The sequence below is a fragment of the Blautia sp. An249 genome (assembly GCF_002159835.1).
Lineage (GTDB): Bacteria > Bacillota > Clostridia > Lachnospirales > Lachnospiraceae > Blautia_A > Blautia_A avistercoris.
In genome coordinates this window covers 1-207430 of sequence record NZ_NFJL01000005.1, presented here as the reverse complement: position 1 = coordinate 207430, position 207430 = coordinate 1, and the positions used below count along the sequence as shown (strand labels likewise).

General features: G+C 42.4%; 217 protein-coding genes, 2 tRNA genes, 6 pseudogenes and 1 riboswitch. Of the genes and pseudogenes, 179 read left to right on the top strand and 46 right to left on the bottom strand.

What is annotated here, in order from left to right; genetic code table 11:
- Positions 1-207 precede the first annotated feature (207 nt).
- The 12 genes from B5F53_RS07145 to B5F53_RS07090 all read left to right on the top strand — a co-directional run bounded on the left by B5F53_RS07145 (position 208) and on the right by B5F53_RS07090 (position 11408).
- A complete protein-coding gene (locus B5F53_RS07145; RefSeq protein WP_087221804.1) occupies positions 208-564 on the top strand; it encodes a metal-sensing transcriptional repressor in 357 nt (118 codons plus the stop codon).
- A 62-nt stretch (positions 565-626) separates the two neighbouring features.
- Positions 627-1472: an Mrp/NBP35 family ATP-binding protein gene (locus tag B5F53_RS07140; protein ID WP_087221802.1), complete on the top strand. Its 846-nt coding sequence runs from the start codon at positions 627-629 to the stop codon at positions 1470-1472.
- Between the two features lie 138 nt (positions 1473-1610).
- The gene (locus B5F53_RS07135) at positions 1611-2912 is read left to right on the top strand and encodes a putative DNA modification/repair radical SAM protein (protein ID WP_242970260.1); all 1302 of its coding nucleotides are present in this window, start codon (positions 1611-1613) and stop codon (positions 2910-2912) included.
- Between the two features lie 21 nt (positions 2913-2933).
- Positions 2934-3707 carry a TIGR03915 family putative DNA repair protein gene (locus tag B5F53_RS07130; RefSeq protein ID WP_087221797.1) on the top strand — a complete coding sequence of 258 codons (774 nt, stop codon included), beginning with the start codon at positions 2934-2936 and terminating at the stop codon, positions 3705-3707.
- 190 nt (positions 3708-3897) lie between these two features.
- Positions 3898-4125 carry an HPr family phosphocarrier protein gene (locus B5F53_RS07125; RefSeq protein ID WP_087221795.1) on the top strand — a complete coding sequence of 76 codons (228 nt, stop codon included), beginning with the start codon at positions 3898-3900 and terminating at the stop codon, positions 4123-4125.
- A gap of 121 nt (positions 4126-4246) precedes the next feature.
- Positions 4247-6637 carry an ATP-dependent DNA helicase gene (locus tag B5F53_RS07120; RefSeq protein ID WP_330396171.1) on the top strand — a complete coding sequence of 797 codons (2391 nt, stop codon included), beginning with the start codon at positions 4247-4249 and terminating at the stop codon, positions 6635-6637.
- Positions 6638-6823: 186 nt separating this feature from the next.
- Positions 6824-7933, top strand: a complete 1110-nt coding sequence (locus B5F53_RS07115; RefSeq protein WP_140398220.1) for a hypothetical protein — start codon at positions 6824-6826, stop codon at positions 7931-7933.
- A gap of 95 nt (positions 7934-8028) precedes the next feature.
- Positions 8029-8125, top strand: a riboswitch (THF riboswitch).
- Positions 8126-8244: 119 nt separating this feature from the next.
- Entirely contained in the window at positions 8245-8796 is a 552-nt protein-coding gene (gene folE / locus B5F53_RS07110) for a GTP cyclohydrolase I FolE (protein ID WP_087221830.1), read from the top strand.
- A 22-nt stretch (positions 8797-8818) separates the two neighbouring features.
- Positions 8819-9310 (top strand): HD domain-containing protein, encoded by a 492-nt coding sequence (locus B5F53_RS07105; protein ID WP_087221791.1) that lies wholly within the window; start codon positions 8819-8821, stop codon positions 9308-9310.
- A 20-nt stretch (positions 9311-9330) separates the two neighbouring features.
- Positions 9331-10137, top strand: a complete 807-nt coding sequence (gene folP / locus B5F53_RS07100) for a dihydropteroate synthase (RefSeq protein ID WP_087221789.1) — start codon at positions 9331-9333, stop codon at positions 10135-10137.
- Between the two features lie 10 nt (positions 10138-10147).
- On the top strand, positions 10148-10969 hold the full coding sequence (gene folK, locus B5F53_RS07095; protein WP_087221787.1) for a 2-amino-4-hydroxy-6-hydroxymethyldihydropteridine diphosphokinase: 822 nt from the start codon (positions 10148-10150) through the stop codon (positions 10967-10969).
- A gap of 64 nt (positions 10970-11033) precedes the next feature.
- Entirely contained in the window at positions 11034-11408 is a 375-nt protein-coding gene (locus B5F53_RS07090; RefSeq protein ID WP_087221785.1) for a RidA family protein, read from the top strand.
- Between the two features lie 29 nt (positions 11409-11437).
- Here B5F53_RS07090 and B5F53_RS07085 read toward each other — a convergent pair whose 3' ends face one another.
- The gene (locus tag B5F53_RS07085; protein ID WP_087221783.1) at positions 11438-12010 is read right to left on the bottom strand and encodes an HD domain-containing protein; all 573 of its coding nucleotides are present in this window, start codon (positions 12008-12010) and stop codon (positions 11438-11440) included.
- Between the two features lie 9 nt (positions 12011-12019).
- On the bottom strand, positions 12020-12889 hold the full coding sequence (locus B5F53_RS07080; RefSeq protein WP_087221781.1) for a LysR family transcriptional regulator: 870 nt from the start codon (positions 12887-12889) through the stop codon (positions 12020-12022).
- Positions 12890-13027: 138 nt separating this feature from the next.
- On the opposite strand from B5F53_RS07080, the gene B5F53_RS07075 reads away from it, so the two are divergent.
- The 22 genes from B5F53_RS07075 to ybaK all read left to right on the top strand — a co-directional run bounded on the left by B5F53_RS07075 (position 13028) and on the right by ybaK (position 40362).
- A complete protein-coding gene (locus B5F53_RS07075; RefSeq protein WP_087221779.1) occupies positions 13028-16795 on the top strand; it encodes a phosphoribosylformylglycinamidine synthase in 3768 nt (1255 codons plus the stop codon).
- Between the two features lie 125 nt (positions 16796-16920).
- Positions 16921-16993 (top strand) — tRNA-Val (locus tag B5F53_RS07070).
- Between the two features lie 18 nt (positions 16994-17011).
- Positions 17012-17085, top strand: a tRNA-Met gene (locus tag B5F53_RS07065).
- A gap of 264 nt (positions 17086-17349) precedes the next feature.
- On the top strand, positions 17350-18546 hold the full coding sequence (locus B5F53_RS07060) for an LL-diaminopimelate aminotransferase (protein WP_087221777.1): 1197 nt from the start codon (positions 17350-17352) through the stop codon (positions 18544-18546).
- A gap of 215 nt (positions 18547-18761) precedes the next feature.
- Positions 18762-19868 carry a GntR family transcriptional regulator gene (locus tag B5F53_RS07055; RefSeq protein ID WP_087221775.1) on the top strand — a complete coding sequence of 369 codons (1107 nt, stop codon included), beginning with the start codon at positions 18762-18764 and terminating at the stop codon, positions 19866-19868.
- Positions 19869-19902: 34 nt separating this feature from the next.
- Positions 19903-21399 carry an L-arabinose isomerase gene (araA, locus tag B5F53_RS07050; protein WP_087221773.1) on the top strand — a complete coding sequence of 499 codons (1497 nt, stop codon included), beginning with the start codon at positions 19903-19905 and terminating at the stop codon, positions 21397-21399.
- Positions 21400-21436: 37 nt separating this feature from the next.
- The gene (locus B5F53_RS07045) at positions 21437-23044 is read left to right on the top strand and encodes a xylulokinase (protein ID WP_087221771.1); all 1608 of its coding nucleotides are present in this window, start codon (positions 21437-21439) and stop codon (positions 23042-23044) included.
- A gap of 22 nt (positions 23045-23066) precedes the next feature.
- Positions 23067-23762: an L-ribulose-5-phosphate 4-epimerase gene (locus B5F53_RS07040; RefSeq protein WP_087221769.1), complete on the top strand. Its 696-nt coding sequence runs from the start codon at positions 23067-23069 to the stop codon at positions 23760-23762.
- Positions 23763-23920: 158 nt separating this feature from the next.
- Complete coding sequence (locus tag B5F53_RS07035; RefSeq protein ID WP_087221767.1) at positions 23921-25549, top strand: response regulator; 1629 nt, start codon at positions 23921-23923, stop codon at positions 25547-25549.
- The gene (locus tag B5F53_RS07030; protein ID WP_087221765.1) at positions 25546-27072 is read left to right on the top strand and encodes a sensor histidine kinase; all 1527 of its coding nucleotides are present in this window, start codon (positions 25546-25548) and stop codon (positions 27070-27072) included. The genes B5F53_RS07035 and B5F53_RS07030 overlap by 4 nt, the downstream gene beginning before the upstream one ends.
- Before the next feature lie 127 nt (positions 27073-27199).
- Positions 27200-28336, top strand: a complete 1137-nt coding sequence (locus B5F53_RS07025; protein ID WP_204246911.1) for an ABC transporter substrate-binding protein — start codon at positions 27200-27202, stop codon at positions 28334-28336.
- A 126-nt stretch (positions 28337-28462) separates the two neighbouring features.
- A complete protein-coding gene (locus B5F53_RS07020; RefSeq protein ID WP_087221763.1) occupies positions 28463-29980 on the top strand; it encodes a sugar ABC transporter ATP-binding protein in 1518 nt (505 codons plus the stop codon).
- Positions 29973-31046 (top strand): ABC transporter permease, encoded by a 1074-nt coding sequence (locus B5F53_RS07015; protein ID WP_087221761.1) that lies wholly within the window; start codon positions 29973-29975, stop codon positions 31044-31046. The genes B5F53_RS07020 and B5F53_RS07015 overlap by 8 nt, the downstream gene beginning before the upstream one ends.
- Entirely contained in the window at positions 31046-32092 is a 1047-nt protein-coding gene (locus B5F53_RS07010; protein ID WP_242970259.1) for an ABC transporter permease subunit, read from the top strand. Before B5F53_RS07015 ends, B5F53_RS07010 begins: the two co-directional genes overlap by 1 nt.
- 240 nt (positions 32093-32332) lie before the next feature.
- Entirely contained in the window at positions 32333-33604 is a 1272-nt protein-coding gene (locus B5F53_RS07005; protein ID WP_087221759.1) for a sn-glycerol-1-phosphate dehydrogenase, read from the top strand.
- Between the two features lie 25 nt (positions 33605-33629).
- The gene (gene ispF, locus B5F53_RS07000) at positions 33630-34103 is read left to right on the top strand and encodes a 2-C-methyl-D-erythritol 2,4-cyclodiphosphate synthase (protein WP_087221823.1); all 474 of its coding nucleotides are present in this window, start codon (positions 33630-33632) and stop codon (positions 34101-34103) included.
- A 159-nt stretch (positions 34104-34262) separates the two neighbouring features.
- Complete coding sequence (locus tag B5F53_RS06995; protein ID WP_087221757.1) at positions 34263-35171, top strand: leucine-rich repeat protein; 909 nt, start codon at positions 34263-34265, stop codon at positions 35169-35171.
- A gap of 13 nt (positions 35172-35184) precedes the next feature.
- Entirely contained in the window at positions 35185-36507 is a 1323-nt protein-coding gene (locus B5F53_RS06990; RefSeq protein WP_087221755.1) for a vWA domain-containing protein, read from the top strand.
- Entirely contained in the window at positions 36497-38011 is a 1515-nt protein-coding gene (locus tag B5F53_RS06985; protein ID WP_087221753.1) for an AAA family ATPase, read from the top strand. The genes B5F53_RS06990 and B5F53_RS06985 overlap by 11 nt, the downstream gene beginning before the upstream one ends.
- A complete protein-coding gene (locus B5F53_RS06980; RefSeq protein WP_087221751.1) occupies positions 38008-39228 on the top strand; it encodes a transglutaminase domain-containing protein in 1221 nt (406 codons plus the stop codon). Before B5F53_RS06985 ends, B5F53_RS06980 begins: the two co-directional genes overlap by 4 nt.
- A gap of 17 nt (positions 39229-39245) precedes the next feature.
- Positions 39246-39905 carry a TM7S3/TM198-like domain-containing protein gene (locus B5F53_RS06975; protein WP_087221749.1) on the top strand — a complete coding sequence of 220 codons (660 nt, stop codon included), beginning with the start codon at positions 39246-39248 and terminating at the stop codon, positions 39903-39905.
- Entirely contained in the window at positions 39883-40362 is a 480-nt protein-coding gene (ybaK, locus tag B5F53_RS06970; RefSeq protein ID WP_087221747.1) for a Cys-tRNA(Pro) deacylase, read from the top strand. Before B5F53_RS06975 ends, ybaK begins: the two co-directional genes overlap by 23 nt.
- A gap of 47 nt (positions 40363-40409) precedes the next feature.
- Here the strand turns inward: ybaK and B5F53_RS19825 are convergent, their stop codons facing one another.
- Entirely contained in the window at positions 40410-40577 is a 168-nt protein-coding gene (locus tag B5F53_RS19825; RefSeq protein WP_162610549.1) for a hypothetical protein, read from the bottom strand.
- A gap of 5 nt (positions 40578-40582) precedes the next feature.
- Positions 40583-42214, bottom strand: a complete 1632-nt coding sequence (locus B5F53_RS06965) for an ABC-F family ATP-binding cassette domain-containing protein (RefSeq protein WP_087221745.1) — start codon at positions 42212-42214, stop codon at positions 40583-40585.
- A 214-nt stretch (positions 42215-42428) separates the two neighbouring features.
- Here B5F53_RS06965 and B5F53_RS06960 point away from each other — a divergent pair, with 214 nt between their 5' ends.
- From B5F53_RS06960 to B5F53_RS06935, 6 genes are all read left to right on the top strand, one after another.
- Entirely contained in the window at positions 42429-43118 is a 690-nt protein-coding gene (locus tag B5F53_RS06960) for a cytochrome c biogenesis CcdA family protein (protein ID WP_140398219.1), read from the top strand.
- Positions 43119-43296: 178 nt separating this feature from the next.
- The gene (locus tag B5F53_RS06955) at positions 43297-43722 is read left to right on the top strand and encodes an RrF2 family transcriptional regulator (RefSeq protein WP_087221741.1); all 426 of its coding nucleotides are present in this window, start codon (positions 43297-43299) and stop codon (positions 43720-43722) included.
- Between the two features lie 244 nt (positions 43723-43966).
- Positions 43967-47515, top strand: a complete 3549-nt coding sequence (gene nifJ / locus B5F53_RS06950) for a pyruvate:ferredoxin (flavodoxin) oxidoreductase (RefSeq protein WP_087221739.1) — start codon at positions 43967-43969, stop codon at positions 47513-47515.
- 165 nt (positions 47516-47680) lie between these two features.
- Positions 47681-48898 carry a transglutaminase domain-containing protein gene (locus B5F53_RS06945; protein ID WP_087221737.1) on the top strand — a complete coding sequence of 406 codons (1218 nt, stop codon included), beginning with the start codon at positions 47681-47683 and terminating at the stop codon, positions 48896-48898.
- A 137-nt stretch (positions 48899-49035) separates the two neighbouring features.
- Entirely contained in the window at positions 49036-49254 is a 219-nt protein-coding gene (locus B5F53_RS19625) for a MarR family transcriptional regulator (RefSeq protein ID WP_140398218.1), read from the top strand.
- Between the two features lie 217 nt (positions 49255-49471).
- On the top strand, positions 49472-50866 hold the full coding sequence (locus B5F53_RS06935; RefSeq protein WP_087221733.1) for an MATE family efflux transporter: 1395 nt from the start codon (positions 49472-49474) through the stop codon (positions 50864-50866).
- A gap of 52 nt (positions 50867-50918) precedes the next feature.
- Here B5F53_RS06935 and B5F53_RS06930 read toward each other — a convergent pair whose 3' ends face one another.
- Positions 50919-52265 (bottom strand): RuBisCO large subunit C-terminal-like domain-containing protein, encoded by a 1347-nt coding sequence (locus B5F53_RS06930; RefSeq protein WP_087221731.1) that lies wholly within the window; start codon positions 52263-52265, stop codon positions 50919-50921.
- 218 nt (positions 52266-52483) lie between these two features.
- On the opposite strand from B5F53_RS06930, the gene B5F53_RS06925 reads away from it, so the two are divergent.
- From B5F53_RS06925 to pdxA, 4 genes and pseudogenes are all read left to right on the top strand, one after another.
- Positions 52484-53497 carry a sugar-binding transcriptional regulator gene (locus B5F53_RS06925; protein WP_087221729.1) on the top strand — a complete coding sequence of 338 codons (1014 nt, stop codon included), beginning with the start codon at positions 52484-52486 and terminating at the stop codon, positions 53495-53497.
- A 171-nt stretch (positions 53498-53668) separates the two neighbouring features.
- Positions 53669-54628 (top strand): 2-keto-3-deoxygluconate permease, encoded by a 960-nt coding sequence (locus B5F53_RS06920; RefSeq protein ID WP_087221727.1) that lies wholly within the window; start codon positions 53669-53671, stop codon positions 54626-54628.
- A 4-nt stretch (positions 54629-54632) separates the two neighbouring features.
- On the top strand, positions 54633-55856 hold the full coding sequence (locus B5F53_RS06915) for a four-carbon acid sugar kinase family protein (protein ID WP_087221725.1): 1224 nt from the start codon (positions 54633-54635) through the stop codon (positions 55854-55856).
- 3 nt (positions 55857-55859) lie between these two features.
- Positions 55860-56842 (top strand): annotated as a pseudogene (gene pdxA, locus B5F53_RS06910) (4-hydroxythreonine-4-phosphate dehydrogenase PdxA).
- Positions 56843-56906: 64 nt separating this feature from the next.
- Here pdxA and B5F53_RS06905 read toward each other — a convergent pair.
- The gene (locus B5F53_RS06905; protein WP_087221722.1) at positions 56907-57572 is read right to left on the bottom strand and encodes a histidine phosphatase family protein; all 666 of its coding nucleotides are present in this window, start codon (positions 57570-57572) and stop codon (positions 56907-56909) included.
- Between the two features lie 271 nt (positions 57573-57843).
- Here B5F53_RS06905 and B5F53_RS06900 point away from each other — a divergent pair, with 271 nt between their 5' ends.
- The 8 genes from B5F53_RS06900 to B5F53_RS06865 all read left to right on the top strand — a co-directional run bounded on the left by B5F53_RS06900 (position 57844) and on the right by B5F53_RS06865 (position 66157).
- On the top strand, positions 57844-58539 hold the full coding sequence (locus B5F53_RS06900) for a GntR family transcriptional regulator (RefSeq protein ID WP_087221720.1): 696 nt from the start codon (positions 57844-57846) through the stop codon (positions 58537-58539).
- Between the two features lie 105 nt (positions 58540-58644).
- Positions 58645-59976: an aminotransferase family protein gene (locus B5F53_RS06895; protein ID WP_087221718.1), complete on the top strand. Its 1332-nt coding sequence runs from the start codon at positions 58645-58647 to the stop codon at positions 59974-59976.
- A gap of 37 nt (positions 59977-60013) precedes the next feature.
- Entirely contained in the window at positions 60014-61438 is a 1425-nt protein-coding gene (locus B5F53_RS06890) for a YfcC family protein (RefSeq protein ID WP_087221716.1), read from the top strand.
- Positions 61439-61464: 26 nt separating this feature from the next.
- A complete protein-coding gene (locus B5F53_RS06885) occupies positions 61465-62436 on the top strand; it encodes a peptidase dimerization domain-containing protein (RefSeq protein ID WP_162610548.1) in 972 nt (323 codons plus the stop codon).
- A gap of 15 nt (positions 62437-62451) precedes the next feature.
- On the top strand, positions 62452-63576 hold the full coding sequence (locus B5F53_RS06880; RefSeq protein WP_087221712.1) for an amidohydrolase: 1125 nt from the start codon (positions 62452-62454) through the stop codon (positions 63574-63576).
- 15 nt (positions 63577-63591) lie between these two features.
- Positions 63592-64872 (top strand): 3-oxo-tetronate kinase, encoded by a 1281-nt coding sequence (gene otnK, locus B5F53_RS06875; protein WP_087221710.1) that lies wholly within the window; start codon positions 63592-63594, stop codon positions 64870-64872.
- Positions 64873-65466, top strand: a complete 594-nt coding sequence (locus B5F53_RS06870; RefSeq protein WP_087221708.1) for a class II aldolase/adducin family protein — start codon at positions 64873-64875, stop codon at positions 65464-65466. It begins immediately after the preceding gene.
- On the top strand, positions 65459-66157 hold the full coding sequence (locus B5F53_RS06865; RefSeq protein ID WP_087221706.1) for a YoaK family protein: 699 nt from the start codon (positions 65459-65461) through the stop codon (positions 66155-66157). The genes B5F53_RS06870 and B5F53_RS06865 overlap by 8 nt, the downstream gene beginning before the upstream one ends.
- Before the next feature lie 172 nt (positions 66158-66329).
- Here B5F53_RS06865 and B5F53_RS06855 read toward each other — a convergent pair whose 3' ends face one another.
- Positions 66330-67229 carry a DegV family protein gene (locus tag B5F53_RS06855; RefSeq protein WP_087221702.1) on the bottom strand — a complete coding sequence of 300 codons (900 nt, stop codon included), beginning with the start codon at positions 67227-67229 and terminating at the stop codon, positions 66330-66332.
- 274 nt (positions 67230-67503) lie between these two features.
- Between B5F53_RS06855 and B5F53_RS06850 the strand changes: the two genes are divergently transcribed.
- Both B5F53_RS06850 and rbsK read left to right on the top strand, forming a co-directional pair.
- Entirely contained in the window at positions 67504-68496 is a 993-nt protein-coding gene (locus tag B5F53_RS06850) for a LacI family DNA-binding transcriptional regulator (RefSeq protein WP_087221700.1), read from the top strand.
- 16 nt (positions 68497-68512) lie between these two features.
- Positions 68513-69397: a ribokinase gene (gene rbsK / locus B5F53_RS06845; protein WP_087221698.1), complete on the top strand. Its 885-nt coding sequence runs from the start codon at positions 68513-68515 to the stop codon at positions 69395-69397.
- Positions 69398-69415: 18 nt separating this feature from the next.
- Here rbsK and B5F53_RS06840 read toward each other — a convergent pair whose 3' ends face one another.
- Positions 69416-69952 carry a phosphohydrolase gene (locus B5F53_RS06840; RefSeq protein ID WP_242970258.1) on the bottom strand — a complete coding sequence of 179 codons (537 nt, stop codon included), beginning with the start codon at positions 69950-69952 and terminating at the stop codon, positions 69416-69418.
- A 332-nt stretch (positions 69953-70284) separates the two neighbouring features.
- On the opposite strand from B5F53_RS06840, the gene rbsD reads away from it, so the two are divergent.
- From rbsD to B5F53_RS06790, 10 genes are all read left to right on the top strand, one after another.
- Complete coding sequence (gene rbsD, locus B5F53_RS06835) at positions 70285-70680, top strand: D-ribose pyranase (RefSeq protein WP_087221696.1); 396 nt, start codon at positions 70285-70287, stop codon at positions 70678-70680.
- A 28-nt stretch (positions 70681-70708) separates the two neighbouring features.
- Complete coding sequence (locus B5F53_RS06830) at positions 70709-71719, top strand: alcohol dehydrogenase catalytic domain-containing protein (protein ID WP_162610547.1); 1011 nt, start codon at positions 70709-70711, stop codon at positions 71717-71719.
- Positions 71720-71731: 12 nt separating this feature from the next.
- The gene (locus tag B5F53_RS06825) at positions 71732-72802 is read left to right on the top strand and encodes a Gfo/Idh/MocA family protein (protein ID WP_087221692.1); all 1071 of its coding nucleotides are present in this window, start codon (positions 71732-71734) and stop codon (positions 72800-72802) included.
- Positions 72803-72811: 9 nt separating this feature from the next.
- Positions 72812-73810, top strand: a complete 999-nt coding sequence (locus tag B5F53_RS06820) for a hypothetical protein (protein ID WP_087221690.1) — start codon at positions 72812-72814, stop codon at positions 73808-73810.
- A gap of 19 nt (positions 73811-73829) precedes the next feature.
- Complete coding sequence (locus B5F53_RS06815) at positions 73830-75245, top strand: ABC transporter substrate-binding protein (RefSeq protein WP_087221688.1); 1416 nt, start codon at positions 73830-73832, stop codon at positions 75243-75245.
- A 58-nt stretch (positions 75246-75303) separates the two neighbouring features.
- Positions 75304-76206 (top strand): carbohydrate ABC transporter permease, encoded by a 903-nt coding sequence (locus B5F53_RS06810; protein WP_087221686.1) that lies wholly within the window; start codon positions 75304-75306, stop codon positions 76204-76206.
- A 10-nt stretch (positions 76207-76216) separates the two neighbouring features.
- A complete protein-coding gene (locus B5F53_RS06805; protein WP_087221684.1) occupies positions 76217-77050 on the top strand; it encodes a carbohydrate ABC transporter permease in 834 nt (277 codons plus the stop codon).
- Between the two features lie 19 nt (positions 77051-77069).
- Positions 77070-77906 (top strand): sugar phosphate isomerase/epimerase family protein, encoded by an 837-nt coding sequence (locus tag B5F53_RS06800; protein WP_087221682.1) that lies wholly within the window; start codon positions 77070-77072, stop codon positions 77904-77906.
- A 19-nt stretch (positions 77907-77925) separates the two neighbouring features.
- Positions 77926-78753, top strand: coding sequence for a sugar phosphate isomerase/epimerase family protein (locus B5F53_RS06795; RefSeq protein ID WP_087221680.1), 828 nt, complete (start codon positions 77926-77928; stop codon positions 78751-78753).
- Positions 78754-78850: 97 nt separating this feature from the next.
- Positions 78851-79285 (top strand): hypothetical protein, encoded by a 435-nt coding sequence (locus B5F53_RS06790; protein ID WP_087221678.1) that lies wholly within the window; start codon positions 78851-78853, stop codon positions 79283-79285.
- Between the two features lie 248 nt (positions 79286-79533).
- On the opposite strand, the gene aroD is transcribed toward B5F53_RS06790, so the two are convergent.
- Positions 79534-80298, bottom strand: coding sequence for a type I 3-dehydroquinate dehydratase (gene aroD / locus B5F53_RS06780; protein ID WP_087221674.1), 765 nt, complete (start codon positions 80296-80298; stop codon positions 79534-79536).
- A gap of 113 nt (positions 80299-80411) precedes the next feature.
- Here aroD and B5F53_RS06775 point away from each other — a divergent pair, with 113 nt between their 5' ends.
- The 24 genes from B5F53_RS06775 (at position 80412) to B5F53_RS06655 (ending at position 104129) form a co-directional block, all read left to right on the top strand.
- Positions 80412-80912, top strand: coding sequence for a flavodoxin family protein (locus tag B5F53_RS06775; protein WP_087221672.1), 501 nt, complete (start codon positions 80412-80414; stop codon positions 80910-80912).
- Positions 80913-80944: 32 nt separating this feature from the next.
- Positions 80945-81553 (top strand): glycerol-3-phosphate acyltransferase, encoded by a 609-nt coding sequence (locus B5F53_RS06770; protein ID WP_087221671.1) that lies wholly within the window; start codon positions 80945-80947, stop codon positions 81551-81553.
- A 3-nt stretch (positions 81554-81556) separates the two neighbouring features.
- The gene (locus B5F53_RS06765) at positions 81557-82699 is read left to right on the top strand and encodes an MGDG synthase family glycosyltransferase (RefSeq protein ID WP_087221670.1); all 1143 of its coding nucleotides are present in this window, start codon (positions 81557-81559) and stop codon (positions 82697-82699) included.
- Complete coding sequence (locus B5F53_RS20550) at positions 82681-83934, top strand: YecA family protein (RefSeq protein WP_087221668.1); 1254 nt, start codon at positions 82681-82683, stop codon at positions 83932-83934. The genes B5F53_RS06765 and B5F53_RS20550 overlap by 19 nt, the downstream gene beginning before the upstream one ends.
- Before the next feature lie 98 nt (positions 83935-84032).
- Positions 84033-85727, top strand: a complete 1695-nt coding sequence (locus tag B5F53_RS06755) for an AAA family ATPase (RefSeq protein ID WP_087221666.1) — start codon at positions 84033-84035, stop codon at positions 85725-85727.
- Between the two features lie 48 nt (positions 85728-85775).
- Complete coding sequence (locus B5F53_RS06750) at positions 85776-87152, top strand: Wadjet anti-phage system protein JetA family protein (RefSeq protein WP_087221664.1); 1377 nt, start codon at positions 85776-85778, stop codon at positions 87150-87152.
- 2 nt (positions 87153-87154) lie between these two features.
- Positions 87155-87769, top strand: coding sequence for a DUF4194 domain-containing protein (locus B5F53_RS06745; protein ID WP_087221661.1), 615 nt, complete (start codon positions 87155-87157; stop codon positions 87767-87769).
- Positions 87738-90977, top strand: coding sequence for an ATP-binding protein (locus B5F53_RS06740; RefSeq protein ID WP_162610546.1), 3240 nt, complete (start codon positions 87738-87740; stop codon positions 90975-90977). Before B5F53_RS06745 ends, B5F53_RS06740 begins: the two co-directional genes overlap by 32 nt.
- The gene (locus B5F53_RS06735; protein WP_162610545.1) at positions 90964-92220 is read left to right on the top strand and encodes a Wadjet anti-phage system protein JetD domain-containing protein; all 1257 of its coding nucleotides are present in this window, start codon (positions 90964-90966) and stop codon (positions 92218-92220) included. The genes B5F53_RS06740 and B5F53_RS06735 overlap by 14 nt, the downstream gene beginning before the upstream one ends.
- Before the next feature lie 144 nt (positions 92221-92364).
- On the top strand, positions 92365-92625 hold the full coding sequence (locus B5F53_RS06730) for an AbrB/MazE/SpoVT family DNA-binding domain-containing protein (protein WP_087221656.1): 261 nt from the start codon (positions 92365-92367) through the stop codon (positions 92623-92625).
- Positions 92626-92896: 271 nt separating this feature from the next.
- Positions 92897-93211: a DEAD/DEAH box helicase family protein gene (locus B5F53_RS06725; protein ID WP_275532196.1), complete on the top strand. Its 315-nt coding sequence runs from the start codon at positions 92897-92899 to the stop codon at positions 93209-93211.
- Between the two features lie 479 nt (positions 93212-93690).
- Positions 93691-94314 carry a hypothetical protein gene (locus B5F53_RS19820; protein ID WP_087221654.1) on the top strand — a complete coding sequence of 208 codons (624 nt, stop codon included), beginning with the start codon at positions 93691-93693 and terminating at the stop codon, positions 94312-94314.
- Positions 94315-94832: 518 nt separating this feature from the next.
- Positions 94833-95819: a hypothetical protein gene (locus tag B5F53_RS06710; RefSeq protein WP_330396170.1), complete on the top strand. Its 987-nt coding sequence runs from the start codon at positions 94833-94835 to the stop codon at positions 95817-95819.
- A 44-nt stretch (positions 95820-95863) separates the two neighbouring features.
- Positions 95864-96046, top strand: coding sequence for a hypothetical protein (locus tag B5F53_RS06705; protein WP_087221650.1), 183 nt, complete (start codon positions 95864-95866; stop codon positions 96044-96046).
- Between the two features lie 248 nt (positions 96047-96294).
- The gene (locus B5F53_RS06700; RefSeq protein ID WP_087221648.1) at positions 96295-96732 is read left to right on the top strand and encodes a DUF7659 family protein; all 438 of its coding nucleotides are present in this window, start codon (positions 96295-96297) and stop codon (positions 96730-96732) included.
- Between the two features lie 71 nt (positions 96733-96803).
- Positions 96804-97046 carry a hypothetical protein gene (locus B5F53_RS06695; protein ID WP_087221646.1) on the top strand — a complete coding sequence of 81 codons (243 nt, stop codon included), beginning with the start codon at positions 96804-96806 and terminating at the stop codon, positions 97044-97046.
- 62 nt (positions 97047-97108) lie between these two features.
- On the top strand, positions 97109-97438 hold the full coding sequence (locus B5F53_RS06690; RefSeq protein WP_087221644.1) for a hypothetical protein: 330 nt from the start codon (positions 97109-97111) through the stop codon (positions 97436-97438).
- 206 nt (positions 97439-97644) lie between these two features.
- On the top strand, positions 97645-97902 hold the full coding sequence (locus B5F53_RS06685; protein WP_087221642.1) for a hypothetical protein: 258 nt from the start codon (positions 97645-97647) through the stop codon (positions 97900-97902).
- Between the two features lie 5 nt (positions 97903-97907).
- A complete protein-coding gene (locus B5F53_RS06680; protein WP_087221640.1) occupies positions 97908-98567 on the top strand; it encodes a hypothetical protein in 660 nt (219 codons plus the stop codon).
- Positions 98568-98722: 155 nt separating this feature from the next.
- The gene (locus tag B5F53_RS06675; RefSeq protein ID WP_087221638.1) at positions 98723-99541 is read left to right on the top strand and encodes a tyrosine-type recombinase/integrase; all 819 of its coding nucleotides are present in this window, start codon (positions 98723-98725) and stop codon (positions 99539-99541) included.
- A gap of 18 nt (positions 99542-99559) precedes the next feature.
- Positions 99560-99802, top strand: coding sequence for a hypothetical protein (locus B5F53_RS06670; protein ID WP_087221636.1), 243 nt, complete (start codon positions 99560-99562; stop codon positions 99800-99802).
- A gap of 117 nt (positions 99803-99919) precedes the next feature.
- A complete protein-coding gene (locus B5F53_RS06665) occupies positions 99920-102823 on the top strand; it encodes a hypothetical protein (protein ID WP_087221634.1) in 2904 nt (967 codons plus the stop codon).
- A 101-nt stretch (positions 102824-102924) separates the two neighbouring features.
- Positions 102925-103668: a hypothetical protein gene (locus B5F53_RS06660; protein WP_087221632.1), complete on the top strand. Its 744-nt coding sequence runs from the start codon at positions 102925-102927 to the stop codon at positions 103666-103668.
- Positions 103669-103769: 101 nt separating this feature from the next.
- A complete protein-coding gene (locus tag B5F53_RS06655; protein WP_087221630.1) occupies positions 103770-104129 on the top strand; it encodes a hypothetical protein in 360 nt (119 codons plus the stop codon).
- 51 nt (positions 104130-104180) lie between these two features.
- On the opposite strand, the gene B5F53_RS06650 is transcribed toward B5F53_RS06655, so the two are convergent.
- The gene (locus tag B5F53_RS06650) at positions 104181-104936 is read right to left on the bottom strand and encodes a radical SAM protein (RefSeq protein WP_140398216.1); all 756 of its coding nucleotides are present in this window, start codon (positions 104934-104936) and stop codon (positions 104181-104183) included.
- Positions 104937-105442: 506 nt separating this feature from the next.
- Here B5F53_RS06650 and B5F53_RS06640 point away from each other — a divergent pair.
- From B5F53_RS06640 to B5F53_RS06610, 7 genes are all read left to right on the top strand, one after another.
- Positions 105443-106036, top strand: coding sequence for a hypothetical protein (locus tag B5F53_RS06640; RefSeq protein ID WP_087221628.1), 594 nt, complete (start codon positions 105443-105445; stop codon positions 106034-106036).
- A gap of 13 nt (positions 106037-106049) precedes the next feature.
- Positions 106050-106538, top strand: coding sequence for a hypothetical protein (locus B5F53_RS06635; RefSeq protein ID WP_087221626.1), 489 nt, complete (start codon positions 106050-106052; stop codon positions 106536-106538).
- A gap of 164 nt (positions 106539-106702) precedes the next feature.
- Positions 106703-108394, top strand: a complete 1692-nt coding sequence (gene recJ, locus B5F53_RS06630; protein ID WP_087221624.1) for a single-stranded-DNA-specific exonuclease RecJ — start codon at positions 106703-106705, stop codon at positions 108392-108394.
- Between the two features lie 2 nt (positions 108395-108396).
- Complete coding sequence (locus B5F53_RS06625) at positions 108397-109344, top strand: hypothetical protein (RefSeq protein ID WP_087221622.1); 948 nt, start codon at positions 108397-108399, stop codon at positions 109342-109344.
- A 102-nt stretch (positions 109345-109446) separates the two neighbouring features.
- Positions 109447-109737 carry a hypothetical protein gene (locus B5F53_RS06620; protein ID WP_087221620.1) on the top strand — a complete coding sequence of 97 codons (291 nt, stop codon included), beginning with the start codon at positions 109447-109449 and terminating at the stop codon, positions 109735-109737.
- A gap of 32 nt (positions 109738-109769) precedes the next feature.
- On the top strand, positions 109770-110255 hold the full coding sequence (locus tag B5F53_RS06615) for a hypothetical protein (protein ID WP_087221618.1): 486 nt from the start codon (positions 109770-109772) through the stop codon (positions 110253-110255).
- Between the two features lie 42 nt (positions 110256-110297).
- The gene (locus B5F53_RS06610; RefSeq protein ID WP_087221616.1) at positions 110298-111227 is read left to right on the top strand and encodes a hypothetical protein; all 930 of its coding nucleotides are present in this window, start codon (positions 110298-110300) and stop codon (positions 111225-111227) included.
- A 48-nt stretch (positions 111228-111275) separates the two neighbouring features.
- Here the strand turns inward: B5F53_RS06610 and B5F53_RS06605 are convergent, their stop codons facing one another.
- Positions 111276-111530 carry a DUF370 domain-containing protein gene (locus B5F53_RS06605; protein WP_087221614.1) on the bottom strand — a complete coding sequence of 85 codons (255 nt, stop codon included), beginning with the start codon at positions 111528-111530 and terminating at the stop codon, positions 111276-111278.
- Between the two features lie 126 nt (positions 111531-111656).
- Between B5F53_RS06605 and B5F53_RS06600 the strand changes: the two genes are divergently transcribed.
- The 5 genes from B5F53_RS06600 to B5F53_RS06580 all read left to right on the top strand — a co-directional run bounded on the left by B5F53_RS06600 (position 111657) and on the right by B5F53_RS06580 (position 116764).
- Positions 111657-112370 (top strand): hypothetical protein, encoded by a 714-nt coding sequence (locus B5F53_RS06600; RefSeq protein ID WP_087221612.1) that lies wholly within the window; start codon positions 111657-111659, stop codon positions 112368-112370.
- A gap of 102 nt (positions 112371-112472) precedes the next feature.
- Complete coding sequence (locus B5F53_RS06595) at positions 112473-112871, top strand: hypothetical protein (protein ID WP_087221610.1); 399 nt, start codon at positions 112473-112475, stop codon at positions 112869-112871.
- 149 nt (positions 112872-113020) lie between these two features.
- A complete protein-coding gene (locus B5F53_RS06590; protein ID WP_140398215.1) occupies positions 113021-113584 on the top strand; it encodes a hypothetical protein in 564 nt (187 codons plus the stop codon).
- Positions 113581-115542, top strand: a complete 1962-nt coding sequence (locus B5F53_RS06585; protein ID WP_087221606.1) for a hypothetical protein — start codon at positions 113581-113583, stop codon at positions 115540-115542. Before B5F53_RS06590 ends, B5F53_RS06585 begins: the two co-directional genes overlap by 4 nt.
- 16 nt (positions 115543-115558) lie before the next feature.
- Positions 115559-116764 carry a hypothetical protein gene (locus B5F53_RS06580; protein WP_087221604.1) on the top strand — a complete coding sequence of 402 codons (1206 nt, stop codon included), beginning with the start codon at positions 115559-115561 and terminating at the stop codon, positions 116762-116764.
- A gap of 56 nt (positions 116765-116820) precedes the next feature.
- Here the strand turns inward: B5F53_RS06580 and B5F53_RS06575 are convergent, their stop codons facing one another.
- Complete coding sequence (locus B5F53_RS06575; RefSeq protein WP_087221602.1) at positions 116821-117198, bottom strand: hypothetical protein; 378 nt, start codon at positions 117196-117198, stop codon at positions 116821-116823.
- Positions 117199-117368: 170 nt separating this feature from the next.
- Between B5F53_RS06575 and B5F53_RS06570 the strand changes: the two genes are divergently transcribed.
- The 4 genes from B5F53_RS06570 (at position 117369) to B5F53_RS06555 (ending at position 120927) form a co-directional block, all read left to right on the top strand.
- Positions 117369-118199, top strand: coding sequence for a hypothetical protein (locus B5F53_RS06570; protein ID WP_087221600.1), 831 nt, complete (start codon positions 117369-117371; stop codon positions 118197-118199).
- 139 nt (positions 118200-118338) lie between these two features.
- Positions 118339-118989, top strand: a complete 651-nt coding sequence (locus tag B5F53_RS06565; protein ID WP_087221598.1) for a DUF6557 family protein — start codon at positions 118339-118341, stop codon at positions 118987-118989.
- 16 nt (positions 118990-119005) lie between these two features.
- The gene (locus tag B5F53_RS06560) at positions 119006-120523 is read left to right on the top strand and encodes a Y-family DNA polymerase (RefSeq protein ID WP_087221596.1); all 1518 of its coding nucleotides are present in this window, start codon (positions 119006-119008) and stop codon (positions 120521-120523) included.
- The gene (locus B5F53_RS06555; protein WP_087221594.1) at positions 120520-120927 is read left to right on the top strand and encodes a hypothetical protein; all 408 of its coding nucleotides are present in this window, start codon (positions 120520-120522) and stop codon (positions 120925-120927) included. Before B5F53_RS06560 ends, B5F53_RS06555 begins: the two co-directional genes overlap by 4 nt.
- 178 nt (positions 120928-121105) lie before the next feature.
- Here the strand turns inward: B5F53_RS06555 and B5F53_RS06550 are convergent, their stop codons facing one another.
- Both B5F53_RS06550 and B5F53_RS06545 read right to left on the bottom strand, forming a co-directional pair.
- On the bottom strand, positions 121106-121735 hold the full coding sequence (locus tag B5F53_RS06550) for a CatB-related O-acetyltransferase (protein WP_087221592.1): 630 nt from the start codon (positions 121733-121735) through the stop codon (positions 121106-121108).
- 283 nt (positions 121736-122018) lie between these two features.
- The gene (locus tag B5F53_RS06545) at positions 122019-122315 is read right to left on the bottom strand and encodes a hypothetical protein (RefSeq protein ID WP_087221590.1); all 297 of its coding nucleotides are present in this window, start codon (positions 122313-122315) and stop codon (positions 122019-122021) included.
- 172 nt (positions 122316-122487) lie between these two features.
- Here B5F53_RS06545 and B5F53_RS06540 point away from each other — a divergent pair, with 172 nt between their 5' ends.
- Both B5F53_RS06540 and B5F53_RS06535 read left to right on the top strand, forming a co-directional pair.
- Positions 122488-123084: a hypothetical protein gene (locus tag B5F53_RS06540; RefSeq protein WP_087221588.1), complete on the top strand. Its 597-nt coding sequence runs from the start codon at positions 122488-122490 to the stop codon at positions 123082-123084.
- Between the two features lie 63 nt (positions 123085-123147).
- The gene (locus B5F53_RS06535; RefSeq protein WP_087221586.1) at positions 123148-123384 is read left to right on the top strand and encodes a hypothetical protein; all 237 of its coding nucleotides are present in this window, start codon (positions 123148-123150) and stop codon (positions 123382-123384) included.
- 67 nt (positions 123385-123451) lie between these two features.
- Here the strand turns inward: B5F53_RS06535 and B5F53_RS06530 are convergent, their stop codons facing one another.
- The 3 genes from B5F53_RS06530 to B5F53_RS06520 are packed head-to-tail and all read right to left on the bottom strand — an operon-like array spanning position 123452 to position 125407.
- Entirely contained in the window at positions 123452-124237 is a 786-nt protein-coding gene (locus B5F53_RS06530; protein WP_087221584.1) for a PP2C family protein-serine/threonine phosphatase, read from the bottom strand.
- Positions 124234-124725: a hypothetical protein gene (locus B5F53_RS06525; protein ID WP_087221582.1), complete on the bottom strand. Its 492-nt coding sequence runs from the start codon at positions 124723-124725 to the stop codon at positions 124234-124236. Before B5F53_RS06525 ends, B5F53_RS06530 begins: the two co-directional genes overlap by 4 nt.
- A complete protein-coding gene (locus tag B5F53_RS06520) occupies positions 124715-125407 on the bottom strand; it encodes a hypothetical protein (RefSeq protein ID WP_087221580.1) in 693 nt (230 codons plus the stop codon). Before B5F53_RS06520 ends, B5F53_RS06525 begins: the two co-directional genes overlap by 11 nt.
- A 499-nt stretch (positions 125408-125906) precedes the next feature.
- Between B5F53_RS06520 and B5F53_RS06515 the strand changes: the two genes are divergently transcribed.
- The 6 genes from B5F53_RS06515 (at position 125907) to B5F53_RS06490 (ending at position 131582) form a co-directional block, all read left to right on the top strand.
- The gene (locus B5F53_RS06515) at positions 125907-127319 is read left to right on the top strand and encodes a CAP domain-containing protein (protein ID WP_087221578.1); all 1413 of its coding nucleotides are present in this window, start codon (positions 125907-125909) and stop codon (positions 127317-127319) included.
- 77 nt (positions 127320-127396) lie between these two features.
- The gene (locus B5F53_RS06510) at positions 127397-128566 is read left to right on the top strand and encodes a ParM/StbA family protein (protein ID WP_087221576.1); all 1170 of its coding nucleotides are present in this window, start codon (positions 127397-127399) and stop codon (positions 128564-128566) included.
- Complete coding sequence (locus B5F53_RS06505) at positions 128563-129093, top strand: hypothetical protein (protein WP_087221574.1); 531 nt, start codon at positions 128563-128565, stop codon at positions 129091-129093. The genes B5F53_RS06510 and B5F53_RS06505 overlap by 4 nt, the downstream gene beginning before the upstream one ends.
- A 107-nt stretch (positions 129094-129200) precedes the next feature.
- On the top strand, positions 129201-129581 hold the full coding sequence (locus B5F53_RS06500; protein ID WP_087221572.1) for a hypothetical protein: 381 nt from the start codon (positions 129201-129203) through the stop codon (positions 129579-129581).
- 41 nt (positions 129582-129622) lie between these two features.
- Positions 129623-130087, top strand: coding sequence for a hypothetical protein (locus B5F53_RS06495; RefSeq protein WP_087221569.1), 465 nt, complete (start codon positions 129623-129625; stop codon positions 130085-130087).
- A complete protein-coding gene (locus B5F53_RS06490) occupies positions 130059-131582 on the top strand; it encodes a DNA-methyltransferase (RefSeq protein ID WP_087221567.1) in 1524 nt (507 codons plus the stop codon). The genes B5F53_RS06495 and B5F53_RS06490 overlap by 29 nt, the downstream gene beginning before the upstream one ends.
- Before the next feature lie 113 nt (positions 131583-131695).
- Here B5F53_RS06490 and B5F53_RS06485 read toward each other — a convergent pair whose 3' ends face one another.
- Positions 131696-132994: an IS110 family transposase gene (locus B5F53_RS06485; protein ID WP_087221564.1), complete on the bottom strand. Its 1299-nt coding sequence runs from the start codon at positions 132992-132994 to the stop codon at positions 131696-131698.
- Between the two features lie 423 nt (positions 132995-133417).
- On the opposite strand from B5F53_RS06485, the gene B5F53_RS06480 reads away from it, so the two are divergent.
- The 3 genes from B5F53_RS06480 to B5F53_RS06465 all read left to right on the top strand — a co-directional run bounded on the left by B5F53_RS06480 (position 133418) and on the right by B5F53_RS06465 (position 136077).
- Positions 133418-134068 carry a hypothetical protein gene (locus B5F53_RS06480; RefSeq protein WP_087221562.1) on the top strand — a complete coding sequence of 217 codons (651 nt, stop codon included), beginning with the start codon at positions 133418-133420 and terminating at the stop codon, positions 134066-134068.
- A gap of 21 nt (positions 134069-134089) precedes the next feature.
- A complete protein-coding gene (locus tag B5F53_RS06475) occupies positions 134090-135064 on the top strand; it encodes a DUF4116 domain-containing protein (RefSeq protein ID WP_087221561.1) in 975 nt (324 codons plus the stop codon).
- A gap of 644 nt (positions 135065-135708) precedes the next feature.
- Positions 135709-136077, top strand: coding sequence for a hypothetical protein (locus tag B5F53_RS06465; protein WP_087221557.1), 369 nt, complete (start codon positions 135709-135711; stop codon positions 136075-136077).
- Positions 136078-136169: 92 nt separating this feature from the next.
- On the opposite strand, the pseudogene B5F53_RS06460 reads toward B5F53_RS06465, so the two are convergent.
- The 5 genes and pseudogenes from B5F53_RS06460 to B5F53_RS06440 all read right to left on the bottom strand — a co-directional run.
- Positions 136170-136553: pseudogene (locus tag B5F53_RS06460) on the bottom strand (ABC transporter permease); the annotation flags it as partial.
- A gap of 127 nt (positions 136554-136680) precedes the next feature.
- Positions 136681-137055, bottom strand: coding sequence for a hypothetical protein (locus tag B5F53_RS06455; protein ID WP_087221555.1), 375 nt, complete (start codon positions 137053-137055; stop codon positions 136681-136683).
- Between the two features lie 39 nt (positions 137056-137094).
- A complete protein-coding gene (locus B5F53_RS06450) occupies positions 137095-137463 on the bottom strand; it encodes a RidA family protein (protein WP_087221553.1) in 369 nt (122 codons plus the stop codon).
- Positions 137460-138674 carry a DNA glycosylase AlkZ-like family protein gene (locus B5F53_RS06445; RefSeq protein ID WP_087221551.1) on the bottom strand — a complete coding sequence of 405 codons (1215 nt, stop codon included), beginning with the start codon at positions 138672-138674 and terminating at the stop codon, positions 137460-137462. The genes B5F53_RS06450 and B5F53_RS06445 overlap by 4 nt, the downstream gene beginning before the upstream one ends.
- A gap of 2 nt (positions 138675-138676) precedes the next feature.
- Positions 138677-139585, bottom strand: coding sequence for a helix-turn-helix transcriptional regulator (locus B5F53_RS06440; RefSeq protein ID WP_087221549.1), 909 nt, complete (start codon positions 139583-139585; stop codon positions 138677-138679).
- Between the two features lie 230 nt (positions 139586-139815).
- On the opposite strand from B5F53_RS06440, the pseudogene B5F53_RS06435 reads away from it, so the two are divergent.
- Positions 139816-140361 (top strand): annotated as a pseudogene (locus B5F53_RS06435) (response regulator transcription factor); the annotation flags it as partial.
- Here the strand turns inward: B5F53_RS06435 and B5F53_RS20290 are convergent.
- Positions 140361-140465 (bottom strand): annotated as a pseudogene (locus B5F53_RS20290) (response regulator transcription factor); the annotation flags it as partial. The pseudogenes B5F53_RS06435 and B5F53_RS20290 sit on opposite strands and share 1 nt — an antisense overlap.
- Positions 140466-140757: 292 nt before the next feature.
- Between B5F53_RS20290 and B5F53_RS06430 the strand changes: the two are divergent.
- The 6 genes and pseudogenes from B5F53_RS06430 (at position 140758) to B5F53_RS06405 (ending at position 144488) form a co-directional block, all read left to right on the top strand.
- Complete coding sequence (locus B5F53_RS06430) at positions 140758-141042, top strand: hypothetical protein (protein ID WP_087221547.1); 285 nt, start codon at positions 140758-140760, stop codon at positions 141040-141042.
- 166 nt (positions 141043-141208) lie between these two features.
- The gene (locus tag B5F53_RS06425; RefSeq protein ID WP_087221545.1) at positions 141209-141574 is read left to right on the top strand and encodes a hypothetical protein; all 366 of its coding nucleotides are present in this window, start codon (positions 141209-141211) and stop codon (positions 141572-141574) included.
- Between the two features lie 176 nt (positions 141575-141750).
- The gene (locus B5F53_RS06420) at positions 141751-142512 is read left to right on the top strand and encodes a phosphoadenosine phosphosulfate reductase domain-containing protein (RefSeq protein ID WP_087221543.1); all 762 of its coding nucleotides are present in this window, start codon (positions 141751-141753) and stop codon (positions 142510-142512) included.
- A gap of 115 nt (positions 142513-142627) precedes the next feature.
- The gene (locus B5F53_RS06415; RefSeq protein ID WP_087221541.1) at positions 142628-142966 is read left to right on the top strand and encodes an LPD16 domain-containing protein; all 339 of its coding nucleotides are present in this window, start codon (positions 142628-142630) and stop codon (positions 142964-142966) included.
- A 730-nt stretch (positions 142967-143696) separates the two neighbouring features.
- Positions 143697-144122 (top strand): annotated as a pseudogene (locus B5F53_RS20285) (CHAP domain-containing protein); the annotation flags it as partial.
- A 45-nt stretch (positions 144123-144167) separates the two neighbouring features.
- Positions 144168-144488, top strand: a complete 321-nt coding sequence (locus tag B5F53_RS06405; RefSeq protein ID WP_087221537.1) for a hypothetical protein — start codon at positions 144168-144170, stop codon at positions 144486-144488.
- 96 nt (positions 144489-144584) lie between these two features.
- On the opposite strand, the gene B5F53_RS06400 is transcribed toward B5F53_RS06405, so the two are convergent.
- Both B5F53_RS06400 and B5F53_RS19615 read right to left on the bottom strand, forming a co-directional pair.
- Positions 144585-145157 (bottom strand): hypothetical protein, encoded by a 573-nt coding sequence (locus B5F53_RS06400; protein ID WP_087221534.1) that lies wholly within the window; start codon positions 145155-145157, stop codon positions 144585-144587.
- A gap of 70 nt (positions 145158-145227) precedes the next feature.
- Positions 145228-145785 carry a hypothetical protein gene (locus tag B5F53_RS19615; protein ID WP_140398214.1) on the bottom strand — a complete coding sequence of 186 codons (558 nt, stop codon included), beginning with the start codon at positions 145783-145785 and terminating at the stop codon, positions 145228-145230.
- A 191-nt stretch (positions 145786-145976) separates the two neighbouring features.
- Here B5F53_RS19615 and B5F53_RS06390 point away from each other — a divergent pair, with 191 nt between their 5' ends.
- The 10 genes from B5F53_RS06390 to B5F53_RS06345 all read left to right on the top strand — a co-directional run bounded on the left by B5F53_RS06390 (position 145977) and on the right by B5F53_RS06345 (position 155537).
- The gene (locus B5F53_RS06390; protein ID WP_162610544.1) at positions 145977-146345 is read left to right on the top strand and encodes a helix-turn-helix domain-containing protein; all 369 of its coding nucleotides are present in this window, start codon (positions 145977-145979) and stop codon (positions 146343-146345) included.
- A 138-nt stretch (positions 146346-146483) separates the two neighbouring features.
- Positions 146484-146849 (top strand): helix-turn-helix domain-containing protein, encoded by a 366-nt coding sequence (locus tag B5F53_RS06385; protein WP_087221528.1) that lies wholly within the window; start codon positions 146484-146486, stop codon positions 146847-146849.
- A 236-nt stretch (positions 146850-147085) separates the two neighbouring features.
- On the top strand, positions 147086-147763 hold the full coding sequence (locus tag B5F53_RS06380) for a hypothetical protein (protein ID WP_087221526.1): 678 nt from the start codon (positions 147086-147088) through the stop codon (positions 147761-147763).
- A gap of 123 nt (positions 147764-147886) precedes the next feature.
- Positions 147887-148210: a hypothetical protein gene (locus tag B5F53_RS06375; protein ID WP_087221524.1), complete on the top strand. Its 324-nt coding sequence runs from the start codon at positions 147887-147889 to the stop codon at positions 148208-148210.
- A 19-nt stretch (positions 148211-148229) separates the two neighbouring features.
- Positions 148230-148511, top strand: coding sequence for an IreB family regulatory phosphoprotein (locus B5F53_RS06370; protein WP_087221522.1), 282 nt, complete (start codon positions 148230-148232; stop codon positions 148509-148511).
- A 156-nt stretch (positions 148512-148667) separates the two neighbouring features.
- Positions 148668-150782, top strand: a complete 2115-nt coding sequence (locus B5F53_RS06365; protein WP_087221520.1) for a hypothetical protein — start codon at positions 148668-148670, stop codon at positions 150780-150782.
- Complete coding sequence (locus B5F53_RS06360) at positions 150776-153208, top strand: hypothetical protein (RefSeq protein WP_087221518.1); 2433 nt, start codon at positions 150776-150778, stop codon at positions 153206-153208. The genes B5F53_RS06365 and B5F53_RS06360 overlap by 7 nt, the downstream gene beginning before the upstream one ends.
- Positions 153209-153307: 99 nt before the next feature.
- Positions 153308-153727 carry a hypothetical protein gene (locus tag B5F53_RS06355; RefSeq protein ID WP_087221516.1) on the top strand — a complete coding sequence of 140 codons (420 nt, stop codon included), beginning with the start codon at positions 153308-153310 and terminating at the stop codon, positions 153725-153727.
- Positions 153728-153754: 27 nt separating this feature from the next.
- The gene (locus B5F53_RS06350) at positions 153755-154855 is read left to right on the top strand and encodes a DUF932 domain-containing protein (RefSeq protein WP_087221514.1); all 1101 of its coding nucleotides are present in this window, start codon (positions 153755-153757) and stop codon (positions 154853-154855) included.
- A 238-nt stretch (positions 154856-155093) separates the two neighbouring features.
- Positions 155094-155537: a hypothetical protein gene (locus B5F53_RS06345; protein WP_087221512.1), complete on the top strand. Its 444-nt coding sequence runs from the start codon at positions 155094-155096 to the stop codon at positions 155535-155537.
- A gap of 131 nt (positions 155538-155668) precedes the next feature.
- Here B5F53_RS06345 and B5F53_RS06340 read toward each other — a convergent pair whose 3' ends face one another.
- Together B5F53_RS06340 and B5F53_RS06335 are read right to left on the bottom strand one after the other, a co-directional pair.
- Positions 155669-156052, bottom strand: a complete 384-nt coding sequence (locus tag B5F53_RS06340; protein WP_087221510.1) for a helix-turn-helix domain-containing protein — start codon at positions 156050-156052, stop codon at positions 155669-155671.
- A gap of 144 nt (positions 156053-156196) precedes the next feature.
- Positions 156197-156451 (bottom strand): hypothetical protein, encoded by a 255-nt coding sequence (locus B5F53_RS06335; RefSeq protein WP_087221508.1) that lies wholly within the window; start codon positions 156449-156451, stop codon positions 156197-156199.
- A 371-nt stretch (positions 156452-156822) separates the two neighbouring features.
- On the opposite strand from B5F53_RS06335, the gene B5F53_RS06330 reads away from it, so the two are divergent.
- From B5F53_RS06330 to B5F53_RS06315, 4 genes are read left to right on the top strand one after another with little or no spacing between them, the layout of a single operon-like run.
- The gene (locus B5F53_RS06330) at positions 156823-157176 is read left to right on the top strand and encodes a hypothetical protein (protein WP_087221505.1); all 354 of its coding nucleotides are present in this window, start codon (positions 156823-156825) and stop codon (positions 157174-157176) included.
- A gap of 17 nt (positions 157177-157193) precedes the next feature.
- Positions 157194-157373 (top strand): hypothetical protein, encoded by a 180-nt coding sequence (locus B5F53_RS06325; protein WP_140398213.1) that lies wholly within the window; start codon positions 157194-157196, stop codon positions 157371-157373.
- Positions 157374-157381: 8 nt separating this feature from the next.
- Positions 157382-157768, top strand: coding sequence for a hypothetical protein (locus tag B5F53_RS06320; RefSeq protein ID WP_087221501.1), 387 nt, complete (start codon positions 157382-157384; stop codon positions 157766-157768).
- Positions 157769-157788: 20 nt separating this feature from the next.
- Positions 157789-158253, top strand: a complete 465-nt coding sequence (locus B5F53_RS06315; RefSeq protein WP_140398212.1) for a hypothetical protein — start codon at positions 157789-157791, stop codon at positions 158251-158253.
- A 217-nt stretch (positions 158254-158470) separates the two neighbouring features.
- On the opposite strand, the gene B5F53_RS06310 is transcribed toward B5F53_RS06315, so the two are convergent.
- The 7 genes from B5F53_RS06310 to B5F53_RS06280 form a co-directional block, all read right to left on the bottom strand.
- Positions 158471-159484, bottom strand: a complete 1014-nt coding sequence (locus tag B5F53_RS06310) for a sigma-70 family RNA polymerase sigma factor (protein WP_087221497.1) — start codon at positions 159482-159484, stop codon at positions 158471-158473.
- 378 nt (positions 159485-159862) lie between these two features.
- Complete coding sequence (locus B5F53_RS06305) at positions 159863-160198, bottom strand: GntR family transcriptional regulator (protein WP_087221495.1); 336 nt, start codon at positions 160196-160198, stop codon at positions 159863-159865.
- Positions 160182-160418 (bottom strand): helix-turn-helix domain-containing protein, encoded by a 237-nt coding sequence (locus tag B5F53_RS06300; protein WP_087221493.1) that lies wholly within the window; start codon positions 160416-160418, stop codon positions 160182-160184. The genes B5F53_RS06305 and B5F53_RS06300 overlap by 17 nt, the downstream gene beginning before the upstream one ends.
- A gap of 35 nt (positions 160419-160453) precedes the next feature.
- Entirely contained in the window at positions 160454-162034 is a 1581-nt protein-coding gene (locus B5F53_RS06295) for a hypothetical protein (protein WP_087221491.1), read from the bottom strand.
- Entirely contained in the window at positions 162018-162740 is a 723-nt protein-coding gene (locus B5F53_RS06290; protein ID WP_087221815.1) for an ABC transporter ATP-binding protein, read from the bottom strand. Before B5F53_RS06290 ends, B5F53_RS06295 begins: the two co-directional genes overlap by 17 nt.
- A 15-nt stretch (positions 162741-162755) precedes the next feature.
- Positions 162756-162956, bottom strand: a complete 201-nt coding sequence (locus B5F53_RS06285) for a DUF1648 domain-containing protein (protein ID WP_140398211.1) — start codon at positions 162954-162956, stop codon at positions 162756-162758.
- A gap of 105 nt (positions 162957-163061) precedes the next feature.
- Entirely contained in the window at positions 163062-163598 is a 537-nt protein-coding gene (locus B5F53_RS06280) for a hypothetical protein (RefSeq protein ID WP_087221487.1), read from the bottom strand.
- 162 nt (positions 163599-163760) lie between these two features.
- On the opposite strand from B5F53_RS06280, the gene B5F53_RS06275 reads away from it, so the two are divergent.
- The 17 genes from B5F53_RS06275 to B5F53_RS06205 all read left to right on the top strand — a co-directional run bounded on the left by B5F53_RS06275 (position 163761) and on the right by B5F53_RS06205 (position 177745).
- Positions 163761-164084, top strand: a complete 324-nt coding sequence (locus tag B5F53_RS06275) for a hypothetical protein (RefSeq protein ID WP_087221485.1) — start codon at positions 163761-163763, stop codon at positions 164082-164084.
- A gap of 145 nt (positions 164085-164229) precedes the next feature.
- Positions 164230-166389, top strand: coding sequence for an SF1B family DNA helicase RecD2 (gene recD2, locus B5F53_RS06270; RefSeq protein ID WP_087221483.1), 2160 nt, complete (start codon positions 164230-164232; stop codon positions 166387-166389).
- Positions 166389-168539 carry an SF1B family DNA helicase RecD2 gene (gene recD2 / locus B5F53_RS06265; RefSeq protein ID WP_087221480.1) on the top strand — a complete coding sequence of 717 codons (2151 nt, stop codon included), beginning with the start codon at positions 166389-166391 and terminating at the stop codon, positions 168537-168539. Before recD2 (B5F53_RS06270) ends, recD2 (B5F53_RS06265) begins: the two co-directional genes overlap by 1 nt.
- Positions 168523-168720, top strand: a complete 198-nt coding sequence (locus B5F53_RS06260; protein WP_087221478.1) for a YwbE family protein — start codon at positions 168523-168525, stop codon at positions 168718-168720. The genes recD2 (B5F53_RS06265) and B5F53_RS06260 overlap by 17 nt, the downstream gene beginning before the upstream one ends.
- An 80-nt stretch (positions 168721-168800) precedes the next feature.
- Positions 168801-170054, top strand: a complete 1254-nt coding sequence (locus B5F53_RS06255) for a thrombospondin type 3 repeat-containing protein (RefSeq protein WP_087221476.1) — start codon at positions 168801-168803, stop codon at positions 170052-170054.
- Positions 170055-170194: 140 nt separating this feature from the next.
- A complete protein-coding gene (locus B5F53_RS06250) occupies positions 170195-171019 on the top strand; it encodes a CHC2 zinc finger domain-containing protein (RefSeq protein WP_087221473.1) in 825 nt (274 codons plus the stop codon).
- 124 nt (positions 171020-171143) lie between these two features.
- Positions 171144-171305: a hypothetical protein gene (locus tag B5F53_RS19815; protein ID WP_162610543.1), complete on the top strand. Its 162-nt coding sequence runs from the start codon at positions 171144-171146 to the stop codon at positions 171303-171305.
- 63 nt (positions 171306-171368) lie between these two features.
- Positions 171369-171695, top strand: coding sequence for a DUF3848 domain-containing protein (locus B5F53_RS06245; RefSeq protein WP_087221470.1), 327 nt, complete (start codon positions 171369-171371; stop codon positions 171693-171695).
- A gap of 55 nt (positions 171696-171750) precedes the next feature.
- The gene (locus B5F53_RS20545) at positions 171751-171879 is read left to right on the top strand and encodes a hypothetical protein (protein WP_275532195.1); all 129 of its coding nucleotides are present in this window, start codon (positions 171751-171753) and stop codon (positions 171877-171879) included.
- An 84-nt stretch (positions 171880-171963) separates the two neighbouring features.
- Complete coding sequence (locus tag B5F53_RS06240) at positions 171964-172308, top strand: hypothetical protein (RefSeq protein WP_087221467.1); 345 nt, start codon at positions 171964-171966, stop codon at positions 172306-172308.
- Positions 172253-172636, top strand: a complete 384-nt coding sequence (locus B5F53_RS06235) for a hypothetical protein (protein ID WP_162610542.1) — start codon at positions 172253-172255, stop codon at positions 172634-172636. The genes B5F53_RS06240 and B5F53_RS06235 overlap by 56 nt, the downstream gene beginning before the upstream one ends.
- 336 nt (positions 172637-172972) lie before the next feature.
- The gene (locus tag B5F53_RS06230) at positions 172973-173695 is read left to right on the top strand and encodes a LytR/AlgR family response regulator transcription factor (RefSeq protein WP_087221461.1); all 723 of its coding nucleotides are present in this window, start codon (positions 172973-172975) and stop codon (positions 173693-173695) included.
- 236 nt (positions 173696-173931) lie between these two features.
- On the top strand, positions 173932-174996 hold the full coding sequence (locus B5F53_RS06225; RefSeq protein WP_162610541.1) for a sensor histidine kinase: 1065 nt from the start codon (positions 173932-173934) through the stop codon (positions 174994-174996).
- A 190-nt stretch (positions 174997-175186) separates the two neighbouring features.
- On the top strand, positions 175187-175900 hold the full coding sequence (locus B5F53_RS06220; RefSeq protein ID WP_087221455.1) for an ABC transporter ATP-binding protein: 714 nt from the start codon (positions 175187-175189) through the stop codon (positions 175898-175900).
- Positions 175901-175911: 11 nt separating this feature from the next.
- Positions 175912-176700: a hypothetical protein gene (locus tag B5F53_RS06215; protein ID WP_087221452.1), complete on the top strand. Its 789-nt coding sequence runs from the start codon at positions 175912-175914 to the stop codon at positions 176698-176700.
- A 96-nt stretch (positions 176701-176796) separates the two neighbouring features.
- Positions 176797-176982, top strand: coding sequence for a hypothetical protein (locus B5F53_RS06210; RefSeq protein ID WP_087221450.1), 186 nt, complete (start codon positions 176797-176799; stop codon positions 176980-176982).
- 25 nt (positions 176983-177007) lie between these two features.
- Positions 177008-177745, top strand: coding sequence for a DUF4097 family beta strand repeat-containing protein (locus B5F53_RS06205; protein ID WP_162610540.1), 738 nt, complete (start codon positions 177008-177010; stop codon positions 177743-177745).
- A 296-nt stretch (positions 177746-178041) separates the two neighbouring features.
- Here the strand turns inward: B5F53_RS06205 and B5F53_RS06200 are convergent, their stop codons facing one another.
- Positions 178042-178368, bottom strand: a complete 327-nt coding sequence (locus B5F53_RS06200; protein ID WP_087221444.1) for a winged helix-turn-helix transcriptional regulator — start codon at positions 178366-178368, stop codon at positions 178042-178044.
- A 152-nt stretch (positions 178369-178520) separates the two neighbouring features.
- Between B5F53_RS06200 and B5F53_RS06195 the strand changes: the two genes are divergently transcribed.
- The 12 genes from B5F53_RS06195 (at position 178521) to B5F53_RS06145 (ending at position 189659) form a co-directional block, all read left to right on the top strand.
- A complete protein-coding gene (locus B5F53_RS06195) occupies positions 178521-179405 on the top strand; it encodes a radical SAM protein (RefSeq protein WP_087221441.1) in 885 nt (294 codons plus the stop codon).
- Between the two features lie 15 nt (positions 179406-179420).
- Positions 179421-180251: an NAD(+) diphosphatase gene (nudC, locus tag B5F53_RS06190; RefSeq protein ID WP_087221438.1), complete on the top strand. Its 831-nt coding sequence runs from the start codon at positions 179421-179423 to the stop codon at positions 180249-180251.
- A gap of 10 nt (positions 180252-180261) precedes the next feature.
- A complete protein-coding gene (locus B5F53_RS06185; protein WP_330396168.1) occupies positions 180262-181152 on the top strand; it encodes a radical SAM protein in 891 nt (296 codons plus the stop codon).
- 114 nt (positions 181153-181266) lie between these two features.
- Positions 181267-181605, top strand: a complete 339-nt coding sequence (locus B5F53_RS06180; RefSeq protein ID WP_087221432.1) for a winged helix-turn-helix domain-containing protein — start codon at positions 181267-181269, stop codon at positions 181603-181605.
- 243 nt (positions 181606-181848) lie between these two features.
- The gene (locus tag B5F53_RS06175) at positions 181849-183966 is read left to right on the top strand and encodes a penicillin-binding transpeptidase domain-containing protein (RefSeq protein ID WP_087221429.1); all 2118 of its coding nucleotides are present in this window, start codon (positions 181849-181851) and stop codon (positions 183964-183966) included.
- Complete coding sequence (locus B5F53_RS06170) at positions 183914-185143, top strand: DUF6070 family protein (protein WP_087221426.1); 1230 nt, start codon at positions 183914-183916, stop codon at positions 185141-185143. Before B5F53_RS06175 ends, B5F53_RS06170 begins: the two co-directional genes overlap by 53 nt.
- On the top strand, positions 185143-185319 hold the full coding sequence (locus tag B5F53_RS19810) for a hypothetical protein (RefSeq protein ID WP_162610539.1): 177 nt from the start codon (positions 185143-185145) through the stop codon (positions 185317-185319). Before B5F53_RS06170 ends, B5F53_RS19810 begins: the two co-directional genes overlap by 1 nt.
- Positions 185320-186174 (top strand): TraX family protein, encoded by an 855-nt coding sequence (locus tag B5F53_RS06165; protein WP_087221423.1) that lies wholly within the window; start codon positions 185320-185322, stop codon positions 186172-186174.
- A 15-nt stretch (positions 186175-186189) separates the two neighbouring features.
- Entirely contained in the window at positions 186190-187431 is a 1242-nt protein-coding gene (locus tag B5F53_RS06160; RefSeq protein WP_087221420.1) for a DUF6070 family protein, read from the top strand.
- An 80-nt stretch (positions 187432-187511) separates the two neighbouring features.
- A complete protein-coding gene (locus B5F53_RS06155; protein WP_087221417.1) occupies positions 187512-188063 on the top strand; it encodes a hypothetical protein in 552 nt (183 codons plus the stop codon).
- Between the two features lie 47 nt (positions 188064-188110).
- Positions 188111-188641, top strand: a complete 531-nt coding sequence (locus B5F53_RS06150) for a hypothetical protein (protein ID WP_087221413.1) — start codon at positions 188111-188113, stop codon at positions 188639-188641.
- A 145-nt stretch (positions 188642-188786) separates the two neighbouring features.
- The gene (locus tag B5F53_RS06145) at positions 188787-189659 is read left to right on the top strand and encodes a TraX family protein (RefSeq protein ID WP_162610538.1); all 873 of its coding nucleotides are present in this window, start codon (positions 188787-188789) and stop codon (positions 189657-189659) included.
- Between the two features lie 107 nt (positions 189660-189766).
- On the opposite strand, the gene B5F53_RS19805 is transcribed toward B5F53_RS06145, so the two are convergent.
- From B5F53_RS19805 to B5F53_RS20540, 3 genes are all read right to left on the bottom strand, one after another.
- Positions 189767-189928 (bottom strand): hypothetical protein, encoded by a 162-nt coding sequence (locus tag B5F53_RS19805; RefSeq protein ID WP_162610536.1) that lies wholly within the window; start codon positions 189926-189928, stop codon positions 189767-189769.
- Between the two features lie 5 nt (positions 189929-189933).
- A complete protein-coding gene (locus B5F53_RS06140; protein WP_087221813.1) occupies positions 189934-190386 on the bottom strand; it encodes a DUF523 domain-containing protein in 453 nt (150 codons plus the stop codon).
- 111 nt (positions 190387-190497) lie between these two features.
- A complete protein-coding gene (locus B5F53_RS20540; protein WP_275532194.1) occupies positions 190498-190629 on the bottom strand; it encodes a hypothetical protein in 132 nt (43 codons plus the stop codon).
- A gap of 72 nt (positions 190630-190701) precedes the next feature.
- On the opposite strand from B5F53_RS20540, the gene B5F53_RS06135 reads away from it, so the two are divergent.
- A complete protein-coding gene (locus B5F53_RS06135) occupies positions 190702-190869 on the top strand; it encodes a helix-turn-helix domain-containing protein (RefSeq protein ID WP_087221810.1) in 168 nt (55 codons plus the stop codon).
- Between the two features lie 192 nt (positions 190870-191061).
- Here the strand turns inward: B5F53_RS06135 and B5F53_RS06130 are convergent, their stop codons facing one another.
- Both B5F53_RS06130 and B5F53_RS06125 read right to left on the bottom strand, forming a co-directional pair.
- Positions 191062-192858 (bottom strand): BlaR1 family beta-lactam sensor/signal transducer, encoded by a 1797-nt coding sequence (locus B5F53_RS06130; protein WP_087221407.1) that lies wholly within the window; start codon positions 192856-192858, stop codon positions 191062-191064.
- Position 192859: 1 nt separating this feature from the next.
- A complete protein-coding gene (locus tag B5F53_RS06125; protein WP_087221403.1) occupies positions 192860-193246 on the bottom strand; it encodes a BlaI/MecI/CopY family transcriptional regulator in 387 nt (128 codons plus the stop codon).
- A gap of 200 nt (positions 193247-193446) precedes the next feature.
- On the opposite strand from B5F53_RS06125, the gene B5F53_RS06120 reads away from it, so the two are divergent.
- Positions 193447-193857 carry a winged helix-turn-helix domain-containing protein gene (locus B5F53_RS06120; RefSeq protein WP_087221400.1) on the top strand — a complete coding sequence of 137 codons (411 nt, stop codon included), beginning with the start codon at positions 193447-193449 and terminating at the stop codon, positions 193855-193857.
- A 24-nt stretch (positions 193858-193881) separates the two neighbouring features.
- Here B5F53_RS06120 and B5F53_RS06115 read toward each other — a convergent pair whose 3' ends face one another.
- Entirely contained in the window at positions 193882-194574 is a 693-nt protein-coding gene (locus tag B5F53_RS06115) for a hypothetical protein (RefSeq protein WP_087221397.1), read from the bottom strand.
- Positions 194571-195137 (bottom strand): RNA polymerase sigma factor, encoded by a 567-nt coding sequence (locus tag B5F53_RS06110; protein ID WP_087221394.1) that lies wholly within the window; start codon positions 195135-195137, stop codon positions 194571-194573. Before B5F53_RS06110 ends, B5F53_RS06115 begins: the two co-directional genes overlap by 4 nt.
- 298 nt (positions 195138-195435) lie before the next feature.
- Here B5F53_RS06110 and B5F53_RS06105 point away from each other — a divergent pair, with 298 nt between their 5' ends.
- From B5F53_RS06105 to B5F53_RS06080, 6 genes are all read left to right on the top strand, one after another.
- Positions 195436-196137 carry a lantibiotic protection ABC transporter ATP-binding protein gene (locus tag B5F53_RS06105; protein WP_087221389.1) on the top strand — a complete coding sequence of 234 codons (702 nt, stop codon included), beginning with the start codon at positions 195436-195438 and terminating at the stop codon, positions 196135-196137.
- On the top strand, positions 196137-196910 hold the full coding sequence (locus B5F53_RS06100; protein WP_087221386.1) for a lantibiotic immunity ABC transporter MutE/EpiE family permease subunit: 774 nt from the start codon (positions 196137-196139) through the stop codon (positions 196908-196910). The genes B5F53_RS06105 and B5F53_RS06100 overlap by 1 nt, the downstream gene beginning before the upstream one ends.
- 2 nt (positions 196911-196912) lie before the next feature.
- On the top strand, positions 196913-197686 hold the full coding sequence (locus tag B5F53_RS06095; protein WP_087221383.1) for a lantibiotic immunity ABC transporter MutG family permease subunit: 774 nt from the start codon (positions 196913-196915) through the stop codon (positions 197684-197686).
- Between the two features lie 33 nt (positions 197687-197719).
- Positions 197720-198412, top strand: a complete 693-nt coding sequence (locus tag B5F53_RS06090) for a response regulator transcription factor (RefSeq protein WP_087221380.1) — start codon at positions 197720-197722, stop codon at positions 198410-198412.
- Positions 198409-199854, top strand: coding sequence for a HAMP domain-containing sensor histidine kinase (locus tag B5F53_RS06085; RefSeq protein WP_242970256.1), 1446 nt, complete (start codon positions 198409-198411; stop codon positions 199852-199854). The genes B5F53_RS06090 and B5F53_RS06085 overlap by 4 nt, the downstream gene beginning before the upstream one ends.
- A gap of 131 nt (positions 199855-199985) precedes the next feature.
- Entirely contained in the window at positions 199986-200321 is a 336-nt protein-coding gene (locus B5F53_RS06080; RefSeq protein WP_162610537.1) for a winged helix-turn-helix domain-containing protein, read from the top strand.
- 34 nt (positions 200322-200355) lie between these two features.
- Here the strand turns inward: B5F53_RS06080 and B5F53_RS06075 are convergent, their stop codons facing one another.
- Together B5F53_RS06075 and B5F53_RS06070 are read right to left on the bottom strand one after the other, a co-directional pair.
- Positions 200356-200793: a PIN domain-containing protein gene (locus tag B5F53_RS06075; protein WP_087221374.1), complete on the bottom strand. Its 438-nt coding sequence runs from the start codon at positions 200791-200793 to the stop codon at positions 200356-200358.
- Positions 200790-201005, bottom strand: coding sequence for a type II toxin-antitoxin system Phd/YefM family antitoxin (locus tag B5F53_RS06070; RefSeq protein WP_087221369.1), 216 nt, complete (start codon positions 201003-201005; stop codon positions 200790-200792). Before B5F53_RS06070 ends, B5F53_RS06075 begins: the two co-directional genes overlap by 4 nt.
- Positions 201006-201210: 205 nt before the next feature.
- Here B5F53_RS06070 and B5F53_RS06065 point away from each other — a divergent pair, with 205 nt between their 5' ends.
- The 6 genes from B5F53_RS06065 (at position 201211) to B5F53_RS06040 (ending at position 207024) form a co-directional block, all read left to right on the top strand.
- Positions 201211-201402 carry a histidine kinase dimerization/phospho-acceptor domain-containing protein gene (locus B5F53_RS06065; protein WP_087221366.1) on the top strand — a complete coding sequence of 64 codons (192 nt, stop codon included), beginning with the start codon at positions 201211-201213 and terminating at the stop codon, positions 201400-201402.
- Positions 201403-201436: 34 nt separating this feature from the next.
- Positions 201437-202120, top strand: coding sequence for a response regulator transcription factor (locus B5F53_RS06060; protein ID WP_087221362.1), 684 nt, complete (start codon positions 201437-201439; stop codon positions 202118-202120).
- On the top strand, positions 202117-203148 hold the full coding sequence (locus B5F53_RS06055; protein ID WP_087221359.1) for a sensor histidine kinase: 1032 nt from the start codon (positions 202117-202119) through the stop codon (positions 203146-203148). The genes B5F53_RS06060 and B5F53_RS06055 overlap by 4 nt, the downstream gene beginning before the upstream one ends.
- A 146-nt stretch (positions 203149-203294) precedes the next feature.
- Positions 203295-203960, top strand: a complete 666-nt coding sequence (locus tag B5F53_RS06050) for an ABC transporter ATP-binding protein (protein WP_087221806.1) — start codon at positions 203295-203297, stop codon at positions 203958-203960.
- 14 nt (positions 203961-203974) lie between these two features.
- Complete coding sequence (locus B5F53_RS06045) at positions 203975-206548, top strand: ABC transporter permease (protein ID WP_087221356.1); 2574 nt, start codon at positions 203975-203977, stop codon at positions 206546-206548.
- A gap of 140 nt (positions 206549-206688) precedes the next feature.
- Positions 206689-207024, top strand: a complete 336-nt coding sequence (locus B5F53_RS06040) for a winged helix-turn-helix domain-containing protein (RefSeq protein ID WP_087221353.1) — start codon at positions 206689-206691, stop codon at positions 207022-207024.
- Between the two features lie 46 nt (positions 207025-207070).
- Here the strand turns inward: B5F53_RS06040 and B5F53_RS06035 are convergent.
- Positions 207071-207430: pseudogene (locus B5F53_RS06035) on the bottom strand (phage antirepressor protein); the annotation flags it as partial.

Here is a 207430-nt window from a genome sequence, read left to right as displayed (position 1 = left end):
AAAATTTGACACAAAAAAAGCAGGTTTTATAAGGCCTACAAGTGATTTTTCATTTATTCAACTGTCAAACTCCCGGCTGCGGACGGAACCATAATATACGATATTGTGACTTCCCAGATGAAACAGCGGTGTTCCTTTACAGAAATTTAAACAACTGGTATAATGAACAGGGTAAAACCGGAAAGACAGATACAAAAGGAGGAAATCATGGGTGAGAACAAAACCGTGCACAGGCATGTGCTGGAAGACGGAACTGTAATTGAGCACTCCCATTCCCATGAACACGGACACGGGCATACGCACAGCCATGCACATACCAAGGCTGTCTTGAACCGTCTTTCCAGAGCAATCGGTCATCTGGAATCCATTAAACGGATGGTAGAGAGCGGACGGGACTGCAGCGAAGTTCTGATACAGCTGTCCGCAGTCAAATCGGCCATCAACAATACAGGGAAAATTATCCTGCAGGATCATATTGAACACTGCATTGTGGATGCAGTGGAACACGGAGATCACGAGGCCATTGAGGAGCTGGAAAAGGCCATTGACCGTTTTATAAAATAAGAATTCCAAAGTGCGCACAGACACTTACAGGAGAAAATATAAAAGAAAAGAGGAAACCTTTCATGAGTAAAGAATGCAACAGTACAACCTGCAGCAAAGAAAGCTGCAAAGGCTGCTCACAGAGCAAGGAAACACAGAGTTTCCAGGAATCGCTGAATGTATTTTCAGAAATTAATAAAGTAATCGGTGTTGTCAGCGGAAAAGGCGGAGTGGGAAAATCCTTCGTTACAGCATCACTGGCAAACCGGATGGCGGAAAAAGGCTATCGTGTGGGAATCCTGGACGCAGATATTACCGGACCATCCATTCCCAGAATGTATGGTTTAAAAGGTGCGGCTCAGGCTGACGACAATGGAATTTACCCCATGCTGACTAAAAACGACATTAAAGTAATATCCGTAAATCTCCTTCTTCCCACAGAAGAGACTCCTGTTATCTGGAGAGGTCCGATTCTGGCAAATATGGTAAAACAGTTCTGGACCGACGTAATCTGGGGAAATCTGGACTATCTGTTTGTGGATATGCCTCCGGGAACCGGCGATGTACCGCTGACTGTATTCCAGTCCCTTCCTCTGGACGGAGTTGTGATTGTCTCTTCACCGCAGGATCTGGTAAAAATGATTGTGAAAAAAGCCTATAATATGGCGGATATGATGCACGTACCGATTCTGGGACTGGTGGAAAACTACAGCTATGTGAAATGTCCGGACTGTGGAAAGGAAATCCCGATCTTCGGAAAGAGCGATATTGATGCCATTGCCGGCGAACTGAAAGTTCCGGTACTCGGAAAAATGCCCATTGATATTTCTTATGCTGAGAAAGCGGATACCGGATCCTTTGATGAGATCCATAATGAATATTTAAAGGATGCTGATTCCTTATTAATAAAACTTCAGAAAGAAGCATAAATTGCAGAAACACTGGGAAACAGATGTCCCGGGAGATACAAAAAAAGAAGTCTGTATTTCCCGGGATTTTTTCTTGACAAATAAGAACATATGTTCTAATATAATAACAAACATATGTTCTGTCTGGAGGGAGAAGATTTGGAAACCATAATACAGAAGAGAGAATCTTTGGGAGAGAAGCTGCGGATTTTATCCGATGCGGCAAAATATGATGTGGCCTGCACTTCCAGCGGTGTGGACAGACAGGGAAGCAGAAAAGGCATGGGAAACTGTCTTGCCTCCGGTATTTGTCACAGTTTTTCCGCAGACGGCAGGTGTATCAGCCTTCTGAAGATCCTGATGACCAACGAATGTGTATTTGACTGTAAGTACTGCTTAAACCGGGTTTCCAATGATATTGAAAGAGCCACCTTCACCCCGGAGGAAATCTGTCGGCTGACCATGGAGTTTTACAGGAGAAATTTTATTGAAGGGCTCTTTTTAAGCTCCGGCGTGAAGGGAAGTCCCGACGAAACCATGGAACAGATGATAAAGGCGGTCTGGCTGCTTCGGAATAAGTACGGATTTCAGGGGTATATACATCTGAAGGCCATTCCGGGAGCCAGTCAGGAACTGATTTCCCAGGCGGGATTTCTGGCTGACCGTATGAGTATCAATCTGGAATTTCCCACAGCAGAAGGGCTTAAGAAGCTGGCACCCCATAAGAGCAGAACTACCATTTTAAAACCTATGAAGGCGATTCAGCTTCGCGCACAGGAAAATAAAAGAGAGCTGACCCTGTACCGCCACAGTCCCCGTTTCGTTCCTGCAGGACAAAGTACGCAGATGATTGTGGGAGCTACGGGAGAAAGTGATTATGAGATTTTATCTGTGGCAGAATCCCTGTATCAGAAATTTTCCCTAAAAAGAGTGTTTTATTCGGCCTTTGTGGCGGTCAATCCCGATAGAGATCTCCCTGCTCTTCCCCAGGGGCCGCCTCTTTTACGGGAGCACCGTCTCTATCAGGCGGACTGGCTGCTTCGGTTTTATGAATTTAAGGCTTCTGAACTTCTGACACCCGGACAGCCCAATTTCAATGTGCTGATAGATCCCAAATGCAACTGGGCTTTGAATCATCTGGAAGAATTTCCGGTGGAAATTAACACGGCGGACTATCATACTCTGCTGAGGGTGCCGGGAATCGGAACCAAGTCTGCCTGGAGAATTATAGGAGCGAGAAGATACGGAGGGCTGGATTTTGAACATCTGAAAAAAATAGGCGTGGTTTTAAAGAGAGCTCTGTATTTTATCACCTGCAACGGGAAAATGCTGTATTCTACGCCCATGGAGGCGGATTATATTTTACGGAATATCCTGGATCCCAGAGACTGGAAAGATCATCAGGGAAGAGACTTTCACCAGATGTCTTTCTGGGAGCTGGGAGGAGCAGGAAGGTTTTGAGATAAGAAAGGGGGAGAACCATTGAACAATCGGCAGATTTATCTTTGCGAGAATGATCTGGAGGGCATCTTTACCGCCGTTTATGAGGCGTGGAGCGGGAAACATCCCCATTCCCAGGTAGAAATAAGAACCAGGGAACCGGATAATCTGGAATTTTTCTGTGAGTATCACCAGGTAGCGAAAGATGAGGAAAAGTATCGGAAGGTGGACCATACGATCCGCAGAAAACTGGGGGAGAAAGTGTATGAGGAGATCTGTTATGCGGCGGCGGCCAGTGAGGAAGAAAAGGGAACCGCCATATATCAGACCCTTGTGGAGGGACTGGGAAGGACAAGACCCAATCCCTATGTGATGCAGAATCTGAGAAATCCCTATATCCGTACCGTCGCCAGACTGTATCAGAAGGTCTGGTATGAATATCATCATATGCTCGGGTTTCTCAGATTCCGGGAGGTGGAAGGGGACAGGCTTGTGGCAGAAATTCATCCCGACAGCGATTTGCTTCTTCTGCTGGCGCCTCACTTTTCCAGCCGGTTTCCCGGGGAAAACTGGATGATTCTGGATACAGGAAGGAAAACAGCCCTGCTTCATGTGAAAGACGGGGGAATCCAGTTGAAAAAGAACGTAGTCCTGTCTTCCCGATATGACCGGACCTGTCATCAGAAAGGGGAATACGAGGAACTCTGGGAAGAGTTCTTTCACAGCATTTCCATAAAAGAACGGGAGAATCCCAGGCTGCAGAAACAAATGCTGCCTTTAAAATACAGAGACTGTATGGTAGAATTTCAGAATTAAAATTAGTAAAAGTTGCTAAAGACAGTCAGGAGTATCTGAAAAAGAAGTGGAAAATGACAAAAAATGTTAATAATATTTGAAGAGTATTGACAATTGGACTTCTATGAGTAAAATAGCAAAGAGAAATCAAAAACACTTTCTTAACGGAAAGGCAGAAGTTCTGTTTTGCCTTGGAAGGGAGGACAATGTTATGATGGAATGTCAGATTAAATTAACAGAGACAGAAGATGTGAGAGAATTTGTTGCGGCAGCTACCAAGTGCGATTTTGACATTGATATTTTTTATAACCGGGTTACCATTGATGCAAAATCGATTCTTGGAATCTTAAGCATGGACTTAACCCGTGTGCTTACGGTAAAGTGTTACGGAGAAGATGAGAAGTTTTTAAACAGCATCCGTAAATTTGCAGTTGCTTAAAGTATTTGAAATCAGAGAAGGAAAGAGTACGGCTGAGAAGTATTCACATCCCTGAACGGGGTGGATACAGCGTACTCTTTTTTCATATCAGAGGAATGACCGGCTGCAGCAGGTTTTCCTTTTGTGGGGCGAAGAAGAAATGGAGACAGACAGCAAAAAAGTTCTGAAGATTTCTGTGAGAAATCTGGTGGAGTTTATCTTCAGAAGCGGGGACTTAGACAATAAAAAAGGCGGATGGTCGGATAGGGAAGCAATGCTGAAGGGCAGCCGGATCCACAGGAAGATTCAGGGCCGCATGGGCGGGGACTATCAGGCGGAAGTAACCCTGTCCCGGGACAATGAATACGAAAATTTTATTATCCGGGTAGAAGGAAGAGCCGACGGAATCCTGCAGGAAAAGGAACAGATATTTATCGATGAAATTAAGGGCGTTTACCTGGATCTTTCCCTGCTGGAAGAACCGATTTTCGTACACCGTGCCCAGGCGATGTGCTATGCCTGGATGTACGCGTCAGACAGAAATCTGGAACACATCGGAATTCAGATGACCTACTGCAATCTGGAAACAGAAGAAGTCCGGAGATTTCGGGAGGAATTTTCCCTTGCCAGACTGGAAGAATGGTACCGGGATTTAATGGATAAATATTTTCAGTGGGCTGATTATCAATACCGCTGGGAAAAGAAGAGAAACCATTCCATGGAGGGAATGGAGTTTCCTTTTCCTTACCGGAAGGGCCAGAGGGAGATTGTAGCCGGCGTATACCATACGATAAAAAAAGAGAGACAGATTTTTATCCAGGCGCCCACGGGAGTGGGAAAAACCATGTCTGCCGTCTTTCCGGCAGTACGGGCCATGGGGGAAGGTATGGGGGATCGGATTTTCTATCTGACGGCAAAGACCATTACCAGAACGGTAGCCGAGGAGGCTTTTCGGATTTTAAAAGAGAAGGGGTTAAGTTTCAAGACGATCACCATTACAGCCAAAGAGAAACTCTGTCTCTGTGAAGAAATGGCATGTACGCCCCGGCAATGTCCTTATGCCAAAGGCCATTTTGACCGGATTAATGACGCTGTTTACCAGTTGTGGACACGGGAAGACGCCTATGATCGGGAGCGGATTTTAGAACAGGCCAGGAAATGGCAGGTCTGCCCTTTTGAGCTCTGTCTGGATCTGGCTTCCTGGGTGGATGGGATAATCTGCGATTACAACTATGTTTTTGATCCCAATGTCCGTCTGAAACGGTTTTTTAAAGAAGGGAGCAAAGGGGATGGGATTATTCTCATTGATGAGGCTCACAACCTGGTGGACAGAGGAAGAGAGATGTACAGCGCCGGTATAAGTAAAAGCCAGGTGCTGGAAATAAAGAGGCAGATAAAAGGAAGCAGCCGGAAACTGACCAGGCTGTTAGAGAAGATAAACCGGAAACTGCTGGAATATAAAAGAGAATGCCGGGAATATGAGATCTACCCCAACGTGGGCAACCTTCTTTTAGACATGCTGAACTTTACCGGCGAGGCGGAGAAGTTTCTGGAAGCTCCCCCTGATGAAGAGACAGGAAAAGCAGTTCTGGATTTTTACTTTAAAATCCGGGATTTTTTAAATGTTTCGGAGCTGTTAGATGAGAACTATGTCATCTACGGAGAACTGACAGAGGACGGAGATTTCCAAATCAAACTGTTTTGCGTAAATCCGGCGAAAAACCTGCAGGACTGTATTCACCGGGCGAGATGTGCCGTCTTCTTTTCCGCGACCCTGCTTCCTATGGGATACTATAAAAGACTTTTCAGCACAGAAAGCAGGGATTATGCCGTATGCGCAAAGTCTCCTTTTCCCAGGGAAAACAGAAGTCTTCTGGTCGGAAGAGATGTAAGCAGCCGTTATACCAGAAGAGGGGAAGAGGAATACCGGAAAATTGCCGGATATATCCAAAAGACAGTCCGACACAGAGAAGGGAATTATATGGTCTTCTTTCCCTCCTATCAGTTAATGGAAGAGGTTTATGAAATCTATCAGCAGATGGCAGAAGAAGAGGGAGTGCGTTGTCTGCTCCAGGAACCGGGAATGAAAGAAGCGCAAAGAGAAGCCTTTCTGGAAAACTTTCAAAACAGCCGGGGAACGCTGGTAGGCTTTTGCGTTATGGGAGGAATCTTTTCGGAGGGGATTGATCTTACAGGGGAGCAGTTAATCGGCGCCGTTATTGTAGGCACAGGGCTGCCCCAAATCAGCAGGGAAAGAGAGATTCTGAAACAATTTTATGATAAGGCAGGGGAGAACGGATTCGATTATGCCTATCGCTTCCCGGGAATGAACAAGGTACTTCAGGCAGCGGGACGGGTCATCCGCAGCAGAGAGGACGAAGGGGTCATTCTCCTTCTGGACCAACGCTTTCTGGAGTCCTCCTACCGACGGCTTTTTCCGGAAGAATGGAATGATTTTCAGGTGTGCGGCCTGGACAGCCTGGAGCCCCGGATAGAGGCTTTCTGGAAGAGCCGCCGGGAAGCAACAAACTGAAGCCGGTATTGTAGACAAAAACCTTATTATGTACAATAGCTCTTGTTATAAACAGGGTTAGGTACACAGGGGATGAGATTATATATGGGAAAAATAAAAAGACACAGGAAAATGGCGGGATTGATTTTCCTGTGTTTTTGTATCCTTTTATTTCCAGGGAAAACCGGGGAACAGGACGGGGAGGTTTTGGCTTTACAAAAGCAGGAACAGACAGATATACCGAAAGAAGAAAACCCAAAAGAGGAGACAAAAGAAGAAGCTGGCCGGCCGGCGGTGGATGCAAAAGACCCTAAAGAGAAGGGAAATGTACCAGGAGATCCGTCGGAAGAAGAGATGGTGGAAGAGGAGACAGGGAATTTAAAGGAAGAATCTTTGGACTTACTGCAGCCGAAAACAGAATTTACAGAAACAGAAAGGATAAAAACCAGCCCTCTGGCCCTTCAGACAGAAAAGGAAGAGGAAGGGAAAGAGACGGAAGCTTCAGAGACAGAGCAGGGAGAAAAGACGGAAGCACAGGAAGATGTCCAGGAGGGAAAATATCCGGAAATTGAGACAGATTTACAGTCAGAGGAACTGGTGACAGAAAAGATAAAACGGTTTTATGTGGAAGGAAGGGACTATCAGGGAAATCCTCTGGGAGAAAGTTACCAGACAGTGGAAGGAAACGGAGAACTTTTGCAGGCAGAAGGAAGTCTGGAAGGAAGAGCCTATTATGAGCTTATGCTTGCCGACGGGGAAAATGTGGTTACGATTACAGTGACAGACAGCGAAGGAAGAAAAACTACCATAGAAAGTATTTTTTATTACGGAACCGGGAAGGGAACAGCTCTGTTCAGTCTGGAAGCACAATCCCTGGGGCTGGGAACATATTTTATCAGTCCGGTTTCCTTTGAAGAAGGGGCCAGTATTAAGGAAGTCATGCTGAAAGCTATGGAAGAGAAGGGATATGCGGGTGTCTGCAAAAGTGCGGGAGGCAGGAGAAGAAGCGGACAGGAGGAAGAATATCTGGATCAGGTTTTAAAGCCGGGTATCACAGAAGGCTTCCGGATTTCGGCAAACCTCCGGGAGAAACTGGAAGAAGCAGGATATGAGGAGAGGGAACACCGGGCGGATTCCCTTGGGACGGGAGACTTTTTTGAAGGATCCGGCTGGGAAATTTCGGTGGATAACGAGTATATAAACGGGATGGAGATCCATGAAAAAGTCAGAAAGGGAGCGATGATTCGGGTGCAGTTTTCCCTGTATTATGGGATGGACATCAAAGCCGGGGAAGAAAACCGGGAAAAAGACTGGTAAGTTTGTAAAGATTTTTCGATTACAGGTAGAAGTTGTCAGGAGAATGTGATAGAATGGGGAAAGATAGGTAGTACTGTCACAGGATAGAAAAAATATGCAAAATAGGATTTTGTGCGTCAAGTGTTCAGTGGATGGGGAGTTGCCGCCGAAACGAAAAGCTCGTCTTACGATGCAGAATCCGCACCCGTTGCAACAATATAGGAGAACATCTCATATTGTGGAGGGAATATTTTTCGACATATGTTCTATCACAAGATGGAGGTGTTTTTTTGTGTGAAAAACATTCTCCGGAAACAAAGGAGGATTTTTTTATGGATAAAGAAAAAATTATGGAAGGTGTGCGCCTTCTTCTGGAAGGCATCGGAGAAGATGTAAACAGAGAAGGACTGTTGGAAACACCGGAGAGAATTGCACGGATGTGCGAAGAAATTTACGGCGGTCTGAACGAAGACGGAGACCAGCACTTAAAGAAACAGTTTACGGTGGACAACAGTGAAATGGTTCTGGAAAAGGACATCACTTTTTATTCTACCTGCGAGCACCATTTACTCCCCTTTTATGGAAAAGCCCATGTGGCTTACATACCAAGCAATAAAGTAGCGGGATTAAGCAAGCTGGCAAGAACTGTGGAAGTTTACGCCAGAAGACCGCAGATTCAGGAAAAGCTGACCACTCAGATAGCAGACGCCCTGGAACGCAACTTAAATCCAAAAGGGGTGATGGTGGTAATTGAGGCAGAACATACCTGTATGACCATGCGGGGAATTAAGAAGCCGGGAAGCAAAACCGTGACCATGGCCACCAGAGGCTGCTTCCAGGAGGATTACCATATGCAGAAAATGTTTATGGATATGATTAAATAGAAGAAAAGGGCGGATATGAGAGATGAAACGGGTGAATCAAATCAGAAAGCACCCCCTGTACATAAAAACGGCAGAGGCTCTGGCTGTTCAGGAAAGGGACAGAGAGTTCTGCGGTCATTTGCTTACCCATTGTCTGGATGTGGCCAGAATCGCTTATATATGGAATCTGGAAGAACATCTGGGATATGAGAAGGAATGGATTTACGCAGCGGCCCTCCTTCATGATCTGGGAAGAGAGATGCAGAATCGAACGGGTCTTTCCCATGAGCAGGGAAGCGCCCTTCTGGCAGAGAAGATTCTTCCGGACTGTGGATTTGACCCGGAAGAAACCAGAAAGATTATGGATGCAATTCTGGCCCACAGAAGTAAGGCGAAAGAGGAAAGCCGCACAGAAGGAAGTCTGGGACGGCTGCTTTATCTGGCAGATAAAAAGTCCAGAAACTGTTTCGACTGTCCGGCAGAGCCCGGGTGCAACTGGGACAGTCAGAAGAAAAACCGGGAAATTCAGATATAACAGGCCGTGGGAGGAAAAAAATGAAAATCGGGACAAAAGAGTTTGACATAGAAAACAAAACGTATATTATGGGAATTTTAAATGTGACTCCGGATTCTTTTTCAGACGGAGGTCTGTGGCTGGACAGGGAGAAAGCCCTGTTCCATGCACAGCAGATGATAGAAGAAGGAGCTGCCATTATTGATATTGGAGGAGAATCCACCAGACCGGGTCATACCAGGATCTCCGATCAGGAAGAAATGGAACGGATCCTGCCGGTAATCGAGGCAGTAAGCAGCCGGTTCGACGTGCCGGTTTCTGTGGACACATATAAATCCCAGGTGGCAAAGGAAGCCGTAAAGGCGGGAGCCGCCCTTATCAACGACATCTGGGGGGCCAAAGGAGATCCCCAAATGCCCCGGATTATGGCCGAGACCCAGGCGGTGTGCTGTCTGATGCATAATAAAAAAGAAGCCGTATACGGCAATTTCATGGATGATATGCTCAATGAACTTCAAAGCAGCATTGATTTGGTAACGAAGGCCGGAGTCCGCAAGGAAAACATCATAACTGATCCGGGAGTGGGATTTGGAAAAACTTACGAAAATAATCTGGAGGCCATTAACAGAGTGGAAGAGCTTCATAAACTGGGATGCCCGGTGCTGCTGGCCACTTCCAGAAAATCGGTCATTGGCCTGACGCTGGATCTGCCTTCCAGTGAAAGAGTGGAGGGAACTCTGGCGACGACTGTATTGGGCGTATTAAAGGGATGCGCCTTTGTACGGGTTCATGATGTAAAGGAAAATAAAAGAGTCATTGATATGACAGAAGCAATTCTGGGAAAATAGGGGGATGAATATGGATCAGATATGGATTCGGGATCTGGAGATTTTCGCCAGACATGGTGTATTTCCAGAAGAGAATAAACTGGGGCAGAAATTTCTGGTAACGATTTTAATGGAAACAGATACCCATAAAGCAGGAGGAAAAGATGATCTGGAGCTTTCCATTGATTATGGAACAGTCAGTCACTTAGTAACAGAGCATTTTACAACGCATACCTGGAAACTGATTGAGACGGCTGCAGAAAGTGTGGCCAGGACGCTTTTAACCAAGAGCCAGAAAATTAAAAGGGTACAGGTGGAAGTGAAGAAACCCTGGGCTCCGGTGGGGCTGCCTTTAAAAGACGTCTCCGTTAAGATTGAAAGAAGCTGGCACAGGGCTTATCTTGCCCTGGGTTCCAATATGGGGGACAGAAAAGGGTATCTGGATATGGCGGTAGAAGATATTAAGAAAAATGAGAACTGCGTGGTAAGAAAAGTTTCTTCTTATATAAATACGGCTCCCTATGGAGGCGTAGAGCAGGATGATTTTTTAAATGCCTGTATGGAAGTGGATACGCTTTTAACTCCTCACGGACTTCTGGAATTTCTCCATAAAATAGAGAAAAAAGCAGGAAGGAAAAGGGTGATCCACTGGGGACCCAGAACACTGGATCTGGATATTCTGATGTACGACAAAGAAGTATTTGAAGATGAGGACTTAATTATTCCCCATGTGGAAATGCATAAAAGGGAATTTGTCTTAACGCCCATGGCGGAAATTGCCCCTTATTTAAGACACCCAATTTACCAGAAAACCATGGCGGAACTGGAAAGAGAATTGCGTGGGGAATCTTGACCCGCTCCTTATTTTTCGGTACAATATTGAAAAACGTACGACCTAAGGAAAGGAGCATGAAAAGATGAAAGTAGTACAGACAGAGAAAGCGCCGGCAGCAATCGGCCCTTATTCACAGGCAATTATTGTGGGAGATATGGTATACAGCTCCGGACAGATTCCGGTAGATCCGGCCACCGGGGAAGTTGCAGGTGATACCATCGAAGTTCAGGCAGAACAGGTTATGAAAAACCTGGGCGAAGTTTTAAAAGAGGCCGGAAGCAGCTATGAAAATGCAGTGAAAACCACCTGTTTCCTGGCTGACATGGGTGATTTCGCAGCCTTTAATGAGATTTACGCAAAATATTTTGTGAATAAACCGGCACGCTCCTGCGTGGCAGTGAAAACACTTCCCAAAAACGTACTTTGCGAAGTAGAAGTCATCGCAGTAGTAAAATAAGTGGTAAAAGACGCCGCATGATGAGAGAATCATCTGCGGCGTTTCGATTTGTGAATCTTATCCAGAGAGATCTGATTCACTTCTTTTTTCAGGGTTTTCATGTATTCTGAAAACTGAACTTCTTTTTCGCCGTAGGAAAGCTGGAGCTCATATTCCAGGGGGAGCCAGGTGGACAGGTCTGCTTCGTTATGCTGTATCAGAGCTTCCATTTTATCCAGGGCTTTGCAGACCCTGGCCTCCAGAGTTTCCAGACAGTTCATTTCCTGATATAAATCCCCAAATTCTTCCTTATAAGGAGAAGGCAGGGTTTCTATCCAGGAAGAGAGCGCCTGTTCTTCCGTTAGGGAATCCTGTTTTGTCTTTTCAAAGGCGGGAATGTCTCCGGTGAAAGCTTCCCCCATATCGTGCAGAATACACATTTTTAAAAGTTTTTCCATCTGTATTTCCGGAAACTCATCTTTCATAAAAATTCCCATCAGAGCCAGACGCCAGCTATGCTCTGCCACGCTCTCCCTGCGTCCCCGGGAAGTCCAGGAATGGCGGGGCGTATCCTTTAAGCGTTCTGCCAGATCCATAAGTTCTGTAAATTTCTGTATTTCCATAAATCCTCCTTAAAAATATTCCATAAATTTCTCTGCCACGGGAGTCATATGTCCGGTCTTCGGATGAACCAGCACCAGCTTTCTGGGCGGCAGTGGCTCCTGAATGGACAGAGAAATCAGTTCCGTATTCTTTTTTAACATATAGTCCGGCACGAAGGCGATTCCCAGGCCGATTTGGGCCATATCCACCAGTAAATCGTTGCTGCTTAACTCCACCTCGGGCACCAGTTTCAGTCCGTGGTTCTGGAAATGTTCATAAAGATATTCACTGGTGACACTGTGCTTGGTAAGGGTCAGAATCGGGTAATCCAGCAGTTCCTTTAAGGAAAGGGTTCTGGAATCCAGAGGAAAGCAGGAAGGATGAGCGGTAAAAACATCCTGAAACTCTCTCAGGGGGATCCGGGGATGGCTGGCGTTTAAATAGGAATTGGGAAAGTTGGAAATAATGAAATCCACCTGCCCGTTGTCCAGAAGCTTGGCGCATCCGATGGAAGTACTGTTTGTCACCTGAATCTGTACGTCCGGATAATCCTGATGAAACTGTTTTAAATAATCAAGGAGAAAATAGCGGCAGATAGTATCGCTGGCTCCGATGCGAAGCTGTCCCTGAATGGAGTCCTCATGGGTCAGTAAGGCCTCTCCCTCCGTAATCATGCGGATAGCCGGTTCAATGTGAGAGAGGAGAAGTTCTCCGTCAGGAGTGAGGGTGACTTTTTTGGTACTTCGGATAAATAACTGCCGTCCCAGTTTTTTCTCCAGGGTTTTTACCGACTGACTGACCGCTGACTGGGAAATGTAAAGCTGGCGGGAAGCTTCAGAAAAACTTAAGGTGACCGCCACATAGTAGAAAGCCCGGTATAATTCCAGATTAATATTCATAAAACTCCTTTTATTATAACAGATTATAAAAAATATAAGATATATTAATTTTACTAATGATATTTCTTATGATACTATAAAATAGATAAAGCTGCAAGAAAACGAAAACACAAAAAGTGAAAAGAAAGGAATATTTCTATGAGTAACGTAAGACGTGTTTATGTGGAGAAAAAACCTGCCTTTGTAGTACAGGCAAAGGAACTGAAACATGAAATCAGCAGTTATCTTGGAATTAAAACCGTTACCCGTGTCAGAGTGCTGATTCGGTACGACGTGGAGAATCTTTCTCAGGATGTTTTTGAAAAAGCCTGCCATACCGTATTTGCAGAGCCTCCTGTGGATGATTTATATTTGGAAACCTTTGATTTGAGCGAAAATTCCCGGGTATTTTCTGTGGAATACCTGCCGGGCCAGTTTGACCAGAGAGCCGATTCCGCTGTACAGTGCGTGCAGTTCTTAAAGGAAGACGCACAGCCGGTGATCCGTTCTGCCACCACCTATGTGATTGAGGGAGAAATCTCTGATCAGGAGCTGGAAGCTATCAAGAATCACTGCATCAACCCGGTAGACTCCAGAGAAACAGGACTGGAAAAGCCGGAAACCTTAATTACCCAGTTCCCGGAGCCGGAAGATGTGAAGACTTTTGAAGGTTTCTGTGAGATGGAAGAAGGGAAACTGCAGGAATTATATGCCTCTTTAAATCTGGCCATGACCTTTAAAGACTTCCTGCATATTCAGAACTATTTTAGAAACGAAGAAAAGAGAGATCCTTCCGTTACGGAAATCCGCGTACTGGATACCTACTGGTCTGACCACTGCCGTCATACCACCTTTTCCACGGAGCTTACAGAGGTTTCCTTTAAAGAGGGAGACTATAAAGATCCCATTGTAAAGACCTATGAGAAATATCTGGCAGATCGGGCTGTCATTTACAAAGACAGGGATGATAAATTTATCTGTCTGATGGATCTGGCGCTGATGGCCATGAAGAAATTAAAGGCGGAAGGAAAACTGCAGGATCAGGAAGAATCCGATGAAATCAATGCCTGCAGCATCGTGGTGCCGGTAGATGTGGACGGAAAAGAAGAAGAGTGGCTGATTAACTTTAAAAATGAAACCCACAACCATCCTACGGAAATTGAGCCTTTCGGAGGCGCTGCCACCTGTCTGGGAGGCGCTATCCGGGATCCTCTGTCAGGAAGAACTTATGTTTACCAGGCAATGCGCGTAACCGGTGCGGCAGACCCCACAATATCTGTAAAAGAAACCATGAAGGGCAAACTTCCCCAGAAGAAACTGGTTCGCGGGGCCGCTCACGGATACAGCTCCTACGGAAACCAGATCGGTCTTGCCACAGGCTATGTAAAAGAAGTTTACCATCCCAATTATGTGGCCAAAAGAATGGAAATCGGCGCTGTCTTAGGCGCAGCTCCCAGAAGGGCCGTCATTCGTGAGAACTCCGATCCGGGAGATATTATCATCCTTCTGGGCGGACGTACCGGACGCGACGGTATCGGCGGAGCAACCGGTTCTTCAAAAGTGCATACGGAAGCCTCCATTGAAGTCTGCGGAGCGGAAGTTCAGAAAGGAAACGCACCTACAGAACGTAAGATTCAGCGCATGTTCCGCAGAGAAGAAGTCAGTGCGATTATAAAGAAATGCAACGACTTCGGAGCCGGCGGCGTTTCTGTAGCTATCGGAGAACTGGCAGCAGGCCTTCGTGTAAATCTGGATAAAGTTCCTAAAAAATACGCAGGACTGGACGGAACGGAAATCGCCATTTCCGAATCCCAGGAGCGTATGGCTGTGGTTGTAGATAAAAAAGATGTGGAGAAATTCCTGGCATATGCCAACGAGGAGAACCTGGAAGCAGTGGAAGTTGCCGTTGTTACAGAAGAACCCCGTCTGGTACTGGAATGGCGCGGAAAAGAGATTGTGAATATTTCCAGAGCTTTCCTGGATACCAACGGCGCTCACCAGGAGACAAAGGTAGCAGTGGATATACCGAAAAAAGAGGGAAATCTGTTCGCGGATCGTCCGGACGTTGCCGATGTAAAAGGAAAATGGCTGGAAACCCTGTCTGACTTAAATACCTGCTCCCAGAAAGGCCTGGTGGAAATGTTCGACAGCTCCATCGGAGCCGGCAGTGTTCTGATGCCCTATGGAGGAAAATATCAGATGACAGAAACCCAGACAATGGTTGCCAAGGTTCCGGTTGCCAATGGAAAGACCGAAACAGTTACCATGATGAGTTATGGATTTGATCCCTATCTGTCCAGCTGGAGTCCTTATCACGGAGCGGTCTATGCAGTGACCGAATCGGTGGCCAGAATTGTGGCAGCAGGGGGAGATTATAAAAAGATCCGTTTTACTTTCCAGGAGTATTTCCGCAGAATGACAGAAGATCCGGAAAGATGGAGCCAGCCTTTTGCCGCTCTTCTGGGCGCTTATGCGGCACAGATGGGATTCGGCCTTCCTTCCATCGGCGGAAAGGACAGTATGTCCGGAAGCTTTAATGAAATTGACGTTCCCCCCACACTGGTATCTTTCGCCGTGGATGTGGCAAAGGAAAAAGACGTCATTACACCGGAATTAAAAGAAGCCGGAAACAAACTGGTATGGATTCGTCTGCCGAAAGACGCTTACGATCTTCCGGACTATCCGGCAGTGATGGATCTGTATGGAAGACTGCATGAAGATATGCAGAAAGGCAGAGTGGTTTCTGCTTATGCCTTAGATCGTCACGGAATTGCAGCGGCAGTAAGCAAAATGGCCTTTGGAAACCACATGGGCGTTAAAATTGAACATAATTTAGATCCGAGAGATTTCTTCGCTCCGGGCTTCGGTGATCTGCTCTGTGAAGTAAAAGACGGAAAGGTAGGAGAACTGGCCAGCACCTATACGGTGATCGGTGAGGTGACAGGAGACGGTAAATTCTCTTATTCCAATACGGAAATTACCATGGAAGAAGCTCTGAACGCCTGGAATAAAACCCTGGAAGGCGTATTTAAAACCCATTCCCAGGAAGAACCTCAGAAAGAAGAGGACTATGCAAAGGAAGTTTATCAGGCGAAAGAAATTTACATCTGTAAAAATAAAGTGGCAAAACCGAGAGTCTTCATCCCTGTGTTCCCGGGAACCAACTGCGAATACGACAGCACCAGAGCCTTTGAGCGGGCAGGGGCAGAAGTGGATGTGAAGGTATTTAAGAACCTGACCGCAGAAGACATCCGTGATTCAGTGGAGATTTTTGAAAAATCCATCAGCCAGGCGCAGATGATCATGTTCCCCGGCGGATTCTCCGCAGGCGATGAACCCGACGGATCCGCCAAGTTCTTTGCTACTGCCTTCCAGAACGAGAAATTAAAAGAAGCTGTGACAAAACTTCTTCAGGAAAGAGACGGACTGGCTCTTGGTATCTGTAACGGTTTCCAGGCGCTGATTAAACTGGGACTGGTTCCTTACGGAGAAATTACAGGCCAGAAAGAAGATTCTCCGACCCTGACTTACAATACAGTGGGACGTCATATCTCCAAAATGGTTTATACGAAGGTGGTAAGCAACAAGTCCCCATGGCTGCAGATGGCAGAACTGGGCGGCGTGTACTGTAATCCTGCTTCTCACGGTGAGGGCCGTTTCGTTGCCGGACAGGAGTGGCTGTCCAAACTGGCGGCAAACGGACAGGTGGCAACCAGATACGTGGATGCGGACGGAAATCTGCTGGTAAATGATGAAGAGTGGAATGTAAACGGCTCTTATCAGGCCATTGAAGGTATTACCAGCCCGGACGGACGTGTACTTGGCAAGATGGCCCATTCCGAACGTCGTGACGACGGTGTGGCTGTGAATATTTACGGGGAACAGGATATGAAGATCTTTGAATCCGGCGTGGCCTACTTTAAATAAAAACCATGTATTTTTGGAAGAAATAAAAAAATTTAAAAAATGTCAAAAAAACTGTTGACATTTTATGGAGTTTAATTGTATAATAGCAAAGCGGGTTGAGGGAAAACCTGAAACCCGCTGAATATGGGGTCTTAGCTCAGCTGGGAGAGCATCTGCCTTACAAGCAGAGGGTCACAGGTTCGAGCCCTGTAGGCCCCATACCAACTTCATAATTATGGCGAGATAGCTCAGTTGGCTAGAGCATACGGTTCATACCCGTAGTGTCGAGGGTTCGACTCCCCCTCTCGCTACTTGGAAAAAGCTTGCATTAGCAGGCTTTTTTGTTTTATGTGATTAAGGTGCCCTTTATGGAATTATGTTTTTGTGCATCTTTCCAAATATAGAAAAAAGAAAGGCTTTTGACACCTTAATCTTTATGTGATAGAAAATCCTCTTTGTTATGTAATTCCAATAGTATCCCGGAGGGAATTAAAACACAATCCGGATTATCCCTTGAATTTCACAGGAAAGTCTGATAACATTTCATGTGTACGTTATAGAGAGAGGATGGTTATATGCCAAAGTTAAATGAAAATTATAAAAAACTGCAGAATAACTACCTGTTTGCAGAGATTGCCAGGAGAGTGAATGAGTTTACCTCTGAAAATCCTGACAAACCGGTAATCCGTCTGGGTATCGGAGATGTGACGAAACCTTTGACCAAAAGTGCGCTGAAAGCTCTTCACGAAGGAGTGGATATGGAAGGATCTTCCGATACTTTCCAGGGATACGGCCCGGAACAGGGATATGCCTTTCTGCGGGAAGCGATTTCTGATTATTATAAAAGAAACGGTGTAGAAGTTGACGCGGACGCTGTTTTTATTTCTGACGGCGCCAAAAGCGATACGGGAAATATCACAGAACTGTTTGCGAAAGACAATGTGATCCTGGTCCCGGACCCGGTCTATCCGGTCTATGTGGATACCAATACGATGGACGGAAAAGAAATTATCTACATGAACGGAACAGAGGAAAATCATTTCCTTCCCATGCCGGATGAATCCGTAAAAGCTGATATTATTTACCTGTGTTCCCCTAATAACCCCACAGGAGCCTGCTATAATAAAGAGCAGTTAAAAGAATGGGTAGACTATGCGCTGAAGAACCAGGCGGTAATTCTGTTTGATTCTGCCTATGAAGCCTTTGTTTCGGATCCGGAGCTTCCCAGAAGCATCTATGCCATTGAGGGAGCCAGAAAATGTGCCATTGAATTCTGCAGCTTATCGAAGACAGCAGGGTTTACGGGGACCAGATGTTCCTACACCATAGTTCCCAAAGAGCTGGTATTTACAGATTCCAATGGAGAAGAGCTGTCCCTTCATGGGATGTGGAACCGCCGTCAGTCTACGAAATATAACGGAACCGCATTTCTGATTCAGCACGGCGCGGCTGCCGTTTTTACAGAAGAAGGAATGAAAGAGTGTCAGGAAAACATTGACTATTATATGGAAAATGCCAGGATCATCAGCGATATGCTGAAAAAGAAAGGAATCTGGTATACAGGAGGAGAAAATTCTCCGTATATCTGGTTTAAGTGTCCGGGCAATATGGATTCCTGGGAATTCTTTGATTATCTTCTGGAGAAAGCTCAGATTGTGGGAACTCCGGGAGCCGGATTCGGGAAAAACGGGAAAAATTATTTCCGTCTGACTTCTTTTGGGAAGCATGAGAGCACCAGAGAAGCCATGAAACGTTTCGATGAATTGTTTTAATTAAATTGAAATACAGAAGCTATTGCAAAAGTCAGGTTTTTTATGGAAATCGAACTTTCGCAATAGCTTTTTCTTTTGCGTAAAAACCATACATGTTTCCTGGTTTTGTGAAAGGTGCAACAATTAAAGAGCTGTTTTTTAGTGGGTTTTAAAGGAAAAACAACTTGTACATACTACCATACAAGTTGTACAATAAATATCAAGGAGGGATGCGAATGGGAAATGAAAATGGTAAGACAAAATATTACTCCCTGATGGAACAACTAAAGAGTGAGATCGTAACAGGAAAAATAAAGCCAGGCGAAAAACTCCCTTCTGAAAATGAGCTGGCTTCCACTTTTTCCATCAGTCGGCATACGGTACGGAAAGCTCTGGCCATTCTGGAACAGGAAGGATATATCATGGCTTCTCACGGAAGAGGAACCTTCTGTTCGGAAAGAGTGCGCCATATGAAAAATTCCAAAAACATCGCGGTAATTACCACGTACATTTCCGACTATATTTTTCCACGTCTGATTCAGGGCATTGATAAGGTGCTCTCCGCCAACGGATACAGCATCCTGCTGAAAAACACAGGAAACAGCAGAAGAATTGAGGCCAGATACCTGGAGGAAATTCTTTCCAAGGACATTGACGGACTGATTATCGAGCCCAGCAAGAGCCAGCTGATGTGCAAGCATATTTCTCTTTACGAACAGCTGGACAGCTATGAAATTCCCTATGTATTTATTCAGGGGATTCATCAGCAGCTCAGGGACAGACCCCACATACTGATGGACGACTGCAAGGGCGGATACCTGGTTACTAAATATTTAATTGAATTGGGACACCGTCAGATTTTAGGAATTTTTAAAGCGGACGACATCCAGGGCCGGGAGCGGCATAAAGGATATGTGCAGGCTTTGCAGGAGGCAGGGATTTTGTACAATCCGGATATGGTTATCTGGTTCCATACAGAAGACCGTAAATCCATGCCTGCCATGGCAGTGAAAATGAAACTGGAAGAAGGGCTTTTGGTGGAAGGGATTGTCTGCTATAACGATCAGATTGCTGTTCAGGTTATGAGCGCGTTGGAAAAAATGGGAAAGAAGGTGCCGGGAGACATCTCAGTCACCGGATATGACAATTCTTTGTTTTCTCAGGGAGAGAACGGGGTCGGCCTGACCACCATTGCCCATCCCCAGGAGAAACTGGGAGAGATGGCAGCGGAGCTGCTGTTGGAGAAAATCCGCCGGGTTCCGGAAGAGGAAAGCAAAGTAACCTGTCTGATCGCGCCGGAGCTGATAGTCAGAAACTCCTGCAGCGAAAGAGTGAGATACTAATTAAAAGTATATAAATTTTAAGGAGGATTTAAACATGAGAACAGGAAAAGATTACAAATTTTGGTTTTGTACAGGTTCACAGGATCTGTATGGTGACGAATGCTTAAGAAAGGTTGCTGAACATTCTAAAATCATTGTAGAAGAATTAAACAAATCAGGTGTTCTTCCTTTTGAAGTTGTATGGAAACCAACCCTGATCACCAATGAAGTAATCAGAAAAACCTTCAACGAAGCAAATGCAGATGAAAACTGTGCCGGTGTTATTACCTGGATGCATACCTTCTCTCCTGCAAAATCCTGGATTTTAGGTTTACAGGAATACAGAAAACCTTTATGTCATTTACATACACAGTTTAACGAAGAAATTCCTTACGATACCATCGATATGGACTTCATGAATGAAAACCAGTCTGCACATGGCGACAGAGAATACGGACACATTGTAAGCCGTATGGGAATTGAAAGAAAAGTTATCGTTGGACACTGGGCTGATAAGAAAGTTCAGGAAAGACTGGCTTCCTGGATGAGAACTGCTATCGGTATCATGGAAAGCAGCCACATCCGCGTATGCCGTATCGCTGACAACATGAGAAACGTAGCCGTAACAGAAGGCGATAAAGTAGAAGCACAGATCAAATTCGGATGGGAAATCGACGCATATCCGGTTAATGAAATTGCAGAATACGTAGATGCTGTAAGCGAAGGCGACATCAATGCTTTAGTAGAAGAGTACTATGACAAATACGAAATCTTACTGGAAGGAAGAGATCCGGAAGAATTCAAAAAACATGTGGCTGTACAGGCTGGTATCGAAATCGGATTTGAAAAATTCTTAGAAGAGAAGAACTATCAGGCACTGGTAACACACTTTGGTGATTTAGGTTCCCTGAAACAGCTTCCGGGTCTGGCAATCCAGAGACTGATGGAAAAAGGATACGGATTCGGTGCAGAAGGCGACTGGAAAACAGCAGCAATGGTACGTCTGATGAAGATTATGGCAGCCAATACACCAAATGCAAAAGGAACTTCCTTCTTTGAAGACTATACCTACAATCTGGTACCGGGAAAAGAAGGTATCCTTCAGGCTCATATGCTGGAAGTGTGCCCGACTGTAGCAGACGGCCCAATCAGCATCAAAGTGAACCCATTAAGCATGGGCGACAGAGAAGATCCTGCAAGACTGGTATACACCTGCAAAGAAGGCCATGGCGTAGCAACTTCTTTAGTAGACTTAGGAAATCGTTTCCGTCTGATCATCAACGATGTAGAGTGCAAGAAGACAGAAAAAGATATGCCGAAACTTCCGGTTGCAACTGCATTCTGGACACCGGAACCAAGCCTGGCAACCGGAGCAGAAGCATGGATCCTGGCAGGCGGCGCTCATCATACGGCATTCTCCTACGACTTAACTGCAGAGCAGATGGGAGACTGGGCAGCAGCTATGGGTATCGAAGCTGTATATATTGATAAAGACACAACAATCCGTAACTTCAAAAATGAATTAAGATGGAATGCAATCGCTTACAAATAAGTCGAACGGTAAAAGAATAGAATAGGAGGAGTTCCGGATGGCTGTTGATGTAAATCGTATTAAAAGTGAAATTGAAAATGGAAATACAGCACTGGGAATTGAATTCGGCTCAACCCGTATTAAAGCGGTTCTGGTCGGCGCAGACAATGCGCCGATTGCAGCCGGCGCCCATGACTGGGAAAACAGACTGGAAAATGGAATCTGGACATACAGTCTGGAAGACATTTGGACAGGACTGCAGGATGCCTATGCAAAAATGGCGGCAGATGTAAAAGATAAATATGATCTGACTCTGACCACTATCGGAGCCATTGGATTCAGTGCCATGATGCACGGATATATGGCCTTTGATAAAGACGGCGAGATCCTGGTACCTTTCCGTACCTGGAGAAACAATATCACAGGAGAAGCTTCTGAGAAACTGACGAAGCTGTTTAACTACCACATTCCTCAGAGATGGAGCATTGCCCATCTGTACCAGGCAATCTTAAAAGGGGAGGAACATGTTTCTCAGATTGATTTCCTGACCACCCTGGAAGGATTCATCCACTGGAAACTGACCGGCCGGAAAGTTCTGGGAATCGGAGAAGGATCCGGTATGTTCCCCATTGATATTGAAAAGAAAAACTACAATGAAAGAATGATTGCACAGTTCGATGAACTGGTAGCAGATAAGAATCTGCCCTGGAAACTGGCAGACATTCTTCCTGAAGTTCTTCTGGCAGGAGAAGACGCCGGAACTTTAACAGAAGAAGGCGCTAAACTTCTGGACATATCCGGAAATCTGAAAGCAGGAATTCCGCTGTGTCCTCCGGAAGGTGATGCAGGAACCGGTATGGTGGCTACCAACAGTGTGGCAAAATGCACCGGTAACGTATCTGCCGGAACTTCCGTATTTGCCATGATCGTTCTGGAAAAAGACTTAAGCAAAGCTTACGAGGAACTGGATATGGTAACAACTCCAACGGGAAATCTGGTTGCCATGGTTCATTCCAACAACTGTACTTCTGACTTAAATGCCTGGGTAAATATCTTCAAAGAGTACTCAGAGGCAATGGGTGTGGAAGTGGATATGAATAAATTATTCGGAACCCTGTACAACAAGGCTCTGGAAGGAGATGCAGACTGCGGCGGTCTGTTATCCTACTGCTACTTCTCAGGAGAGCATATTACAGGATTTGAAGAGGGACGTCCGCTGTTTGTACGTTCTTCCAACTGTAAATTTAACCTGGCTAACTTTATGAGAACTCATTTGTATACCGCTCTGGGCGCTTTGAAAGTGGGAGCAGACATCCTGTTCAAAGAAGAAGGGGTGAAACTGGATAAGATTCTGGGCCACGGCGGTCTGTTTAAGACAAAAGGCGTAGGACAGAGAATCATGGCAGCCGCTATGAACGTACCGGTTTCTGTAATGGAAACAGCAGGAGAGGGCGGCGCCTGGGGTATTGCTCTTCTGGCTTCTTATATGCGTAATAAAGAAGAAGGAGAAACTCTGGACGACTATCTGAACAACAAAGTATTTGCCGGACAGGAAGGCGTAACCATGGAACCTGTAGCAGAGGATGTGGCAGGATTTGAAGCGTTTATCGAACGTTATAAGAAAGGTCTTGCTATTGAGAGAGCTGCTGTGGATGCTCTGGATTAAGAGAGAAAAGAGGTTTTTATAAATGTTAGAAGAATTAAAAAAACGGGTATATGAAGCCAATATGCTTCTGCCAAAATATAAAATGGTAACCTTTACCTGGGGAAATGTCAGTGAAATTGACCGTGAGGCAGGCATTTTTGCTATCAAACCAAGCGGTGTGGACTATGACATTCTGAAACCGGAAGATATGGTTTTGGTAGACCTGGAAGGCAATGTGGTAGAAGGAGAATATAATCCTTCTTCCGATACCCCCACCCATCTGGAACTGTACAAAGCGTTTCCAAAGATTGGCGGCGTGGTACATACGCATTCTCCCTGGGCTACAAGCTGGGCACAGGCAGGCAGAGGAATCCCCTGCTACGGAACCACACATGCAGACTATATGTATGGAGAAATCCCATGCGCCCGCTGCCTGACCAAAGAAGAGATTGATGCAGGATACGAAAAGAATACGGGACTTTTAATTGCAGAAGAGTTTAAAAACAGAGACTACGAAGCAGTACCCTGTGTTCTGTGCAAAAATCACGGACCTTTTACCTGGGGAAAAGACGGACATGAAGCCGTGCACAATGCAGTTGTACTGGAAGAAGTAGCCAAGATGGCTGCCCGCTGCGAGATGATTAATCCGCAGGTTCAGCCGGCTCCTCAGGAAATTCAGGACAAACATTATTACCGGAAACACGGTGCGAACGCATATTACGGACAGGGAAAGAAATAAAAAACAGGAAATAAAGAAAAAGGAGGTTGCGGCAGGCCAGAGGAGGAATCTGAAAGTCAGCCGCTGCCTCTTCTTTTTTTTACTTGGGGATACCTCTTTTCCGATTTTTATGTTAGAATAGAAAGACAGCATGTTTTGTGGAAGGTGAAGGAGAAGAGATGATTAAGGTATTCTTAGTAGAAGACGAGGTTATAATGCGAAAGGGGATTAAGAATCATATTCCCTGGGAAAAGGAAGGGCTGGAATTTGTAGGAGAGGCCAGCGACGGAGAGCTTGCTTATCCTCTGATTAAGAAAACAAAGCCTGACATTCTGATTACAGACATTAAGATGCCTTTTATGGATGGACTGGAACTAAGCAGTCTGGTAAAAAAGGAGTTTCCCAATACAAAAATCATTATTTTGAGCGGGTATAATGAATTTGATTATGCCAAAAGAGCCATCAGCATTGGTATCACTGATTATCTGCTGAAACCGGTAAGCCGGGAAAAACTTCTGGAAGCTATCAAACGGGTGGCAGAAGTTATCCGGGAAGAACAGGAGCAGCAGAAACTGATGACTCAGTATCAGGAGGAAATGAAGGAAAACCTTCGGGCAGAAAAAATCAAGCTCTTTTATGCCTTAGTACATAATACCATTTCCATCAGTGAGATCCTGAATAAAGGCGGACAGATGGGGATGGATTTTACTGCTTCCTATTATACGGTAGTCATGTTTAAAGTTATTTCCGAGGGACATGATTATATGGAACATCTGGTTAAAGTCACGGAGCAGGTGGAGGAATACCTGGAGTCGGAGGAACGGATCCTTTGTTTTAAGCGGCCGGAGGACGGATGGTTTCTTTTGGTACGAAGCGAAGACGGGGAAGAGTTTCAGGAAATTCTTTCAGCCCTTAAGGAAAAGGTTCAGAGCCTGATACCGGAAGAAGATACCCTGCAGTATTTTGGAGGGATCGGAAAGACAGTACAGAGACTCAGAGATGTGGGGATTTCTTACAATGAGGCCAACAGCGCTTTCGCCAGCCGTTTCTTTATGGAAAGAAATCAGATTGTCACCAATGAGGAAGTAAGGCTGTGGAACACCCCGGCAGAAAAATCGGTGGATCTGAAAACCATTGATGTTTCTAAAATTGACCGGAAACTGGTGGAAGACTTCCTGAAAGTGGGAGCCAAGGAAGAGGTGGAGAACTTCATAGAAAATTATTTCCGTAAGGTGGGAAGCGGAACTTATAATTCTGTAATGTTCCGCCAGTATCTGATGATGGACATGTATTTCTGTGTGGCGGGGGTTCTGGAAAGCCTGGGATTAAGCGCCGAGGATCTGCCGGAGCATTACCGGGACGCCAGTGTAATTGCAGCTCAGGTAACATCTGTCAGCGGAATGAAGCAGTATTTGACCGATTTATTTAGCGAGGCGCTGGATCTACGGGATAATTCCTCCATGGATCACTACAATTCTCTGTTTGAAGATGCTAAAAAATATATTCAGGAAAATTTCCAGAACAATGATATATCTTTAAACGTAGTGGCCTCTCAGGTGGGAATCAGCCCCAGTTATTTCAGCACCCTGTTTCGTCAGGAACTGGGAGAGACCTTTATTGAGTATCTGACCAAACTCAGAATGGACAGGGCGAAAGAGCTTCTGATGTGTACCAACCGGAAGACTTCTGAGATAGGATTCTCCATCGGGTATAAAGATTCCCATTACTTTAGCTACATATTTAAAAAGACACAGGGATGTACTCCTAAGGAGTACCGGGCCCGCAGGAAGGAGGGGCCAGGGAAATGACATCCAGAAAACCGCTATCTTTAAGAAACAGGCTGGCCTCTTTGTCAGCCTTAATTATTATCCCTCTTGCAGCGCTGACCATTGCCCTGCTTGTGATTCTGATGGATTATAATCAGTCCTATTCTAAGGTTGTTAACAATATTACAGAAGTGAATCCATATAATGTGGAGTTTGAGGAAAACATTAATTACAGTATGTACAGTACCATTATCGGACAGATAGAGCTGGACAAGGATAAGGATGTACTGACAGAGGGAGATTCTAAATATTCCAGAGTGATACAAAATCCCTATAAGCTGATTGAGAAGGCCAGAAAAACCTTCCGTCATCTGCTGAGGGAATGTACCAATACAGCCAGTGTTTCCAGAATCCGCGGTTCTCTTTCCTGTCTGGACAGTCTGGAAAATGTAATCGGACAGATCGAAACAAACATTAAAACGTCAGGAACCTACAGCGAAAATTACAGTATCTGGGAAAACGACATTCAGGGGCTGACGGCAATGATCCGGGATTACACCCAGGAGTATATTTATTACGAAACCCAGACGCTGATCGATTTGAGGATTAAGATGGAGGCCAGAACCAATACCATTATTTTAATGACGGCCGGAATGCTGGCACTTATTTTATTCATAAGCGTAATGTCTACCAAACGGATTATCGGAAGTGTAACAAAGCCCATTGACGCCCTGTGTAAGGCTGCGAAAAGGATGGAGCACGGTGACTTCACGGAGGAGACCAATATCGAAGCAGTGGATGAAATTTCTGTTCTGACAGACAGTTTTAACGGAATGCGTTCGGAAATTTCCCGTCTGATTGAAGATATTAAGGGGGAACAGAGAAAATTAAGGGATACGGAGCTGAAACTTCTGCAGGCTCAGATCAATCCCCACTTTCTTTATAATACCCTGGACGCCATTGTGTGGCTGGCAGAGGACGGCCAGAACCGGAAGGTGGTAAATATGACCACCTCTTTATCTGAGTTCTTCCGGACGGTACTGAGCCAGGGGAAAGATTATATTACCATTAAAGAAGAAGAAACCCATGTACACAGTTATCTGAGCATTCAGCAGTTCCGCTATCAGGATATAATGGAATATGAAATTTCCATAGATAAAGAGCTATATCAGTATCGGATTCTGAAAATGGTTCTGCAGCCACTGGTGGAAAATGCCCTGTATCACGGAATTAAGAACAAAAGAGGAAAGGGCAAGATCTGGGTGAGAGGATATGCCAGCGCAGGTATCATTGTGCTGGAGGTGGAAGATAATGGAATTGGAATGACAGAGGATCAGCTGGCTGAGCTTCGGGAGAAGATTAAAGGAAAAGAAAATCCGCAGACTTCGGCCAGGGGTGGTTTCGGACTTCTGAATGTGGAAGAACGGATTCAGATGAACTACGGAAAACAATATGGACTGGCTTTTGAAAGTTTTTATGGAAAAGGAACCAGGGTAACAGTCCGGATTCCGAAAGAAAACGTACCTTTATCGAAAGAAAACACACAAAGAATAGAAGAAAATTAAAATTTAGTAAAATAAATTACTAATTTAAGGGTTTTTTCCGTAGATTTTTTAAAAAAAAAGTTTAAAATAGAATTATCAGTTGCGGCAAGAGTAAAGAACAGCCGCAGAAAGTTAAGGAGGATTTATCATGAAGAAGAAAGTATTAGCAACACTTTTAAGCGTAGCTGTAGTTGGTACTATGCTTGCAGGCTGTGGCGGATCCAGCGACACAGCATCCGATGACAGCGCAGCAACAGAGGATACCGCAGCAGCAGACGACGATGCAGCAGCAGAAGATGATGCAGCAGCAGACGACGCTTCTGGTTCAGGCGATGTTCTTACTGTTGGTTTCTCACAGGTAGGTGCTGAATCTGACTGGCGTACTGCAAACACAGAGTCCATGAAAGGTACTTTCACTGAAGAAAACGGATACGAATTAATCTTTGACGATGCTCAGCAGAAACAGGAAAACCAGATTACTGCAATCCGTAACTTCATCCAGCAGGGTGTAGATTACATACTTCTTGCACCTGTTACAGAAACAGGTTGGGATACCGTTCTTCAGGAAGCATATGATGCAGGAATCCCTGTAATCACTGTAGACCGTATGGTTGACATCTCTGATGAAAACCTGGTTACAGCATGGGTAGGTTCTAACTTCAAACTGGAAGGCCAGAAAGCATGTGCATGGCTGAAAGCATTCCTGGAAGCTAAAGGACGTGGAGAAGAAGAAATCAACATCGTTGATATTCAGGGAACCATCGGTGCATCCGCTCAGATCGGACGTACAGAAGCTCTGGAAGAAGCAATCGAAGCAAACGAAAACTGGAACATGTTAGCTCAGCAGTCTGGTGAATTTACACAGGCTAAAGGTCAGGAAGTTATGGAATCTATCCTGAAACAGAGCGGTGACGATGTAGACGTTGTATACTGCGAGAACGATAACGAAGCATTCGGTGCTATCGACGCTATCAAAGCTGCTGGTTACGAAATCGGAACAGAAGACGGCCAGATTATGGTTATGTCCTTCGACGCAGCTACTGCAGCTCTGAACATGACAATGAGCGGAGAAATTGCTCTTGCTACAGAGTGTAACCCATTACATGGTCCTCGTGTAGATGAAATCATCAAAGCTCTGGAAGCCGGAGAAGAAGTTGAAAAAGAAACATTCGTTGACGAAACAATGTTTGCAACAGACGATACCGTTGCAACTGTAGATGTTGACGGAGAATCTTATGAAGTAACAGCAGTTACTCAGGAAGTTATTGACGGACGTGCATATTAATTAGAAGTCATAGAGATAGAGTGACTTGAATGTCGAGGCGTGGTATGTGAAGTCGGAGAAAAGGATACAAGCATCTTCGTGCCACGCCTCGTTTATGCTTAAAATGAGGAAAGCAGGTGAAAGATAGTGGAACATAATGTCATTTTGAAAATGAGAGGTATTAGTAAAACATTCCCTGGTGTTCGCGCCCTGCAAAATGTTGATTTTACGCTTCGAAGCGGGGAAATTCACGCTCTGATGGGAGAAAACGGAGCTGGTAAATCTACATTGATCAAAGTGCTTACCGGTGTGCATGAATTGAGTGCCGGAACTGTGGAAATGGACGGAAAGAAGATCGTGAACCATTCTCCTCAGGATGCACAGAATAACGGAATCAGTACGGTGTATCAGGAGGTTAACCTTTGTCCGAACCTGACGGTTGCGGAGAATCTGTTCATCGGACGTGAGCCGAGAAAAATGGGATTAATCGACTGGAGAACCATGAATAAGAAATCTGCAGAGTTGTTAAAGAGTCTGGATATTGCGGTACCGCCCACACAGATGCTGGAAGACTGCTCTATCGCAATTCAGCAGATGATTGCTATCGCCCGTGCGGTAGATATGGAATGTAAAGTTTTGATTCTGGATGAACCTACCTCTTCTCTGGATGATGATGAGGTAGAGAAACTGTTCGTGCTGATGCGCCGCCTTCGTGAGAAGGGAGTTGGAATCATATTCGTAACTCACTTCCTGGAGCAGGTATACGCAGTATGTGACAGAATTACAGTCTTGAGAAACGGTGAACTTGTAGGAGAGTACGAGACAAAAGATCTTCCGCGAGTTATGTTGGTTGCTAAGATGATGGGTAAAGACTTCGATGACCTGGCTGATATTAAGAGCGGACATCTGGAGAAGAAATTCGAAGGAGCTCCGGTAATTGAGGCAGAAGGTCTTGGACATAAAGGAACCATCCGTCCTTTCAATATTGCTATTAACAAAGGTGAAGTTATCGGTCTTACAGGTCTTCTGGGTTCCGGACGTTCTGAACTGGTACGTGCCATCTATGGTGCTGACAAGGCAGACAGCGGTAAGCTGAAAGTAAATGGAAAAGAAGTAAAGATCAACAAACCTCTGGATGCAATGAAGCTCGGTATGGCGTATCTTCCGGAAGACAGAAAGCGCGACGGTATTATTGCCGATCTGTCTGTACGTGAAAATATCATTATCGCTCTTCAGGCAAAACGCGGTATGTTTAAACTGATGAGCAGAAAAGAAATGGAAGAAGCTGCAGATAAATACATCAAGATGCTGCAGATTAAGACCGCAAGCCGTGAAACTCCGATTAAGAGTCTTTCCGGTGGTAACCAGCAGAAAGTTATTCTGGGACGCTGGCTGCTGACAGAGCCGGAATATCTGATTCTGGACGAACCGACCCGTGGTATTGACATCGGTACCAAAACAGAAATTCAGAAACTGGTACTTGATTTAGCGGATCAGGGAATGGCAGTTACCTTTATTTCTTCCGAAGTAGAAGAGATGCTTCGTACCTGTTCCCGCATGGCTGTATTAAGAGACGGCAAGAAAGTCGGAGAACTCTCCGGAGATGAGCTGAATCAGAATACAATCATGAAGACCATCGCAGGAGGTGAAGAGAACAATGAGTAAGACTTCTGAAAAAGATACAAGTTTTATTAAGAAGTTAACAGGCAACAGACTGTTTCTTCCTATCGTATGTCTGGTTGTTGTACTTTTAATCAACCTGATTAAGACACCGACTTTCTTCGCAATTTCTATTAACAACGGTGTTCTCTACGGATATATCATTGACGTTATCAACCGTGCATCTGAGCTGGTAATCTTAGCTGTAGGTATGACTCTTGTAACCGCAGCTTCCGGCGGACAGGACATCAGTGTTGGTGCTGTTATGGCAGTTGCCGGCGCCGTTTGCTGCCAGATTCTTTCCGGCGGTGAAGTAAGTGTCAATGAATTTGCCAATCCATTAGTACTGGCAATTGTTGTAGCATTAATCGTAGCAGGAATCTGCGGAGCATTTAACGGTCTGCTGGTTTCCTACTTTAACATCCAGCCGATGGTTGCTACCCTGATCCTGTATACTGCAGGACGTGGTATTGCACAGTTAGTAACAGGCGGACAGATTACTTATGTTCGTGTTGGTACTTATCAGGCAATTGGTGGATACATTGGCGGTTCACCGGTTTCCACACCGATTTTCCTGGCAATTATCACCGTAGTTGTCGTATATCTGGTATTAAAACATACAGCCTTAGGTCTGTACATCGAATGTGTAGGTATTAACGGAAGCGCCTCCCGTCTGGTAGGTCTGAATTCCAAAATGATCAAATTCCTTACCTACGTTATCTGCGGTGTTCTGGCAGGTATTGCAGGTATTGCAGCTTCCGGACGTATCTATTCCGCAGATGCAAACAACATTGGTCTGAACCTGGAAATGGATGCCATCCTTGCAGTTGCTCTTGGCGGTAACGCTCTCGGCGGTGGTAAATTCAGCCTGATGGGCTCTGTAATCGGTGCTTACACCATTCAGGCCCTGACAACAACTCTGTACGCAATGAACGTATCTGCTGACCAGCTGCCTGTATATAAGGCAATCGTCGTAATCGTTATCGTTGTACTGCAGAGCCCTGTATTCCAGAAATTCCTGGCAGAGCGTAAAGCGAAAAAAGCCGTTGCAGTGGAAGGAGGTCAGAAATAATGAAAGCATCAAACGAAAAAGCTGTTGCAGCTAATCCAATGGCAAAGAAAAAACTGACCGGTACAGGATTCCTTTTGATTGTTACCATAGCGTTGTTCTTCGTTATGTACATCGCAGGTATGATCGTGTTTGCAGACAAAGGTTTTGCAAATGCACAGATGTTCTTAAACCTGTTTGTATCCAACGCAGGTCTGATTGTTATTGCGTGTGGTCTGACCATCGTAATGATTACCGGCGGAATTGATATTTCCGTTGGTTCTGTAGTAGCACTTGTATGTATGACAGTTGCTGATTTAATGGAGAATAAAGGGGCTAACGCATATGTAGCTCTTCTTATGGCATTAGTAATCGGTCTGTTATTCGGTGTTGTACAGGGATTCTTAGTATCCTACTTAGAGATTCAGCCATTTATCGTTACTCTGGCCGGTATGTTCTTCGGCCGTGGTATGACAGCCATTGTCAGCACAGACATGATTGCCATTACCAATGAAACCTTTATGAAATGGGCAAAATTCAAAATCAATATGCCGTTCGGTACAGTTAACCGAAGAGGTGATTTTATTGCCGCATACATATATCCAACCGTTGTAATTGCGATTATTGTATTAATCATCATTGCAGTATTACTGAAATACTCCAAGTTCGGACGTAAACTGTACGCAATCGGCGGTAACCAGCAGAGCGCTATGATGATGGGTCTGAACGTTAAGAGAACCAAATTCCAGGCTTATATCCTGGATGGATTCCTGGCAGGTCTGGGCGGATTCTTATTCTGTCTGAACAGTTGTGCAGGTTTCGTAGAGCAGGCGAAAGGTTTTGAAATGGACGCAATTTCCGCATCCGTTATCGGCGGTACTCTGTTAAGCGGTGGTGTTGGTACACCAATCGGTACCTTATTCGGCGTACTGATTAAAGGTACGATTACCAGCTTAATCACCACACAGGGAACACTTTCAAGCTGGTGGGTACGTATTACCCTTTCTGCATTACTTTGCTTCTTCATCGTACTGCAGTCTGTAATCGGTACTCTGAAAAAGAAAAAATAATATAAGAAATGATATTAAGAACCGGCTGTCACAGGTAAAATTGTGGCGGCCGGTTTTTTGTGTAATAGGAAATTCCCCTGGATTTCCTATTACACAAAAAACGCTCCGCTATGGATGCGACATAGGAAAGCGCGTTGATTTTTTTTACCGGATCATGTATAATAGGAAAGCAAATGACAGAGATTTAATGAATTAAAAAATAGAAATTTACTCGTCAGGAAGAATAGGAGGATGTAATACATGCGAGTTGATACGGACGATTTTGCCCGACCTTGTAGCTGTGGGAAAAAGCACAAAATCGATGTACAGGAAATTTTGATTGAAGCCGGTGCTGTGGAGAAACTGGAAGAGATGATGTCGGATGGATTTCTGAAAGAATATATTTCTCCGCTGCTGATTTGCGATACCAATACCTACGAAGCCACTTATGATATTATGGAAGACATTTACGACCGCTGTCAGGTTGTGATTCTGGAGGCGGAAGGACTTCATGCAGATAATCATGGAGTAGAGATCGTAGAGAAAAATATGGAAGAAGATATTGACCTTATTTTAGCGGTAGGATCCGGAACAATCCACGATATAAGCCGGTATGTGGCATATCAGTACAGAATTCCCTTTGTATCGGTTCCTACGGCGGCCAGCGTAGACGGATTCGTATCAACGGTTGCAGCTATGACCTGGGATGGAATGAAGAAGACAATCCCGGCTGCACCCCCTATCTGTGTGATTGCTGATACCAATATATTTGCAAAAGCGCCCAAAAGGCTGAACGCCTCCGGAGCTTCTGATTTGTTCGGAAAATATATCTGCCTGGCGGACTGGAAGATTGCCCATCTGCTGACCGGAGAATATATCTGTAAACGGGTAATCCGTATGGAAGAACAGGCTCTGAAGACGGTGCGCTCCTGTATAAAAGGCGTAGCGGCGGGAGATGAGGAAGCCTGTGAGGAACTGATGTATGCACTGATCCTCTCGGGTCTTGCGATGCAGATGATCGGGAATTCCAGACCCGCATCCTGTGCGGAACATCATATGTCCCATTTGTGGGAAATGGAAGTAATCAACGGGCCACTGGACGCCCTCCATGGAGAAAAAGTTTCCGTGGGGACCATGCTTGCGGCGAGAGAATATAAGAGGATCGCAGAAGCTGTCCGCGACGGAAAATGTTACGCCGATCCGTACCAGGGAATGGAAGAAAAACTGATACGGGATACTTTCGGAAAGAAAGGTCTGTATGAGAAGACGATTGAGGAGAATACTCCGGATCCGATGGAAATGGTATCCGCAGACCGGCTCAATGCCAGCCTGTATAAGATAGCAGACATTATTGATGAGATTCCGGAAGTGGAAGAACTGGATAAAATCCTGAAAAACGGCGGCTGTGTCAGAACCGTACAGGACATCGGGCTGACGGAAGACATCATCCCTTTAACTATGGAACTTTCTCCCTATGTGAGAAATCGTCTGAGCTTTATGCGAGTGAGAAAAATGCTGAATATAGAACCCTGACAGAAAGGTTATGATACAGAGTATGATACGAGTAGGAATGGGATATGACGTACATAAGCTGACAGAAGGCAGAGACCTGATTCTCGGCGGTGTACCGATTCCCTATGAAAAAGGATTACTGGGGCATTCGGATGCGGATGTACTTATTCACGCCGTAATGGATGCTCTCCTGGGAGCAGCGGCCCTCGGGGACATTGGAAAACACTTTCCGGATACGGATCCCAAGTACAAAGGGATTTCCAGTATGCTGCTGCTGGAAGAAACAGCCCGTTTACTGAAAGAACAGGGGTACGCGATTGGTAATATTGACGCAACGATTATTGCCCAGCGGCCGAAGATGGCTCCCCATATCCCCCAAATGAGAGAGAACCTGGCAAAATGTCTGGGGATTTCCCAAGCGCAGGTGAATATTAAAGCCACTACAGAAGAGGGACTGGGCTTTACCGGAAACGGTCAGGGGATCAGTTCTCAGGCCATCTGCCTGATAGAAAAGAAGTAAAGAACCGCTAAATAACACCGTATGGTATAGAGAGAAATACTCTTATATCATACGGTGCTTTCGTAATAGGAGAAGGTGCAGGTTGATTTCTGCAGGATTGGTTGTATAATAGAAAAATATCAGTGAAGTTCCGGAGAACAAAGAAAGGCAGTCAGAAAATTGGAAAGCAAAGACAGATTATTTACGTATTGTATAGAAGAAGATGCCCGGGGTCCCTATGTGAGCATTGAATCGTATGTTTCCGATGTGAAGGCAGTGCAGATACCGGATTTTGTGGATAATATTCCGGTAAAGGAGCTGAAACCTTATGTATTTGCTGGAAATGCACACAGAGAGGTCTATCTGCCGGGAACCATACGAAGGATTGGCAGGTACGGGTTTTACAACTGCAGGGAGCTGAATTTCTTATCTTTTCACAGTAACATAGAAGATGTGGGGAGCGGATGTTTTACCGGATGCCATAAAGTAAAAACCCTGGAGGTCACCATGACGGATGACACATTTTCCTGCTTTCGGGAAATTCTCTCAGAATTTTCGGAAGAATTATATGTGATTTATCACGGTGAGGAAGAAGCGCGTCTGATGTTCCCTGAATTTTATGAAGAAGGTGTGGAAAATACACCGGCCAGAATTTTAATGACGGAGGTTCATGGAAGCGGAATTCATTATCGAAACTGTTTTCAGGGAGCCCGGTTTCACTTTCAGGAATACGATGCCCGTTTTCCTATGGCGAAGGCCCGGGAGAGTCAGGAGTTTTCCATAAAACTGGCTTTGGGAAGACTGTCCTTTCCCTGTCAGCTAAGTGGAAATGCAAAAGAAGAATATAAAAATTATCTGCTGGAACGCCAGACTTTGGTGGTCAGAAGCCTGATTGAAAGACAGGAACCGGAATTGTTAATGTGGTTTCTGGAAGATGTCAGCCGTAAGAAGCGGCTGGGGGAAGAGGAACTGCAGGAAGCGCTGCAGTTTGCCCAGAGAAAGGGCGACGCCCGTATCTGTGCCTGTCTGATGGAATATCAGGGGCGTTATGGAAGCAGACGAAGTTCCATTGAAGATATGGAACTGTAAACAGGAGGAAAATATGAATCCCATATGGCAGCAGCAGGAACAGGAACTGAAAATAGAACATATCTGCACAGAGATTCTGATTCAGTCCAGAAATCAGCTATATTTACAAATGCGTTTTCTGGATGTGGCGTTAAGCAGTCTGCGGTTTGTGCGGGATGATCAGATAAATCCTCTGGGTACAGACGGAGAAAATCTTTATTATCATCCCCAGGGGCTGACCGGGCTGTACCGGGAAGGGAAAAACCAGGTAAACCGGGGCTATCTGCACTGCCTGTTTCATTGTCTGTTTGCCCATATCTATGAAAGAGGAAAAAAAGAAAAGGTATGGGATCTGGCCTGCGATATTGCGGCAGAATATTTATTGGACATGCAGAATGACTCCTGCATCTATCGGAGAAAAAGTTCACTCAGAAGACAGATTTACGGCTGGCTGGAGAAGGAATTAAAGGTGGTTACCGCCCAGGGAATTTACAGGCAGCTTCAGGCAAGAGTCTTTTCCACGGAGGAATGGGAGAACTGGGAACGGGAATTCTATGTGGACGATCACTCCAGATGGGAAGGGAAACAGGAGGAAAAGCCCACTCCCAATCCCAACCGGGAAAAATGGGAGGATAACAGAGAGAAGATGGAAACAGAGATGGAACTGTTTTCAAAAGAAGCATCTGAGGGCAGAGAGGCAATGAAAGATCTGCTCCATGCTGAAAACCGGGAGCGGTACGATTACCGGGAATTTCTGAGAAAATTTGCAGTCTTAAAAGAAGTCATGCAGGTGGATATGGACACCTTCGACTATATCTATTACTATTATGGAATGGAGCGATATGGGAATATGCCCTTGATAGAACCTCTGGAAACCAGTGAAGTGCGTAAAGTGGAGGAGTTTGTCATTGTGATCGATACCTCCATGTCCTGCAAAGAAAGCCTGATAAAGAAATTCCTGGAAGAGACCTATTCCATATTAAACCAGACCCAGAGTTTCCACAGGAAAATTCAGGTTCATATCATTCAATGCGATGATAAAATCCAGAGCGATCGAAAAATTACCAGTTTCGATGAGATGGAAGAATATCTCAGGAAGTTCCAGGTAACAGGACTGGGAGGGACAGATTTCAGACCGCCCTTTGCCTATGTGGAACAGCTTCGGGCCAGGGGACAGTTGTCACACCTGCGGGGGCTTCTCTATTTTACCGACGGCTACGGGACATTCCCGGCGAAAAAGCCGTCTTATGAGACGGCCTTTATATTTATGAAAAGCGACTACCAGGACATAGATGTGCCTCCCTGGGCCATAAAACTGATTATAGATGAGGAAGGAATAAAGGGAAATGAATATTAAACGGGCGAAAGAAGAGATTAAAAACACCATAGAAGCCTATTTACTGAAAAATGAGTTTGGAGAATACGAAATTCTCCCCGTCCATCAGCGTCCGATTTTCCTTCTGGGGGCTCCCGGAATCGGAAAAACCCAGATTATGGAACAGATTTCCAAAGAATGCAGAATAGGGCTGGTATCCTATACCATTACCCACCATACCAGACAGAGCGCCATCGGACTTCCGTTTATATCGGAAAAAGAATACAACAGGGTTCCTCATAAGGTGACCGAATATACTATGAGTGAAATTGTGGCCGCAGTTTACGATAAAATAGAGGACAGCGGTATGAAAGAGGGAATTCTTTTCATAGATGAAATTAACTGTGTATCTGAGACACTGGCCCCGGCCATGCTTCAGTTTCTCCAGTATAAGACCTTTGGAAGCCATCAGATTCCCCAGGGCTGGCTGATTGTGGCGGCGGGAAATCCTCCGGAGTACAACCGTTCTGTCCGGGAGTTCGATGTGGTTACCATGGACCGTGTAAAGAAAATCCAGGTGGAGCCGGATTTTGCCGCCTGGAAGGAATATGCCTATAAAGAAGGAATCCATCCGGCAGTTCTGTCGTATTTGAATCTGCGGCCGGCCAGCTTTTATAAGATGGAAAGTACCGTGGACGGGAAACGGTTTGTTACTCCCAGAGGCTGGGAAGATTTATCCAGGCTTCTTCAGGTCTACGAAAAAATACAGAAAAAAGCAGATCGGGAAGTTATCGTCCAATATCTTCAATATCCCAAAATTGCCAGGGACTTTGCAAACTATCTGGAATTATATGAAAAATATCAGGCAGACTATCAGATAGAAGCTGTTCTGGAAGGAAAAACAGAAGAAATTCTGTTAAAGAAACTTTCCCATGCTGCCTTTGATGAGAGACTGAGCGTAACCGGTCTGATTCTGTCAGGATGCAGCCGGGAATTTGAAAAATCCTGCAGGAAAAAAGAACAGCTAAAAGTTTTGTACCCGATTCTTCTTTCCTGCAAAGAGGTTCTTTTAGGAGAGGGGAAGGAACCGCCTGTGGAATTTATGGAAACGGTGATTTCTGAATACCAGGCCCGGTGGGAAAGGCAGAAAAAGGCAGAGCTTTTAAGCAGAAAGGAACTGCACTGCTGTCTGTATGTGACTGGCAGACTGGAATCCTTCCTTCAGAAAATGAAAAAAGAGGCAGTTACTGACGGGGCTGCTGCATTTGCTCTGTTAAAAGAGGAATTTGCAAAAGAGAAGCAGGAGGCTCTGGAAGCAGAAAGAAAGGCAGGGGAAACGCTGGAACACGCCTTTGACTTTATGGAAGCCGCTTTTTTAGGGGGTCAGGAAATGGTGATTTTCCTTACGGAACTAAATACCGGATTCTACTCCCTGCAGTTTTTAAGTGAGTATTCCTGCAAACGGTATGAACAGTATAACCGGGAGCTTTTATACCGGGAGAACCGAAGAGAAATTCTCAGAAGAATTGAGGAGTTACAAATATGAAAAAAAGAACAGGGAAACCGCAAAAGAGACTTCTGGCCTTCGCAGTTATGCTTCTGGGAATCCTGCTGTGCAGTGGATGTCTGAAAGAAGAAAATCTGAAAGAAAAGGCGGAAATGCTCCTGGATCATGTACCGGAAACGGTATCCTCAGAGCCGGAGGAAGTCCAGAGGTTAAGAGAACAGGAAGTGGCAGCTTCGGACGGAGAGCATCTGGAGTATTATTTCCGGCAGCTTTCTCAGGAGGAGCAGAGAACCTACCGGGAGATTCTGGAGGGGACAAAAAACTGGGAAACAGATATTTATCTTTCCACAGCAGACAGCGATGGCATTGACCGGGCCTATCATGCAATGATGTTGGATCATCCGGAACTGTTCTGGATTCGGAACCGGGAGCTGACTTATAAGACGATTTACGATACGTATACAGTCTTTCAGCCGGGGTATACAGGCACGCCTGAAGAAGCGCAGAGCGTTCAGGCGCAGATGGAAAGCGCCTATCAGGAAGTGGCGCAGGCTGCTTCAGGACAGGATGTCTATAACCAGGCGCGGATTGTATATGAGTATGTAATTAATCATGTGGAATACCAGGCCGGCGAAAACGATCAGAGCCTTGCGGGGGCTTTCGGAGACGGGAAAGCGGTCTGCGCAGGCTACGCCGCCGCCGTCCAGTACCTTCTGGAACGTCTGGGAGCAGAATGCATCTATGTGTCGGGAGACGCCGAAGGGACAGAAGAAGGCCATGCCTGGAACATTGTAAATATGGATGGTATGTATTATTATGTAGATGCAACCAACGGAGATCAGCCGGAGTTTATGGAAGGAAACGCCGAGCAGATGAGTCAGGAAACCATTCTGTATGATTATCTCTGCCCGTTTCCATGGGAATACGAAGTTTCTTATCAGAACGACGGCGAATTTTCCGTCCCATCCTGTACATCTGTGGATGAAAACTTTTATGTGAGAAACGGAAGCTGTTTTACCGGTTATGACTGGGATCAGGTTTACGGATTTGCCTGCAGTATCCTGGACGGAGGAAATTCGCTTATCCGCTTTAAGTATACAGATGAAGAGGGATACCAGCAGGCAAAAAGCGCCCTGCTGGATCAGGGGCAGGTAGAGGAGATTGCCCAGTATTACATGAACATAAACGGTCTGGGGCAGGTACAGTACTATTATGGCTTCATGGATAATCTGAAGACCATTTATTTGAAGTTTTAGACGGGAGTGGAGAGAAGATGGAATTTATTATAAGAATTGGTGAACTCATGGATCAGGTAAAGGGGATGGAAGAACTGACCCGTCTGTCCCAGATTTTCTTTCTGATGGTTCTGGTGATAGGACTTTTAAACTGCTTTCTGGGATACCGCCTGCTTCGTTTCTGGGTGATGCTGGTAGGCTTTGCAACAGGCGCAGTGGCAGGAGCCATGGGGGCTCATACAATGAATCTGAGTAAAACAGCCATATTGGGAATTGCTCTGGCGGCTGCCCTTTTGCTGGCTGCCCTTGCCTTTTTTATCTATAAGGCCGGGATCTTCATTCTCTGTGCCGGAATCGGATGGGCTTTAACCATTTACGCCGTCCATCCTACAACTTCATTAACATTTTTCCTGTGTATTCTGGCGGGAGTGGGCCTGGGGATTCTGGGCGTTCATTTTGCAAAACCTATTATTATAGCAGGAACAGCCATACAGGGCGGCGCTTTTGCCGGAATTGCGGGCGCCCATCTGGTTCAGCTGGAAGAGATGCCCTATGGACTTCTGATTGGAATCGGGACGGCAGTTTTAGGCATACTGGTGCAGGCAGCCACAAACCGGGAAAAGGAAGACGAGGAGGAAGAGGAGCCAGAGACAGAGAGAAAGAAGGTGACCTACAATGAGCAAAGAAGCAAAAAGTAATGCCATGCGGATTCTGGAACGACAGAAAGTCCCCTACGAAGCCATCGTCTATGAGTGCGATGAATTTATTGACGGGATACATACGGCAGAGAAGACAGGAGCGCCCAAAGAGCAGTCCTTTAAAACTCTGGTGATGGAAGGAAAAAGCGGAAACTATTATGTCTTTGTAGTTCCCATTGAAAAAGAAGTGGATCGGAAAGCGGCGGCGAAAGCAGTGGGAGAAAAGACAGTGGATATGATTCCTGTGAAAGACATCAATAAAATCACCGGCTATATCCGGGGCGGATGCAGTCCCATAGGAATGAAAAAGAACTATCAGACGGTGTTCGATCAATCCGCAGAAAATTTCAGTGAAATTTATGTCAGCGGAGGAAGACTGGGACTGACCTTAAAAGTACCTGTGGAAGGACTCCTAAAAGTCACCCGGGGAAAGACCGGAGACATTACAGCCAAATAAAGAACGGCCTTAACAGAGAAAATTTTGTTAAGGCCGTTTTCATAATCTCAGGGATAGTCTTTCTGGCATTCCTTGCAGCGGGAGTCCTGGCTGCAGGTAAAATGCAGAACGGTTTCCTGAATCCGGGAACAGGTTCTTTTTTTAAATATCACCGTATGAACCACCCGGGTATTGTGTTTGGGACAATAGGACTGATAAGTTTCTGTATATTCCATGGTTCTTAATTATCTTCCTCAGACATCGTATACACATGACGTTTCTTAGCCATTTCATCACTGGCCAGATATTCGTCGTAGGTGGTAATCTTGTCTACCAGAGTTCCGTTGGGAAGGATTTCCATAATCCGGTTGGCAGTTGTCTGTACAAACTGATGATCATGGGAAGCGAATAAAAGGACGCCCGGGAATTTAATTAATCCGTTATTCAGGGCGGTAATCGCCTCCATATCCAGATGGTTAGTAGGTTCGTCCAGGATTAAGCAGTTGGCTCCTGAGATCATCATTTTAGATAACAGGCAGCGCACCTTCTCTCCTCCGGATAAAACCCGCACCTTCTTCACACCGTCTTCTCCGGCGAAAAGCATACGTCCCAGGAAGCCTCTTACATAGGTGGCATCCTTAATCTCAGAATACTGGGTCAGCCAGTCTGCAATGGTCAGATCGTTATCAAATTCCTGGGTGCTGTCTTTGGGGAAATAAGCCTGGGAAGTGGTAACGCCCCATTTATAGGTCCCCTCATCCGGTTCCATCTCACCCATCAGAATCTTAAAGAAAGTGGTCTTGGCAAGCTCGTTTGCCCCCACAAAGGCAACCTTATCGTCATGGCCCAGAGTGAAAGTGATATTATCCAGTACTTTCTCTCCGTCGATGGTCTTGGAAAGACCTTCTACCATTAATACCTCATTTCCGATTTCCCGGTTGGGACGGAAATCGATATAAGGATATTTACGACTGGAAGGACGCATTTCATCCAACTGGATTTTCTCCAGGGCGCGCTTACGGGAAGTGGCCTGTCTGGATTTGGACGCGTTGGCGCTGAACCGGGAGATGAATTCCTGAAGTTCCTTGATTTTTTCTTCTTTCTTCTTATTGGCCTCTTTCATCTGTTTGATAAGAAGCTGGCTGGATTCAAACCAGAAGTCGTAGTTGCCGGCATATAACTGGATTTTTCCGTAGTCAATATCGGCGGTCTGGGTACATACCTTATTTAGAAAATAACGGTCGTGAGAAACCACAATCACCGTGTTGTCAAAGTTAATTAAAAACTCTTCCAGCCATTCAATCGCCGGAAGATCCAAATGGTTGGTAGGCTCGTCCAGAAGAAGAATATCAGGATTTCCGAAAAGCGCCTGGGCAAGAAGCACCTTTACCTTGATACTTCCGTTTAAGTCTTTCATAGGCGCATAGTGAAGATCCGTCTCCACACCAAGACCATTTAATAAAGTAGCGGCGTCAGATTCGGCTTCCCATCCGTTCATCTCTGCAAACTCAGCTTCCAGTTCACTGGCACGAATTCCATCCTCGTCAGTGAAATCTTCTTTGGCATAGATGGCCTCTTTCTCCTTCATGATTTCATATAAGCGGGCGTTTCCCATAATCACGGTATCCAGAACCAGGTAGTCGTCATATTTGAAATGGTCCTGCTGAAGGAAAGAAAGTCTCTGTCCGGGAGTGATGGTAACGTCTCCCTTGGTGGGCTCAAGCTGTCCGGATAAAATTTTCAAAAAAGTAGATTTGCCAGCGCCGTTGGCTCCGATGAGGCCGTAACAGTTGCCCTCTGTGAATTTAATATTAACATCTTCAAACAAGGCCTTTTTTCCAACGCGCAGGGTTACATTATTTGCTGCAATCATATACAAACTGCCTTTCTTCTAAATAATAAAGTTTATAGTCGTTTCCATTTTACCTGAATTCTGGGATTTTGCAAGGGAATTTTGCAGGGAGGAAGAAGAAATCTTTTTGACAGGAAGAAGAAAGCATGTTATAACATCAAGACAGATACTATTTACAGAAAGGTTTTTGTAAAAAACGAAAAACCGGTAAAAAGAAAGGGTGAATAAAAACATCGTGAGTGATTGGATTCATATATTAGAAGAAATCATGCGTCAGAATCTGTGGGTGGCTCCTCTTTTAAGTCTGGCGGCGGGAATTATTTCCTCTCTCACCCCCTGTTCCCTGGCATCCATTCCAATGATTCTGGCTTATGTGGGGGCAACGTCCGCCACGCCGAAGAAGGCCTTTCGTCTGTCCCTGGCCATGGCTCTGGGGATGGCAGTTACCTTCGGCGTTTTCGGATCGGTGGCCTCCGTCATCGGTCATATGATGCACGAGGCAGGACACTGGTGGAAAGCAGTCATGGGGATTTTAATGATTCTTATGGCTCTGCAGATCTGGGAGGTGATTCATATCATCCCTCATATCCATATGACAGAAAAAGTAAGCCGCAGAGGTTATACCGGTGCATTTTTAACCGGCGCCTTAAGCGGGCTGTTTGCTTCTCACTGCGCAGTGCCGGTGATGGTGGCCCTTCTGGCGCTGGCGGCGGAAGTATCCAGAGGAATCGGCTGGGGAATCCTGCTGATGGTGTGTTATGCAGTGGGGCACAGTATTTTGCTTTTGCTTGCAGGAACCGGATACGGCTATGTGGAACAGATGATGAAAGATCCCCGGCTGGGAGCAGTGAACAAGTGGCTGCGGATTATTCTGGGTGTGATTATTTTAGCAGTGGGGCTGGTCATGCTCCTGGGAGAAAGCTAACCACGGAAAAAGCTAACCACGGAAAAAGCCCGGCTTTCTTTCTGAGTTAGAAGTTCTGAAGCCCCGGATTCGTCAAAAAAGGGAAAATTTGCCAATCATTTAAGAGTCAGAAAACTTGACGAAATTTGAGGAAACAAGTATAATTTTAAAGTAATCAGAAAGAAAGGTAAGACATACCATGTTTATTACGAGGGAATGCGATTATGCAGTTCGGGTGATTCGGGCGCTGGCCGGAGAAGAGCGGCTGAGTGTGAGCGAAATATGCGAAAAAGAAGATATAACAGCCCCTTTTGCTTATAAAATATTGAAAAAACTGCAGAAGGCGAAAATTGTATGCGGATACCGGGGTGTACACGGGGGATATGCACTGGATAAGAGCCTGGAAGAGATTACCCTTTTAGGAATTTATCAGGCCATCGATCCCAATATGCTGATTGTGGAATGTCTGGATCCGGCATACTCCTGCAGCAGACACAGTGCAAAAGGAGGTCTGTGCAAAGTACATCAGGAACTGTACAAAATTCAGGAACAGTTATGGAAACTGCTGTCGGAAAAATCCTTAAAAGAGATTCTCGACGGAGAAGAGGAAACAGAGACAGATTAGGAAAAGGAAGATGAGGCAAAGAAGTGTCCGAAGAGACGAAGTTTGCGCATCTTCTTTTTTTACGGGAAAGCCGTCTTTTTCAATATCAGGAATGTACGAAAATAGATACATAAAAAACCCGGGAAAGCCGTTGGACATTTACTGGATAGTATGCTATAATTATCAATGGACTTTTAGGGGAAAAAGACCCTTAAAAATAAGATTTTTCATTATAATTCATGAAACCTTTAAGGAGGAAAAAACTATGGCAAGAAAGATGAAAACCATGGATGGTAACCATGCAGCCGCTCATGCTTCCTACGCATTCTCTGATGTAGCTGCAATTTACCCCATTACCCCTTCTTCTGTAATGGCAGAAGCTACAGACGAATGGGCAACCCAGGGAAGAAAGAACATCTTTGGAAGGGAAGTACAGGTTACAGAAATGCAGTCTGAGGCAGGCGCAGCAGGTGCTGTACACGGCTCTCTGGCAGCAGGCGCTCTGACCACCACTTACACAGCATCTCAGGGTCTTCTTCTGATGATCCCGAACCTGTATAAAGTTGCAGGCGAGCAGCTTCCGGGCGTATTCAATGTTTCTGCACGTGCGCTGGCAAGCCATGCATTATCTATTTTTGGTGATCATTCTGACGTTATGGCCTGTCGTCAGACAGGATGCGCGCTTCTGTGTGAATCTTCCGTTCAGGAAGTTATGGACTTAACTCCGGTTGCACACTGCGCAGCAATCAAAGGAAAAGTTCCGTTTATCAATTTCTTCGACGGATTCCGTACTTCTCATGAAATTCAGAAAATTGAAACATGGGATTACGAAGATCTGAAAGAAATGGTAGATATGGATGCAGTGGAAGAATTCCGCAACAATGCGTTAAATCCGAATCATCCATGTCAGAGAGGTTCCGCACAGAACCCGGATATTTTCTTCCAGGCAAGAGAAGCATGTAACCCATACTACGATGCTCTTCCGGCAGTGGTACAGGAATACATGGACAAAGTAAACGCAAAGATCGGTACAAACTATAAACTGTTCAACTACTATGGAGCAGAAGATGCAGAACATGTAATCGTAGCAATGGGTTCTGTAAACGATACGATTGAAGAAACCATCGATTACCTGATGGCAGCAGGCAAAAAAGTCGGCGTTGTAAAAGTTCGTCTGTACAGACCATTCTGCGCAGAAGCTTTAGTAGACGCAATCCCGGAATCTGTAAAACAGATTTCTGTTCTTGACAGAACCAAAGAGCCGGGCGCTCTTGGCGAGCCTCTGTATCTGGATGTTGTAGCAGCTCTGAAAGGAACAAAATTCGACGCAGTTCCTGTATTCTCCGGACGCTACGGATTAGGTTCCAAAGATACAACACCGGCACAGATTGTTGCTGTATACGAAAACACAGAAAAAGAAAAATTCACCATCGGTATTGTGGATGATGTTACCAACCTTTCACTGGAACTGGGCGCTCCGCTGGTAACTACACCGGAAGGAACCATCAACTGTAAGTTCTGGGGTCTGGGCGCAGACGGTACGGTAGGCGCTAACAAAAACTCCATCAAGATCATCGGTGATAATACAGATATGTATGCACAGGCATACTTTGATTATGACTCCAAAAAATCAGGCGGCGTTACCATGTCCCACCTGCGTTTTGGTAAGAAACCGATCAAATCCACTTACCTGATCCATAAAGCAAACTTTGTTGCCTGCCACAATCCTTCTTATGTGAATAAATATAACATGGTACAGGAACTGGTAGACGGCGGTACATTCCTTCTGAACTGCCCATGGGATATGGAAGGTCTGGAAAAACATCTTCCGGGACAGGTAAAAGCATTTATCGCTAACCACAACATTAAATTCTATGTAATCGACGGTATCAAGATTGGTAAAGAAATCGGTCTGGGCGGACGTATCAACACCGTACTTCAGTCTGCATTCTTTACTCTGGCAAACATCATTCCGGAAGAGCAGGCAATCGACCTGATGAAAGCCGCTGCCAAAGCTACTTACGGAAGAAAAGGCGATAAGATCGTACAGATGAACTACGATGCAATCGACGCCGGTGCAAAACAGATCGTGGAAATTCAGGTTCCGGAAAGCTGGAAAGATGCACAGGACGAAGGCCTTGCATTAACCCATGCAGAAGAAGGACGTCAGGAAGTTATTGACTTTGTAAACAACGTACAGGCAAAAGTAAGCGCTCAGGAAGGTAATTCACTTCCGGTATCTGCTTTCAAAGATTATGTAGACGGTACTACTCCATCCGGTTCTTCCGCATATGAAAAACGTGGTATTGCTGTAGATATTCCGGTATGGCAGCCAGAAAACTGTATCCAGTGTAACCGTTGTTCTTACGTATGTCCGCACGCAGTTATCCGTCCGGTTGCCTTAACCGAAGAAGAAGCTGCTGCAGCTCCGGAAGGACTGGCTACTCTGCCGATGACCGGTATGAAAGAATATAAATTCGCTATGGTAGTTTCTGCTTACGACTGTACAGGCTGCGGTTCCTGTGCAAATGTCTGCCCAGGAAAGAAAGGTGCAAAAGCCCTTGTAATGCAGAACATGGAAGCAAACGCAGACTGCCAGAAATACTTCGATTACGCTGCGAAACTGGAAGAAAAAGCAGACGTTATCGCAAAATTCAAAGAAACAACTGTAAAAGGCAGCCAGTTCAAGCAGCCTCTGCTTGAGTTCTCAGGCGCTTGTGCAGGATGTGGTGAAACACCTTACGCAAAACTGATCACTCAGTTATTCGGTGACAGAATGTACATTGCAAACGCAACAGGATGCTCCTCTATCTGGGGTAACTCTTCACCATCCACACCATACACCGTAAATGCAAAAGGCAGAGGACCTGCATGGGACAACTCTCTGTTTGAAGACAACGCAGAGTTCGGTTATGGTATGCTGTTGGCAAACAATGCAATCCGTGAAGGTCTGAAAGAGAAAGTGGAAGATCTGGTAGCAAACGGAGAGAACGCAGATGTGAAAGCAGCAGGACAGGAATGGTTGGATTCCTACGGATGCGGCGCAACCAACGGCACAGCAACTGACAAATTAGTTGCAGCTCTGGAAGCATGCGGATGCGACAAAGCAAAAGAAATCCTGAAACAGAAAGATTTCTTAAGCAAGAAATCCCAGTGGGTATTCGGTGGTGACGGATGGGCATACGACATCGGATTCGGTGGTGTTGACCATGTACTTGCCAGCGGAAAAGACATCAACATTATGGTATTCGATACTGAAGTTTACTCCAACACAGGCGGACAGTCTTCCAAGGCTACACCTACCGGAGCAATCGCTCAGTTCGCAGCAGGCGGTAAAGATGTGAAGAAGAAAGACCTTGCTTCCATCGCTATGAGCTATGGCTACGTATATGTTGCACAGATCGCTATGGGTGCAGACTTCAACCAGACAGTAAAAGCTCTGGCAGAAGCAGAAGCATATCCGGGACCGTCTCTGATCATTGCTTACGCTCCATGTATCAACCATGGTATTAAGAAGGGCATGAGCAAAGCACAGACAGAAGAAGAATTAGCTGTTAAGTGCGGATACTGGCATAACTTCCGCTTCAACCCGGCACTGGCTGAAGAAGGAAAACCTGCCTTTACTCTGGACAGCAAGGAACCGGATATGTCCGGATACCAGGAATTCCTGGACGGCGAAGTACGTTACAACTCTCTGAAACGTTCTAATCCGGAAAAAGCAGAAAAACTGTTTGCTGTAAACGAAGCTCAGGCAAAAGCAAGATACGATTACCTGAAGAAACTCATCACACTGTATGGTGGAGAAGAGAAATAAAAAAAGAACGAAAAGTTCTGAATCATAAAAGACTCCCGGGCAGCCAAAAAACTCTTTACTGCCCGGGAGTTTTTATAAACGAAAAACAAATTTACAGTCGGGGTCTGTTATGATATGAAAAAGAACAAAAGAAATAAAAACAAATGAAAAAGAAGGAGAGACATTATGGGGAAAGCAGGAAAATTCTTGAAATTTTTAGCAGGCACGGCGGTTATCGGGCTGTTGGGAGCACATTTTATAACGGGGTATACGGTAGAGGATGTTCTTAATATGAAAAAAGAAGAAAGAGATCCCACCTATACGCCTCAGAAGGATATCGAAGAGAAAATCCACAAGGCAGTAAAAAACAGAGAAGAAGAAGTAACGATCGTCAATAAGGAATGGTATCAGGATTCTCAGGTGTGGGATCAGGTACGCAAGATTGCACATAATGCAGTGCTGGAAGAACCGGAGCTGTTCTGGGCGGAAATCAGAACCGGATATAACTTTCTGGGAGGAACTAAAGAGGAGCAGGATGAGAAATACAAAGATGAGATTACTTTTTCTCTGAGTTATCAGGACGAGAGTGAAGTTCAGAGAAAACAGGAAGAAATTGATAAAGCAGCACAGGAATTTTTATCCGACCTTCCGGCGAACTTAAGTGACTGGGAAAAGGCGAAATGGGTTCATGACAAACTGATTACCTGGATTACTTATGAAGAAAACGAAGAAGAAGACAACGGAAATCTGTACGGAGCGCTGGTTCTGAGAAAATGTGTGTGCAACGGGTACTGTATGGCCTATGAATATCTCATGAATGAACTGGAGATTCCCTGCGACACCATAGTGGGCTATACTTCTGAACTGGCGAAAGAGATCAATGACAGCTCTATCTATTCCATGATGTCAAGTCACGCCTGGAATGTGGTGACCATTGAAGAAAACGGTCAGAAAAAAAGTTTCTATGTGGATGTGACCTGGGATGACCGGGATAAAAAAGATGCACAGGGGAAGGATTATATCGTCAATAACTGGTTTGGAGTCATGCCGGAAGATATGGAGAAAGCAGAGCGTCTGAGCGACATGGAAGGATATGAAGGAGACGACGCCGGAGAATTCCAGGAAGACTGCAATTATTACGTTCGCAATGGATATGTATTACAGGGATATCAGACGGAAGCAGCTAAAAATGCATTCCAGAAACAGATTCAGGAAGGAAACAATGTACTGACCCTGCGCTGGACAAACCAGGAAGATTACGAAGCAGGATTTGCCAGTCTGATTGATAATGGAGAAATTCATACAATCCTGCAGGAATTAGGGGTGGTGCGTGAAACCGTAGAGTATGAAGAAAAGAATATACTTGACTTCAGGAATCTGTATATGATGAATATTTACTTATAGGCGGCAGGAGAGGATATTACCAGAAGGTAGTATCCTCTTTTATGGTAATAGGAAAAAAATATTATTGCGGACGCAAATAGACAATAGTATAATAATTATACGGAAAAAGTGAAATTGAAGCTGCCGGAGGGAAAAATATGGAATTAATTAAGTGGCTGTCTGTTGCAGACAGACATGCAAAGATGTATCTGGATCACCAACTGTCTCCATTTCATTTAAATAGCAGCCATCATATGTATGTGGTAAAAATATGCGAAAATCCAGGTATTACACAGGATCAGTTTTTCAGCTTTTTTTACAAGAATCCCAGCAATGTCACACGAGCCATTGCTCATTTGGAAAAAAAGGATTTCTAATCCGCCAGAGAAGTAAAACGGATAAGAGAACCTGTCGTCTTTACCCAACGGACAAGGCAAAAGAAGCTTATCCTAAAATCCGGGAAATAATCCGATACGGAAATGAGCGGCTGCTGAGAGATTTTAATGAAGAGGAACAGGAAGAATTTCAGAGATTAATAAAAAAAATAGCCCTTTCCGCAGTTTCCATGCAAAAAGAAAACGAGGAGGAAAATACATGGGAGAAAGAACCGTAGAGCAGGCGAATCCACTGGGATACGAAAAACTTTCCAGACTTCTGAAAGGATATGCCATCCCCAGCGTGGTGGCCATGTTAGTTAGTTCTCTTTATAATATTGTGGATCAGATATTTATCGGACAGGGAGTGGGTTATCTGGGTAACGCGGCGACAAATGTATCTTATCCCCTGACAACCATATGTCTTTCCATCGCCCTGCTAATTGGAATCGGAAGCGCTTCTCAGTTCTCCCTGCAGCTCGGGGCAAAAGAAGAGGAAAATGCAGCGCGTACCGTTGGAACAGCAGTGGCTATGATGATTGCATCCGGTATTTTGTATTTTATACTGATTGAGATTTTTCTTCATCCACTGTTAAATATTTTCGGCGCCACGGCAGACGTTATCCCTTATGCGGAGAGTTATACCAGAATTACGGCTGTGGGAATGCCTCTTTTAATCGTAATGAACGGTATGAGCAACCTTGCCAGGGCAGACGGAAGTCCCAAATATTCCATGGCCTGTATGCTGACAGGGGCGCTTATCAATACCATTTTAGATCCCATCTTTATCTTTGTATTTGATATGGGAGTAGCGGGAGCGGCCTGGGCTACCGTCCTGGGGCAGGTTGCATCCTTTGCCATGGCTTTGAATTACATACGGAAATTTAAACATGTCCGCCTGAAAAAGGAATACTTCCGTCTTAAATGGAAAGAAGGACTGATCATTGCATCCCTGGGTATGAGCAACAGTTTAACCCAGCTTGCGCTTACCTTCGTGCAGATTGTGCTGAATAATTCCCTGAAATATTACGGGGCTCAATCCATTTATGGAAGTGAAATTCCTCTGGCAAGCTGCGGAATCGTAATGAAAACCAACGCCATCTTACTGGCGGTAATTATCGGAATTTCCCAGGGCTCCCAGCCCATCATCGGATTTAATTACGGAGCGAAACAATATGAAAGGGTCAGAGGAATTTATAAACTTGCCATTACCTGCGATCTGGTGATTTCTGCTGTGGGATTCCTGTTATTTCAGTTATGTCCCGGCCAGATTGTAGCTGTTTTCGGAAGCGTGGACGATGCCCTGTACTACGAATTTGCCATCAAGTTTATGCGTATATTCCTGTTTATGGTAATTATCAATGGAGTTCAGATGCTGTCCTCCAACTTTTTCGCAGCCATTGGAAAGCCTATGAAAGGTGCGCTCCTGTCCTTAACACGTCAGGTGCTCTGTCTGATTCCGCTGATTCTGATACTCCCTCTTTTCCTGGGGATTGACGGGATTCTCTTTGCAGGGCCGTTTGCAGACGGAATTGCGTTTTTAATTACCACAATTTTTATATCCCGCCAGATGAAGCAGATACGGCAGATGGAAAAAGCAGTGCAGACAATATAACAACAAAAAGCGCCGTCGGATATAAACTCCGACGGCACTTTTATAAGCAGATTTAAATGGCATAGAGATCCTTGCTGTGATCCTCTCCGTAAATTCCCCATTTCTGAATAGCAGCGTCCAGTTCCTTGCAGGATTTGGCTTTTTCACGTAACGGAATGTTATTCATAACTGCGTCAATAGCATTACGGAAAGCAATGGCTCCGGCTCTTGGTCCCATTGGATGTGCATGAATACCGGCTCCCACGCCCAGAAGCAGGTCAGGACCGCAGTCATCCATAAATTTAGCCACAAGACCAGGAACAACTCCACCGCCAACAAAGGGAAGCATAGGTTTCAAGTCGTAGAATTTCGCTTTGGAAGTATTGACATTGGTAATGTAATTATCAAAGGTATTATCAAATTTTCCATACGGAGGCTGAGTCAGATAAATATCGGCGCCGCTCATACGCACTAACTTATTTACTACCTTAGAGCTGATACCCTGATTCGGAGAACAGGTAAATGCGCCGTTAAAGCAGGAATGTGCCAGAATCGGAACTGTAATTTCCGGATCTTCAGCCAACATTCTTACAGCGGTATATCCGGTACCGTGAATATCTACCATGATACAGTTTCCGCCGTTGTTAATGACGGTCATTGCATTGTCTTTCAGACGGCATACCTCATCGGTAATATTACATGCATATAAAGTTGTTTCTCCCTTGATTTCCTTTGCACGTTCTACCGCTTCCATATTCAGTTTTACACGATCGGCAAGTTTGTTAAAGGAACGGTCGCCGCCGATAAGTTCGTCGTCTTTAATAATGTCTACGCCGCCGGCAGCAGCCTCGAAGAAGAGCTTCGTTCCCACTTCAGGGGTATATCCGGTACAGGGCTTAATCATATTGTTTAAAATAGGACGATCATATGCCTGCAGCATATCACGGATTCCCTGAATACCGAATTTCGGGCCCTGGAAAGGCTCTACATATTTTCTCGGGAAATCAATATCCAGTAATTTTAAATAAGGCATGGACATAATATTTCCACAGATGGATCCAATTAACAGAGGGATATTATTCTCGATATTTGCAACAGGGTAACCGATACGGATTACATAGAAGCGCATACCGCCGGGAGCTACATTTATATTCACATCGGTCTGATTTTCATAATTATGGGGTACTTCGTATACACCAATAATTTTCGAAGCATAGGACTGACGCATTTCATTTGTTTCTTCCGGCACGTCCACCCAGGATCCGGTTGTCTGCTCGATACCAATACTAACGGCTTTTAAAATAGCTCCTTCTTCTTTCTCGGCGCCAATCAGGTAAGTTGCCACGCAGAGATCGTCAATGTCACATCCTTCATAAAGCGGGTTTAAAAGGGGACTGTAAAATCTGTTCTGTTCAATCATTTTTATTCCTCCTGTTTGTTTTCATAATTTGTTTGTCTGTATCTTTGTGCCTTTACTATAACCAGAGAAACAGAACCCCACAACTATGAAAATATTTGCAATACCTGAGAATATATGCTGAAAATATTTTCATAATGGAAAATATTTCTGGATTTCATTATACTAATAATAACAAATGGTTTCGGATGTAAAGATCACACAAAGGAGAATGAGCAGCAATGAATTTTGATAAATACAATCAATCCTCTTTTTTAGTCATTAAAGCAGCATATCTTTATTACATAAAAGAAAAACCACAAAATGTAATAGCAGAAGAATTAAATATATCAATTACCACAGTATCCAGACTGTTAAAAAGGGCTAAGGAAGAAAGAATCGTACAATTTGTAATCCGCGATAATTATATAGAGTGTATTGAACTGGAGGCAGAATTAAAAGAAGCTTTTCAGCTGCAAAATGTAATTATTGCCCCGTCTTCTTTCTATCCGGAAGAAGACGGAGAAAATGAAGATCCGGAGTCCGATAAGAAACTGGTGGCATTGGAAGCGGCAAGATATTTGCAGAGAATCATTCGCCCGGGGGATACGCTGGGAATAACCTGGGGAAGTACGGTATATGAAATGATTAATTATCTGAACCCTGCACAAAGAGTGGACGCTACATTTGTCACTTTGCATGGAAGTCTGGCGGCCTGCAAAGATGAGTGGGATGTGAGAACTCTGGTGCAGCGGCTGGCAAAAGCCTTTTCCGGAAAAAAATATGCGTTTCTTTCAGATGCATTAATGAGTTCCAGTGAAACAGTTGTTGCTTTAAAGAAAGAGAAAAGATTTGCGCAGATGTATAAAATTTTTGATAAAGTTGATATTTCTATCTGTGGAATCGGCTCCTTTTATCCGGAGGTAACTACGATACTGGCCAGTCCCAGCTATATAGAGGAAAAACTCAGAAAACAACTGGAAGATAAAGAAGTGGTGGGGGATATTGCACTTCGTTTCTTTGACAAAAACGGGAAGGAGTGTGAGACGGATCTGAAAGAGAGGACCATTTCCATCGATTTTGAGACTTATAAGAAAATACCTCAGAAAATAGCAATCGCATCAGGCAGATATAAGGCGCACACGGTTTATTATGCGCTGATAGCCGGACTGATTGATGTTCTGATTGTGGACAGTAAGCTGGGAACAGAGTTAATCCGACTGTATCAGAAGAATAAAGAAAAGAAAGACAGATAAAGCAGGGCTTCTATTTTCTTCACTGAAAAAATTTTCAATCTGTATCTCATAAAAAATCAGAGGTATATTAAAATTACACAGAAATTCCTGAACCATGTGGCCACGAATCCCAGGAAGGAAAGCAATTTTCAAGATGAAGTATGTAAATTACAGATTTGGAGGAAGTAGAAAATGATTATGAAATTTCTTAATCGGGTACCAGCAGGAATGATGGTAGTTCCGCTGATCCTGGGGTGTATTGTTAATACGTTTTTTCCGGAAGCTCTGCAAATCGGGGGAATTACAACGGCCACTTTTTCCAGCGCCGGATCCTCTTGCTGTCTGGGAATCCTGCTTTTTTGCATGGGAACGAAGCTCCATATAAGAGAAATGCCGGCAGTACTGAAACGAGGAGGGGTTTTACTGCTTGCTAAATTTGCAGTAGGATCCGCCATTGGAATTATTATCGGAAAGGTTTTAGGTCCGGCAGGTTTTCTGGGGATTTCCAGTATGGCTATTATCTGTGCAGTAACAAACAGCAATGGTTCTGTCTATTACGCACTGATGCAGCAGTACGGGGACGATAAAGACTGTGCGTGTATGCCTATTCTGGCCATCAATGACGGCCCTTTTTTGACACTGGTTGCCCTGGGAGCATCCGGACAGGCAGAGATACCTTATATGAGCCTGCTTGCGGCGTTAATACCGATTCTGGCAGGTATGCTGCTTGGAAATCTGGATCATAAGATGACAGAGTTTTTCGGGCCGGTAGGAAATGCTGTAATTCCTTTCGTAGGATTTGCCCTGGGGGCGGGAATCAATTTCGGCAGTATTGTTGAAGGCGGAATTTCCGGAATCATTCTGGCAGCAATTGTTATTTTTGTGGGAGGAGCCTTTATCTGTCTTTGTGATCGGCTTATCAGCCGGCGTCCGGGTTATGCCGGATGGGCTTGTGCTACAACGGCCGGAAATGCAGTAGCCGTCCCGGCGGCTATAGCGATTGCGGATACTGCCTGGGAACCCTATGTTTCAGTGGCCACAGTTCAGGTTGCAGCGTGTACAGTGCTGTCAGCATTGATTGTACCGTTTATTGTAGCATGGTGGGCAAAGAAATTTGGATGTCCCAAATATCCGCTGGAGAGTAAGGAGTAAACAAATGGGAAAAATTTTAATGATTGCGGATGATTTTACCGGTGCAAGCGATGCAGGGGTTCAGATGACAAAAAACGGGATAGACGCCCATATCGTTTTTGACCCCAGCGATGTGGAACCGGGAAAATCCTATGTAATTGATTCGGAATCCAGAAATATATCAGCAGAAGAAGCCTATCAGAAAGTAAAGGATATTCTTCAGAATGTAAAAAAATATTCCTTTGAACATTATTACAAGAAGATTGATTCAACGCTCAGAGGGAATATTGGATCCGAATTAAAAGCAGAATTAGAAGAAATTCATCCGGATATGATTGTATTTAATCCTGCAAATCCAGATTCTGATCGGACGGTAGTAGACGGAATCCTCTATTTTGGAGGAAAAAGGGTGATGGAGACAGAAATTATGCGAGATCCCCTGTGCTTTGTAAAAGACGACAATCTGAAATCCATGATCGAAAAAGAAATGAAAGAAACCGTGCAGCATATTTCACTGACGGATGTCAGAAATAAATCGTTTCATCTGAACGGATCCAGATTTCTGACATTTGATGTGCTGGATAAGCGGGATTTGGAGAATGTGGTTGAATTTGTATTGAAGCAGAAGGATAAAAAAATTCTCTGGGTAGGTTCTGCAGGGATGGCAAATGCACTTTTTAAAGCTTTTCGTCCGAAATATCCTGTGTTGTCGTTAATCGGAAGTATCAGCGATACCTCACGGGCGCAAGTGAATAAAGCGCTGGCAGAAGGAGCAAGTCTGGTTAAAATGGATATAGGAGATTTGCTGAAAGGAGGAAATCTGGAGACGGTTGCTGAAAAAGCAATTTCAGAACTAAAAGCAGGACAGGATGTAATCGTTACCTCGGCCCGGGAACTGGCGGACTATCATGCAGCAGTTACGGAAGGAAAATCCAGGGGAATGAAGCGTACAGATGTGGCAAAATATACCCAGGAAATGATAGGAAAACTATCGTCAATGATTTTGAAAGAAGCAAAAGTAAGCGGTTGTTTTCTGACCGGGGGAGACACAGCAATCAGTGTAAGCAGACATAATCACGCGCACGGAGCAACGATACAGAAAGAAGTTCTGGCGACAGTTGCGCTGGTTCTTCTGGATGGAGGAGATCATCCCGGACTGCCGTGTGTTGTAAAGGGCGGTTCTATTGGAGATGAGAATACACTGACAGAGGCAATTAAATTTATAAAGGATTACATAAGAGAGGTGTAGAAAATGAATTATTTAGGAATCACAATGGGAGATCCCGCAGGTGTGGGACCGGAAATTATTGTACGGGCGCTTGCAGATAAAAGTATTTTCAAAGCAGGGTACATTGTGTACGGCGCAATAGATATTATGAAACACTATGCAGACTTATTGGATATATCCTTGAATTTTAAACAGATAAGTGATGTGGGTGAATATACGGAGGATGCCGTTAATGTTATCGATCCTGCGGGATTAACCATGGATCAGTATGAAATTGGAAAGCTGTCTCCCAGATGCGGAGACGCGGCCTATAGGTATGTAGAAAGAGCTATTAAAGATGCCATGGACAAAAAGACCAAAGGAGTCGTGACAGCGCCTCTGAATAAAGAAGCCCTTCATAAAGGCGGACACAATTTTGACGGACATACGGAAATCTTTGCCACACTTACAGGAACAAAGAAATATGCAATGATGTTTTACGGACCTCTAAAGATTATGCATGTGTCCACGCACTGTTCTCTCAGAGAGGCCTGTAATCGGGTGAAAAAAGAGAGAATCCTGGACTGCATTGAAATGATGGATAAAGCCCTTAAAAGCACCGGTCTGGCAGCACCTGAAATAGCTGTCGCAGTTTGAACCCCCACGCAGGAGAAAATGGATTGTTTGGAACGGAAGAAATAGAGGAAACGATTCCGGCAATTGAAGAAGCGAAAAAGAAAGGAATTCATGTATCCGGACCGATTCCACCAGATACACTGTTCGGAAAAGTTCTGCGTGGCGTCTATGACGGAGCCATAGCGATGTATCACGATCAGGGACATATAGCTGCGAAGTTAAATCTGATGAATGATTGTGTAAACTGTACGATAGGCCTTCCGATTATCCGGACGTCTGTAGATCATGGAACAGCCTTTGATATTGCCGGAAAGGGGATTGCAGATGGAGCCAATATGATTCAGGCAATGAAAGTAGCAGAAGAATTCCTGAAAGGAAACAGTTCCAATTGAAAATTATGTTTATAAAACACATGCCGCAAGCCATGATAATGTACTTTGCGGCATGTGTTTTTGATTATTTATAAAGATTAGCGCACAAAGACGGATCGTAATAAATCTGATCTGTAAAACGAATGACAGGCTTTGAATCCGTTATTTCTACCAGGCTGACGGAACAATTCTGAGGAACGCCGCCTCTCCAGAAGTCATTGACGGACCCATCAATATAATAGAGAAGGGCCCTTACAGAACACCCGTGTGCGGAAATTAAAATGGTTTTGTTTTGATAAGAGGGAGAAAGGGTAAACTCATCCCAGAAATTGGCCACCCGTTTACAGACATCTGCAACGCTTTCTCCCTCTGGGGCAGCAGGAAAATGCAGCGGATCTGTATAAAATTTGGTAAAATCTTTGCAGGGAACTTCAAAATTGTCTCTGGTACAGATCAGCTCATCCCAGCGCCCCCAGGAAATTTCCATTAGACGGGGATCTTTCACTATGGGAATTGTTCTCTGCGACAACCGGGAAGAAGGAGCGGTTACAATCTGTGCAGTTTCCACGGCACGACTAAGGGGGCTGGAAATGATGCAATCAAAAGGAATTGACCGGAGGCCCTCTCCGGTAATCTCAGCCAGCTTTTTTCCATTTTCATTCAGCGGAATATCGGTATGCCCCTGAAGGCGTCCTTCTGCATTTAATCGGGTTTCCCCATGACGTATAATATAGATTTTTGTTGAATTCATAGTTTCCTCACTTTCTAAAGACCTGGAAACGGAAAACCATTCCCGATTTATATCTTCATTTTAATGGAAAGAAGAAATAAAACAACCATGAAAATATTTTCGGAACAAGTTTTCCGTGAAATTTTTATTTAATTTTGACAAATATTCGTGAGAATATTTTTAGAAAAAAGAGAAAACATAGCTTTTTTTACTATTACATTGACAAAACAGAAAAAATAAACTACTATAACCATATAATCTGAAATTTTAGATTTTAAGAAAGAGGATGAAAATGTTTCAAAAAGTAAAATATAATAGTCTGAATGAATTGATTTATAAAGAGATTAAAGAAAAAATTATTGATAATGAGTTAAAACCAAACGAAAAATTAGATATTGATTATCTGAGCGCATCCATGGGTGTGAGCAGGACACCGGTAACCAACGCCCTTAAATCTCTGCAAAAGGACGGATATGTAGTTATCCACCCCCGCAGCGGAAGTTATGTGCGGGAACTGACGCAAAAGGAAGTGGAGTATATTTTTGATTTCCGGCAGGTGCTGGAATGTGAAATCATCCGGAAAGTAATAGGGGAATTAAGTCAGGAACAACTGCAGGAATTCCGGGATAAATTTGAGACGCTTTTAAATATTTCTCATGTAGAAAACGATATTCAGGTACGGGAACTGGTGAAAAGTTTCTTTGTTATTGAAATTGAGTTCCATGAATACTTAATCAACGCATGTCCCCGGATAATCGGGACTGAGATTATGAATCTGATGGATTTAACAAAACGAATCCGAAAGTTGCACGTATTCCACAAATTGAAAAATTTCGGATGGGAATGTTTCCAGGAGGAGATTACGGTACATATTAAACTGATAGAATCTCTGCTGGCTAAAGAACTGGAAAGCAGCATTCAGTGGATTACAAGAGATATTTGTAAAACAAAAGAGGAAATCCTGGAGAGTTACCAGGAACTTGTGTAAAAATAAAAAGATATAATTAACAAGGTAAGAAAGGAACAGGGGGAAGGAGGGGTGTTTTTAATTAAACTGAAATTTTAGATTTAACATTTTAGAAAGGAGGAGAAAATGGAAAACGTATTGTATTCAGTTATGGAAAAGGAGTATCCGGAAGTCGATTATGGAGATGGAATGTACCTTTATGACACCACAGGAAAAAAATATCTGGACTGCGCGGCAGGAATTGCAGTGGTAAATATCGGCCATGGAGTAAAGGAAGTTGCGGAACGAATTGCGGAACAAGCAGGAAAAGTCAGCTTTGTTTATGGAGGAACTTTTACCAGTAAAGCAAGAAGAGAACTGGCAGAAAAAATTATTGAAATGGCTCCGGAAGGAATGGACAAAGTTTTTTTGTGCTCCGGTGGTTCAGAAGCTATGGAATCCTTATTAAAAATTGCAAGGCAATACTATATTGAGAAAGGGAAAAAAGAAAAATATAAGATTATTTCCAGATGGCAAAGTTATCATGGAAATACAATGGGAACGCTTGCTTTAGGTGGAAGACCTTCTTGGAGAGAAAAATATGAGGTGTATTTTCCTAATAGTATGCTGCACATTTCTCCCTGTAATTGCTATCGGTGTCCCTATAATCTGCAGGAAGAATCCTGTGATTGTCAATGTGCCTGTGAACTTGAAAGAATAATTAAATATGAAGGCCCGGAAACAGTAGCGGCTTTCGTGATTGAACCGATTACCGGAACAACTTCTGCTGCAATTATTCCACCTGCTAAGTATATGAAAAAGGTGAAAGAGATTTGCGAAAAATATGATGTTTTATTCTGTGTAGATGAAGTGATAACAGGCTTTGGAAGAACAGGATTGAATTTTGCAGTTGATCATTATCAGATTGTTCCGGATTTGATGGGCGTGGCCAAAGGATTAGGAAGCGGATATGTACCTATTGGCGGGGTAATCGTTCATAAAAAAATTGTTGATGCAATTACAAACGGTTCAGGAGCATTGACCCATAGTTTTACATTTTCAGGGAATCCTTTGGCATGTGCAGGAGCAAAGGAAGTACTTGATTATATTGAAAAGAAACAATTAATTGAAAAATGCAGAAAAATGGGAAATTTGTTTTTGGAAAAGCTCCAGATATTAAAAAAATATCCGGTAGTAGGCGATATTCGAGGAATTGGACTTCTGCTTGGGGTTGAATTTGTAAGAAATAATAAGGGGAAAGAACCTATTACAAATTTTAATTTCTCAGAAAAAGTAGTGAAATATTGCTTTGAAAAAGGGGTAATACTTACAAGTGGAGTTTCAGGAAGTGCAGATGGAATAGTAGGTGATGCACTTCAGATCGCTCCTCCTTTTATTATAGAGGAAGAGGAGATAGATTTCGTTGTTGCGCTGTTAGAAGAAGCAATTTACAAAACCATGGAACAATCAGAGATATAAGAGTAGAAAACGCTATGTGTGAGTAGGGAGGGATACTATGAATACAGTTGAAGGAAGAGTCAGGGCAAAACGAAAAATACAGTTTCCTAAAGGATTGGTTTTATTAACATTTATGATTTTTATTGCTGTTGTTGCAACCTGGATTATACCCGCAGGTCAATATGAAAGAGTTGTGAATGACGCGGGACAAACAGTTGTAGTTGCGAATACCTATACACAAGTAGAATCAAATCCGGCAAGTATCTGGGATGGATGTGAAGCAATATTAGCAGGTCTTGTGGCTGGTGCTTCAATTGCATTCGCAGATTTACTAATCGGTGGCGCTTTCTCTGTTGTGAAGGCGACTGGGATGATTAATGGAGGCGTATCACTGGTTGTAAAAAAATTTAAATCCAGGTACCAAATTGCCATTATCATTATTATGATATGTTGTTCCACAATGTGTAACTTTATTGGATTATCTGAGTTATCTATGGCAATTATACCGATTATGATTCCGGTCTGTCTGTCGTTAGGGCTGGATTCCTTAACAGCTATGGCGCTTACAGCACTCTCAACCTGTGCAGGATTTGGAGCAGCTATGGCAAACCCGTTTACAGTAGTTATAAGCCAGAATATGGTAGGATTAAAGCTTTATTCGGGCGCATGGTATCGACTTATCGGGCTGGTACTGATCGCAGGAGCGGCAATATGGTATGTTCTGCGGTATGCAAAAAAGATAAAGAAAAATCCCCAGTCCAGTATTATGTACGAGAGAGATAAGAAATTAAGAGTAGAGTATGGCGTCGAAGAAGGAAAAGAAATACAGCATGTTACTATGAATTTCAGACAGAAAGCAGCGGCGGTAACTTTCCTTGCAGGTTTCGTTTTAATGATATTCGGATGTATAAACTTCGGATGGGATTTATCTATGATTGCCAATGTGCTGCTGTGGTCTGCATTTATAAGTGGCATTGTATCCGGATTAAGTTTAAATGAGTTAGCAGATCATTTTCTGCAGGGCCTCAAAGACTTTGTTTTTATCGCGGCTTGTGTAGGATTTGCAAGAGGTACACTGGTTATCATGGAAAATGCGATGATCGTGGATACAATTGTAAATGCGGTAGCTAACGTAATCCAGGCATTTCCGCCTACTTTGTCAGCTTTTGGTATGTTAATCTTCCAGGCACTTTTCAATTTTATTGTTCCATCTGGTTCCGGACAGGCATTATTAACTATGCCGATTATGTTCCCATTGGCAGATGTCTGTGGAGTAACCGCACAGACTGCCATATTAGCATTCCAATTTGGAGATGGATTTACAAACTTGTTATGGCCGACTTGCGGAAGTTTATGGGGATACCTTGCCCTAACTAAAGTAGAGTATACAGAGTGGGTAAAATTTGTGGCTCCGTTAATGGGAATATGGTATGGAATAGCAGCAGTACTTGTAATTGTCGCACAATTAATTGGATTTGCTTAACCATTAAAACGAAAGTGGGGATGCTTATGGAGAAAAAAAGTATTTCTTTAAATCTTCAGAAGGAATTAATACAGATGGGATTTGCTCCATTTTATTGTAAAGAAAAAAGGGCAGTACTATTTTTCCAGCCTGATAAAGAAGATATTTGTCCGATTCTGTTGTATTTTAACAAGAAAGATAAAAATGCATTTGAAACAAGTCAGATCATTCTTTCTGTATGCAGTTATATTTCCCAACATCCATCTGAATATAAAGGAGTTGGAGTGGTGTTTGGAGATGAAGAGGTAAAAGAAGATGCAAAGAAAATAGAAATGTCAGTTGCTCCGTATCTTATAGGGATTTCTCTATCAGCGGCAGTTGATTTACGTCCGGGTATGGCAGCTTTGTATCTGATTCATAATATGGCAGCGAAAATCAGCGTAGATATTACAGGACTGACTGCCCATGGTGCAGCTCCGCATTTAGGAATTAATGCTGTAGATGCTGCTGCTCTGGCTATCAGTGCAGCTCAGTTTTCTATTAATAATATTGATACAACTGCTTCTATACGGCCGATTTTAATTGATGCAGGACAGGGAGCCATTAATAAAATACCAGATGCCGCTCATATTGTTCTGGAGGTAATGGGAATTGATGAAAGCAATTTGAATATCCATATCAGAACTGCTAAAAATGCAATAGAAAAAGCAGTTTGTTCTATAGGGGCAATCCCGCATATAACAGAAGAAATAAATACCATATTTTCTGGTAAAATGCCTGACGGCCGGGTGCATTTGGCATTGGAAAAGAGTTTGTCAAACAGATATAAGAAAGAACAAATAGTGCCTTATACTTACTGTAAAGGGACCGACAGATTTCATTTTTACGAACAGATTTTTCAGGCTGATGCAGGTTATCTGGGGCTGCCTCTATTTGAAAAGGGAGAGAAAAATGTGAATCTGTTAATAAATACAGCCACGTCTGTTTTTTTAGAAACAGTTAAAAGCTTACGCAGTTAAAAAGGAGGGAGTTAAATGTGTGACAAGCTGGAAGGATATGTTCACGATGTATACCGGCATTTGCATAAAATTCCTGAGAAAGCAATGGAAGAATATCAGACTTCAGAATTTTTGGCAAAGTCTTTAGAGTCTTTTGGGTTTCTTGTAGAAAGAAATGTGGGAGTGACAGGCGTGGTAGGGATTCTGGACAGTGGTATTCCGGGAACTGTATTAGCCTTACGGGCAGATATGGATGCGTTGACTTATGAAATTGATGGAAAACTGGAGTGCAGGCACACATGCGGGCATGACGCCCATTGTGCTATTGCTTTAACTGCAGCAAAGGCGGCGGCAGAAAGAGGACTCAAATCAGGAAAATTAATTATTATATTCCAACCAGGAGAAGAACCGATTTTAGGCGCACTTGCAATGATAAAAAGCGGTAAATTAGATTCTCTCGGAATAAATGAATTATACGGACTTCATATTCGTCCTATCGGAGAGACGACCTGCCGTTTTGGATATATGTCGCCTGCAGTCGTTACTAGCGCATCCGGAAGAATTCGGATAAGGTTTTTTGAAGGGAAGGAAGATTATACAAATACATCTTCTAATATTGTGAATGCAATTGTATTAGCGATAAATGCCGTTAATACAATTCATATGGATCCTACAATACGCTATTCTATTAAAACAACACATCTGGAAATGCGTCCAAAAGTAAACGAAGAGCTGCCCGACTGTGCGGAAATGATTGTTGACTGTAAACATCTGAGTACAAAATTGTATCAGGAAATGCAGAATAAGGCGGTAAAAGCCATAAAGTCAGTTGCAGAAGCTGTGGGAGTTTCTGTAGAAACGGAAGCCATTGAGTATGTACCGGCAGGAGAGTTTCATGAAGAGGCGATACAAGTGGCAAAACAGGCCATTATTGAAGAGCTGGGAGAAGAGCATTGCGCTCCTTTTACCTATTTTGCCGGAGGTGACGATTTCAACTATTTAGTACAACATCTGAAATGTAAGGCAGCTTATATGGGACTTGGCGCAGATGCAGATCCGGGACTTCATCATCAGGATATGAAAATAAAAAGTGAGTGTTTGGATAATGGAGTAAAGGTAATGAAAAATATTGTTGGACAAAGACTGGGATACTTGACCTAAAGGAAGTGAAAACGAATGAGTATATTCTTTGGATGTGTTGCAGATGATTTTACCGGAGCAAGTGACGGAGCCTCCTTTTTGGTAAAAGCAGGGGTATCAACAATTCTGGTTAATGGGATTCCGGAGGATGATATGCCTGAAATCTCATCAGAAGCTGTTGTTATTGCATTAAAATCGAGAACACAGAATACAGAGGAAGCAGTGGCGGACTGTATAAAAGCATTTCAATGGCTGATAAAAAAAGGTGCGAAAGTATTATATTTCAAATATTGTTCTACATTTGATTCTACCGATGATGGAAATATTGGCCCTGTAATCGATGCTGTACTGGAAAAATTTAATTATCCGTATACGGTTTTATGCCCGTCTCTTCCAGTGAATGGCAGAACAGTTAAAAATGGAAAATTGTATGTATATGGAAAACTTTTAGAAGAAAGTTCTATGAAAGATCATCCAATTACACCAATGAGACACTCCCGCTTATCTGATTTGATGAAAAAACAAGGAAAATACAGATGTTTAGAAACATCTCTTCCGGTTACCGAAGAATTCTTTGTAGATATAAAAAAGGAAATCGATTTGTCCGGTCATTGTTATTTGGTACCTGATTATGAGAATGATAAGCAAGGAGCTGAGATTGTAAATACATTTCCTGAAATTGGATTCTATACAGGCGGATCGGGATTAATGGAACATCTTGCGAAAAAATATGTTATGGATAACGGAGAAAGGGAAAAAAGCAAAATCTTTTTTAAGTCTCCCGGAAAAGCCTGTATACTGGCAGGGAGCTGTTCCGAAGCAACATTAAGCCAGATTGAATACTTTCAAAAAGCCGGATTGCCTACTTATAAAATTTTACCTGAAAAAATTATAAAAGAAGAATTAAATTCAGAACAGATATGGAAGGAGGCTGCAGAGAGCGCGGGAAATATTATTTTTATTTATAGTTCAGCCTCAGTTCAGGAAAGAAGAAAAAATCAGCATTATGGTAAAAAAAGAATATCTCAGATCCTTGAAAAAGTAATGGCAGATTTAGCGAAAATTGCTCTAGATAACGGTATTCAAAAAATTATTGTTGCCGGAGGAGAAACGTCTGGTGCGGTAATAAAAGCGTTAAAATATCAGGCATATTGGATAGGTGAAAGTGTAGCTCCCGGGGTGCCGGTAATGACTCCAATTGAGTTTCCTGAAGTAAGGTTAGTGTTAAAATCAGGAAATTTTGGAAAACAAGATTTTTTTATTAAAGCCATTAAAACAATTGATGTGCATGAAACAAAAAGAAAGGAAGCTCAGTAAATGGATGAACTTAAAGTCAAATTTGAACAGGTCATATGGATAGCGAAAACACTTTTTAAAAGAAGTATGGTGACAGGTTCTACAGGAAATATCAGTTTCAGAAATGAAAACGATGTATATATTTCAGGGAGCGGCACCTGTTTTGGAACAATAAAAGAGGGGCAGTTTTCAAGACTTTCGTTAAAAGGGAATGTTATTAATTCTGTAAAGCCCAGTAAAGAATATCCACTGCATTTGATGCTGTATAAGAATAAACCGGAAGTGCAGGCAGTGATACATACCCATAGTTTTTACTCGGTTCTTTATTCTTGTATAAAACATGAAAATGAAAGTGACATTATTCCATCTTATACACCGTACTTAAAAATGAAAGTAGGAAAAGTAGGATTAATACCTTATGAAAAACCAGGAAGTGAGGAGCTTTTCTCTGCAATGGAAAAAAGGCTAATCCACAGTGACGCATATATTTTAAAACAACATGGAACTGTGGTTTCAGGAAAAACGTTAATGGATGCTTTTTATGGATTAGAAGAATTAGAGGAAAGCGCGAAGCTGGCATGGTTTTTAGAGCAGAAAAAGGAATTGGATGTATAAATATAGCTATAGAAAAAAGAGCTTCTCTATTGAAAAAAAATGGGATATAAATATTTGTATACATTATAATATGTCAATATGCGGCGGATTTCTGGGAGCCTATGCTCTTCTTGGAAGGATGGATATTTTTGGTTCGTCGCAGACAGTTAATTTAATAGACGCGATCTTCGAAATATTAGGAAAAAATTGGGAAGAGGCGGTATTACATATAGGCGCCTTCCTGGTTTTTTCCGGTTCAATCGTATTGTCTGTCTTATTAACAAGAAAAACATCACTAAATTTAAAATATATAGCTATTTTTATCGAGACAGCAGTTGTTATAATTGAAGGCGCTCTTCCGGATTCCATGAATGCACTCATTGCGTTGTATCCTATCTTTTTCGTTTCGGCTTTTCAGTGGAGTGTTTTTAAAGGTGCAAAGGGGTATGAAAGCTCAACAATCTTTTCCACAAATAATGTAAAACAAACAATGATTGCATTGACTGAATATTTTATTTGCAGGGAAAAGAAAGAAGAGAGAAAAAAATATGCGGAAAAGGCAAAATTTTTTGGAGGTACTCTTATTAGCTATTATGCAGGAGTGAGTATCGAATATATCAGTTGGAAATTAATAGGGATGCATAGCATCTGGGTTTGTGTTGTTCCATTAATCGTATGTTTGAATTTCTTAATAGTATCGGATGTAAAATGAACCTAAAGGCCGGAAAATGCCAATTTAATGAAAAAAACTGATTTTTCGAAGAAATGCCGGAACCCCATACGCAGGAATTCTTCTGTTTTGGCCGTCAGTTTAAAGAAACCAGGATTCATAAGTACAAAGGGTTCAAGCCCCTCAGGAGAGAGGAGCTTGAACCTTGTTTTTATTATTCGGGCAGGCATCTCTTTAAGACTCCAATACCAATGGGATAGGGACCGGTATGTACCCCTATGGTAGCGCCGATAAAATGATCTTCTTGTTTCTCTATGGAAAATCCCTCTTTCTTCAGAAGTTCCCACAGTTGTGCAGAGAAGGAATGATATTCAGACAAATCGTAGCCATAACCAGTTACAATCCGGTATTCTTTCGGTGTAATGGCATTCTCTTTCAGATAGTTGACAAACAAATCAAAGAGCTTCTTCAGAGATTTTTTCCTTCCGCGGCTAAAGCCCAGAGGGAGCAGTTCCTGCTGATAATAAGCTAAAATGGGCTTTACGTTAAGTATCGTTCCTGCTAAGGCGGCTGCTTTCCCGATTCTGCCTCCATGTTCCAGGTAGGAAAGATCCTTTGTGGTAAAGAAAATATAGCCGGTATCACGGATGTCCTCTAAAAGAGAAACGGCTTCTTTTAATGAATATCCCTTGTCTCGCAGTAAAATGGCCTCTTCCACAAACTGTCCCTGCAAAACGGTAACCAGGCGGGAATTCATAACGTGGATCTGCGCCTGTGGATATTCTTCCAGTATTTCCTCTCTGGCATTTAAAGCGGACTGCATAGAACCGCTGAATTTGGCGTTCAGACAGATGCACAAAACGGGAATCTGTTTCTGTACGAGAGGAAGAAACGCATCCATATAATCCTGGACTGACGGCATAGAGGTTTTGGGAAAGAGATTGGGATTTTCGGCCATTTTCTGATAGAACTGAGGTATCTGAAGTTCTTTCCCTTCCTTTTCATAGGTATTACCGTCAAATGACACATAGAAAGAGACAAGAGTAATCTGAGATTTTTCTGCAAACTCTTCTGATAGATCGCAGGAACTGTCACTGACGATTTGAAATTTCATATAGATTAAACTCCTTTGTAAATTTTGAGTAAAATATTGAACATCGTTGAAGAGTATTATAACCTTTTGGGAGAGAATTGACAAGGGAAAGACAGGAAAGAAAACCATTTATTTTCCGGCTTTTAACTTGGTAGAAATGCTGAAAACACCCTGTGTTTTTTGGCAGTTTGTCCGGGAATCCAATGTTGACAAATAATAGATGGAAACACTATAATGAAAGAAAAATGAAACGGGTTTCAAGAAGAAAAATGAAACAGTGAAAGGGGAGAATTCTATGACAAGTATCCGGGAAGTCGCCCAGATGGCGGGAGTTTCTCCGGCTACCGTTTCCAGAGTAATAAACGGAACTGCTAAAGTTGATGAGGAGAAAAGACAAAGAGTGGAAAAAGTAATCCGTGAGACAGGATTCCGGCCCAATGAGGTAGCCCGTTCCCTGTTTAAAAAATCATCCCGGATTATCGGAATGGTGATTCCGAATATTGAAAATCCCTTTATCAATGAAATTGCAAAAGCCGTGGAGGCAGAAGCTTATAGAAAAGGATACCGTGTGACACTGTGCAATTCGGAGGAAGACAGCAGGAAAGAGCTGGAAAGCATACAAATGCTGGAGAGAATGAACGCAGATGGAATTATTCTGATGACAAACAGCGATGAACAGGGGAAAAATCTGGGAGGTTTTCAGATTCCCATTGTTACCATCGACCGAAAAGGCAGCGAAGATCACGCCATCGCCTGTCTGCAGGCAGATCACTACACAGGAGGGAAAATTGCGGCAGAATATCTGGTAAAGTGCGGGTGTAAAAAGATTGTTAACATGAGAGGGCTTCAGAAATATTCCAGCGCCAGGGAACGATTTGCGGGGTATATGGATATTTGTAAAAAGTACAATTTAAAGCCCGAGTATGTGGAATGTGAGTATAATTTTGAAGATGGTTTTCGGAAATCGGTGGAGCTTTTGAGAAAGTATCCGGATGTGGACGGAGTAGTGGCGGCAAATGACATGGTAGCGATCTCCCTCTATAAAGTGCTGACAAAGAAAGGGTATCGGGTTCCCCAGGATGTCCAGATTATCGGATTTGACAATATCAATCTGAGCTGGCTGTTTACCCCGGAACTCACCACAGTTGCACAGCCGATTAAAGAGATGGGAAAAACGGCGGCGCGGATTATCATACAGAACGTGGAAGGAAAAAAAGTAAAAAAAGAACATATTTTTCAGGTAAAACTGGTGGAAAGGGACACGACTGTCCTTAGAACATATGAGTAAAAGAAAGGGGAAGGATATGAAAATTTCAGTAGTGGGAAGCATTAACATGGACATGACAGTAACCGCAGAGAGAATTCCGCTGAAAGGGGAAACCTTAAAAGGTGAGAATCTACGTTACATTCCCGGAGGAAAAGGCGCCAATCAGGCAGTAGCCATGGCCAGATTAGGGGCTGATGTGGAAATGTTCGGCTGTGTGGGAAATGACAGCGCCGGAAAAGCGCTGATTCAGAATATGAAAGAAGCAGGGATTGAGACTTCCCACATTAAAGTAATCGAAGGAACGCCAACGGGAATCGCCATGATCACTGTGGGAGAAAACGATAATACCATTGTTGTAGTGGCGGGGGCCAACGGTTGTGTGGACAAAGCCTATATCGATAGTATAAAAGAGGCGATTCTGGATTCAGAGATTGTGCTGTTACAGCATGAGATTCCCCTGGAAACGGTTTCCTATGTGGTGGATTTATGTCATGCACACGGAGTAAAGGTGGTGTTAAATCCGGCGCCGGCAGCTCCGGTTTCAAAGGAAACTCTGGATAAGGTGTCTTATTTAACACCCAACGAACACGAAGCAGCGATTTTATTCGGGGAAAAACCCCTGGAAGAAATGCTGCGTCTGTATCCGGGAAAACTGTTAATTACCCAGGGCTCCAGGGGAGCCAGTATCTGCCTGGAAAACGGTCAGATTGTACAGGTACCGGCCAGAAAGGCGGAAGTAGTGGATACCACCGGAGCAGGAGATACTTTAAACGGAGCCTTTACCATGCAGATTGCCAATAAAGTTCCCGTGGAAGAAGCCCTGCGGTTTGCCAATGTGGCGGCCAGTCTTTCCACGGAGAAGTTCGGAGCCCAGGGAGGGATGCCCGAATACGAAGCAGTAATAAAAGAACTTGAAAAATAAAATTAAATCAGAAGAGTTTTATTTTTGAAGCTGTTTAAACAGGGAAAGAAATTCCTGTTCTACTGCAGCGCTTTCTTTCAGAAGGAAATCCGGCTGAGAATATAAGTGAGGGAGAGAGGGAGCTGTGTATCCATTCATCAGGATAGACAGCTCATTTTCCAACATTTCATTATCTATGGTTTTCATTTTTCTATAATCTTCATCTGTCAGGCTGCCAAGACCAAATTTACGGAAAATGGCGGCCAGAATCTGATCTTCTATTTGCATGTAATTAGCCAGGTGTTTTTTTACAGGACGAATAATATCTGAAATATAGGCTTCACTTGCATCGTGAAGCAGACAGGTAAGAGCCTGTGTATCGGACCAGTTTCTGGCCTGTGCTTCTTTGGCGCAGTTTACGCAATGCTGTCCCACAGAATAAAAATACTTCAGATGACCACTGCCGCGGCATAAAAGGCTGAGGGCGTGGGCAATGTCTTCAATCGCAATATCCTCATTTCTTAAATTCAGGGGATTTACCCGTAAACCACTGAATGTACACATGAAATCATGCATGTTCCGATCCTCCTATAATAAAAATTGATTTCTTGAATGATTTTATTATACAGGATTCTTTTGTATGACTCAATGTGTTCTTTCTAAGCTAAATTATCAGAAAATTAGGGGGGGGGGTAAAATAAATCAGTAAAAAATGAGTATATATTTAATATACATATTTTATATGCAAATTTAGGTGATAATTACTAAAAAGAGAAAAGATTCAGAAAAAAGATTGACACAAAAATATAAATCTGGTAATAATTAAATAACAAGAGTAAGAAACCGGTTTCCATTTACTCTGAAGATTGACAGAAATAATTTTGCATTTGAAAGGTTGGGTACAGGAAATGAAACGAAATTATATTTTAAATGGGGAATTAAGCAAGGCAGTCGCCGGCGTGGGACATACCCAGTATTTGGTCCTTTGCGATGCCGGTCTTCCGATTCCCACGGGGGTGAAAATGATAGACTTGTCATTAGTTAAAGGGAAACCTTCTTTGATGGAAACCTTGAAAGCGGTTTCAGAAGAAATGGTAATCGAATCATTTATTGTGGCATCGGAACTGGAAATGGTAAATTCTAAATTTCTGGGGGAAATACAGGAGGTGCTAAAGGGAATTTCCTACCGGACGGTGGAACATGAGAAATTTAAAGAGCTCACGAAAAGTTCCTACACCATTGTCAGAACAGGGGAATGTTCTTCTTATGCCAACCTGATTCTGGTGGGCGGTGTGAACTTTTAATTAAAAAACAAGAAGAGGAGGTATGGGTTTGAAAGCAGCAGTATTTGAAAACGTCGGAGTATGGGGAGTAAAAGAGGTTCCAAAGCCGGAGATAAAAAAGCCGGATCAGGTGCTGATCGAGGTGGAGGCCTGCAGTATCTGCGGAACGGATGTACATATTACGGCAGATCCTCCGGGATACATTGCCACAGAAGGAACCGTTTTAGGCCATGAATTCTGTGGAATTATCAGAGAAAAAGGAGAAAGGGTGGATCAGCTTGAGATTGGGGATCGGGTTGTGGTAAATCCCAATAATTACTGTGGGAAATGCGTCTATTGCCGGAAAAATCTTCCCAACCAGTGTGAAAACATTGAAGCTCTGGGAATTGATTATGATGGGGCTTTTGCCAGGTATTGCGTGGTCAGCGATAAGGTGGCTTATAAGATTTCCAATGAGGTGGATGCGTCAGTGGCTGCCTGTGCGGAGCCTCTTGCCTGTGCAGTAAACGGACTGAACAAAGTGGATATAAAACCTTCCGATTCCGCAGTAGTAATCGGAGCGGGTCCCATCGGACTGATTATTGCGATGCTGCTGAAAAAATCAGGAATTAGCAGATTATTTATCCTGGAGACAGCGCCTTATCGAATGGAATTCACGAAAGGTTTAAATTTAGGACAGGTAATAAATCCCATAGAAGAAAACGCGGCAGAGAAAATTTATAAAGAAACAGAGATAGGTGCAGATTATGTTTTTGATGTAACCGGTTCACAGATTGCAGCCAGCATGGAGCTGGTGAGAAAAGACGGAACCATTGTTCTTTTTGGGGTAAACAAACAGGCCAGAAAAGAAATCGCACAATGTGAAATTACAACCAAAGAAGTAAGGGTACTGGGAACCTGGCTGGCAAATGCCACCTTCCCGCAGGCAGTGAAGATTCTGGAGGAAGAAGTGATTGATATGAAGTCGCTGATTACGGATACGTATCCTCTGGAGGAGATAAAAGAAGGTATGGAAAAATTAAGAAAGGGACAGGCAGTGAAAGTCATTATAAAGCCGTAAGGAGGTGTCATTATGGGGAGAAAGATTCGTGTTGGAGTAATTGGATGCGGACAGATTGCCCAGATAGAACATCTTCCGTATCTGCAGGAATCGCTGGATTTTGAGCTGTATGCCCTTTGTGATTTGTCCAGGGAAGTGGTGGAAACGCTGGGAGAAATCTACGGGATTTGTCCCGGACGCCGTTATACGGACATGGATGAGATGCTGAAGGATGAACAGCTGGAAGCAGTGGTTATCTGTACCAAGGACCACTATGAACCGGGAGTAAAGGCGGCCAGAGCCGGGAAACACATGCTGATTGAAAAACCTCTGGCCTACAATCTGGAACAGGCAGATGAAATGATCCGTGAGGCGAAGAAGAATCAGGTGATTCTGATGGTAGGTTACATGAAACGTTACGATCCGGGTTATGAGTACTTCAGGGAGACAGTACAGAATCTGAAAGGAATCAGCCTGGTACGCGTCCATGACTTTGGAGGTTCTTTTGATTTTACCAATTCTATTTTTAACATTCACCGGGGGAACGATATTCCACAGGAAGTCATTGAAAAGGGACAAAAAGAGATTCAGCAGGCCATTGCAAAACAAATGGGGAAGGAACGGGAACATCTGGGAGAGGCATACAGCCTGATGCTGGGATTATCTACCCATGATACGATTCTCATGCGCCATGCATTCGGAGAACCTAAGGTTTTATTTGCCGATGTTTATCAGGATACCTTTATTACTTCTGTATTGGATTACGGGACTTTTCGGTGCGTATTTGAATCAGGACTGGTAATGGACAGACGTTCCTGGGATGAAAAACTGTGGGTATATGCTCCGCAGAAAAATGTTTCTCTGCATTTTCCATGGCCTTATTTAAAGAACCATCCCACGGTAGTAAAGATTAATGAAAATGAAGGAAATACCATGGTAAATGCAGATAAGACAGTAGTGAATAACTATGAGGAATCCTACAGAAATGAGTGGAAACATTTTTATGACTGCATCGTAAATAAAAAAGAGCCCCTGACCAGCGGGGAAGATGCCAGAAAAGATATTCAGCTTGCTTATGACATGATGCTGAAAGTGGAAATCTAAGGAGAAGGAATGGGAGTATTATCATCGACACAGGCGCTGCTTCTGCTATTGTTTACCACTATTATCTGGGGAAGCTGGTATCAGTGTATCAAACGGTTAAACGGATGGCCGGTGGCAGCTTTTATGTTATGGATGTATACGTTTTCTGTGGGAATCGTCTGGGGAATCATCCTGGTTATTAAACCGTTTTTTATCGCAGAGCCTCTTCTGGAAATTATTCAGAGGCAGCCGGGAGACTGCATATTTGCCCTGTGCTGCGGAATGTTTTTCTGTGCGGGAGTTCAGATTAATATGATCGTGATCAAAAATGTGGGGCTGATTTTATCCACGTCTATCAGCGCAACCTGCAGCGTGCTGGTAGGAACCTTTACCTCCTGTCTCTTCGGAGGAATCCGGGAGGGACAGTCCGTTGCAAAGATTGCCATCGCCTCTGTAATTTTGATTGCAGCGGCTATTATCTGTCAGCTTGCCTCTAAGATGCGGGATATGGACAACGGAAAAAATGCAAAGGATGAGTCCTATAAACAGGAGATGAAACACCGGATGAAAAACACCCTCTTCCTTTTGTTCGGAGCTCTCTTTTTAAATCCGGCCTATTCCATCGCCCAGTCGGTAACGGTACAGACGGATTTAAACCCGGATGGAATTCCGGCGCTGCTGTGTGTGGGACTTCTGTCAATCGGCTCTTTTTTGGGAACCTGGGTAATTTCCGGAATTTGGCTTACCAGAAAGAAACAGTGGCGTACCTGTTTTTCCTGGAAAAACAGAAAAGGGATTTTCATGAGTCTGTTTGCTGCTTTTTGCCATTATGGAGGAAATGTGGGATATTGTGTTTCCGCTCCGGTACTAAGTTTCGCCATTGCCTGGCCCATGGGAACTTCCTTTAATCTGTGGCAGTATGTATACGGTATTTTATATGGGGAATTTAATAAGACAACATGGAAAACGAAAATTACATTATTTACGGGAATTATATGCTTTATTATCGGGGTACTGATTCTCAGTTAATGTATCAGGGAGGTATTTTATGAAAATAAGAAAAATTTTAGCCTTAGGGTTAGCAGTTGTGTTTGCAGTGGGAACACTGGCAGGATGCGGCGGCAAAGAAGAAACAGCAGAGACTGGGTCTGAGGGAGAAAACAGTGGGGACAGAGTCCTTCATATCGGAGGACATACCCGGATGTATCCGGGAGAAGAAGAGGCCTGGGAGGCAGCAGCAGCCCAGTTTGAAGAAGAAAATCCAGGTGTGAAAGTGGAAATTAACTGGCAGGGATCTTTTGATGATGTGGCAGAAAGCGTACAGGCAGCAAAACTGGCAAAAGAGACCATTGATTTATATTCCTGCGGCGCCCGTGTGATTCAGAATTCGTTGGCTCCGGCGCAGATCTGCATGGATATGACCGATTTGGTAAAACCCTATGAAGACCGGTTTGTAGAGGGAATGCTGGACAGTGCAACTGTAGGAGAGAAAGTCTGGTCCATTCCAATCGGAAGTTCCGGAACCTGTTCTTTCTATTATAATAAGACCATGTTTGACGAGCTGGGACTGGAAGAACCTGCTTCTTTTGAAGAACTGGCAGAAGTCTGTAAAGTGATTAAAGAGAAGAAAAATATTACGCCGATTCTGCAGCAGGGAAGTCTTGCCACTTACTGGCCCATGTGGTTTATGGAAACATATGCACAGACAACCGGCAATCAGTCCGTGGAAAACGTAGAGGCCTTTCTGTCAGGAGAGAGAACCTTTGACACAGAAGAAGAGACGGAAGCCTTCGAACTGATTAAGCAGTTTTTTGATGAGGGTCTTATTGACAGCAACAGTCTTAATACAGATTCAGATGGTATGAGAGCCGCTTTCTCTCAGGAAAAATCAGCTATTTTCTTCGGAGGAACCTGGGAATATACCAATGTGGAAGAAGTAGTCGGCGACAGTTTTGAAATCGGTGTGTTTGAGTTTCCGTCTATGGTAGAAGGGGTACAGGCTCAGCACGGAGGCGGCTGCGGAACCAGTTTATTTATTCCTACGTTCTGCAATCAGGAAAACATGGATTTGATTATGAAATTTGTGGAACTGATAACAAGACCGGAATATGCCGGTCCGATTATTGAGGCAGCCGGCCCGATTATCCCCAGTATTAAGGGAGTAGAAGCGCAGGGCAGCACAGAAGGAGAAAGTAATTTTATCCAGGATATAAATGATAATCATGCACAGCATATTATTACCTATCTGGACTGGGTATGGCCGTCTGAAATTAACGATGTGGTGGCACAGGCCATTCCGGCAGTGGGAACGGGAAACATTTCTGCCCAGGACGCCGTGGAGGAAATCCAGAGCACCTATGAGCGCCTTGTAACAGAAGGATACCAGTACGACTGGTGGAGTACCTGGACAGATGAACAGTGGGAGACGGTTACTCCGTCCACCATACCGGAAAGTTATGCATAACAGCAGCTTCTGTGCCGGATGAAAGAATTGATCCGGCACAGGCGCAGGGGAGGAAATCATGGTAAGAGAAAGACAAAGAAATGGGAAACTGGTAAATAAAATCTTTCCGTATTGTATGACCGCTCCGGCTATTATCCTGTTTGTTTTATTTGTAATTGCCCCGTTTATTTACGGACTGTACACCAGTTTCTTTCAATGGGACGGGCTGTCGGAAATGAAATATATAGGAACTCAGAATTATTCATTTGTATTTCAGGATAAAAATTACTGGAGCGCCCTTGGAAATACCTTTAAATATGCGTTGGTAGTTACTGTATTGAAAAACGGACTGGGTCTTGCGCTGGCACTTTTAATTGTAAAACAGGTCCGCGGAAAAGGACTTTTCAGAACCTCTCTTTATATGCCGGTAACATTTTCCTACGTGGTAATTGGCGTTTTATGGACCTGGATTTATAATCCCACATTTGGAATATTAAATAGCTTTCTTACAAAGGTGGGGCTGGGAAGTCTGATTCAGGGGTGGTTAAGTGATCCCAATGTCGCCCTTTACTCTGTAGCCTGGGTTGACATCTGGAAATGGATCGGATTCCATATGGTTTTGTATCTGGCAGGCCTCCAGGGAGTGCCAAACGAACTCTATGAAGCGGCGGAAATTGACGGGGCAGGAAAATTTCAGAAATTCTGGTCCATTACTCTGCCGCAGATTAACGGGATCCTGGTGGTGAATGTTTTACTGGCCATTACAGGAGCGTTTGTCAACAACTACAATCTGATCAACGTTATGACGGACGGAGGGCCTTTCGGCTCTACAGAAGTAGCGCTGACGTATATTGTAAGAACTGCTTTCGATTATCGGAATGTGGGAAAAGCCAATGCAATGTCTATGATTTTATTTGCCATTGTACTGGTAATCGGTTTCCTGCAGTTCAGAGTAATGACGAAGGAAGACAACTACGAATAGGAGGACTGGGATGAGAAAAAAGAAAGTAACCATAGGATCTGTTTTTCGCTGGGCCATTCTTCTGTTTTTCCTGGTGATTACTATCTATCCGGTTATCTGGATGATTTTTGGTTCGCTGAAGACAACCGGCGACTTCTATACAAATATCTGGGGGATTCCGGATACTTTTCATATTTCCAATTACATAGAAGCCTGGGAGCGGGGAGGGCTGGGAAGAAAATATTTAAACAGTATTCTCGTAACGGGACTGTTTCTGCTGATTATTATTCCTGTAAACTGCTGTGCGGCCTATGTGCTGGCAAGAGTCCGGTTTAAGGGACGAAAGTTGATTTATATGTTTCTTTTGGTGGGAATGATGATTCCGGCAGGAATCCTGGGCATGCCGACCTATTCCGTGGCTCTGAAACTGGGACTGGTGGATTCTGTCTGGGGGATCGCGTTTGTATATGCAGGTCAGGCGGTAAGTTTCGGCGTTTTCTTAATGCGCTCCTTTTATGTATCTCTTCCCCAAAGCCTGGAAGATGCAGCTATGATTGACGGCTGTAACCGCTTTCAGAGCTTCGTGAAAGTAGTTCTGCCACTGACTAAACCGGGAATTATGATACAGGTGGTATTCAGCGGACTGAATACCTGGAACGAATACTTTCTGTCTAGCATTATGTTAAGAAGCGAGGAGGCAAAGACGCTTCCTGTGGGAATTATGACTTTCGTAGGAGAATACAGCACGGATTTTCCCCAGATGTTTGCAGCATTAACGGCGGCGACCATGCCTTTAATTATTATTTACCTTCTGGCTCAGAAACAGTTTATAGAAGGTCTGACGGCAGGGGCCACAAAAGGATAAGAGAAAAGGAGAGTGTGATATGGAATTAGGTTATACAGTATGGACTTGGCTGAGTGATGAGCACAGAGACTGGTGCAGAGTGGAAGATCCCAAGGCGGCCTTTGAACAGGCCTGCCGGGAGGTATCCCATCTGGGATATAGAACCATTGAAAACTTTAACTGGTTTGCAGATTTTTACGAGGAAAATCCCGGAGAAGTTACTGATATTATGAACCGTTATGGGCTGAAATTTGTGAATATCTATCATTATCTGACTCCGGATTTTGAGGCGGATGTGGAAAACGGCAGACGGTACGCCAGATTCGGGAAAGCAGTGGGAGCGAAATATATGAATCTGCAGATGCAGACCTGGAAAGACCGGCCTTACAACCGTCCATTTGATAAAGAAAAGGTGGAAGATTATGCCAGAAAGGCAAATATCATCGGAGAAATTGCAAAAGAACAGGGTCTTACCGTATGTGTTCATCCTCATGCAAATACACCGGTTTTTACAATGGAGCAGATAGACTATTTTCTGGAAAAAACAGATCCCAGTCTGGTCAGCCTCTGTGTGGACACAGCTCATATTGCTCTATCCGGCGGTGATCCGGTGACAGCTTTCAAACGGTATATTGACCGGATTGCCTATGTGCATTTAAAGGATATTGATCCCGATGAAACCTTAAATCCGGAATGGCCGATGAAGCGTTTTCGTGCCCTGGGACAGGGAAATATTGACTTTAAAGGAGTTTTCCGGGTACTGGAAGAACATCATTTTGACGGCGTAGTCTGTGTGGAACTGGATTACCAGAAGGTATGTCATTATGAATCGGCCCAGTACAGCAGAAACTATCTGAAGGATGTCATTGGAATTTAAATGAGGAAGGAGAAGGAAGATGAAAATCGCATATACAGTCTGGACCTGGATGAAGTCCCAGTTCGGAGCAACAGAAAGTACGGAAGAAGCGAGAGGATTGTTTGAACAGGGAGTTCGGGAAGTTGCTGATTTGGGGTATTCCTGTGTAGAGAATTTTAACTTTGTTTCTACTTTATTTAAAGATTATCCCGAAGAGTTTGACCGGATTATGGAAGAAAACCAGGTGGAATTTGTAAATATCTATCATGCCATGTCAGATGATTACGAGACAGATTATAAAATGGCGGTACAATGCTGTGAGTTTCTGAAAGCTCACAATGCATCTCTGATGAATCTGGAAGGGCCAAGAAGAAACGGGGCAAAAGCCACAGAAGAGAAACTTGCCGTTATCTGCGAACACATTAATGAGATTGCAAAGATGGCAAAGGAATACGGAGTGACCGTCTGCGTACATCCTCATTACGGAACCTATTTTGAGACGGCGGATCAGATTGCCTATCTGGATGCCCATACAGATCCGGAACTGGTAAAATACTGTATTGATACCTGTCATTGCGTACTGGGAAAGATGGATCCGGTGGAAGTGTTCAAAAAGTATGTGGGAAGGCTGGCTTATGTGCATTTCAAAGACATCAGTTCTGATGAAAACGAACATCCGGAATTTCCTATCAAACGCTGCAGAGCTCTGGGAGAGGGAATCGTGGATTTTCGCGGCGTGCTGGAAGTGTTAAAAGAAGCCGGGTATGACGGAATCCTCTGTGTGGAAGTAGACTGGCCGAGGGTGTGCAATTACGAAACAGCCATGGTTTCTAAGAAATATCTGCATAATGTCCTGAAATTATATTGATTAAAAAAGCGCATATTCTGTAATGAATTATATTATAATAAAGAGTGTACATAGTTGACGTTATGTACACTTTTTATTATAATGGAGGACAAAGGAGATGATGGAGTTGTTGATGGAAAAAGCCACACAGGTAAGAAAAGAATGGAGTTCTGTCTGTGACAGCGTATTGCATGAAAGGCCGAAATTCATTAAAAGAACAAGAGATCGATTATGGTTTTCCAGTGTAGAAACCATGGAAGAAATTTTAAAAGGTTATTCATTCTCGGCAGTCAGGTATATAGAAGATGACGGAAGTATTACGCTGTCCCTGATGGAAATAGATTTAATTGAAAATGGAAAAAATGAGCAGGAGTCCAGAATGGCTTTAGGAGAGGCAATCTTAGAGTATGCAATGGAGTATTATGAGAATTATGCTTTATATTCCCATAGTCCTAATAGAAAACAGCATATTCCGTATATTTTTAAAGCGTTGATAATGGATGATCCCAAAAGGATAGGAGAGAGTGTGCAATGCCTCGATGGAAAGAACTAAAGCGATTCTGTGAGAGGGACGGATGGGAACTATATAAAGATACTGATCATTATTTTTATAGAAAAATAGACGAGGATGGTTCTGTCCGTATGACGAAAGTGTCAAAAGGAAGCGGGGAAATTCATTCAAGAATGTGGAAGGAAATTTTAAAAAGACAATTAAGAGTTACACAAGAGTATTTTAACAGCAAAATATAAAAGGACGGAGGCGAATATTCTGCAGGCTGGCAGAATATTCGCCTTTTCTCTTTACTCTTCTTTTCCTCCATGGAGAATATCCAGTACCTGAGAAAGCTGCTCTACAGGAATCTGGCCCGGGGCGGAAGCATTGGTGACAGATCCGAAGGTAACGGCAGATCCGAATACTTCTCCTGCCAGGCGGCTGATAAGCCCGGTTTCTGACATGGACATGGTAATAACAGGATGCAGTGCATGGCGGTTTCTTTCTTCTGTTACAGAAAGAAGGGTGAGGACATCCTTTCTGCTTTGGGGCATCACTGCGATTTTACTGATGTCAGCTCCGAGCTCTTCCATTTTTTCCAGACGCTTCAGAAGTTCCCCGCAGGTCGGTGTTTTCTGAAAATCGTGACTGGACAGGATAACCTTTCCCGAAGTTTTATGGACATAAGAGATCAGGGAAGGAAGTTCCTGTTCAAAGGGGAACAATTCTATATCCACAAGATCTGCAAGATGAGAATCAGAGACAGCCTTTAGGAGAGCAACGTATTCCTGAACTGAGATGGCTTTTTCTCCTCCTTCCTGCAGGGTGCGGAAGGTAAATAACAAAGGTTTCTTATCTAAAATCTGCCGAAGTTCTTTTAACACTTCTATGGTCTGTTCCAGATGAAAAACATCTTCAAACCAGTCGGCTCTCCATTCTGCCATGTCGCAGGGACGGTTTACGATGATAGCAGCATCGTCCAGTATTTCCTTATATGTTTTTCCTGTAATGGGAACACAGATTTTCGGACGTCCGGCTCCGATCCGTACTCCTCGTATTTCAATTGGTATCATAAGCTCTCTCCTTTTTGAAAAAACGGTGCGTATTGCGAATAAATCACATATTTTATATAATACCAATAAGAAGGAATTACTGCAATGCAGTTTTGGAGGAAGGAGTAATTTTTATGAATTTTGCAATTATTTATTACAGTAAATCAGGACATGCCCGGGAAATGGGAGAAGTAATTGGAGAAGGTATCCGCAGAGCCGGGGGTCAGGTTCGCCTGTTCTCCATTGAAGAACCAATGGATGTGGAATATATCAATAGCTGTAAGGGAGTTATTTTCGGAACGCCGACGTATCTGGCAAGCACCTGTTGGAAAATGAAGAAATGGTTTGAAGAGGACAGCCAGGGAATTTCTCTGGCCGGAAAACTGGGAGGCGTATATGCCACCGCTCATTACGCCCAGGGAGGCGGAGACATTGCAATTGTTACTTTAATCGGTCATATGCTGGTAAAGGGAATGATGGTGTATTCCGGAGGCTCCTCTCAGGGAAAACCCTTTATTCATCTGGGGCCTGTAGCTCTGGATGCCGTAGAGGGGCATTATGAAGAGGCAAAAGGAATGTTTGAAATATTCGGAGAGAGATTTGCCGGACAGGCAGAGAAGATAGAAATTGTATAGTTATAGAGTTTAAAGAAGGAAGAGGACAGAGATTGGGTTATCTATTTTTTTCAATTTTAGGATATTTAACAGGAGGAATTTTATTTGCCTATCTTATTCCTAAAAAGGTAAAAGGAATCGATATTCGCAAAGAGAGCCGGGATGGAAATCCGGGAACGGCGAATGCCTTTCTATACGCGGGTGTTCCCTGCGGTATTCTGGTGTTAGTCTGCGATTTGTTAAAAGGGGCAATTCCGGTGCATCTGGCAGTCCGGACTCTGGATGTGCAAAATCCGGGATTTGTCCTGGTTATGGCAGCTCCGGTGCTGGGTCATGTAGTTCCTCTGTTTCGGGGATATGCAGGCGGGGGAAAGGGAATTGCCGTATCTTTCGGGGTTTTGTTAGGGCTCTGTCCGGGATTTCCCTGCATCTGGCTGCTGGCCTTCTGGTATTTGTTCTTTTCTCTTGTTTTTGTTCTGAACCCACACAGTTTTCGGACCATTGCAGCCTTTTTGTGCTGGGCGGTCAGCGAGCTGTTCTTTATTAAAAGCACCGAAGTCCTTCTGGGTTCTGCCATGATTACTTTACTGGTATGGAGGAGGCACCGGAAAGAGGACAAAAAAGAAGAAAGAGAGATTCGATTTGTTTTCCGGAGGAATTAGTGTATGAAAGTATTAATCTTATCCTGCAATACCGGAGGCGGCCACAATGCAGCCGGATTTGCATTAAAGGAACAACTGGAAGCCAGAGGTCATCAGGCGGTGTTCTTCGATTATTTAACTCTGGCCGGAGAAAAAGTTTCCAAAAGGGTAGAAGACGTTTACGTAAATGTGGTAAAAGAGGTTCCCCATGCCTTTGGTGCAGCTTATAAGGCGGGGATGGCAGTAAGCAGAATTACCAAAAAATCTCCCGTATATTATATAAATGGGAAAATGGCCAAATATCTGGAAACTTATCTGGAGAGAGAAGACTTCGACGCCATTGTTATGCCGCACCTCTATCCGGCAGAGACCATAACTTATATGAAGAGAAAAGGATTTGACCTGCCTTTGACCATAGCGGTTATGACCGATTATACCTGCATTCCTTTCTGGGAAGAAACCTGCTGCGACTATTATATAGCTCCCCACAAAGATTTGATTCCCCAGTGCGTACGCAGAGGAATTCCAAAGGAAAAGCTAATACCTGCCGGAATTCCCGTAAGCAGTCGATTCTCTATGAAAACAGGCAGAAAGAAAGCGAGGGAACTGCTGGGGCTTCCTTTGGAGAAACAGGTGTATCTGATTATCGGAGGAAGTATGGGCGCAGGAAACCTTCAGAAACTGGCCGCCCGGATCTGGAAAGAAAATGAGAGAGATGTCAGCATGGTGCTGATTTGCGGAAGCAATGAGAAAGTCTGCGAAAAACTGGAGAAAAAATACAGGGGAGAAGAAGATATTTTTATTCTTGGCAAAACCAATAAGATGCCTTTATATATGAAGGCCTGCGACATTGTTTATACTAAGCCGGGAGGACTGACTTCCACAGAGGCGGCAGTTTCCGAGATTCCCCTGGTTCATACCTCGGAAATTCCCGGCTGTGAGACAGAAAACCGCAGATTTTTTAAGAGACTGGGGATGTGTATTTCCCCTAAATCCATAAAGGAGCAGGCCAGAGCCGGGAAAAAACTGTTAACGTCCAAAGAAGGAATGGAAAAGATGAAAAAGTCGCAGCGATTAAATATTCCAAAAGATGCAGCAGAGAAAATAACAATTTTGATAGAAGAGGGAATTCAGAAAAGGAGCTGCCTATGCGAAAATCAGAAATAAAAGAGATGGATGAATTTTTAAATCGCCTGGATATTGATAACGACATGTTAAGTCAAATGGCATCAGATTATACGGAAAACTTTATGATACAAGGAGAAGAGACAAAAGATCTTAAAGAACTGTTAAAAAGGGCGCCTGAGGCCCTGCTTGACAGAATAATAGAAAACTGGACAGAAGAAACAGATATGTCTGTTTCCCGTAATAAGAAAGAGAAATGTGTATATGATCTGATTCTGGAATCCATCCGGAAAGAATTTATTTTTCTTGATAAGGAAGACATAGAAATTCTGTTAAGGACAATGAACGGTCATCCGTTATCAATGATACAGATGGCGGTTTTGCAGGAAAATTATTGTTGCAAAGGCTGGGTCTTTATGGTCTGTAAAGATAATGAATGCGACTTTGTTGTGCCGGATGAAATACGGGAAATAATACTCACAAATCTGGAAGATGAAAAAGCGAAAAATTTACTGGGGCTTGTTACAGGAGTACGGCTGACTTTGCGTGCCTGCATAAATCTGTTTGGAATTGTGGAAAAGAAAAAGGTACTCCAAATTATCATGAACCAAATGTTTGAGTATCCGGATTTATCGGAGGATGAGAAAAAGGAACTGGAATGGCTGCCTGAAAAAGCAGAAGAGACGCTTCAAATTCTCTGCCAGCGCGAAGAGGGAGCGTTTTGGCAGGAAGGAGAGTGGTTTATCAGTAATGATTTTGAAAATCGGAAACAGTATAAACAATTTCTGAAACAGGTATCAGGGCAGGAATATTACATACCAGACAGGAAAGAGATTTATTTGTATGCGGAACATATAGTGGATATAGAAAATCCATGTTATAAAAAGATGCTTAAAGATCTAACCGGGCTTATGAGAGATAAGACGAGGGCAGATAATCTGATGTTTGAACTGGAATACATGGTAGCGCAGAATGACTTTTCGGCACAGGACATTATGAATCTGCTGTTTGCAAGAGGGATTGCATTTAAAAGCAGGAAAAGCGGAGAAAACTTTGCCGGGAACTGCAGCGCATGGGTGTATACAGTGAGAAGGTGGAGTAACAGAGGCTTTACAGATGAGGAACTGGGGAGACAAAAGAAAGAAATAAACGTAACTGTGGCGCCGGAATGGAAAATGGGGACAATACAAACACCAAAGGTACAAAAGAAAATAGGACGAAATGATCCGTGTCCCTGCGGAAGCGGTAAAAAGTATAAAAAATGCTGTGGGAGATAGATTTTTAGACAAAATGAAAAATTTACTTTACCATAGAATTCAAGTATAATGATAAAAAATTCACTGGAGCAGTTAAACATATTTGAGGTGGTGATGGTATGGCGCGAGTAGTCGGGATTGGGATACAGGATTTCTTTAAAATCCAGAGGGAGAATGTGTTTTATGTTGATAAAACGCGGTTTATTAAAGAGTGGTGGGAATCGAAGGATGAGGTGACTCTGATCGCCCGCCCGCGGCGTTTCGGAAAAACGCTGACTATGAGCATGGTGGAACATTTTTTCTCCATTGAACATGCAGACAATCCGTGTTTCCGGGGCATGGATATCTGGAAAGAACAAAAATACCGGGAGATACAGGGGACTTATCCTGTGATTTCGCTTACATTTTCATCCATTAAAGAACGGAATTTTGAAGAGGCAAGGAAAAAGATCTGCGCCACGCTCCAGATGTTGTACCAGAAATACCAGTTTCTGCTGGAAGGAGATATCCTGAACGGGCAGGAAAAAGCAGAGTTTTTAAAAGTTTCAGCTGAGATGCCGGAGTATGAAGCAACTATGACGCTGAAAAAACTTTCCGGTTACCTGGAGCGCTTTTATAAGAAAAAAGTAATCCTGCTTCTGGATGAATATGATACCCCTATGCAGGAAGCCTATGTAAAAGGCTACTGGCAGGAACTGGCGGATTTTGTCAGAAACTTATTAAATGCGTCCTTTAAAGACAACCCGTATCTGGAACGGGGAATTATGACGGGAATCACAAGGATCAGCAAAGAATCTATTTTTTCTGACTTGAACCATTTGAAGGTGGTAACGACAACATCGAATGAATATGCAGACTGCTTTGGATTTACGGAAGAAGAAGTTTTCCGTTCCCTGGAGGAATATGGGCTTGGCGGCAGGAAAGATGAAGTCAAAAAATGGTATGACGGCTTCTGCTTTGGGAATGTAAAAGATATCTATAACCCCTGGTCTATACTGAATTACCTTGATACGAAGACGGCAGCGCCGTACTGGGTAAATACCAGCAGCAATCAGCTGATCAGCAAACTTTTGCAGGAAGGAAATAAGGAAGTAAAGGAATCCTTTGAAAAGCTGCTGCGCCGGGAATGTATTTATACGGAAATTGACGAACAGATCATATATGGGCAGTTGGATATTGATGAGAATGCGATATGGAGTCTGATGCTGACAAGCGGTTATTTGAAAGTGAGTGACAGCAGGACGATAGAAACAAGTGATGAATGGGATCATGTCTATGGGGTAAGTATCACAAATTTTGAGGTGCTTATCATGCTGAAAAAGATGGTCCGCAGTTGGTTTGCCCCATCATCGTCAAATTATAATGAGTTTGTAAAAGCGCTGCTTATGGGCGATGTGAAAGCGATGAATGTTTATATAAACCGGGTTGCATCCGCTGTTTTCAGCTATTTTGATACAGGGAAAAAGCCTTCTGAAGTCACAGAGCCGGAACGGTTTTACCATGGTTTCGTATTAGGGCTGATTGTGGATCTTGAAGACCGCTATCAGATCACATCAAACCGTGAAAGCGGATTTGGAAGATATGATGTGATAATAGAGCCGAAAGAGAAAGCAGATCCTGCTATCATTATGGAATTCAAAATCCAGGATCAGGATGAGAATGACTTGTCACAGACCGTCGAAGCGGCATTAAGCCAGATTGAAACGAAGAACTATGAATCCGTGCTGACTGGAAAAGGAATACAGTCTGAGCGGATCAGAAAATATGGCTTTGCTTTCCGGGGGAAGGAAATCCTGATCGGGGAAGGAAAATAAAAGCGAAAAACGCAGTGGAAAATAGCACACAGAAGAGGGAATTAGATCATGTTTCATGTCCTGCCGGGGAACTTTTTTGTTCCCCTTGCATCACCGAATAAAACTGTATATTGGGAGTGTATCTGTAAGCTGTTTTCTGTCATGGATTATCAGCTTTCTTTTGGTATAGAAAGAGAAGTAGTCGCGGATGAGCTGCAGTATTATTTTGAACAGTCCGCGGCAGCGGAAATCGTAGAGGAGGATTTCGCGGGGGCTGACAGCAGGGGAAAGGCAAACGGGATTCTGCGGAAACTGGAACACTATGGATGGATTGAAATTGAGACGGACAAAAGTTATGTGCAGCGGGTGAATTTTAAAGAATATGCCGTGCGGGTAATGAAGACGCTGCTGGAGATCGAAGATGGAAAGCAGATTGAGTACCAGGGATATATTTATACGATATATAGTCTGGTAAGAGGAAATACAGACAACCCCGGAGTCGTCCTGCTTCAGATTATGGAGAATACGGATCTTTTAATTACCGGGCTTAAGAATCTGAATTCTAATATTAAGCATTACATAGATGAACTTACGAAACACAGTACGGTGGCGGAAATCATGGACGCCCTGTTTAATGACTATATTACCAATATCGTGGATAAAGCGTATCACAGGCTTCTTACTTCTGACAATGTATCGAAATTTCGTCCGGAGATTATCGAAAGACTGGAGAGCAGGAGCAAAAGCCGTTCCTATATAGAAAAGGCTGCGTCAGAGCTTGCAGGCTTACAGGAGACGGATGTGGATACGGCACGGGAGAATGTCTACCGGTATCTTCATGAGATTATTGAGGCATTCCGTAATATGGACGACATTTTAAATGAGATCAATCAGAAGAACACGCAGTATCAGCGCGCGGCCATAAACAGAGCCAGATTCCTTTTGTCAGGGAATGAAGATATCCGCGGACAGCTCAAGGAACTCCTGTTGGGAATCAATGAAGTGATGAACGAAGAGAAAATGGAGCTTGGAGGGATTTATGAGATCGGGTTCCTTGACAATCTCGTGCGGATCTACAGCTGTGGATTCTTAGATGAAAGTTCGCTGTATTCGCCGATCGAGGGAAAGAAGACATTTGAACCTCAGCAGATCATAAACCGGGAACCGGACAGCAGGCTGCGTCAGGAGAAAATGCGCCGCATGGTGGAGAAGATGCAGAAAATCTTAAGCGCTGAGAAGATCGGACGTTATGTGGACGAGTGTATGGGTGAGAGAAAAGAAATGCTTGCCACAGAGCTGCCGCTGTCCGACGCAGAGGATTTTGTGAAGATCATCTATGTGCGCCTGTATGGCCAGCGGAAAAATATGAGGTATGGAGTGGAGACCGGAGAAGAAAAAGAGGTAAACGGATTCCGGTTCAGAGATTTCAGGATCTGGAGGAAATAATAGTGGAATTATTGGGAAATATGCTGCAAAAGGATAAAGATGAATTTAAGCGGATATGCAACCGGCTCCTCAGTCATTGCTTTCTGTGTAAGGGGAATGTGACAAATAAGGCGGATTACTATTTTGTGCTTAAATACCGGAGTGAATTCCGAGAATATCTGTCTGTGCTGGGGTATCGACTTGAGATTAATGAAGAGGACGGGGTGATCCAACTTACCAATCCGCAGAACTATAACCGGCTGAATCTGAAATTGTATGAATCCATTATTCTGCTGATTTTAAGGATTCTCTATGACGAGAAAAAGAGGGAACTGTCCGCCAGCGATGAGGCGATTATCAATCTGGGGGATATTCAGGATAAGTTTTTAAGCCTTCAGATCCGGGATAAGATGATCGATAAGACAACCATGAGAAATGCATTGACCATGTTCCGCAGATTTCAGTTGATTGAGATTCTTGACCGGGATCTGGGAAATGAAGAGTCCCGGGTTCTCATTTATGATTCGATCATGATGGCAGTCAGGATCGAGGATATTAAACAGGCTTATGAAAAGCTTGAACTGTACAGAAAGGGGAAGAAAGCAGATGAAAAAACTGACGAGAATGAAGCTGATTAACTGGCATCGCTTTGAAAACTGTACCATCGATTTTGAAGATTCTACGCTGATTTCCGGCGAAAACGGAGCCGGAAAATCTACCCTTCTGGACGCCATTCAATTTGTAATCACCTGTTCTGCCAATGCCTTTAATAAGGCGGCCCACGAAAACGGAAAGAGAAAGCTGACGGGATATGTGCGCTGTAAAACGGGAAAGGAGAGCAGACCTTACGAGCGTACCGGGCAGATCAGCGCACATATCGCCCTTGAGTTTTACGAGGAGAGTAAAGACCGGTACTTTATTGTAGGAGCGGTTGTGGATTCTGCTTCCGAAGGCCAGGAGACGACAGGCAGATATCTAATCGACAATAAAAGGCTCACGGAGGAGATGTTCTTTAAGGGAAATACTCCCCGGTCAATTTCAGAATTCCGCGCCGCCAACAAATCAATACGCCAGTGGTGCAAGACGCAGATAGAAGCGAAGAAAATGATAAAATCAAGGTTTGGACGAATCGAAGACAAGTTCTTCAGCCTGATTCCGAAAGCGCTGGCGTTTAAACCCATCGATGATATTAAAGACTTTGTATATTCTTATGTGCTGGATGAAAAAGAAGTGAATATAGAAGTCCTTCGGGAAAATGTGCGTACCTATCAGGACTTAAAAAGAACCCTCGAATCTGTAAAAAAGAGGATGGAGAAGCTGGAAAAGATCGATCATCTGCATAGTGATGTGGAAGAATGCAAGAGAAAAGACAGCATGTATGAATTTTACTTATCGCAGGCAGATGTGGACATTTCCGGAGAACATATTCAAAGTCTGGAAAGAGAGATAAGAACAGAGGAACGCCGAAAAGCAGATGCAGAAGAAGAACTGTTGTCTGTAACAGCAGAAAAGGACGAAAAATTCCAAATGGAAACAAATCTGCGGCTGGAATTGAGACAGAATCAGGAATTTATTGCCTTAGAAGAGCAGAAAAAAGAAAAAGAACGGCTGCAGGAGGAAGAAAAACAGGCGCTTGTAGAAAAAAGAGAATTGCAGCACAGTGCGAAAAAGGCTTTGAATGCAGTTTACCGTTTGTTGGAAGTGAAAGATGTAGACGAGTGTATGAAGGAATACGAGCATGAACTTGCGAACCTGGATAGGACGCATGATATAGCCCGGATAAAAGAACTCACGGAACATGTTATCAGGTACAAAGGGAAGATGTATGGCAGGGTACAGGGAAAGCTGGCGGAGGTGAAGACCACACAGGAGAGACTGCAGGAAGAAAAACAGGAACTAAAGAATAAAATTGAAAGGTTAGAGCGAAAGAAATTAACTTACCCAACTGCAGTGAACTGCGTGCTGGAAGCAGTCCGGGATGAATTTGCAAGAATCGGCAGGAAGCCAGAACCGCGTGTGTTATGTGAAACTCTGGAGATTACAGATGAGAGCTGGAGAAATGCGGTGGAGGGATATTTAAATACACAGCGTTTCTACATTCTGGTGGAGCCGGAGAACTTTGATATTGCACTGGGGATCTATGACAGACTGCGGAGAGAGAAAAAAGCATATGGCGTAGGGCTTATCAATACTCAGAATATGGAAACCTACGATAAAACGCCGGAGGGGACTCTGGCGTCAGTTGTGGCATCAAAAAATAAATATGCCAAACGGTTTATCAATATGCTCCTTGGAAAAGTTACCATGTGTGAGCGGTACAGTGAACTGCGAAAATACCAGACTTCCATTACAAAGGAATGTATGAAGTATCAGAACCGGGTGGCAAGCGCGATCCGGCCGGAGATTTTCAGCGTGCCTTTTATCGGAAAGAACGCATTTAAGGTTCAGCTTGAACAGGCAAAGGATCAGAAAGAACGTCTGGATAAGGAGATAAAAGGGGTAAATGAGAAGCATGATACACTGGAGTCCATGCTGTCGCCGCTCTCTACCGAACATGATGTAGATGTAAAGTACAGGCTGGAGGTTCTGCCAAAGCTTTTCCGTATCCGGGCAGGGATCCGGAAATGTAGTGATAACATCAAAACACTGGAAAAGAATGCTACATTTATCCAAAAGCAATTGCAGCTTGAGGTATTGGAATCTCTCAGAAAGGATCTGGAAAAGAGCGTTGCGAATCTGAATCAGAGGATTGGACAGATTCAGCAGTCGATCAGAAATAAAAAAGAACAGCTTGCCGCAGAGACAGAAAATCGAATGGGAAAACAGACGTATGCCGCTCAGATTGCCGCTAAGGCAGGGGAGGAGCTGCTTCTTTGGAAAAAGGAATATGAGAAGCAGACATCAGATAAATCCTTCGGTCAGTTTAAGGAAAATTTCGCCAGAACGCGAAAGGCAAACGAGACAGTAAGGCAAAACAAAGAGGAAAAAATGCGCAGTCTGATGGTGGAATATAAAACGGAGCACAGCTTTGGCGCGGCGGCGACGATGGAGGGATTCCCGGAGTTTGCACATATTTATGACCGGCTTCGTACGTCTGAAATATTAGAATATGAGGAAAAGGTAGAATCAGCAAGAGCGGCGGCGGAAGAAGAATTCAGGGAACAGTTCCTTGCAAAGCTGCAGGAAAATATGAAACAGGCGCAAAGTGAGTTCAGGGAATTGAATAAGGCTTTGAAAGACATTGCATTCAGCAATGAAAAGTATGAATTTTTATATATGCCGAGCAAACGGCACCGGAACTATTATGAAATGATCATGGATGACTTTAATATTGTGCAGGGCGAGTCCATTTTCAGCGGTATTTTCCATGAAACCCATAAAGAAGTGATTGAAGAACTGTTTGAACGGCTGGCAATTAATAATGAAAACAATGCAAAGACCTTAGACGAGTTTACAGATTACCGGACTTATATGGATTATGATATTAAAATCATACACAGTGACGGGAGCTATTCTTATTATTCTAAGGTATGCGAAGAAAAGAGCGGCGGTGAGACCCAGACACCGTTCTATGTGACAGTGGCAGCTTCCTTTGTCCAACTCTACAGCAATAATATCGGTGGAGAGGCGGCAGGTCTTGTGATGTTCGACGAAGCCTTTAACAACATGGACGATGAGCGGATCGGGGGCGTGCTGGAATTTTTAAGAAGACTTCCCCTTCAGATTATCATCGCGGCTCCTCCGGACAAGATCCAGTATATCGGTCCGGCTATGTCGGAGACACTTCTTGTGATGACAGATGAAAAGGTCAGCTATGTGGAGGAGTATTACAATGGCGCGGTATGATGAGAAAATCCTCAATGCACTCTTGGATTCCTTTGAAAAAAGTGTGCTTTCACGGGGAGAAAATAAAGTAAAGGTGCAGATCCCGTTTCCCTTTACAAAAAGGACAGTGCCGGAGTATTTCAATGAAAGCTCTCTTGCTTATGATGAAATCCATGCCGTTCTGGAAGAAACAGAGCAAAAAGGGTTTCTGACGATCGTATGGAAAAAGGGAAGAGAAGGACATATCATTGAAAAAGTTCTTTTAAACACCGCCTGTGTAGGAGCGGTTTATGCTTATCTGAACCGTACGCCTAAAAAAGAGAATGAAAACAGGCATCTGGAAATCCTGGAGACCTGGGAGTCCAAAAGCAGGGAAATGCCGGTGCTTGGCACATTTGTATCTTATTTGAAACAGAGGATAGAAGAGGGAAAAACGGTAAAAGAATTTATAGATCTGTCGGCTCCGGACAGGACAGAGCAGATACTGTCAGCACTTTTCCAGGTCGAAAGCAACGAAGAATCCTGCTATATCCGGGAATTTTCTATCCGGCATTTTGGAGATTCTAAAATATTTGAAGAAATATCAGGAGTGATTGGGAAAATCATGCGGCGTTTCCGCCCGGAATTTGCCCATATGGATACGGACGCCATCCTCTCCGAATACAGAATCTACAAGACGCCTGATTATGTGTATTTCAAAGGAGAAGGGAAACTTCTATTAGCAGGAAAAGACGGCTCTGCGATAGAGCTGTCACTTCTTGCGCAGGGAATCGGAATTTCCGGGGCAGACATCAAAAGGATCCGGATCTGTGGAAAAGAAAGCATAAAGAAAGTCATCACCATAGAAAATCTGACCACATTTTTCCGGTGGGAAGAAGAAACCAGCCTGATCATCTATCTCGGCGGCTATCACAATTCTGTGCGAAGAGAGTTGCTGCGCATGGTATATCAGGAGATTCCTGATGCAGAGTATCTTCACTTTGGAGACATTGATGTGGGTGGATTTCGTATTTACAGAGATCTCTGCGAGAAAACAGGCATTATGTTTCAGACGTATCATATGGGAATCCGGGAACTGAAGACCTATGAAAACTATTCAAAGAAGCTGACAGACAATGATAGAAAAGGTCTGCGTATGCTGATAGAAAAAGAGAAGGAAGAAGGGGGAGAAAATCTGGAAACGCTTTTGTATATGCAGGAAAAAGATGTGAAACTTGAGCAGGAAGCGGTTAGTATACTCTGTTATAATACCAGAAGAGAATGAAAAGTACTCTCTGAACAGTGTTTGTGATGTCATTATAAAAATAAGACAAAAAATTAGAGATTATCTTGTAAAAATTAGAAGAGGAGCATATACTAAAAGAAAAAAGTAAAGAAAGTAAAGAAAAACAAGAAAGGAGTGCTGAACATGGAAATTGCTAAAATCTCAAGCAAAGGCCAGATTACTATACCTGTATCTATCCGAAACCGTTTACACCTAAATACAGGAGATAAGGTGTTGATCCTTGAAGAAAACGGCAGGTTTTATATTGAAAATGCGGCAAATGTAGCATTTCAGCACGTGGAAGAAAACTTCCGTGGTGCGGCGGCAGAAGCAGGATTTCAAAATGAAGATGAAATGCAGAATTATCTGAAAGAAATCCGGGAAGAACTGAGGATAAAGATTTAAGAGTTGTTGAAATCGGATATCCGGAGATTATGACTATGAGCGAATTTAATGAAAAATATTGAGAGGGACAGGGCGATCAGCTATGGTTACTCTTTTTCGGTTATTCGAAAATTTCGAATAACTGCCCTTTAAAATTGCCTGACTTATAAGAACTAATATACCAATAACAAAGTACAGTACAATTTCGAATGTTTGTTCTGTACTTTCTTTTTATACTCTGCTATAATACCAGAAGAGAATGAAAATACTAGATTCATGAAGGAGAATTTCTATGGATCATTTTGAATTAGTATCGGAATATAAGCCTACCGGCGATCAGCCCCAGGCTATCGAGCAATTAGTACAGGGCTTCAAAGAAGGCAACCAATGTCAGACCCTTCTGGGAGTTACCGGATCGGGAAAAACGTTTACCATGGCAAACGTGATTCAAAAACTGAATAAACCAACCCTTATTATCGCCCACAACAAGACCTTGGCGGCACAGTTATACGGCGAGTTTAAGGAATTTTTTCCTAATAATGCGGTGGAGTATTTCGTCTCCTACTATTCGGGGACGAAAAAAATAGTGTTTTACAGTGCTGTTTAGTACCATTTAATATCATTTTGTATGTCACGGGTGGACAGGATGATACTATAAGGATTAGGTGATACCAGATGAACGGGTGACCTGATTCGTACAATAGCAAATATCTGTCTATTAGCCTGCATATTTATACATTTATAGAAAAAAGACGTATTATATGCGGTATACTTGAATGTATATTTATACATTTATTTGAAATACAGGACAGGGACTTGTAGGGGTTTTCAATGACATATTAGACAATCGCAGGAAATCTGGATAGTGTAATATAGGCCGCAGATTTCTTTGGGTAATGCGCTCCAGATTTTACTGTTAATTGCATATAAAATAAAATGAATGAAACCGGAAGACATTTAAAGCGTCCTCCGTTTTTTTGTGTTCTTATATTTCTTTCATACTGAATATGGACTAGAAAATGATGAATGGAGGGACAAGAGAGAAAAAAGGATACTTTTTGGTTGAAGAAGACAGGAGGAAATAAAATGGGAAGTGTACAGATGTGTATCGAGTGCGAGCAGTGCTCATATGAATTCGCAATGGACGATTATAACTATAGGACGGGAGAAAGATTGACTTTTTGTCCCAGATGTGGTTACAAGAAGAGTTATACATATGAAACGGATGAAAGTGGAAACTTTGTAATGAAAACAGATCTATATGAAATAGATGAAAAGACGATAGGATATATTCCTAAAGGACCTAGCTTTGATTATGTAAAGTCGGAAATGGAGCTCCTAAAAAGATTTTGTCCTTTTAGTCGTAATATTACGCAAGAAGAATTGAACAGTATAGACAAAAAGGCCTATATTGTGAAAACAGACAGCAAAAAGGAGGAAATAGAAGTCTATTTATCTTTCTGGTATAACAGGAAGATCATAAAAGAAGACAGCAAAACTTTTTTGCAACATACCCATCCTGTACCAAGACAAGAAGAGAAACAAGGGCATGGTATATGTTGTTTAGGAGGAGCGCTTTATTATCTTGAAGATCTGGGTGTAGAAAAAGCACTAGAACTGGCAAAAGAATCGGAATACAAGGAACATAGTTATGTTACACAGTTCCGTGATGGTAAGCTAGAGGTTCTGTATGGGGAAATGGAAGGATAAGGCAGTTTTTTTTGAAGTGTAGAAAAGATTGGAGGAAATGATGACTTGTAACTATTTCGAATACAGAGATATAGTTTCAAAATATTTTTACGGAGTTCCACTTACTAATGAACATCTGAATAGATGTACGGAAAACTTGCGCCAATATTTTATTAAGGGCGGTGCGGTTCGCGTTTTGAAGTCATTGGGAATAGGATTACGAATACGAGAAAGATGCAAAGAAAATTCTACTGAAACTACTCTGATAGATGAGAGGTTCATATTTATGAATGGAGAACGAGAAGGAGATGAACTTAGGATACATGAAATAGAGAATATAGGGCTCTTTTTAAAATATGGACCGTATGAATATCTTATTAGTGAATAGTGTTAACATTGCAATGAAAAAAACGGAGGTCTTATTGGTGGGAAAAATAAATATTGAGTGAATGCTAACAGCTAACTGTCAGCAATAAAAAAGAATAGATTATTTTTGACGGCTATGATAAAATCAAAATAGGAACATACCGGAAAGGAACATGGTGAAATTGGAAAATACATTGGCAAAACATATAACGGCAGCGGGAGAAAGCGCGGCTTATGATTCGGCATGCAAACGATTGCTCGCCAATAAGATTATTTTGGCATGGATTATGAAAAGCTGTCTGGAGGAATACAGAGAATGCGACGTGAAGGAGATTGCGGAGAAATATATCGAGGGTACTCCACAGATCGCACAGGAGCCGGTAAACCCAGATGAAATAGTAGGTAATGAACAAATCCAGGGAATGAATACTGAGGACAGCACGATACATGAAGGAACAATCACTTATGATATTCGTTTTCGAGCTCTGGTGCCAGGGACAGACGATATGGTAAGTTTATTCATTAACATAGAAGCGCAGTCGAATTTTTACCCGGGATATCCGATCATTAAAAGGGCAATCTATTACTGTTCAAGGATGATTTCCTCCCAGTACGGAACTGAGTTTACTGCTCCGAAGTACGATAAGATTAAAAAAGTGTGCTCCATATGGTTATGTAAAAATCCGCCGGAAAAGCGGAAGAATACAATTAACCGTTATTCTATAACAGAAGAGAAGCTGGTGGGAAACGCGACAGAGGCGGTTGAGAATTATGATCTTTTATCAGCGGTTATGCTTTGCATGAGCGGGGAAAGCGAAAATGCAGACTCGGGTATTTTGAAGCTATTGGAAGTACTCTTATCCTCTGAAAGAGAAGCCGATGAGAAAAAGAAGATATTGCAAGAAGAGTTTTCTATTGAGATGGATAGAACATTTGAAAGTGAGGTGCAGCTTATGTGTAACCTGAGTAAAGGAGTAGAAGAAAAGGGACGTCGGGAAGGGCGTCAGGAAGGGCGTCAGGAAGGGCGTCAGGAAGGCGTAATCCTTTCCCTTATGAATCTTATGAAAAACATGAAATTGACGAAAGAGCAGGCAATGGAGGCTCTTGGAATACCGGAATCCGAACGGGAAGAATATACAAGGGAATTGGCAAAGAAATAGTTTGAAAGTATTAATTGCTGTCTCGTTGTGGAGGGAAAATTACAATGTGTAACCTGAGTAAAGGAGTAGAAGAAAAGGGACGTCGGGAAGGGCATCGGGAAGGCGTTATCCTCTCTCTTATGAATCTTATGAAAAACATGAAATTGACGAAAGAGCAGGCAATGGGGGCTCTTGGAATACCGGAATCCGAACGGGAAGAATATACAAGGGCATTAGCAAAGAAGTAGCTTTGAAAAACAGAATAGATTATTGAAACAATGGAGGGCTGTTGTACATTTAGTGCAACAGCCCTCGGCTTATCTGTGTACAACAGATGCGTAAAAATATTCGGGAAATGAACGCTGTCAGTTTTTTAATAACCAGATGTTATCGCATATTCTAAGTGAGTATACCAAAGAAGAAGGGAGGGCAGAAAAGTAGGGATTGAAATAGAAATTTGAGTATATTGTTTTTAAGATTCAAGAGGTTGATGAATATGATGGAGAGTTATTTAGAATTAAAAAAGAGGCATCAAAAAGAGGTTAATGAGTTCCCGTTTGGGTTTGCCTTTAGCCCGGCTCAGTTTGTCGAAATGATGAGAAAATGGGGATTAGATTACGAAAAGGATATCAACAAGATCGTCAGCATTGGGAATGGAGGATATGTGCAGAAAAAAGATCGGGATAATATGCACGAGATGTTTTCCAGACATAGAAAGGAAATCAGAGATTTTATTTCTGCAGATGAATCTGGAGAAGAGTTTGTATATAAGATGTTCCTGCGGGAGATGAGAAACTATGGATATGGTTGGACAGGTGATCCGAAAGACACGTTGGAAGCACTTGGCCTGACATGGGAAGATGTTCAAAATAATGAAAAGTTGCTGAATGGGTTCAATAAAGCATCAGAAGTCGCTTTGAGAAAGGTGATTTAGATGATGTAGATACTGAATATTAAGAAAATGTCAGAGTATCAGATAAATGTTATTCGAGGTGAACTAAAGATATGATATTAATTGATAATCTTCTGCAAATTGTTGAAACCGAAACAGGAGTTAAGATTACAAGAGATAAGCGGAAAAAAATGGAGAGAAAAATGAAACGAGAAATGGGAACATATTCGTGTGTAATTAAAGCAGGTCCATTTTATCGATTTGAAGGTCATATTAATGTTGACTCTATTTCTAAATCATTGGAGATCAATTCAAAAGCGCTGGAAGAATATATTGAGGCATATTCGATGGAATGATTCAAAGGGCTGCTATTTAACTTAGCGATTATGCTTTTTGCTGCGATAAAGAGTGAAGGGAAATGAATATCGTGGAAAGTATACTTTCAGATTCCGACATGACTGAAAGAACTGTATACAAGAATGGAGAACAGTTAGTGTTTAATATGGAAAAAGTTCAGGCGTTTATTGAAACTGAGCTTTCAGGGTATAGCACTGCGGATCAAAATATAATTAAAGAATGCCTTGCTTTTCTGGTTAGTGATTTGGATATTACCGATATTGATATGAGGGATACACCGGAAAGATTCTATTTTGATGCTGTAAAAGCCTATTTGGAAGATGGGCATAGTATACAGGATTTAGATGAAATTGAGGATGACTCAGAGGTGTTTGACTACTGTGGAATATGATTTGTGGAAAACTAAAAGTTAAAAGTACTATTTGGTTCAAGGAAGGATCGTCCGGTGTGGATGATCCTTTTTTAGTATGGTCTTTTTCTTACATTTTTGTATTGAAATCATAAAAGATGAGAGGAGGATCAGAAGAAAGAACCATGGAAATTGGAGCGACACGCAGAAGACATTGCTGAGAAATGTAAGAAACTAGGAGGAGCTACATGGGATTCATTTTAGAAAATGCAATGAAAGAGAAAAAAGAAATGCTGGTCGATCTTGGATATTTAAGCGATGAGACTATAAAAAGAGTGGAGGAATTGCGGGAATTTGGAATCGGAAAGACTAATTTCTGTTGCGATATTATGAACCGCATGGTTATGCGTTGTCCAAAGTCGAAACAGAAAGCTGTTCTGGCAGCATTTCCTATCGCAAAAGGCAGCCTTTACTGGCAGACAACACATTATTGGAAAGAAGGATAGAGCATATGCCATACAGATTTCAATATCGAAACAAGAAGGATCGGCTTGTTGTTGCTTTGGAGGACGAGGAAAAAGTGGTTATTCCCTCCCGCCTCTTCCCATTAGAAAGAAAAAGCTATCAACTTATTAATGACGAAAATACAAGACCAGTTGAGGAACAGAAAATTGCAGACATTTTTGATAGCATAAAATATGAAGTCGGAAAGTGTTATTCAAATGCTGAAAAATTAACAGAAGCACTTAGAAAGGAAGGCTACCCTGCGATTCAGTATGTAGGATGGTTATTTTCTGGTGAGGGTACATATCCGGTTCATCATAGTTTTGTGCTGTTGTATGACCATGTATTGGATTTGTCGATAGAGTTTCTGGAAAGAGACATCTACGATTTACGCTATGCCACGCTGAAACACAACCTTAGTGCGGATGGGGTGAGGAGATATATTGTACAAAAGTATTTGGAAAAGCAGCAGGTGAAAAATCATCAGAAATGCAATTTCGGAAAGTGCGATAAATATTACATGTATGTGGCTGCAGAAGGAAGCCGGGAGGAAGGGATTGCCCGTAATGAACTTCTAAGAAAAGAATATCCCTCTCATCCTGCGTTTCGAGATGTGCATAATGGAATGACGGAAACTCAAAGACTTCTATATAAGTTCCAAAGATGATTGGAATGATAACAGTGGTACTTATTTGAAGTCTTAGTTTCTATGGCGGTAAAGCATTAGAGGATTGTTCAATATCTTGCATTTTAATTTTGGAAAGTATAACAAAGAAACAAGGAAAACTGGCTTCAACAACTGAAGCAGAAAGGCGGCGACAGATGATACAATTGATTCGTAATATAAGGAAGTGGATATCAGTCAGACGACGTAAAACTTATGAAGACTGGCTGGTGAAGCAAGAGATCATGCCAGGTACAGTGGAAAGATATCTAAAAATAAGAGATGAGTATGTAGGCATGCAGGTAAAAGAATACGGTATGTTCCGATTCTATATGAGAGTATTTCCTCTAAGCGAAGGGAGAGTTTTGGCGTTTCTTAAAGAGAAGAAAAGTACTCAGTTGCTGCACGCTTTGTTTGCAGTAAAGAAATATAACGAGTTCCTGGTAGAGCATGGTGTACAGGAGGACCTCCCGGCGGCGACAGAAGTGTGCCGTATGTATTGCAGAGAAAGAAGAGACACGTCAAAAAGCGGACTGGAAAAAACATCGAACAGAGAAGTATTTAATATGCTTTTGCAAGAAAGAGAAAAAATCCAGAAAGGTCTTGTTAATCAATGTGCGGATGTATGGCTGATGATCTTTTTGCTGCTCTGCAGAGTGCGTTACTCAGAAATCTGTAATTTACAGACTACTGATCTGGATTATGAGACAGGAATACTGAGCTACAAAATGCAAAAATTTAATAAGACCGTTCAAATTCGATTACCGTATGAGGTAAGGGTACTTTGGGATTTATATCTCAGAGACCGTAATAAAGGCAGTGGTTATCTGTTTTTGAATAAAGACTCGACAGAACCAATCAGAAGAGATGCGGCAATGATAAAAGTAGAACGTGAGATTGGTATGCGCGGCCTTGAATTAAGGAGGATGTCTTCTGAGTTCTGGAAAAATAATGAATTAGAAATAGGTGTGGAGTAAGTCGGAGAGGAGAAGAAAATGGACAATATGATGACATTAGGTCAGCTTGACCAAACCATAGACAGGAACTGCAAAATTTATCTTCAATCATCTGAAGATGAAGAAGGGCGTACTCGAATTATGTTGACGGATTATATGAGAGGATCTGCATGTTTGATGTCCTGGGCGATACAGGGGCTGAGGCCTGCAAAAGATCGTGAAGGATTTGTTGCAGTGATTGATTTGTCGGTATCTTTACTTAAAGCATTGGAAGAAGTATAGCAAACTAACAGATGGAAGTAATGAAAGCCTGCGGTGTGATACAAAGACGTATCTACCGCAGGTTTTTGAATAAAGATTTCGTATTTAAAGAATGGGTTGAATGAAGGAGAGATGAGAATGTTTATTGATTATGTAAAAAAAGAATATTTTGGACTAATTGCTGAACTTGAACAAAGAGTATATCCGGAAGAACTGGTGCTGGGTATAGACGAGCTGAGAAAGGCAGATCATGGTTCGCTATGCGGATTTGAGAAAGGAGAGCTTGTATGTTACATCTTGTTAGAACGTAAGCCTTTTGGAAAAGAGGTATATATTTCAGATTTGGTTTCAACAAGCAGTAAATATTTAAAACCGTTACTCATTACAGCTTTTAGGCTTTTTGAAGACATTAAAATATCCGCTCACCTTAGAAATAACTCTTATCAGATTTTGAAAAAGCTTGAAACTAGATATCCGGATGCTGTATCCATTTTAGAGGATATAAAGTATCCTGAGTATTATCCAAATGGAGAAAGCGCGAATGAAGTTGTATTTACAATAGATTTAGAGTCGATTTTAAACGGAGATTGGAAAGGCAAGCTTCTTAGACACTTATATGCTGAATTTTTATATAAATCTCCAATGGATGTGAAAACCATATTGGGAGATATATTGTTTGAAGCGATTGAAATGGGTGTGGATTTATATAATGAGCGGAACAAAAATTTTATCATCAAAAAGATTTCTGAGACAATATTAGATTATTATCAGCTATACGATGAAAATATAAAAGGAACAATCCATACTTATCTAAATTGTAAACGAGGTATAGGATCTGGGAATACGATAAAAAAAGCGATACGTACGCTGATAGAAAGAGGATATGAGGAAAATCAGATGCCCTCAGACAAACATTTCTTTCAATACGGGAACAGTCTGGTGCTTAATTCAGTAATTGAGATAAGGAACACGGCCCATCCGGGAAAGCTTTCAGGATATCGTTGGCTGTGTAAGAAAGAAATGAAATTTGAGGCAGGGATGAAGAATGGAGGATACATGACATATTATAATAAATATGGGGTGCAGCATCCAATGCTTCCGGTTCCTTATTTAACAGATCGGAATTACTTTTACTGGGTAAGACAGTATGAGTATGTTTTAGATTTGTGCAAAAGATTTGAAATTTGTGCTGAGGCGGATAAAGTATGTATCAAACGTTCAATTCGCCGCACATGGAAGATGTTACCACATAGTACGGCGTATCAATGCATGGAGCACATAGCAAAAAACGCAACATTAAACATATCTCAATATTTTCATGATTGGGATATGGTAGTTACTACTTTATACGAGAATCGTGAGATTCTTACGCAAGGCGCAGTGTCCGCGATCCTCATGAAGTCATATAACGAGGCAAGACGTATCTGTGATCACATCAACGCGATTCGTAATACTGTATTGATAGATAAAAAACTGGAAAAAGCATTTGGCATTAAGGAGATTAGGAAAAGGCTGAGCAGTCTTTTGAGAAAGGGGCAGGACTGTTCTATTTATGTAAATGAATTGTCGGAGGCTGCCTTGCTTTGGTATAGCAGACACATACAGATACCTGAAAAGGAAGCCGGAGAAATATACGATTTTATAGAGCGAATGAAAAAGTACTGTAATTTTGTCACGTTGCAAAATTTGTATTTTTATTTTGGAAAGAAATGTATGAAGCAATTTGTAAAAGGAACTTATCCCTGTGTTTTTGAAAAGGCCATAATAACGCCTTCGTATGATGCGCTAGTTGATTTGACAAAGCAGACATTAAAGATAAAATCGAGGAAAGCGAAACATATTTATACCGGCTTAAAAAGAAATGGCCTTTTGGATGCCGTTTTAGAAGGTGATTTGCCTCTGGACCATGCCAAAAAAGTTATAGAAATTCTGAAGTATCATAACGCGGCTGATGTGGAGCAAAGAATAGGGAAACTGCTCAATTTTCGTGCGACAATCGAACAGAAAGGAGCACCAGAGTTTCTGGTAGCAGGGGACGCAAGCGTATGTTGCATGGGGTATGGAACAAGAAAAGCGGTTGCGTATGCAAAAGAAGAAGGATTTGGGATCATCAATGTGTATTACAAAGAAAGAATTGTAGCAAATTCTCTTATATGGATAAATGAGCCTTATAATTGTCTTGTATTAGATAATATAGAGGTCCATCCGAATTATCAACGATTTTGCCAGGAGATGACAAACTGTTTCATAAAGGCAGCTGGATATCTGATGAACATACACCGTCTTGATTTTGTTGTGCAGGGAAACAATTATAATGATTTAATACTATCTCAAGGAAAGAGTATCTATTTTAATAAATTAGAGCCATTAATGGTGAAGAAAATGGATTTTTATACTGATGCCCGATATTCCACAATAGTAGAGAGCAGAATCTCTGAACATGAATTAGATCTTAGAATAGCACAACATGATAATACAAATGATGTGAATATGATAGAAGGGGAGCCAGCGGAATGCTGGCTCCCCTTTAACGCTGATAGAATATCAGATCAGTCCGATGAATTCTTCATACAGCTTTTTCATCTCCGGATTTTTAGCGGCCAGTGCTTCATAGACTGCAAGGTTCTGCAATTCGCTGACCATTTCATCCATCTGCATGCGCAGGGCTCTGCGTTTTTCGGATTTTTCTTTACGTGCCTTATAAGCTGTTATATCGACCTTGTCGATGACATACTTCATATCCTCCAGGGCCAGGAAAGGCGGCAGTGTGTCAGTCAAAGAAATGACTGTAGCCAGAGTCATTCCATGCCGGGTATCAACGACCACGATATCGTCGGGCTGCAGATCGATTTCAGTAATGAAGGTATACTCTTTTTCAGCAGTGTTGTGATTGAAATGCACTTTAACAAATTTCATCATACATTAGTTCCCCTTTCTGCATACATTTTTATGGAAAGACGAAAAGGTATCAATCATTCATGGATTCCTCCTTTTCGTCTCTCAGGTTTACAAAAAGAATATGAAGAACTATGCAGTGCTTAAATATTGGGAATCTATAGATGATTTACGAGACCGCATAAAATGCATATTAGAAAGGGAACGGATTGACGCAAGGAGCGGAGCTGCTTAGAAAGGACAATAGTATGAAAATAGTGAACAAAGATTTTCTTGAACAGAAAGCAAAAGAGAGTATAAACAGAGATATCAGACTAAACAGAGTCACAGTTAACGAGAGAGAGTCCAGAATTATAGCATATGGGGAAATGCCACATAACAATAATAAGGTACATGTGAATCTGCTGTTTGATTATCAAAGTGAGGAGTTGTATTATTGGTGGATAGAAGCGGACGATGTTACGTTATCAACCTACGAAGGCGGAGAAGTACTGTTTGGGAATCATATATGCATATCTGATCCATCATATTCAAGATCAGTTGGATGTATGACCGAGATGATGAATGTTAAGCCTGGAAGATGGAAAGTTTTTTACGCGGTGGATGAACTTGATATGCGCGGAGAAAGAACCTACGCTATTTCTTTATTACATAATAGTGTTACGGATAAAGAAGACCTTAACTGGATAGAAGGAAAAGAATTAGGAGTAGACAGTCATCGGCTGATAGTCATTGGTGATAGATTTTACAGAAGAAAGAACGGATCAGCAGAGTTGTTTGAAGCAGATGAAAAGGCGAAAGCGGATTTCGCCGCTGCCTGCGAAAAGATCTCGTCTTCAGAACTTGTATTCGTTGAGTTATGTGGAACTAAAGTTGGTGTTATTTGCACAACGGGAACAGGAAGCGGGATGTTTCCCCTGCGCTATGCAGAAAAAGAAGGCGAGATTATTGCGATTGAGGTTCTTTTCTACAGAGCCATTAGCCTTGAATGAACTTGATGTATCGTAACAAAGGTATTGGGAAGCTGCTTTATTTAAGACAGATAAGTCCTGTCATATTTGAAATGAATATGGAAAGATGAGAGGAGAAGTCAATGCATACGTTATTAAACGGTACCGGTGATGACATTTCGAAGGGAGAGGAAGTTCTGAATGCTTTTATCAGGAAAATAGAAGGCTGCATAAATCCAGATGAGAATACAGTGGAAATCGACAGAGAGACCTTATGCATTTTGAGCTCTTTAGCCGCGATGGTGTATGAGGCTGAGAAATGGCAAAAGCACGAAACGCAGATTTTGCGAGAAATTTGCCAGACATGCCCGCTGGAAATGTTTTCCCCAGAGTTGAAAAGAGCATTGAAGAGCTGGATGGCAGAGTATGAAAATCAAGTAATGCAGTCCAGGGAGCTGTACAGAAAATTAGAGTGCTATAAAAAGAGAAGACATATGGCATAAAAGACGAGGTGTGGTGTTTACAAGAGAAACATCATACCTCGTCTCTTTGCTTTATATCCTGAGATTGCAGCAATCTTCCTTATTTGGATTGAAATGATCTCTCCAGTATATGTAATGTTCGGTCACATCCTCACAGACGGAAACATCAGGGATATGGATTTTCTGCATGATCCTCAGCTTTTCTTCTAAAGGAAGATGCAGGTATCCGCCATGCCGCAGCGTGTATTTCTGAAAATCAATTTCCTGAAACCATTGCTTGATCCAGGAATTTATACGGAGAAATTCGACAATACACTTGTTGATTTCCAGTGAGTTTAAATCATCGAAATCCATTAATTCCTCAATAATAGGACTCAGACGTATTGCTACGTCAAATCCCAGAGACTGTAACTTGAGGATGGCCTGAATGCGCTGGCTGGGAACACTTGCTTTTTCAAAAGTCAGTGCTTTCTTGTCATCCATACAGGTGACTGTTATTTGTATATGTGCAAGCTTCGGATCAAGGATTGCAAGATATTCCGGCTCGGCTATGAGGTGGGATTTTGTGACTATAAGATAACCGATTCTTTGTTTGTTCAATTCGAGAATAGTATTATAAGCAACACGAGACTGAGTTTCTAAAGGCTGGAAACAATCTGTCATGCCTCCCATTCGGAGGATCGTCCCAGGCTCCAGGCGGTGAATCTTTCTTTTGATTTTTTCAATATCTGCGATTCTTGGATTTGTGGGATTCCAAAGTCCACGAAAATCCAGTAAGGTTCGGGCGTAGCAATAAGAGCAATTATGCTGGCAACCACATCCGTACACATCTAATCGGGTGCTGTATTTACATTTGCTGCCTTCATTTCCGGATACTGTTTTGTAAAAGCTTTTAAATTCGCTTCTATCACCTCCCTCCGTTCTAAATGTTTTGAAAGCAAAAAGAAGAAAAAAAGTAAGGAAGTAACATTATACGTTAAAAGTTTCATCAAATAAAAACAATGGAATCACCTCTTTCTATCGTAAAATAATGGCGGGGAGCAGTACTGCCCTGCAATAATCTGGTAAAGCATCCAGATATGTTCTTTACATCACCCCGCGTCAAATGAGCTTCTGTTATAAGTATGCGAGACATTGAACAGAGAAAAGTAACAGTCTGTCAGATATTTATTGGGGACGGGGTCATACATATTGAAACCAGAAAAAGAATGAAGAAATGGAGGAAGAAAAAAGAGCTCATAAGATAATAAAGATGCAATTTGTTCCTCAGAAATGTTCTTTTTTTAATATCTGTCATATTTAAGTTATCCATAAATTGAAGAAAGGGGATAGAGATGTACAGAAAAGAACCTATTTATGCGTTGGACGATTTGAAGCGAACTTATTATATTATGATCGCAATTATATTCAACCTGAGCACTCTGATGGCGGATTTGTCTCAGGAGATAAAAGCAGATCAAAATACGCAGCTGCTATGGAGACAGCAAGCACAAAAGGGCAGGGAGGTTGTGTATAAGGATTACTTACAGCGGCTTCGTATGACGGCGGCCAGAGAAATTGATACAGTGGATGAGCTGTATGAAAAAGCTGAGGAAATAAATTCAGCTTTGGAAGAATTTCTTCCTTTGGAATTAAGGACTGCATTGATGAAAGCAACGCAGAAGGACTATTGTTTTTATACGAGCTGTGGGTATGGCAGGTTTTGGAATGAAGTAGAGTTGCCCGAAATCGTGGAAATTCTGTTTCATAGATTTTGTGAACTGGTCCATATTGATAAGGATGGGGAATATGCAGTAGCAGTATACGACATGTCGGACAGAGAAATTGTATTTTCCGAAGAAAAACAGGTTGATGCTTTGATGGAAACATATGATTTGGAACCTTGTGAGAAAATGGTAAAAAGAGATGGAGCTTGGTTTTGTTATTAAGGGAGGAGTAACTATGGCAATGATAGAAAGATGTTACGGGATAAGTACCGGACTGGGATATTTAGTGGGCGCAGGTGGAAGTGGTTTTACCGAGGAACTGGATCAGATTGTGGAAGAAGCAGCTCATAAATTGTATGAAATGTATGGCGTCAAAATTACGATCCGCTTTAATACGGATCGGAAAAGCGGAGGTGCTTTCGTTTTAGACGGCAAGTTGAGTGACAATGTAGGGATTACTGCAGCATTACATAACTCAAAGCTGCTGAAGATGAGTAATGAAGAAAAAATGCGCTTAACAGATGATAAATGGGAAGCGTATAGGAGAGATTTAGATACTATCGTAATATCCACATGTTTAAGTGCAGACTTTTTAAAAGCTCCATCACCGTATGTTTGCTTAAATAAGGAGTTTAGAGATGTGGACAATCTGGAAGAAGCGATTCACTGGCTGAGGGAAGGAACAAACGAAAAATTACGTGATTATATCGAAAAATTAAGATAGCAGCCGAATATCAGGCATACTAGGTGTAAAGGGATTGCGGGGAAGAAGTAGGAAATTCCCCGCAGTTTTAATTAGTGCGTGTTCCATCATATTAAAAACGTACATTACAGAGAAGGAAGGAGCAAAGACAGAAGAATGACTACAGACAAAGGAGTGAATGCAGTATGGCTTGGAGAAAAAGAGGAAATGCGAGAAATATTACCGAAGCGTTTAAGGAGATCAGCAGGCTGAGCATGGAGGATGTTACTTTGCATAAGTCGGTTTCGTCAGAAACCATTGTGGGCATGGAAGACGCAGCGGATTTGATAGATAAAGCTGTGCGCGATAAAATCCCAGTAACGGTAGTTGGAGATTACGATGTGGATGGGATTTCATCTACGGCAATCCTGTGGTATATGCTGCGGTATCTTGGTATAAATGCACATCTGAGGCTGCCGAGACGTTATACAGAAGGATACGGATTATCAATGAGGGTTGTAGATGAAGTCGATGAAGGGCTTTTGATTACAGTAGATAATGGAATTGCAGCGATAGAGCCAATCAGATGTGCTAAAGAAAAAGGGCTCAGAGTGATTATTTTAGATCATCATTTGCCGGGGAAGGAACTGCCGAATGCCGATGTTATCGTAGATCCTCATATTGCCCCTGAACAATCAGGCTTTTCTGACTATTGTGGGGCAGGTTTGGCATTTAAGCTGTCCCAGCTTTTGATCGATGATAACCGATTTCTGAAAAAAATGTGTGCTCTGGCGGCAGTTGGAACAATTGCTGATGTTGTTCCGCTGGTCGGGGATAACCACTGTATTGCAAGAGAAGGTCTGCGCTATATAAATCAGAGAGAGATTCCGGTAGGACTTCTGGCATTAATTAATGCAACCGGCCTGAAGAAGATTGATGAGCAGAATATTGGATTTACTATAGCACCGATGCTGAATGCGGCAGGACGGCTGGAAGACACTGGAGCAGAGAAGTCGCTCGAATTATTAATCATGGAGGATTATGCAGAGGCTGAGGAGAAGGCGTATGAGCTCATTGAGATCAATGAAAAGCGAAAGTCACTGGTAAAAAGTGCGATGGAGAGAGCACACAAATATATTCGGGATAATCATATGGAAGAAAAAAATCCCATCTGCATATATGATCAGGAACTGCTGTCAGGAATTGCTGGTTTGCTTGCAGGCCGTCTGGCTGAGGAATATCAGACACCGGCAATTGTGCTGGCTCCATCTGGTCAAGAAGGAACAATAAAAGGAAGCGGCCGAACTTATGGGGGTGTCCATCTAAGGAATCTTCTGGAAAGTGCGGAAGAATATCTGCTAAACTATGGTGGCCATGAAAAAGCGGCAGGTCTGGGTTTAAGGAAGGGAAATCTGTCATCTTTTACAGAAAAGCTGGAATTGCTTCTTAAGGATTACAATAGGCCAGAGCAGGGCGAGTATTTGTATGATCTGGAGGTGAATGCAGAGGAAATTCCGCGGATCATGGAAGATTTGGAGAAATATGCGCCGTTTGGTGAAGGAAATCCAAGACCGGTTATTCGTGTAGACCGTATTCTTTTACTTCCCCAGGCGGGGAAATTATATCGTCTGCTGGGCAATCAAAAGGAACACATTCGACTTTTAGGAAGAGAATTTTCTGTTATGGCATTTCACAAAGCAGCGGAGTATATAGAAATGGGAGAACCGGATGTGATTAATGTCATTGGATATCTTGTCCATACAAATTATAGAAGAAACAGTCAGATTGAGATTGAGGCGATTGCTTTTGAAGAGAGCGAAAAAAAGGAAAACGAAAGTACAGCTCTTCAGCAGGAAATGCTTCTTCATTTTATGCAGTTCGCTGAAGAAAGGAGGTAACAGTGGCACCGGTATGCAAATATCCAAGACAGATTGCGGTTATAAAAAGGAAGAAGCTTACTTTAAGTATTGAAGCCAATTTTGAACTTGCGGGTGTTGCGCATAACAGCCGTGGTGAGGAATATGTGGTACCTCCTCTGACTGGACATGGACCGAGATCCTGTTTTAAATGGACTTTGATTGACACGTCAGGTGTGACTGCAATTTATCCTTCCGCAAATATCCCTTTTGATGATGTGGCGACTTTCAGCAAGAGAGTGGACGCTGTTATTCAGAGGAATATTTTGCTAGATAGCAAAACAATAAAAAAAGAGGATAGCAGATCCCCCGCATATACAGTAAAACTGCGTATGAGAGAATTTAAAGGCAGGACCCCGGCAAGTATACTATTAGAGGACGGCACAAAGAAGGAGCAGCTTCTAAATGTGGTGCAATACTTAAGAGGACAGGGTGAAAATTCCAGATACCGAGAAGCGAATGAACAGCAGATTAATGCAATAGAGGAAGCTGTTTCTTTTCTGGAAAAAGGAATCTTGTCTGAAGAAGCAGCTGAGAACGGATCAATTGTAATCTACAATATACCACAAAAGATTTTGGAAAACCGTCCGGCAAAAGGCGAGACAAAGGAGCACTATTTTGTATATTCTTTCAAAATTGAATGTCTAAGTGGGTATGAATATCCGTGGCAGATTCAAATCCACAATTCCTATTGCAAAATCAAGAAGATGAAAAATGAGACAATACAGACAATTCCGGAAACAGCTATTTTAAAGGCTTCCAGCAGTATTATGCTGACAGACTATGAAATGGGGTATATTACAGATCAAATTGTGAAGAGAAAGACCAATTTTGAGCAGGCTTATTTCCCTAAAATGTTTAAGGAATCAGTGGAACAGGAACGAATGCTGAGAGAATATCTGAAATCGAATCCACAAGATCAAGTGGCTTAAAGATCGGGAGCCGGCCGGAAGGCCGGTTCTTGTTATGAGATTTAGTCACGCGAATGGTGGGCATATTTCAGATGGAACCAAAAGATGAAAGGAGAGTTATATATGGGATTTCAATTACATGAGACAGTATATGGAAAGATTTTTTTTGAAAGTCAGCTGCCTGAACTGATTCGGGCGATTGACCGAGTTGCGGACGCAATAGAAAACAGGAATGATGGTTTGTGCATCCGTACATGTAGATCAGACTACTGTGTGGGTGACAGACAGGTTTTACGCAGAGAGATGAAATATATCGTGAAACCGGAGGGGAACGATACCTATGCGGTATATGCGGTGGAAGATGGCAAGAAAATACTTTGTCAAAAAAGTGAAATCGAAAAATACCTGGAATAAAACAAAGAAATAAATCAGAGAGGGAATTGCAGATGGAAGGATATAAAATACCTGTAAAATGGGGAATGAAGGGCTATATAGAAACGCCTTGTGTCAGCTTGAGGGACGCCGTTGAATATGCGTTGTCAGAGGACGCGGATTTGCCTGGAAACCGTGAATTCATAGAGAATTCTTTGCAGCTTAATATTGGACAGCTATATAGAGATGCCAGAACATTTTTTCCGGATTCGGATGCTGAGACTTTTCAGAAGCTTTTGGATCACGCAGTGACGCCGAAAATAGAGCGTATCGAAACGGATAACAGCCGGACTTTGATTGAGGCTAAAGGCATAGACGAAGCATTTGATGATATTATCAAAATATATCTGAAAGAGGATTTATGTATAGAGGAGCTTATGTCTTCTATCGAAGTAAATGGCTTATCCTTAGAAGATGTTTTTGAATTAGTTGTAAGGCTGTACAAAAATATAGAGGGTGATACGCTGATCAGAATTATTGGAGAATACTATGTGGTTTAGCACTTCTTCTCCAGAGAAATACAGTGATTGGAGGACCGCAGTATGAAAAGCATTGTTTCTTATCCGGAGCGTGGAAGCGGAGGGAAAAATACATATAGGGGAAATTGCAGCCCCCTGCTAATCGAAGATTTGATCCGGCAATACAATCCGGATACAATCGCGGATTACATGGTGGGCAGCGGTACAACAGGAGATGTGGCAAAACGGATGGGCATTCCATCCTTTTGCTATGATCTGAACAGAGGATTCGATCTGCTCAATAATGAAATCAAAGAGCGTCCGGATTTTATGTTTTGGCACCCACCCTATTGGGATATCATCAGATATTCCGGCGAGCAGTACAGAATTGAAGAGGTTGTAAGCAAGTATGGAATTGATCCGAGTGCCAGTGATTTATCCAGAAAGCAGAGCTGGGAACACTTTTTAAAAGAAATTGACTATTGTACGGTAAAGCAATTTGCGGCACTGGAAAAAGGCGGCCATCTTGCGATTCTGATGGGCGATGTAAAGAAAAAGCGTAAATTGTATTCTATGATATTAGAAATAGCAAAACCGGGCACTATTGAGCAGATTGTAATAAAAGCACAGCATAATTGTGTCAGTGATGGAATCCATTATTCGGGGAAACCATTTATACCGATTGTCCATGAATATCTCCTGATTTTAAGAAAAGACCATGCATTGATGTATAATTATCAATTAACTGGAAATGTGGAAGGCGACATACGAGATTTGAACCTGCCCACATGGAAGGATGTTGTGGCCGGAGTTCTGGAGGAGTCTGGCGGAAAAGTTACTTTGGCTGAAATATATACGGCCATTGAAGGACATAAGCGCACAGAGCGTAATAAAAACTGGAAAGAAAAAATAAGACAGACACTTCAGATTTATGACTTGTTTGGATCAACGGAAAGAGGTGTATGGTTTCTGGTTGAAAAAGGTGAGAAAGGGCAGAGAAAGATAGCTGCCTAAATATGAAAAAGACGAGTAAGATACAACTCTTGCCCGTCTTTTTCCTGTTTATTCCCTTTTTTGCAGATCTTCCTGCATGCGGTTGGTCAGTGTGGCTGTAGATACAGAAGACAGATAAACAGTTCCGTTATCAAGCCAAAGCACAGATTTTGTTTTTCTTCCATGTGTCACATCAATGACACGATCTTCTTCCTTTGCTTTTTTTATTATGCGTTTAATAGGGGAAGAACTGACATCATCAATTCCGATGATGCGGTTTTTAGGAATCATGGAGCTGAATCCGATATTGATCATTTCTACCATGAGAAAGCCCTCCTTTGATTGGATTTTTGAATTTGTATTCCAAGAAAAATATGAGAGATATTGGACGAACCAGAAATTTTTCCGTCAGTTCAGTAAAACGCATATTTGAATCAGGAGGTGAGGCAAATGCTAAAAAGAAAAATGATTGTTATTGCTGCAGTTCTCATTGTGGGAACATCTATGCCAGTCAGCGCAGCAGAAGATGAGGGAATAACGGCACGTGAGCATGCCCGGGAGAATTTGGGAGGATTAACAATGGATACTGAGGGCCTAAATGAGAAATATACTGAGATGCTTCAGGCGCTTAAAGCATGCGGCTTCGGAGAAGAATTTCAGTTAGAACGGTCTGAATTTACCGGATATTCGATGGATGCGGTGCAATTGTTTGAGGATTCCTATGGGGATCTTTGGAGTAAGATACAATTAGGCAAAGCGGAGATCCCCGAGGATTTCTCGGCTTCTGAGTGGATGCAGGACGCTATGGATTTAAGAAATGAGATGTTTGGAGAAGTACGTTCCAGTCAGACGTATCAGAACGTCATGGGGCATATGGACATTGGCAGTGTATGGAAACAGGTGTCTGGGGGCCTCCCCAGTGCGGAAAGCCTGCTGACGAACCAGTTTCAGCAAAATTTTAATTCTCATGCGCAGAACGAGAAAGACAATAATGAAAGCAGTCAGGCAGCCCTTAAGGAAAATACGTTGGATTTGTTCACAGAATCGGGGAAGCTGCTTGGACAGAACAGCCAGGATTCTTTTTGGAATGCGGTGGAAGATATGAGGGATATTATCAGTAAAGGAGAAGACGGCGTAGATGATATTTTTGATCAGATGAAGTAGAGCATAGCATACAAATTTTCCTGCGTGTGAAAAATAAATATTTTTAATTCTGTCATTTTACAAGTATAATACCTGTAAGGGGAATGACAGGAGGCGAAGTCTATGAGAAAAATTGCAATGGTTCTTTTGCTTATATGCATGATGGCTTTCAGTACGGGCTGTGTGAAGGAACAAGAAAAAGAACCAGAACCGGTGCCGGCATCGACGCTGGAGCAGGAATTTTCAGAGTCTCATCAGAAATTTGAAGAACGGAGAAGTCTGGCACACACGGGGTTTGTTGTATGCGGTATTATCGTGGTAGCAGGGGTCCTATTTAAGCTGGTTGCAATTATAACAGCGGCGATTACTGGAACGAAGCATGGCAATCAGCTGAAAAGGGAGAAAGAACAGAGGGAAAGAAAGGCGCTGCAGGATACGCAGACAAATTATCAAAGAGAGCAGCAGCGTTATAGGGAGTATATGACAGAGCGTCGGGAAAGAGAACGCAAAAAAGGGAGATAAAGATATGGCTCTGAGAAAGCAGTCGATACATAGATTGGTATCGGCTGTTTTTTTGAGATTTTCAATCATTGTAAACAGGTATGAGTACGGGCAGGGAATGTCTATCATATTTAGCATGTGAAGTAGAGTAGAAAGGATGGTTGAGAATCATGAGTAGAAGGAAAATGTTATCCTTATGCCTGATAGGGAGTTTGCTGGGGATTACAGGATGTACTGAGAAACTACAGGGATATGATACGGATACAGTATTAAAAATCTACGGAAATGCAGAGTTGTGTGATGAGGATACCAGTGAGGCGAAAAGGATTGCAGAGCAGTATGCAAAATGCCTGTTTGATGTTGAAAACGGGAATGTAGATGAGAAACAGTTGGAGAAGCTTGCGCCAAATGAATCTGCAAAAGACTGGGAAGATACATACAGCAGTAATCAGACAGAGTCGGAACTAAAGGGGTTTTCGGTTGCAGACATCTACACAGAAAAAAGCGAGGAAATCCAATGTCTGACAATATGTGAGGCAGAGTATTCTGATTGGAGCACGCCAAAAGATATCTACTTATTCATTGTAAGAATGGACATGAAAAAAAGTAATGATGGCTGGTATATCCAGAGTTCTGATCTAACGGGTACTGCTCGCAAGTCAGAGGTAAAAGTTGTACGGGATGACTTCACGGGAACGATAAAATTTGTCACGAGAGGAGGCGAAACGAAATGAAAAGAAAAACGGGATTGCTAGTCGGGCTTCTGACGTTTGCATGCGCGACAACATCTGTGCCGCTTCAGGTGAAGGCAGCAACTCACGCAGAAGCCAGCATACAAAACGATGTGATATCTGTAAGAGGAGCGGTTAATAAAAGTGACGCGGATGCTGCTTTTGCAATCAAAGATGAAGACTGCGGCTATCTTACTTTTGCAGTATTTGATCTGAGTTTGATGGCACCAGTTACGGACGTTACAGTGCTCAAGCTCACTCAGTCGCAGAAGGAGGCAGATGAAGTTGATTTTGAAACAAACCTTCAAATGATAGAGGGTGGTTCCGTTGATCAGGACGATGCTGACCGGTATGTACTTATCGGCAGTTTTGAAAAAGAGGCGAGTGGTCTGACAGATCAGGGCAGCGGAAGTCAGTTCAGCTGTAAACTGTCTTTCTCTGATTTTACTGTTGATAGTAGCGGAGATACGATCGTTCAAATGAACCGGATGGGATATATCGCAAAAGAAAATGCTGCCTTAAAGGATGGACCAAATGATGATCTGCCGTCTGTAGGGGAGGATGGTCTCTATCTAAAGCTGCCTGAAGGAACGGAAGTGTTGGTATTGTATAAAGGTACTTATACTTACAAGATTGAGTATGAAGGAAAGCAGTATTATACAAACCATGAGAATATCCGATTTTCAGATAGTGTAAAAGAGGACGCTCTGGCAGAAAATATCCGGAAAATCATATATGAACAGAGCATGCTTTCTGAGTACTATATGTACGGTATTTCACAATTTGATTTGCCAACCGTAGAAGGAGGGGATCTTGCGGATGTGATTGAACTGACACGTGAACAGCTTTTGGAAGATGCGGATTCGGTAGAAGAGGCGCTGAAGGATATCCTGAAAAAAGAGAAGGAAAACGGAGTATCCAGTGGTGAGGTACCAGATGCATATTTGGATGCAGTGATTGAGGAAGATCCCATGCAGATTATAGGTGAAGCCGCTAACGATTTGTACAGTAATGGAAAGACGGAGGCTATCAGAGAAAGAAACGAAGCTCTAAAAGAAAAGGCAGATGAAGAAGAACGCGTGGAAAAGTACGAAGAAGAACATGCAGAGGATATCCTGAAGATAGAGATTGATAAAGAAGTCGTTGGAGAGCTGCTTGGGAAAATCTGGGATACACACTTATCGGATGAGATAATCAATGCTCCGGCAGATTCTTATGGAAAAGCAATTACAGAAGATATCTATAAAGGGATTTTGGGATGGGATAACCGTCTGCCGCAAAATTATGAAAAACTAATGGAGTGTTATACTGGCACACCAGGAGATATGGATAGCTTTGATGTGCTTGGCGATTTTAACATGGGAAATGATCATGCGGAGATTAAAGGAAGCCTCTCTCAGAATGAACAACTGAGAGAATATGGAGACCGGCTTTCAGAGCAAATGCAGGGTTATATTAAGGATGGGAAACTGAGTTCACTACCCTTCACCTATCAGACTAAAAATGTGAGTGCCTATAATCGTTTTCTGCCCGGGAGCCTTGTGGTATTTGAAGTGGTCGATTTTCGCATTCTGAGTGTTTCTACCCAGCAGTATCTGGGCGTTTACGCAGGGGAAGGCAAGTTTTATCTGCCTGATTATGAGGGCTCTGATTTTGATCTTCTTTGTAGTAAAATCGAGGGAATTAAAAGGAAAAACGGTCTGATTGAGATTACCAATGATCAAGGAACACAGTCTTTCAGTAAGAACGCAAGCTATGGATTTCTTGGGCTATGCTATAAAAACATTTCTGTAGTTAATGTCTATGAGGCAGACATTTCTCTTCTGAATGATCCAAAGTATAGTGAGCAAGACAATAGCTATTTTCCGATGACAGCAATGGATATGAGCAAGAACCGTTACAAAGAAATAGAGTGGCAGGTAGAAAACGGCTGGAGACCGCCGAAAGTATGGGATGATTAAAGGAGGTGCATACATAATGAGTCGCAGAAAAATTACAACACTGTTATTGACTGCTGTGCTTTTAAGTTGTTCGATCAATGTTTCGGCAGCTCCGATTGACAATGTCGAGATATATGAGCCTGCGGGAGAGTCAGATGAAGTTATTTTTGTTGCAGGTCAGCACCAGGGCAGCCAATCTGGTGAGGGGACGACTAATACTGAAAATGAAGTCGATCAGAATATTGCAAGTCAGAATACTTCGCTCAGTAAAGAACAGAGGGAAATTAAAGAATCGATTATAAAGGATAGTATAGAAAAATCCATGGTTGTATATGTACCGGGGAAAAGCATTGTGGTGAAAGAAGAAATACCAATATCGGCACAAGATATTCTTCCTTACATTACAAACGGATTAAAGTTTGAGGGGATTCCCGGACTTCTGGGTATCCAGCATAGTGAGGGAGGAAATGTACAGCAATCAGAAAATACGGACAGGGCTCTTAATGAGCTGAGAGAGCAGGTTGCAGGGGGACAAAATGTGGGAGGCAGTGTTCCTTTTACTATTGGCAGCGGTCTTACATGGGATTATCTCCAGAGCATTGATACAAAATCATGGTCCGAGGATTTGGTTGCTGCATGGGAGCACATTCTTCAAAATCATACATGGACCCAGTTCCGGACCGATTTGGTCGGAGGCGGAATGATCGACTGGCCTTATCAGGAACTGAGGTATCAGATTTTGAAAGCCTATGTCAACTCGTTAGGAATGACAGATAATATTGAGACAACCAACATAACGGAATACAGAATTTCCAAAGAGGAACAGCAAAAGATTATTAATAAACAACCGGTAGGAGAGTATGAATGGGAAATCTATGACACCGAGGGAAATCTGCTGAAGACAACTCATACCTATGGACGAACATTGAGGCTGTCATTCAGTCGGGCCGGAACCTATTATATCAAGGCATACCAAAAGCACCATGTAACGAGAGCGGATGTTGTCTCAACACAAAAACTGGAATATTGGCTGATATCAGAGACCAGACAGCTGTTATGGAGCTCGGAAGGGGCAGGCAAGCAGTTTATTTATAATCGCAGCAGCGGGGAAGAATTCATACAGACAAACTATATCCAACAGGAAATAACTCCCTCCATGCTTCAGGATAACTGGCTTTTCGATTTGGATTCCAGTGGACAATTGCAGATTGCGGAAGGCTTCCAGGTTGAACGTATCAAATAAGTGCTCCACCGTACCGGAATGGTACGGTGGAATTTTTTAGAGAAGCAACAAAAGGTTTATTTACCAGAAGTCTGTAAATGTTCGTTTTCGGCTGAGGAGGAAGATGCGGGAATGGGAGACGTTTCCATAGCCCTCAGTATATCTTTCCCCTCGGTTTCATGCGCAGCACTCTTTTTCTGCTTGTTTACCGTAAGAGCAATAGTTTTTCCTGCTGCAATTGTACCTAGTATACCAAGAATACTCCCCTGAATTCTTCCTTTGGTCAGTCCTTTGGAGAACGCCGCCGAGATCTCAGCTTTAAAGTGATTTCCGATACGGGTTAGTCCTGCCTGCATGCTTCCGTTTCCGAGAAGTTTTAAAGCATGCGTCATATCAGGAGCCGGTTTACCGTTATCTGTTATCAGGTCAACAATTTGCATTCCGGTAGTTGTCATACGCTTGTCCCTCCGATTTCAAATTTAATATTGAAGAGCTCTTCTTGCCTTCATAATAGCAGTATGATATAACAAAGTAAAGGATAAATTAGTCTGAAATTATATCTGTTTTCTTTGGATTATCAATTAAAATAGATAATAATATCTATAACAAGAAAGAAGGGGATTGTTTGTCATTCGCAAAAACAAAAATTGAGGACTTTCCGGCTTTTGGCCGGAGGTTAATGGAGCTTGCACGTGAAAAGAATATAGGATCACCACTACAGTTAGCAGAAGCACTGTATGAGAACTGCCGCGATCTAATAGAACCAGCTCAGCGCAGAAATAAGCACGGGAAAATCGTAAAAGACCGTAAGCATGATATAGATGCTATCAGGAGAAGAGTACAGACTCATTTTGATGAAGAAAATGCATACCTTGTTCCAAGCAAGTACCTTTATGCTTACAGCAGACTTTTTGATTGCTCATTGGACTACCTGTATGGGGTGGTTCCGGTAAGAAGCTGCAATCTTGAAATTCAGGATATCTGCGAAAAAATGCATATGGAGGAAAAAGCTGTACTCAATTTTATCAATGAATATGATCCAGATCCGGAGGTCTTTGCGCCTGCAAAATTTTGGTCTGACGTGCTGAAAAGCGATTTGTTTTCAAAAGTTCCCTATGCCTGGCTGGGGTACAGTATGGAAGTACTAAAATTTAAAGACTTGGAAAAGAAACTCGCAGCAATCAAAAAGGCAGAAGATGTGGCCACAGATCCAATGTACCGTGCGACAATGGAATCCCGGTATGATTCACTTGAAAAGCTACGGCCCAGAGTGAGGAGTGACTGTGAAGGAGCATTTAAAATTCTTGCGGATATGCTTTCTGAGTATATTGATACGAGGGCTGAGGAATGGGTGAAATCGAAACATACTGATTGGGAACAAAACTACTATGACAATGAACTAAAGAAGATCGAATATTTGGAGAAAGTACTAAAGGAGGGTTCAGAAAAACGGTAAATTAGAGGCGAGTGCTATCAGAGCAGAAAGAAGATCCCCTTGCTAGAGAAATAGATAATGAATATAATAAGATAGGGTAAAAAGCAAAGCCCCTCAAAGGGATATAGTATGCGGATAATTCAGAATCGAGGTAAGATGAGTGATTGTAAAAGAACTGATTGAGCAATGTCCTGTGGAAACAGTTGTTTCAGAAGTTTTGACATTGTGTTGTGTGGACGAGAATGAGCAGACGAGTGTTCGCGGGAGCTATACTGCATTTGTCGAAAATTTAAAGAAGAGACAAGCTGTGGAAACAGAGCATCTGCTTTTAGGAATAAAAGATATAGAGGAAACCAAAGAAAAGATTGAGATTTTGCTGTATGCATGTAAAGACCTTCATCGTTTTCTTAGTGGTGATCCTCCGAGAATAGATGTTGCAGAACTGGATGCATTCTCTCCAGAAGATATGGAGCAGCTCCTTGAGCGTGTAGATCTTCCGAAAGAAAATCGTTTTGAATTTTCTCCGTGGAATGAAGTATTGGGGTACAAATTGGACAGTCAAAATTTGAATGATATTGGTTCGTTAAAATTTGCGGCGGCTATTGTCTACGAAATGACTTTCTGGGGATTTACGGAAGAGGAGGCAGAAGCTGAACGGAAAAGACTTCAGGAGGCAGTCGGGGAATCCATGCTTCTTCAGAACTATTCGCTGGAGAAAGAGGAAAAGCATTCACTTAGGGAAGTGCTGAAAAAGAGACTGCTCGCTGTAGCAGCAATAGAAAAATATGGAACAAACACCAACTGCTTCTAAGAGAGGGGAGGAAAAAATGGCGGACAGGGTTTATCTGGCAATTGATTTAAAATCATTTTATGCGTCTGTGGAATGTATTGAGCGGGAGTTAGATCCTATGACGACAAATTTGGTTGTTGCTGACAAAAGCCGTACAGAGAAAACAATCTGTCTGGCCGTATCACCGTCTCTTAAAGCATATGGAATATCAGGACGAGCAAGGCTGTTTGAAGTGGTGCAGAGGGTCCAGGAAGTAAACGAAGACCGGAGACGGCATGCTCCGGGACAAACACTGTCAGGAGTTTCATGGAAAGCACAGGAATTAATAGATTCACCGGATCTGGCAGTGGATTATCTGGTGGCTCCGCCTCGCATGGCGTTATATATGCAATATAGCGCCAGTATTTACGAGGTGTATCTGAAATATGTCGCTCCGGAGGACATTCATGTATATTCCATCGACGAGGTATTTATGGATGTAACCGCTTATCTCGGAACCTATGGCATGTCTGCGAGGGATCTTGCGGCTAAGATGATTCTGGATGTCCAGAAAAGTATTGGTATCACTGCAACTGCAGGCATTGGATCAAACCTGTATCTGGCAAAGATAGCGATGGATATTGAAGCGAAACATATACAGCCGGATGAGAACGGTGTGAGGATTGCCCAGTTGGATGAGAAAAGTTATCGGCAGCTTCTTTGGAATCATCGTCCTTTAACGGATTTCTGGCGTGTTGGCCGTGGATACTCAAAAAAGCTGGAAGAACACGGACTCTATACGATGGGGGATATTGCTCGTTGTTCCATAGGAAAGGCAACGGATTATTATAATGAAGAACTGCTGTATCAGCTTTTTGGCGTCAATGCAGAGCTGTTGATAGATCATGCATGGGGCTGGGAGCCATGTACGATATCAGATATTAAAGCGTATAAGCCGGAGTCCAATAGCGTGGGGTCCGGCCAGGTGCTATCCTGCCCGTATCCATTTGATAAGGCGAGGCTGGTACTTCGCGAAATGGCGGATATGCTCTCTCTGGATCTGGCAGATCGGGGGCTGGTAACAAACCAGTTGGTCTTGACCGTAGGGTATGATAGAGAAAATTTGAAATCCAGTGGGAAGCGATATCTGGGGGAAATATCAACGGATCGTTACGGGCGCGCAATACCAAAGCATGCTCATGGAACCGAAAATTTGAAGCAGTATACTTCTTCGACAAGAAAACTGATGGCTTCTGCCACGGAATTGTTCGACCGGATCGCAGATCCAAAACTGTTGGTACGACGCCTTTATCTGACAGCTAATCGTGTGATTGATGAAGCATTGGTGCCGGAAGAGGATAACTTTGAACAGATGGAGCTTTTTACAGATTACAGCGCAGTGGAGGAACAGCGAAAAAAAGAAAACCAGGATGATGAGCGTGAAAAACGCTGGCAGAAAGCCGTATTGGAGATAAAGAAGAAATACGGAAAGAACGCAATCCTCAGAGGCATGAGTTTTGAAGAGGGGGCGACTGCCAGAGAACGAAACGGCCAGATAGGGGGACATAAAGCATGAAACGGACGTATGATGATATGTTGGAACTTCCTCACCATGTTTCCAGCGTACACCCGCAGATGACCATGAAAGAACGTGCCGCCCAGTTTTCGCCATTTGCGGCTTTGACAGGTTATGGTGATGTCATACAGGAGACCGGTCGTCAGACGATTCCGAGACTGGAGCTAAGTGAAAGTTCCCAGGAAGAAATAAAGCGAAAGTTAGATTGGCTTGCTGCACATATCGGTCAACATCCGCAGATATCTGTTACCTATTTTCTGCCGGATCAAAGGAAAGCGGGCGGAGCCTATGTAACAATGTCAGGCAGGGTGAAACGAATTGATGACGTGAAGAGAATTCTTCGGTTCGAGAACGGGGATAGTGTTAAAATTGCTGATATAGCGGAAATAGAGGCAGCGGATTGAAAAATTTGTTGCGGTTTTGTTCTTTTTGGAAAAGAAGTTTCTTTCCATTTCACTAATGAATAAGCGAAACATAGTAAAGCACCGGACGTGGGGATGTTTGTCCCTCGCTCGGTGCTTTTCCTTTATAGACTGGGATTTGCAAGAAATGGATTTTTTTAGGCTTCCCACGGTTGGTATTTTATTTCATTTTATCCAGTCTTCCGGTTTTTATTGCCTCTATATTCTGTGAAATCCTTTCTATAGGCCAATTCCACCATTTCAACTCCAGGAGTAAAGAAATCGTCTCATCTGAAAATCGTTTGCGAATTGGTTTGGCAGGAACACCACCGACTATTGTATATGGTGGTACGTCTTTTGTTACTACCGCGCGGGTACCAATTATTGCACCATCTCCAATCGTAACACCTGCCATAATAGCAGCTTCATAACCGATCCAAACGTCGTTGCCAATGACGATATCTCCTTTATTGTCCCATGCTGTTGAAACATCCTTAATTTCCAAATCCCATTCTTCAAAAAAGATGGGGAATGGGTAAGTAGATAATGAAGTCTGTGTGTGGTTGGCGCTGTTAAACAAAAATTTCGCACCACATGCAATAGAACAAAACTTTCCGATTATCAACTTATCATGGTTGATTGGATATTGATATAAAACGTTGTTTCTTGCAAAATCCCGAGGATCATTGACAAAATCATTATATATAGTAAATTCATCAATGATAATAGCCGGGTCTGTTACAATGCTTTTTAAATAAACCGTTTCCTTATCTCCTGTACGGGGATATATTTTTTTCTCCGATATAGCCATTTTGAAATCCTCCAATAATTTTTATTATGCAGCTATATCGGTAATTACAATGTAGCGTCTCACCTATATCACCTCAAATTCAGAATCTGTTCCTCTGATTATAGCACACGGAGCTGAAAAGAGGAAGTATGATATACTTGCTTAGGGCTGTTCTGCGGAGCAAAAAGAAGGTCAATAAACTGACAGGGAGTATGCCTTTATTGCGGTAGAGATCTCAAAAAAATAGATCTATTTGGAGAGCCCTTCCGAATAGATCTACGTGTTAAAAAATAGTGAGTTGGATTCACACTTCCTCCAGTTCAGACGGGATGCCAGGACAATAAATCGGGGACTGAATATAGCGGTCACTTGTTTCTACAAACGCATACCCGATTGCTCCTTTTTTCTTAAAGTATTCAATGATATTTGGCGCCTGACAAGAATGGTCCTCAATCTCAAATGAAACAATAGAAGAATGGTTTTCCCCCGGTGCAATAACTGCAGGTCCTGTATCCTTGGAATAAAGAATTGCAACTGTTTTTTGAAGCTTGGAGAATCCGTGAAAATGGAGTGTATCATCCTGGAGATATAGTATATTCATACGTACCAACCTCGAATCCTTAATATTCCCATCACCAGTTATTGAATTCAGTATATCACTTGACATACATAAATACAATGTCATTTAAAATGGAAAAAACTGGTAATCCATTATGAACCACAATTTCATTCATATTTAAGAAAATGGAATGGATGAAAGGAGTGTTATGAATATGGAAGCGGAACCGGGAACAACAATGAGAAATGTGAGGTTATACAAGGTCGGTACAAGAATAATTATTGAGATTGATGGTGCAGGAGAGTATCTTGACCAGGCAATTCTTCAGATGCTTACATCCTGTATGGGGCGGCCAGTTGAAAAAAGGGTGCTGGATCTGGAGCAGGTTGACGAGCGAAGTGACAGTATGCCTGTGGAGAGGGAGCAGTATGCTGCTTCAATGATCATAACAGATGGCCCTTACACGGGGATGACAGCAAATCAGGCACTTAAACAATATGGAGAACAGGCATTGGCAGAGTTGTACGGATATCTCCAGAGAATAAATGATCCGGAGAAGAAGAGGATTATTGGGAAAACATGCAAACAGTATATGTCAGAAGTGCTGAGCGAAAAAAAGTACTCCGTAAAGGATGAAAAAGATATAGAGAAAATGATTCGTATCTTATCAACTCTCATTAATGAAACACGTCTGGCCCAGATGTTTTCCTACAGAAACCTGAATGAGTTTTTAGAATATGCCAGTCTGCAGGAAAAGAAACTGGCATTTCAGGGAATTATTGATCATTTGACTCAGAGAGGACGGCAGTAAGGTTCGTTAAGGCGCAGTACTGTTTAGGGCTGCGCTTTTTTCATAAGGAAAGGTGGTGCTCAAATGAAAATTGTTATTGGCGGGAACGAAGTAACTTTAAGAGAGAGTGATGTAAAAATAGCGAAAGAGACAATAAACCGTTTTATGAGTAAACTGAAAGAAGGAGCAATAGAGAACAATATGCCGACGTTGTATATTACTATACTGGCAGTGATGAATGTGAAATCATCAGAACTGCTAAAAACTATAGAACCTCAGAAATTAGAGGAAATCATGCAGCTTCTAAAGGAGAGGGGATAACCCGAAAAAATGGACAATCGCTTAATGTGCGATGGTCCATTTTTTTATGAAAAGACGGTGGATCACATTACGGAATGTATGCAATAAGGGCAGACATGTTGTCGGGATATTTCTCTATTTTTGCAGCTTCAATCAGGCTTTTCGCAGCATCCGAGCAGGTGCCGGATTGGAGGACAATATCAGAGAGCGCTTCCGGTCGTATCGCATAGTGGATGCCGTCTGTTGTCATCAGTAAAATATCGTTCTTCTTAATAGACAGATTATCAAGAATCTGGAGTTTGGGCTCCGGTAAAATGCCGAGTCCGCTGGTCAGGACCAGCCGGTCCAAATGTGAGTAATACTCCTCTTCTGAGATCTGGCCTGTTAACACCATATCGGAAGCGCGGGTATGATCAGTTGTAAGCTGGTGAATAGCGGGTGTCCCTTTGGTTAACCGGATTAAATAGAAACGGGTATTCCCGGCATTTACAACAGTGGCACAGGTTTGATTCTCTTTTTGGTATATGAGACAGCAGGCGAGACTGCACCCGAATCCTGCAAAGCGATCTTTGTTGGCGGCTGTAAAAACCATAAGAATTCGATTTGTGAATTCAAAGGCTTCTGTCAGAAACAGCTCGGGATTCATCAAAAATGCAGAGGCTGATTTCTCGAAAATACGCTTAAGCATAGTACCCATTTCGTGTATTGCAATGGAAGCTGGCTGTAAGCCGCCGTCTGGATCGCTGTTGGTTCCGTCTGCTACAAAAAGCAGTAAAGTGCGCTCGTCAAGTTCCACAGCATCAATGAAATCTTCGTTGATACTTTTTTGATATCCGATGTCTGATTTCCCATCATAGGAATAAATACTGGTCATGGGTTCTCCTCCTTTTCAGATACAAGATCTATTGCTGTGCAATATGTAGCGATTTGAGTAATCAATAGTTCACGCCATTCTAAATATTCATACATGAGCTGTTGCTGTTCGCCTGCTTTTAGGAGCAGTTCCGCATTATCAAGAAAATCCAATGTAATCTCATAGGAAGTAGTAAGAGCTTCTTCCCCGCTCTTAGACGCATAGGAGTGACTGGACGGAGAGATCGCCTCTATTCCTTCAAGGTATTGCTCCTGACTGAATGAAATCTGGGCAGTCAAAAGTTCTAATTCATTGAGGATGTCCTTTTTATCAACCGCACCTACAAAATAGAGTGAAAAGAGATCCGAAATACTTAAACTGGCTTGTTCCAAATCTGAGTACGAAAAAGACTGCTCCAGCAACCAGTCATTACCAGATATACTTTTGGAGGAACATCCGGAAAATAACAGGCTTACAGAAAAAGCATAAAATAAAATTTTACGTTTCAATTGGAAAGCCTCCTTCCTTTTTAGGACTGCCAGAGTGTCGTTTCCTGTATTTCTGATATAAAGCTTCGTCCTTTTGCTGTGAACTCAAAGAATCATGCAGGTATTCAAGAGGGGATTCATACAACTCTCTCAGTGGAACCAACAGTTTATATTTGCGGATCGCGTCCTTTCCTCTGGGGCTTGCAAAGTATGCATATAACGCTTCCAGATTCTCAAAAGGGGGCAGATATTCAATCAGCATACACTGAAAGGCACATCTTGCACGGAACCATCCTTGAACAGTACCGTCAAAATATCCTTTTGGGAACCGGGAAATTTCGCCTTTGTTCAGACGGTGATACACCTTGATGGCAAGATCACGCTGATTGCAGTTGACGGTCTGAGGATAAATATACCATGCGATATATTCCAGATCCCTTGTACGGTCTAATTCCGGTGGGCACGGAATTCGGTTAATTAATGGCTCCAGCCTTAACAGGCGGATAATATCATGGGTTAGGCAGTCCCTGACCTGATAGGGCGTCCATTCCAGATAGGCTTCAAAAATATACCGGAGAGCTTCATAGATATTAATATCTCCGGTGATACGATCCAGAAAAGCTGCGGAATAGTGCTGGCGTTTCCCCAGTAACATTTCCTGAACTTCGGATAGTTTTTGTTGTGGTCCGAGCAATCCATACATGGTACAAATTATCTCCTTTCAAAATTCTACATAATTTTCGCTATCCTAAATATGCAGGAAATCGACAATAAAATCGTACCAAACGGTATAATCTTAAGAAAAAAGGATGAATTTATAAACGGCCTCTCTTTAGAAGGTGATAAGAAGTAATTTTGAAGTAAAAAAGCAGGAGAAGAAAAAAACGTGCGTATGACAGTTTAAACGACCGCAGCTATCGTTTTCCTGCTCATTTCTCTTTTAATCTACTCAAAAGCTGTCCATAGAGGATGCGAAGAGAGAAAAAGAAGTGGAAGGGATAGAAAAACGACCGGGGTTTACACTCTGTATGTCGGGTTATACACTTTGTATGCGCAATAGGAAAATGGGGGATGGAATTTATAATATGTCGGTTTCCGGCATATTTTTTTTGAACTTATAAGAAGGAAGGAGGAGATGAAAATGCAGAAGACCAAGCTTGAGTACCCAGAGGGCTGAGAATAAGAGAGGAGGCGCAGAGAGAATGCGAAAATTAGTACTGCTGTTTTGTTTCCTGCAGATAGCATTTGGAAGTTTATGGGCGGTTAAAGCAAAGGAACCCGAAGAACGGCCTGATGCTTATGCGTATGGGGCAGATGAGAAAGAGGGAGCCTGGTGGCTGAGGGCAGAGGATTTACCGGATGTTGGCGAAGAATGGTATCTTGATCCGGAAATCCCCCAGAATTATGTTCCCGTTCTTGGAGAAGAGGAACTGTATATGGTTATCGGAGAAGATGGCAGGATTGAGGGATACAGACAGAGAATAAAACAAGAGGACGGTTCCTGGCTTTGGCAAGATGTAAATCCTGATATACCGGAAGACTATGAAGCGGTTGAAGGGCTTGAAAATGTGTATAAGGTAACAAACGCGGATGGTTCTGTAAAATATCTGCGATATGTAAGGAACGCAGATGATACATATTATTTTGTGGAAGTAGATGAACATGGAAATGAAATTCACCAGAAGGAAGACAATGGAATGGTCATCCCGGAGAATTACCATCGAGTTCAGGGGAATGTTTATGCGGTAGTCAACGAGCATGGTGTGGTTACAGGCTATATGGAAAGAGTTCTGGACGATGATGGGAATTATACATGGGAAGCCTGCCAAAAGCCAAAGGAAAATGTGAAAAAGGAAAATGAGACAAAAAAACAGACTGGGCAGGAGCAAACAGAGCAAACAGAAGAATCAACCGGTCAGACTGGTGGCGACGGTATCACGATTATCAATCCGGGAATTACTACAGAAGAAATCAGCGGTGGTGGCTATGTTGAAACGGAAACGATAGTAGACAAGAAAACAAGCGGTGGCTGGATTATTACTTACCAGACGGTTATCACACGGACATATGACGCCAGCGGTAAACTGGTCAGCACAAAGAAAACAGGCCCTACAGAGATTAGTAAGGTGCAAAGTGTAACAGGAAGCGGAAGCGCTCCTGACGCAAGTGCGGTCAGAGCAACTCTTTCCGAGGAGTATGAACGTGTTTCATCTGGATTGAAATATCGGGATGATATTGCACAAAGCGTACTTTCTAAACTGAATGAGGAGCGCACCTCAAACGGGCTGCAAGCACTGAAGCTGTCGGCGGGCAGTGATGTTTACAAGATTGCCCGGATTAAGGCTGCTGATATGGCAATCTATAATCACTCGGATTTTGACTCACCGGTGTATGGAGACCTATCGAATCTTCTGAGCCGTTTTGGTATCCAGTCAGCAGCTCCGTCGGAAACCTTATGGCGTACAACTGCTACAAAAACAGCAAAAGATATTCATACTAGATTTCAGGTGCAGGAATACTCCAGAGCAGCGCGGATGAGCAGATCCTACACCCACATAGGGATTGCCGTTGTAGAAAAGAATGGATATTTCTACATCGCTGAAATATTTATCTGACATAGTTATGAGAAGAAACATGGATAGTACAAAAGGACAGAATCAGTCATATTGGAAGAAACGATGGAGGTGTAGAGATGAATATTTATGATTTTAAGACAAAGAGCGAGTACATTCCCAGAAAAAATGTATCTGTTGATGGATACTGGCCGATTGGGATTGATGTGGGGTATTCCGGTGTTAAAGTGTACGCCCCGAATGCAGTACTTTGTTTCCCGAGTTTTGCCAGAGTAAGAAGAGAAGGGATTGCTGAAGTAGGGAAGATGAAGAACTCTGATATTCTGTATCGGGATGACAAAGGCGTACTCTGGGATGTGGGGGAGATGGCGAACAATTCCCTCAGCCCGAATGATGTGGATGACAGCATGAACACGCTGTATTCCAGATACCGTTATCACAATCCCATGTTCAAGACATTGGCGGAAACCAGTATGGCTATGGCAATGCGGGCGAACAAAATAGGAGCGAAAAAAGAGGAAGACAAGCTTAAAATAGTCAGCGGACTCCCTGCAAAATATCATATTGCAGACGCCGCCCCTTTGCGGAACGTGTTAGAGGGACACCACAGATTTGATTTGAAAATAGGAAGCAACCCGTGGGAAACATATGAGTTCGAGATTGAAAAAGAGGACCTGGTGATTCTTCAGCAGCCTTTGGGGGCATATTATTCTACATGTCTGAATAACAATGCGGATATGACAGCATTGGGCAATCGGATCTATAGAAAGCTGGAGGTTGTCATAATGGACGGGGGATTTGGTACAATTGACGGGTGCCTCATTTCAGCAAAAACGCACAAGGTTACAAATAAGGAAACGTTCCCGGCAGGTGCCATGAAGGAAATATTCCGCAGAACTGTGGCGGATATACAGGATATTTACGGTACAGAGATTGCTGTACATGCATTCCAGAGGTATCTGCAGACGGGCAAAATCCCGGTAGTAGACAGAGTGGCAAGAAGGAAAAAAGAAGTTTCCTTCGCAGATATTTTGGAACGGCATACCAGACAGCTTTGCATTGAGACAATGACGAGAATGGAACTTGCGTATGATAGTTTCATAGGAACGGATATGCTTGTTGTTGCAGGGGGAACTGGGGCAGCGTGGTATGAACAGCTCAAGGACAGATATAAGGAGATGGGAATTGAGGTGATTCAGAGCAGCCCGAGTGACAATCTTTCTTCCGTCTATGATATTGTACGAGGTTATTATCTCTTCCTGGCCAGCATGCTGAAACGAACAAAATGAGGAAGCAGACAATATACCGTCTGTCAATCCGGCTTACGGAAAAAGACATTGATCTGCTATGGCTGGAGGCAGATCCTTTATCCCGGAGATTTTCCGCACTGGTAAAGACGGTGCTGCGTAATGAAATCTCCGGACAGCGGGAAAGTATTCCGCTTCCAAGAAAGCCGGAAGGAAAAATAAAGACGAAGACGGTAGGAATCCGTTTCTATAAAAACGAAGATGAGGAGATAGCCGACTGGATTCAAAGATTTAAGAAAGGATGCAGAGGGCTGGTTGTTAAGGAATTGCTGAGGCATTCCATAGAAATTTTTGATTACCGGCCATATACGTCGGACATGGAAATGATGCTTGAACACGGAACCTCTTCAGAATCCTTCTGGAAAGGGGAACGGCATAGAAAGTACACGACGGCAGAAGACACGGCAAGAGTAATGGAGAGCCAGATGAAAGAATCAGAAGAAACAGAAAATGAGATGGAAACAGGGGATGACTGGCTGACTGCATTTCAGGAAATGGCAAAACAGTAAGATAAGGAACAAAAAGCGCTGCTCTTTATGAGGGCAGCCTTTTTGTATGGAGCAGTTTCATGCATATTTTTAGTGAATCATACAGATGAGAGGAGGTAACAGAGCAATTGGAAGAAAAATCAGAGAACACGAAAAATTTATCAAAACAGATGTTAAGGAGGGCTTCAACAGGTATGATTATGGATTTTTTGCAGAAACCTTGTAAAGAATATGACGCATGGCTTGAAGGTCTGCCAAAACAGGCAGTAGAAGGACTGGCGGATGAATGCGCCCATTGGATCAGATGCTGGGGCAGCGGTGGCGGAGATTATAGCACAGAAGCTTGTATTACAGAAGCGATCAGGACTGAGCATAGCAACTGTGCACCAGAAATCGCAGTGACGATTTTTGAAAGCGTTGCAAACTACAGTAAGAGCGCATTTGAAGCAAGTATTTTGACTATGGATATTGTTAATGAGTCTTTACGCGAATGTGGCATGGAATTATAGCGAAAGACGAACAGTGATCTGTAAAAGAGGAGACTTGAGAAATGATGAACAAAGAGGGAATGTTTTATACAGTAGATCCATCATATCGACAGTTTAATGATATGAAGTACCAGATAATAGATGTGTTGCTGCAGTGCAAGGATGACAGGAACAGTATTTATGAAGTAGAACTTGAAAATGGTTGTCTGATCCGAGCTTTTGGGGATGAACTCAATGGATTTATTCGCAGACACGAGAAAGATCCGATTCGTCTTCCGGTCGTATGGACGAGTAAAGGCTTTGTAGAAATTCCATATGAACAGGCGCAGACAATTTCCGAAGCAAAGCAATTCTTTTTTAAATCACTGGATAAAATCTCATTACCTCAAGGGGAATATCTTGAGGACAGTATGGAACTTGCCGCGGATGATGAGCTAGACATTAGCCTATTTAATTACAGCTTCAGGAATCAGGAAAGATGCAGAGAGGGAGGTACTGATGGTAGAAAGTGCAACACAACAAAATGATTTTCTGGCAGAAACAATTGGGGATACAGTGGAGCGCTTCTTAGCAAGCAAGAAAAATGGGATCGCATGTTTGAAAGAAATTTATAAGGCTGCATCAAAATGGCCGGAGGAATCCGTTCGCTGTGGTATATACAGAGACAGGAAACAGCGGTTTAAGCGTGTGGCAAAGGGGGTATATCTTCTGGTGGGAAAAGAGAGTGCCAGCCTTTTGATACGTGGGAACGGCAGAAAACTGGATGAAATTGAGGATAACTCAATATCGGCTATCATCAATGACCATCCATGGAAGAATGAAAAAGCACACAAATCCGGCAACCAGAAATGCTTTGCAGATTATGAAACCTTTTGCTATACACAAGAGGATTTTGAGCAGAAAGCGAGAGTACTGATACAAGGCGGATATCTGGCAGAGTTTTTGCCTGTGCGGAGCTTTACAAATAAAAAGTATCTGAACCAGATTGAGGAGATGGCAGAGAAGGCAAATTTGAATTATTATGCGAGCGTCATCTGGAGGAAAGCTCCGGAGGGAGTCATCAATACTGGGCGTACAACGAAAGGTGTAGAGCAGATTGTTATATTTACCAAAGGCAAAGCACGTTGTCTTAACTCTGGTGGGAAAGCATATCAGACTACAAGAATATTAAACTATGAGATTGATATTCCGGCGAATAAAGGAAAACACAAGAGCCATCAGGCGGAGAAGCCTATTGCCTTGTATAAATATCTGATCGAGCAGCTGACCAAAGAAAAGGATGTATGTCTGGATCAGTTTGGCGGTTCCTGTAATATGGCAAAGGCTGCAGTGGAAACAAACCGTTTTTCGATCGTATATGAGATATGTAAAGAATTTATTCAAAAGGCAGTGGACCGCTTCAAAATGTTTACTTTGTATGAAACGTCAGAGGATGAGGAAACAACCCAGGACGCTATCGCAGAAGAAGCTAAAGAGGAAGAGATTGTTGCCTCTGAGATATATGAGGTGAATATGATTCCCAGAGAGGCGACTATAGCACAAAAAGCTTTTCTTCATAAAGTTTTGAAACAGATTCCAGATTTCTTTACGGAGGATGAAAAAAGGCTGTTACAGGATGAAGGAATAATGAACATCGCTCAAAGGATAGATTCTTTGTACAAGAAGATTAATGAAAGAGGCTACCAATCATACAGAAGCAAGCTCCCGGAGTTTGACACGACTCGAAATATAGAGACATACATACGTAATGAGAGCCTTTGCCGGCAGATTGACCAGTTGTTTGAAGAGAAGTTCCCCGATATTTGGACCAGATGTGAACATGAGAATTATCGTATAGAAGCGAAGACGCTTGCGGCATATTGTGTCGTCATTCATTCCGGAGTGAACCGGCTTAAAGATATACCCTTTTATCTGGAGGAATATTGTGATTTTCTGGAGAAGAAAGGATACAAAGCTCAGCGGAGCAGAAGACTTCTGAAAGATTTTTTAGAGTTTAATGAGAAAATCAATAAAGCAGCATAAATACAGAGCTTCCTGGTGATATGTCAAGAGAATTTTGAAAAAATTTTAATGGGTTTTCCCGTTAAAAGGGCGCACTTCACCATCATTTGCTTTGCTAAACGCAAAAACAAACGTCAGTTCGACTCTTTATTCGGTTCGGCGTCCAGTTGTTCGCCGGTGTACAGTTGGTTTTTGGCCAGCAATCCAAAAACGAGTCGTACAAGTTTACGAGATGTAAGTGCGAGTGCTCTCTTGTGCTGATGCTTAGGAACTTCAGCATATTTTTTAGCGTAATACGCCTGATATTCCGGAATATGACGCCGGACACTGTTAGCTGCTTCACCGAAATAGTACCGGAGATAGCTGTTGCCAGCTTTGGTAACCGGTGTATCCTCGGCCTCAAAATCACCGGAATCATTGCGTCTCCAGGTCAAACCAGCATACTTAGCCAGAGCATCTGAGGAATGAAATGCGGAGATGCTCCCGATTTCAGCAATCATCCCTGCGGCCCAGACAGGACCGATGCCGGGGATGGACTGCAGGATAGTCAATGCATTCGGCGTCATGCCCCGAATTGTTTTTTCGATGGCTTTATCAATTGCTTTGATCTCTTTCTGATAGGTTTCAATGCAATTAAAGGAACTCGCTAAAGAGATATTGATCGGCTCATACATGCATTTGTCCAGGCGATAAGAATCACGAGCAGCTTTTTTTAATAAAGCCGATGTCTTTGACAGGTCCTGGATCCGGTTCCTGCTCTTTTGAGCCAGAAACTGGAGCAGTTCTTCTTCCGGAGCATCAATGATGTCCTGAACGGACATAAACTCCGTAAGAACAGCAGAGGATGCCGCACCGTAGAGATTGCTGAAGGGCCGATCATCATCTTGGAGAAGCTGTAGTTCACTAAACTTCAGATACAGGTTGGAAACCATATAGGTCTTCTCACGGGAGATACATCCCGCAAGATGCAGACGGTGCCTGGTAAGGCGCTTTAAAGCCAGATATTGACTGCCTCGCCATGGTTCACACTCAATCCGCCCAGCTCTGGCAAAATCTGCGATGACGAACGCATCAAGAGGGTCTGTCTTTGATAAGCCAATGAATGACTTTCTGTAATTGGCCGTCATCTTCGGGTTTAGACAAAAGACGTAGGGTTTGTAAGACATAAGGCGTTCGCAGGTGGACAGATAATTTGCGATATGAACACTGTAGACGGAAGTGGATTCCAAAGCGGCCACAACTGTTGTCAGATCCGGATGCTTATGCAGACAATCCAGGATCATACCGGCTAATTCCTCAGCTCCAGGCTGATTATTGGCGAAAGAGGAAGAGATGTACTTGTTCTTATAAAAATCCATAGCGTAAACGACATTGGATTTTGAACTAACGTCAATACCGACAAACAGAGTGGACATGAAGTTGATCTTTAACATGGTATCACCATCCTTTCCGATCGGGATTTGAGGAACCTGAAGGAGAGAGTTTATCCCGGGCTGTGTAAGGTGACTGGAACCTCGCGTTATCAGCATGCACCCCATCAGCATTTCTTGCTGGTGCTGTAACAGGGGATGCAGCTCCTGAGTAAACAGAATGTGCCATACACGCCGGGCTGCATGCTCCACAAGCAGGCACGGACGGACCGGCTGAAAGGTGAAAAAGCAGTGCCCTCAGACATCAGACTCTGCTGATATCATACCACGGGAGAAACTTTATTGCTATGTAACTATTGACTGTATAGAAGGGAATGGGATGAGGGGAGATCCCTCCTTGAACTCCTTACCTCTATACCATAAAAAGAATAAGTCTGTAACCTGAATTCTCTTGGCTACAAACTTATTATACGAGGTGAAAAAGCAATGGAAGAAACAAGAAGAGTTACTTATAAACAGTTGGAAATAGGGCAGCAGATAAGCGGGACTATCCACGGCGGGATGTCTGAAAGCTTTATGGCATATGTCAAAGAAATCAATGCTGCATACGTAACAGTTGAGATGTGGGAACCGGGCGGAAGGGAGGAACAGATCAGTTCAGAGGCATGGTTTTTGATCGCGTTGACGGATGACGAGATACGTGACAAATATAACGAAAAGGCTGCAGAGATAATAAGAAACGTGCAAAAACCGCTACACCTGGACGAAATCGGATCTCATACCCAGGCGAACGCATGGATCTCCAGCAACCCATGGGAATTGGCAATGGAATGTGGCAAGAGAAATTACACAATCTTGGGGCATTGTAAAGATATTATGCCTAAAAGATCCTTCCTTGGCGGTACTCTTTTAGATGTTGGAATATGTGCTTTGGATAAAGACGGAGACAGATTCTGGTGCCATTTCAGTAGTCAATATATAGAAGTTTTGGCGAGACGATATGAAAGATACCAGACATGGAAAAGAGAAAGCGGTGAGGATTTTAACTTTATCCTAAATGAAATCCCGTATGAAGTAGAAATGGAGACACTTGCGCATGAGAAAGAAAAAATGCCGGAGCAGCAGGTGGACGAATGATGCAGTGAGGAGACGGACACTATGAGTTATTTAATTATAAACGAAATCAAGATTGCTGATAAGAAAGTATTTGTCACCAGTGCAAGCAGTAGTTTACATCGCAGAATTTTTGAAACATATGAGGTGAAACAGCTAAGTGATATTCTGGGCGAAAGAGGAATTCAAGGAGTATTATCATGGATCGCACAACTTTATCGGGATGGAGAGTATAGACTTAGTGGGCAGACTTACATATGCCGAATTGTGCGTGAAGAATACAAAAAGGTGCCAAGCGTTTTACGTTCATTTCTTGATGATGAACGGTTGGGAGAGTATGTAGGAGAGTGCGCGGCAGCACGCTTTGAGAAGAAGCGTATTAATCGGTGGGAAAGACATCAGGAGCTGGATCGGTTAAGATATGATAAGGCAGCAGTTCTGGAAATTTGCAAGAAGCGTCCACAGGCATTTCAGTATGCCGACGCGGATTTACAAAAAGACAGGGAGGTAGCGGAGTCCTATATTGAACAGTGCGCAGATGATCTTTTCTTTGAGTTCCCTAAATATTATGAAAGCGATAAGGAACTGATCATAAAGGCACTTAAGAAAAATGGCTGCCTTTACAGGAAACTTAATGATTTGATGAAGCAGGACCGTGATCTCATATTGTTGGCTTTTGATTCATCCATTCAGCGCAGATTTGTGGAACATCTCCCTGATGTAATACCGACAAAAATCAGAAAGGACAGGGAATTTGTAAAGAAACTGTTAGATACAGGCATCCATATACATATTAATAGGGCTCCGGAACTTGTAGAGGATAGAGAAGCGGCACTGATATGGGTGAAAAAAGGCAAGTATGTGTTGGCAGATCTGTATGTTCTTAAAAAAGAGTATCTTGAAGAGCGTGAGTTTCAGGATATTTTAATTGATCGGTTTTCCGAGCCATCAAAAATGGAATCCCTGCAGCAAAGATTTAAGGAAGCAGGAGTGAAGCTTTCTTATGGGCGTGTAGCGTGATAATACAGGAAGATATAGTAGAAAAAGAAGGTGCATAACTTGAACCAAGATTTACAATTTGAGTGGGAAATGAAACGCATATATACTCAGCTGCGGAAGGCTGATTCTAAAGAGCGAATTTACAGATTGTGCTATATAATCCAACAGCAGTATGGTCCGAACAGGAAAGTGAGGCGGGATTATAAAAAAGCAAGTTCTTTGTTTAACGCAATAATGCTAAAAGGTCTATTAGGAAACTGTGTGGTCTCTTTATATGATGAGGACACTAGTACATTTTCATGTAGATACGTACCGGAGACAGTAAATGAGTTATTAGAGATAATTTCAAAATAGTCATGATTACAGAACGAAATGTAGAGCAGAATAGAAAGAGGAAGTTTCTTCTCTGTATTTTTATTTTAATTGCGCATATACTGAAAAGGAACTAAACTATTGACCTGATATTTTTACAGCTTTTGGTATGTTTAGTTCAGTATTGTACTGGAGGAAATTGTGAAGCCTCCAGTCTGGAGGGCTCCTGCGGGGGCCCTCTGCTATTTTAAGAATACAGTTTGTTGGTGACAGATCGTTGTTATTAAAACCATTTAGGCAGCAGTTTCTTTCATATTAATTGTAAGAATTAATTGGCGAAAGGAGTGCAGCATATGAAAACAGTATATCGAAAGATTATTGTAGATGTTCTAAAGACGAAGATGGAAACGGATATTGGAGGCGTTGTTACAATAAAGTGGAAGGATGAAATAAAGAGTATATCCGCGGCAGTTTTTAACCAGTACCAATATGAAGACGAGCCACTGTATTTCCTGAAACAGAAAATGACGGATTTTGAGAGATATATGCTGATCAAGAAGTTTGACGAGTGGTATGGAGATACAGAACAGGAGACAACGGTATGGGCACTGGAGTATCAGATTATCGTGCGGATGTTGCTGACGGGGTACCTTATAGTAAATCCAAAGTACTTGAGTCTTGAAGATGTTATGGAAAAAATATTATTTATTTTGAAGAACTGATTCGAGGAAATCCATGGAAAAGTAAAAAATGAGGAGTTAGAGTAAACCATAGAAAAAGCGGGGTAGCACACGCCGCCCCGCTGGATTTGAGCTTATTCCATTGAACGCATTTGCTCGATTAGAGATTGCTTTTTCTGTCTATTCACTGTCCATACAGACAGAATCAATTCCATTCCGAAAAGTACCAGAATGAACAGTCCCATTTCTAAAACTGGGAACTGATAAGGGACTACATTTCCGGCAAAAGCACCTGCACTCATTTTTCTGCAAGCAAAGATGGAAACTGGAAGCCCAATGATCAGTGTCGCAAATGTCGCAAAGAACGCATAGCATAGACCCTCGCAGATATTCATTTTACATAACTGTTTTTGAGTCAGAACGATAGAACGCAGAATACTGTTTTCTTGCTTTCTGGCTATCTGGTTAGAAAGTGTCGTGTTAATCAGGTTGATAACACAAAAGAGAAATACCAACCATGGGAAATTCCCCCTTTCCTCAACAAAAAATGGTGTCAACGGGCTCCATTTATGCAGTTAAGGAACGATATTTTTCAATATTCGCCCCTTAACTGTCTGTAAACAAAAAGGGCATGGACATTCTTCCCTATTTCTGTCCTGTTTTTATAAATTCTATCAGTTTTTCAACATCTTCAAAACCATCATAATCGCCATTTAAACTTTCTCTGTGGTATATAATTCCATTGTTTCCATTTCTTTCAAGACAATTTAACAAGCATTCTTCTCCATACCTTTTGACAAACAGCGTGAAAGCGTAAGGCTTGATTTTGCCTAATAATCCCTTTTTGCAATCTTCATTACAGTTGTAACAATGCCCTAAATTTTTAGAGAGTGAGCATTTTCTATTCTCACACCAGTTTTTATCCGGACATTCGCCGGAGTTACAGCCGGAGCAATGTTCATTTTCTGAACACAAGCAGCAGGCTAATCCACACCTCGCAATTCCTAATTCTCTTTTCAACTATAATCCCTCATTAAAATTTAATTTGTGAATAAACACTTATTTCCCGCAATATGCAATGGCATCAACTTGAAATTTCAATCCGTTTTCGCCTCCTTTGTCTGCGAAATTGGTCTGGATTGATTTACGGACTGGATACTTCCCGTGAAATCTCTCTTTTATAACCTTTTCCATGATAGGAATATTCCACACATCCCGAAATAAACAGTCCATTTGAACTACGTTCTCAAGCGTTAAGCCAAACAACGCTAATCTTTTCCCCATTACATCAAAAGCCCCGTTAATCTGTTCCTCGGTTGAGCCGTCTGTATTTCCGACACAATAACTCAAAAAACAGTAGTCCCCCGCTTTCACAATACCTGTATGTGCCCATTCTTCACTGACATCTAATCTGGTTATTTCACTCATAATCTTACCTCCAACTGTTTTTGATTTTTGCTGCTTAACGTTACGTTATGCAAATCTGCAAACCTTTCCATTTCTTCCATAATCGTATTTGTTATTTTTTCATCAGTTAAAACCCCCTTTTCCCACCACCAGTTTTTAATTTCAAAGCACTTGCCTTTACTTACAGGAACAGCTTCAAAACGTGCAACAAAGCTATCATTGTATAAAACGGGAAGGACATAATACCCATATTTCCGTTTTGATACTGGCGTATATACCTCCCAACTGTATGAAAAATCAAATATACTTTCTGTCATTTTTCTGTCCCATATCATGTTGTCAAGCGGTGCGATAAATCTGGCGTAGTCACTTGCCCTTTCACTTTTCAGGGATTCGAGAAAATCCTCACAGCAGTAAAATTCTTCTGTAATCCCCTCCACATGAATAACTTTAAGTTCCCCTTTTTCTGCTAATCTGGCTATCGTGCTTTTTCGCAGTTCATTATCCCATAAATAATTACCCTGCCATGCGCCGCCCCGTTTTCCCCACAAAATACCTACGCCCGCAATTCTCCTTTTTACATACCAGTCCAAAAACTGTTCTATCGTCATAAAACGAAAGCCCGAAAAATAGTCTTTTGGTATCACACGTTCAGTCAAATCGAACTGTTTTTGTGTCCCAATCTTTTTTGCAACGCATAATTCCCCTTTTGTATACAGATAATCCAACGCCGCACTGGATAGTTTCTTATGCCCCCACCGGCTTTCTCTTACCTCTCCGATTGAAATATCTTTTGTTCCCGTTAAACCATTTGCAGACACAAATGCTCTTACTTCCTGCAATATATTCAACGCTTCTGTCTGCCCTCTGTACGACAAAGTGCGCTCGGCTGACTGCGCCTGTATCTGTCTGACATTTTCAAACCTTTCAAAGTCCTCTGTAATATAAATGCACATTTCCTTATCAAATCCGTCTGTAAGAAAATGCTCCGTATAAAGCAGGTACTCCAGCATTTCGCTTCGGTAATCCGCAATTCGGGCTTGCAGTACCAAATCAGCGTTGCGTCCGACCACATTCAACGGATCATACTGAATGGAATGCAGTTTCCTCATCAGCTTTTTTATTCCGTCTGTTCCATACAATTTTTCTGAATGGTCTATATTCTGATAATGCGCCAGCCCCCTGCGTATCTGCTGCTTTGTATAATACTTTTCTATGGTAAAATCCACCATGCTTACCTCCTATAAATGCTCAACACTTCTTCACAGGTCTGTGAAATTTTATCTATAATGCCCTGCGGCTCTAAAACTTTCACTTTATTCCCAAATGAAAGCAGTACGCCAAACCAAAACGTTTCATTTTGGGGAACATGAATACAAAACTCAAAATCTCCATTCTCAAATTCCCTTGTTATCTCTATGTTCAAATACTCCCTGCATTTTATCTTAATCTGTGCGCTGCCTATGGCTCTGATTTCTGTAATTTGCTGGGTATCACTCCATTCCTCCATAACTTTGCTAAGAGAATGCTTCCTCGTAATGCTTTGCTCTGTCACAGATAATGCTTCCATTCTGACCAGCTTGTACATTCTGTAATCCTCATGCTTTGTGCTGTAGCCAATAAGATACCAGTTGTACCATTTATAGACGACACCGACAGGCTCTACCGAAACGGTATGTGAAGCATTTGCATTATTCGTGTATAAAAACTGAACTGTTCTTTGAGCGTTGACTGCCTTTTCCAAAGTGCTTATCAGCGTATTGGTATCTACATTTTCATGTGCCGCCCCTAAATCAATTTCAATGGCAGTTTCCTTATTTTCTGCTAATAAAGTTATCTTATCTATCGTTTCTTGGATTGTTTTATTTTCATAAGCGCTTGCCATTGAACGCAAAGCACTGATTATGTTTTTATAATCACGTTCATTTCCTAAATGCTTATCCAATACATAGGTATCTAATATTTCATATCCGCCATGAACGCCATAAGCAGATGTGATTGGAATACCCGCCTGACACAAGGTATCAATATCACGCATAATAGTTCTTGTATTTACTTCAAACTTATTGGCAAGCTGTGCTGCGGATGTTTTCCCATTTTTCAACAAATGTAATATAATGCCCATCAAACGGTCAATCTTCATAAATTTTCCTTTCTCCTAAATCATATCACTCTAACTATGACACCATTATGTCATAGTTTTTGAAAAAAATAAATAGAATGATGCGTGAGATTCTGTCCGTCGTAGGCACTGTGAAAATGTGTATAACGGGCTGTTTTATGGAGTTGTGTGGAACTATGTTTGCAGAATGTGGGAAAGCTGTACTTTGCTTTTCCATGTTCTGTGAACGTAGTTATCCATGACGGAATAGCCTGTCCGCTGACGGCTACAGCGTGACCTCTGCCCTGAACGCCAGGACAGCAACCGAAGCCCTGCACACGCAGGAATTTGATTTAGTCTTGCTGGACATCAACCTGCCGGACGGGAACGGCTTTGAGCTGTGCAAGCTGATAAAGCCCCAGCACCTGGACACCATCGTGATTTTCCTGACCGCCAACGATCAGGAGAGCGACCAGATACGGGGCTATGAGGTGGGCGCGGTGGACTACATCACAAAGCCCTTTGTGATCAGGGCCTTGCAGCGGAAAATCAAAGCCATGTTCGCCATGCTGGAACACCACAAACCGGCCAAGGACATTTACGATGACGGGAGGCTGTTTCTGGACTTCTCGGAGCAGACAGCTTCCTTAAACGGCAAGCCCCTGACCCTATCCCCGATGGAGTACAAAATGCTGAACCTGTTCCGTAAAAATCCCCGACAAGTGCTGACCCGTGGGCAGCTTTTGGAAAAGCTGTGGGATATAGACGAGAAGTATGTAGACGAACACACCCTGACAACCTCCGTCAGCCGGATTCGCAGGTTGTAGGCTAACATCTTATTCAAAAAACTGTCGTCCTCGACAATTAAAATCTGCTTCATATTCTCACTTCCTTTGCTTTTTGCAGATAGTATAACAGGCAAATGTCCGCGAATTGTTACAGCGGACGAATTTTCTTTATTATAGGATAGCCCTCTTTTCAGTACAAGGCGGAAAATATGAATTGTAAAATTACACCCCTATACATATGTCGATTGCGAATGACACATTTTCAGTTAAGTTTCTCTCATATTTATAATGATAAGCTTATCTCCGAGGGCGAATACAAAATAGCTGGAGAGGTCGATGGCTATTGTCCTATATGATACAATGTTGTACATATGGTGTTCTCGGTGTAAGGAAAGTAAAACAATTCATTTACAGGGAGGAACAACAATGGCAGAAAAGGTGAAGTATATAACTGTTGACAAACAGGAGGTCTACGAGAATGAAATAAAACCTTTGGTAGATCACCTTAAAAGCTTGCTGTGCCATTATGAAATGGCATTCTTTTTCGCAGCTGCGGTAAAATCAGATGAAGAAGGTACGGAATATATCTATGAGTCTAATGACCCGTGGTCCACATCACTGCAGCTGAAAGATGACAAGATACCGGGTTTTATCAAGGTGACAAAAGGATTTAAAACAGTCCTGCCAGACCACATAGAGATTGAGCTATAAAAGAATATCTGCAGGAAAGAGGAGGCAAGGACCTCCTCTTTTTTGCCCCTTTCAGTAGCTGAGGGCAAGTGTATTTGGGATACGCATTTTATTTCATATTCAATAGGAAAATACAATGACGAAAGGAGGCCGGAATTTAGATACGCATTGCAGAAGGAGGAAATGTATGCATATTCATAAGTTTGCTGATTGCTGCTTTTTTTCAGAGGCGGCAATCGGAGGAACTTTGCCAGAGACAGAGAAATATAGGAAGTTGCTGAAGAATCTGCATCCAAAGCAGATCTTAAATTCAATCCTGTGTATTCCGCTGTACAGAGTCTGTTTTAGCTACACAACGATTCGTGGAAATGTAAGAAAAGGAGAAAAATACTATTTTTCTATAAGCGGAGATCATGACTGTGTTGAAATGGAAGTGGAAATAAAACTGAAGGATTGGATAGATGATGAGAATTATAGGAGACCATACCGTGCTATATCCAATGTAGAAATTCTGGAGATAGAGCGGGTAGCCTATGCAAACCTTGCCCTGTAATATCCTGTTTTTGGATATGCTTCGGAAAATCCCCGTATAGGGGTTTCCGTCAGGTGTCAAATGATTGCGCATAGAAACACCGAAAAAATAAGAGAAGGTTAGACGGAGTAAAAGGACACACCGGAAAGCATGGACTTATCCCATCAATAGCAAAATTCACGCTGGAGATGGGAAGGATGAAGCATATTGTAAGCTTAAGTGGTGGGAAAGACAGCACTGCTATGTTGATTAAAATGATTGAAATGGGAATGGTCATTGACGACATTGTATTTATAAATGTGATGGCGACACCGACCATGGGAGCAGAGTTCCCGGAAATGTACGATTATTTAGACAAATTGGAAGGTTATATTGGAAGAAAAATTACAAGAGTACCTTCAGTCATCAGTTTTGATGAAGGATTCCATCAGACTTATAAGAAGGGCGCAAGGAAAGGAGCGATCTATGGGTACCCGTTTACAATCGGGGCATGGTGCAACGATCGGTTGAAACTGCGGGCAATAGAGAAGCACTACAAAACTTATGGAGAGCATATTCGTTATTTGGGAATTGCAGCGGATGAAACAAAACGATTGAAACATCTGACTCCAAATTGCAGAGCACCATTGGCTGACTGGAGGATGACCGAGCAGGATTGCATTAACTTTTTGCAGGAAAGAGACATGATGAATCCTCTTTATAAGAAATTTAAGCGATTGGGTTGCTTTTTTTGCCCGAAACAGTCTCTTTCTTCGTTGAGAACGGTTCGGCACGATTATCCAGAGTTGTGGAAGATGATGATGCAGTGGGATGTTGAGAGCCCACGTACATTCCGGCCGGACGGCACGGTTCATGACTTGGACCGTAGATTTGCTCTGGAGGACCAGCAGATTACAATATGGAGTTATATGGAAGAAGTGCAAACCGGATCAGATACGGGAAAGACTGAGGCCGCCTAATACGCGGCGGCAGTTAGGAATGCAGCAGGTAAATAATAGGATTAAGAAGAGGGATCGGACGGGCAACGAGCCGGTCCCTCACAATTAGGATACACATCTGTAGAAAGGAGAAACGGTGGAAGAAAAGATACAGCATTTAGCAGAGCAAGATCTTCATCGCGCAATCGAGAACCCGACTGAGACAGAGATGGCCTTTTATAATCACAAACAGGGATTCTTTCTTATACAAGAGTGCGACGACGGCTATGACTATACCTTTGCAAATAAGAGATATGAATTGCTGGATGGAGGTCAACTTGATGTCCAGGAGATTACAATCTATGAAGCCGCAGAAGAGCTCCTGAAAGAAGCTGGCTGGGAGAACGGAGCAGTACAATGTGATTATGAGGAAACTGAGGAAAAAATCCAGAATACAGAAAAAGAAAAATTTCGAAAAAGGGGAATTTTACAATAAAGTTCAAATAGGTCATGTTATGCGCTGGATTTTTATGTCTGTAAATATCTCGCATACTTTCAATATAGAAAAGAAAAGGAGGTATGCGAAAATGTTAAGAAAGAAGCGGATACTTTGCAGTATGCTCGCAGTCATGACACTCTTATGTAATATGCCCGTTCCCGTTCAGGCGGCGGAGGGAGTTCTCCAGACAGAGGTTCTATCTGTCAGGGAAGAGGACGGACAAGTTACTGCTGTTTATGACACTAAGGAGGGGAAGGCACCTGACCAAATCCTTTACGCTGTCTCAAAAGATGGTCAGTTTGTGTGGGACTCTATAGTAGAAACAAGCGGGAAAAGCGGAAAACAGTATTGTGTGCTGGATATTCCGGAAGAGACCTTAGAACGTGATCAATATGATGTCGTTGTATGGGGACAGAGCAAAGGTGAGGATGGAGAGAAGCAAACAAGCGAGATCTATGCCTTTAAAGTGAATCTGGGAACATCTGCAGATAACCTTGTAATCCCTGTAGTACAGTCTTCCAAAACAATGGTGGTGAATATGCCGTTTGCATATATCACAAAAGACACTTCGATGGAGGAGGCAATCTGTTATCTGAAGGAAGGGGATACGGTACAGGTATATACAGATACGGAAGAGAACGCAGTTGTATATGTGACAAAAGACGGAATAAGCGGTTATATGTATTCCCGTTCTCTGACAAACAAGGTATTTGATTTACACGGAGCTGGAAGCGATGAGATTGTCGAAGTGGCAAAATCTCAGCTTGGAAATGTGGGTGGAGCCCCTTATTGGTCGTGGTATGGATTTAATGGCAGGGTAGAATGGTGCGCATGTTTTGTCAGCTGGTGTGCGTCTCAGTGCGGTTACATAGAAGCTGGAGTGATTCCAAAGTTTGCTCATTGTGAGTTCCAGGGAAAGCCGTGGTTTATCGCAAATGGTCAGTGGATGGACCGAAACTGCGAGCCTGAGCCGGGGTATATCATTTTCTTTGACTGGGGCGGTGACGGTACCGCGGATCATGTCGGGATTGTTGAGAAATGCGAGAATGGAATCGTATACACGATTGAAGGAAACAGCAGCGATGCGTGTAAACAGAGAAGCTATCCTGTTGGAAGTTCTAAGATCAATGGATATGGCGTACCGGCATATTAGACACAAAGAGAAATTTAAAATTACACAAAGATAAGGAGACACAAAGTGGATAATGGAGTATATACGATGATTCGCAGGGATCAGGATGGTATGGATATCAATGTGTATATTGATATGTATGAGCTTCCGGCGGAGCTGATGAAAGAAGGAACGGAAACAAATGTTATTGAAGTGTTCCGCAAGATTGCAAAAGACTACTTGGCTACAGACGAAGGCAAAAGAGAATTAGAATACAGTTGCGGATGCTTTAATTGGAATGACTTTGCCAATATACCGGAGAAATTTCTGAATCGATATGGCATTAGAAGTGTGCCTATTGTATCGCGTTTTTACACTGAGGTTGACGCCAATGAGGAACTTGTATAGAAAAGATATTCGTGTAGAAGAAGTAAACAGAAACTTCAGAAATGAAATGGAGCACGGGTTTTAGTATCCGTGCTCCTTCTCTCTTTATGGATTTTATTATTCCCAGATAACTGAATATTGTTGGTTTTTCGTATCTGCCCATAGCAGGAAGACCTGGTCATTGAGTTTTACAGAGTTTACATCGGTATTCTCTTTTTGCGTATCGGAGAAGATTTCTTTAATGGAAGTTTGTTCTTCCGGCGAAAGATCTTGACCCGAAGCAATAGATAAAAAGCAGTTGATTTCTTTTAATGCATTCTCCAGGGGATTCATTTTCGTGGTAAACTTTATATTTGTGACAACTTCATTGTCATCGGCTTTCAGGGACAGAGTACTTGCCTCGGTAGTAGCTGTATACGATGTGGCGGTGTCCACATTTTCTTTGGCGTAGTCAGAAAAGCCAATTCCCCCGAACATTTCCTGGGCCTTTGATACAGTCATAAGGTTTTCCGGTATATCTCCGGATAAAGAAGAACCCTTAATATCTTCATAATAAGGCACGTCTTCTTGTGGTGAGTTGCTGGAATATGCTGAAACCTCTTCTGGGGGATCATCCGCAGGGAGAGAAGAGTTGCAGCCAGTCAGTAAGATTCCCAGAAGATAACAAACGATAAAAATCCTTTTTTTCATTGTGAAAGCCTCCTTCCTAAATTCTATATAATAAATATGAATGAAATTAAGAGGCTTTTTAAATTTTCACCTAAATGAATTCTCCGGGCGGCATGTAATCACAGGCGGCTTTGGCACAAAAATCCCTTGTCCGTTCAATCAACTCGGTCAGGTCAAAAATTTTCTGGGATCGGATAATAAGGGAAAGTGTTGGCTCGCTGGAAAAGAAATCCTCCCATAGAGAAGAAGGGAGAAAGAGATATTCCAACCGACCGGTTTCCGGATGAGTTGTCTGCTTATATTTGGCATGCGCCAGAAGATACGGCAGATAGGCTCTTCCAGCGGATGAACAGCCGGTCAGGTAAAAGACCATATTATATATACATGGAACGGTAGTGCAGGTCTTTGAGGACAAAATAGGAAATGGAAGTCTGGAATATTCCATCTCAGTGAGATCAGGAACCGTACTTAGAAAGGCTTTCCTAAAAAAATCTGGTGCTTTTGTCTCCAACCGGCAAAGAGATATCTGGTCATCCTTTGAATATGCTTTTTGAAAAGCAGCAAGAAACTTTGGATAATCATAAAGATCGACCTCCCTTGCAGATTCAGATATGCTATCTGTAGTGAGTGTTGAATCATAGTTCTGCATAATGTACCTCGCTTCGTGTTGGCAGTTACAAAATAGGATTATATCCATAAAACAGGTAGAAATAGAAAAAGTGGATATAATTCAATAGTAACATGTAAAAAGTTTAACAATATAAAACTATAATTATTATAATGTTACGAGCTATTAAACGTCAATACGTTAAACTTAACATAGAAATAAGGAGGATTTCTATGTTTGACTTAGGACTTCGTATCAAGGAATTAAGAGAAGAGCATCATTGGACTCAGGAAGAACTGGGGAAGAAAATTAATAAATCCAAATCAATGGTTTCTCTATACGAAAGCAATATAAAGATCCCTTCAGGGGAAACGCTGATTGATCTGGCATATTTGTTCAATGTTTCACTGGACTATCTGGTAGGCATCGATAAGAAAGAGATGGTGTCGATAGAAAAATTGTCGGAACGGCAGAAAACACTGGTTCACACTTTGCTGATCGAATTTAGAGACGATTCAAGGAGAAAAGGACTGTCCCCGCGCCAGCAGGATATTTTATCAGGGCTTATGACTGAATTTGTAGAAAAGAGCATGAAGGTATAGATTAATAAAAAATTGTACAAATTAAGCTGATAGAATAATATTATAGCTGTGCGCTTGTATCGTAAAAATTTGTATTTCTTTATACTAAAGATATCGAGACAAAAATTAATGCTATTTGCATAATTGTGGGGTATAAAGATGGACAAAGAAAGACTGGGACAACGCATACGAGAAGAAAGAAAACGACATCGATATACATTAGAAGCGCTGGCCACGAAGGCCAGGATTGGCAGCGTTTATTTAAGCGAAATAGAAAGAGGGTTAAAGGCTCCTAGCCTGGGTGTGCTTGTAGAGATTGTGAATGCGTTTGAAGATGTTTCCATGGATTATCTTTTAAGAGATTTTTCAGAGTCGGGAAAAGGATATGCTTTGAATGAGGTTACGGAGAAAATGGTTGATTTGACACCTTCTCAGATTCGGATGATTTCTGATGTTGTGGAAGCAATGATCTCGAACTTTGAGATACAAAAGGCAGAGAGAGCAAAGGAATTAGAGGAATGGTAGTATAAGCGGTGTGCTTGGCAGCATGGAGGAAAATCAAAAATATTTTGAATGTAAATGAAGACAGCCTGATGATGATCCCAGGCTGTTTTTTGTGCCTGTTTATTAGGATTTGACAAAATATGACACTATTTAATATAGGTATCTCTTATAATTCGACACACATAAAAAATTTTCTGTGATAAAATTAGCTTATAGAATTAAAATAATTCAATATGCTAATAAGAGGAGGACGCGTAATGAAGAACGAACAGGTTGAAAGCGGCATCATGGAGTGTGTGACGGAGAAAGAGAAGTTGTACGAGAAACAAGTAATCGCGTATTTAGATACTTACGCAGGAACTGAGTATGAGACTGAAAAGAAATTGAATGAACTAACGCAGAAGAAATTATATCATAGCCTGCCAGAAGACAAAGTCCTACGTTTAAAGAGCCTGGTAGGACTTTGTGAGAAACGGAATCGGCTCGGGATACAGTACGCATGGGAAAAGGGGCGGCGGCTTACTCTTTTGGTGTCTGAGGGCATAAGAATCGGATATCCGAGGACTGATGATGAGAGCGTTTATGAGTATCTGCAGATGTATAAATTGGAGGGGCTTCCAGCTTATCGTAGACTGGAGGAGGAGATTCATGAGCTGCTCAATGCAGAATCAGATGAATTAGAAGAAAGTTTGAGAGATATTTCAACATATTATACAGGTCTGGAATTTGACATGCTTAGAACGGCACATTATCTGGGATACATGGCGGGAATTAAGGAATTTGAGACGATAGAAGCCGGTTTTGGAGAAAACAGGGATCTGACTTTACTTTACGGAAAGCGGATGGAGCAGTCCTTTCGGGCAAAGGAGAATAACCAGCCAGAAGAGCCAATAGATTGTCTCAATGATTCAGAAACAACGGGACATGTTAGTTAAACTCATACAAAAACAAATTGATCCGTAGGGAACCATGCCTTGCGGATCTTTTTTACATGCACAAATTCCCGGCATATTTAAACTGAAACAATAAATGACGATGGGAGGATAGTGGAGACAACTATGAATACAGATAAGACAGAAATAGAAGCCGTTTTAACGCAGAGAGGTGAAGATGGATTTTATAGGACGGAAATTACAAGATTAATCGACTATTTAGAGCGTCCGGGAGAAGAAACAGAGCTGGATGTAGTGTGTCTGGAATTTGATACCGGAATTATATTTGGATTTATCAGATATGATGTGTCGGATGAAAAACTGGGATTTGATGTGAGTAAAGATTCCGATTTTGGAAAGGCTGCAATTGCGGTAGCAAATGATATGGAACTGGAAAATGACTCCCATATTTACGATTTTGCAGGTGTGAAAACACTGATGTATTATTAGGTGAAAGAGGAGGAGTTATATGAATTTGAAAGGAACGCAAGAAAATTGGTCAAAAGAGGAAATTCGGCAGTGCGTCAAGGAGGTTTGCCAAACGTTAGAGCACTATGGTTATGATCCGGTCCGCCAGCTTGCAGGATATGTGCTGACAAATGATCCCATATACATTACGGCAAAAGAGGAAGCCAGAGTAAAGATGCAGAATCTGGATCACTTCCTGCTTTTAGAGGCAATATTACAGCAATATGTAGAAGGAATAGATGGCATGTCGAGATATGATACAAAGAAATTTCAAGTGGACTGACAGAGAAATAAAGAGAATGTGGATTTAATCCCAGAGGACAATGTTTTCTCTGGGATTTTTCTGTCATCACGCATGTCCTTACGAACGTGAATTCGTTTCATATTTATGAGGTAGCACATAGACGAAAGGAGTTTATACCAAATAGGAGAACAAAGAATGGAATACGGAACATGGGGAAAGAGACAGTATACAGCATTTACAAATGCTGTAAATATGGAATTATTTCATGCTATGCAGCACATGATCATGCGTGCGGCAGACCCAGACAAGAGACATTTTGAAAATCTGAGATTGAAGTGTGGGCTCCCCTTCTACTGGGATGAGGATTATGCCGGGTATTTCGGGCAATATCAATTAGTCTATCCAGGAGAAGTACTGGAACGTTTTGAAGAGAAAATCGGGGATGAACTGATGAACCTAAGAGCGCTGGCTCTTGCTCTTGGAAATTGTGCAAATATTTTGGATGACACGATGTTCATTGGGGATCAAAAGGATGCTTTTATTGGCAGAATCAGAGCCGGGGCTAACAAGGACATTTTTTTGTCTGGCGCCATATACATGTTGGCAGACAAAGAAGATCCGCGAAAAGAAAGTCTGGGAGAACTGAGCCGGAGACAAAATGTGCGAATTGAGGAGGCGTTATTTCTATTGGCGCTTTATGAGGATAAAGCGCAGGGATTTCAACAAATGCGCCCTTTGCTGGTGAAATTATGGGGTGAGCAACGGAATTTCAACCTGTTTGAAAATGCAGGGCTGCTTAAATGGCTGATTGATTATTATGAGGAAGAAATCATGGCATGCAGAAAACGGGACAATATGATGTTGCGCACTCTCGTCAAACTGGCTTATAAGTGTATCCAGCCATGTTCAAAAGAATTCGAGACGCTTGAAAAGGCGGGGTACAACGAAGAAGAAATCGCTTTCTGCAATTCCGTGCTTATGTGGCTTCTCCCGAGGAAGAAACGAATTGTTGAAAAGGGGATTGTGGGAGAGAAGATTTCAGCTAGGTGCTGTATTGCGATGATCAACGGAAAGCGAAAACTGGGAGAGGATCTGTATCAGTATTTATTTTTCTTGCTAGAAAAATACAAAAAATACGAGATCTGTTATGAATCTCATCCGGGAATTTGGCATGCAATCGAATGTCACCTCCAGCCGGTACAACCAGAGATGGTATTATGGCTGTTTCAGAAGGCGGAGAAAGACAAAATGTATCAAGTGGATGTGTTTGACCATAAGTGGGACATTCTCGCCCGAGAATTAAATATGGAGCGGTATTTTGATTTGTTCGCACACCAGATCGCGTCGCTTGATTGCCCGAACGTAGAGCAAATAAGGAAATACCTGAAATGCTATGAAGCGTTAACTCAACACAGTTTTATGGACTATTTTAAAAAATATCGGTCAGAAGGGCATAGACTTTTTCAGATGTTTGTTGAAAACGGGGTTATTTTATTGAACGAATATCAAGAAGGATTGGTCGGTACAGAAAAAACATATGAAAGAGATTATCTTTGGAACTATGTAAGTGAGATACCAAACCGGAAAGTGTTTGATTTCTGGCGGCAGTATCTTGAAAAAAACGACATGATGGAAATTCCAGAGTTCTTTGGTGCAAGTTGTTTTTTCCATACGAGGCTGGGAAAGTGCTTATGGGGCTATAGCCATACCATGCAGTTGAATTACCATAGAGACTTTCTAAAAACGGATGAGAGGAAAAGACTTCTTGAATGGATGGATGAATCCATATTTCGCTTTGAACCGGAGCATTATATAGCGTTTGTGAATTCTATAGTAAGTGACGAGAATTTCCAGAAGCTATATGAAGAAGAAATGCCGGGACTGATTATGCAGCTGGATCAAGAGGAGAATATCCCACTGAGTAATCTTAACGGTCTTAAGAAGAAATTCTATGATACTGACATGTTAGAAAAGGAGGAAGAGGAACAGAAAAAGCGTGCGGCAGAGAGAGAAGAAAGAGATTACCAGAAGGATCTGGAATTATATCGCGGGAAACTGAAGGAAACGTTTGACGGCAGTATACAGACTTTGGAAAATTACGTGACATCTTATTATAGATATAGACCGGATATCGTTATAAGTCTTGTACATGAAGAGTTGCAGAAAATATTTTCTATAGAAAATTCAAAATGGACAAAAAAAGAGATAAGTATGATTTTGGAAATGTATAGTAAGATGCTGAGAACAGAGGGAGCGGACTGGCGGAAAATGAAGGAACAGTTATATAAACTGGAGGGCAAAGAATGCTGAAAATTGTGAAACGAGTTGAAATTGTAAGTTGTCTCAAAAATGCTGGCTTTTCTCTGGCATTTACCAGACAGGAACCTATGGATGAATTGGAGAACAAGTGCAGGATCATACAGGAAGCCGGGATAAAATTTAAAGACAGAAGAGAGTATATTTACCGGAATAAGATTCAACAAGAAATCATGAGAAATCCGGACTTTATTCCTTATTATAAATCATTATTAATGGCTCATTTGCATGAAAAAGAGATCAATGATCTGCTTGATGCCTTGAACTCGTTGAAAGGGCAGATCATGGATTATCCGGCAGACTTAGTGATATGGCTTGTGGCAGAAAAGATGTTTTCCGCGGAGGAGGCAGCTGCTTATCTGGTCTTTTTTTTACCGCTTGGTAAGAAAAACGGTAAATCAGATCGTGTGTGTAAAAATATCAGATATCTCTATCAGTACGGACCCGAAGGAAGGGAGGCTGTGCGTGACGAGAAAATAAGAAAACTGTTAGAGGAAATATGTCTATGGCAGTATTTTGAAAGAAGAAATGCCCCCGAATGTCTGTGCCTGCTGAAAGATTATCCTGCTATTAAGGAACTGGTTATATTTTTGCAGGGCATTGAGATTGAATATGATTTCTTAGTAAGTGATTTAAAAAAGCTGTCGGAAATAGATCAGGCCATGATCGGGAAAATGGAGAAAATCTGGGAATCGTTTCGCCATCAGAAAAAGGGGTTCTGTCAGTTTTTTGACCGTTGGCTACATGGAAATAATGTCTGCTATGAACTTGACTATTTTAGCAAAAAAGACCATGCGTTCTGGAAACAGAATATGAAATCAGTTTGTGACACTCAACTTGGATATTTAAACGAAGTCTATTCCGGGCAGCTAGATATTGAATTTACAGAGCTTGAGCATTATCAAATCAGTGTTTTAACCTATGCGATTGCGCATAAAAAGAAGAGCTTTCTTAAAATGGTTTCAGATAATATACAATTGTTTAAGGAATTGGGATTTGACGCCATAATTTTTGACGCAGAATTCTATCACAGGTGTAATCTGAATTCGGTTACAGAAAAAAATCTGCGACAGTCAGCAGGAAAATACAGCGAGAGAAGCAAGTTATATTTACTTAGAAAAAAAGAGTATACATTTTCCGAATTAAAAACGCTCCGATATGCCAAAGAGCAATATATCACACTGTATGATCTGTTGAATATACCTCGGGTTGATGACAGACTCCAGACAATCCGCGAAATGATAAAAAGGGATCTGGTTTCCGAGAATTTCACGGAAGATATGCTGACAAGCCTGGCGGGGGCACTGTCAAGGCAGCGGCTTGGTGTTTGGAGAGAACGGGAGCTGGCGCATATAAGAGGGCTGGGTTATCTTGAAAGTGTACGGCTGCTGATGGTATATGACCAGATCCAGCACTTACTTCCGGAATTGCAAACATGGGAAGAAGCACTTTATGTTGTGCGTAATGTGGAATGGGCAAAAGAGTTAAAAAGTTGGTCGCAGGCGAAGAAATGCTTAGTAGAACACGACAAGGAATTTCAAAAATTAAGGGAAACAATGGGAATGTCCGATGATTTCATTAAGGATAATTATCCGTTTATCCAGAAATTCATAATGAAAGAGGCCTCTGAAATGAGCTGGATCTACTACAACGACACCAATAATAAAGAGGCTTTCCGTCGGATTGTTCAGGCGGAGCTGATGGGGAAATTCAAACAGCTGAAGTACCATCATTCAGATTTGGAGAAGGAAATCAGTTATCCGATCAGTCAGGAGCAGGAAACAGTCTGGAAAGAGAATGAGAGTTTCACGCAGGAAAATATAGAAGTTACGGAAGCAGACGACTTTTATACAACACTGAGGATTGGACGCCTTCCGTATCGTACCTGTCTTGCCTATGACGATGGTATGCATAAAAACTGTATTCTGTCATGTTTCGACTCCAACAAAAAGGTTCTGTTGGCGAAGAGAAAGGGAAATGTGATCGGCCGGGCCAGTATCCGACTTACAAAGGGAACCCTCATACAGTTAAAAGAAAAAAACACCTTAGAGTTTGCTGATCTTATGGAAACAGAGACGAGTCAGGAACAAAATAAGGAAAGACTGACACTTTTTTTAGAAAAGGCCTATATTTCTAATGTGGATGGACTGACAAGCGAAAAAATCAAGCAGTTGTTTGTGCAGTTTGCCACCTGCAAAGCAGCGGAACTGGACGCATATCCTGTTCTAGCTTCCGCTTATGGGGGTGCATCTCAGAACTATGTCCGTGGAGAGTACTTTATGTATATTTCAAAAAGTAAGGGCGGCGAGCAGTATCTGGACTCTATTTCAGGTAATGTGTCCGTTTCTCAGACAGAGAGTTATAGGAATGGTGTGTTCCTCCTGTTTAAAGAGGGGAGTGTCGGGACAGAAGCCGCGTAACACATCACATGATTTTCATATGTAAGGACATCTTTCATATTTATTTCGAGCAAAAAAAGATGAACAGGAGGTATACGAATATGCGAAAGGAGAACAAAGATGTCGGATTATAATTGCTGGATACGGACTAATTATTTCCGGGTGAAAGATGAAAATGCATTAGAAGAACTTCTGTCTACCTGCAGAACAAACGGACACTTGCAGCTTCGAGAGAGTGAGGAGGGCAAAAAATATTGTTTTACTTGTGATGGACGAATTTACGGCGTACCGGACCGAGAAGCTCCGGACGAAGCGGAAGAGGATTATGGCGCGTTCATTACCGGACTGCAGAAGCTCCTTCCGGCTGGCGAGGCGCTGATTCTTATGGAAGTAGGTCACGAAAAGTTCAAATACCTTGTTGGAGCGGCTTGCCTGCTCACAGCAAACAGAATGATGCATATTGATCTACAGGAAGCGGCAATAAGAGAAGCAAGGCAGATGTTAGGAAATCCGTCGTACAATACAAGAATAGAATACTAAAGTCAGAATTCAACAGGAGGTATCCAAATGAAAAAAGGAAGCATTATGACACTTGATGAACTGGAAAAAAAGGTAATGGCGGAACGCTCTCTGAAAGAGGACGCACTGGTCAATACACAGTGCATGGAATATGTTGTAGAGGGCTCAGAGCAGAATATGTGTGTGATTGACCGAAAGAAAGACGCTGTCCTGATGAAAGCACCGGTAAACAGGACCGCGCATGCACAGATCGGCAGATATCTGGAGATACCGGCCAGCTATTATAATATGATGCTTGAGAAGAATCCGCAGCTTTTGGCAACCAATATCAATACATGGTTTGCACAGAAGCCGGCAGCCCAGAGAATGATCCGCAGATTTGACGGCAGGATGAGGGCGTTTCTGTCCAATCAGTACCTGAAACTGGATAATGATGCGGTGTTATATACCGTACTCCCTATCCTTGAGAAACTGGGGCTGGACGCAGAGGTAGAGTCCTGCGAGATCACGGAGTCCAGGCTGTACATCAAGGTTGTAAATAAGAAGGTGCAGGCGGAAGTCACACCGGGAGACATTGTACAGGCCGGAGTTATCATTACGAATTCAGAGGTCGGACTGGGGTCCATTACAGTTAAGCCGCTTGTATACCGCCTGGTATGCAGGAATGGGATGGTCATCAATGACGCTGTATCCAGGGCGTATCATAAAGGCGCCAGAATGAAATCCAATACAGATTTCATGCTTTTCAAAGATGATACCAGAGAGGCTCAGGCAAGATCCCTCCGTCTGGAAATCAGGGATATCGTAGAGGATGCAGTCAGCCAGGTGACTCTGGACCGGGTTACACATAAGTACAAAATGGCGAAGAATATGGAGATCACAGGGGATATTCCATCTCTGGTGACCATGACCGGCAGGGAATTTGACATAAAAAAAGATGAAAAGGAAGGGGTTATGGAACACCTGTACCGGAGAGGAGACTATACTCTGTATGGATTATCCAACGCAATCACCGAGATGAGTCAGACTGTGGATGACTATGATCGGGCTTCCGAGCTGGAAGAAGTGGGGTACAAAGTCCTGAATATGTCGAGAACACAGTGGAAGCGCATGAATGTGGAAAAAGAGGAGATCGCTATAGCAGCATAGATACCAAATAGTAAAAGTCAGGGATAAAGATGCCGGCTTGCTGATGTAATTCAGCAGGCCGGTATCTTTTTATAAGGAAAATTTGTGAATAGGCCGATAATCGTTATTTATCAAGAAGAATAACTCTCATATTCATGTCAGGTGAATAAAAGACGAGATGGAGAGCGATTTGTCCACTGCCATCCGCATTCACAAAGCAATCAAACCAATTCAAATCAATTTTAAGGAGGACCGGACTATGAAGGAACAGAGCATGTTTTACACAAGGGAATGCAAAGAGTATAAGGTGAATACGGAAGTTTTGGTCGAGGAGATCCGGAAAAACGTGAAAGCCGGAAGAAACATGATTCACTATGTAACTCGGTATATGGATGCAGCGTTGACACTGTCAATGTATGACATGGGAGACCGTACTTTTGATATGGTGGAAAATGGAAGGGACCACTATGAAGGTCAGGCGCAATTGTGGCTGTCCAAAACCGTGAATTGCATCATGTATTTCCAGAGCTGTGCAAAATTAAGAGGGAAACGGGTTTTCAACGGACTGGTGAGGCGAGATGATTATTTCGAGTGTATTGATCTTGTCTCATCCGTATTTCAGGCGCTTATGGAATTCTTCCACGTGGATTTTGCGGAAGAGGATGCAAAGGTAATACCAATCGGGTTGCACATGGCAGCATAAAAGGGGCAAAATAGCTGTCAATATGTAGACAGCCAAACAGAGCAAGGGTTTGTTGCAGCATTCCCTTGCTCTTTATTTAACATTCTGGAAAATGGAACTGAAAGAATGGAATTGGTCACGTACCTTGTGGATTAGCTATCCGTTTTATAGTAATCAGCAAGTTCCTGAACTCTATGCCCGTTGCGCAGGGCATCTAAAGTAGCGGCCATAACCTCTGTGAGAATGCGGATCTCTATTTCATCACAATGTTCTGCAATCTGATTGATTTCGTTTGTAAAAGCATGCTTCGTAAGAACAATATTATCGCAGAGCAGCTGATCAGCATTTACATTTAGTATGTTGGCAATGCGGATAAAAGTAGAAAGACTTAAATGAGCATTTCCACGTTCAATATTGCTGATGTGCGTTACCGTCATACTTAGCTTATTGGCCAGACGTTCCTGAGTATAATCTGCATTAATCCGGGCAATTTTTATTCGTTTCCCGATAGCGCAGTAATCGATATCATCATGCATAGAATCTCTCCTTGAAGTTGATATAACACATTTTATCTTTCTTAAAAGTACAACATAATAAACTATATAAGGAAAATAACTGAATAATTCAATAAGGAGAGACATAAAAAAGGACCCCGATTCATAAGGGGTCCTCGCAGGACTTTAGTCTGTTTTGCTGTTATCTGTCCCTGTAGGAGTTAAATCAAGATTCCGAAGGCAAGGGTTGGAGAAAAAGGCTTCCAGTAAATGATCCAACTTTTCAGCCTCTTCTTTGCTTCCTCCGGGTAGCCCGCAGTAATGAGAAAGTGCAGCATCGGAATTGAGTGACCGGGAAATCTGCTGAAGGTGTTCAAGCTCATTCAGTTTTGGCTGGTAAAGCTTCCTCTTAGCTGTATTAAAATCAATAATTTTTGCCATTTCATATGCCCCCTTTACTTAGAGTGTCTACTATTATAAAGACTAAATAATAGAAATACAAGTCAAAGATTCACACGCAGGAAAAACTTAATACAGCGGGAGGAACGGTTGATTTTAAGCAGGCATTTATTCAGGCATATTTGTAATGGAACAAATTTGTGACGGATAGAGGAAAACGAGTTTGTATAGAAAGAAGGGATGACAGGTAGGCAGGTACAAATTTAGAGGAAGACGTGTGTCTTGTGTCCGTGGCCAAAGAGTTTCAAATTCCAAGCGTGGAATGGAAAATGAAGGTAAAACATTATATATTCTGAGTAAATTCCATAGCAAGCGATTGAATATTTTGGAGCGAAGAGGAAAGGAGAATATCTATGAAGATAGAGGAAGTCAGAGATCTAATGGTATTTCTAAGCAATGATCTCAAAAATAGACTAGGTAATGCAATGTGGACCGTGACAGCGATTGAAGAGAGGGTATTAGGAAGCAGGTACCGTATCGTACACCAAGCTTTATGTGGTTTTGAGATTACTGATTATAGGAACCAGGGAACCGAAGGAACGGTTATTACATTACTCCCGTGCCTTTGCCGGGAGAGTGGAGAGCCTTATATTTTAGTAGATGTTGATGGATGCCGAAGAGGAGCTTTCCCGGTACTGGGTGGATTTTGCATTTCTGAGCGGACGAAAGGTCTGTCAGAAAGTATTTATCAATGCGTGATGAACTAAATGAAGGAGGAGCAAATATGGCACATGCGAACTGGTGTGGAAAACCTTGTGAATCATGTGAAAAACCCTGCAGCCTGGATGAAGCGATTCCCTGCAGCCCGGATTGCCCGGAACTGTCAGCAGACGGTACCCCTGCCGGCACAGAGTGTAGGAAGTGTGACGCCTATGTGTTTATACAGGAGCAGGAGACCGATTAAGGAGGAATATGATTAAGCTAAAACATGCTGTCGAAAGACAGAACAGGGCAATCGTTGAAAATGCACGGGAACCGCTCTGCCTGCGGATGGGGATACAGGAGGCATCAGATGATGTAAATGAATCTGAACGACAAGTGATATGGGCGATGCAGGAAACTTATGGTTCTGCCTATCTGGGCTGTATCCAGCCAAATCCTGTTACACAGAAAATTGGTCTTGTAAAATACGAGGGACAGGAATTACATAACTTTTGCTGCGATTTTTGTATCCCACATTATAACGTGGATCTGGAGAGAATGATTGAACAATGGAATGCGTGCGGAAATCCGCGCTTCTTGAGTGCAATCTATAAGCTTATTTCTGATCTGGGAGGAATTGTTTTGGTATGGTCGTAATGCAACAGAGGAGGAACAAAGTGAATAAAAGAAAGAAAAAGTGTAAAAGTATGAATCGGATCATAAAGAACAGAAAGCTTATTTATCTTACAAATGCTCTTGGGGAAGAGACCGGACATGGATTAATTCCAGAAAGAATTCAAGAATGGTATGAAGAGTTAGGATGCACTGCCGGCGCATTGCTTTACCTCGTGCAGTTGGACGAACAGTATGGCATACTGGCAATCTATGAATTTGACGAATGGTTCCGTTTGAATTTGAAACTCTCCAGACATCGGTTCTGGAAACGAATCCGCGAGAAAGCAAAAGATTTGTGTGGGAATGAGCACATCGAGAACGAGGATGTTATTCTTGGGAAGCATACAGGCTTTGAAGAGTGCCATGAGATTGCGCTCTGGTTTGGATATCCGACCGACTTTGATACAATGTGTTTAAAGCTTCAATATGCCGATCATATTCTTTGTTCAGGATTCGATGTGGCATAAGTAGATCTATACGAACAAATAGAAAACTGGTATATAGCAGCGGATGTTGCCTTATACCAGTTTTTTAATTTTTTTTATAGAAAAGGGGACATTTCCTTTCAAATCCTTCATATTTAAAATAGAACAGTTAAAAGCTTTCCGGAATGATTCCAGAAACCCATCACCAAGGTATCCAGAGCCCGGATACGGAGTCTGGAAGGACGGGCTTTTAACTGTTTTAAAGAGAAATCTCTTCCAGCGGAATTTCTGCAAGAGTAAGCATTTCGCGCTCGATACTGCTGGCAGACAAAATCAGTGGAACGAGCGTCTGCTCTACCAGTCTGTCATACTGTTTTTCCTGCTGTTTATATTCATATTCAAAATGAGAACGAAGCTTCGCATCATGGTACAATTTCCGATACGCCTTTGCACGAAGGCGGTGTACATGATGTACCGTAACACCTTGTCCTAATATCTTGGCGATTTCAGCCTGTGTGCGGTGCTTCTTCCCATTGAGCCCGTACTGAAGTTCCAGGACAAGCCGTTCTTCCGGGGATAAGCGGGTCAGTGCTGTGTTCAGGTCTTCCAGCAGTTCCAGGCGTTCCACGACTTCAGCCGGGGATTCCTGTTCGTTGGCGGGAACGTCCATCACGTTCGGATGATCCAGGGGCAGTGCGGAATTTGCTGACTGCATGATCAATACAGTCTGGATTGCTTCTGATCCGAGCTTTGTCTCTGCCATAATATCGGTGATGGTAGGTGCTGCAATGCCCTTTTGCTGTAAAGAAGCAATTGCACGGTTGATCTTTTTGGCTGTGGCAGAGTAGTGTGGCGAGGTGTTATGTACCATCTGACTAACACAATCGCTGATCTCATGAATAATATATTTTGAAACAAAGGTTGTGAACGAGCTCATTGTCGGATCATAGGGAGGATCAGCCTTATAAAGAGCACACAGGATACCAATATTGCCGCATGAAAGCATATCCTCCATATATTTATTTGCATAAGTCGGATACATGGTACGGATGAGGCTTTTGATGTATGGTTCATTTCGGACCAATATTTCTTCCGTTGCGGCACTTCTTTGCTCAGGCGTACCGTTTCGGATTAAATTCACGCAATGGATTAATTCCTCTGTCGTCATAACAGTTTTCTTTTCTTTTTTAGGTCCTGGGTCAGATTCTTCCATATCCTGATCGTAGCCAGTGGAATTATATGATTCGCTTGAGGTATAATTAGTTCCCTTCATAAATCTTTCTCCTTTCACATTTTGCAAGTATGAACTCAAGGAACAAATGAACAGGATCACAGGTTCTGATGATGAGATAAGTTCCCCGTCTTAAATTCCAAATGCTCAAGGGTCAGTAATAAATGAAAGTCAATTAGCATTTTCTACGGTAAAAGTCCTGTTTTTAGTTATATTCATTTCGGTTATTTTCATTATATCTACCATTATTTTAATAGTCCATAAAAATACTCACACGCAGGAAAAAACGGAAAAATGCGACAGAATTCGACAAAACAGTTAAGAAAAAGGCCAACCCGCAAAATGTGTGGATCAGCCATTTTGGCATATATAGGCAAATAATTTGTGAGAGTGTGAAAGAAAACAAAAACAAGCGGAGCACTATTGTTGGATTATCTTTGATATTTCTTGCTCTGTGAATCCTATCTTTTTTATATCAGTAATTAGTTGCTGGATCAACTCATTAGCGATGGCCAATCTCCTTTCCTCAATATCTGCAACAACACAGTATCTCTTTGTACGGTGTGGGTATATGATTTTATTGTTCCGTAATAAATGAAGCGCACTGACAATTGTATTGGAGGTAACTCCATATTTAACGGCATATTGTCTAATGCTCGGCAAAGGAGAATTCCCCTTCATATGCTTTGAAAAAATCTCTGTTTTAATATCGTCTGCGATTGCTTGGTATTTGTACTGCTTAGAAACTTTCATCATCTTTTTCTTTTCCGGTCAATAATTTATGTATTGTTATGTTATAAAAATCTGCAATCATCGGAAGATGGATAAAACTGGGGCGGGTAGTTGCCTTTTCCCATTTTGAAACACTGGACGTGGAAACACCACAGTATTGCGCCAAATCATCCTGAGATTTTCCGGCTTTCCTTCTTTGGTCTACAAGTGTTTCAGCAATATGCAAATTATCATTATATTTCATTTAGCTTCCCTACTTTCGTTAATTCCAGAACAGCCTTACATGTATAAACGGATTTTGGAGAGAATGTGGTATACAGCGGCAGTCATAATCGCAATGACCACAGTAAAAGCTATCACAATCTGCTGCGCATATTCATGGAAAAAGACACATAGATATATAGGAACGGCACTTGCTGCAAGGCCTACGCCAATTGCGGCTAAAACAGATACCGCGCCACCTTTTACCGCATAATACTCACTTGTCCAGTCGTAGCGTGGATATTTTACATTTAGCAGCATGCCCATAACTGAAATAAACAAGGCATATACCGTGGGCGTGACAAACAGTAAGACTGTCTGAATAACCGTAAAGGAGAAAGCAATTCTAAGTAGAATGAGGCTGATCCATAAAACAGGCAGTACAACCGTTAAATTCATAAATATCTTTGCGTTGAAGACAGTCTTTGTGCTTACCGGAGCAGAACACATAATCCATCTGCTTTTTCCCTCCAACGAAAGAGATGCGGAGGTTGTGCAGCAAACGCACACCATTACCGAAGCTACAAGTGGCATAACTGTTTCAAATTTATCCATAATCCCGAAAGATTCCAATTGCTGTAAGAGAATATCCGGCATGTAGAATACAGAAGCAACCGAGATAACAAAAAGCAGTATCATAACGATACATGAATTTAATGCGTATATTGTGCAGGAAAAGAATCTTGCAAGTTCCCGTTTGTATAATGCCATGAAAGGGGAAGATATGGACAATTCTCCCAAACGGAAATCCTTTCCTGCATGGTTCGAGGAGACCTGTGTATTCAATTGTTTATAGAAACAGGCAAGAACCAGAACAAATGCAAAAAGCAGAATGACAGAGCTAACCACAAATATTCCAAAACTGAGCCAATCACTATGCTGCAACGCTTTTGAAAAGAGGGAAGCAGGAGGATAAAACTGATTAAAATAGTTGATTAGCATGGTACTGACATCTGTGATCTGCGTTGTCCCCATTGTCTGTAATTTAGCAGTTACATAGACCAGAAGAAGTATTCCCCCAATGCTGATAATCAAGGCAAGAATATGATTGTGTTTTGATTTTGCAGAGACAGCTACGATCAACGTCCCAATTGCCAATGCAAAAAGCATAGGAATGACTGGTGTGAACAGCAAAGCAGTCATTAACATGAAATAACCACCGGCACTTACCGTAGTATTCATACCATAAATAATGACAGCTGGTATCATCGCAATGATACCAATCAGTAAATTCATGATATAGAGCATGGTAAGTCGGCTTAAAATGACCGCCGCATTATTTACAGGCAGGGACATAACCATATCATAGTCTTTCAGGCCGATTAGAGCTCCAGAGCTTTTTATGAATGTCAGCATTAGTACGACTAAAGAGTAAATAACAATTATCAGTGTGGGGATTGCCTGTACAAGCCCTATATCTGCAAAAGTAGAACAGATATAACTGCTTAAGTAAACAAAGACACCAATAATCGCGAGCCCGGATACACCAATGATTAAAGTGTGCTGCCTCTCTTTTTTATCGTTAGAATGGAATAGCCGATTTATGCCAAACAAACTGTACAACTGCATTTTTAATAAGAGTTTATATTTCCTTGCCATTTTCTACAACCTCCATAAAGACGTCTTCAAGGCTGTGCTGACCTTTGACTTCCTCCATAGTGCCATTCGCAATCAATTTCCCACTGTTGATAATGGAAACGGTGTCGCATAGTTTTTCCGCAACTTCCAACACATGTGTAGAGAAGAAAATCGCACTCCCATGCTGGCAGGCTTCTTTCATTATTTTTTTTAGATTGTATGATGCTTCAGGATCAAGACCAACAAAAGGCTCGTCGAATACAAACAGCTTTGGACGGTGAATAAATGCGCCGATCAATGCCAGCTTTTGCTTCATTCCGTGGGAGTAGGAGCTAATGAGATCCCCCAGGCTATCTGTTATTCTGAAAAGTTCTGCATATCTGCGTATTGTAGAAGTACGTTCATTTTCAGGGATTAAGAACATATCGCAGATATAATTTAAGTATTGAATCCCTGTAATATACTCATACAAGTCAGGATTGTCAGGGATATATGCAGTGAGGGATTTGCACAAAACAGGCTCTTTTTTGACGGAATGTCCGTCAATGAGGATCTGCCCCTGTTCAAAATCCATTACACCAACAACTGCACGGATGGTCGTGGTTTTGCCTGCACCATTATGTCCGATAAAGGCGTGAATTTCTCCGCTATTGACAGTAAGACTTAGATCATCAACCGCTTTTTTATTACCGGAATATATTTTAGAATAATGTCTGATTTCAAGAATATGTTTACCCATACCTTATTTTCTCCTCTCTTTTTTTCTCTCTCTGGACCAGTACCAGAGCGCCGGCGCTGGTGAGAGCAAAAGAATAAAATAGACGCTGATTTCTATTTTCTTTCCAATGCCACCATTCACTGAAATTTGTTCTGGTAAAAGGAATGTCAGCAAAAACAGGATAATAAAGCTGACGAGCGTTATGATAATACATTTTTTCTTCATAAAGATAAGTCCTCCTTTTTATTATTATCAATACGATAATAATATCATTATGATAATATATAGTCAAGAAAAAACCGCCTACCAATTTTTGATAGACGGGAAAAGCTAACCGAGATTTGGCGGTGCGATAATTAAACCAATGGAACGTAATTTTCTGTCTTTTGTTGCGGAATTGTCTTTATATTTTTCAGTAATCATCAGGTAACTTCTCATAAAATCCTCCAATTCTTCATCTGACAGATAAAGAGGGGCAAGGGAGAAGCCAGATTTATCTTTTGCAATATCTATATCGTCCTTTTTGCAATACTCTTGAAATTGTTCCGCAAACCCTAACATATACTGAATAAATGTCTGCATATATGCTTCACCGGAATTTTTCTCTAATATATCACTCATTTCCATTTTTAAGTCAATAGCAAGTGCATACGTTTTTTCAATCGTACCTCGTACCTGCGTTTGATTGACAATTTTTAATATGCCATCTGCCGTCATTTTTTTTAAATATCGGTAAAGAGTGGCAGTGGGGATATCAGAAAAAGTTTCAGACAAATGTTTTGCTGTGGTTTGTTTACAATTCAAGATCTCTAACAGCAGTTTACATTTTACAGGGTGCTTTACGCTCTCCATGATAGATTGATTCATAACACTTCCTCCTAGTACCAGTACGTTATGATAATATTATCACCTTGATATTAAAAAATCAACCCTACACTCATATGCAGCTATTTTGATTGAATGTTTGAGACAGGGAAATAAGCCGCATATTTAATAAGAACAGACAAAGACGAAAAGGAGGAAGAAACAGTGATTCAACAGGAAATAGGCAGTGTATTTATTTATGAAGGAACTAGATATGTCATCGGAGAACCGATTGTAGGAACAAAAGGGAGTGAGTATGATGGACTGATTGGAACAATCTTTGAGATTCGTGACGGGGAAGACAAGGAAACAGAAAATGAGACGCCGGATTTATATTGCAGTTTTCAGGCGCCGGTTTTACCAGAAGAGATAGAACGGCTTGAGAAAATTTTTTCTGACTTGTACCGTGAACCGAAAACAATAGACGACATCATACTGGACTGGGTGATCATGGCACCGGAAATGGTCAGACCTATCCAACCAAGGTAACATAGGAATTCTACTTACCTCTAATGGGCTAGTCTACCATGTGTAGATTGGCTCATTTTGTTAGAAACAACTATGCACATCAGCAACGATAATGTCAGTCATATTTAAGGTGGAATGAAAATGACGATAGGAGGTAGCTGAAACTTTGGAGTCCAGGATCGAAGTTCAGGGAATTTATTTAAAGACAATGATGCGGGACTTGAGGGATGGTTTTACTACCTTTCTTGTTGCCGCACAGGGAAAAAAGATTGCATGTTCGGGGACAATCCTGCCAATTGAAAATGGAACAAAGGTTATTGTGCAGGGAGAAGAGGAAATTCATCCTGTATTCGGCCTGCAGGTCAAAAACGCCAGAGTCAGGAAACAACCATTGGATCATAATGAGCTGCTGAAAGTAATTTTAAGCGGGAAGCTTGGAATCGGCGTTGCTGTGGCAAGACGCATTGTAGACCAATTTGGAGATATTTTGATAAAAGGGAAATTAAGCGATCAGGTTGAAAACAGCCTTGTACTTCTTCGAGGAGTCAACCGAAAGCAGGCACATGCTTTGATTGTTCTATTAAACAAACAGCAGGCAGAACAAGAGTTGTATGATTATCTGGAAAAGCATGGAGGAGTCTATAAAGATTTTGCTGGAATCTATAAAAGATATGGACTGGAGGCGTTAGAGCTTTTAAAGCAGCAGCCCTATGTGACTGGAAGAAACAGTGGATTGTCGTTTGTAATTTGCGATTCTATCGCAAAGGAAAATGGAGGGCAAAGCCAGAGCCCGCAGCGTTTAGAATTTGGAGTGCAGCGTGCGCTGCAGCAGGCGGCCTCGCAAGGCCATACCTATTTGGAAAGGGTACAGCTCTTGCGGGAGACACAGCGAATACTGAGGAATGCAGTATTTCCAGACCATATTTCCACTCCAGCCCTCAGTCTGGGGATTGAATTGTCCACAAGATCTGCTGTTGTGAAAGAAGAAAACAGGTACTATTTGAAGGGACTAAGGGAAGCGGAAAAGCATGTTGCGGAAAGTATTGCGGCATTGAGCTTGGGACAGGAATCATATAAAGAATACCGGACGGACTTGGCGCAGACAATCATGGACACCTATCACGTACATTTCTCACCGGAGCAAAGAGAGGCGTTTTCATTGCTGGAAAGTCCTGGTGTTAAAGTGCTGATCGGTGATCCGGGAACTGGAAAGACAACTACGGTAAAAGGATTGGTTGAAGCTTTCCGGATTATGAAACCGGGAGCGGAAATCCTTCTTTGTGCTCCAACAGGAAGGGCGGCGCAGAGAATGTCTGAGGCAACAGGCCGAGACGCATACACCATCCACAGGCTTCTGGAATTCACCAAAGGGAAAGGAAGTCTGAATGAGAATCTGGCGGCAAAGGCGTTGAAGGCAGATCTGTATGTTATAGACGAGTCTTCTATGATCAACATCGAGCTGGCAGATGCGTTTCTTAAAGAGATTAAGCCGGGAGCTACAGTGATTTTTGTGGGGGATGAGAAGCAGCTTCCATCTGTAGAAGCAGGCAATTTTCTGCATGACCTGATCCGATGTGGAATTCTTCCGGTTGTAGAATTGACAGAGGTATTCCGGCAGAAGGGAGATTCCTTTATTCTGAGGAATGCCAGGGCCATCAGTATGGGGATATCCCGGTTGTCAGAAGGGAAAGATTTTCATATCCATGCTATGCAAGACAAAGATATGATGAAATCAGTGGAGGGGGAATTTGAACGAAGATATGACCGCAAGGCACCGAATGATATCCAGGTCCTGGCCTGTACCAGGAAGACGGTGTCAGAGCTTAATAAAATCCTGCAAAAGGCAGTCAACCCGGGAAACGGCGGTATCCGCTATGGCGGACAGCTTTTCCGTGAGGGAGACAAGATTATTATGATCAATAATAATTATAAAATGAAATACTTTAACGGCGATACCGGAAGGATTGTCAAGATTATAGCAGATGAGTACATCAAAGTAGAGATCAATCAGGTGGAGATTCTTCTTACATTAGATGAATTTGAAGATATGGAACTCGGATATGCGATTACAGTACACAAGGCACAAGGGAGTGAATATCCAGTGGTGCTCTTTGTGATGCCGGCGCGCCCGAAAGGAATGCTGAAGCGGAGAATCCTGTATACGGCGATTACAAGAGGAAAAAAAGAGGTAGATGTTTTCGCACAGAAAGCGACATTGGCAATGGCAGTGGCAAATGATGAGGACCATGACCGACAGAGTACCTTGATTAGGAGACTTACGCAGATGAAGAAAAAAACAGGGCACCGGAGGAAAGGAGCTGCATAATGGAAGAGTTGACAGGAAGAATAAAAGAAGTTGTTTACTATGCAAATGGATTTGGTGTAATCAAGTTTGAGTATGGGAAGACATCTCGTACTGCGGCGGGAAAGATGCCAAGACCTTGCCAGGGAGACCTGATCCGCATGGAAGGAACCTGGGGCAAGCATCCAAAATATGGACGGCAGTTTCAGACAACCTGGGCGCAGATTCAGGCGGAGGAAGTAGAGCCGGAGAATCTTCTCGTCTATCTGAAAAGTGGATTTTTGTATGGAGTAGGGCCGGCTCTTGGACAGCGGATCTACGAAGCCTTTGGAGATCGCGCTGTGGAGATTATAGAGCAGGAGCCGGAAAAGCTTTGTACGCTTTCGGGAATTACGAAAGCAAAATCCGAAAAGATTCGAGACAGTTATGAAAAGACCAAAAAATATATCCCTCTTGCAATTTATCTTAGAAGCGCAACCAGATATCAGATTGAGACAATTTATGAAAAGTACGGGGGGCGCAGTGTGGAACTTTTGAAAGAAGACATTTACCGGATCAGCAGGGATATTGATGGTATTGGTTTTTTGAAGGCAGACAAGCTGGCAGCAGGCTGCGGTATCAAAAGGGACAGTCCGGAAAGAATCCGGGCGGCTATACTTCATACGCTTCAAAACGTAGCGGCGGAAGGACATTGTTTTATGCATGAGGGAAGTCTTAACACCGGCCTTCGGGTGCTGCTGAAAATGCCGGTTTCGCTTGACCGTATGCGTTATGAATTGGAGAAGCTGACAGATCTGGGTGAGATTGTGGTGGAAGATGGAGATGTTTATCTGTCCTCCATTTTTCGGGCTGAAAGTAAATGTGCGGATGCAGTCAGGAGAGTTCTGGATGCACCTGCCAACCGGACCGTTCCGTCAGTGTGGATAAAAAAGGCGATTATGGATATTGAGGAAGAAAAAGGATTTCCGTTGGCGGAAGAGCAAAAGGCAGCTGTTGAAATGGCGATGACCGAGAAAATGCTCATTCTAACCGGCGGCCCCGGTTCCGGAAAGACAACGGTCGTACATGCAATATTGAAGGCATGGAACCATCCGGAAAGTGTACTGATGGTTGCGCCCACCGGATGCGCGGCATTTCAGCTCACCGCAACTACAGGGAAGAGAGCTTATACAATCCACAGGGGTCTTGAGTATGGATACCATGAGGGCGAGATGGGGTTTCGCTATAAAGAAGATAACCGGCTGCCTTATGACCTGGTCATCATGGACGAGAGCAGTATGCCGAATGTTCTGCTGATGGAGTCTTTCCTTCAGGCAGTGCGAAACGGCGCCCGCCTGATCCTGATCGGGGACAAGGACCAGCTCGGCTGTATCGGACCGGGAAAGGTATTCGATGACCTGATCCGAAGCGGCAGGATTCCGACGGTAAAACTGCACCTGGGGCACCGGCAGGACGATGCGATCGCAGTGAACGTGGAGCGGATTAATAGAGGCCTGGGATGCCATACCTGGTTTCAAAAGGAAAATGTTTTCCGTTTTCGATTGGTGGAATCAGAAGGTGAAATCCAAATGGCTGCCATACAGGAGTATATTCGGCTTGTGCAAACATACGGGATACGTAATGTGAAATTCCTGACGCCGAAGAAACAGAACAGCCCAATCGCGACAGAGGTTTTAAATCCGATCCTGCGTGACATGGTAAATCCGGTGGAAGGCAGAAAACCTTTAACACTGGGGAATTTAAAGTTTTATGTCAATGACCGGGTAATGTATACAAAGGAGAACAATTACGATAAAAATGTGTTTAATGGTGAGACGGGTACGGTTGTGAACATCAATGAGAAGGAAAGCATCCTTGAAGTGCTTTTCGATGATGGCAGCAAAGAGAGCTTTAGAGGGAAGGAACTGCGATACATAGACCTCTGCTATGCACAGACCATTAATAAAAGTATGGGATCTGAATGCAAGGCAGCTGTCATTGCATACAGCGTAGCACCTACCATGTGGAGCAGAAACTTACTTTATACAGCTGTTTCCCGGGCAAAAGTTGAGGAATACATTATCGGCACAGAAAAGTCGATCCAGGGATCTATCAATTCAGTTGCTCCTGTCAGTCGAAATTCAAACCTTATAAAAAAATTGAAGGGAGCAGGATCATATGGAGGGACAGTATAGGAAAAATGTGTCCCCCGGAATCTGGGTGGATATTGTTCAGAAGGAACACCAGAGAACCGGAACACTGACCAGAGGAAGGGTGGCACGGATACTTACGAATAAAGCATTTCATTCAAGGGGAATCAAAGTTCAGCTCGAAACAGGGGAAATCGGACGAATACAGAAAGTTTTAGAAGAATAGACACGAGGGACCGGCAGCGGTCCCTCATCTGTTTTTAGAGTGAATTTCTTTCATATTAAAAAGGAAAGGGTGGTGAAAGCATGAACAAAAGAATGCGTCGTTATATTAAGACAAAGAAAGAGCCGGCAGTTCCTGAATATGCCATCAATGAAGAAAAGAAGAAGCGTCTCCTGCTTCCGAAATGGTGCCGGAATCTGCTGGGGATCTTAATCCTTTTTGCAGTGGTACTGTATCTCCCACCGCTGTTGTTTTATACCAGGGAACCGGAAACATCTGTTGCAATAGACGCGGATGTTTCCGCAGTACTGGAAGCAAATGAATACCTGAAGGATAACCCCGATATGGACTTTGACGGGGATGGGCTTGTAAATGCAGAGGAAAAGCGGGCGGGCTCCGATCCATACCGGGTTGACACAGATGGAGACGGGATTATGGATCTGGCAGAGCTTAAGATTACCGAGACCAATCCTGCCATATATAATGACACTTTGAAAGAAATTGTCCGCCAGCAGACAGAAGAGGCAGAAAAGGAGATACAGTCCCCGTTTAAGATAGGAAATGTGGTGTTATGGCCGGATAACATTGAAGCGCGGGCTTATGGTGCAGTGGTAAAAACATTGACAGGATACCGGTTTTGCAATTTTAAAGGATGGGCACAATTTCCCGAAGGACAGTTTGCATACGAGATAAAAGATGGGGTCCACAGACAATTAAAGAGCAATCGGGATGGATGTATTTATATCCCGGGCCCGGATACAACGGTAGAGGTGTACGGCCAGCCGCTTGATATGGTTTATGAATTCTCTTTTTGCGGGATAAAGGCTTACTTTAAGAATCGCATCGGCGGAGAGATCCTCTGTGCGATTTTGCCGGAAACAGATCCGGCGCTGCTACGCTGTAAACAAGTCGCTATGACTGATTTAGATCCGGATACAAGACGTGGAGAACAAACGGAGATTCGCCGTATGCAGGCGGAGCCGGATGAAGATCGGTTTGGAAGGAACCATATTTTATTGGATGATTTGGCGCGGGTGCGCAGCAGTATTGAGGAAGGAACCCCCGTTTTAGCTTCTTTATTTTCACCGGAGCGGGGAGAAGCTGTTGTAGAGATTTACGGATACACGGCGGATGGGCATCTTTTAGCCGCAGATCCAGTGACTGGAGAGGAGTTAGGTGTGATTCAAATTGAGGAGCGGGCGAGCCGTCTGTACGATCAGGAAGGCGAAATCGTGCAATATGAATGGTTTATATTTCAGGGGCTGGGATTTGGAAGTGCGGATCAGGATCGGATCAGCTTCTTTTCAGCAATCGTGGAAAAACAGGGAGCGGAATAAGGGACATCTGCGGTCAGTCCGGAATGGGCGGGCTGCTTTTCTCTAGTGAAAATATATCTAGGGATGATTCAGGATTAAGGATAAACGGCATATTGAAATTGCAGGAATAAACAGAAGAAAGGAGGATGACATGAACAATAATGGGAATACGGTATGATACACAACAGTTATTAAATGATGCGGACATGGTGGAAGTGGCGCAGGAAATCGGGATCAGGATGAAAAGCAGTGCGGACCGCACAAGGAACATAGGGATTCTCTGCCCGAATCCCAGACATTCAGACCGCAATTTCGGGAATTGCTTCATCCGTCCAGATGGATATTATGAATGCTTCTCCTGCGGTGACAGAGGAAATGTGTTCCACATGGTAATGCAGTATACCGGTGCTTCTTTTCCAGAGGCAATTGGAATCGTGGCGGATACCTGTGGCGGACGTGACCACTACATTCTTTCCGGGACAAGAGGAAAATATGCAGCTGGTATTACGGTGCTGAACCAGAAAGAATGCAAGCTGCTGGGAGTCTGCAATTCCAGAATCTATATCCCGGTGCGCTATGGAGAAGAAATGAGGGCTGAGGCAGGAGAACGGGAGAAACTGGCTGCCTGGAATGAAGAGGATGAACCAGTTTTTTTGATTGAACAGTGTGCAGAAAAAAATCCGCTTTTAGAATTGATGAAGACAGACTACGAGTGTTATCGCAGTATGATACTTCGAAAAGCGCAGGAGGCGATACAAAAACGTCAAAATACCATTGAAGAGTGTGGAGAAGGACCGCGGCTTGAGGCGGAAGATGTGGAATGGTGTATGGAGATAGAGACAGAGATAGAGCAAATTGAGGATGTTCTGCTGAAATACTTTCCAAAAGATGAGGAAGTAAAGAAGATAACTTCCCATAATGCCTATGGAAAAGAACTGATTATAGGAAGCGGACTCTATCCGGTTCAGTTCTCTGTTCCCTTTTAAACAGATTATCGGCTCAAGTTCTTTCATATTTAAAGAAGGAAGAGAGCAAAGCGTGATACTTCCGGAAAAGCATATCTGCGGATCAAGAGATTGAACAGATAAATTAAAGTATTAGGAGGCCAAAATGGAAAATCGAAATTTACAGAGACAGGCAAAAGAGCAGCAGAGAAAAAAAGAAATCTGCTATCAGTGTCAGAAAACGAAAGACAGGGCAGGGCGCAGGAAGCGGTATCCCCGAAAGATACTGTTTTCCAATAAAAGGAGCCCGGAAAGCAGTTCGTGTTGAGAGGAATGTTAAGTTTATTTTGAGAAGAGTACCAGAGGAAGAGGCTAACAGGAGGAAAATTGGATGACAGCAGAAGAATTGAGCAAAGCGCTCTATGAGAAATTGATGCAGGAGCAGGAACAATATGCAGAGTGGTTGAAAACACAGCCACCGGACGTGATTCTTAAGCATGCATATGAATATGCAGTCCGTGAAGATATTGTCTTGCTGTTAGAGTATAACGAGCCGACTGAGCAGGAAGCAAGAGCTCTGTTGCAAGAACATAATGTCATAGAAAAAGTCTTGCAGTTATGGGAGGAAAAAGAAACTTCCTACATGCAGGAGCTGTGGCAGACAATGGAGCAGTATGCTGAGGATCAGCTGCGAATAGAGAGGAAAGAGGCGGCGTAGGTTGCGTCAGATTACATAAACGGAAGTTCCGCCTCGACGAAAGGAGGTGGAATGAATGGGAAACAGGCAGATAGACTGGAGAAGAGGAGAGCAGATGCCGATGTGGCCGGCCTACGTCATCGGTTTTGCTGTAGTTGCCGTGACGGTATCAATATGGATACTGAAAACGAAAGGCTATTTCTAAGGAACCTTGAAGAGAGAGAACTTTGAGGATACATTGAGAAAGTGATTTATAATGCAAACCGAGATTATGATGAGGAGGATGACCATGAAAAAGGAATGGATAAAACCGGAGATCCGTTTTATAACGGAACCGGATATTGTACTTGGATGTTTGTATGAGGTATATGGGCAGGAGAAGCAGGCAGTGCTTTCTGGAAAGAATATCCGCCATACCATGATTTTTCCGTTTTTGAGGATGCTTGCGAACAGTGCAGGAAGTATGAAAGATTTACAGACGTTGCACCGGGAACTCTGGAAGAACTATCAGGAAATGCCGGGCAAAGAGGCCTTTGTTCAAAAGGGTGAAGAACTACTGGGAAAGGAAGTGAACAGGAATGTATGGTTATACGAAGGCACGCAGGGCGAAAAGGCTGATGCGTCTTTTTATTGAAAAGGGGTGGCAGGAAGAAGCAGCGCTTATTGGACTTCTCTACCAGACACCGATTCGGATTCGTGAGGCGCTTCAATTAAAAAAGAGTGATATAGACGGCAGAGAGATCGCTGTATCCGGAGAATTCGGAGCATGTTATGCGGATCAGAATGGAAAACCTTACCGTATTACCAGACAACTGAGAAATTTGATCGATTCCGTTAACAAAAATTCGGATACAATCTTTACGAAGAAAATGAATTCGTATGTTCTCAAATGCAATAGATATGACAGGACGCTCCGCCTTCATGAGTTGAGGCGGGAGTATATAGTAAGACATGTTCCGTAGCAAAAAGCGTGGGCGGCAGATATAGGATGTCAAAATTGTGTGGATGAACCGGAAAAGACAAATTGAAATAAGAGGAGCCGTCCGTATGGGCGGCTCCAAGTCTATGTCCTGATATTGTTACTTCGGGATAAGGAATATATTCAAATAGTCAGGGGGCAGATATGAGTTTGTAGATGTTCCAGGGGAGTGAGCCTTTGGGATGTTTCTATGATTGCATCGCTTGATAATTCGGGGATAGAATGTGAATTCGGGGTATGATATAATGAGGAACGGTGAAACAGTCCATTTGGTGTGGCTGATTATGGATGATAAAAAAGAAAATGGAAGTTGAGAATAATGATGTTAAAGATAGCAGTCTGTGATGATGAACAGAATATGCTGATAAAGGTGAAGAAAATAGCAGGACATTTTTTTTGGACACATCGCGTAGATTGTGACATTCATGCTTATGAAAACAGTGATAATCTACAGTACGACTTAAAGGATGGAGTATATTATGATCTTTTCCTTTTGGATATAGAGATGCCTGGTGTAGACGGCATGGCTCTCGCGAAGGAAATATCTGCTTGTCTGCCTGCAGCAAAAATCCTATTTATTACGTCTCATCTGGAGTATGCCATTGCTGCTTATGAATATTCAGTTTTCCGATATATTCCAAAGGATATGATTGACAGGAAGCTGCCGGTGGCCCTTGAGGATTTTTATAAGCTGTATGATTTGGAAAGAAATGATTTCTATATGATTATGGTCAAAAACCGTGTGGAGAAAATTTCTTACCGGGATATTCTATATATTTTGAAAGATGGGAAATATGCCGTTTTTTATATACGGAACGGAATAACGACATCCGTTCGTAAGACTTTAGCGCAGGTCTTTGAGGAGATTGGATCGGAGTATTTCTATTTTGCAGACCGTGGCTGTATTGTCAATCTGGCAAATGTGATCGGGCTACATGGAGAAGAAGTACAGATGGCAGACGGGGTGTGCGTGGCAATCAGCAAAGGAAGTGTCTCTGATTTTAAGTCCATATTACTTCATTTTTGGGAGAAACAGATATGACAGTGTTCTATATTTGTATGGAATGGCTTGTTACATTCATAGAAGTTACAATATGTAATTATTTCATGCACGTTTTGTTTCCAGATCGGTTTCAGAAGAAAAAACAACGGGTCTTGTGTTTTTTTGTTATTGCCGTTATTACTACAGGGATTATACTATTTAATCTTGTAGAACTTTCCTTTAGCATAGAGACTGTACTGTACTTTTTGGTTGCGGCGGCTCTAGGAGGCTGTGTATTGTATAAAGGAAGATTTTTTGATTTTTTCTTTACGGCGACAGGCTATATGGCGTTTATGAATATCATAGACGGAACCATTTTAAATATTCTTGCGCAGTTTGGATTTACAGAGCTGATCGTCGAGGTGCAGCAGGAGTTCAGTATACATAGAATTTATCTTATTACACTGCTCAAGGGGACAGACGTTCTGCTGGCTATACCAATGGGGCTGCTTTTAGGAAAGATCAAATCAAAACTAAAAAAGACAAGAATAGTATTGGCAGGAGCCGGCATTTCACTGGTACTGACGTATTGCCTGATGAATGTTTCCCATATGCCGATTGATTTAGGATTGAAACCCGTACAGACTGTTCTGATGATAGGGATCATTTTTCTATTCAGCTTTTTTTATCTGATGTATCGTTTCAGATCATTACAGAGAGAAAAGGAGTTTGCTTTCCGGCAAAATGATTTGCTGAAAAAGAGTTATGAGATGGCGCAGGAGGCCTACGAATCTAATGCAAAACTTTACCATGATATGAGAAATCATTTTACACTGCTGCAAAGTTATATTGCAGATGGAAAGATTCCGGAGGCACAGAGCTATCTGGAGACCTTGAATGGCAAAAAGACAGGAGGAAATGTGGAACGCTTGACAGGGATTGAGGCGATTGACTATATTCTGGGACAGAAAATTTCTGTGGCTGAAAAAGAACAGATTACCGTGACGGCCAATGTGGAATATCCGAAAGACTGTGCTATAGATCCGGTGGATTTATGTACGATTTTGACAAATCTGACAGATAATGCAATAGAAAGTGCTGTAAAGATGGAGGACATTGATCAAAGGAACATAGATATCACGATTCGGCGTATTCATCAATTCATCCTGATACGAATATCCAACAGTTCAGCAACACCGCCAGTTCTCCACCGTGGTCAGCTCATTACCACGAAGGAAGAAAATGGGCAGCATGGCTGGGGAATGCAGAGTGTGAGATCGGCAGCAGAAAAATATAATGGAACAATCGCTTATCGTTATGAAAATTCTACATTTACGGTCAGCGTTATGTTATGCTATTAACGTGATTTTAAGGACAGTTACCTACTATTTTGAGGACAGTTACGGTGACTGTCCTTTTTTATGCTAAGATACAGCAAGACAGGAGGAAAACAGATGTGGAAAATGGTAATTGCTGTTCTTGTGTTGCTTTTACTGGCAATTTTAGCTCTTGTAATTTATTTCAGCGAAAAATAGAGGGAGGTATATTGGTTTGAAGGGAAATATTCTGTTGGATGTTCGCCATTTAAAAAAAAGCTATAAAAAGTTTCCAGTGTTAAAGGACGTTTCTTTTCAACTGGAACAGGGACGTATCCTTGGACTTATCGGGAAAAATGGCGCAGGAAAGACAACACTGATGAAATCCTTGCTAGGATTAAATACTGGTTGTCAGGGGACAATTTATTTTCGGGGAAAACAACTGTCGCCCGGTGATGAGGTCATGAAATCAGAAGTTGGTTCTCTGGTGGATGTTATTTTCTATGATGATATGACAGCATATGAAAATCTGGAAATTGTTCTGCGGCTGACAGAGACTGTTCCTGCGGCACGGCGAAAAAAGCGTATCAAGGAACTGTTACAATTTGTGGGATTAGAAAATTTTTCGCAAAAAAATGTCCGCTCCTTTTCTTTTGGGATGAAACAGCGGCTTGCACTGGCACAGGCGATTTTAACAGAACCAGCATTGTTGATTCTGGATGAACCCTTTGTGGGCTTAGATCCGATTGGTATAGAGGATGTTAAAACATTGCTGCGCCGTTTGTGCAGAAAAAGTCAAACAACGATTATTTTTTCCAGTCATCAGCTTACAGAAGTTTGTGACCTTGCAGATGACATTATGGTTTTAAAGGGTGGGGAAATCTGCTATTTTGATACGTATTCCCATACAAAAGAGCAACAGACTTCCCTTGTGGATCTTATGCGGTAGGAGGTAAACAAATGGATTTTATACGCATAGTAAAAACAGAATTGTACAAAAATTTTCATCGAAAAAGCAGCCTGATGCTTTTTATCCCTATACTGCTTACTATTATTATTGCGTTTGGTTTCTCGAAAGGAGCCATAAAGCTCAATCTGACAACTGGAGACGTGGAGGCCTATTCTTGTATGGACTTTGTCTTTATCATCTGGAATGTATTATCCGGTTTAGGGATCATAGGATTATTATTTGTTCTATTTGCAGCTTTCCAGTTTTCAGGTGAGATTGAACATGGTCAGATTAAGCTCATGCTACTCAGGATCAGTAAGAGAAAGGATGTGGTCATTGGTAAATATGTTTCTTCTGCTATTGTATGTGTGATTTCTATTATAGGAACACTTGCAGCTAGTGTATTGTCTTATTACATTTTTGTGGCGCGTTCAGAGTTTGGAACAGGAAGTTTCCATGCTTCGATAGCAGGATTGTCTACTTTAGAAATTGTAGGAACTGTTGGCTTACAGTTACTTATATATATGATCCTGATCGGTATTACCTTTTTAATTGGTATATATGCAGGAACATTTATCACATTCATCATGACTATCGTAGCCATGTATATGATTAACTATCTGGCGGGAACAGAAACATTTGCGGCAAAATTACTCCCGAATTATTGGAGTAACCATCTTGCATTGAACGAAACAATTCCGGCAACAGGAATAATAGGAACGCTGGGCTTTACAGGACTGCTGCTCACCGGAATATTGACAGTAATTGTGAGGGGATTTAACAAACGAGATATTAGGTAGAGTAATGGAGCCAGAAGCTATAACGTTAATTTCATTTTTGTAGTTGGAGATAATTTACGTCAAAGAATAGGAAACAAGAGAAAGAAGGAGTTTCTTATGAAAAAGAAAGTGTGCATAATGATTTTGATTTTAGCAATCATCGGGGTGTTGACCGGCATTAATTCTTTGGCAGAAGGAATTAGTAAGAGGGGGATTGATGGTGTTAATTACGGGAGAGTCATTTTTCCATTATTAGTAGGAGCAGGTACTGTTTACTTGCTAAAAATGAGAAATGATTCTTAAAACTTGGGAATTGGGAGAAGAAAGGATGAAAAAAACAATTGCCTTTTTGTTGGTATTGAGTGCAATATCCCTATTTTGTGGATGTGGTAATATTCATTTGAGAGGGACGGTGCCTCATTACGAAGAAAACATATATTCTGCTTCGGACAAAGTTGAAACTATCACAATAGCTGAGAAGGATACTCCTATTCAGATAATCAATTCAAATAGTAAACTTGTTTCTGTCACATATTATCGCGCGGATGATGAAAGTGAATATTATGAAATAACAGAAGAAAATGGAGAGTTGACAATTGCAAAACAATCTCAGCCTAACAATGGAATTTTCATTTTAGGCGATAGGTATGAAGATGATTCCTACAAAAACGTTAAATTGGTGTTATCACTTCCGGATAATTACACCGGCAATTTGTTTATTGAAACAATGGATGGAGATATAAATATCGGCAATGTGGATGTTCAGGATACAACAGTAACTACTAATGATGGAGATATAGTTGTTGGAAATGCGGTATTTGAACATTTACAAATAGACACAGATGACGGGGATGTTTCTTTCAATCGTACCGCTATAATGCAAGAGTTAGATTGTAAAACAAAAGATGGAGATGTAACAGGAACATTTAGCGGCGAAATGACAGATTACAGTATTATTACTAAAACCACAGGTGGTAATAGCAATATAAATTCTAATATTGGCGGGGATAAAGCAATAGAAATTACGACAAAAGATGGAGATATTGATATTTTGTTTGATAAATAACAAAACATGTCATCATAGAGTTTTATAGTCTCATTTTTATGAACTTGTCTGTGAAAAGGGAAGCGGGAACCTAGTTAATGCAACGTGGTGTGTTATCTCCGACCTGAGAAAAAGCTGAAGCAAAATACAGACTTCGGAGGCGCAGGGTTTCCGAGAAATAGGATTAATCAAAAGGGATCGAACCACAGTGAGCTGACCGGGCTGTCTGATATCAGCATAAAAACAGACAGCACATAACATACAAGAAAATCCCTGTTGAAAGCAAATTTTTCAGCAGGGATTTTAGGCGTTGAAAATTATTTTAGGTTTAGATCTCCCCACTGCTTAATAACTTCCAGTACAGACATAAAACTTTCCCCTAACGGTGTGAGGGTATATTCTACATGAGGGGGAACTTCTTTAAAATCGTACCGGTTAATAAATCCGTCAGCTTCCAATTCACGAAGCTGTTTTGTCAATGACGATTCTGTTATATCGCCTATATGACGGCGAAGCTCGCCAAATCTGTGAATATTCTGTATTCCGATATAGTAAAGGATCTCTATTTTCCATTTTCCGCCTAATATCTTTTGAACAGTTGATATCGTAACACATCTTTGTATGGATTGTTCCGTTTTTTTCATACTTGCTTCACTCCTTTTCTGCATTATACGAAACAGAAAGTAAAAAATCAAGGTATAGCCTTTGGAATGGGTACTGCAAAAAAGTATCGTACTTGTAAAAACGATGTACATGGGTATAATGAGTGTCAGAAATTGAGAAAGGAGTAATAGAAATGCATTATACAGGAACGATTTGGCGTCCGCCATATGAAGCGTATTCTTTATTGATTCAAGTTACAGCAGGGTGTACACATCACTCTTGTAAATTTTGTACACTTTATGAGGATTTGCCTTTTAAATTTAGAATGTCACCGTTGACAGAAGTGGAGGAAGACTTAGGAGAAGCCAGCAGGTTCTATAAGAAAGTGCCAAGAATTTTCTTTACTGGCGCTAACCCATTTGCATTGAGTGTCGATAAACTGAAGACTTTAGCTAAAATGGTAAAACAATATTATTCAACATATGAAACGATCGGGTGCTTTGGAAGAATTACCGATGTTAGCAACAAAACTGTGGACGATCTGAAAGAACTACGCCAGTTTGGTTATGACGGAATTACATTTGGTATCGAAACAGGTGATGATGAAGCGTTGGCATTTATGAATAAAGGGTATCAGTCACAAGATATTATTGAACAGTGTAAAAAATTAGATGAAGCAAATATCAGTTACAACTTTTTCTACTTAACTGGTATTTCCGGTTCTGGGCGTGGGGAAATTGGAGCAAGAGAAACAGCGAAAATATTTAACCAGTTAAATCCTAAAATTATTGATGCGTCTATGTTGACTATTTATAAGAGTTCAGAATTATATCAAGAAATCAAAGCTGGTAACTGGAAAGAAGAAAGTGAGATAGAAAAGTTGATTGAGTTAAAAACGCTAATTGAAAATCTTACGATTCCAACCAGATTTGCTACAGACGGAGCCTCTAACTTAATTCAAGTCCGTGGAAATCTGCCAACAGATAAAGAAAAACTGGTTAAATACTTGGAAGAACTGATTTCTACAGTGGACGAAAAAGTATTACGAGAATATCGTGTGAATTTAAGACATTTATAGATTGGAATAAATAGCATGATACAAGATATTGAACCGTTCAAATTTAAAAATGTGTATAAGGAAAAAGAACCTGTTGCCAACGACTTTATCTATATGCTAAGAGGAAACGAAATACTTATGAAAAAATCAGAAAGTGGAAGTTACACGCTTCCACTATACTCTGATTTTGACGAGATAAGCACTTTGGTTTATCTGTTTGAGATAAATTCTCATAGTGTATTTTACTGTCAAGATATAGAAAAATTCACTGTTCGCTGGAATGTCGCTTTACTTTTTGACAGATTTGAATTTCTATTTGTACGTTTCCCCAGATGGCTTCAATTTGTGTGTGTAACCGCAAAACATTTAGTCGCATGGTATCAATCAAATAAATATTGTGGGTGTTGTGGTAATTTAACAAATTACAAAAATTCAGAAAGAGCTTTGTATTGTTCTCATTGTGGTAATGTAATTTATCCAATTATCTCTCCAGTAGTTATTGTTGGTGTGATTGATAAGGACAAACTACTTCTAACACAGTATGCTCATTCTGATTTTAAAGAACATGGCTTGATATCTGGATATGTAGAAATTGGAGAAACTTTAGAAGAAGCTGTGCGAAGAGAAGTTAAAGAGGAAGTGGGATTAAAAGTCAAAAATATTCGCTATTTTGGAAGCCAGCCCTGGGGTGTAAATCATATTTTGATTGCTGGATTTTTTGCGGATTTAGACGGAGAAAATCATATTTGCTTAGATCCAAAGGAGTTATCTACAGGACGCTGGTTTGATAAGAAAGAACTTCCAAGAGAATTGAGTGATATAAGCATAACCTATGAAATGATAGAAACATTTCGTAATAGTAAATAAGCTAAAGGGGGTGAAAAGATTGCATTTTACTGGTCGAACATGGCGACCACCTTATGAAGCCAGTTCGTTTATAATTCAGGCAACATCGGGGTGTACACACAATAAATGTTCTTTTTGCAATTTGTATAAAAATGAATGTTTTAGAATGACATCTATGGAAGAATGGCGAGAGGATTTAGCAGAGCTTGCTTCTTATCAGCCCTATGCAAGGCGGATTTTCTGGACGGGTGCAAATCCATTTGCTATGAGCTATGAGAAGTTAAAGGAGCGTGCTTTAGCAGTCTATGATTATCTACCAGAGTGCCAGACTATGGCTATGTTTGCAAATATCAGAGATATAAAGCGGAAAAAAGTCTGGCAGTTAAGGCGATTGCGGGGATTGGGAATTAACGGGCTAACTATCGGCACGGAAACAGGAGATGATTACACGCTGCGACTGGCAAATAAAGGCTATACGGCAAAAGATATTATAGACCAGTGCCGAAAACTTGATGCAGCGGGAATAGAATATTATTTTGTGTATATGACTGGGCTTGCAGGGAAAGGAAACGGGTATCAAAATGCGGTTAATAGTGCCAAAGTTTTCAGCAAGGTCAAGCCACGTTTTATTTCCATGGATTCTTTGACGTTGTTTGAAGGTACGGAATTGTATACTCTGGCGAAACAAGGACAATTTATTCCTGCTGCAGAAAGAGAGCGTATAGAAGAATTACAGATATTCATTAAACATCTACAGCTTAAAGTCCATCTATTTGCAAACAGTGTCTCGAACTTTTACCCGACCACTGCCTATCTTCCAAAAGATAGAGATTTTATTCTCAGCGAATTACAAAATATCCTTGATACAGTCAGTGAAGAAGAAATGTTGGAGTATAGAAAAAGTTTAAAATCTTTGGGATAAAGAAAGGATTGGTAAAATGGGAAAGGCATAGAGAAATATCCGTCTGGGATACAGATTGGCGAGATCCTCCAGAATATACTTACAGCTGAACAATGGAAAGAGCTGAAGATTTTTATGCTGGAGGGGCAGACGAAAGATACATATCCGGAGATTCGCCGCGGAGAGTTGCATATCTGCCTGGAGAGTAGAAACGCATGGATAGGAGAGCAGCACCTGGGACTTACGAAATATGAGTTTGATGTCCTTTGTCTCCTGGCGAGACATTCGGGGAGAGTGTTCTCTAAAGAACAGATCTATGCGCATGTCTGGGAAAAAGAAATCGGGAATGTTGATAATGCGGTGCGGTGTGTGATCGCCAGTCTGAGGAAAAAGCTGAAGGAATATACGGATAAGGGCTATATTCAGACAGTGCGGGGGATTGGATATAAGTTTATAGATGTCCCAGGGGAGTGATCCTCTGGGATACTTTCATGCGGGATATTGAAGATTGACTTTTAAATCTTACTGGTGTAATATTTGTATAAATGCATGACCAAATAATTTTTTTGCCTTGAAATCTTACGTGTGTAATAAATGAAAAGGAAAAGGACAGATATAAATATTTGAAAATTTTAGATGTTGCAAAACACACCTGCACAAGGTGGTGGATTGCATATGGAATAAAAATTTACAATTATGTTGGTACTGGAGGTTAGCATGAAGAAAAATAAAGGTAAGAAGAGAAGAAGAACGAGACGTAGGTACCTATGGATTACTATTGCAGCTGTGGGAGCAATTGCTTTCGTTGCAGCCATATGCATAGTGGTAGCGCTGGGAATAAAACGCAGGTGGGAAACGCCACAAGAGCTTTTGCTTCAGTATATGGATTATATTCCAAGCCAGGAGTATGAAAAAATGTATGCGATGCTGGATACTGAGACATCAGGAAATATTAGTCAGGAGGATTTTATAAAACGAAATTCGGCTATTTATGAAGGCATTGGGATAGACAATATGGTGGTTGAAATTTTGACATATGATGAAGAACACAGACTGGTGACTTATCAGACATCTTTCGATACGGCTGCAGGAACGATTCAGTTTGAGAATGACGCCCTCTTCGTGGAAGGAGAAGAAGGATATAAGTTGGTCTGGGATGATTCCATGATTTTTCCAAATTTATCTTTTTCTGACAAAGTAAGCGTTTCAACTGTACAGGCAGAACGCGGAGAAGTCCTGGACAGAAATGGGCGTGTTCTTGCAGGTAAAGGTACAGCCTCGTCAGTGGGAATTGTTCCGGGAAAGATTGAAAACAGAACAGAAGCAATTGCAAAGATCGCAGAACTATTGGAAACTACACCTGAAATGATAGAAAAAAAGTTGTCAGCGGATTGGGTAAAGGATGATTCTTTTGTGCCAATTAAAACCATCCCCCAGGTTGAAGAAATCGAATTGATGAAGATTGAACCTGATGAAGAAGTGCTGAAAGAAAAGGAACGGCATGAAGAATTGCTGGAAATTCCTGGAGTAATGATTTCTGATGTTGATGTGCGGGAATATCCATTAGGGGAAGCAGCTGCACACTTAATCGGATATGTTCAAAGTGTTACTGCGGAAGATTTAGAGGAACATTCGGGAGAAGGATATACAGCTAATAGTGTAATCGGAAGGAGCGGAATGGAGGGATTATATGAAAGTGAATTAAAAGGACAGAATGGATGCAGGATCTATATTGTGGATTCGGAGGGGAAAGAAAAAGAGGAACTTGCCAGTATACCAGTACAGCATGGGAAGGATATACAGCTTACAATAGATGCTGATTTGCAGACTTCTCTGTATGAGCAGTTTAAGGAAGATAAAAGCTGTTCGGTAGCAATGAACCCTTATACTGGAGAGGTGTTGGCGTTAGTCAGCACACCATCCTATGACAATAACGATTTTATTATGGGATTGTCTAATGAACAGTGGACGTTTCTTAATGAGGATGAGAACAAGCCTATGTATAACCGCTTTCGGCAGGTGTGGTGTCCGGGTTCTACTTTCAAACCGATTACTGCTGCGATTGGTTTAGAATCAGGAGCAATTGATCCAACAGAAGATTATGGGAATGTAGGTTTAAGTTGGCAGAAGGATGCATCTTGGGGGTCGTATTATGTAACAACACTTCATGCATATGAACCGGTGATTTTAGAGAATGCTTTGATCTACTCAGATAATATTTATTTTGCAAAAGCTGCTCTAAAAATCGGATCAGAAGAGATGGAGCGCTCCCTGGATGAGTTTGGGTTTAAGGAAGATTTGCCATTTGAAATAAAGATGGCACAGTCACAGTATTCAAATACGGATCATATAGAAGCAGAAATACAGTTGGCTGACAGTGGTTATGGGCAAGGGCAGATATTGATAAATCCGTTACATATGGCATGCATTTATTCGGCTTTTTGCAATGAAGGCAATATTGTAAAGCCGTATCTGGCCTATCAGCAAGATACAGCAACGCAATATTGGATAGAAGAAGCATTTTCTAAAGAGACTGCGGATCGGGTGACGGAAGGTTTAAAAAAGGTTATCAATGATCCAAACGGGACTGGATATGCGGCACATCGAGACGATGTTTTGCTGGCAGGAAAAACAGGAACTGCGGAAATCAAGGCGACGAAGGAGGACACATCTGGTACGGAATTAGGATGGTTCGCAATCTTTACACCGGAAAGATCAGTGGAACAACCAATCTTGATCATCAGCATGACAGAAGATGTAAAAGGGAGAGGAGGAAGCGGCTATGTCGTGGAAAAAGACAAGCTGGTTTTGGAAGAGTGGTTTCGCAGTAATTAGTGTCACTCTGGCACTTGGCGTTTCAGGGTGCAGTGCTGCAGCTCCGGAAGAAACTGAGATACAGGAAGAGGAGATTGCTGCGCAGGACATAGAAGATGATGCGGATGAAATGGCAGACCTTTGTCTGGATATTTATCAAAAGGCTGCAGCGGAAAATAAACTGGCTGATCTGGAAACAATCCGCAGCATTGTAAATCGTTTTGGAGAGTATGGTTATCCGGCTGTTGACAGTGAAAATCAAGTTGATATGACAATGGCAGAGCAGATGGTTCTATTCTGTGACGCAGTAGAACAAAAGGAAACAGCGGAAACAATAGTTTTTCAAATTGATTACTTTGGAGGGTTTATAAAATATGATTTGAAGACACAAGATGGAAATATAGAAGTAACAAGGAGCTATTATGCTTATGAAGCCGAAACGATACAAAGAAAAGCCGTTTCAAGCTATCAGGTAGAGCAATGGGACTATACAGCGGAAGGTTATATCATGTTTTCAGGAGCGTATTACTCCGAAGAATTGTATGCGCTTACTTTGAGCGCGGCAGAGGAACATGTTGCATTGCGTGTGGAACCATTGGATGAAAAATATAGGGAATTAAATCGAAAATATTTACGCCCCATCAGTTATGAGCGCAATAACATGTTTATTACTGACTGGAATGAGAGTGATTTCGGTAAGTTGAATTTTTATGATCTTTTCGATATTTTTTATCCGGAAGTGTATAAATCTTCTTTCCCATATACGCCGGATGATAACTTAGGCGTAGGAGCTGTTTATCGGATTCCAGAGGAAGATTTTGAACGTGTGATCCAGATGTATTTTAATATTGACAGCGAAACATTACAGTCTAAAACCGTTTATCATCAGGAGGATTCGACTTATGAATATAAGCCGAGAGGATTTGAAGAAGTAGAATATCCGGAATACCCATATTCAGAGGTGACCGGATATACAGAGAACAGCGATGGCACGATTACCCTTATGGTGCGGGTGGTATTTCCGTATAGAGGAGATTCCAATGTGTATGAACATGAAGTAACAGTACGTCCCCTGGATAATGACAGGGTACAATATGTATCAAATAAGATCATACCTTCTGAGGACAATGGAGAGGTATCCTGGCACACGCCTCGTTTAACAAAGGATGAATGGGAAGAATTGTATGGAGGACAGTGATGGAAGATCTGAAGTGGTTGTTTAAGAAATATGGTTTCCTTCTTTTGATATTGCTGGTCGCAGTAATCTTGAGTGTGCTTAGTTGGAGTAAATTGCATGGGAATCCTGAAAAGAGGGCGGAAGAAGTATGGGAACCTCCGGTAATAATTTCAGAGAAGGAAGACGAAAGGATATAGATGAGTAGTTTTGGTTTAAAAGTAGTTGCTTTAATTTTGATGATTATTGACCATGCAGCGGAATTCCTACCGGGTATGCCGGTCTGGATGCGCTGGCTTGGACGGTTGGCGGCTCCTATCTTTATCTTTTGTAGTGTTTGGAGCTTTACATATACGAGAGACAGAAAAAAATATTTATTAAGACTCTACATTGCCGGAGTTATTATGTCTCTTGTCCAATGGAAATTGTATATTCCAAATAACTTCTTCCGTTCATTGTTCAGCTTGATGGTTATATTATATCTGTTTGAGTGCTATCAGAAAAAACTGGATTTCGGAAAGAAACTTGCTTTTTATTTATGCTGGCAGACCGGAACGATTGTAATATGTGTCATTCTTTTATCGTGTTTATGTTTGCCTGAATCGTTTATTGTGTATGTTCTGACAGCAGTCATGGGAAGCATTTTTAATTTGGAAGGTGGTTTGATTTATGTTTTCCTAGGTGTGCTGCTTTGGTTATTCAGGAATCAAAAAATCAAACTGGCAGTGAGCTTTTGTATATTTGATGTGTTCCTATTTGGATTAACTACAACTTCTATCATTTCGCTGTCACTTGGCTGGCTGCGCTTTCACTTTCCAATACTGACTGTTCCCCTGGAGGTCTTACGGTATCTGTTAGATACGGTTGTCGGACTACCGCCTGCTGAATTGGGAGGCTCTATATGGTTGCAGAATTATGAATGGATGATGATTGGGTGTTTGCCCTTTTTACTTATGTATAACAAAAATAAGGGAAGATCAATAAAATGGTTTTTCTATATCATATACCCTGCCCATATCATTGTTCTCTGGTATATCGGAAACTATTTCCTGTAGAGAGGAGGAAGTTTGATGCGAAAACTATCGTTGTTTTTAGTGTTATTTTGTATGATGTTTTTATGCGCGTGCCAAAATCTAAATTCTTCAAATAAATCAAATGTGGAGACTGAGGACAATTTTTCAGATACAGTTGCTGAAATAAATGAAAATGATGTGTATGAAAAAGGATACGATCTGCCTGTGGATGAAAAAGCGGGGAAACTGGCAGAAGAAGAATGTGAAGAAATCATGGGGAAAATTGAAGAAGTTTATAAAAAAGCCGATAAAGGAATCGCTTCCAATGTAGTGCTTTCAGACGAGACTATACTTCAAATGAAGGAAATAATTAAGGCTACTGGAAATCCTATAACCAGTCCGGAACCTTATGCGGTAATGGAGAATTATAAGAAGCTGGAGGATTTCCTGTATGCCTGTATGAACGGAGAAAAGGGTTCTGCAGTCATTTATGAGTTAAATTACAGCGGTGGTGTTAGCAGAAAAGAATATATTTTTGATGGAACAGATCTATATCTTCTGGCCGCTGGAGGAATTTGGAATCGAAACAATCAGCCATCAATTTCCTACCTTTCTTATACAAGAATCAAACAGTGGGAATACACAGAAAAGGGCTGGTTTTGTTATGAACTCTGTGTTCCAGAATATCCAGAGGTAACAGAAATGGTGGATGGAAGTTGTTTGATCAGAGTGAGACCAATGACAGAAGAACAGAGAGCGATGTCTGTAAGATGTGTACTGGAGTTAGGTTATCAGGGAAATAATCTTTTATGCTCAAATTGGGATGCAACTCATATGGAGGAATTAGACTTCAATGGAATGTATGAATACCTATATGCAATGAAATATGGGAAAACATTCAATGCGGAGGACTATCCGAATGGAATTCCCAGGGATGTATTTGAAAATTTGATTATGGAGTATCTTCCGATAACAGAAGGTCAGATACGGGAATATGGAGTATTTGATGAGGAAAGTCAGACTTATCCTTGGACGAGGCTGGGGTGTACGAATTATTCACCGACATATTTTGGAACCTCTTTGCCGGAAGTCATTGGCATCAGGGAAAATGAAGATGGTACAGTGACATTAACGGTAGAAGCTGTGTGTGAGATGGTTGTCTGTGATGATGAGGTTATTACTCACGAACTTACGGTACGCTTTTTGGAGGATGGGAGCTTTCAGTATTTGGGAAATAGAATTTTGAAAGATGGTATTGAAAACATACCAGACTACCAGTATCGGATAAGCAAAGAATAATTGGCTTTATTGGGGAAAAATGATTTGATATATGCAGCGTTTTGTGATAATCTTACGAGTGTAAGAAAGGAGAAATTGACATGGTGATGAGACAGCATTTTTCAAAATCAGATTTAGAGGAAATCGGCCAGGTATTATCGAGATCAGCGGAACCCCGGATACCAATATTCAAGTGTGGAAGTAGATGGAATAAAATATGGAAACGTCTGTTAATGATACTTTCTTTTATTTTATTCGGATGTAGTATCATGCTGGTTATTTTAGAGCATACATTTTCAACGGCAACGAAAATATATGTTTTTGTAGGTATTATTTGTGTGTTAACTTTAGTTATCTGGAATAGCATAGAGAAGAAAATAGAGCCTTTGAATGTGGCCAAAAGAAAATATGGTCAATCCTTTCAGGTTGAAATGAAAGAGGATGTTTTGATTTATAAGCAGATGGAGTATTTATACACAAATATTAAAATTGTTGTTGGATACAAAAATTTCCTCTTCATAAAAGCGGATAGGAGATGGCTGATAATCAAAGCTGATGAAGCTGAAAAGGAAGCAATACTTTTAAAGATGAATGAAAAATGCCCGATTCGTTTTGTGGAAAAAAAAGAAGCATTTGATCTGCGAGAACTTTAATGGGGAAGTCAGACATAAAGTCCTATTTGAACAGAAGGAGAATTCCAATGAGCAAACATGAACTGATAGGCGAGAAATATAAAAAATATTGGGGAGTTATTCCTATTGTAGTATTTTTACTAATAAGGATGAGTGTTGGTTTGGTAGAAGTCTCCACTGATTCAGCATTGCGAAATATTCCACAGATGCTATTGTTTTGGTTTGGGGGAATATCAATTGCCATACTGGTCATTTGGATAGGAAGAAGCCTTCTTTGGAAGAATAAAGAACCGATTCCAGGAGTCATTCGAATATTACGAGCTATATTTCGTGTGATATATTGTGGGGGAATTGTAGTAGCAATTGGGATAGGCATTTTAAGCAGTGTGTTCTTTTATAGTCCTGAGCATGTTGTGGAGCGAAATGGAACCCGTATGGTAGCCAGTGTACATAGCTTTCTGCAGGAGACGGTTTATTATTATGAGTACAAAAATGTTTTATTCCGTGGAACGGAACCAATAGGATGGGAAGATTATGGAAATGGTGGCGGAGATCCATTTCAGCAGAAGAAAGAACCGCACCACTCATTTTTTGAATAGATCGTAAGGTTATTGATACATTGACGGTTCAGCTTGGGAACAGCGCTTCGCAAAAGAACTGGAACTTAAAACAAATTACAAAGTAGAAATACAAGCAGATGCGGATCTTATTTTAATTTGGTTTTATTAAACAGAGGGGATGGATATGAGAGAGAACAGTTTTCCCTTAAAAGCTCATTCGACTATTACAGGATTTGATCATAAAATAAGTAAGTACCGATTTATTACTGGAAATACGCTAAAAATTATCGCCATTTCAGTAATGCTATTCGATCATTTCTGCAAAATAGTTCTTCAATGGCTCTTAAATAACTATTGGTATGACTTATATGATGTGGGGCAGATAACGTGGGAGCAGTTTTCTGAAATTGATAACTTTGTGCGATTTGATCTATATGCTATTGGAACAATAGCGTTCCCTTTGTTCTGTTTCCTGTTATCAGAGGGGTTTCATTATACAAAAAATAGAAAAAAATACATGGGCCTAATGCTAGTTTTTGCTATCATTTCAGAACTTCCATTTGACTTAGGCTTTTTTAATGAACTCTCAATAGAAAGTGGTACATATCCGTTTTATTGGCAGTATCAAAATGTGTTTTTTACGTTATTTTTGGGACTTGTTGCGTTGGACTGCATCGATAAATTCTCTTGTAATCCTGCAAATAAGATTAACAGAACTAAGTCAATATTATTACAAGTTGTCAGTGTTGCGGCCATAGCCATAATAGCAGAGGTCATTAGATGTGATTATGGAAAAGAAGGAGTCTTGTTTGTTGTAGCTTTTTATATCTGCCGTAAAAATAGGCTATATCAAATACTTCTTTTCTTGATGGCCTATATGCTTACTACTGGCGAGCAACCCACAATATACACAATGCTTTCATGTTTGCTAATACTGCTTTACAATGGCAAACGTGGAAAACTGAAATTAAAGTATTTCTTCTATGCGTTTTATCCAGTACATATAACAATTTTTTATGTTGTGACGTTGCTACTGTCTACGCATTTAGGGCAGTAAAATTTCCGCCAGAACGGGTTTCTAAATGCGTAGGGAAAATCCCTATAAGAAAGCGCCGGGCGCAGGGCCAACAGGCCGCCGCGTCCGGCGTTTTCTTTAGTATTCAATTACCAATGTTTCCTGCCGTCCATATGGGGATGGGCCAAAGCGCCCATAACGTAGGACTCCAGTAAGGTGCTGCCAGCATAATACAAGCCCTCATCGATCAGCATACTGCGAAGCTGACGTTTTGTCATGCCGATACTCTGTATCATGCTGTTTAATTTCACTTTCATTATTCAAAGGTTGACGAAGTTTTAGCAAGTTCATTAGAGAGTGTTTCAACATCAATAATCTTATATCCTTTTTGGTACAAAGCTTTTGCAAATAATCCCATTCCAGAAATCAATCTTCCTCTAAAACTACCATCATATATTTGATTAACACCACAAGTAGGGCTTCTGGATTGCAATATAGCAAAATCAATATCTTCATTTTCAATTTGGGATAGTGCTAACGCAACCGCATTAGTATATTCCGAGTGAACATTATTTCCATTTTCGTCCATTACAATCCCATTGACAATTTCTGCACATGGTCTTGGGGTTTTCATACCAACTAATATTTCGGGACAAATAGGAATGATTTGCTTATCCTCTAAAAATGTAATTACTAACGGATTTTTATTATTCTTCCCATTATACTTACAATTTTGTCCTAAAATGCAGGCGCTTACTAAAATTTTCATATAGGGGTGCCTTTCATATATTTTTGATTTATAAACTATTATTTCTTTTTCTTTGGTAATCAGATTCAATTAAATCATGTTGCACTTTCATATCCTTTGTTTTCAAATATTCTATTTGCTCTTTATTTTTTTGATTGTGTCTAAATCACACTGAGAAGGAGGAGGTATTTCGTCGCTCAGTTCTATTTCTATTTCTACAGGAAACAACCCTCCACCTATAATCTTTACATTATCTTTTTTCATAGATTTCTCCATCACTCCTTTATCTCTTATCATAGCTCAATCTAAAAATTAACTCAACACCTCACCGCTAAGATACCCACGATCAAGGCCGCCGTCGTCGGTGAGAAGTGGGCCACGGAAAAGGTAATAAAGCACTATGCCCCTTTCATTGACGAGCTGGCCGTTGATGAAAATATGAAGCAGTACCTTATTATGAAGCTGCTGGAAAAAATGCCGGACTTCCCGATGGAACAGGAATAAAGGAAAAAAGCGCCGGACGCAGAGGCCAAACAGCCCCCGCACTCGGCGCTTCTTCAATATTAAAATGTATTAGAGATCATGTTTAACAATCCAATGATACAAAGCCCGTTTACGAGTCAAGGCAAAAGGCAACGGGCTTCTCTGAGCTTATCTCTTTCATTCGGTATTAACCGACAACCTCTTCTTTTTGAATTATTCCCATATATGCAAATCTGAGAGAATGGACATTGTAATTTCTACAGCATTGCTTCCAGTGGCAGATTGATCTGCTTTGATATTTGTAGCAAAAAACCATGTATGCCCGGGAGTTTCAAGAAAACCGATAAACCATCCATTGATATCCTGTCCATCAATCCTTCCTGTCCCGGTTTTTCCATAGAATGTTCCACTGGACGAATGGGATAAGCAGATAGAGTCTTTGACTGCATGGACATCTTCTGGTGTAAATGGGAGGCTGTTTTGGTATAGGGCTGTGAGAAGTTCTACCTGTTCTACCGGAGAAATTTTCAGGGTAGATTCCATCCAGTAAGAGGAGAGCTCGCCAGTTATATTTTCATTTCCATATTCAATAGACTGCACGTAGGATTGCAGAGCTGTTTTTCCTAGCTGGTTATCTAAAGATTGAAAATACCAGTTGACAGAGGACGCCATGGCAGATGATAACGTCTGATCTGCATTCCACGCTTCAAAGGGATAGTCTGTGTGGTCCCATGCAATCTGTGAATTCTCAGGAGAAATGATCCCCGCATCTAAAGCGAAGAGGGAATCATAAATCTTATAGGTTGAATTCGGAGCGACCCGTGTGACGGACTGCTCCATGTCATTGATGAACCAGTGGTCATCTTCCAAATTATAGAGAACAAAACTGCCCGTGTATGTTCCAAATTGCTCCGAAATATCTAGTGTGGAAATGTCCTCTTTTGTGACATCCCATTGATATTCTTGGTTCTCTGCCGCCTGGGTGGACAATAATGGTGTGAGCCCGATAAGAAGCATAGCAGTCAGTACAAATGCCACCATACTTTTTAGTTTTTTTGCAAATGTCGGTTTCTCATATGAGGCAATATTGACAATCCTCCGCTTCATCTGTTTCATATTCCCACCGAGAGAGGAGGCAAATGGAAAAGGAGTAAGAGAAACCTTTCTCGCAAAGTTGATCAGTGTATTGCCATAGTCCTCATAGGTGTCCTCATCCAGCATATTTAAAACAGAAGTGTCGCAGGCCACTTCTTTGTCATTGCGCATTTCTTTCAACGCATACCAGACAAAGGGATTAAACCAATAAATAACGCTGGTAAGATTCATCAGGAAGCTGGCAAGTGCATCTTTGTGTTTATAGTGCTGCAGTTCATGCAATAACATATATCTCATATCGGATTCATTATAGTCCGAAATGAGATGGATTGGAAGATAAATGCGTGGTTTTAAAAGTCCTGCAAAAATGGGAGACTTCAGAAAAGCCGTGCTATAAAGGGGAATATTCCTGTGAATTCCCATTTCTTCTAAACAACGATGATATAATTTACGGACTTCTGTGCTTTGAACAGGAAGCGCGGATTTTTCTAAAGCACGTAAGCGGAGAACGGATTTACTGACCAATATAAGCATTGCCAGAATGCCCACAATCCAAATTCCAAATAACAGGTATCCGACAGTAGAAGGTGCTTTGCTGTTAACTGAGAGCGCAAAGTCGTTCATCCAGTCTGTATTTCCATTCAAATTTGTATTCTTAGTCCCTTCCGTAGCAATTTCTACGCTACTCGCTGGCGAATTCCTTAAACCGCTTATCCATGATAGAATTTTCATAACTCCAAGAGGGCGGATTGGAAGAAAAGGAACTGCTAACAGGCCAAGTAACAGAAACCACAGGTTGTATTGCATCCGGTTGGACAGGTTATGTTTCAATAGTCGTTTAATTATCAAAAGCATTCCGATGATACCGCTGATAAATACATTGCAAATAGCAAAACGGATCATAAAATCAGCCACACTAATCGCCTCCTTTTTGATTCCTTTTGGAGAGGAGGGAGCGCAGAGTATCAATCTCTGTTTCAGAGAGCTTGTCATTTTCTATGTATGCAGACAGCATGGCAGTGATATCCCCATCATAGTACCGTTTCAGAAAAGTACTGCTTTCCTGGCCGATGTATTCATTTTCGTCAACAACTGGCGTATAGACAAATACCCGACTCTGCTTTTCATAAGTCAAAGCCCCCTTGTTTACCAGGCGTTTAATTAAAGTTTGTATTGTTTTTGGACTCCAGCTTGTAGTCCGCAATAATTTTTCTGTTATTTCATTGGTACTGATTGGGGCGTATTTCCATACAATTTTCATAACCTCAAATTCCGCCTCAGAAATCTGTGGTAAATTACTCATTCCGACACCTCCTTAAATCTTACGAGTGTAATAAGAGTATTATAGATGTTATCCATGAAATTGTCAATTTTGAAAACCCTTGACTTTAATTCTTACGAATGTAATAATTAAAAGAGTAAGCAAATGCATGAAAGTATTCACGATATGAAAAAGTTGCAGGCAGGCGTAATGGAAGGAGGGCAAGGTAGATAGAGAAATATTTGTCTGGGATACAGATTGGCGAGATCCTCCAGAATATACTTACAGCCGAACAATGGAAAGAGCTGAAGATTTTTATGCTGGAGGGGCAGACGAAAGATACATATCCGGAGATTTGCCGCGGAGAGTTGCATATCTGCCTGGAGAGTAGAAACGCATGGATAGGAGAGCAGCACCTGGGACTTACGAAATATGAGTTTGATGTCCTTTGTCTTCTGGCGAGACATCCAAGGAGAGTGTTCTCGAAAGAACAGATTTATGAGCATGTCTGGGAAAAGGAAAGTGGGAAAACAGACAATGCAACGAGGTGTGTCATCTCCGGCCTTAGAAAAAAGCTAAAGCAATATATAGATAAAGAATATATCCAGACCGTACGGGGAATTGGATATAAGTTTGTAATCCCGGAGGCGTGAGGCTTCCGGGATTTTCCATCTATATTAATCTTCTTTGCTTGGATGTGAACCGACAAAGACAATTTCACCATTTTCATCGAAGACATACATTCCTTTTTCAGAAATATACTGTCCGATATGTTCTTCAGTTATTTCGTGAGTTCCCATATTCAAAAGTTTAGCTACATAATCGCCATTACTCTCCGTAATAGAAACATTGTACTGACAGACTTTATTATTTTCCTCATCTGGAAGATAGAGAGAAAAACTGTGTGGAGGCTCCGCAGTATCCTCAATAACATAAATGTAATAGCTTTGCCCTGCTTTGGGGGTTAATCCTAATATTTCACCAATGTTTTTTGCATAATCGTCAGTGTTAATAATTGAAATGGTGGGCGCAGAACTTGACGTGTCTTTTAATTTGTTGCTTGAAAATACAAAGCAGTTCAATCCGCTTGATGTTTGGAATACAGAAACAGGAACAGCTTCCTTTTCTGACAACTCACTGCCAACTGCGTCACCCTCATAAGCATAGGCACTTATTATAAAAGGCGAAATGTATGCTTTGTTCAAAAATGGTATTATTCCGCCAATAACTGCAACAATTAGGAAACAAGCGGCGATAGCTTTCCATTTTATTATCCAGTGCTGCTTTTTGTTACTTTTATATTCGGCTGCCTCCAAAATATATTTGTCATTAACCTTGTCTAATAAGTTTACAAAGTCTGCTGCTCTCATACTAATACCCCTTTCTGTTTTAAGTAATTTCGCAGTTGCTTTCTTATGCGAGTAAGACGAACAGATACATTCTTTTCGGTTATTCCAACGCACCTTGCTATATCATCGTAGCTGTCACAAAGCCAATAGCGGCGCATGAAAATAACTCGGTTTTCCTGTGATAAGCTGTCAAGAAAATTTTCAATAGCATCAATCAAATATTTTTCTTCAAATTCGTCCTCAAGGGATCGTTTTGCGGAAAGACAATTCTCTAACTCATCCAATGCGATATCGTATGTGCTGTTCCGTTTCATTGCCGTCTTCGCATGGTAGCGCATAATGGATTGATTCCGGACAATTCGGCAGAGAAAAGACAGCAATGGATTAGGGCGTTCCGGTGGGATTGCGTTCCATGCGCCAAGATAAGCGTCGTTGACACATTCTTCTGCGTCTTGTAGATCATTTAATATATTGTAGGAAACTTTGTGACATATCTTTCCATACTTGCTATCCAGTTCTTTGATTGCCTGCTCTGAACGAGCAAAGAATAACTCAAGAATTTGATTATCGTCCACTAAATACATCGCCTCCTTTCTCCCTCAAATATACACTATGGATTTGGAAGAAAAAACTACATCAAAGCAGAGATTTTTCGATTTATTTTCAGATTGCCTTCTGGCGCGATATCCCGGCAGGGCGATCATGGCGACGTAAGGATTCCGGGATTATTTTTTCGCATAAATCTATCAAACAAAATATTTGGATCATTATAAATTCGTTATTTTTGACTGCTAGACTGTCATTGTAAGCAGAAAATCCTGCTGCAATACTTTCGACAGCGTTCAGAACTGCCGGAAAATTCAATGAAATGAGGACGAATATATGGATGATCTGATTCTTGAAACAAAAAATCTTTCTAAGAGATATGACCAGCAGATGGCGGTTCATAACATTTGTATGCGGGTCAGGAAAAATACGGTTTACGGTCTGCTTGGTCCGAATGGTGCAGGCAAATCAACACTGATGAAAATGTTAGTTGGGATTATCCGGCCGACGGAGGGACAGATTTTATTTGAGGGAGAAAGCTTAAGCCGCAGATGCCTGTCTCAGATTGGTTCCCTGATTGAAGCTCCGGCTCTGTACGGAAACCTGACTGCAAGGGAAAATCTCATGGTCCATACAAGACTGTTAGGCATCCCGGAGGAGCGGATCGATGAAGTCCTGGATATCGTGGATCTAAAGAATACCGGGAAAAAGCGGGCGGCAAAATTTTCAATGGGTATGAAGCAGAGACTGGGAATTGCGATTGCGCTGCTAAACCATCCCAGTCTTGTGATTCTGGATGAACCCACCAATGGACTGGACCCGTTTGGGGTAAAAGAGCTAAGGGAATTAATCGCCTCTTTTCCATCCAGAGGGATCACGGTGGTCCTTTCCAGTCATATCCTGTCAGAGGTGGAGCAGGTTGTAGATGAAGTGGGAATCATTAGCAATGGGAATCTTCTGTATCAGGGAATCCCGGATAAAAGAGAAGACCTTGAAGATTTTTTTACAGATGTTATTATGAAGGGAGGCCGAAAGTAATGGAAGGACTTTTCTCGGAACTGCTGAAATATAAGAGAACATTTATGGGGAAACTCATTGTGTTCTTTCCGTTGTTTTTTGCTGTTTATGCACTTGTGCTTTCAATTTTAATGCAGAATCCTCTGGCAGAGGCACATGGGAATACTGCGATAAGCTACGGGACATTTCTGGCGTCTGTTTTCAATTGGTGGTCTTTTTTGTTTCTGCCGCTTGGATACGCTCTTTTTGCGGCATTGGCTGCATCGCAGGAAAAGAAAGCAGGAAATTATCAGGCATTGCTTTCCCGGAATGTATCGCCCGCTGTGCTGTGGGTAAGTAAAATTCTTGGGATGGCTGTTTACACACTGCTGTCTTCTTGTGTATTGATTCTGGTTGTCTCGATGACCGGATTGATTGGAGCTGAGGGGGTGTTGCCTGCAGGGAAAATATTGGCGGGAAGCCTGGTCTGCTGGCTGGTTTCCCTTCCCCTGATTCCGCTTCAACTCTGGGCGGCAACCAGGGGAGGGATTTTCCTCAGCATGGGAATGGGGTTCGCAGGGATGATACTTGGGGTTGTTGCAGCGCCGGGTACGGTCTGGATCATCTGCCCGTGGAGCTGGGCGACAAGACTGATGTGCCCGGTTATTGGCGTACATCCAAATGGAACGATGCTGTCAGACAGTGATCCGCTGCTTTCATGCACTGCCATCCCTCTTGGTATTGTGGTATCTTTGGCTGCACTGGCGGTATTTACGCTCTTTACCACTGTTTGGTTTACAAAAAGGGAGCGGTGAGTATGAGAGTATTATTATCGGAATGGCTGAGGACAAAGCGGACAGCGATCCGCTGGTTTATCTTTGGACTGCCGGTATTCCTGGCAGGATGCACGGTTGTCTACCTCACACTGAGTCCGGGGAGTACGCAGGATTTCGCTTTTGAAGGTTTTTTTACCATATGGTCAGGAATCATGATCCCTGTTTCGGTCGGCATCCTGGGAGGCGCTGTGATTCGCGAGGAGGAGCTGGCCGGGAATTTTAACGGGTTTCTTAGTTTCGGAGTTTCGCGGGCGAAAATATTTCTGGGCAAGTTTATGTTAGTGGTGATATGTACGTTCGTCTGTACATTGTTGGCAGCGCTGATCCTGGGATGTGGGATGAATCTGTTTGTTCCCTGCGGGGCGGATATGAAGGTGTTTCTCCTTGCTGCTGTATTCACTTCGATCGGAGCGGTTCCTCTTCTGGTCCTTCATCTTTGGATCAGCCTTGCGTGGGGATGGGGCGCTTCCATCGGGCTTAGTTTTGGAGGGCTGCTGATGGCAGTGATTTTCGGAACCACCAGTTTAGGCGCGTCTGTCTGGAAGTTCATTCCATGGACGTGGCCGGTAAAGTTAGGTTTGCTGCCGGGTACCGTTTATATTCAACCGGCAGATGGGAATTTCCGTACCCTTGTAAACCAAGCGGCAGAGACTGGTATCACGGCGCTGAGCGCAGTTTTTATTGCATTGGTTTTATTGCTTAGTACCGGGATACTATGGTTTGCAAAATGGGAGGGACGGCGTCCCGGCGAATAGCGGAGAAAGGTGGCTCTGACGGGAGGGTTGGCATTGAGTAAAATTTTAATCATTGATGATGAGAAGGCGATGGTGTCCTTATTGAAAAGCAGATTGGAGTTAAAAGGTCATGAAGTTTTATGCGCATATAATGGAAGAGCAGGAATTGAGCTTGCAAAGGAGCAGCCGGATTTAATCGTTCTGGATATTATGATGCCGGAGATAGATGGGTTTGAAGTCTGCAGGGAGATCAGAAATGATGTCGTCTGTCCGATCCTGTTTTTAAGCGCGAGGCAGTCGGAGACAGACAAAGTGAAAGGCTTCACCATGGGCGGAGACGACTATATTACAAAACCATTTGGATTAAAAGAACTTCTGGCGCGCATTGATGCAAATCTGCGAAGAGAGAAACGGTCCCAGTATCTTAATGCGGAGCAAAAGAGATCGAAACTATACTTCGGGGAAATGTGTATAGACACTCAGGCGAGAAGTATCACGATTCATGGGGAAGCGGTTGAACTTACGAGAAGAGAATATGATATTTCAGAATTACTGGCATTTCATGCAGGACAGGTATTCTCAAAAGAGCGGATTTACGAAAAAGTATGGGGGTATGATGCGCAAGGAGATGTGGCGACTGTTGTGGAACGGATCAAAAATATCCGTTCCAAATTCGCGGCGGCGTCTCCGGGAAAAGAATATATTTCAACTGTCTGGGGGATCGGATATAAATGGAACAAAGTATGAAAGAAAAAAGAATGAAAAGACCTCTTGCGGTTCAGTTCCGCCATACATTCATTCAAATTGTAGTGGTCAGTGTATTCGCTTCCATAGTCACAATCATGCTATCTTCGGTATTGACGTTTTTATCTTTAAATAAAGATATTTATCCGGCGGATTACTATGAAGATCAAATCCCGGGGATCGTGTCCTATGTGCAGAAAGAAAATGTGTCTCTTTTGGAGGTGTCCGGACAGAAGGGACTTGCCGCTATGATAAAGGGAAACGGGATCTGGTATCAGGTAACTGATCAGGATGGGAATGTGATTTACGGGACGCTGGCAGAACAGCCTTATACATCGAAAGAGGATCTCTTCACAAATCTTCTTGATAAAAAGGTCTTGAGAAATGGATGTTATATTGAAACCGTTCCGATCGAACAGGAGCAGGGGATTCGCGGCGCTGTCATTCTTGCCTATAAGATCAAACCGACTTTTGCCAACATGAAAGGGAAGATCCTGTTTGCATTTTTTATCTGTTCTCTTTTGTCGCCGTTTCTTTATCTCATTCTTTTTACACTGCTGTTTTCCAGAAAATTCGCCGGGGAAATTAACCGGCCCCTGGAGCTGCTGTCGATGGCTTCTCAGAAGATAAAGGAGAAGGATCTGGACTTCTCAATTAATTATCATGAGGATAATGAACTCGGCAGACTGTGTGAGGCATTCACGGAAATGCAGGAAGAGCTGAAAGAATCACTGACCTCTCAGTGGGAAATGGAGCAGGAACGGATTGAGATGACGGCCGCGCTGGCACATGACCTGAAATCTCCTTTATCTCTGATCCTGGCATATTCGGAGGCCCTGCTGGAAGACTATCAGGAGAAGGACGGGGAACTGAAGAATTATCTTATGGTCATCCATGAAAATGCAGAAAAGAGTGCAGATTTTGTAAGACAGATGCAGTATACGGCTGAGCTTGAAAAGAAAGACAAAGGAGCGGATACAGAACGGATCAATCTGGAAAAATATCTGTCACAGAGAATACAGTCTTATCACCTGCAGGCGCAGCAAAAATCCATTGAATTGTCTTTCTGTATCAACGATGGAGTTCCGGATCAGATTATCGTCGATGCGGAAGCTCTGACAAGGATATTGGACAATCTTTTATCCAACAGCCTTGAGCATACACCTGCAGGGGGCCGAATCGAAGTAAATGTCAGCACAGATAAAGAAAAGATATATTATACGGTCACGGATACGGGGGCTGGTTTTGATGCGAAAGATCTAAAAAATGCATTTCATAAATTCTATCGGGGCGATGAATCCAGAGACACAAGCGGAGGACATGCAGGGCTTGGACTTTATATAGTGAAGAAGCTGGCTGAACAGATGGGAGGTACTGTGCAGATCTCAAATACATCAGAAGGCGGAGCCTGTGTGCTTTTTTGCCATACAGTTATCAGGTTGTAAAGAACTTTGCGGCGGGAAGAAAGGACTGGTAAAATGGGAAAGACATAGAGAAATACCTGTCTGGGATGCAAATTGGCGAGATCCTCCAGAATATACTTACAGCTGAACAATGGAAAGAGCTGAAGATTTTTATGTTGGAGGGGCAGACGAAAGATACATATCCGGAGATTCGCCGCGGAGAGTTGCATATCTGCCTGGAGAGCAGAAACGTATGGATAGGAGAGCAGCACCTGGGCCTTACGAAATATGAGTTTGATGTCCTTTGTCTCCTGGCGAGACATCCAGGGAGAGTGTTCTCTAAAGAACAGATATATGCGCATACCTGGGAAAAAGAAATCGGGAACGTGGATAATGCGGTGCGATGTGTAATCACCAGTCTGAGAAAAAAACTGAAGGAATATACAGATAAGTACTATATTCAGACAGTGCGGGGAATTGGATATAAGTTTGAAATCCCGGAGGCGTGAGGCTTCCGGGATCTCAAATTCAGGAAAGCAGAGGTTAAAAAGAATCGGATTCCTCTGCTTTTCTCATTTGTTCAAGGAACTGATCCGGAGATAAAACCGGAAGAGCTGACAGTTTATAGTCTTTCAGGTTTCTTGTCACGACACATTCAGCTCCAACACGGGAGCCGGTTTCTACCATGATCGCATCCTCATAATCCTTTATTGTGGAAGACAGCGCAAGTTCACAGTCTATGGAAAAGGTATCCACCACTTCAAAAAGAGTAAAAAGAACGCGGACCAGCTTACGAACTTCCTGTTCATTGTGTATACTCCGTCGCAGGATATAGTAAATATCCGTAATGGATTTGGCAGTGAGAATCCCGGTACATTTTTTGTTTGATACTGCGAGAAGGATTTCCATCGCTGCTGCATAAAAGGGATCTCGCTTCTGAAGAATGTCAACGATTACACAGGTGTCAATCAGTGCTTTCATAATTTATCCGCCCTTTCTGCGCGAGCTTCTTCTAATGTAATATCAGCGGGGATTACTCCGAGGAGAGACTTTGCCATCTCCACACGGTCCGCATTTGGATTTGAGAGTTTCGCCACGATCTTTCCATTCCGCGTGATAAATATGTCTTCGTGTTCTGCAAGTTTCAAATATTTTCCAAGATTCAATTTTAATTCCGTCGATGTGATTGACATGAGATCAACCTCCTTTCCATGCGACCTCTTCTTTATAGTCTTATTATAAGCGAATAGAACAAAATTATCAACAAAATCGTTCGATTTTTTGGGAAAGTTGAGCTTTTCAACGTGGCTTGGAACAGCCAGTATTTTTTTCAGAAACTTGTTTTCTGCGAGGATTCTGTGACATTTCCATGTTATCCTCAAAAAAGGAGGATTTGAAATGAATATCATAGAAGATAAACAGTTAAGACAATATGTACATCACGAATTAAGAACTCATTTAACAGTAATTAAAGGCAATGTGGAATTACTTAATATGTATTACTGCAGTGGGAATTATAAAGAAAAACAAATACTTACCCGGATACTGGAGCATGTCAAAGACATAGAAATTTTTCTGGAAAGATTATAGAATACTAATAATAAAACTAGAAGGATGTGAGTGCATGAAAATTTTAGTGGTTGAAGATGACCGCCTTTTGAATAATACCCTTTGCTATAACCTGTCTGCCGCAGGATATGAAGTAGATGCTGCCTTAACGAAAAGTGCAGCAGAACGTCTGTGTAAAAAACAGAAATATGATTTGATTGTCCTTGATATCAATCTGCCGGACGGAAACGGATTTGATTTTTGCCGGGATATGAAGGAGAGACACCCGGAGACAGCAGTGATTTTCTTGACGGCAAACGATATGGAAAGCGATATGCTGAAAGGTTACGAACTGGGCGCGGATGATTATGTGACAAAGCCATTTCCCATGAGTGTGTTTCAGAAAAAAGTGTCCGCTTTGCTGGCCAGGATTCGGAAACAGTCTGGCGGTGATTGCTATAATGACGGCAATCTGTTTATCAACTTTACAGAGATGACCGCTACACAGGGCGGGGAGAATATTTCCTTTACCCCGATGGAATACCGGCTTTTGAAGGTGCTGACGAAAAATCCGCAGATCGTTCTGACTCGACAGGTGCTATTGGAAAAGCTGTGGGACATTGACGGGAACTTTGTGGATGAACACGCCCTGACTTCAGCCATCAGCCGGGTACGGATAAAAATTGAAACAGAGGACCGCCAGTATATCAAGACAGTGTACGGTATGGGCTATATGTGGATCGGAGGGGCGCTGAAATGAATATGCGAAAACTCTCCATCAATAAAGCCTGTATCCTTCTGGGAACGCTTTTGCTGCTGGCTGTTGGCGCAGTTTCCATCGCTGTCTATTTGCTGACACGAAATACAACTGCTGTCTGGTATGTGTTCCTGTTCAGTGCCTTTGTTCTGCTCTGCGTTATTTGCTTTGTGGCGCTGATCCGCCGGAAACTGGCAAAGTTCTCCGATGCCCTTTGCGTTCAGATGGATGACATGTTCTCCGGGGATATGCAGCCGAAACAGAACGTGGATGAGGAAAGCCTGTTCTATAAGATCAACTACCGTCTGGGGCGGCTGTACGAGGTCATGGAGGAAAATAAAAACAGCATCGCAAAAGAGCGGGCCGATCTGCAAGAAATGATTTCTGACATCTCCCACCAGGTCAAGACACCGATCGCCAATTTGAAGATGATTAACAACACGCTGCTTGAAAATGAGGTTTCTCCGCAGAAGCAGAAGGAATTTCTGACAGCCCAGGCAAGCCAGCTTGATAAGCTGGATTTTCTCATGCAGGCGATGATAAAAACTTCCCGCCTGGAAACAGGAGTGATTTCGCTGGAGGAGAAACAGCAGCCAGTCTATGATACACTTGCCGCTGCCCTTGGCGGTATTTTGCTCAATGCTGAGAAGAAGCAGATTGATGTGCGGGTGGAGTGCCCGGAGCATTTGGATGCGCGCCATGATAGAAAGTGGACAACAGAAGCCCTGTTCAATATCCTGGATAACGCAGTAAAGTACACCCCGGCAGGCGGACAGATCCGTGTAGCGGTGGAAGGATGGGAAATGTATGTGAAAATAGACATCGCTGATACAGGGATCGGCATTTCGGAGCAACATCAGGGAACAATTTTCAAACGCTTTTATCGTGAAGAGGCGGTGCATGATGTGGACGGCATTGGTATTGGCCTGTATCTGGCCCGCGAGATCGTGACTTTGCAGGGCGGTTATATCCGGGTGGCGTCTGAGGCTGGAAAAGGCTCAATCTTTTCTGTTTTCTTGCTCCGAAAGTAGTTCAATCGCGTCCCCGGAAATTGAAATGTCACAGACTTGTGACATTTGAGGCTGAATTTAGCGGAAGTATCTTGTGTCTTGTGACATTTCTGTGAGGTTTGGTCGTTACAATGAGTTTATCAAAAAAAGAAAGGACGGTGTTCTTTATGAACATTTTACAGACGACTGAACTGAAAAAATATTATGGCGCAGAGCCGAACATTACCAGAGCCTTGGACGGGGTGACACTCTCCATTGAAAGAGGCGAATTTGTAGCTGTCGTGGGAACCTCCGGCAGTGGCAAGTCCACACTTCTGAACATGATTGGCGGCCTGGATGTGCCTACTTCCGGCAAGGTTATTGTAGATGGGCGCGACCTCTCTACATTGAAAGAAGAGCAGCTTACCATCTTCCGCAGGAGAAAGATCGGCTTCATCTTTCAAAATTACAATCTGTCTCCAGTGCTGAATGTCTACGAAAACATCGTGCTGCCCGTGGAGTTGGACGGAAACAAGGTAGACAAAAAGTTTATGGATGAAGTTGTTCGGATGTTGGGCCTGGAAGATAAGCTGAACAATATGCCAAATAATCTCTCAGGTGGCCAGCAGCAGCGCGTTGCCATTGCCCGCGCCCTGGTATCGAAACCGGCTATTGTACTGGCGGATGAGCCGACGGGCAATCTCGACAGCCGGACGAGTAGTGATGTCCTTGGTCTGTTGAAAGCAAGCAGTCAGAAATTCCACCAGACCCTCGTGATGATTACCCATAATAATGAGATTGCCCAGCTTGCAGATCGGACCGTCCGCATTGAGGACGGCAAAATTTCTGAATAAGGGAGGTGCTGAGAATGCAAGATATTTTATTTGGCAACAATAACAGTCCCATTATTAAGAAATTGTCCAGGCGGTACTTTAAGGCCAGCAAAAGCAGGAATATCATTGCTATTGTTGCCATTATTCTTACAACCGTCTTGTTCACAACTATCTTCACACTGGGTTCCGGTTTAATTGATACGGTACAAGACCAAAATATCCGAAAGATGGGTGGAGACGGTCAAGCTGTTCTCAACTACATTAGTGACGAGGTTTTTGATGATGTAAAGGGCAACGAATTGATTGACCGGATTGCCTATACAAAGGCGGTTTCTTACCATCTTAACAATCCGGGGCTTGCGAAATGGCGTTCTGATATGTGGTATATGGATGATACCGCATTGGAATTTGCCAGATACGAGCCGACAACAGGACACCGCCCCGAAGCTGAAAATGAGATCATAGCCGACACAAAGACATTAGAGGCATTGGGGGTTCCGGCTGAAATCGGCGCGACAGTCACCCTTGATTATGAAATTAAGGGTAAGGAGTACACAACTGATTTTACACTGTGCGGCTTTTGGGAAACAGACAGCCTAAGTAATATTGGGCGTATTATTGTATCGAAAGCCTTTTTAGATAGCCATGCCGACTTACTCACCTATACCTATCCTGTGGACAATGATTATTCTGGCATTGTGACGGCGTATATCATGTTCCGTGGCAGCGGCTCCGTAGAAGAAAAATTGCAGCAGCTCCTTACAGAAACCGGCTACACCTGTGACACGCTTGGAGGACAGCCCACAGACGAAAACTATATTGTCGCCCGTGTCAGTCCTGCTTATCAAAGCAGCCCTATCAGTGAAAATTCCGCCTTGTTTATTGCCGGTATTGTGGGAATACTCGCGATTATGGCAACAGGCTATTTGATTATCTACAATATTTTTCAAATCTCTGTTATTCAAGATATTCAGTCCTACGGGCAGCTAAAAACATTGGGAACCACAAGGCGGCAGATTAAAAAGATTATTAACAAACAGGCACTGCTTCTGTCTGCGATAGGTATCCCCATTGGTCTGATTATCGGATTTTTCATTGGCCGCGCTTTAGTTCCGGCTCTGATGAACGGCACAACGTATACTTCCGATGCTGGCGTTGTGGTGACAGTAAATCCGCTGATATTCATGGGATCGGCTATCTTTGCTTTTGTTACTGTTTATATCAGTGTACGAAAACCGGCTAAGATTGCAGGAACGATCTCGCCGATTGAAGCCGTCCGCTATACGGAAAATGATGCAGGTGCATTTCAAGCAAAGAAGCGTCTGGATGTTAAAAAATCGACCAGCGGCGCAAAAATTCATCGGATGGCATTGGCAAATCTGGGACGAAACCGAAAACGAACAATCCTTGTAATCGTGTCTATGACATTGAGTTTGGTACTGTTCAATACCATATTCACTTTATCCAGTGGTTTTGATATTGACAAGTATGTTGAAAAGTTCTTAAATAAGGATTTTATCATTTCTTCTGCGGACTATTTCAACTACAATTTCGCCCGCAGCGAAACCTACTTGTCTGAAAACTTTATCAATGCTGTCCAACAACAGGATGCCTACGAGGATGGCGGCAGACTATATTCCAGTAAGGTGACAGAAGAAACATTTTCCGCTGAAACAGACGCCGTAACAAATTACAACAAGGACGAATATGGAAATCCTCTTATTAATCTGTATGGGGCAGACGATTTTCTTCTAAACTCGATGGATGTAGTCGAGGGCGAAATTGATTGGGAAGCTCTTAAAACGGGAAAATACACGCTGTACGCGCTTACAATGGACGACAATGGGAATATAATTGACAATCCATCTGTCCATGTTGGAGATACGATCACCTTTCATCACTGGAAGATGAACGGGTTAGCCGGTACACTGGATAACAGCTTTGACCTTACCGTTATGGCAAAAGTTCTTATCAATGAAAATACCGATACAGAAAGAAACACGGGCGCGGCACGTTTTTATTTGCCCACAGAACAGTTCAAGCCGCTCTGCCTCAATCTCCTTTTGGTAAGCTTTCCGTTCAATGTTAAGGACGGAATGGACAGCGACATGAGCAGCTTTCTAAACAACTATGTGGAAAACATTGAGCCGAGCATGGACTATGAATCGAAAGAAACTTACGTTCAGTCTTTTCATAGCATGACATCCCTTATTATTACAATCGGCGGTGCTTTAAGTGTTATTATCGGTATGATTGGCATAGTCAATTTCATCAACTCGGTATTGACAAGCATTATTACGCGGCAAAAAGAATTTGCTATGCTGCAAAGTATTGGCATGACAGGCAGACAGCTCAAGCAGATGTTGTCTTATGAGGGGGTGTATTATGCAGTTGGAACAATTATAGCCTCGTTGATCGTTGGGGTGCTGTTCTCCCTCGTTGTTGTGCAGGCGGTAGCAAGCAGCTTTTGGTTTTTCACCTATCACTTTGTAATTTGGCCGATGTTGATTGTTTATCCGTTCCTTATTTGTTTAACGGTGATTATCCCCACAATTCTTTATCGACAGTTTGCCAAAAGCAGCATTATTGAAAGGCTCTATCAAAATTGAGTTTGTCCGGTAGAGTTGAGAATAGCTGAAAGGGCTGATAAAGTGGGAAAGACATAAAGAAAAATTTATCGGGAATACAGATTGGTCAGATCCTCCAGAACATACTTACCGCTGAACAATGGGAAGAGCTGAAAACGTATATGCTGGAGGAGAAGAGTGAAGATACATTGCCGGAGATCTGCAGAGGAGGATTGCATATCTGTCCGGAAAGCAGAGACGCATGGATGGGAGGAAAGTACCTGGAACTTACGAGACATGAGTTTGATCTTCTCTGTCTTCTGGCGCGACATCCTGGCAGGGTGTTTTTGAAAGAACAGATCTATGAGCATGTCTGGGAAAAGGAAAGTGGGAAAACAGACAATGCAACGAGGTGTGTCATCTCCAGTCTTAAAAAAAAGCTGAAGCAATATGCAGATAAAGAATATATCCAGACCGTACGGGGAATTGGATATAAGTTTGTAATCCCGGAGGCATGAGGCTTCCGGGATTATTATCTGGGAATAAATTTAGAGTGTTCTCGTTTTATTCGTCCTTATTTTCATCCCCAGGCATTTCTTTTGTATGCTCTGGAATGGTAGCTGCGTCCTCCACAATATCCGTTACGAGCTGGCGGAAATCATTGACGTTTTGAGCGGTAATCACCGGCTTGCCGGTGGTTTCTTCAATCTCTTTCCGGGTGTTTCCGGCAATCGAGCCACCTTTTTGCGCCACTTTCTGATTTTCAGAAAAAGTAGCAGGCTTTACGGTTTTAGAAATCTCAGTTGTGGTTGCTTCCGCAAGCATTGTCAAAACGAGTTCCAGATCACTCATATTGTCGCGGAGGTTTTCTTTTTTCAAGCCTTTCAGCTTTTTATATTGCCGTGTCGTCATACCAGACCAGGC

Bases quoted from the DNA above. Each gene is read 5' to 3' on its own strand.
- B5F53_RS07145 (WP_087221804.1), top strand. From the start codon at position 208: ATGGGTGAGAACAAAACCGTGCACAGGCATGTGCTGGAAGACGGAACT.
- B5F53_RS07140 (WP_087221802.1), top strand. From the start codon at position 627: ATGAGTAAAGAATGCAACAGTACAACCTGCAGCAAAGAAAGCTGCAAA.
- B5F53_RS07125 (WP_087221795.1), top strand. From the start codon at position 3,898: ATGATGGAATGTCAGATTAAATTAACAGAGACAGAAGATGTGAGAGAA.
- folE (WP_087221830.1), top strand. From the start codon at position 8,245: ATGGATAAAGAAAAAATTATGGAAGGTGTGCGCCTTCTTCTGGAAGGC.
- B5F53_RS07105 (WP_087221791.1), top strand. From the start codon at position 8,819: ATGAAACGGGTGAATCAAATCAGAAAGCACCCCCTGTACATAAAAACG.
- folP (WP_087221789.1), top strand. From the start codon at position 9,331: ATGAAAATCGGGACAAAAGAGTTTGACATAGAAAACAAAACGTATATT.
- folK (WP_087221787.1), top strand. From the start codon at position 10,148: ATGGATCAGATATGGATTCGGGATCTGGAGATTTTCGCCAGACATGGT.
- B5F53_RS07090 (WP_087221785.1), top strand. From the start codon at position 11,034: ATGAAAGTAGTACAGACAGAGAAAGCGCCGGCAGCAATCGGCCCTTAT.
- B5F53_RS07085 (WP_087221783.1), bottom strand. From the start codon at position 12,010: ATGGAAATACAGAAATTTACAGAACTTATGGATCTGGCAGAACGCTTA.
- B5F53_RS07080 (WP_087221781.1), bottom strand. From the start codon at position 12,889: ATGAATATTAATCTGGAATTATACCGGGCTTTCTACTATGTGGCGGTC.
- B5F53_RS07075 (WP_087221779.1), top strand. From the start codon at position 13,028: ATGAGTAACGTAAGACGTGTTTATGTGGAGAAAAAACCTGCCTTTGTA.
- B5F53_RS07060 (WP_087221777.1), top strand. From the start codon at position 17,350: ATGCCAAAGTTAAATGAAAATTATAAAAAACTGCAGAATAACTACCTG.
- B5F53_RS07055 (WP_087221775.1), top strand. From the start codon at position 18,762: ATGGGAAATGAAAATGGTAAGACAAAATATTACTCCCTGATGGAACAA.
- araA (WP_087221773.1), top strand. From the start codon at position 19,903: ATGAGAACAGGAAAAGATTACAAATTTTGGTTTTGTACAGGTTCACAG.
- B5F53_RS07045 (WP_087221771.1), top strand. From the start codon at position 21,437: ATGGCTGTTGATGTAAATCGTATTAAAAGTGAAATTGAAAATGGAAAT.
- B5F53_RS07040 (WP_087221769.1), top strand. From the start codon at position 23,067: ATGTTAGAAGAATTAAAAAAACGGGTATATGAAGCCAATATGCTTCTG.
- B5F53_RS07035 (WP_087221767.1), top strand. From the start codon at position 23,921: ATGATTAAGGTATTCTTAGTAGAAGACGAGGTTATAATGCGAAAGGGG.
- B5F53_RS07030 (WP_087221765.1), top strand. From the start codon at position 25,546: ATGACATCCAGAAAACCGCTATCTTTAAGAAACAGGCTGGCCTCTTTG.
- B5F53_RS07025 (WP_204246911.1), top strand. From the start codon at position 27,200: ATGAAGAAGAAAGTATTAGCAACACTTTTAAGCGTAGCTGTAGTTGGT.
- B5F53_RS07015 (WP_087221761.1), top strand. From the start codon at position 29,973: ATGAGTAAGACTTCTGAAAAAGATACAAGTTTTATTAAGAAGTTAACA.
- B5F53_RS07010 (WP_242970259.1), top strand. From the start codon at position 31,046: ATGAAAGCATCAAACGAAAAAGCTGTTGCAGCTAATCCAATGGCAAAG.
- B5F53_RS07005 (WP_087221759.1), top strand. From the start codon at position 32,333: ATGCGAGTTGATACGGACGATTTTGCCCGACCTTGTAGCTGTGGGAAA.
- B5F53_RS06990 (WP_087221755.1), top strand. From the start codon at position 35,185: ATGAATCCCATATGGCAGCAGCAGGAACAGGAACTGAAAATAGAACAT.
- B5F53_RS06985 (WP_087221753.1), top strand. From the start codon at position 36,497: ATGAATATTAAACGGGCGAAAGAAGAGATTAAAAACACCATAGAAGCC.
- B5F53_RS06980 (WP_087221751.1), top strand. From the start codon at position 38,008: ATGAAAAAAAGAACAGGGAAACCGCAAAAGAGACTTCTGGCCTTCGCA.
- B5F53_RS06975 (WP_087221749.1), top strand. From the start codon at position 39,246: ATGGAATTTATTATAAGAATTGGTGAACTCATGGATCAGGTAAAGGGG.
- ybaK (WP_087221747.1), top strand. From the start codon at position 39,883: ATGAGCAAAGAAGCAAAAAGTAATGCCATGCGGATTCTGGAACGACAG.
- B5F53_RS19825 (WP_162610549.1), bottom strand. From the start codon at position 40,577: ATGGAATATACAGAAACTTATCAGTCCTATTGTCCCAAACACAATACC.
- B5F53_RS06965 (WP_087221745.1), bottom strand. From the start codon at position 42,214: ATGATTGCAGCAAATAATGTAACCCTGCGCGTTGGAAAAAAGGCCTTG.
- B5F53_RS06955 (WP_087221741.1), top strand. From the start codon at position 43,297: ATGTTTATTACGAGGGAATGCGATTATGCAGTTCGGGTGATTCGGGCG.
- nifJ (WP_087221739.1), top strand. From the start codon at position 43,967: ATGGCAAGAAAGATGAAAACCATGGATGGTAACCATGCAGCCGCTCAT.
- B5F53_RS06945 (WP_087221737.1), top strand. From the start codon at position 47,681: ATGGGGAAAGCAGGAAAATTCTTGAAATTTTTAGCAGGCACGGCGGTT.
- B5F53_RS19625 (WP_140398218.1), top strand. From the start codon at position 49,036: ATGGAATTAATTAAGTGGCTGTCTGTTGCAGACAGACATGCAAAGATG.
- B5F53_RS06935 (WP_087221733.1), top strand. From the start codon at position 49,472: ATGGGAGAAAGAACCGTAGAGCAGGCGAATCCACTGGGATACGAAAAA.
- B5F53_RS06930 (WP_087221731.1), bottom strand. From the start codon at position 52,265: ATGATTGAACAGAACAGATTTTACAGTCCCCTTTTAAACCCGCTTTAT.
- B5F53_RS06925 (WP_087221729.1), top strand. From the start codon at position 52,484: ATGAATTTTGATAAATACAATCAATCCTCTTTTTTAGTCATTAAAGCA.
- B5F53_RS06920 (WP_087221727.1), top strand. From the start codon at position 53,669: ATGATTATGAAATTTCTTAATCGGGTACCAGCAGGAATGATGGTAGTT.
- B5F53_RS06915 (WP_087221725.1), top strand. From the start codon at position 54,633: ATGGGAAAAATTTTAATGATTGCGGATGATTTTACCGGTGCAAGCGAT.
- B5F53_RS06905 (WP_087221722.1), bottom strand. From the start codon at position 57,572: ATGAATTCAACAAAAATCTATATTATACGTCATGGGGAAACCCGATTA.
- B5F53_RS06900 (WP_087221720.1), top strand. From the start codon at position 57,844: ATGTTTCAAAAAGTAAAATATAATAGTCTGAATGAATTGATTTATAAA.
- B5F53_RS06895 (WP_087221718.1), top strand. From the start codon at position 58,645: ATGGAAAACGTATTGTATTCAGTTATGGAAAAGGAGTATCCGGAAGTC.
- B5F53_RS06890 (WP_087221716.1), top strand. From the start codon at position 60,014: ATGAATACAGTTGAAGGAAGAGTCAGGGCAAAACGAAAAATACAGTTT.
- B5F53_RS06885 (WP_162610548.1), top strand. From the start codon at position 61,465: ATGGAGAAAAAAAGTATTTCTTTAAATCTTCAGAAGGAATTAATACAG.
- B5F53_RS06880 (WP_087221712.1), top strand. From the start codon at position 62,452: ATGTGTGACAAGCTGGAAGGATATGTTCACGATGTATACCGGCATTTG.
- otnK (WP_087221710.1), top strand. From the start codon at position 63,592: ATGAGTATATTCTTTGGATGTGTTGCAGATGATTTTACCGGAGCAAGT.
- B5F53_RS06870 (WP_087221708.1), top strand. From the start codon at position 64,873: ATGGATGAACTTAAAGTCAAATTTGAACAGGTCATATGGATAGCGAAA.
- B5F53_RS06865 (WP_087221706.1), top strand. From the start codon at position 65,459: ATGTATAAATATAGCTATAGAAAAAAGAGCTTCTCTATTGAAAAAAAA.
- B5F53_RS06855 (WP_087221702.1), bottom strand. From the start codon at position 67,229: ATGAAATTTCAAATCGTCAGTGACAGTTCCTGCGATCTATCAGAAGAG.
- B5F53_RS06850 (WP_087221700.1), top strand. From the start codon at position 67,504: ATGACAAGTATCCGGGAAGTCGCCCAGATGGCGGGAGTTTCTCCGGCT.
- rbsK (WP_087221698.1), top strand. From the start codon at position 68,513: ATGAAAATTTCAGTAGTGGGAAGCATTAACATGGACATGACAGTAACC.
- B5F53_RS06840 (WP_242970258.1), bottom strand. From the start codon at position 69,952: ATGCATGATTTCATGTGTACATTCAGTGGTTTACGGGTAAATCCCCTG.
- rbsD (WP_087221696.1), top strand. From the start codon at position 70,285: ATGAAACGAAATTATATTTTAAATGGGGAATTAAGCAAGGCAGTCGCC.
- B5F53_RS06825 (WP_087221692.1), top strand. From the start codon at position 71,732: ATGGGGAGAAAGATTCGTGTTGGAGTAATTGGATGCGGACAGATTGCC.
- B5F53_RS06820 (WP_087221690.1), top strand. From the start codon at position 72,812: ATGGGAGTATTATCATCGACACAGGCGCTGCTTCTGCTATTGTTTACC.
- B5F53_RS06815 (WP_087221688.1), top strand. From the start codon at position 73,830: ATGAAAATAAGAAAAATTTTAGCCTTAGGGTTAGCAGTTGTGTTTGCA.
- B5F53_RS06810 (WP_087221686.1), top strand. From the start codon at position 75,304: ATGGTAAGAGAAAGACAAAGAAATGGGAAACTGGTAAATAAAATCTTT.
- B5F53_RS06805 (WP_087221684.1), top strand. From the start codon at position 76,217: ATGAGAAAAAAGAAAGTAACCATAGGATCTGTTTTTCGCTGGGCCATT.
- B5F53_RS06800 (WP_087221682.1), top strand. From the start codon at position 77,070: ATGGAATTAGGTTATACAGTATGGACTTGGCTGAGTGATGAGCACAGA.
- B5F53_RS06795 (WP_087221680.1), top strand. From the start codon at position 77,926: ATGAAAATCGCATATACAGTCTGGACCTGGATGAAGTCCCAGTTCGGA.
- B5F53_RS06790 (WP_087221678.1), top strand. From the start codon at position 78,851: ATGATGGAGTTGTTGATGGAAAAAGCCACACAGGTAAGAAAAGAATGG.
- aroD (WP_087221674.1), bottom strand. From the start codon at position 80,298: ATGATACCAATTGAAATACGAGGAGTACGGATCGGAGCCGGACGTCCG.
- B5F53_RS06775 (WP_087221672.1), top strand. From the start codon at position 80,412: ATGAATTTTGCAATTATTTATTACAGTAAATCAGGACATGCCCGGGAA.
- B5F53_RS06765 (WP_087221670.1), top strand. From the start codon at position 81,557: ATGAAAGTATTAATCTTATCCTGCAATACCGGAGGCGGCCACAATGCA.
- B5F53_RS20550 (WP_087221668.1), top strand. From the start codon at position 82,681: ATGCGAAAATCAGAAATAAAAGAGATGGATGAATTTTTAAATCGCCTG.
- B5F53_RS06755 (WP_087221666.1), top strand. From the start codon at position 84,033: ATGGCGCGAGTAGTCGGGATTGGGATACAGGATTTCTTTAAAATCCAG.
- B5F53_RS06750 (WP_087221664.1), top strand. From the start codon at position 85,776: ATGTTTCATGTCCTGCCGGGGAACTTTTTTGTTCCCCTTGCATCACCG.
- B5F53_RS06740 (WP_162610546.1), top strand. From the start codon at position 87,738: ATGAAAAAACTGACGAGAATGAAGCTGATTAACTGGCATCGCTTTGAA.
- B5F53_RS06735 (WP_162610545.1), top strand. From the start codon at position 90,964: ATGGCGCGGTATGATGAGAAAATCCTCAATGCACTCTTGGATTCCTTT.
- B5F53_RS06730 (WP_087221656.1), top strand. From the start codon at position 92,365: ATGGAAATTGCTAAAATCTCAAGCAAAGGCCAGATTACTATACCTGTA.
- B5F53_RS06725 (WP_275532196.1), top strand. From the start codon at position 92,897: ATGGATCATTTTGAATTAGTATCGGAATATAAGCCTACCGGCGATCAG.
- B5F53_RS19820 (WP_087221654.1), top strand. From the start codon at position 93,691: ATGGGAAGTGTACAGATGTGTATCGAGTGCGAGCAGTGCTCATATGAA.
- B5F53_RS06710 (WP_330396170.1), top strand. From the start codon at position 94,833: ATGGTGAAATTGGAAAATACATTGGCAAAACATATAACGGCAGCGGGA.
- B5F53_RS06705 (WP_087221650.1), top strand. From the start codon at position 95,864: ATGTGTAACCTGAGTAAAGGAGTAGAAGAAAAGGGACGTCGGGAAGGG.
- B5F53_RS06700 (WP_087221648.1), top strand. From the start codon at position 96,295: ATGATGGAGAGTTATTTAGAATTAAAAAAGAGGCATCAAAAAGAGGTT.
- B5F53_RS06695 (WP_087221646.1), top strand. From the start codon at position 96,804: ATGATATTAATTGATAATCTTCTGCAAATTGTTGAAACCGAAACAGGA.
- B5F53_RS06690 (WP_087221644.1), top strand. From the start codon at position 97,109: ATGAATATCGTGGAAAGTATACTTTCAGATTCCGACATGACTGAAAGA.
- B5F53_RS06685 (WP_087221642.1), top strand. From the start codon at position 97,645: ATGGGATTCATTTTAGAAAATGCAATGAAAGAGAAAAAAGAAATGCTG.
- B5F53_RS06680 (WP_087221640.1), top strand. From the start codon at position 97,908: ATGCCATACAGATTTCAATATCGAAACAAGAAGGATCGGCTTGTTGTT.
- B5F53_RS06675 (WP_087221638.1), top strand. From the start codon at position 98,723: ATGATACAATTGATTCGTAATATAAGGAAGTGGATATCAGTCAGACGA.
- B5F53_RS06670 (WP_087221636.1), top strand. From the start codon at position 99,560: ATGGACAATATGATGACATTAGGTCAGCTTGACCAAACCATAGACAGG.
- B5F53_RS06665 (WP_087221634.1), top strand. From the start codon at position 99,920: ATGTTTATTGATTATGTAAAAAAAGAATATTTTGGACTAATTGCTGAA.
- B5F53_RS06660 (WP_087221632.1), top strand. From the start codon at position 102,925: ATGAAAATAGTGAACAAAGATTTTCTTGAACAGAAAGCAAAAGAGAGT.
- B5F53_RS06655 (WP_087221630.1), top strand. From the start codon at position 103,770: ATGCATACGTTATTAAACGGTACCGGTGATGACATTTCGAAGGGAGAG.
- B5F53_RS06640 (WP_087221628.1), top strand. From the start codon at position 105,443: ATGTACAGAAAAGAACCTATTTATGCGTTGGACGATTTGAAGCGAACT.
- B5F53_RS06635 (WP_087221626.1), top strand. From the start codon at position 106,050: ATGGCAATGATAGAAAGATGTTACGGGATAAGTACCGGACTGGGATAT.
- recJ (WP_087221624.1), top strand. From the start codon at position 106,703: ATGGCTTGGAGAAAAAGAGGAAATGCGAGAAATATTACCGAAGCGTTT.
- B5F53_RS06620 (WP_087221620.1), top strand. From the start codon at position 109,447: ATGGGATTTCAATTACATGAGACAGTATATGGAAAGATTTTTTTTGAA.
- B5F53_RS06615 (WP_087221618.1), top strand. From the start codon at position 109,770: ATGGAAGGATATAAAATACCTGTAAAATGGGGAATGAAGGGCTATATA.
- B5F53_RS06610 (WP_087221616.1), top strand. From the start codon at position 110,298: ATGAAAAGCATTGTTTCTTATCCGGAGCGTGGAAGCGGAGGGAAAAAT.
- B5F53_RS06605 (WP_087221614.1), bottom strand. From the start codon at position 111,530: ATGGTAGAAATGATCAATATCGGATTCAGCTCCATGATTCCTAAAAAC.
- B5F53_RS06600 (WP_087221612.1), top strand. From the start codon at position 111,657: ATGCTAAAAAGAAAAATGATTGTTATTGCTGCAGTTCTCATTGTGGGA.
- B5F53_RS06595 (WP_087221610.1), top strand. From the start codon at position 112,473: ATGAGAAAAATTGCAATGGTTCTTTTGCTTATATGCATGATGGCTTTC.
- B5F53_RS06590 (WP_140398215.1), top strand. From the start codon at position 113,021: ATGAGTAGAAGGAAAATGTTATCCTTATGCCTGATAGGGAGTTTGCTG.
- B5F53_RS06585 (WP_087221606.1), top strand. From the start codon at position 113,581: ATGAAAAGAAAAACGGGATTGCTAGTCGGGCTTCTGACGTTTGCATGC.
- B5F53_RS06580 (WP_087221604.1), top strand. From the start codon at position 115,559: ATGAGTCGCAGAAAAATTACAACACTGTTATTGACTGCTGTGCTTTTA.
- B5F53_RS06575 (WP_087221602.1), bottom strand. From the start codon at position 117,198: ATGACAACTACCGGAATGCAAATTGTTGACCTGATAACAGATAACGGT.
- B5F53_RS06560 (WP_087221596.1), top strand. From the start codon at position 119,006: ATGGCGGACAGGGTTTATCTGGCAATTGATTTAAAATCATTTTATGCG.
- B5F53_RS06555 (WP_087221594.1), top strand. From the start codon at position 120,520: ATGAAACGGACGTATGATGATATGTTGGAACTTCCTCACCATGTTTCC.
- B5F53_RS06550 (WP_087221592.1), bottom strand. From the start codon at position 121,735: ATGGCTATATCGGAGAAAAAAATATATCCCCGTACAGGAGATAAGGAA.
- B5F53_RS06545 (WP_087221590.1), bottom strand. From the start codon at position 122,315: ATGAATATACTATATCTCCAGGATGATACACTCCATTTTCACGGATTC.
- B5F53_RS06540 (WP_087221588.1), top strand. From the start codon at position 122,488: ATGGAAGCGGAACCGGGAACAACAATGAGAAATGTGAGGTTATACAAG.
- B5F53_RS06535 (WP_087221586.1), top strand. From the start codon at position 123,148: ATGAAAATTGTTATTGGCGGGAACGAAGTAACTTTAAGAGAGAGTGAT.
- B5F53_RS06530 (WP_087221584.1), bottom strand. From the start codon at position 124,237: ATGACCAGTATTTATTCCTATGATGGGAAATCAGACATCGGATATCAA.
- B5F53_RS06520 (WP_087221580.1), bottom strand. From the start codon at position 125,407: ATGTATGGATTGCTCGGACCACAACAAAAACTATCCGAAGTTCAGGAA.
- B5F53_RS06515 (WP_087221578.1), top strand. From the start codon at position 125,907: ATGCGAAAATTAGTACTGCTGTTTTGTTTCCTGCAGATAGCATTTGGA.
- B5F53_RS06510 (WP_087221576.1), top strand. From the start codon at position 127,397: ATGAATATTTATGATTTTAAGACAAAGAGCGAGTACATTCCCAGAAAA.
- B5F53_RS06505 (WP_087221574.1), top strand. From the start codon at position 128,563: ATGAGGAAGCAGACAATATACCGTCTGTCAATCCGGCTTACGGAAAAA.
- B5F53_RS06495 (WP_087221569.1), top strand. From the start codon at position 129,623: ATGATGAACAAAGAGGGAATGTTTTATACAGTAGATCCATCATATCGA.
- B5F53_RS06490 (WP_087221567.1), top strand. From the start codon at position 130,059: ATGGTAGAAAGTGCAACACAACAAAATGATTTTCTGGCAGAAACAATT.
- B5F53_RS06485 (WP_087221564.1), bottom strand. From the start codon at position 132,994: ATGTTAAAGATCAACTTCATGTCCACTCTGTTTGTCGGTATTGACGTT.
- B5F53_RS06480 (WP_087221562.1), top strand. From the start codon at position 133,418: ATGGAAGAAACAAGAAGAGTTACTTATAAACAGTTGGAAATAGGGCAG.
- B5F53_RS06475 (WP_087221561.1), top strand. From the start codon at position 134,090: ATGAGTTATTTAATTATAAACGAAATCAAGATTGCTGATAAGAAAGTA.
- B5F53_RS06465 (WP_087221557.1), top strand. From the start codon at position 135,709: ATGAAAACAGTATATCGAAAGATTATTGTAGATGTTCTAAAGACGAAG.
- B5F53_RS06450 (WP_087221553.1), bottom strand. From the start codon at position 137,463: ATGAGTGAAATAACCAGATTAGATGTCAGTGAAGAATGGGCACATACA.
- B5F53_RS06445 (WP_087221551.1), bottom strand. From the start codon at position 138,674: ATGGTGGATTTTACCATAGAAAAGTATTATACAAAGCAGCAGATACGC.
- B5F53_RS06440 (WP_087221549.1), bottom strand. From the start codon at position 139,585: ATGAAGATTGACCGTTTGATGGGCATTATATTACATTTGTTGAAAAAT.
- B5F53_RS06430 (WP_087221547.1), top strand. From the start codon at position 140,758: ATGGCAGAAAAGGTGAAGTATATAACTGTTGACAAACAGGAGGTCTAC.
- B5F53_RS06425 (WP_087221545.1), top strand. From the start codon at position 141,209: ATGCATATTCATAAGTTTGCTGATTGCTGCTTTTTTTCAGAGGCGGCA.
- B5F53_RS06420 (WP_087221543.1), top strand. From the start codon at position 141,751: ATGAAGCATATTGTAAGCTTAAGTGGTGGGAAAGACAGCACTGCTATG.
- B5F53_RS06400 (WP_087221534.1), bottom strand. From the start codon at position 145,157: ATGAAAAAAAGGATTTTTATCGTTTGTTATCTTCTGGGAATCTTACTG.
- B5F53_RS19615 (WP_140398214.1), bottom strand. From the start codon at position 145,785: ATGCAGAACTATGATTCAACACTCACTACAGATAGCATATCTGAATCT.
- B5F53_RS06390 (WP_162610544.1), top strand. From the start codon at position 145,977: ATGTTTGACTTAGGACTTCGTATCAAGGAATTAAGAGAAGAGCATCAT.
- B5F53_RS06385 (WP_087221528.1), top strand. From the start codon at position 146,484: ATGGACAAAGAAAGACTGGGACAACGCATACGAGAAGAAAGAAAACGA.
- B5F53_RS06380 (WP_087221526.1), top strand. From the start codon at position 147,086: ATGAAGAACGAACAGGTTGAAAGCGGCATCATGGAGTGTGTGACGGAG.
- B5F53_RS06375 (WP_087221524.1), top strand. From the start codon at position 147,887: ATGAATACAGATAAGACAGAAATAGAAGCCGTTTTAACGCAGAGAGGT.
- B5F53_RS06370 (WP_087221522.1), top strand. From the start codon at position 148,230: ATGAATTTGAAAGGAACGCAAGAAAATTGGTCAAAAGAGGAAATTCGG.
- B5F53_RS06365 (WP_087221520.1), top strand. From the start codon at position 148,668: ATGGAATACGGAACATGGGGAAAGAGACAGTATACAGCATTTACAAAT.
- B5F53_RS06360 (WP_087221518.1), top strand. From the start codon at position 150,776: ATGCTGAAAATTGTGAAACGAGTTGAAATTGTAAGTTGTCTCAAAAAT.
- B5F53_RS06355 (WP_087221516.1), top strand. From the start codon at position 153,308: ATGTCGGATTATAATTGCTGGATACGGACTAATTATTTCCGGGTGAAA.
- B5F53_RS06350 (WP_087221514.1), top strand. From the start codon at position 153,755: ATGAAAAAAGGAAGCATTATGACACTTGATGAACTGGAAAAAAAGGTA.
- B5F53_RS06345 (WP_087221512.1), top strand. From the start codon at position 155,094: ATGAAGGAACAGAGCATGTTTTACACAAGGGAATGCAAAGAGTATAAG.
- B5F53_RS06340 (WP_087221510.1), bottom strand. From the start codon at position 156,052: ATGCATGATGATATCGATTACTGCGCTATCGGGAAACGAATAAAAATT.
- B5F53_RS06335 (WP_087221508.1), bottom strand. From the start codon at position 156,451: ATGGCAAAAATTATTGATTTTAATACAGCTAAGAGGAAGCTTTACCAG.
- B5F53_RS06330 (WP_087221505.1), top strand. From the start codon at position 156,823: ATGAAGATAGAGGAAGTCAGAGATCTAATGGTATTTCTAAGCAATGAT.
- B5F53_RS06325 (WP_140398213.1), top strand. From the start codon at position 157,194: ATGGCACATGCGAACTGGTGTGGAAAACCTTGTGAATCATGTGAAAAA.
- B5F53_RS06320 (WP_087221501.1), top strand. From the start codon at position 157,382: ATGATTAAGCTAAAACATGCTGTCGAAAGACAGAACAGGGCAATCGTT.
- B5F53_RS06310 (WP_087221497.1), bottom strand. From the start codon at position 159,484: ATGAAGGGAACTAATTATACCTCAAGCGAATCATATAATTCCACTGGC.
- B5F53_RS06305 (WP_087221495.1), bottom strand. From the start codon at position 160,198: ATGATGAAAGTTTCTAAGCAGTACAAATACCAAGCAATCGCAGACGAT.
- B5F53_RS06300 (WP_087221493.1), bottom strand. From the start codon at position 160,418: ATGAAATATAATGATAATTTGCATATTGCTGAAACACTTGTAGACCAA.
- B5F53_RS06295 (WP_087221491.1), bottom strand. From the start codon at position 162,034: ATGGCAAGGAAATATAAACTCTTATTAAAAATGCAGTTGTACAGTTTG.
- B5F53_RS06285 (WP_140398211.1), bottom strand. From the start codon at position 162,956: ATGAAGAAAAAATGTATTATCATAACGCTCGTCAGCTTTATTATCCTG.
- B5F53_RS06280 (WP_087221487.1), bottom strand. From the start codon at position 163,598: ATGAATCAATCTATCATGGAGAGCGTAAAGCACCCTGTAAAATGTAAA.
- recD2 (WP_087221480.1), top strand. From the start codon at position 166,389: ATGGAAGAGTTGACAGGAAGAATAAAAGAAGTTGTTTACTATGCAAAT.
- B5F53_RS06260 (WP_087221478.1), top strand. From the start codon at position 168,523: ATGGAGGGACAGTATAGGAAAAATGTGTCCCCCGGAATCTGGGTGGAT.
- B5F53_RS06255 (WP_087221476.1), top strand. From the start codon at position 168,801: ATGAACAAAAGAATGCGTCGTTATATTAAGACAAAGAAAGAGCCGGCA.
- B5F53_RS06250 (WP_087221473.1), top strand. From the start codon at position 170,195: ATGGGAATACGGTATGATACACAACAGTTATTAAATGATGCGGACATG.
- B5F53_RS19815 (WP_162610543.1), top strand. From the start codon at position 171,144: ATGGAAAATCGAAATTTACAGAGACAGGCAAAAGAGCAGCAGAGAAAA.
- B5F53_RS06245 (WP_087221470.1), top strand. From the start codon at position 171,369: ATGACAGCAGAAGAATTGAGCAAAGCGCTCTATGAGAAATTGATGCAG.
- B5F53_RS20545 (WP_275532195.1), top strand. From the start codon at position 171,751: ATGGGAAACAGGCAGATAGACTGGAGAAGAGGAGAGCAGATGCCGATG.
- B5F53_RS06240 (WP_087221467.1), top strand. From the start codon at position 171,964: ATGAAAAAGGAATGGATAAAACCGGAGATCCGTTTTATAACGGAACCG.
- B5F53_RS06235 (WP_162610542.1), top strand. From the start codon at position 172,253: ATGTATGGTTATACGAAGGCACGCAGGGCGAAAAGGCTGATGCGTCTT.
- B5F53_RS06230 (WP_087221461.1), top strand. From the start codon at position 172,973: ATGATGTTAAAGATAGCAGTCTGTGATGATGAACAGAATATGCTGATA.
- B5F53_RS06215 (WP_087221452.1), top strand. From the start codon at position 175,912: ATGGATTTTATACGCATAGTAAAAACAGAATTGTACAAAAATTTTCAT.
- B5F53_RS06210 (WP_087221450.1), top strand. From the start codon at position 176,797: ATGAAAAAGAAAGTGTGCATAATGATTTTGATTTTAGCAATCATCGGG.
- B5F53_RS06205 (WP_162610540.1), top strand. From the start codon at position 177,008: ATGAAAAAAACAATTGCCTTTTTGTTGGTATTGAGTGCAATATCCCTA.
- B5F53_RS06200 (WP_087221444.1), bottom strand. From the start codon at position 178,368: ATGAAAAAAACGGAACAATCCATACAAAGATGTGTTACGATATCAACT.
- B5F53_RS06195 (WP_087221441.1), top strand. From the start codon at position 178,521: ATGCATTATACAGGAACGATTTGGCGTCCGCCATATGAAGCGTATTCT.
- nudC (WP_087221438.1), top strand. From the start codon at position 179,421: ATGATACAAGATATTGAACCGTTCAAATTTAAAAATGTGTATAAGGAA.
- B5F53_RS06180 (WP_087221432.1), top strand. From the start codon at position 181,267: ATGCTGGAGGGGCAGACGAAAGATACATATCCGGAGATTCGCCGCGGA.
- B5F53_RS06175 (WP_087221429.1), top strand. From the start codon at position 181,849: ATGAAGAAAAATAAAGGTAAGAAGAGAAGAAGAACGAGACGTAGGTAC.
- B5F53_RS06170 (WP_087221426.1), top strand. From the start codon at position 183,914: ATGTCGTGGAAAAAGACAAGCTGGTTTTGGAAGAGTGGTTTCGCAGTA.
- B5F53_RS19810 (WP_162610539.1), top strand. From the start codon at position 185,143: ATGGAAGATCTGAAGTGGTTGTTTAAGAAATATGGTTTCCTTCTTTTG.
- B5F53_RS06165 (WP_087221423.1), top strand. From the start codon at position 185,320: ATGAGTAGTTTTGGTTTAAAAGTAGTTGCTTTAATTTTGATGATTATT.
- B5F53_RS06160 (WP_087221420.1), top strand. From the start codon at position 186,190: ATGCGAAAACTATCGTTGTTTTTAGTGTTATTTTGTATGATGTTTTTA.
- B5F53_RS06155 (WP_087221417.1), top strand. From the start codon at position 187,512: ATGGTGATGAGACAGCATTTTTCAAAATCAGATTTAGAGGAAATCGGC.
- B5F53_RS06150 (WP_087221413.1), top strand. From the start codon at position 188,111: ATGAGCAAACATGAACTGATAGGCGAGAAATATAAAAAATATTGGGGA.
- B5F53_RS06145 (WP_162610538.1), top strand. From the start codon at position 188,787: ATGAGAGAGAACAGTTTTCCCTTAAAAGCTCATTCGACTATTACAGGA.
- B5F53_RS06140 (WP_087221813.1), bottom strand. From the start codon at position 190,386: ATGAAAATTTTAGTAAGCGCCTGCATTTTAGGACAAAATTGTAAGTAT.
- B5F53_RS20540 (WP_275532194.1), bottom strand. From the start codon at position 190,629: ATGAAAAAAGATAATGTAAAGATTATAGGTGGAGGGTTGTTTCCTGTA.
- B5F53_RS06125 (WP_087221403.1), bottom strand. From the start codon at position 193,246: ATGAGTAATTTACCACAGATTTCTGAGGCGGAATTTGAGGTTATGAAA.
- B5F53_RS06115 (WP_087221397.1), bottom strand. From the start codon at position 194,574: ATGAGAGCAGCAGACTTTGTAAACTTATTAGACAAGGTTAATGACAAA.
- B5F53_RS06110 (WP_087221394.1), bottom strand. From the start codon at position 195,137: ATGTATTTAGTGGACGATAATCAAATTCTTGAGTTATTCTTTGCTCGT.
- B5F53_RS06105 (WP_087221389.1), top strand. From the start codon at position 195,436: ATGGATGATCTGATTCTTGAAACAAAAAATCTTTCTAAGAGATATGAC.
- B5F53_RS06100 (WP_087221386.1), top strand. From the start codon at position 196,137: ATGGAAGGACTTTTCTCGGAACTGCTGAAATATAAGAGAACATTTATG.
- B5F53_RS06095 (WP_087221383.1), top strand. From the start codon at position 196,913: ATGAGAGTATTATTATCGGAATGGCTGAGGACAAAGCGGACAGCGATC.
- B5F53_RS06085 (WP_242970256.1), top strand. From the start codon at position 198,409: ATGAAAGAAAAAAGAATGAAAAGACCTCTTGCGGTTCAGTTCCGCCAT.
- B5F53_RS06080 (WP_162610537.1), top strand. From the start codon at position 199,986: ATGTTGGAGGGGCAGACGAAAGATACATATCCGGAGATTCGCCGCGGA.
- B5F53_RS06075 (WP_087221374.1), bottom strand. From the start codon at position 200,793: ATGAAAGCACTGATTGACACCTGTGTAATCGTTGACATTCTTCAGAAG.
- B5F53_RS06070 (WP_087221369.1), bottom strand. From the start codon at position 201,005: ATGTCAATCACATCGACGGAATTAAAATTGAATCTTGGAAAATATTTG.
- B5F53_RS06065 (WP_087221366.1), top strand. From the start codon at position 201,211: ATGAATATCATAGAAGATAAACAGTTAAGACAATATGTACATCACGAA.
- B5F53_RS06060 (WP_087221362.1), top strand. From the start codon at position 201,437: ATGAAAATTTTAGTGGTTGAAGATGACCGCCTTTTGAATAATACCCTT.
- B5F53_RS06055 (WP_087221359.1), top strand. From the start codon at position 202,117: ATGAATATGCGAAAACTCTCCATCAATAAAGCCTGTATCCTTCTGGGA.
- B5F53_RS06050 (WP_087221806.1), top strand. From the start codon at position 203,295: ATGAACATTTTACAGACGACTGAACTGAAAAAATATTATGGCGCAGAG.
- B5F53_RS06045 (WP_087221356.1), top strand. From the start codon at position 203,975: ATGCAAGATATTTTATTTGGCAACAATAACAGTCCCATTATTAAGAAA.
- B5F53_RS06040 (WP_087221353.1), top strand. From the start codon at position 206,689: ATGCTGGAGGAGAAGAGTGAAGATACATTGCCGGAGATCTGCAGAGGA.